The sequence below is a fragment of the Microbacterium sp. T2.11-28 genome (assembly GCF_950097975.1).
In the GTDB taxonomy this organism is placed as follows: domain Bacteria; phylum Actinomycetota; class Actinomycetes; order Actinomycetales; family Microbacteriaceae; genus Microbacterium.
In genome coordinates this window covers 55,778-264,475 of record NZ_CATNHF010000029.1, presented here as the reverse complement: position 1 = coordinate 264,475, position 208,698 = coordinate 55,778, and the positions used below count along the sequence as shown (strand labels likewise).

Below are 208,698 nucleotides of genomic sequence, written 5' to 3'. Positions count from 1 at the left end.
CCCCCGCCAGCGTCCACTTCGGCACCGCCGGGCAGGTCCGCGCCCAGCGCCAGGCCACCCTGGACGCGGCCTACGCCGCCCGTCCCGAGCGCTTCGGCCACCGCCGACCCCAGGCGCCCAAGCTGCCCGAGGCCGCCTGGATCAACCAGCCCTCACAGGAGGCCCTCATACAGACCGCCTGACGGAATCTGTCTCACCCGCCTTGACACTTTCCGCGCCACCGCCAAACTGGGATTCTCTTCTCGCGGACGTGCTCGCCGTTCCATCCGGGCGCGAGCACGCTGACGACTATCACCGTGCAGTCCAGCACCTACTGAACGCGCTGTTTCTCCCGTGGCTGGATATGCCGAAGCGAGAGTTGACGATTCACGGGGGTCGCAAGCGGATCGACATCGTCTACATCAACCTCGCGCAACACGGCTTCTTCCAGTGGCTGCACACCGCGGGTGCCGTCCCAGCGGGTCAGGTCGTCGTCGAGTGCAAGAACTACAGCAAAGCCCTCAAGAACGAAGAGTTTGACCAACTAACCGGTCGCTTCTCTCCGTTCAGGGGCCAGTTCGGCTTCCTCTGCTATAGGGGTGGCGCCGATGACAGAGCGGCAGTCGTTGCTCGGTGCCGCGACGCGGCGCTGGACCACAGAGGATTCGTTATCGCTCTAGACGACAGCGATCTCTCAGCGTTGGTGAACGCACGGAAGGGCGACGAATCGGAGATGTTTGAGTTCCTTCTCTCACGATTTCGGGAGTTGATTTGAGCAACGTGAACGACTGGCAGCGGCTTTCGGTGAGGGATGGACGGCGCACGCCCGCCACCCTGTCTGAGAACTTCAGCCCGGCGGCTACCAGAAGCTTGGTCTACTGGCTCGAAGGCGAGATGGGGTACAGGACCGCGGGAAGCACGTTCGATTTCGACCGCCTCATCATGTCTATTGCTCTCGTGTGCGATATCGAACTGAACCCGAGCCGTGCGTACGAAGTAAGCCTCATGCGGCAGTTGCTAAACGCCGCATCCCGAGATGACGATCTGATGCTCGATGTGCTTGATGCCACCCTCTCGAAGAGCGTTGCACGCACCCAGAAGCAACTACGCGTATTGCTTCGAGATGCGGCATCCGTGTGGACAGTTCGCGAGGATGGTCGAGGTCTGATTCGGCGTGTCGACGGGACAGCGGAGGCGGCTTACCGCGACGCCACCAGTGTTCAGGACCAGGCGAGCGTCGAGCTTTCAGAAGCCTGGCTGGCACTGTATGGGCCGACACCCAACTATTCCGACGCCTGGGACCACGCCATCAAGGCGATGGAAGCGCTGTTGGGTCCCTATCGTTGCTCCGAGTAACATACGGGCAACCCTCGGCACGGTGACGACCGAGCTGGAGAAAGGGATCCCGGGAGTGAAGTTCAAGCTCGGTCCAACGCAGACGGTTGCGGCGTTGCTCCGGCTTGCGTGGCCAAATCCTGACCGTCACGGCGGCGGCAAAGGCCGCAAACCGGAGGAGGACGAGGCAACTGGCGTGGTTGGAGCGTCCATGTGCCGTAGACGCATACCGGGGCACCGAGAGCGCGCGCCGTTCGCCGAGTACGGGATACGCGCCGGACACGCCCTTTGTCGATCCCGCTCAGTAGACCGTCAGCGCCCTCGTCATCTTTCTTTCGGTGGAAGTCGAAATCGCTGAGCGCTTATGACGAAACCATCGGGCAATGGCTTGAACCTAGGCTTGGCTACCCGGAATACACTTTGATGCTCCCGGAGCGCATGGAAGTTGATCTCACCGATCACTGTGTAGTCGTGCAATCCACCGCGATGCCTGATCAGGTCCCGCTCCCACTCGTTCACCGCAGGAACTCTAATCCGACTATCGCCATATGCACGATTGTTCGCCTGCACGATGAAGGCGTGAATATCCAGCGCGGCGGACTCCACTAGGGCCTCGAATGTGTGGATGTCGCGATTCCATTCGGGCACAAAAAGCGCGTCAACCCGCCCGCGCAAGGATGAACGATAGCCGATGTTGGTTAGCTCGCTGCAAATCACGATGGAAAAGAAGAAGCCCCCATGCGAAATGACGGGTGGGAAAGCCCATCTCTGAACTGGATCGAGAGTTAGTCCGGCGAGTCCTGCCAGAGTCACGCTCTCTCCCGGCGCTGGTCGCTGCTTGTCCTGTCGGTACACAAGGAGCGACGGGAAGCCGAAGTGGTTATGGCGCAAAGACGCCCAGACCTGATTGCGAACCGTGGATCCACGTCGAGCGTATTCGAGGCCCGCCACGAGACTCACCCCCTGAGCTCCGAGCTTCTGAGCGACGCGGACGAACCATCGAGACGGAAGACTCAGCTCAGGGAGAACGAGATAATCCGCCGCGCCTCGCCGCGAGATTAGCTCGTTGACAAGATCCGAGACACGTCGGTATCTCGCGAGGCCAAGGTCGGGTCTACCCATAGCGGCCCGAGTCGACTGCGACTCGAACGTTTCGAGTGAACCAATTGCGATCCGCCTTCTGCCGCCCTGGCGCGACCGGGAGTTTCTTACTGAGATGAATGAACCGCTCGTTCCGTCCCCAACTTGCCCTGGCATATCATCGTGGATTCGGAAACCTCGCAACGCGAGGACGGCGTTGGCGATGAGTTGCGTAGCGGCTTGAACATCGGACTGAGATGTTGAAGCGAAGGGGTCGCCGACGATGAACAGTTCGACCAGATTCGGCGGGCGGGTGGGGAACAGCAACGCGTGCGCGACGCCGTTGAACGCCTCGTGGCGGACGAGGGACGCGAGGGACTCGAATCCAAGCTGGATCGCATATGGGAGCGCGTGGAGAAGCTGCGGCTCGTCGTCGACGGACGCCAAGAGGGGGCCGCCGCGTGGCGCAATCTCCTCGGGCAAGATTGCGAACCTCGCGGGTGTGTGGCCAAGGTCGTGCGCGAAAAGTCTCTGGCCAAGATCCGCGATATCTGCGCCACGAATCCAGTCCCCAAGCTCTGGGTCAAACACGCGTAGGGCGCTCTCGAGACCAGTTGTGGCGCTCGGGGAGAGTGGTGCGTGAATTGTGGAAACGATCGCTCGCCTAACGACACTCGTCAGTTGGCGGTGCCACGAAGTCATAAGATTCGAAGGCGCGTTGTCGAGTCCGGCCACCTTGTGAACGGTCGAAGCATTGATCGATTCGACGAGCGTCGCTAGGCGCCCGATCATGCGACCAAACATCGCTAGGTCGTCGCACACGAGGGCGAGACGAAGAAGTCGAGGTAGGTAAGTCCAGAGTTCGAAGAATCCCTGCGGGGTAAGGACGTGATCGCAAACCGACTCGAAGAACGCCTCTCTATAACCAGCCCAGTCGGCCGGTTCGAGATCTCGCTGGAACGCCTCGAAATCCCGCAACTGAAGCGCGAACTTGGCACGCTTGGCTGATATCGTGTCTGCCTTGCGCAGGTTATCGGCGGGGTCGCCATCGGCCTGCATTGCGATCACCATACGCGTGCCAATCTCGACATTCGTGCTGGGGAGGTTGGGTAGAGCCCTCCACTCGCTGCCCTGCTCGGCGATCGTTCGGCGGAGCGAAGAGATTAGTGCCTTACCTGTGCGACCGCGAAGGTTGAACGTCCGATTCTTGCGGTTCTCAAACCGCACGTCGGAGCCAGCGAGGTACCGTGGCGCGAAAGTGAGGCCATCGACGGTTGCAGATATGCCCAGACTTGGGTCGGCTCGCGCGGTGATCCAGCCCCAGATATCAGCGGCCGACGTGAGATTGGCTCCGTCCTCGAGAACGAGGAAGAAGTCATCAACATAGCGGCCGTAGTAGAGCGGGGTCAGTTCTCGCTCGATGAAACGGTCGAACTCCACTAGCGCCAAGTTCGCGACGACGGCGCTGGCCGGAAGCCCCACGGGCAAACCAGCGGGACGCGATTGCAGTGAATCGGCAGTTTGGTCACTCCACGCATTGAGCGCACTCACAAACAGTTGGTTGATTCGCCCTTCGCCCTCAGGTAGCTCGACGCCAAGCACTTCGGAAACGAAGTGGTCGTCCAGAAGGAAGTTGGGAGTCAGCTGGTGGTAGTACGACGTGGCGTCGCCGGTCACGGCCGCAACGTGCTTCTCTTGGTCGAGGGCCCGCTCGATCGCTACCAGTCCGTCTTCTCGCCACCTCCTGAACGGCTCAAGATAGGGCTTGAAGCTTCCCACCGCGAGCTCATTGAAGGTGTTGTCCACTCGTCGGCGAAGGCGATTCCCCATCGAAGTTCGCGATAGTTTGGCATCGAACTTCGCACCGGCGGTCATTATCCAAAGCGAGGACAACACGTGCATGTCGACGCTGCATTGGGAAACGACCCGGAAAGTCGCGGTAATCCTGGTCGCCGCCGCCCGGGCCTCGAACTGACTATCTGGATCTGACCACATCGTGTGGCCCGCGTTGAACCCCGGGTCACCGGTTGTGAGCGACTTCGGAACGATCGAGTAGCTCCCGACAAAGCTAGGCTTCGTCACCCAATCAACCGAATCACCATTGATTAGGGCCAATAGCTGTCCGAGTCGACTTTCGAGGTTCTCTTCATAGTCGAGCAAGTCGAGTTCCCTCGAGTCGACCGAGAAGTAGAGATCAACCTTCGCCTTGCGGTATGCCAACACAAGCTGCTCGAGGGTGGTGGCCATCGGTTCCTCACGAGTCGATATGTGCGCCGCTGTTTCGTCGTCCTCTCACGCAACTGGTCCAGAACAGGTGCCGGGATGGTTGACTCCACGCAAGCGTAGTAGGTCGCCCGAATCACTGGTAAGCGTCTCTCAGGACCTTTGATGACAGACGAGCTGGCGCGGGTGCCGAGGAATTGGATCTGCACTGCAGATCGTCGATTGTCCGCAAAGCCGACGAGCCCTCGCCGACCGCGCGGCCATTCAAGCCATCAACCTCGACTCGATCGAGCCGATGCTGTACTGAGATCTCGAGCGAATGCCGTGGGATGAGCGCAGCTAGCGCGCCGCGTTCGTCTTGCGCTCGTCGTGGCCCGCCTACCGTGCATCGCCGCGCATAGGGATCTACCTGTGCTCGGTGAACTCGCGTGGGCGCCGCAGCCGCTACGTGATGAGATCCCTCTCTAGGCCGTCCACTCCGCAGGCGGCGCGTCGCCGACGTGCGAGGCGCTCGGCAGCTCCAGCAGTGAACCGCCGTCTGGACCCTCTTCCAGCGCAAACGCGTCCGCCCAGTCAAGTACCGCGAACACCGCAGGGAGGCGCTCCCGCAGGGTGTAGTTCCTTGCCGGCGCGCTTTGGTGGAAGTCGGGTAGCCTCTCGACCTCGTCAGCGGTGGCTTCGATGAGTTGCTGACCGTCGTGGCCCCACAGCTGGATCCGCTCGGCGAAGCCCGGCACGCCGTCTTCGTCGTGATTCCACCAGATCGAGATCTTCGCGACATCCGGGAGCAACCCCATCAGATCCTGGTAGGTCTTGGCTTCTTTATCATTCGGGCGCACGGTGCCCATCTTGTCAGCCGCCGCGGGTCGAGGCGTCCTGAATCGCGGCGTGAGGACTTCGGACAGCTGGATCGCCGGACCCGTTCACACAAACCCGTGACTTGCGCACCGCTCGCAGAAGGATGGCTCAGCGAACAATGCTGCCCGGCGAACGGTCCTAAACTGACGGCCAGGTTGCCTTGGTCGACCGCGGGCTTTCACACGTCGACGCCGAAGGCGCGCAACAGCGGCACGCGCGGGATCATGCGGCGCGGGCCGAGCTGAACCGTGGGGATGGTCCCGTTCTCGATGCCGAGCTTGATCGTGCGGTAGTCCACGCCGACGAGCTTGGCGGCATCCTTCATCGTCAGGGCAAGCGAATTCGGCGATGAGTTCATGACCTTCTCCTTTACTGAATGGTAGATGTCATCACTTGCTCACGCACTGTACACCGGTGAGTGTTTGATGTCATCACTTGCTCGCGCTTCCCGGAGCTGCGACACTCACGGCATGCCTGAACTCTCGATCGAATCGATCGACGATGAGATCCTCGACGCCGGCGACGGCATTCACATCCCGCGCTCTTGGGTCGCCGTCGTGACTGACATTCCCGACATTCCGGGTGCCGTGCGTGCGCACCTCGTGTACGACCCGACACTGCGCCGGGCGGCGGCTGAGTCAATCCGTGTGGATCGGAGCGGCGAGGGCGATGAGGTGACCACCACACTGCTGCGCGACCTCCGAGTACAGGCCATCGTCAAACGGGCTGCGGCTCGCGTTGTCCGCATCGACAGCGGTCTCTCCGAGCCTGAGACCTACGGACAATACCTGACGCGACTGCGGGCGGACGAGTCGCGCTCCGACGAACAGAACCTGCGCGAGGCGGCACGGTTGTACCGGCTCGCCACGGTCATCAACGACGGTCCACTCAAGCTCGTCTCAGAACAGCTCGGAGTCAGCGTCAGCACCGCGACGCGCATGATGAATCGGGCGCGTATCGCCGGCCTCGTCGACGAGGCCACCGGACGCGACGTGCTTCGGCAGACTCGCCAGCAGCAGCTCCGCGAGCAGCTCACCGGGCCCGTGGCCCAACCAGGTTCATCGGGACCTTCGATCGGGAGATGAGCGGCCCGCCGGTGCTGCCGCCCGACGGGCACCAGGGGCAACGGAAATCGGTGAGCGGCGGCCGCGTAGGGCGCCCACGGTGCTCGATTTGCCCACATTTTGCCCACACTTGGTGAGATTTCATGTGTTCTCGGGCGAAGCCAAACGCACTCCGGAACCTCGAAAACCCGCGGAATTCCGCGGATTTTGCCGGCATCTGCAGATTTCGGAAATCGCTCTCCGACATTTCCGGTACCAAAGGTCGCCCACTCCCTCCCGCCGGCCCTCCCTCCTACACTCGCCACCATGACCGTGATCCTCGTCGAGGGCGACAGCGACGCCGCCGCGCTCGAGGTCATCGCCCGGCGTCTCGGCCTCCCCACCCCGCGCATCCTCGCGGTTGGCGGCTCGAAGGGCGCCCGCCGCGCCGTCACCTCACTCGCGGGCGAACGCGTGCTCGGTCTGGTCGACGCGAAGGAGCGCGACGACTTCGCGCGCGTCATCGACGACGTCTTCGTCTGCGACCCCGACCTCGAGGGGGAGCTCGTCCGCGCGCTCGGGACGGACGCCGTCGAGGCCGTCATCGCTCAGCAGGGCGAACTCGAGTCGTTCCGCCGCCTGCAGCGCCAGCCGGCGCAGCGCCTTCGCTCGACCGAGGCGCAGCTCGCACGCTTCTTCGGCGGACGCAGCGGCAACAAGGCACGGTACGCCCGACTCCTCGCCGAAGCGCTGCCGCTCGACCGCATCCCCGCTCCCCTGGCCGGCATCCTCGCGGCCGTCTGACCGCTCCGCCGCCGAACCACTCGCGGTGACGACGCGGATGCGGGAACGGGGGCCGGTGGGGGCCGGTCCCCGTTCCCGAGCTGCCCGGGGGGACAGCTCAGCTCACCCGGCGTATAGGGGGACGCGCGAGGCGAGCATCCGGGGGGCGCTCTTCGGTTGTGAACTTCACTCCTGTTTCGTTCGTCCTCGAACGAATGAGATCACCGTACCCCGTTGAGCGAGCCTGCGCAAGATGTTCGTTCGCGGACGTATGGTTAACCCAGAGCCGAGCAGGAGAGCAAGCGAATGGCGACGAAGCGTGGTCCGGGGTTCCTCCCCCAGTCCGAGTACGAGCAGGCGACGCAGGAGCTTCTCGCGCGCCACGAGGGCGCCGTCGATCGGGATTCGTTCCGCGCCGTGTGGCTGCTGCACCAAGCCGCCGACGCTGCGCGCGCCTTCCAGACCGCGGAGATCCTCGACACCTACCGCCTCACCTGGGCGCAGTTCGAGGTCGTGTGGAACCTCTGGCTGTTCGGAGAGCGGGATGCCGGCTGGGTGGCGAGCGCCGCCATGGTCTCCAAGTCGGGGCTGACGACGATCCTGTCTCAGCTGTCGACGCGCGGACTCGTCTCCCGCCGGCCCGACCCGGACGACGCACGGCGCAGCCTCGTCCGGCTCAGCGATGAGGGCGATCAGACGATGCTCCGCCTGTTCCAGGAGATGAACACGGCGGAAGCCCGCTTCGCGGCGCCCCTGTCAGCGAGCGAGAAGCAGGAGCTCGCACGCCTGCTGAACGCGATGCTGGCCGGATGGGACGAGACCCTGCGGCCGTAGCCGCGGACGTACCCTCCCCCTCTCCCCCGGTGGCGGCTGCCGGACAACTGTCGCGCCGTCATTTCCAGGCTTCGTCGACGTCTCTCTAGAGACGGGAGGCGAGGCCATGGACGCAGCAGGACCGCAGGCGCCGTCGCCCGGGACGGGAGCGGAGCTGGCGCGCACGCTCCGGCTCGGCGACGTCATCCGGCTGTCCGTGTCGTCGGTGACGCCGGCGTCGTCGGTCGTGGTGATCCTCCCCGCCATCCTGTTCTCGCTGCACTGGGGCGCCCCGGTCGCGCTCCTGCTGGCCGGACTGCTGTGCGTTCCGCTCGCCTCCTGCTACTCCTCGCTCGCACGACAGTTCCCGAGCGCCGGGGGCGAATGGGCCTTCGCGCGCCGCGTCATCGGCTCCGGCGTCGCACGCGCGACCTTCACGACGACGCTCGTCGGCGCGATCCTCGCGATCGCAGCGATGCTCCAGGGTGCTGCACAGCTTCTCGCCGGCATCCTCGGCACGGGCGGCGAGCTGTGGACGGCGCTGGTCCTCGCCGCCGTCGTGGCCGTCGTCGCGCCGCAGCGGGTGCTCCACGGCGCGCGGATCACCTCGGTGCTCCTGTACATCGAGATCGTGGCGGTGCTCGGGATCACCGCGATCGGGATCGTCGCCTTCGCGGACTCCGGGATCTCCCTCGAGACCTGTGCGGGCGTCGCGCTGACGTCGCTCGCGAGCCTCGAGGCGGGCCCGCTCCTCGCGTCGATCGCCGTGGCCTACTTCGCGCTGGCGGGCTTCGGGTCGGCGGTGATGCTGGGCGAAGAGGACCTGGGATCCGGGCGACTCGCGGCGCGCGCCGTCGGGTGGACGCTGGCGCTGACGTTCGCGCTCGAGTTCACGGCCCTCGGCGGTCTTCTGGTCGGCAGCTGGTGCGGCCTGTCCTTCCCCGACGGCACAGGCGGACTGCTCCACGCGGTGTCGGCGTTCGACTCCTCACCGCCCCTGCAGATCGCCGTCCTCACCAGCGCCGCGATCGCCTGCCTCAACGCCGCGATCGTCATCGCGATGCAGGGGGCTCGCATCGTGTTCGCGGCGGCGCGGGACGGCCTGCTGCCCGACCGTCCCTCCCGGAGCCTCCGCCGGCTCCGCGAGACCTCGCGGGCCCCGCTGGCGGCGACGATGCTCGTGGTCGCGTCGGCCGGAGTCACGGCGGCGCTCCTTCCCGCGGACCGCGTCATCGCATGCGCGAGCGCCGCTCTGCTGGTCCCGCCCGCCGTCGTCGCCGCAAGCCGTGTCGCGTGGCGGTCGGGACCGTCGCGGGTACTCGGGCGCTGGGTCGCGCCGTGCATCGCCCTGCTTGCCCTGGCGCTGGTCACCGCGTTCGGCGTTCAGGCCGACCCGTGGGCGTTCGCGGTCCCGGCTGTCACGTGGCTCGCGGGACTCGGCTACGACCGCTGGTCGCGCCGGCGCGGCGAGTGACGGTGCGGACCCGCAGCGCGCGGTCGTGGAACTGATCGGCGCGGCTCGGCGAGTGCGGGAATCGGAGGATCGTGCCGGATTCGGATGCTCCGGTGACAGGGGTCCGAATCCGCTGCCATGCTCCGAATCTGCGCCCATCGAGGGGCATCTCGGGCACACGCGAAGATCGCCCCGGAGCCGAAGCTCCGGGGCGATCATCATGCGTTGTCGGTTCCTGTGTCGGTTCCTCTTTCAAGGTTCTTTCGTTTCCGTTTTCCTTCGCGAGACCTAAGATACTCAGCCCGGAAACGGCGTCAATACTTCGCCGAAAAGTCACCTCTCGTTCACGTTGAAGGTGAAAGTCACGTCGGCCTGGAGGGCGAAATCATCCTTCCGACGGATGCCGATGAGACCACCGGCCGACGCGCCACGGGACCCTCGATTCGTACCGTCGAATCATGGCCACCGCGACCCTGACCCTCCCCCGCCACACCGCCCGCACGCCCCGCACCGCAGCGGCGCGCGTCAGCTCGGCGACGGGCGCGGCAGTGCTGTCGATCCTCGGAAGCATGGCCGCGATCGGCATCGTGGCGATCGGGCTGCTCGTCGTTCCGGTCGCCGCTCTCATCGTGTTCGGGCCGGCGCTCTTGGATCTGCTGGCCTGAGCGCGGGGGCGTTTCGTCTCGCTGCGCTCGCTCAACGACCGGGGCGACACCACCGAAGCCGCGTTTCGACTCGCTGCGCTCGCTCAACGACCGGGGTGGGGAAGCGGTCCGAGGGCGTCTCGTCTCGCTGCGCTCGCTCAACGACCGGGAGCGAGGGCCCTCAGTGGTCGCCGCCGACGAGCTTGAGGCCGACGACACAGCCCACGAGACCGAGGATGAGGAGCATCTTCACGATCGAGAAGTCCTCGTCGCCGCTGATCATCGCCCATGCGACGGTCAGCGACGCCCCGATGCCGACCCACACGGCGTAGGCGGTGCCGGTCGAGATCTCGCGCATCGCCCAGGCGAGACCGCCCATGCTCGCGACGAGGGTGACGCCGAAGACGACGGTCGGCCAGAGCTTCGTGAAGCCCTCGGACTTGCCGAGCGCGGTGGCCCAGACGGCCTCGAGCACACCGGAGAGGATGAGGATGACCCACGACATGACTGCCTCCATGGCCAGTCTTGTCGCTCACCGGGTACTGATCCGTCGTCCGGGGACCCTGTCGAGGTCCGTGATCGAGGCTAGCGGAGCGGGCTGATCAGTGCCTGTGCAGGGCGTTTCGTCTCGCTGCGCTCGCTCAACGACCGGGAGGCGGCGCGGGCGTTTCGTCTCGCTGCGCTCGCTCAACGACCGGGAGGCGGCGCGGGCGTTTCGTCTCGCTGCGCTCGCTCAACGACCGGGGAGCGAGGGCGCTACGGGGCGATGAAGAAGATCGCGTCGAGCAGTCCGGGATTGTGCGCGTGGACGAGCACGGCGAACACGACCGCGTCGAAGAGCAGGTGCACCGTCACGACGTAGCCGAGCGACTTCGTGCGCAGGAAGATGATCGCCTGCAGCAGCGCGAACGGGATGGTCAGCACCGGACCCCAGGCCCGGTAGCCGAGCTCCCACAGGAACGACACGAAGACGATCGCCTGCAGGACGTTCGCCGTGGCATCGGCGAAGTGCCGGCGCAGGAGCACGAAGCAGGTGCAGATGAAGAACAGCTCGTCCCAGATGCCGACGGCGCCGACGCCGACGAAGAGGCGAGCGATGAGGTCGGGGGTGTCGACGACGGGCCAGTTGAGATAGACGCCCGAGGTGATGAAGTAGAACGGCAGGATCAGCCAGCCGAGCAGGAGCACGGCCGCGAGCCACGCCCACTGCCACGGCCGCCACCGGCCGCCGCCTCGCCACGGGAACCGGATCGCGTGGTCGCGATACACCCAGCGCGACAGCACGTAGGGCACGACGACCGCGCCGCCCAGGGCGAGGGTGAAGCGGATCATCGCGGCGTTGTCGAGCTCGGCCTTGAGCGGCACCGAGCTCACGATCAGGAGCCCGACGGCGATGAGCGACAGGTCGCGGGTGAGCGAAGGCCCGGATGCCGTGACGCGCCCCCGCTCGAGGGCTACCGCCACCCCGAGCCCGGCCGCGAGCAGCAGCCATCCGAGCCACGGCGTCAGCAGCACGAAGAAGGCAGGGGCCGCCAGGCACACGAGGAGCGCCGGCACGACCTCGACCGAGACGAGCGGCCGTCCGGCGGCATCGGGGCGAGGGTGCGGGGCGGAGCGTGCGTTCACGTCAGTCGTCCTTCAGGGGGTGGGCGATCTCATCCTGCGGCATCCGAGCGAGAGCCAGCACGGCGAAGGAGATGAGGAAGGGGACGATGCCGGCGACGACGAAGATGACCGACAGCGGCACGACCTGGGCCACGGGACCGGCGATCGCCATCGAGAGCGGCATGAGGGCGAGCGAGACGAAGAAGTCGAGGCTCGAGATGCGGCCGAGCATGTGGCGTGGCACGCGCCGCTGCAGGAGCGTGCCCCAGATGACGTTGCCGTAGCTGAAGCCGAAGCCGGCGAGCGCGCAGCTGATCGCCATCACGGCGTAGGACTGCGTGAGGCCGATCGCGATGTAGGGCAGCGTGCTGAACCCCCAGACGAGGGTCATGGCGGAGAGGTAGCGCCGCGGCAGGGGCAGCGACGACACGAAGAGCGAGCCGACGACGCCGCCGGCGCCGAAGAAGGCGAGGAGGAAGCCGAACAGGCGCGGGTCGTCGCCGAAGCGCTCCGCGGTGACGAAGGGCAGCAGCACCGTCTCGGGACCGACGGTGAAGAGCACCCACAGCGTCGCGAAGAGCAGCGTCCACAGGAGCCACGGCGTCCGCAGGGTGAAGACGACCGCTTCGCGGAGATCGCGGAGGATGCCGCGGACCCCCGCCGCCGCCGAGCCCTCCGCCTTCTCCCCCGCGGGCTCCCCGTGACCGTCTCCCTGCGCGGCGACCGGCTCCGGCCGCAGGAACAGGAGCACGACGAGCGCACCCGCGTGGGCGAGGAGGATCACGACCGCCGCCTGGGCGGGAAGGAGCGCGGCGAGCAGGATGCCGGCGGCCGCCGGACCCGCCGCCTGCTGGAGCGCGGGACGGATCGCGCTCTCGAGCCCGTTGGCCGCCAGCAGCTGCGCCTGCGGCAGGATGCGGGGAAGGACGGCGCTGTAGGCGGGGAAGAAGAACCCGGCGCCGCCGCCGAGGAGGAACGAGACGATCGTCAGGTGCGGGACGGTGAGGGCGCCGAGCCAGCCCGCCACGACGACGGAGGCGATCGCGAGCACGTTGACCGTCTCGATCGCGCGCAGCACGAGGCGGCGCGAGACGCGGTCGGCGACGATGCCGCCGGGGATCGCACAGGCGAGGAGCCCCACCGCGTTGGCGGCCGCGACCAGCGACAGGGCCAGCGGTCCGCCGCCGGTGTCGATCACGGCGTAGACCATGACGACCGCCCACATCCCGGCCGCGAAAACCGAGAGCACGACGGCGGTGAACAGCATCCGGAAGTCGCGATGGCCGAGCGGACGCACCGCCCGCCAGCGGTCGCGCGTGCCGGCGCCGGAGGTCACGATCTCGGCCGGCGCCGATATGCGAGGTCGCGGATCTCGCGTCCCTTGGCGATGCCCTTGCGCTCGAACGCGGTCATGACGCGCCCGTCGAATCGCGGCGCCCACTCCCCCTCGAAGTCCGGCGCGAACTCCGCGGCGTCGGCGAGGACAGCGCGCATCTGGAGGGCGTAGTCCTCCCAGTCGGTGGCGAGGCGGAGCACCCCGCCGTCGCGGAGGGCGCGCGCCGCGATCGGCACGAACGCGGGCGCGATCAGCCGGCGCTTGTTGTGCTTGGCCTTGTGCCAGGGATCGGGGAAGAACACCCAGAGCTCGTCGACCGACCCTTCCGGAAGCAGGTGCTCGAGCACCTCGGGGGCGTTCGCCTCGACCAGGCGCAGGTTGTCGGCGGCGGCGCGGTCGGCGTCGAGCATGGTGCGGGCGAGTCCGGCGCGGAAGACCTCGACGGCGACGAAGTCGGTCCCGGGGCGCGAGGACGCCGCGTGGACGATCGCGTGCCCCTGGCCCGAGCCGATCTCGACGATGAGCGGCGCTGAGCGGCCGAACACCGCGGCGGGGTCGATGACCGAGCCGGGGAGCACGCTCGTCGATGCCGCGTCACGCTGCACGGGCAGCAGGTAGCGCGGCGACAGCTCTTCCCACGCCCGGTCCTGCGCCTCGCTCATCCGGCCGCTGCGGCGCACGAACGAGACGGGCTTGTCGCGGTAGCGCGGGGCGTCGGTGGCGGTTTCGGGCTCGGGCACCTGTCCAGGCTACCGACCGGCGCCGACGCCGACCGCCGCCTCAATCAACGGTGACGAAGTCGATGAGCTCCTCGACGCGGCCGAGGAGCGCGGGATCGAGGTCGCGGTAGCTGTGGACGGCGCCGAGGATCCGCTGCCAGTTGCGGGCGAGGTCGATCGGCGTCTCGGCGGGCCAGCCGAGCGCGCGGCTGACGCCGACCTTCCACTCGATGCCGCGGGGCACGTCCGGCCAGCCCGCGATACCGAGGGCGCGCGGCGTGACGCACTGCCAGACGTCGACATGGGGGTGGCCGACGATCCGCACGAACCGGCCGTGCGGACCGCGCGCGACCGCTTCGGCGATCCGGGTCTCCTTCGATCCTGGGACGAGGTGGTCGACGAGCACGCCGTAGCGGCGGTCGGCCGACGGCGGATCGTCGCGGAGCACTGCATCGAGCAGGTCCACGCCCTGCAGGAACTCGACGACGACGCCCTCGGCGCGGAGGTCGTCGCCCCACACCTTCTCGACGAGCTCGGCATCGTGCTTGCCCTCGACGAGGATGCGCGAGGCGCGGGCCACGCGCGCCCGAGACGTGGGCGCGGCGAACGACCCCGATGCCGTGCGCGCCGGCCCCTTCGGCGCGGCGGCGGCCGGTGCCACCAGCTGGATCGCACGGCCGTCGACGAGGAATCCGCCGCCCAGGGGGAAGAGCCGACGGCGACCGTGGCGGTCCTCGAGGGCAACGTGGCCGGCCTCGATCCCGACGACGGCGCCGCAGTAGCCGTCGCCTGCCACCTCCACGACGAGGTCGCGGTCGGCGGGCACCTGCGGGAGGGCCTTCCGCCCGGCCTCACGCCATCCCGCGGCCAGCACATCGCTCCCGTACCTGTCGTCCATCCGTCCTCCGTGCGTGTCGCCCCGAGTGCGTGAGCCTAGCCCGGGCGGGCGTCGCGACCTGCGAGCGACGCGCATCGCACCGCCGACGAGGGCCCCGAACGACTCCGGAAGCCCAGCCGCGGAAGGTCTGGGCAGATCCACAGGCGACCCCGGCCGGATCGCCTATCGCCGCATACGGCGCCGGGCATAGACTCGCAAAAGGGGCGGGGAACGTGTCCCCGACGAGGAGGATCCACCGATGCGATCGCGCCGGGTGACGCGCGGGGTGCTGGCGCTCGCAGCCACCCTCTCGATCGTGCTCGGCAGTGCTCTGCCGGCCTCGGCCACCGATCCTCTCCCCCTCGGCAGCACCCGTGTGCTCGACGACGCCGGGGTGCTGTCGGCGTCGCAGGAGCAGGCGGTGCAGGCCCGCTCGGAGGCACTGTCGGACTCGTCGGGCCTGGACCTGTGGGTGGTCTACGTCGACCAGTTCACCAACCCCTCCGACGCGTCGGACTGGGGCAACACGACCGCCGATCTGAACAACCTCGGCCCCAACCAGTACCTGCTGGCGATCTCCACCGAGGGGCGCTCGTTCTTCCTCTCCGGCCACCCCGACAGCCCCGTCAGCGACGATCAGCTGGCCGCCATCGAGCAGGAGCGCATCGGTCCGGCCCTGCAGGGCGGCGACTGGGTCGCGGGCGCCACGGCGGCCGCCGACGGCCTGGCCGACGCCCGCGGGGGCGGCGCAGGCAGCGGCGGATTCGGCGGCATCCTGTTCGTCCTGCTGCTGGTGGTCGTCGTCGGCGCGCTGATCTTCTTCGTGGTCCGCTCGCGTCGGAAGGCGCGGCAGCCCCAGGTGACCGGCGGCGGAGCCCCCGCGATCCCGCAGGAGCCGATCGAGGAGCTCGCCCGGCGGGCCGCCTCGGCCCTCGTGCAGACCGACGACGCGCTCAAGACCAGCGAGCAGGAGCTCGGCTTCGCCCGCGCGCAGTTCGGCGATGCCGCCGCGGTCGAGTTCGAGACGGTGCTCGCCCAGGCCAAGGCCGACCTCGACGCCGCCTTCGCCCTGAAGCAGCAGCTCGACGACGCGACGCCCGACAGCGAGCAGGACGTCCGCGGCTGGAACACGCGGATCCTCGAGCTGTGCGAGCGCGCCAACGCCGCCCTCGACGCCAAGGCGGCCGCGTTCGACGAGCTCCGCAAGCTGGAGCAGAATGCGCCCGAGGCGCTCGCCCGCGTGCAGGAGCTTCGCTCGACGGTCGGGCAGGGAACCGACGCCGCGGCATCCCGCCTCACGACCCTCCAGGGCTCGTACGCACCCGATGCGCTCACCGCCATCGCCGACAACCCCGAACAGGCGCGCCAGCGCCTCGCGTTCGCCGATGAGCAGCTGGCAGCCGCGCAGACCGCCATCGGCGCAGGCGACGGGGGCGAGGCGGCCGTCAGCATCCGGGCGGCCGAGGAGGCCGTCGCCCAGGCGAAGCTGCTCCAGGACGCGGTCGACAAGCTCGCCGCCGATCTGTCCACGGGTGAGCGCGAAGCCGCTTCACTGATCGCGGAGCTCGAGAAGGACGCCGCCACGGCGGCGGCACTCCCCGACCCCGACGGCCGCCTCGCAGGGGTGGTCGCGGGCACGCGTCAGCAGATCGAGACGTCCCGTCCGCTCCTCAGCGGAACGGCCAAGAACCCGCTGTTCGCCCTCGACGGCCTCGAGAAGGCGGACGCCGAGATCGATGCACTGCTGGCCGGCATCCGCGACGCACAGGAGAAGCAGCGCCGCGCCGCGCAGCAGCTGGAGCAGCTGCTCACCCACGCGCAGGCGCAGGTCTCCGCCGCCGAGGACTACATCACCTCGCGACGCGGCGCCGTGGGCGCCACCGCCCGCACCCGACTCGCCGAGGCGGGCGCATCGCTCGTCCAGGCGCGCCAGCTCGCGACCTCCGACCCCGCTCAGGCGGTCGCGGCCGCCCAGCGCGCCAACGAGCTGGCCGCTCAGGCGATGCAGCACGCGCAGAGCGACGTCGGCGGCTTCGGCGGCGGCTTCGGCAACCAGGGCGGCGGAGGCGGCGGCGACGTCATGGGCGCCGTCCTCGGCGGCATCCTGATCAACTCCCTGCTAGGCGGCGGCAACCGCGGCGGAGGCGGCATGCCCTCCTTCGGCGGCGGCGGTCGCCGGAGCGGAGGCGGCGGATTCAGCTCCGGCAGCTTCGGCGGCGGCGGCACCCGCTCCCGCCGCGGCGGAGGACGCTTCTGACCGGGCACCGCCGGCACCCATTCACTCGACCACCCATACCTCCCGCTAGGAAAGGAAAACCGATGGCAAAGCAGTCCATCTTCGGCCGCATCTCGACCCTCGTGAAGGCGAACATCAACGCGCTGATCGACCAGGCCGAAGACCCCCAGAAGATGCTCGACCAGCTGGTGCGCGACTTCACCAACAACATCGCCGACGCGGAGTCGGCCATCGCCGAGACGATCGGCAACCTGCGCCTGCTGGAGCGCGACCACGCCGAGGACGTCAAGGCGGCCACGGAGTGGGGCAACAAGGCGCTCGCGGCCAGCCGCAAGGCCGACGAGCTGCGCACGGCCGGCAACACGACCGACGCCGACAAGTTCGACAACCTCGCCAAGATCGCCCTCCAGCGTCAGATCAGCGAGGAGAACGAGGCCGCCGCGATCGCCCCGTCGATCGCCGCGCAGACCGAGGTCGTCGACAAGCTGAAGGACGGCCTCAACGGCATGAAGCAGAAGCTGGAGCAGCTGAAGTCGAAGCGCTCCGAGCTGCTGGCCCGCGCCAAGACCGCCGAGGCGCAGAACAAGGTGCACGACGCGGTCAAGTCGATCGACGTCATGGACCCCACGAGCGACCTCGGCCGCTTCGAGGACAAGGTCCGCCGCCAGGAGGCCCTCGCCGCCGGAAAGGCCGAGATCGCCGCCTCGTCGCTGGACGCCCAGTTCAACGAGCTCGAGGACGTCGGCGAGCTGACCGAGGTCGAAGCACGCCTGGCCGCGCTGAAGTCCGGCGGCACCGCCGCGCCTGCTATCGATCAGTAAGCGGTTCCGCGTCAGCGCCGGGTGTCGTCCGAGACCCCCGGCGCTGACGCGTTTCGCCGACAGCGTGCGCCCGCGCGCCCGCCGCGGCACCCGGAGGCGGCCCGAGCAGAGGAAGATGACATCATGACGCGTTTCCTGGTGGCCCCGCAGTGGCAGGGCTCCCCCGCCTCGCGGGCGATGCTCCTGATCGACGGCGCCGAGGCGATCGCGGGCGATCTTCCCCGGAGCGCGTGCACGCGGGTCGAGGTCCCGGTGGAGGCGGGCGAGTCGCTCGAGACGGGCATCCGGCGCTTCAGCGCCCTCCGCCGCGTGCGGGAGAGTCTCGCCGAGGCCCTGGCCGCCTCCGACGAGACGGCGCTCGTGGTGGGCGGCGACTGCGGCGTCGCGGTTCCCGCGATCGCCCACGCCGCTGCGGCGCATCCCGGCCTCGCCGTCGTCTGGTTCGATGCGCACGGCGACCTGCACACCCCCGAGACGTCTCCCTCGGGCGCGTTCGGCGGCATGGCGCTGCGCGCCGCCTTCACCCCGGGTCCGCTCAGCGACGGTGCCGTCGGCGCCGAGCGGGTGGTCCTCGCCGGAGCGCGCGAGTTCGAGGATGCCGAGTGGGATGCCGTGGGCTCCTCGGGCCTGCGCCACGTTCCCGCCGGCGACCTCGCCGATCCCGCCGCGCTCGTCGACGCCGTCGCGGCTACCGGGGCCGATGCCGTCTACGTCCACGTGGATCTCGACGTGCTCGACCCCGCTGTGCTCGGGGGCGTCGCGCTTCCTGTGCCGTTCGGCGTGCCGCTGGATCACCTCACCGCGGCCGTCCGCGCACTCCGGGCGCGCTTCCCGCTGGTGGGCTCCTCGATCGCCGGCTTCGCGCCGTCGTCACCGCACGCCGCCGTCGACGACCTCGGCACCATCCTGCGAGTCGTGGGGTCTCTCGCGTGATCGCACGTCCCCCGGCCGGCTGGCGTGAGCGCGCCGATCGCGCGGTCGCGCGCGGCGAGCGGATCGACCGGGTGCTGCCGGCGGTCCTGGTCGACTCGCCGATCAGCCTGCTCGGCTACTGGTGGGGCAGCTCGGTCGGCTGGGTCTGGGGCACGCTGTGGTCGACGGGCCGGATCGAGCGGCGCGAGGGCCTGTGGGTGTTCACCGGCATGCCGAACTGGACCTTCGGCCGCGGCGGGGTGTGCGTGGGCGGCTGCTTCCTGACAGGATCCGCGCCGGTCACCGACGCGCTGCTGCGTCACGAGGCGGTGCACGCGCGTCAGTGGCGCCGCTACGGCTTCCTCATGCCGCTGCTCTACCTGCTGGCGGGCCGGAACCCGCTCACGAACCGGTTCGAGGTGCTCGCCGGGCTCGAGGACGGCAACTACGTACCGCGCGGCACTCGCTGATCAGGCCTGAGCCGCAGATCGCGGTCAGCGCGCGGTGGTGAGACCGAAGCGCTCGGGCGTGTGGATGCCGTCGGCGGCGAACCCGAGCCGCTCGGTGAGGTGGTCGACGATGTCGGCCGTGCCGAGGAACCCGCCGAGCAGGTGGACCTGGGTGGCGTGATCGTGGTCGCACAGCATCTCGTCGGCCCACGCGGTGACCGCGCGCGAGAGTGCCTGGCCCGCGGTGCAGGATCGTCCGGTGCCGGGTGCTCCGGAGCGCTGCGAGCGGTCGAGCCACGTCACGACCATGCGGGGCGGCACGGCGAGCTCGCCGATCCAGGTGGCGTCGGGGACCTCGACGAACACCCGCCCGGTCGAGCAGATCGGCAGCGTCGTCAGCAGCAGCTCGAGCTCGGTCAGCGAGTGCTCATCGGCCGTGATCAGCTGCTGCACGCGCGCGTGCTTGGCCGCGCGGCAGGCGCTGGCGCTGTGCGCGGTGCTGTGGGCTGCGGAGACCGTGGACATGATGCCTCCACTATACCGCGCGGTAAGGCATGCCTCACCTCAATTGGAGGGGAGGCTCAGCCGGCGATCAGCACCCTCCGCAGCTCGCGGAGCTCGTCGTCGGCGAGGCCGTGCGCCCGCAGGAACTCGACGGGAGCGCCGTAGCGGGCGTGCAGGTCGTCGAGGAGCGCCCGCATCACCGGCGCCGGAGAGCGGGTGGCGAGGTCGGCGAGATTGCGCGCCTCGGGGTGCAGCCGCTGCAGGTACGCCAGCACCCGCGCATTGCGGTCGGGCGGCAGCAGCGCCTCGGTGCGGGCGTAGTCGGCGACGATCGCGTCCTCGTCGACACCGGCGGCGGCGAGGGTGAGCGCGACGGTCACTCCCGTGCGGTCCTTGCCGACCGTGCAGTGCACGAGCACCGGCGCCTCGTCGATGACGCTCCGCACGACCTCCACGATCGCCGGCGCCGACTCGTCGACCAGCGTGCGATAGAGCGCATCGAGGGTCACGTCCTGCGCGAAGAACGAGGTCGCAGAGCCCGCGAACAGCGGCACGCGCCGCGTCGTCACCGGCAGATCGCCCAGGTCGGTCGGCTCGAACGCGATCTCCTCGTCCTCGCGCAGATCGACGATGCGGCGCAGGCCGAGCGTGCGGATCGCCTCGCGCCCGGCGGCGCCGACGCGGGCGAGGTTGCCCGAGCGGAACAGCACGCCGCGGCGGGTCTCCCCCGCCCCGGCGGGGAGGCCTCCCACGTCCCGGAAGTTGAGTGCGCCGGCGACGTCAGGCATGGGGGTGTGCGGCGTCGGCCGCGGCAGCCGCATCCGGCGCGGCCGCGCGGCGCGGCGGCACCGGATACTTCCCCGCGATCGTGATGCGGTTGAAGGCGTTGATCGAGACCAGCAGCCAGCTGAGGGCGACGTACTCGGCCTCGGTGAGGATGCCGCCGACGCGGTCGTAGACGTCGTCGGGGATGCCGTCCTCATGGATGAAGACGTAGCTCTCGGCGAGCTCCAGGGCCGCACGCTCACGGGCCGTGAAGACACCCGAGTCACGCCACGCGGCCAGCTGGGCGATCTCGTCGGCGGTGACCCCCGCGGCGACGGCGCGGTCGACGTGGATGCGCACGCAGTACGCGCAGCCGTTGAGCTGCGAGCTGTGGATGAGCGCGAGCTCCTTGAGCCGCGCGTCGATCCCGGCGTCCGCCGCGATCCGGCCGACGGTCTGCGAGAACGACTCGAGCGCGTCGTACGCCGGCCGCGCGGAACGGGAGAGGTGGACGCGACGTTCCTGGGTCATGCGCCCAGCCTACGACCCGTCACCGCCCGCGTTTCGTCCCGCGTCGCGCGGAGGGCCGCGCTGCGGCGAGGCTCCCCCGGCGTCGGGCATGATGGCGGCATGACGGACGAGTTCCAGTTCCTGGCGGCGCAGGCCGCCGACCTCGGCGTCGCTGCGCCGCCGGTGCGCAGGCTGACGCATCCCCTGCCCGACGGACGGACGGTGAGCGCCCTCGCCTACAGCGACGCACCGCCCGTGGCGACCTTCCTGCACGGCGCCGGGCTGAACGCCCACACGTGGGACACGACGATCCTGGCCCTCGGCCTTCCGGCGCTCGCGATCGACCTCCCCGGTCACGGGGACTCGTCGTGGCGGACGGACGCGGCCTACACCGGCCCGGTCCTCGCGGACGACATCGCCGCGGCCGTCGCGGAGTGGACGAGCGGCCCGCAGGTGCTCGTCGGGCAGTCGCTGGGCGGGCTCACCGCCGCAGCGCTCGCGGCCCGTCATCCGGAACTCGTCCGCGAGCTCGTGGTCGTCGACATCACCCCCGGCATCGATCCCTCCGGCGATGCGTCACAGATCCGCGCCTTCTTCGCCGGTCCGACCGACTGGGCGTCGCGGGAAGAGCTCGTCGAGCGCGCCCTGTCGTTCGGACTCGGAGGCTCTCCCGAGGCCGCCGCCCGCGGTGTCTTCCTCAACTCGCGCGTGCGCGAGGACGGTCGCGTGGAGTGGAAGCACCACTTCGCGCACCTCGCCAACGCCGCCGCGGGCGGCCCCGCGATCGCCGCCGCCGCGAGCGCCCAGCAGGACGCCGTGCGGGATGTGCTGTCGGCGGCCGGATGGGACGACCTCGCCGCCGTGACCGCGCCGATCACGCTGATCCGGGGCGATCGCGGCTTCGTCACCCCGGCCGATGCCGAGGAGTTCTCGCGCCGCCTGCCCGCCGCGTCGGTCGTCGAGGTCGCCTCGGGACACAACGTCCAGGAGGAGCAGCCGGTCGACCTCGGACGGCGGATCGCGGCCCTCGCCGCATGACGATTCTCGAACGTTCGTGACCCCGGATGTCCGCAGTACCCGCGGCGGACTCTAGGCTGTTACGCGCACCAGAGTCGGCAGACCGCCGCGACGCAGCGCAATCCCACCGAGAAGCCCGGTGCGCTGCCCGAGCCGCCTGCCTCTTGCGAAAGGATTCCCACCCACATGCTCCGTCGCCCCACCCTCGTCGCCGCCGCCCTGCTGGCCGCCGGCGCGCTGCTGCTCTCGGGCTGCACCGGCACCGCCGAGCCCGCGCCCACGACGACCGAGATCACGCCCGATCCCGACGCGTCGGTCAACATCCGTCTCGTGCTCGAGCCCGGCAACCTCGACATCCGAGAGACCGCAGGCGCCGCGCTCGACCAGATCCTGATCGACAACGTCTACCAGGGGCTCGTGGCGCGCACGCCCGAGCAGGACATCGTGCCGTCGCTCGCCAGCGACTACGAGGTCTCGCCCGACGGCCTCACCTACACCTTCACCCTGCGCGAGGGCGTCCTGTTCCACGACGGCGAGGAGCTCACCCCCGACGACGTCGTGTGGTCGCTCGAGCAGGTCAGGGACACCGAGACCTTCCGCGACTCCGCCCGTCTCGCCAAGGTCGACAGCATCACCGCCGAGGGCCAGACCATCACGCTGACCCTCAGCGAGCCCGACTCCACCCTGCTGTGGAACCTCACCGGCCGCGCCGGGCTCATCCTCGAAGAGGGCGACAAGACCGACCGCAAGACGGCGGCCAACGGCACCGGCCCCTTCACCCTGGAGAGCTGGAAGCAGGGCGACAGCATCACCTTCGCCCGCAACGACGCGTACTGGGGCGACAAGCCGCAGGTGGCCGAGGTCGTCTTCAGCTACCTCCCCGACAACCAGGCCGCCCTCACCGGTGCGCTGGCGGGCGAGTTCGACGCGCTCACGGGCTTCGACGCCAACCTCACCGAGCAGATCGAGGCGAACGGCGACTTCGCGGTCAGCCTCGGCGCGTCCACCGACAAGGGCACGCTCGCGTTCAACAGCAAGAAGGCGCCCCTGGACGACCCCCGGGTGCGCCAGGCCATCCGGCAGGCGATCGACAAGGAGTCGATCGTCACGGCGCTCGGCGCCGGACAGACGCAGTACGGTCCGATCCCCGAGCTCGACCCGGGCTACGAGGACCTCTCCGACGTCGCGCCCTACGATCCCGAGGCGGCCCGTGCGCTCCTGGCCGAGGCCGGCGCCGAGAACCTCTCGCTGACGCTGACGCTCTACAGCGGGTACGGCACGACGGTCTCGCAGATCCTCGTGTCGAACCTCAACGACGTGGGCATCACGCTCAAGGTCGACGCGGTGGAGTTCCCGACCTGGCTCAACGACGTCTACATCAATCAGGACTACGACCTGAGCTTCGTGCTCCACACCGAGGCGCGCGACTTCGAGAACTGGGCGAACCCGGACTACTACTTCACCTACGACAACCCCGAGGTGCAGCGCCTGTACGCCGAGTCGATCGCCGCCACCGATGAGGCGACGGCCGCCGACCTGCTGAAGCAGGCCGCCCGGATCGTGTCGGAGGACCACGCAGCCGACTGGCTCTACAACGGCGCCTCGGTCGTCGCGGTCAGCACCGGCATCGCGGGACTCCCGACCGTGAACGTCAACGAACGCCTCAACGTCGCCGAAGTGGTCAAGAGCGCGGAGTGATCCGCTACGCGCTGACGCGACTGGCCCTGCTGCTGCTCGGCCTGTTCGTCGCCAGTGCGCTCATCTTCCTCACCCTGCGCGTCCTCCCCGGCGATGTGGCTCAGCTCATCGCCGGGGTGAACGCCACCCCCGAACAGATCGCCGCGATCCGGGAACGCCTCGGGCTCGACGCCCCGCTGCTCGCCCAGTACGGCGCGTGGGTGGGGGGCATCGTCACCGGCGACCTCGGCCGTTCCCAGCTGACCGGCACTCCCGTGATGGACGAGCTGCTCCAGAAGGCGGAGGTGACGATTCCGCTCGGTCTGCTGGCGCTCACGATCGCCCTCCTGGTCGCCCTGCCCTTCGGGGTGCTGTCGGCGGTGCGACGCGGACGCCCCGACGGCACGGCACTGAGCGTCGGCGCGCAGGCTGTGGCGGCGGTGCCCGTGGTCTGGGCGGGGATGATGCTCGTCATCGTCTTCGCGGTGTGGCTCGGCTGGCTGCCGGCGCAGGGCTTCCCCCGTGCCGGCTGGGACGAGCCGGGTCTTGCTCTTCGCTCCCTGCTCCTGCCGGCGATCACGATCGGCGTCATCGAGGGCGCGATGCTGATGCGCTTCGTGCGGTCGGCCACGTTGCAGGCGGTCGGCCAGGACTACGTGCGGACGGCGGCCGCCAAGGGGCTCACGCGCACACAGGCGCTCCTGCGGCACGGCCTCCCCAACGTGGGCCTGTCGATCATCACGGTGCTCGGCCTCCAGGTCGCGGGCATCATCGTCGGCGCCGTGGTCATCGAGCAGCTGTTCGGGCTGCCCGGGATCGGCCGGATGCTCGTCGCCGACGTCGGGAACCGCGATCTGCCGAAGGTGCAGGGCGAGCTCCTCGCGCTCACGGGCTTCGTGCTGATCGTCGGCTTCGTCGTCGACCTCGCCCACCGGGTGATGGATCCCCGCCAGCGGGAGGCGGAATGACGCGCCTCGCCTGGCTGTCGCGCCTCTGGGCACTGTCGACCGGAAGGTTCGGCATCCTCGTGGTGGCCGCGATCGGCCTCGTCGCCCTCGTGTCGGTGTTCTGGCTGCCGTTCGACCCGCAGCGGGTCGACATCGCCGCTCGCTGGGCGCCGCCGGGCTGGCCGCACGTCCTCGGCACCGACAACTCGGGACGCGACATCCTGAGCCTCCTCATGGCGGGCGCCCGCACGACGGTGTGGGTGGCGCTCGGCGCCGGCCTGGTCGCGACCCTCCTCGGCCTCGTGCTGGCCGCCCTCGGGGCCCTCACGGCGCGGTGGGTGCGCGAATCGGTGGCGGTGGCCGTCGACATCCTCATCGCCTTCCCGGTGCTCCTGATCGCCATGATGATCTCCTCGGTGTGGGGCGGCTCGCTGTGGGTGGTCATCCTCTCGGTGGGGATCGGCTTCGGCGTCAACATCGCCCGCGTCACCCGTCCGGAGCTGCGCCGAGTGCTCCACAGCGACTTCGTGCTGGCGGGGAGGGCGAGTGGTCTCACCCCCCTCCAGAACCTCTGGCGACACCTCCTCCCCAACGTCGCGCCGGTGTTCATCGTGCAGCTCTCGTGGGGCATGGCCGTCGCCGTGCTCGCCGAGGCCGGCCTCAGCTACCTGGGTTTCGGCGCCCCATCAACCGAGCCGTCGTGGGGCCTGCTGCTCAAGGAGCTCCAGGCCTACATCACCGTCCACCCGCTGAGCGTGGTGTGGCCCGGCCTGGCGATCACCCTGACCGTGCTGGGTCTGAACCTGCTGGGCGACGCCCTCCGCGAGGCGACCGATCCCACGCTCTCCCGCCGCGCCGGCGCCCCGCAGACCCCTCAGCCGGCGGTGATCGCATGAGCCTCGTGGTCCGTGATCTCGTGATCGAGATCGGCGGCCGCCGCGTCGTCGACGGCATCTCCTTCGACGTGCCCGACGGCGCCCGCCTCGGCCTCATCGGGGAGTCCGGCTCGGGCAAGTCGCTGACGGCGCTGGCGCTGCTCGGGCTCCTCCCCGACGGGGCGACGGCGACCGGCAGCATCCGCTGGGACGATCGCGAGCTGATCGGACTCCCCGACCGCGAGCTGGCGGCCCTGCGCGGCGACGAGATCGGCATCGTGTTCCAGGAGCCGCGGACCGCGCTCAATCCCATCCGGACGGTGGGGCGGCAGATCGCGGAGTCGATCCGCATCCACGAAGGCCTCCCCCGTCGGGCCGCCCGCGACCGCGCGATCGCCGAGGCCGAGCGGGTGCGCCTTCCCGAACCCGCGCAGATCGTGCGCCGCTATCCCCACCAGCTCTCCGGCGGACAGCGGCAGCGGGTCGCGATCGCGATGGCGCTGGCGTGCCGCCCGCGGCTGCTCATCGCCGACGAGCCGACCACGGCACTCGACGTCACGATCCAGGCCGAGATGCTCGACCTGCTGGGGTCGCTGGTCGACGACGACGGCATGTCGCTGGTGTTCATCACCCACGACCTCGCGGTGCTGTCGCAGGTCGCGACCGAGGCGGTCGTCCTCGAGGACGGGCGGATCGTCGAGCAGGGGCCGCTGTCGCAGCTGCTCACCGCGCCGGCATCGCCGGTGACGCAGGGCCTCCTGCGCGACGCCACCGCGACGCTGTGGCGACCAGACGGTCGCCCCGATGTGCGACCGTCCCCGCGGCGGGAGGGCGCGTCATGACGACCTTGCTCAGCGGCCGCGCGCTCACGCGCCGCTTCCCGTCGCCCGCGGCCCGCCCGTTCGGTCCGAAGCGCTGGACGACGGCGCTCGACGACGCCGACATCGACGTGCGCGAGGGAACCGCGCTCGGCATCATCGGCGAGTCGGGATCGGGGAAGTCGACGCTCATCCGGCTTCTCCTCGGACTCGACGCGCCGACCTCCGGCACCGTCTCGTTCGACGGTGCGCCGGTCGACGCGCGCGCCCGTGCGCGGGAGCTCCACTGGCTGCGACGGCAGACAGGCATCGTGTTCCAGGACCCCTACGCGTCGCTGGATCCCCGGATGAGCGTCGGGCGCATCATCGCCGAGCCGCTGTGGGCGCTCGGCATCGAGGGCGACCGCCGCGCGCGCGTGCGCGAGGTCCTCGGCGACGTCGGACTCGACGCGGACATGGCCGACCGCTTCCCCCACGAGTTCTCGGGCGGACAGCGCCAGCGGATCGCCCTGGCCCGCGCGCTCGTGCACCGGCCGCGGCTGCTCGTCGGCGACGAGCCGCTGTCCGCGCTCGACGTCACTGTGCGGGCGCAGATCCTGGACCTCCTCCGCGAGCTGCGCGCCACCCGGCAGCTGACGCTCGTGCTCGTCTCGCACGACATCGGCGTCGTGCAGAACCTGTGCGACGACGTCGTCGTGATGAAGGACGGGCGCATCGTCGAAGAGGGCCCGACCGAGAAGGTGCTCCTCGAGCCGCAGGTCGCCTACACCCGGCGCCTGCTGGCCTCCATCCCCACCATCACGCCCCGCTCACCGAGCTGACGGCGACGGGCGGCGCACGAACTCCACGTCCATCTCGCAGACGTACTCCTGGGCAGCCTCGGTGATGTCCTTGACGAACAGGCGGGCGTGCGCGCCCAGGCGGACGCAGGTGCGCCGCGCGGCGACGTCCTCCGCGTCGTCCGTCGGCTGGAAGGCCGGGTACCAGAGCGTGTGTCCCGGGCGGTGCAGCACCCGCACGGGCCGCGACCACTGCTGGGAGTTGTCGCCCGTGCCCAGGTCGCGATGCGGGTTCACCGAGACGAAGACGCTGTCGCCGACCCAGAACGCGCCGTCCACACGTCCCATGAGCATGATCCAGGCGCCGACGTGCTCGTTCCAGCTGACCGACGGCCCCCAGTAGTACTGCTGGTCGCCTTGAGAGACGGCGCCACCGCCGTGCTCCCGGGGGATCTGGAGCGACCGGATGGGAACGCCGGCACCGTCCCACGGCGCCGCGAAGGCGGTGCCGTCCCACCGGCGGGCGGCGCCGGCAGGACTGTCGAGGTCGCTCAGCGCGATCCGCGCGACGCTGATGCACTGACCGGACGCCTCGACCTCGGCATCCCACGTGTCCGCGTGCCACGGACCGGGATAGGCGTACTCGCCGTAGAAGAGGTACAGGTGATCGCCGCACGCCACCGCCGAGGGATCGCCGACACCGCCGGGGAAGCAGTAGTTGCGATTCACCGGCAGTCGGATCATGCGGTCGTCCCGGTCCTCCAGGACGATGCCGAGGTCGCTCCAGCTGTCACCGCCGTCGCGCGAGCGCATGATGCCCATGCGGGGCACGGCCTGGACGGAGTCGTCGCCCTGCAGGCCCGGCGGCCAGTCCCGGTCGCTGAGCCCCCTGCCGGTGGCCTCGTCGAACGGGAGGGTCTCGGGGTAGTTCTCGTTGTGGTACATCGCGTACAGCGTCCGGCCGGTCGGGTCGGCGGGATCCTGATGGATCGACTCGAACCAGACGGCGCCGTGGAGCCCGTCGCTCCCGGGCGCGGCGTTCGGCGGCAGCGACGGACGCCGGAAGCCCTCGGGGGGCAGCGCGAAGGCCTCTCCCGCGGTCGCGCCCTCGCCGATCATGAGGTCGTCCGCCGGGCCCCAGACGGGATCCTCGCCGTACTTGCCGGGGAAGATCCGGAACCGGTCCCCCACCCACGCCGTGGCCATGTTGCAGTCCACGAACGAGCCGAAGACCAGCCGCTCCCGCGGCGTCAGCCGCAGCACGATCCCCGCCGCACCCGTGTCGATCTCGATGCTGTCGTTCATCCGACGCTCCCCTCCCGCTGCGAGCCCGATGCCGGGACGTCCGGCCAGAAGATCAGTTCGCCGGATACCCGGCGGGCAGGCAGGCGGTAGGCGGGAAGCACGCCGGGCCCGCAGCGCGCCGTGCCGACGCCGCTGCGGACGAGGTCGCACACGACGTGCGTGCGGCCGTCGGCGACGAGCTCGTCGTCGTGCGCCGCGCGCCGCAGCGCCGCCTCCGACCACGGCCGCACGGTGACCGCAGGCTCGGAGACAGCGTCATCGCCCGATCGCAGTCCGATCTCCAGGCCGGGATCGCCCTCCAGCCGCACCCATCGCGCAGCGCGCGCCCCCGATTCCTGCGGCCGTACGGTGCGCTCCTGCAGCCCCTCGAGCGAGCGCGTGAACCATCCCGCCGTCGCGGCCTGACCGGTGTCGGGATACGCCGGACCCGGCCCTCGTCCCGCCCACGACACCGACGGCGCCGCACCGGCGAGGGAGAAGCCCACGCCGACCCGCGCCCAGTGCGAGGTCCAGTCCGGCCAGGTGCCGCCCGGGGCGACGTCGAGCGCGAGCGCGAGTCCGCCCGCGCGCTCCGTCCACGACCACACAACGTCGACGTGCGCGTCGGTCGACGGCCCGGTGTGACGGGTGCGCACCACCACGGCGCCGGCCGAGCGCTCGAGGGCGACCAGGCGCGTGTGCAGGTCGTGGAGCTGCAGCTGGCGCCACCGCTCCGCCGCCGGCGGGTCGGTCAGCTCGTCCCAGCCGGCGTGGCGGTCGTTGTCGGTGGGCACCCGGTCGAGCACCAGGCGCCAGTCGGCCACCGCCACGCCGCCCAGCGCAGTGACGGCGCCGGTGCGCGCGTCGAGCACAAGGTCGCCCAGCGACGCCGCCGGGGCGGCCGGCCGCCGCTGTGCGCGGGTGAGCGCCCCCAGGTCGTGCACCGGCGTGCGCGCGGCACGGGCCACGACGTGACCCCGTTCTGCCCACGGCGCGTCGGCGGCGGTGACCGCCTCGATCGTGAGCACCGCTTCGCGCGACGACGCCGTGCGCATCCCCTCGGGCAGCGCGACCGAGACCCGACCGCGGGGGCCCACCGCGGGCACGGCGAGCGCGCCCTCGTCGATGTGCCCGCCGGGTCCGTCCAGGCGCCAGCGCCAGGCGAGGTCCGACGTGTCGGTGTGATCACGGCGTGAATGGATCCACACGGCGTCGTCGCCGACGTCGATGCGCACCGGCGCGAACACCGCGGCGAGGTCCGCGAGCTGGGCGCGCGGCGTGCGGTCGGCGGCGATGAGCCCGTCGATGATGTCGTTCCCGTCGTGCAGCGGCTCCCCGAAGTCGCCGCCGTAGCGCGTGACGACGCCGTCCGCCGTGGCCACGTGGATGCCGTGCTCCAGCCATTCCCAGACGAAGCCGCCCATGATGCGCGGGTGGGCGTCGAACAGCTCCTGATACTCCGTGAGCCCGCCGGGCCCGGTCCCCATGGCGTGCGCGTACTCGCAGAGCGCGAGGGGCATCGCGCGTCGGCGTGCGTCGAGTGCCGCGTCGGTGAGCGGCGGCTCGGCGCGGCGCCCGATCAACTCGACCTCGTCGGGGTGGGCGTACATCCGTGACCACACGTCGACGTCGGCGCTGGCCTGGTCGCCCTCGTAGTGCAAGGGCACCCCGGGGCGCCGCACCCGGATCTCCTCGGCCATCGCAGCGAGGTTCCGCCCTTCGCCGGCCTCGTTGCCGAGCGAGAACATGACGATGCACGGGTGGTTCTTGTCCCGCTCGACCATGCGCGCCGCACGATCGCGCAGCGCCGCCTCCCACATCGGGTCATCCGTCGGGTTGCCCCGCCACCCCACCTCGCCGAAGCCGTGGGTCTCGAAATCGCACTCGTCCATGACCCAGAAGCCCAGTTCGTCGGCGAGGTCGAGCATGAGCGGATCGGGCGGATAGTGCGAGGTGCGGATGGCGTTCACGTTGTGCCGCTTCATGAGGAGGAGCTCCTCGCGCACCGTCGCGGCGGGCACGTGGCGCCCCCAGCGCGGGTGGTGCTCGTGCCGGTTCACGCCTCGCAACTGAATCGGCGCCCCGTTGACCCGGAACACCCCGTCGACGATGTCGATCGTGCGGAAGCCGATCCGCATCGTCACCGATTCGGTGTCCGTCCAGACGCGGAGGGTGTAGAGCACCGGATGCTCCGCGCTCCAGGCGGCGGCGCGGGGCACCGGCGTCGGGGTCCCGACGGGGATGTCCGCGGCGAGCTCGACGATCTCCGCGCGAGCCGCGGCACCGTCCCGCGTCTGCGCGTCGACGCGGAAGACGGCGCCGGACGCCGACCAGTCCGCCGCGACCCGCACGTCGTGCACGCCCCCGGCGGGGCGCTCGCGGACGATGACCGAGCGGACGATCCCGGGCGCCCACCAGGCGTCCTGGTCCTCGAGGTACGTCGCGGCGCTGAAGTGGTGCACGCGGACGACGACGACGTTCTCCGCCGCGAGCAGGCCGCTCACGTCGAAGGCCATCGGCAGGCGGCTGCCCCGTGTGCTGCCCAGGAGCACTCCGTTCAGCCACACGTCGGCGGCTCCCTCGATGCCCCCGAACCGCAGCTCCGCCCCGGCCGGCACGTCGTCGACGCCGAAGCGGCGCCGGTACTCGCCGACAGGGTTGCGATCGGGGGCGTGCGGCGGGTCGACGGGGAACGGGTACCACTTGTTCGTGTAGACCGGTCGCCCGTGCGGCTTGTCGTGGACAGCGTCGAGGTGCGGCATGACGAAGCTCGCGGGAACGGGCATGACGCCCCAGGTGGGATCGACGTCGGTGGGATGCGGGTCGGCGTCATCCGCGCCGGGGAACCAGCGGAACGACCAGTCGCCGTCAAGCGTCCACTCGCGCGCGTCGGTGCGCCAGCTGGCGACGGTCGGGACGGTGCCGCGCGGCGGACCCGGGTCGGACAGGTCCATCGGGGCGAGCGGACGGGCAGCGGACGACGCGCTCACGCGGCCACGACCTTTCGGAAGCGCAGAGTGCGCAGCTGGAACGGACGGAGGTCGAGATCGACGGCGGCGCCGGTGCGGGAAGCGGCGTGGACGGGCTCGTCCGGGAGGGGCTGCTCGAGCAGGTCGGTCAGCCACACCTCGGCGGCGTCCGCGCCGGACAGGCGCACGGTGGTGCGGGCACGCCGGCCGAGTGCTTCGTAGACCCGCACGACGACGTCGCCGCTGCCGTCCTCGGCGCATTTGACCGTCTCGACGACCACACCGGGATCCTCGGAGACGACCAGCGGCGCCACCGCGACCGGTGCCGGACGCAGTGGGTTCGCCAGCGCGTAGCCGAGCTCGACGGCGTCGGCGATCGTCGCGGCGGGGCGGATGCGGAACGCCATCCGATGCTCGCCCTGATCGGCCTCCGGGTCGGGGAACAGCGGCGAGCGCAGCAGCGAGAACCGCACCGTCGTGCGCACCCCGCCGCCGGCGGCGGGCTGCCGGTCGACGTCGTACCCGTAGGTCGAGTCGTTGGCGACGGCGACGCCCCAGCCCGGCTCGGCGAGGTGGACGAAGCGGTGCTGGCAGGCCTCGAACCGGGCCGCGTCCCACCCGGTGTTCGTGTGGGTCGCCCGCCACAGGTGGCCGAACTGAGTCTCGGCGGCGATCCGGTCGGCGTGCACGTCGAACGGCATCGCGAGCTTGAGGATCTTCTCGCGCTCGTGCCAGTCGATGTGCAGTTCGAGGCCGACATCGAGAGCATCGGGCGCGACGACCACCCACTGCGTGATGGCGGAGGCGCCCACCCGACGGAGCGACCGCACCGCCACGCTGCCGTCCGGGCGGCGCTCGACCTCGCGCTCGGCGGCTTCCGTGAGCACGGTGACCGAGCGGCGGTAGTGCGCGTCGAGGTCCCAGGCGTCCCACAGGTTGGGCAGATCCTGATGCAGGCGCAGCGTCCCGACGGCCTCGCCGTCCGCGACCGCCTCGCGCCCGCTTGCCGCGTCCCGCAGCGACACGATCCGACCGCCGGCATCGACCACCACGCGCAGGTGCGAACTCTCGACGACCACCTCGTCGCCCTCGGCACGCACGGTCACCTCGCCCGCCGCGAGCACGGGAACGCCGATGCCGAGCGGCGCGATTCCCGCCTGGGCGAACGGCGACGAGTTGATCAGCGGCGCGGCACCGGCCGGCGCGGCACCGGCCGGCTCGGCGCCCCGCCCCTCGGCCTCGGCCCGCGATCCAGCCAGCGCGCTCACCGCGTCGGCGATCACGCCCTCCAGCCGCGCGGTCACGTCGGCGTGGCGCTGCTCCGCCTCCCGATGCACCCAGGCGATCGAGGACCCGGGCAGGATGTCGTGGAACTGCAGCAGCAGCACCGCCTCCCAGGCCTCGCGGAGCACCTCGGCAGGGTAGGGCGCGCCCGCGCGCACGGCAGCCGTGGTCGCCCACAGCTCCGCCGCACGCAGCAGCGTCTCGTTGCGGCGGTTGCCCTGCTTGGTCCGCAGCTGCGACGTGAACACACCCCGGTGCAGCTCGAGGTACATTTCCCCCGTCCACACCGGCGCATCGGGGTACTCCGCCTCGGCGGCGGCGAAGAAGTCGCGCGACGATCCCACCGTGACCCGGGGCGAACCCTCGAGATCGGCCGTCCGCCGGGCGGCGGCCATCATCTCGCGCGTGGGTCCGCCGCCGCCGTCGCCCCAGCCGAAGGGCACGAGCGACATCGTCGCGCGCCCCTTCTCGCGGAAGTTCCGCTCCGCGTGGGCGAGCTCGGCCGCCGACAGCTCGCTGATGTAGGTGTCGGCCGGCGGGAAGTGGGTGAACACGCGGGTGCCGTCGATGCCCTCCCACCAGAAGGTGTGGTGCGGGAAGGCGTTGGTCTGGTTCCAGGAGATCTTCTGCGTGAGGAACCAGCGCTCGCCCGCCGCCGCGACGATCTGGGGCAGTGCCGCGGAGTAGCCGAAGGAATCGGGCAGCCAGGCCTCCTCGCAGTCGACGCCGAACTCCTCCCGGAAGAAGCGCTTGCCGAGGATGAACTGGCGCGCCAGGGCCTCGCCCGTCGGCATGTTGGTGTCGGATTCCACCCACATACCGCCCACCGGCACGAAGGTCCCGGCCGCGACCTTCTCGCGGATGCGGTCGAAGACCCGCGGATGATGGTCCCGCAGCCAGGCGTACTGCTGCGCCGACGAGCACGAGAACACGAAGTCGGGGTACTCGTCCATCAGCGCGGTCGCGTTCGTGAAGGTGCGGGCGCACTTGCGCACGGTCTCGCGCAGCGGCCACAGCCACGCCGAGTCGATGTGCGCGTGGCCCGTGGCGACCACGCGGTGCGCCGACGCGGACGCCGGCGCGTTCAACACCGCGGCCAGCGCCTCCCTGCCCGCGCTCGCGGTCCCTGCGACGTCCGACGGGTCGACCCGGTCCATCATGTCCTCGAGGGCGCGGAGGATGCCGTGCCGCCGCGGCGAGGACTCGGGCAGCTGCTCCATCAGCCCGCGCAGCGTCCACACGTCCTGGGTGAGCTCCCACACCTCCACGTCGCGCAGGGCCACCTCGAGCTGCCGGAGCTCGTACAGCGGCTCCTCGCCCGCGGTGTCCCATGCTCCGAGCCCGGTCGGCGCGAACGTGTACTCGCCGGCGACATCGGGGTTGGCGGCCGCCTCGATGTAGACGTCGAGCGGTCCCTTCGAGACGTCCCACGGCAGGTAGGAGTTGAGCGGGGAGATCGCCTTCACGGGGGTGCCGTCGGGAAGGTACGCGAGACCCTCGGCCTGGAAACCCGAGCGCGAGCGGTTGTACCCGAAGTCGACCAGGAGCTCCGCCTCGCACCCGTCGGGCAGCTGCTCGCGCCAGGCCGCGGGGACCTCCGCCTGCACGTGCAGCCAGACCGTCGACCAGGCGCGGCCCCATCTCCAGCCGACGGCGACGGGGCTGTAGGGCCGGCCCATCGCGTCGGCGACGTCGACAGGCTCGCCGGGCGCCTGCCATGCCGAGACGGTGACCGGATGCGGGTCGCGGTAGATCGCCGGTGTCAGCCGATCGGCGACGAAGCGGCCGAGCCGGCCCTCGACGAGGGCGTGGTCATCGTGCATCGGGGGCGTCCTCCGGAGCGCTCGCGGGTCGGATGCGGATCAGCCAGGACGTCGCGTCCGGGGTGTCGGGCAGGGTGAGACCGTCGCGCATCAGCTCGGCCCCGGTGCGCGTCGCGCCCTCGGTCTCGCCGGCCAGGTCGGTCACGACGTACTCCTGAACGGGATCGAGGCCGCGCGGGATGCACGCCGCGGGCCGCTCGCCCCCGGCGAGGACGAACGCGGCGAGCACGTGCGCGTCGGTGCGCACGGACGACAGCTGGAACGCGGGGGCGCGCTCCCCCCGGCCGTCGCGCAGCGGCGCGCCGGTGAGCGGCACGAGGACGGCGTCGGCGAGCATCGGCGCGATGTCGTCGCGGTAGATGCGCACGTGCTCGGCCAGCCGGATCCGCAGATCCTCGCGCAGCTCGGTGAGACGCAGGCTCACCCCGAAGCGGTGCAGCATGGCCGCGCGCAGCATCGTGTCGAACGCCGGGGCGTCGAGCCCCGACCAGTCGAGCTGCTGCGGCGGATAGTCGCCCCGCCACTGCGACTGCGACCAGTGCAGGATCCCGAGGGGCGGGAGCAGATGGGCGGCCCCGTGGAGCACCTGCAGGTGGTGCTCGGTGTAGTCGGGGTCGCTCAGGAAGAAGCCGTGGACCTCCCGCGCGAGGCCGAGGTCCAGCCGCAGGCCGCCCGAGGCGCACGCCTCGAGGATGACCTCGGGGTGGGTCTCGCGGAACTCGCGCAGCACCGCGTAGAGCCCCTGGTAGTGGCGCAGCAGTCCGTCGCCGCGCCCGTGCCCGTGGTCGGTGCGCGTGCAGCCGCCGTCGGGATCGATGTTGAAGTCGAGCTTCACCCATCGCGCGCCGACGGCCGCGACCACGTCGCGCAGGGCGCTGCGGACATGGTCGCGGCCCGCCTCGGACCCGAGGCAGACGTAGCCGAGGAAGCCCGGGTCGTCCTCGTCGAGCGAGACCGTCGTCACCCGGTACGACGGGTCCCGCCGCCTGCCGTCGGCGCGTGCAAGCGCCTCGGGGCGCTGCTGACGCAGGCGCGCGGCCCGGCCCACCGCCTCGGCCTCGATCCAGATGCCGGGCTCGGCGCCCGCTGCGCGGACACTCCGACCGAGCGCCGCCAGGCCGGACGGGAATCGCGCCGTGTTCACGCGATCCCAGTCGCCGCGCTGCTCCTGCCAGTCGCTGCCGGCGTCGGGCACGCCGAACCATCCCGCATCGACGGTCACCACGCGGATGCCCAGCTCGGCGGCGACGCGGGCGTTGGCAGCGATGACCTCCTCGGTCACCTCGACGTCTTCGTAGGGCCACCAGTGATTCCACTCCGGCGGGGCGGCGTCGGCGGCCTCGGAGCGCGCCAGCCATCCTTCCGCGACGGCGCGCTGCAGCTCCCCGGCGGCCTCGTCGAGGCTCGTGGCGACCGCGACGACGACCGACGGGGCGGAGACGCTCTCGCCGGGTGCCAGCTCGACCTCGAGCCGCCACGGCGAGATCCCCGCCGAGACGTGCCCGCCGGACAGGGCGCGGATGTGCCAGTTGCCGCTCCAGGCGGGGCTGACGGTCACGGCGCCGCGGCCGTCCTCGGCCTCCAGACCCAGCCACGGGGACATGCCGTGGCTGGAGCGGCCCGAGCGCACGTCCAGGACGGTGTCGTGACGGGTGGTCCCGGACTCGGGGCGGAACTCATCGCCCCACGCCGACCGGTACCAGCGCGTGACCCAGTGCGAGTCCGCACAGTCGAGCGAGAGGCCGCAGGCGTCCATGCGCGTCACGGCGACGGGGCGATCGGACGTGTTCACGAGGTCGAGGGAGAGCTCCCACGCATCGCGCCCGGCGATCCGTCGTGCCGACCACCGCGCCTCGAGCCCCGCCGACTCCGGCCGCACGGGGCGGGCGTCGACCTCGATCGCCCCCGGTGCGACGCGACCGAGCACGCGCCCGTCGAGCCGCAGCTCGCCGGAGGAGATCTCCGCCCGGACCGGCGGCCCCGGAACGCGGACCCCCTCGGGACCGTGCGCTGACGACATCGCGGCTTCCTCTCCTTCGAGGCTTTACATCTTACCTAATACCGCATCCATGGCGGAGGATTGGTCCTAGCCTAGCGGGTCTGCCGTCTTTAGTATTATCAATACTCGACCCAGAGCAGAGAGGCCCTCGTGTCCCCGTCGACATCCTCCCCCACTCCCCTGGACGGGGACCACCGCGACGCGGACACCCTGCGTGTCGGCGTCATCGGCCTCGGCTACGCCGGCACCACACACCTCGAGTCCTTCCGCTCCCTCCCCGGGATCGAGGTCGTCGCCCTCGCCGGCAAGGAGCGGGAGCGACTGGAGCTGCTGTCCGCCCAGCACGGGATCGCCCACACCTACGCCGACGGCGACGAACTCATCGCCCGCGACGACCTCGACATCGTCAGCATCGCCACCCCCAACGTCCTCCACGACCGGCTGGCCGTCACCGCGCTGGAGGGCGGCAAGCACGTCTTCTGCGAGAAGCCGCTCGCCGTGACCGCCGAGGGCGCCCAGGCGATGATCGACGCCGCGACGCGGGCGGGCCGCGTGCTCGATGCAGCCTTCAACCACCGGCGCCGTGCCGACGTGCAATGGGTGGCCGACTACCTGCGCACCGAGGGCATCGGACGGATCTACCACGCCCGGGCCTCGTGGAAGCGCAGGTCGGGCATCCCGGGGCTGCGCTCGTGGTTCACGTCGCTGGAGCTCGCCGGCGGGGGCGCGCTCATCGACCTCGGTCCCCACGTCATCGACACGCTCCTCCACCTGCTCGGCGAACCGCGGGTGCGGACGGTGAGCGCGGTGACCCACGGCGAGCTCGGGCGCGCCGGCTATGGCGCGATGGACCGCGTCGACCAGATGACCAGCGGCGCCGACTTCGGCGTCGAGGACCTCGCCGCGGCCCTGCTGCGGCTGGAGGACGGCGCGAGCGTCGCGCTCGAGATCAGCTGGGCGGGCCACACCGTCGACGACGAGGACATCTCGATCGAGCTCCTCGGCGTCGACGGCGGCGTGAGGCTGTTCATCCCCCGCTACAAGGGCGAGGACACCATCCGGGTCTTCCGCGACCGCGCCGGCACGGCCCTCACCCTCGCCCCCGACGTGAGGGTCGCCGGCGGCGAGCATCCCGTCGTCATCGCGGAGTTCGTCGAGACCGTCCGCGCCCAGCGGGAGGGACGCCCCGTGCGCGACGAGGCCGAGCACCACCGCCGGCTCCTCGAGCGCGTGAGGATCATCGACGCCTGCTACCGGTCGGCGGCACAGGGACAGGAGGTGGTGGTGTGAGCGCACCGCTGCGGGTCACGGTCTGGAACGAGAACATCCACGAGCGCCGGGAAGGCTCGCGCGCCGCGGAGCTGTACCCCGAGGGGATCCACGGCGCCATCGCCGCGGGGCTGCGCGCGCACCTGGGCGACGGAGTGCGGGTGCGCACGGCCACGATGGAGGAGCCCGATCACGGTCTGCCCCCGGAGGTGATCGACGACACCGACGTGCTGCTGTGGTGGGGACACGAGGACCACCCCGGCGTGCGCGACGAGGTGGTCGATCGCGTGCACCGGGCGGTCCTCGGCGGGATGGGGATCATCGTGCTGCACTCCGGCCACTACTCGAAGATCTTCCGGCGGCTCATGGGCACGACGTGCTCGCTGCGGTGGCGCAACGACGGGGACCGCGAGCTGGTGTGGACGGTCGCACCGACCCACCCGATCGCCGCGGGCGTGCCCGATCCGCTCGTCATCGACGAGCAGGAGATGTACGGCGAGTACTTCGACATCCCGGCGCCGGAGCAGCTCGTCTTCCTCTCGACGTTCTCCGGCGGCGAGGTCTTCCGCTCCGGCGCGACCTGGACCCGCGGCTTCGGGCGGGTGTTCTACTTCTCGCCCGGCGACCAGGAGTACCCCGTCTATCACCACCCCGACGTGCAGACCGTGCTGGCCAACGGCGTCCGCTGGGCGGCGCCGGTGCGCCGCGGGGACGCCCTCGACGCCACCTTCCACCCGCGCAGCTGGTTCACCTCCTGAGATCAGGTGGGCGTCAGCGGCTGACGCCCACCTGCAGCCCCTGCATGATGTAGCGCGAGGCGAACGCCAGCAGCACGAGCGGTACCGATGCCGTGACGAACAGGCCCGCCGAGACGAGCGGCTGATCGTTGAGGTAGCGGTCGCCGATCGTCGCCAGCGTCGGGGTGAGCAGCCACAGCGACTGGTCCCGGATGAGGATGACCGCGAAGATCAGCTCGTTCCAGACGCCGAGGAACTGCAGCACCGCCAGGGTCGCGATGCCGCTGGCGCCCATGGGGCGCACGATCGACCACAGCGTGCGGAACAGGCCCGCGCCGTCGATCCGCGCGGCCTCGATCACCTCGTCGGGGATCGAGCGGAACGTGAGGGTCAGGAAGAACGTCGCGAAGGGCAGGCCGGTGGCGACGTAGACGAGGATCAGTCCCGGATAGCCCTGCAGGCCGAGCCGGGCCAGCAGCAGATAGATCGGGATGATCAGCACGGGCCCCGGGATCAGCATCACCGACACGAAGGTGGCGGTGACCCACTTGGTCCCCGGCACGGGCAGCTTGGCGAGCGCGTAGCCGGCGATCGTCGCGAGGATCAGGACGATCACGACGGCGATCGAGGTGACCATGAGGCTGTTCACGAACGCGCGCCCGAGGCCGTAGGCCGACGAGAGGGTGGCGTAGTTGTCGAGGGTCCACTCGCCGGGAAGGCCGAAGGGGTTCTGCAGGTAGTCCGCGTTCGGGCGCAGGCTGGTGATGATCACGAACCACAGGGGGTAGATGATCGACGCCGCCAGCAGGCACAGCGCGATGAAGATCGGCCATCGGACGCCGCGGCTGCTGAGGCGGCCGCTCACGCTCTCGGACATCAGTCCTCCTCCCCCAGCTTGAACACCCTGTTCTGGATGACCGTCAGGATGCCGATGAACAGGAACAGGACCACGGCGAGCGCGGCCCCCGAGCCGAGGTTGCTGCTCGAGAAGGCCCGCAGGTACACGAGGTAGTCGATCGTCGTCGTCTCGAATCCGGGGCCGCCCGCGGTCATCACGAAGACGAAGCCGAAGAGCGAGGTGAACGTGTAGAGCACGTTGATGATGAAGACGAAGCCGAGCACGCGGCGGATGTTGGGCAGGGTGATGTACCAGAGCCGCTTCCACCAGCCGGCGCCGTCGATGGCCGCCGCCTCGAACACGGCGGGGTTGATCGAAGTGAGACCGGCCAGGAGGAGCAGGGCCTGATAGCCGAAGCCCGACCACACCAGCGCCATGATGATGACGAAGATGGCGAGGGTGCCGTCGGTGAAGAACTGGATCGGCTCGATGCCGAAGAGCGCGAGCGCCTGGTTGACGCCGCCGTAGTAGCCGAACGCGTTCCGGAACATGATGCCGATGACCGCGACGGAGAGCACGTTGGGCAGGAAGAAGATGACCCGGAAGAAGCGCCAGCCGCGCACGCGCTCGAACAGCAGCACCGAGACGATGAGGGCCGCGAAGATCACCAGCGGCACCGAGATGAGGAACTTCAGATTGTTGAGGAAGACCTGGTGCACAACGGGGTCGGTCAGCAGCGCCGTGTAGTTCTGGAAGTTGTTCCACTCGAACCGCAGGCCGTTCGTCTTCGTGAAGGAGATGAAGACGGCGAAGGCCACGGGGAACGCCATGAAGCCGACGACGATGAGGAAGGCCGGCGCCACCGACAGCAGGCCGATGAAGCGGTCACGGCGGCGGAAGCCGCCGGGACGGCGGGCGGGGAGACGGTCCGCTCCGACCACCACCGCCTGGGTGGTGGTCGGAGCGGACGAGGACGAGGAACTCACTGGTTCGCGATCTCCGCCTGGTACGAGTCCGCCAGCTGCCGCACGGCGTCCTCCGGCGTGATGCTGCCGAGGAAGACCCCCGCGTTCACCCGGTAGAACAGGTCGATCGTGGCCTGCGGCATCACCGAGTCGAAGGCGAAGACGATGCCGTCGGTGGCCTCCTGCAGGAGCGTGAACTCCTGCTGGAGCAGCGGGTTCTCGATGAGCGAGGCGTCGGCGTCGCGGTGGTTGGACGCCTGCGTCTGGTAGAGCTTCACGAACTGATCCTGGTTGGCCGGTTCGGCGAGGAACTGCAGGAACTCGCCGGCGAGCTCCTTGTTCTGCGAGTAGTTCGTCATCGACAGCGCGATCTCGGGGCCGCCCGCCGCCATCTTCGGGTACGCGGCGCCCTCGAGCATCGGGATGAGCGAGACGCTCACATCGTCGCCGAACGCGTCGACCATGTTGTTGTTCTCCCAGCTGCCCACGATGTAGTACGCGCTGGAGCCGTTGACGAACCCGGCCGTGGACTCGCCGTTGGAGACCTGGCCGGCGTCGGGGTTGGCCAGGCCGCTCTGACCGAGCTCCGCGTACGCCTCGTACGCCTTCACCATGGCGGGGTCGTCGACGGGGATCTCCCCCGCGTACATCTGCGTGAACGCGGACTCGCCCAGCTCGCCGCCCACGAGGGCGCTGATGATCCACGCCCCGACGTAGCCTTCGAGGTTGGCCATCCAGAAGCCGTTCTTGTCGGTGCGGTCGACGACCTGCTGGCCGTTCTCGACCAGCTGCTCCCACGAAGTGATCGGCTCGGCGGGGTCGATCCCGGCCTCTTCGAGGATCGCGTTGTTGCCGAACACCGTGAACATGTTGCCGGCGCCGTACGGCATGCCGAGGATCGCCCCGTCCGCCGAGAATCCCTCGCGGTTCACGTTGAAGCCGCTCATCGACTCGATGATCTCGGGGGTGAGGTAGGGCTCGAGCGGCTCGAAGAACTCCGCGAACGAGATGGTGGGTCCGCCGGCGTACTGCACGCGGATGTCGGGTCCGTCGCCCGCGATCGAGGCCGCCTGGAACTGGGCGCTGTTCGCGGAGATGTCGCCGCCCTGCTGGACCACCGTGACGGTGACCCCCTCGTTCTCCTCCTCGAACTTCGCGGCCATCTGGTCGATGAACGAGTTCTCGAGGTCGGCCTCGCCGCTTTCGAGGGTGCGCCCCAGGATGCCGGTGTCCCAGATCACGAGCTCTCGGTCACCGGACTGCGTCTCCTCGGCCGGTGCGCACGCGACGAGCGAACCGATCAATCCTGCGGCGAGCACGAGCCCACCGACGGTGCGAGTCTTCATTGCTGTGTCCTTTCGTTGGGAGCACTCCGCCGGCGTCGGCCGGCCGGAACGGACGTCGACGGACGGCCGGAAAGGATGTCGGTGCGTGCGGGGCCGCCTTCGGCTCGACACGGATACGGGTTGTGCGACATCTTCGTCCCATCCACGGCGACAGTGACCATGACGGTCACTCGCGATTATTACATCATACCTAGCATGGTATTCCGCAAGAGTTCGGCGCGGAATCGGCGTTGCCAAATCGTCAGGATCGCGGTTACATATGATGTATCTCGAACAAAGGTGTGCCCTGTGATGAAAATCGACGCGGTCGACTTCTTCTACGCCTCCATGCCGGAGGTGACCCTGGAGGCCGATGGAAGCCAGGATGCGCTCCTGGTGCGCGTCACCGCGGGCGACCACGTCGGATGGGGCGAGTGCGAGGCCTCGCCGCTCACCTCCATCGCCGCCTTCGTCGCTCCCCGCTCCCACGGCGTCTGCCAGCCGGTGGGCGCGAGCGTGCTCGGCGAGTCTCTCGACGGCCCCGAGGACATCGCGCGCATCGCGCGCCTGGTCGCCCGCAACAGTATGGACCTCCTGCAGGCCGCGCACACGTGGTCGGGCATCGAGATCGCGCTCTGGGACCTGCTCGGACGCGCCCGCGAGGAGCCGGTCTGGAGGATGCTCGGCTACGCCGAGAGCCACGCCAAGCTCCCTTACGCGTCCATGCTCTTCGGCGCGACCCCGCAGGACACCCTCGAGCGCGCCCGCTCGGTGCAGGCCCGCGGATTCCACGCCGTCAAGTTCGGGTGGGGTCGCTACGGCACCGGCAGCGCGGCCGAGGACGCCGACCACGTCGCCGCGGCGCGCGAGGGCCTCGGCTCCGATGCGCTCCTGCTCGTCGACGCCGGCCAGATCTGGGGCGACGACCTCCAGCCGGCCCTCGAGCGACTGCCCGCACTCGAGGCGGCCGGGGCCACATGGCTCGAGGAGCCCTTCCTCCCCCACGCCTTCGTCCCCCACGCCGAACTCGCCCGCGCCGCCCGCGGGGTCGGCATCGCCGGCGGCGAGGGCGCGCACACCGTCCACATGGCGACGAATCTCATCGACTACGGCAACGTGCGGTTCGTCCAGATCGACGCGGCACGCATCGGCGGCATCGGACCCGCCAAGGAGGTCGCCGACCATGCCGTGGCGAGCGGAGTGACCTTCGTCAACCACACCTTCACCTCCCACCTCGCCCTCTCGGCCTCGCTCCAGCCGTTCGCGGGCCTCGCCGACCACCGCATCTGCGAGTACCCCGTCGAGCCCAAGCGCGTCGCGGAGGTGCTGTCGGTGCAGCACATCACCCCCGACCACAACGGCGAGATCCGCGCCCCCGATGCGCCCGGCCTCGGCATCGACGTCGACCTCGACGCGCTCCGGCCGTACCTGCGCACCGTAGACATCGCCATCGACGGCGTGCCGGTGTTCTCCAGCCCTCTGCCCGTCGACGGCCCGCCTAAAGTGAATGCCATCAGCTAACCCCCAAGGAGGTCGCTCGTGGCCGACGCTACGGAAGTCGATCGCGGCTCGGGCTACGCCATGCGCGGCTTGCAGGCGAAGGTCATCGAGGGCATCGGACGGGCGATCGTCCGCGGCACCTACGCGCCCGGAGACCTCGTTCCGAAGGAGGCCGAGCTCACCGAGCAGTACGCCGTCAGTCGCACCTCCGTCCGCGAGGCCATGCGCGTGCTCGCCGCGAAGGGCCTCGTCGACATCCGGCAGAAGATCGGCACCCGCGTGCGGCGCACCGATCAGTGGAACGCCTTCGACGTCGACATCCTCCGGTGGCACAGCGACGAGGGACGCGGGGAGTCGATCTTCAAAGACCTCGTCGAGGTCCGCCAGATCATGGAGCCGCAGGCGGCCCGGCTGGCGGCGGGACGCGCGAGCATGGACGACCTCCGCCGCCTCGAGACCGCGCTGCGCACGATGGACGCCTCCGTCGGCGATCGCGACGCCTACGCCCACGCCGACGTCGACTTCCACGTGGCCGTCTACGGCGCGAGCCACAACGCCCTGCTGCGCCAGTTCGGCGCCGTCGTCGCCGACTCGATGTACCTCAGCTTCAGCGTGCAGCAGGTCACCGCGACGAACGAGGCGCGGCTGGCCGCCGACGTCGCCCAGCACGCGAACGTGCTGGCGGCGATCAACCGCGGCGACGGCGAACGAGCGGCGAACGCGATGCTGGAGGTGGTGCTCGATGGAAAGTCCGCCCTCATCGAGGCGCTCGGACACCCCGAGGCCGCCGGCGACGACTGAGGACCCGGCGCTGATCCTGCGGGCGGGCGGGGCGCGCGCCCGGCTCCTGCCCGGCGAGGGCGCCGTCGTCGACGAGCTGTCCGTGGACGGCATGTCGGTGCTCGCGCGCACTCCCTGGGCCGATCGGGTGGCCTGGGCCGACCGGGTGACGCGCGGCGCCCCCGCCGCGACCGAGGACGAGTGGGTCCGCCGGTGGCGCGGCGGGTGGCAGCTGTGCGCGCCGACGGCGGGCGCCCCCGAGCCCGGGGCCCACCCGCGCCAGTACTTCCACGGCGCCGCGTCGCAGGCGCCGTGGCGGGTGCTCGCGCAGGAGACGGCGCGTGCCGTCGTGGAGTGGAGCGACGACGATGTGCGGATCACGCGCGAGTGGACGCTCGCGCCTCGCTCGCTGACGGCGTCGACGACCCTCGTGCAGACGGGCGGACGGCCGCGTCCGCTGAGCGTCGCGGAGCATCTGATCCTCGGCGGCGACCTCTTCGCGCCGCTGTCCCGGGGCGAGGGACTGCGGCTGGAGACCGACGCGGAGGTGTCGCCGCTCGGCTACGACGGGTCCCCCACGGGGGCCGGGACCGAGGCGTTCGGCGGCCGGTGGAGCGACTTCGACGCCGCCACCCCCGCGCGCCTGGGCGCCCTCACCCCGCGCGGCGAGCGCCGGGTCATCGTGCGCGCCGGCGAGTCCTCGGTCGAGGTGACCTGGACCGGTCTTCCCCATGCGCTCCTGTGGGAGGAGGCGGGCGCCTCGGCGGGCGAGCCGTGGAACGGTCAGGTGTTCGCGCTCGGGGTGGAGCCCACCACGACGCCTCACGGCATCGGCAGCGCCGCTCCCGAGGGCGTCGTCGAGCTGCGCCCCGGCCAGAGCCTCACCTGGACGACGACGCTCCGCGTGCGTCCCGCTTCGCGATCGGCAGAAAGGCCCGCGCCATGACCTCGTCCCTCCGCTGCATCGTCACCGGCACCTCGAGCGGGATCGGGGCGGCCATCGCGGCCGACCTCCGCGCGCACGGGCACGAGGTGGTGGGCCTGGACATCGACCCCGGAGCCGATGCCGGCACGACCGTGCGCGTCGACCTCGCCGACCGCGACGCGCGCACCGGGGCCTGGGACGAGGCGCGCGGGCGACTGGGCGAGGTGGACGTGCTCGTGAACGCCGCCGGCGTCTTCCGCGAGGGCTCGGTGCTCGACTCGGGGCCATCGGACTGGGACACGGTGTGGCGGGTCAACCTCGAAGCGCCGATGGACCTCATGCGGTGCGCGGCGCGGGAGATGGCGCCCCGGGGATGGGGCCGCATCGTCAACATCACGAGCATCCACGCCCGCCTCGGCCACCCCGCGTGCCTGGCGTACGACACCGCGAAGGCCGCACTCGAGGCGGCCACCCGGTCGGCGGCGCTCGACCTGGCCGGATCCGGTGTGCTCGTCAACGCCGTCGCGCCCGGCTTCGTCCGCACCCGGATGAGCCTGCTCCCGGACGGCACCGACGAGTCCGACACCGAGGACTTCCGCGCGCGGTACGTCGAGGGCGGGCGGCTCCCCCTCGGACGCAGCGCCGCGGCCGACGAGATCGCCCCGGTCGTGCGGTTCCTGACGTCGCGGGACAACACGTACACGACCGGCGCGGTGTGGGGCGTCGACGGCGGCCTCGGGGCGCGGTTCTGATGCGCGCGCACGCCGCGGTCACCGGCCTCGGCTTCCCCGAGTCGCTGCGCTGGCGCGCGGGCGAGCTCTGGTTCAGCGACATGTTCCGCGGCCGCGTGCACCGCTGGACGCCCGGCGAGCCGGTGCGGGTGGTGATCGACGACGCGCACGGCGGCCCCCGGATGCCGGGCGGCCTCGGCTGGCTCCCCACCGGCGAGCTGCTCGTCGTCGACGCCGACGGTCGGCGGGTGCTCGGTGTGGCGGGCGCCACCGTGCGCGAGCACGCCGACCTGACGGGGGTGTTCTCCCACCCCGCGAACGACATGCACGTGGACTCCGCCGGGCGGGCCCTCGTCGGCGGCTACGGCTTCGATCCCGACCGCGACGCGCCCGTGGCGTCCCGCCTCGCCCGCGTCGAGGCGACGGGCGAGGCGCGCGCGTGGGGCGAGCCCCTCGTCTTCCCGAACGGATGCGACGCGCTCTCCGGCGGTGCCGTCGTGGTCGCGGAGACCTTCGCCGACCGGCTGAGCATCCTCGACGGCGAGGGGCGCCGGATCCGCGAGATCGCGATGCCGTCGGGATCGGGACCCGACGGCCTGAGCGTCGCGCCCGACGGGTCGGTCTACGTCGCGCTGGCCTTCGCCGGCGAGGTGGTCCGCGTGCGGGACGGCGAGGTCCGCACCGTCTGGCGACCGCCCGCAGGCGACGACGGACCGCTGTCCTGCTACGACTGCGCCGTGAGCGACGACGGACGGCGGCTCGCCGTCGGCGTCGCCAGCCGCGACGAGGCGCACGCGATGGGCACCGACACGGGAGCTGTCTGGCTGCTGCCGCTGGAGACGATCGACGAAGGAGAGTCATGAGACTGATGCGCCTGGGTGAGCCCGGGATGGAACGACCCGTGGTCCGAGTCGGCGATGGCGCCTACGTCGACGTGTCCGACCTCGTCCCCGATTTCGACGCGGCGTTCTTCGCGGGCGGCGGCGTCGAGCGGATCCGCGCGGCGGTCGCCGGGCGCGCGCGCGACGGGCAGGTCCGGGCCTTCGCCGGAGAGCGGATCGGCGCGCCCTTCGCGCGCCCCCACCAGGTCGTCTGCGTGGGGCTCAACTACCGCGACCACGCGCTCGAGAGCGGCATGCCGATCCCGGGCGAGCCCATCCTCTTCAGCAAGTCGCCCAACACGGTGGTGGGGCCCGACGACGACGTCCGGCTTCCCCGCGGCGGCGACAAGACCGACTGGGAGGTGGAGCTGGGGATCGTCATCGGCACGCGCACGCAGTACCTCGACTCCCCCGACCAGGCGCGGGCGCACGTCGCCGGCTGGGTCCTGGTCAACGACGTGAGCGAACGGTCGTTCCAGCTCGAGCGCGGAGGCCAGTGGCTCAAGGGGAAGTCGGCGGAGACCTTCAATCCCGCCGGGCCGTGGCTGGCGACGCCCGACGAGATCGCCGACGTCGGGGCGCTCGCGATGACGCTCGACGTGAACGGCGAGCGCCGCCAGACCGGCTCGACCGCGACGATGATCTTCGACCCGTTCACGCTGGTGCACTACATCAGCCAGTTCATGGTGCTCGAACCGGGCGACCTCATCAACACCGGCACTCCGCCGGGGGTGGGCATGGGGATGACGCCGCCGCGCTACCTCCGGGAGGGAGACGTCATGACGCTCGAGATCGAGGGCCTCGGCCGGCAGACGCAGCGGGTGGTGGGGCCCCGATGAGGCGCGCACTCGTCACGGGCGGCGCGAGCGGGCTGGGCGCGGCGACGGCCGAGCGGCTCCGCGCCGACGGCCTCCACGTGATCACCCTCGACCGCGCCGGTCACGTCGACGAGCGGGTCGACGTCACCGACGCCGCCGCTGTCGACGCCCTCGCCGCGCGCGTCGGCCCGATCGACGTGCTCGTCAACTCCGCCGGCATCGTCGGCCCCAACCGCGACCTCGTCGCGACCGGGCTCGACGAGTGGCGGGCGACGCTGGAGGTGAACGTCATCGGCACCGTGGCGATGATGCGCGCGTTCCTCCCGGGCATGGTCGAGGCCGGATGGGGACGCGTCGTCAACATCGCCAGCATGGCCGGCAAGGACGGCAATCCGCAGCTCGCCGCCTATTCCGCGTCCAAGGCGGCCGTGATCGCCCTCACGAAGGCCGCGGGCAAGGAGCTGGCCACCACGGGGGTGCTGGTCAACGCGATCGCCCCGGCCGTCATCGCCACGCCGATGAACGCGACGACCGCACCGGAGGTGCTGGAGCGGATCACCTCGCTCATCCCGATGCGGCGCGTCGGCGAGGCGCACGAGGTCGCCGCACTGATCTCCTGGCTCTGCTCGACGGAGGTCTCGTTCTCCACGGGCGCGGTGTACGACATCAGCGGGGGGCGCGCCACCTACTGACCTGCGGCCGAGCCCGCACCGCGGCGCGCGTCGGGGGCGGCGGATAGCCTGACCGTCATGGAAGCCGAGACCACCCGCACGCGCGCGCTCGCGCCCTCACCCGCCCACGCGATCATCCCGGCGTACCTCCTCGCCCGGCTGGCCGCGACATCCCACCCCCGGTTCGCCGTCGCCTCCGAGGCGGCGCGCGCGACCCTGGCCGCCCCGCGCGCCTACCGCCCCGTGCGCGCGAGCCTCGATCTGTCCGTCGACGGCGGCGCGCTCGTCGTCGAGGCCTCCCCCACACCCGACCGCGTGGTCTCCGACGCGCAGAACAGCGAGACGCTCCCGGGCGTGCGCGTGCGCGGGGAGGACGATCCGGCCACCGGCGATGCGGCCGCCGACGCCGCATTCGACGGGCTCGGCGCGACCTTCTCCTTCCTGTGGGACGCGTTCGAGCGCGTGGGTCTCGACGGGGCGGGCGGGTCGCTCCTGGCGACCGTGCACTACGGCGAGCGCTACGACAACGCCTTCTGGAACGGCGAGCGCATGGTCTTCGGCGACGGAGACGGCGAGGTCTTCACCGGCTTCACCCGCTCGCTGACCGTCATCGCCCACGAGCTCGGCCACGGCGTGATCGAGAGCGCGGGCGGCCTCGTGTACGCGGGCCAGTCCGGCGCGCTCAACGAGTCGATCGCCGACGTGCTCGGCGTGCTCACCGAGCAGCACGCGCGCGGCCAGCGCGTCAACGACGCGTCCTGGCTCATCGGCGCGGAGATCTTCACCGACGCCGTGCAGGGCAGCGCGCTGCGCTCCATGAGCGCACCGGGGACCGCGTACGACGACGACGTGCTCGGCCGCGACCCGCAGCCCGCCCACATGCGCGACTACGTCGACACCACCTCCGACAACGGCGGAGTGCACATCAACTCCGGCATCCCCAACAAGGCGTTCCACCTCGCCGCGATGGCGCTGGGCGGGTTCGCCTGGGAGCGCGCGGGCCGCATCTGGTACCGGACGCTCACCGGAGGATCCCTCACGCCCACGGTGGACTTCGCCGCGTTCGCGCGGGCCACGCTCGACACGGCGGTGCGCGAGTACGGTGAGGAGTCGGAGGAGCACGCCGCCGTCCGCGCCGCCTGGTCGGGCGTCGGCGTCATCGACGATGCCGCACCCCGCTGACCCCGATCCCGCCGGCGATCCGCCCCCGGACGCCGGCACGCCGACCACTCCCGGCGCGCCGACCAGCCCCGACGGGACGACCGCGCCCACTCAGCCGACCGCGTCCGGCGCGGACGGGCTGTCCGTCGTCGTCGAGCGCAGCGGGGGCTTCGCGGGCCTCACCCGCCGGTGGAGCGTGACCGCCGGGCCCGACGATGCGACCTGGACCGCGCTGGTGGACGCCTGCGACTGGGACGGCGACGGCACGGGCCGCGCGGCGTCGGAGCCGGCCGGGGCGGACCGCTTCTGCTGGACCGTGACCGCGCGGACCCCGGCCGCCGAGCGCTCCGCCGCGCTGGCGGAGCACGAGGTCGACGGGCCGTGGCGTGCGCTCATCGACGCCGTCCGCTCAGCGTCCGAACAGTGATCGGCGCTTCTTCTTCGGGTGCAGGTGCTTCTGCAGGTAGATGGTGCCCAGCCAGCGGCCGAACTTGAAGCCCACCCGCCCCATCCGGCCCACCTCGACGAACCCGAGCTTCTCGTGGAGCGCCACCGACGCCTCGGCGCCCTTGTCGCTGATGACGGCGACCATCTCGCGGATGCCGAGCTCCTCGCACGCGGCGATGAGGGCCTCGAGCAGGCCGCGCCCGAGCCCCTTGCCGGTGGCCGCCTGCCCCAGGTAGATCGAGTTCTCGACCGTGTACCGGTATCCGGATCCGCCGGTCCAGGGCGAGACGAGCCCGTAGCCGAGGATCTGACCCGTGGGCGACACGGCCACGAGGAAGGGGAGCCCGAGCTTGTGCAGGTGGTCGAACTTGTCCACCCACTTCGCGTGCGACCACTTCTTCTCGTCGAGGGTGACGACGGAGTTCGTCACGTAGTAGTTGTAGATCTCTCGCACGTCGGCCATGTCGGTGCGCTGCGCGGGCCGGATCTCGTACGAGAACGGCCGCTCGGGCTCGGGAGCACGGCGCAGATGGAGCGGCAGCACCCTCCGCGACTTCTCGTACTCCTCTTCCAGCATGAGGCTCAGCCTAGGGCGGGGACCCGCCAGTCCACCGGGTCGGCGCCCAGGTCGGCCAGCAGCGCGTTCGCGCGGGAGAACGGCCGAGAGCCGAAGAACCCCCGGCTCGCCGACAGCGGCGACGGATGGGCCGACTCGATGATCGGGGTGTCGCCCAGGAGCGGCCGGAGGTTCGCGGCATCCCTCCCCCACAGGATCGCGACGAGCGGACCCGGGCGGGCGACGAGCGTGCGGATCGCGTGCTCGGTGACCTTCTCCCAGCCCCACCCGCGGTGCGACGCGGGCTGGCCCGGCATGACGGTGAGCACGCGGTTGAGGAGCATGACGCCCTGGTCGCTCCACGACGAGAGGTCGCCGTGGGCCGCCCGCGGGATGCCGAGGTCGGCCTCGAGCTCCTGGTAGATGTTCGACAGGCTCCGCGGCAGCGGTCGCACGTGGGCGTCGACGGCGAAGGACAGGCCGATGGGATGGCCCGGCGTCGGGTAGGGGTCCTGACCGACGATGAGCACGCGCACCTCGTCGAGCGGGCGCGAGAACGCGCGGAGAACCCGGTCCCCGGCGGGGAGATAGCCACGACCGGCGGCCGTCTCGGCGCGCAGCCGCTCGCCCAGCGCGGCGATGTCGGGGCCGACCGGAGCCAGCGCCTCGGCCCAGGCGGGGTCGATGAGCCCGGCCTCGGCCAGCTGAGGCAGCGCGAGGGCCATCACGCGCTCGCCTGCGTGCCGCCGTCCTCCTCGACGACGGTGCCCTTCGCGGACCACGGGAAGTCGATCCACAGCGGCGTCTCGCGCCAGGCGTAGTCCGGGAGGGCGACCGAGCCGGGCTTGGTGTAGATGCAGACCGAGCGGACGTCGGCGCCCGCCTCCTGCAGCAGCCGGACGGCGAGCGCGAGGGTGCGGCCGCTGTCGGCGACGTCGTCGACCAGGAGCACCCGCTTGCCGGGGAGGTAGCCGAGGTCGAGGTCGGGCGGCAGCAGCTCGGGGGCGTCGAGGACCGTGCCGATGCCGGTGTAGAACTCGACGTTCAGCGCGCCGCAGCTCTTGACCCCCAGGCCGTAGGCGATCGCGCCTGCCGGGAGCAGCCCTCCCCGGGCGATGGCGACCACGACGTCGGGGACGAACCCGTCATCGACGATCCGGCGGGACAGCTCGCGCGTCGCCGCCCCGAACCCGTCCCAGGTCAGCTTCTCGCGCTCCTGCGTCACCCGCTCCTCCTTCAGCCCGACCGGTCCCTGCGGCGCCCGGCCCTCGTCGGAACCAGCCTAGGACGCGCGCCCCGCACGAAAGACCGGGTCGCGCCGGAGCTCAGACCTAGACTGACGCCGTGGCATCCCGAACCGCATCCTCGTCGCCCTCCGCGGCGCGCTCCTCGGCACTGCGCTCCTCGACGTTGGGGATCACCGCCGGCCTCATCGGCTGGTTCGTCCTCGTCGAGATCGTCAGCGGCATCCTGCAGGGCTACTACGTGCCGCTGTTCAGCGACATCGTCATCGCCCTGGACATCCACGACTCCGACGTCAACTGGTTCGAGGCGGCGCAGCTGCTGCTGTCCGCGCTGGTCGTGCCGGTGCTGGCCAAGCTCGGCGACATGTACGGGCACAAGCGGATCCTGCTGATCGCGGCGATCCTGACCGCCGGAGCGACGTGGTGGCTCGCCTTCGCCGGGTCGTTCTGGACCTTCCTCATCGCGTGGGCGCTCCAGGGCTTCTACGTCGTGTGGCTGCCGCTGGAGATCGCCCTCATCTTCGAGCGCGGGCGCGCGCAGAACCGCGGCGTCTCGCTCACTCGGCGCGCGGCAGGCCTCCTGGTGGTCGGCCTGCAGGCGGGGGCCATCATCGGCGCCCTGGCGGCCGGCCGCATCTTCGCGGCGACCGGGGGCGACCTCACCCTCACGCTCATCGTCCCGGCGGTCGCGGTGACCCTCGTCGCGGTGGTCATCTGGCTGTGGGTGCCCGAGTCGACGCCGCAGCCCGGCCGCTCGCTCGACACCTGGGGCTTCGTGATCCTCGCGTGGGGGCTGCTCCTCGTCACGAGCGCGCTGGCATGGATGCGCCTCATCGGCGAGCTCGGCCTCGGCGCCGGCGCGTGGTTCGGAGTCGGTGCGCTCCTCGTGGTCGGCGTGCTCGTGCTGGTCGGGTTCGTGCTGTTCGAGCTGCGCCAGAAGGATCCGGCGATCGACATCCGCGTGCTCGCGCGGCCGGACATGTGGCCGGTCCAGGCCACGGCGTTCCTCATCGGCATCAGCCTGCTCGGCGCGCAAGGCCCGCTGTCCACCTACGCGGGCACCGACCCGTCGCTGGGCTACGGGCTGGGACTGGATGCCACCGAGCGCTCCAACATCATCGGCGTGTACCTCGTCTCGCTCATCGTCGGCGCCGTGCTGTTCGCGATCACCTCCCGCCGCGCGAGCCCCCGCGTCGTGCTCATCGCGGCGGCGCTCCTCGTGGGCGTCGGCTACACCCTGTTCCTGCCGTTCCACCTGGAGCTGTGGCAGGTGCTGCTGAACCTCTCGATCGCGGGCCTCGGATGCGGTGCGCTCGTCGGCGCCATGCCGGCGGCCGCGGCGGCCGCGGCGCCGCTGGGGCAGACCGGCGTGGCGTCCGCTCTCACCAACACCACCAAGACGATCGGCGGCACCTTCTCGTCAGCGGTCTTCGGGGTCGTCCTGGCCGGCGGCGCGGGCGTCGTGGCCAGTCAGACCGCGGCCTCGCTCGGCGGCTATCTGACGGTGTGGGCGATCTGCGCAGGCGGCGGCTTCCTCGCAGCCGTCCTGCTGCTGTTCGTGCCGAAGGTCGCGTTCTCCGACGCCGCGGAGGTCTCGCCCTCCGCGCCTCTCCCCGGTCGTTGAGAGAGGAGCGCAGCGACGAGACGAAACGCAGAGGAGCGCAGCGACGAGACGAAACGCAGAGGAGCGCAGCGACGAGACCAAACGCAGCGCTGCTACAGCCGCGGGCGCAGGGGGCCGCGGGCCAGCAGATGCTGGGCCGACTGGGCGACGGGGCGCATCGTGACGAGGTCGAGGTTCACATGCCCGGGCGCGTTCAGCGCGTACGCGATGACGTCGGCGACGTCGCCGGCGGTCAGCGGATCCGCCACGCCCTCGTAGACCTTCTCCGCGGCCGCCCGGTCGCCGCCGAGGCGGTTGAGCGTGAACTCCTCGGTGAACACCATGCCCGGGGCGATCTCGGTCACGCGGATCGGCTCGCCGTTCAGCTCGAGCCGCAGCGCACGGGCGAGCATGGACTCCCCCGCCTTCGCGGCGTTGTACCCCGACCCGCCGGGGTAGGCGGTCTGGGCCGCGGTCGACGTGACGAACAGGGTGTCGGCGTGACCGCCCTCGGCGATCGAGGAGCGCAGCAGCGGCAGCACCGCGGCCGTCACCCGCTGGGCGGAGAGGACGTTCACCTCGAACATCCAGCGCCAGTCCTCGGCGACGCCGTCCTCGACACGGTCGGTGCCGCGCGCACCGCCGGCCACGTGCACGAGGGCGTGGACGTCTCCGGTCGACGAGAGGTGCTCGGCGAGCGCGTCGACGTCGGCGGGCGACGTGAGGTCCGCGGCGAAGGAGACCGAGCCGACCTCGGCGTCGAGGGCCTCCAGGCGGTCCGCGCGACGGGCGACCCCGACGACGTCCCACCCGCCGGCGCGCAGCGCCCGCACGGCGGCCTCACCGATCCCCGAGCTCGCTCCGGTCACCACTGCGCGTCGCGTCGTCATGACATCCACGCTACGACACATCGCCTCGCCGGCCCCGTCCCGCCCTGGAATCACGCGGGATCGGCACGTTACGTCACATTTCCCGCGCCTTGTCGGCGCCACGGCACCGACCGTACTGTCGAGCAACGGCATCCGCCGCCTCAGACCACGCGACCCGAACCCGCAGGAGCACATCATGTCGGCAGCAGAGAACTGGCGCTTCGAGACCAAGCAGATCCACACGGGCGCCGCTCCCGACCCGGTCACGAAGGCGCGCGCCACCCCGATCTACCAGACCACGTCGTACGTGTTCGACAACGCCGACCACGCGGCGAACCTGTTCGCGCTGGCCGAGTTCGGCAACATCTACACGCGCATCCAGAACCCGACGCAGGACGTCGTCGAGCAGCGCGTCGCCGCGCTGGAGGGGGGCACCGGCGCCCTCCTGGTCGCGTCAGGCCAGGCCGCCGAGACCTTCGCCGTCCTGAACATCGCCGAGGCCGGCGACCACATCGTCTCGTCCAGCTCGATCTACGGCGGAACGTACAACCTCTTCAAGTACACGCTCGCCAAGCTCGGCATCGAGGTCACCTTCGTCGAGAACCAGGACGATGCCGAGGAGTGGCGCCGCGCCGTGCGGCCCAACACCAAGCTCTTCTTCGCCGAGACCATCGGCAACCCGAAGATCAACATCCTCGACATCCGCACCGTCGCCGACGTCGCCCACGAGGCGGGCGTGCCGCTCATCGTCGACAACACCATCGCGACGCCGTACCTCATCCGCCCGTTCGAGCACGGCGCCGACATCGTCGTGCACTCGGCGACGAAGTTCCTCGGCGGCCACGGCACGGTCATCGGCGGCGTGATCGTCGACGGCGGCTCGTTCGAGTGGTCCAAGAACGTCGAGAAGTTCCCGGGTCTCACCGAGCCCGACCCCTCATACCACGGCGCGTCGTACACGACGGCGGTCGGCGACGGCCTGGCGTACATCATCAAGGCGCGGGTGCAGCTGCTGCGCGACCTCGGTGCCGCCATCTCGCCCCAGAGCGCGTGGCTGCTCATCCAGGGCATCGAGACGCTGTCGCTGCGCATCGAGCGTCACGTCCAGAACGCGCAGGAGATCGCGGAGTGGCTCGAGAACCACGACGACATCGCCTCGGTCAACTACTCCGGCCTTCCCACCTCGCCCTGGTACGCCGCGGCCAACCGCTACGCACCCAAGGGCGTCGGCGCCGTGCTGTCGTTCGAGCTCAAGGGCGGTGTGCAGGCGGGGCGCGAGTTCGTCAACGCTCTGACGCTGTTCAGCCACCTCGCCAACATCGGCGACGTGCGCTCGCTCGTCATCCACCCGGCCTCGACGACCCACTCCCAGCTGACGCCCGAGCAGCAGCTCACCACCGGCGTCACCCCGGGCCTCGTGCGTCTGTCGATCGGTCTCGAGAACATCGACGACCTCAAGGCCGACCTCGAGCAGGCACTGGCCGCCGCGCGCCGCGTCTCGGAGGCTGCCCGCGCCTGAGCGTTCCTCCTCGGAACGACACGGATGCCTCGTCCTTCGGGACGGGGCATCCGTCGTTCCGCCGGTGGCGTCGCCCCGCCCCGACGGCAGCGACGTAGGCCCCGACGGTGGCGAAAGCAGGCTGAATCGGCTCCAACCGCCGCTCACCGTCTCTTTCGTGCGTTTCAGCCTGCTCGCGACACGCTCAGACGCTGATCACGACACCTCGCGCTCGTCCCGCACCGACGGGACGTAACACGACGACGGCCGGCGACGAAGCCCGGGACAATGGAGCCATGGACTGGCAGACCTCCGAGGACACGGTGCCGAGCGCACCGATCACGGAGGCTGACGCGCGCCTGCTGCGCGCCCGCCCGCCGGCCACCGGGGCGTGGCGCGACGGCGACGCCCCTGGCGAGCGCCGGTTCGCGGCCCTCGGCGCCTTCCGCACCGAGGCGGGGCGCGAGCTTCCCGCCATCCGCCTCGCGTACGAGACCTGGGGCGAGCTGTCGCCGGCGGCCGACAACGCCGTGCTCGTGCTGCACGCCCTCACCGGCGACAGCCACGTGCGCGGACCGGCCGGCCCCGGCCACGCCACCGCGGGCTGGTGGGACGACATCGTGGGGCCCGGAGCCGCGATCGACACCGACCGCTGGTTCGTCGTCGCGGCGAACATGCTCGGCGGGTGCCAGGGCTCGACCGGCCCATCGAGCATCGCCCCCGACGGCTACGAGTGGGCGGCGCGGTTCCCGGGGCTGACCATCCGCGATCAGGTGGAGGCGCAGGCCCGTCTCGCCGACGCGCTCGGGATCCGCGCGTGGGCCGCGGTCGTCGGCGGCTCGATGGGCGGCATGCACGCACTGGAATGGGCCGTCGGACATCCGGAGCGCGTCGAGCGTCTCGCGGTGCTCTGCTCACCGCCGACCACGACCGCCGACCAGGTCGCGCTCAACTCGGTGCAGCTGGAGGCGATCCGCATGGACCCCCGCTTCGCCGGCGGCGAGTACTACGACGCCGCCGACGGCGAGGGGCCGCACCGGGGCCTCGCGCTCGCGCGCCGCATGGCGCTGCTGAACTACCGCAGCCCCACCGAGCTCAATCAGCGCTTCGGCCGCAGCTGGCAGTCCGACAAGAGCCCGCTCACCGGCGGGGGCCGCTACGCCGTGGAGAGCTACCTCGACTTCCACGGCAACAAGTTCACCCGCCGCTTCGACGCCAACTCGTACCTCACCCTCGTGGAGGCGATGAACTCCCACGACATCGGCCGCGATCGCGGCGGGGTCGAGGACGCACTCGCGAGGATCACCGCCCGCACCCTCGTGCTCGGCATAGACAGCGACCGCCTCTTCCCCGTCGACGGTCAGCGGCGGATCGCCCGCGGCATCCGCTCGACCATCGACGACGACGTGGTGGTGCTCTCCAGCGACTTCGGCCACGACGGCTTCCTCATCGAGAGCGAGGCCGTCGGCGCCCACCTGCGCCGCCTGCTCGACGCCTGATCAGCCGACGAGCGCCTGGGCCCGCTCGGCGCGCAGACTCATCACGGCGATCGCGAGGCCGAGCGCCGCCAGCAGCGCTCCCGTCCAGATCGGCGCCACGAAGCCCAATCCGGCCGAGATGACGACACCGCCGAGGAAGGCGCCGGTGGCGTTGCCGATGTTGAGGGCGGAGTGGTTCAGCGCCGCCGCGATGGACTGGTTGTCGCCGGCCACATCCATCAGACGGGTCTGGATCGTCGGGCCCAGCACCGCGGAGGCGAATCCGATCGCGAAGACGAACAGCCCGAGGCTCACGATCCAGCCCGCCGTCAGGGCGAGCGCGACCTGCACGACGACGAGGCCTGCGAGCCCGCCCACGAGCGTGCGCCGCAGATCGCGGTCGGCCAGCCTGCCCCCGACGAGGTTGCCGGTCGTCATCCCGAGCCCCATGACCACCAGGACGATCGGCACGGCCCACGCGGGCGATCCCGCCACCTCTGTCACTACCGGGGCCACGTAGCTGTAGGCGGCGAAGAACCCGCCGAAGCCGATCGCACCGATGCCGAGGGCGAACCAGACCTGCGGCACGCGGAAGACACGCAGCTCGGCGCGGAGGGTGCGGCCCGCATCGCCGGCGTGCGGCGGCACGAAGACGGCGATCATGACCGTGGCGGCGGCGAAGATCACCGCCACGAGGAGGAACGCGATGCGCCAGCCGAACTGCTGCCCGAGGAAGGTCCCGAGCGGCACACCGACGACGTTCGCCACGGTGAGGCCGGTCAGCACGAAGGCCACGCCCTGGGCACGTTTGCCCGGGCCGAGCACGTCGGAGGCCACGAGGGCGCCGATTCCGAAGAAGGCGCCGTGCGGGAGTCCGGCCAGCAGCCGCGACACCGCCACGGTCTCGAAGGTCGGGGCGAAGAACGTGAGTGCCGTGAAGAACGTCAGTGCGCCCGCGAGCACCAGCATGACGCGGTGACGCGGGTACTTGGCGACGGCGCCGGCGATCGTCGGCGCCCCGACGACGACCCCCAAGGCGTACAGGGAGATGAGCCAGCCGGAGTGCGCGATGGCGACGTCCGAATCGGCGGCCCACACGGTCGGCAGGAGGTCGCGCGCGATGTCGGGCAGCAGTCCCATGACGACGAACTCGGTCATGCCGATGCCGAAGCTGCCAATGGCGAGAGAGAGGAGCGCCCCCGTCGCCGCACCCCTCGAGAGAGTCGAGGAGGTCACCGACTCATGCTAGTCGCCCCGCGAGGTCTCCCCGAGCGCCCGCTCGAGCCGCTCGATCTTCCCGTCGATCTCGCCGGTGTAGCCGGGGCGGATGTCGGCCTTCAGCACGAGCGACACCCTCGACCCGTAGGGCAGTACGGCCTCGGTGGCGGCCTTGACGACGGCCATCACCTCGTCCCACTCCCCCTCCACCTCGGTGAACATCGAGCTCGTGCGGTGCGGGAGGCCCGAGGCGCGCACGACGGCGACCGCCGCGGCGACCGCATCGTGCACCGAGCCGTCGGCGCGGCCGGTGCCGCTGGGGGCGACGGAGAAGGCGATGAGCATGGGAGACCTCCGGAGGATCGATCAGCGGGCGACGCGGCGGGTGCCGACGCCGGTGTGACGCGGTGGCCGCACCCGCGCGAGGCGGCCGACCATCCAGGCGAACAGCACGATGAGGACGACGTTGCGGACGGTGAGCAGGCTCACCGCGAGCGGCTCGGGCACGAGGATGCCCATGTAGAGCACCGGGTACACGAGCTGGGTGAGGAGGGCGGCGGTCAGGGCGAGGGTGGCCGGGCCCGTCCATGCCGGACGGTCGATCATGAGGCCGATCACGAGCGAGGGCACGAGCCAGCACAGGTACTGCGGGGAGCCGACCTTGTTGAAGACGATGAAGCCGGTCACCAGTGCCAGCGACAGCACCGGGAAGAGGGCGTGGAAGGTCGCCCCCTGCCAGGCCTTCAGCGCGCCGATCACCGCGACCGCTCCCATCGCCAGGACCAGGAGCGGCGTCATCGCGGCGATGACGGGATCGATCTCGGTCCCGGTGACCTGGAAGGTCAGCAGGTCGAACGAGTAGTACACGGAGAAGCCGTCGAGGCGCAGGAGCGCCCCCCAGAGGTACGGCGCCGCGACGGGAGCCTCGACCTGGAGTCCGCGGGTGGCCTGATCCCCGATGAAGCCGAAGGCGTGCGCGGCGCCGCCGGCCGCCCAGACGGCGGTGAGGGTGAGCCCCGAGACGACGAGCGCGCCGCCCACGACCGCCGCGCGCCGGCGCATCGCCACGACCGCGGCGGCGAGCAGCGCCGCCGGCCAGACCTTGACCCAGGTCACCGCCGCCAGCAGCACCGAAGCCAGCCACGGGCGGCCGACCAGCCACAGGCAGCCCGCGATCGCGACCGGCACCGTGAAGCCGTCGAGGCGGTACAGGCCCACCGGCCCCAGGGCGGCGATATAGGCCAGCCAGTACCACGCGGCCACCGTGCGGCCGGTAGACCGGGCGCGGCCGAGCAGGAGGGCGAAGGCCGCGGCGTCGACCAGGGTCACCAGCAGCACCCATGCGACGGTGTACGAGCCGACGATCGGCACGAAGGCGTGAGCGAGCACCATCGGGATGAGCGCGAGCTGCGGGTAGACCCACGGCTCATCGATCCCGACGATGCCGCCGCCCGCGAGCGCCTGGGTCGACCACGGCTCGTACACGCGATAGACGTCGCCCATCGGCTCGTTGGGCATCAGGAAGCCGAGCCAGGCGACGCCGAGGTGGACGGCGACGAACACCACCCACATCACCGTCCGTCTCGACACGCTCCCATCCTAGGGAGCGGGAGGCGGGCACCCGCCGGCCCGACGCCGACCTGTGGTCAGCCGCGCCGCAGCAGCGCGCCCACGGCGGCGGGCAGCTGCTCGGCGACGTCGAGGGCCGTCACCGGGCCGCCCTCCGCGGCGGCGACGGCGCGTGCGGCCGCCTGCGCGTGAAGCCACGAGCCGGTCGCGGCGAGGGGTCCGAGCTCGTCGGCGTCCACCGCACCGCGCGCGGCGGCCGCGGCGACGACGGCGCCGACGACGCCCGCGAGCACATCGCCGGTCCCGGCCGTGGCGAGCCAGGCCGACGCGGCGGGCAGGGTGGTCGACCATCCCGACGGCGTCGCCACGACCGTGCGGGAGCCCTTGAGCAGCACGCATCCGCCCAGGGCCGCGGCGGTCTCCCGTGCCGCCCCGATCCGGTCGCGCCGGGGTGCGAGGCCGAGCGCGTCGCGCAGGCGGGTGTGCTCGCGTTCGTGCGGCGTCACCAGCACCGGCGCCGCAGCCCCCGGTGCCAGGTCGAGCGCTCCGGCATCCACGACCACGGGCGCCTCGCCGGCCAGCAGCGCCTGCAGCGCGTCGGTCTCGGCGGCTTCGCGCGCGGCCGCGTCCGTGCCCGACCCGATCACCCAGGCCTGTACCCGACCTTCTCCGGTGACGGTCTCGGGGCGGCGGGCGAGCACCAGATCGGCGGCGCGGTCGGGTCCGACGTAGCGCACCATGCCCACTCCCGTGCGCCACGCGGCCTCCACGCCCAGCACCGCCGCGCCGGGGTAGGCGGTCGAGCCGGTTCGCACCCCGAGCACGCCCCGGGAATACTTGTCATCGGCTGCCGTTGGCTCACGAAGGACGCGAGCCGCATCGGCGGGCGTCCATCCTCCATCCATGGCGTCACCCTACCGGCGCGAACCCTCTGGAGCACCACCGCATGAGTCTGCTGTTCTCCCCGATCGACCTGCACGGCATCACCGTCCGCAACCGCCTCTGGGTGGCGCCGATGTGCCAGTACTCCGCCGAGGAGGGCGTGCCGAACACCTGGCACCTCGTGCACCTGGCGCAGTTCGCGTCGGGAGGAGCCGGCATGGTGATCGCCGAGGCGACCGCCGTCACCGCGGAGGGACGCATCTCCCCCGAGGACACCGGGATCTGGAACGACGCCCAGCGCGACGCCTGGCGTCCGATCGTCGACGCGATCCGCGCCCGCGGTGCCGTCCCGGGGATCCAGCTCGCCCACGCCGGCCGGAAGGCGTCGACGTGGTCGCCCTTCACCGGCGCTCGGGGCACCGTGCCCGCGTCCGAGGGCGGGTGGCAGACCGTCGCGCCGTCCGCCGTCGCCTACGAGGGCTTCGACGCGCCCGAGGCGCTCACCGCCGAGCAGATCGATGAGCTCGTCGACGCGTTCGCCGCCGCCGCCGTGCGCGCGGTCGATGCCGGCTTCGAGGCGCTCGAGGTCCATGCGGCCCACGGCTACCTGCTGCACCAGTTCCTCTCACCGCTGTCCAACCAGCGCGACGACGAGTACGGCGGGTCGCTCGAGAACCGCGCACGACTGCTGCTGCGGATCGTCGAAGCCGTGCGCGCCGCCGCGCCCGACGTCGCGCTGCTCGTCCGCTTCTCGGCCACCGACGCCGCCGACGGCGGCTGGGACGTCGCCCAGACCGCGACGGTCGCCGGATGGGCGGCCGAGCGCGGCGCGGAGTTCTTCGACATCTCCAGCGGCGGTCTCGTTGCCCACCAGCACATCACGACGGGTCCCGGCTACCAGGTGCCCTTCGCCGCGGAGGTCCGCGCCGCGGGCGTCGGCCCCGTCGGCGCCGTCGGCGAGATCACGACCGGCGCGCAGGCTGAGCAGATCCTCGCCGCCGGCGACGCCGACGTGGTGCTCGCGGGGCGCGAGTGGCTGCGCGACCCGCACTTCGGACTCCGCGCCCTCGGCGAACTCGGCGAGAGCGACCGGACTCTCGAGCGCCCGCTCTGGCCTGTCCAGTACGCGCGCGCAGCCCGCTGACCCGGTTCCCGGCTCTACACACAGCAGGGGGCGGACGCGATCGCGTCCGCCCCCTGCTTCTGTATCTCAGCGCTTCGATGTCTCAGCGCCGTCGTCGGGTCGCGTCGTCCACCTCGCCGACCAGCTCCTCGATGATGTCCTCCAGGAACAGCACCGCCGTGGTCTCGCCGCGCGCATCGCGCACCTGCGCGAGGTGACGGCTCGACCGCCGCATCAGCGCCAGAGCGTCCTCGAGGTCGGTCGTCTCCGACACGGGCACCATGTGGTGGATCCGCTTGGCCGGGATCGGGGCGTTGGCGTGGGCATCGGCATCCGGTCCCTCCGCCTCGCGGAGCACGTCCTTGAGGTGCACGTAGCCGATCGGCAGCCCCGCGGCGTCGACGATCACGTAGCGCGAGAAGCCGTGCTTGGCGACAGCGCGCTCGATCTCGTCGGGCGTGGTGGTGTCCGGGAGCGTCACGAGCGCCGAGAGCGGCACGGCGGCGTCCTTGGCCTTCTTCTCGGTGAACTCGACGGCGGCCGTCACCGCGCCGGACGCGTCGTCCAGCACGCCCTCGATGCGCGACTGGTTGACGATCGTCGCGACCTCGTCGAGCGTGAAGGTCGAGGCCGCCTCGTCCTTGGGCTCCACGCGGAAGAGGCGGACGATGTGGTTCGCGATCCAGTTGAGCGCCACGATCACCGGGTGGAAGAGCTTGGACACCCATACCAGCGGTGTCGCGAGCATCAGCACGGCCCGGTCGGGCAGCGAGAACGCGAGGTTCTTCGGCACCATCTCGCCGAAGACGACGTGCAGATACGAGACCAGGAGCAGCGCCAGCGCGAAGGCGACCCCGCCGATGACGGCCTCACTCCACCCCGTCAGCGCGAGCGGCACCTCCAGCAGGTGGTGGATGGCCGGTTCGGACACGTTCAGGATGAGGAGGGAGCAGATCGTGATGCCGAGCTGGCTCGTGGCCAGCATGAGCGTCGCGTGCTCCATCGCGTAGAGCGCGGTCTTGGCGGCGCGCGATCCCTTCTCCGCCAACGGCTCGATCTGAGAGCGCCGCGCGGAGATGACCGCGAACTCGGCGCCGACGAAGAACGCGTTGAACAGCAGCAGCACGAACAGCCATGCGATTCCCGCCCAGTCGTTCATCGCGACTCACCCCCGTCCAGTCCGGCACGGACCGCCTTCTCGGCGTCCTCCGACATCGGGTGCGGCACGAACTTCACGCGGTCGACCCGTCGCCCGTCCATGCGGTGGACGGTCAGCACGCCGTCCTCGATCTCCACGGTGTCACCGGCGACCGGGATGCGCTCCAGGGTCGACATGATGAAGCCGCCGACGGTGTCGTAGACGTCGCCCTCGGGCACGCGGATGCCGGTGCGGTCGCGCAGCTCGTCGGGGCGCAGGTCGCCCGGGAAGGTCACGGCGTCGGCACCGCGGACGATGCCCGCGCGGCTCCGGTCGTGCTCGTCGAGCACTTCGCCGACGATCTCCTCGACCAGGTCCTCGAGCGTGACGACCCCGGCGGTGCCGCCGTACTCGTCGACCACGATCGCCATCTGATAGCCCCGGGCGCGCAGCTCGGACATGAGGCCGTCGAGGTGGACGGCCTCGGGCACGCGCAGGGGCTCCTCGGCGATGGCCGCGGCCGGCACGTCGCCGCGGCGGTCGCGGGGCACGCTCACCGCCTGCTTGAGGTGGACGATCCCGGTGATGTCGTCCATCGACTCGTCGTAGACGGGGAACCGGCTGTGGCCGGTGCGGCGCGCGAGCTGGATGACGTCCTCGACGCTGTCGCCCGCGGCCACGGCGTGGACGCTGGGACGCGGCGTCATGACGTCGGCCGTCGTCAGGCGCGCGAAGGTCAGGGTGCGGTCGAGCAGGGAGGCGGTGTCCTCCTCGAGGAGGCCCGCGCTCGCCGAGCGGCGGACGAGGCTCGACAGCTCCTCGGCGGTGCGCGCCCCCGACAGCTCCTCCTTGGGCTCGACGCCCATCGCCCGCAGCACGCCGTTGGCGCTGCCGTTGAGCACCGTGATCGCGGGCCGGAAGACCGTTGTGAACACCGTCTGGAAGGGGATCACCAGCTTCGCGGTCTGCCGCGGCACGGCGAGCGCGAAGTTCTTGGGGACGAGCTCGCCCAGGATCATCGAGAAGATCGTGGCCACGGAGATCGCGACGATCGTGGCGATCGGCCGCGACACCGACGCCGGGATGCCCCAGGCGGTGAAAACGGGGTTCAGCAGGTTCGACAGCGCCGGCTCCATCGTGTAACCGGTGAGGAGCGTCGTCAGCGTGATGCCGAGCTGCGCACTCGAGAGGTGCGTCGAGGTGATCTTCAGCGCGCTGATCGTCATGGACAGCCGGGACTCGCCCGCGGCCTGCCGCTTCTCGAGCTCCGCCCGATCGAGATTGACCAGGGCGAACTCGCTGGCGACGAAGAGGCCGGTGCCGATCGTCAGGAGGAGCCCCACGCCCAACATGACGTAATCCATCACGCATCACCCCCGCTCATGCGGGAAGAGGGTCGGTGGGGCGAATGTCTACAACTGGGAGGGTCGTCCATCGTGCCGACGATTCTACGGCATGCCCCTCCGTGCCGTCCCGCGGCCTCCCGCCTCCGTCATGTCCCACATTCGGTCGCTTCGACCCTGCCGAGACGACCGGAAGTGGGACAAGGTCCACCGGGATAGGGACAAGGGGACACAGCCCTCACCAGCTGACCGGGAGCGCCTTGCCCTCTTCGTAGCCGGCGGCGGACTGCAGGCCGACGGTCGCGCGCTCGTGGAACTCGGCGACCGTCGAGGCGCCGGCGTACGTGAACGAGGAGCGCACGCCCGAGGTGATCATGTCGACGAGGTCCTCGACCGAGGGCCGGAGCGGGTCGAGATAGATCCTCGACGACGAGATGCCCTCGGCGAACAGCTCCTTGCGCGCCCGCTCGTAGGGGTCGAGGCGGCCGAAGCGCCCGTGCACCGCCTTGGTCGACGCCATGCCCCAGGACTCCTTGTAGACGCGTCCCTCGGCATCGGTCTGCAGCTCGCCGGGAGCCTCGATCGTCCCCGCGAACCAGGAGCCGATCATGACGGAGGCCGCGCCCGCCGCGAGGGCGAGCGCCACGTCGCGGGGGTAGCGCACCCCGCCGTCGGCCCACACGTGGGCGCCGAGCTCCGCGGCGGCCTGCGCCGTCTCGAGCACGGCGGAGAACTGCGGGCGGCCGACGGCCGTCATCATCCGCGTGGTGCACATCGCCCCGGGGCCGACGCCCACCTTGAGGATCGACGCCCCCGCGTCCACGAGGTCGCGCACCCCCTCGGCGGTGACGATGTTGCCCGCGGCGATCGGGATGCCGAGGTCGAGCGCGGCGACCTCGCGCAGGGCGCGGAGCATGCCCTCCTGATGCCCGTGGGCGGTGTCGACCACGAGCACGTCGACCCCGCCGTCGGCGAGCGCGCGCGCCTTGGCCGCCACGTCGCCGTTGATGCCGACGGCCGCGGCGACGATGAGGCGCCCGTCCGCGTCGACGGCCGGGCGGTACAGCGTCGAGCGCAGCGCCGTCCGCTGCGAGAGCGTGCCGACCAGGTATCCGTGGTGGAGGACGCACACCGTCTCGGCCTCGGCGGCGACGATGAGGTCGAACGCGTGCCGCGCGTCGGTGACGTCATCGGCGTCGATCGACGCCGCACGGCCGCGCGCGAGGTCGCCCAGACGTGCATCGGGAAGCGCGGTGCCGAGCCTCGTCGCGGGGATGACGCCGCGGATGTCGTCGATGTGGACGCGGCCGTCCCGCTCCTGCGCGACCACGATGCCGTGCCCCTCGGTGGCCGGCAGCAGTCCTGCCGCGTCCGCGACCGTCGCCTCGGGCGGGAGCACGAGCGGCGTGTCCCACACCACCGGCTGCGCCTTCACCCAGCGGATCGCGGCGTCGATGTCCTGGAGCGGCATGTCCTGCGGCAACACGCCCAGTCCGCCGCGGCGGGCGAGCGTGGCGGCCAGCCGGGCGCCGGTGACGGAGTTCATGTTCGACGCGACGAGGGGGATCGTCGCGGTGGAGCCGTCGCCGGGCGACAGATCGACGTCCAGTCGGCTCGTGACCCCCGAACGGCGCGGCACGAGGAACACATCCGAGTACGTCAGGTCCACCTGGGGTCGCTCTCCGGAGAACTGCATGAGTCCACGGTACCCACTCCAGCGGCCTGTGGATGGGGTGGGGGATGCCGCGGAAGCCGCACGGCGCGGTTATTCCTGGGATACCCTTGACAGTCGTGCGCATGCGCCACGATCCGGGCCTGCGCACCATCTGATCTTCACCGATGAAAGCAGGAGAATCGTGTCCAGCCAGGTGACCGGCGTGGGAACATCGAGCGACGGCGAATTCGGAGCCAACGAGTGGCTCGTCGCGGAGATGTACGAGCAGTACACCCAGGACCGCAATTCGGTCGACCAGGCCTGGTGGCCGATCCTCGACGCCTACAAGCCCGACGCGGGCGAGCCGGCGGACGCCGCCGCACCGGCCGCCCCGGCGAACGACGCTCCAGCGGCCGCCCCGGCAGCACCCGCGGCCGCCCCCGCAGCCGACGCCCGGCCGGTGACCGCCCCGGTGCCCGTGATCGGCGCGCCGCCCGTGGCGCGCACGACCGCACGGCCCGCGTCGCCCCAGCCCGTCCCCGCCCAGGCGCCCAAGTCGGCGCCCTCGGCGCCGCAGACCGCCGGCGAGGACGTCGTGACGACCCTGCGCGGCATGCCCAAGGCCCTCGCCGCCAACATGGACGAGTCCCTCACGGTGCCGACGGCCACGAGCGTGCGGACCGTGCCCGCCAAGCTCCTCATCGACAACCGGATCGTCATCAACAACCACATGTCGCGCACCCGCGGCGGCAAGGTGAGCTTCACCCACCTCATCGGCTGGGCGCTCATCCAGGCGCTGAAGGCGTTCCCCAGCCAGAACGTCTACTACGCCGAAGTCGACGGCAAGCCGTCGGTGGTCGCGCCCGCCCACATCAATCTGGGCATCGCGATCGACCTCCCCAAGCCCGACGGCACGCGCGCCCTCATGGTGCCGAGCATCAAGCAGGCGGAGTCGCTGACGTTCAACGAGTACCTCGACTCCTACGAGGACCTCGTCCAGCGCGCCCGCGCCGGCAAGCTCACCGCGGCGGACTTCCAGGGCACGACCGTCTCGCTCACCAACCCCGGCGGCATCGGCACCGTCCACTCGGTCCCCCGCCTCATGCGCGGGCAGGGCTGCATCGTCGGCGCCGGCGCCCTCGAGTACCCCGCCGAGTTCCAGGGTTCGAGCGAGAAGACGCTCGTCGAGCTCGGCATCGGCAAGACGATCACCCTCACCAGCACCTACGACCACCGCGTCATCCAGGGAGCCGGCTCGGGAGAGTTCCTCAAGATCGTCCACGAGCTCCTCACCGGCGGGCGGGGCTTCTACGAGTCGATCTTCGCGGCGCTGCGCATCCCGTACGCGCCCATCCACTGGGCCGGCGACATCAACGTCGACATCGCCGAGCGGGTAGACAAGACCGCGCGCGTGCAGGAGCTCATCAACTCGTTCCGCGTCCGCGGCCACCTGATGGCCGACATCGATCCCCTCGAGTACGTCCAGCGCACGCACCCCGACCTCGAGATCGAGTCGCACGGCCTCACCTTCTGGGACCTCGACCGCGAGTTCGTCACGGGCGGGTTCGGCGGCCGTCGCACCATGAAGCTGCGCGAGATCCTCGGCGTGCTGCGCGACTCGTACTGCCGCACCATCGGCATCGAGTACATGCACATCCAGGACCCGGGCCAGCGCAAGTGGTTCCAGGACAACGTCGAGGTCAAGTACCAGAAGCCCGGCCACGACGAGCAGCTGCGCATCCTCGACAAGCTGAACCAGGCGGAGGCGTTCGAGACCTTCCTGCAGACCAAGTACGTGGGGCAGAAGCGCTTCAGCCTCGAGGGCGGCGAGTCGCTCATCCCCCTGCTGGACGAGATCCTGCAGGGTGCGGCGGGCGCCGGCCTCGACGGCGCCGCCATCGGCATGGCCCACCGCGGCCGCCTGAACGTGCTGACCAACATCGCCGGCAAGACCTACGGTCAGGTGTTCCGCGAGTTCGAGGGATCCGTCGCGATCGGCTCGAAGAGCGGGTCGGGCGACGTGAAGTACCACCTCGGCACCGAGGGCACCTTCGTCTCCGACGCCGGGGCGGAGCTCCCCGTGTACCTCGCCGCGAACCCGTCGCACCTCGAGACGGTCGACGGCGTGCTGGAGGGCATCGTCCGCGCGAAGCAGGACCGGATGCCCATCGGCTCGTTCTCGTGGCTGCCGATCCTCGTCCACGGCGACGCGGCCTTCGCGGGTCAGGGCGTGGTGGTCGAGACGCTGCAGATGTCGCAGCTGCGCGGCTACCGCACGGGCGGCACCGTCCACGTGGTCGTCAACAACCAGGTCGGGTTCACCACGCTCCCCCAGGACGGCCGCTCGTCGGTGTACCCCACCGATGTGGGCAAGACCATCCAGGCGCCGATCTTCCACGTCAACGGCGACGACCCCGAGGCCGTCGTCCGCGTCGCCGAGCTCGCGTTCCGCTACCGCGAGGAGTTCCACCGCGACGTCATCGTCGACCTCGTCTGCTACCGCCGCCGCGGGCACAACGAGGGCGACGACCCGTCGATGACCCAGCCCCTCATGACGAACCTCATCGAGGCGAAGCGCTCGGTGCGGCGCCTGTACACGGAGTCGCTCGTCGGCCGTGGCGACATCACCGAGGAGGAGTACGAGAAGGCCAAGCAGGACTTCCAGAACCGCCTCGAAATCGCCTTCGCCGAGACCCACGCGGCCGAGACCGGCTCCACCGGCATCGTCACGCCGTCGACCACCGTCGACGTAGCCGTCGGCGAGCCCGAGACGACCGGGGTCTCCGCCGAGGTCGTGGCCCAGATCGGCGACGCGTTCGTCAACCGGCCCGAGGGCTTCACGGTCCACTCGAAGCTCCAGCAGCTGCTCGACAAGCGCAACGACATGAGCCGCAACGGCGGGATCGACTGGGCGTTCGGCGAGCTCCTCGCGTTCGGCTCGGTCCTGATGGAGGGCACCAACGTCCGCCTCGCCGGCCAGGACGCGCGACGCGGCACCTTCGTCCAGCGCCACGCGGTGATGCACGACCGCGTGAACGGCCAGGAGTGGCTGCCGCTGGCGAACCTGGGCGACAACCAGGGCCGCATCTACGTCTACGACTCGCTGCTGAGCGAGTACGCGGCGATGGCGTTCGAGTACGGGTATTCGGTCGAGCGCGCCGACACCCTCACGCTGTGGGAGGCCCAGTTCGGCGACTTCGCCAACGGCGCGCAGTCGGTCATCGACGAGTACATCTCGGCGGCCGACCAGAAGTGGAGCCAGCAGTCGAGCGTCGTGCTCCTCCTCCCCCACGGCTACGAGGGCCAGGGACCCGACCACTCGTCGGCCCGCATCGAGCGCTACCTCCAGCTGTGCGCGCAGGACAACATGACCGTGGCGCGGCCCTCGACGCCGGCCTCGTACTTCCACCTGCTGCGCCGCCAGGCCTACGCGCGTCCGCGACGCCCCCTGATCGTGTTCACGCCCAAGGCGATGCTGCGCCTGCGCGGGGCCACCAGCCCGGTGGACGCCTTCACCACCGGTCGGTTCGAGCCGGTGCTCGACGACGACCGCGGCGTCGACAAGGGCGCCGTGCGCCGCGTGCTGCTGCACTCGGGCAAGATCCACTGGGACCTCAAGGCGGAGCTCGAGAAGAACCCGAACCCCGGCGTCGCGCTCGTGCGGCTGGAGCAGTACTACCCGGCGCCGGTGGACGAGCTGAACGCCGTCCTCGACACGTATCCCGACGCGGAGCTGGTGTGGGTGCAGGACGAGCCCGAGAACCAGGGCGCCTGGCCGTTCATCGCCCTGGAGGTCGTCAAGCACCTCCGCGGGCGCACGATCCGGCGCATCTCACGCGCGGCGGCCGCATCGACGGCCACCGGCTCGCCGAAGGTGCACGCGATGGAGCAGGCGACGATCCTCGAGTCGGCGCTGAGCCTCTGAACACCGTCGCGGCGGCCGTCAGCGTGTGAGGCGGCCGCCGACGCGGCGGACGGCGGTGACGACGACCGCCGCCGCCGCGAGGCCGAGGGCGGGCAGGAGCGAGGCCCACGCGAGCGCCAGCATCCCGGCGCACAGCACCGCCGCGACGACCGCCATCCACCAGCCGGGCGACGCGCGCGGGAGCAGCCGCACGGCGGCGACCATGCCTACGGCGTAGATCGCCACCATGCTGCTCGTGTGGACGAGGATGAACGGCGTCAGCTCCAGCCCCGTGGCGACCATCAGAGCGAAGTACAGCGCGGTCACGGCGCCCGTGAGCGCCAGGGCCCGACGCGGGATGCCGCCGTGCTCCACTCCGGGTGAGAACCAGCGCGGCAGGTCGCCGTTGTCGGCCAGCGAGGCACCCAGTTTGGCGAAGGCGGCCAGGTAGGCGTTCAGGACCCCGAGAGCCACGATGGCGGCGATGATGCCCACCGCGATCGGGCCGAGGCGCGGAGACCCCAGACGGGCGAGGTCGAGCAGGGGGACCTGACCCTCCCCGGCCCGGGCGCCGAGCGCGCCGACCGTGACGACCTGCAGGATCAGGTAGCAGCCGCCGGTCACAGCCAGGGCGATCGCGGTGGCGATCGGGATGTCGCGGCGGGGCCGGGCGAACTCGCCGGAGATGTGGGTGCCCACCTCCCACCCGGCGAAGGCCCACACGAACATGCTCACCGCCGTCGCGACGCCCGCCCAGCCGTGGGGCAGGAACGGGGTCAGCCGCGCCGGATCGACCGACGGCGCGCCGAGCCCCACGACGAACACCACGACGGCCAGGAGGAGCGCGGTGAGGACGAACTGGACCGATCCGGCCACCCGCACCCCGAGGGCGTTGAGGACGAACGGCGGAACGAAGATGGCTGCGGCCAGCAGCGGGACGACGACGCGGTCGACACCGAGTGCGGCGACGACGTACTCGGCGCCGAGCACGCTGACCACCGGCGCGCCCGCGCAGACTCCGAACAGGAACCAGTACCCGGTCATGCGGGCGGCGGTCGCTCCGAGAGCGCGACGCACGTAGCTGGCGACCCCGCCGGGGTCGGGATAGCGGGCGGCGAGCACGGCGAACACCCCGGCCAGCGGCACCGACAAGCCGAGAACGGCGACGACGGCGAGAATGCTCCCCGGCCCTGCCACGCCGGCCGTGAGACCGGGCAGCACGAGCAGGCCCGTGCCGAGGACGGACGCGACGTACAGCGCCGTACCCTGGACCAGCCCGATGCCGCCGCGGGAGGCTGCGGGCGTGTCGGCGGCGAGGCGGTCGGAGCTCATGCCACCATCCTGTCCAGCACCCCCGACTCCCGGCTCGCGGAAAACGGTCGTCTCGGTGCGCATTCCTGCCAGCACCGCCCCACCACCCAGACAGGACCGACATGGACGTCGCGCTGCTCGTGAACCCGGCCGCCCGCTCGGGCGCCCACTCGGATGCGGCCGAGCGCGCCGCCGCGCGGCTGCGCGGTGCGGGGATGCGCGTCGGGGTGATCTCGGGCGGCAGCGCCGCCGACTCGTCGGCGCTCCTTCGCGCCGCATTGGAGGTGGGGACCGATGCGGTGCTCGTCGCCGGCGGTGACGGCACGGTCAACCTCGCCATCCAGGAGCTCGCCGGCACGGGCGTGCCGCTGGGGGTGATCCCGGTGGGCACCGGCAACGACCTCGCCGCGGCGGTCGGCCTGCGGGAGCTGCACGCCGACGCGGCGGCCGATGCGGTGATCGCGGGCCGGACCCGGCGCATCGATCTGGCCCGCGCGACACGCGCAGACGGCAGCAGCCGGCTGTACGCGACCGTGCTGGCGAGCGGATTCGACGCCAAGGTCAACGACCGCGCGAACGCGATGCGCTGGCCGCGCGGACACGTCCGGTACGACATCGCCGTCCTGGTGGAGTTCCTCCGCCTGCGGGATCTCCCCTTCCACGTCGAGCTCGAGCAGGCGGATGGGAGCACCGAGATCATCGACGGCCCGCTGCTGCTGGCCTCCGTCGGCAACGGCCCCACCTACGGCGGCGGCATCCCGATCTGCCCGGGCGCCGTCCTGGACGACGGCCTGCTTGACGTGACGCTCGTGCGTCGGGCCGGGCGCGTGACCCTCCTGCGCCTGCTCCGCCGCGTGTACTCCGGCACCCACGCGGACTCGCCGCACGTGACGATCCGGCGCGCGCGTGCCGTGCAGGTCTCCTCACCCGGGATGACCGCCTACGCCGACGGCGACCCGATCGGCTCGCTGCCGATGCGCGTCGAGGCCGTTCCGGCCGCCCTCTCGGTCTTCACCGCCTGAACCGGGGAGTTCTCCCCATCGTGGTCCTCGTGCGGCGTTCCTAGGATGGACACGAGCCAGGAGGAGGACCGATGGCCGGTGAAGGCGTAGACATTCCGCTCGAGTCGATGGCGGAGCTGAGCGAGGCGCTCGGCGCGATCATCGCGGAGTACGAGAACGCGTCGTCGCGCACCCACGCATTGACCGAGGCGATCGGCCGGCCGCAGGGCCGCGGCTCGCTCCAGTCCGCCGCGGAGGACTTCGAGGCCAAGTGGGACGACAAGCGCGAGACGCAGCGCCGCCACCTCGAGGAGATGAAGAAGCGCCTGGACGAGGCGCGGGAGAACTGGGAAGAGGCCGACGCAGAACTGGCCCGCAGCATGGAGGCATCGGAGTAATGGCTCACGACGGCTACTGGTACCAGCGGGAGAACATGCCCGCGACGGCGGACGGGCGCGACATCGAGCGGATCGACGGCGAGCCCTCGCCCATCCGCCGGCGCGGCGAGGACATCGTCGAGCAGGGCGAGATGATGCGGTCGGCGGCGCGGACGCTCGAGCTCTTCGCCGACGGCACCATCGGCAGCGGCGAGTCGTTCGAAGCGGTGCGCGAGCAGGCCAAGGAGGTCTACGCCGACCTCCGCACGGCCGGCGAGCGGTATCTGCCGAGCGGTCGTGCGCTGGTGCGCTACGCGACGGCGCTGGAGACCGTGCAGTCGGCCACCGACAGCCTGGTCACCCAGGCCGCCTCGGCGTGGGACCGCGTCAACGAGGCCTCCCGGCGGCTCTCGGCCGCCGAAGGCGACCAGCAGGAGTGGGACTGGAACGAGAACCACGACGTCGAGCAGACCGGCACCCGCCCCTCCAGCGGCGCGGAGCAGAGCAGCTTCGACGCCGCCCTCCAGACCTTCGAGACCTACCGCGGGCAGTACGACGCGCCCGTGGCCCGGTGGGAGGCGTCGTACGACTCCACGCTCTCGAGCCTGCAGGGCGCCAACGAGGACGGCGTCTCCGACGGGTTCTGGGACGACGCCATGCCGTTCGTCGAGGGGCTGCTGACCGTGCTGATGTGGGTGGGCGTCGCACTCATCATCGTCGCCTTCGTGGTCACCGGCCCCCTGGCGGCGATCGCCGCCGCGCTGGCGGTCATCGTGGGCGTGATCTCGCTGCTCGGCGAGCTCGCGCGACTGTCGACGGGCCGCGGCAGCTGGCAGGAGGTCGCGCTGTCGGCCGTCGCCATCCTCCCGTTCGGCAAGCTCGCCGGTCTCGGCCGGCTCGGCTCGTTCGCCTCGGCCGGCGCGCGGTTCCCGCGACTGTCGGGCACGGTGCGGCTGTTCGCCTCCGAGTTCGTCGACGCCCGCAACGCCTTCCGCGCCCTCGACGGCGTCCTCGCCAACCGGATGCCGCAGCTGTTCGTGCGCGGCACGCCCCACGGACTCAACACGCGCAACATGTTCCGGCTCTTCTACTCGCCGGTCATGGTCAAGGAGACCTTCGCCCTCACCGGCAGCTGGGGCAACGGGTGGCGCGCACTGGCGGGCTTCGCGCCCGGCCGCATGCCCCAGAGCCTCACCGAGGCACTGGGCGGAGCCGCCCAGGCGTACGCGACCGTCATGCCGACCCTGGTCAGCGTGGCCAAGTCGTTCGACTGACGGTCCCCGTAGACTCGATCACCGTGCCTCTCGCGTCCGCCGTGCCCCCCGTCTCAGGATCGGAGCCCCGTGTCTCTGCGTGCTGAACTGGTCGAGCCCACCGCGGGGCTGCCCGGATTCGCCCTGGTGCTGCCCGACGGCTGGGGGGCCTTCGATCCCGACCCCGAGGTGCTCCGCGCGCGCGCCGAGCAGTCGCTCGGGCGCCTGTCGGCGGCTCAGCGGACCGCCCTCCGCCCCGTGATCGACGAGGTGTTCGCCTCCGCCCGACGCGGTGGTGCGGACCTCGTGCGCCTGTTCGCCCAGGCCGACGTGGCGGAGACGGACTATCTGCCGGTCTCACTCGTGGCGGCACGCATGGACGCGCCGGGAGGACGCAGCCTGGCCGAGGCGGGCCGCCACCTCATCGCCACCCGGGGTGCCGCTCCACTCGACGACGGTGCCACGATCCTGCGCTGGACGCAGACGTCCACCGCCGGATTCTCCGACGGCGCGGCCGAAATCCTGACGATCAACTACCTGCTCCCCGCCCCCGGCACCGAGCACCGCGGTCTGCTGTTCCAGGCCAGCATCCTCGCCTCGGCCGGCGGTGTCACCGTCGACCCGACCGGTGTCGCGACGATGAGCGCGCTGTGCGACGCGATCGTCGCGACCGTCCGCTGGAAGCGCGATGCCTGAGCTGTCCGTCGAGGCCGACCCGCGCCTGTGGTCGGTCGTGCCGGCCGAGGCCGATGCCGAGGAGTGGCTTCGGGCGCTCCTGGAGGGCAGGACCGATGAGCAGTCGGCGCGCATCCTGCTGGCGGCCGATCTGGCCATGACCGCTCGCGAAGCCGCCGGCGACGCGCTGGTGCTCCTGCTGTGCGAGCCGGTGTCCGGCCTCTACGCGACGCTGGGGTTCATCGTCACCGACGCGCCGGCGTTCTCCGACCGCGGTCGCGCCGAGGAGCTCGCCCTCACGGTGACGCCGTCGCCGTGGCCGCCGACCACGACGGCGCTGCCGGAGGGGCCGGTGTCGGGATGGCGGGTCACCGTGCTCTTCTCCGACGACGACCAGCCCCCGACGGCGGACCCCTCTCCGGCGACGACGCTCGGCTGGGTGCGGACGACCTATGTGCTCGATCTGCACGGACGGCTGGCGGTCGGCCAGCTGTCGCCGCTGAGCCCCGAAGCGGGCGCGGTCGCGATGGCGCTCACCGAGCAGCTCCTGCCCACCCTCGAACTGGAGAGCCGATGACCGAGCCGCACCCCCTGGCCGCCCGCGCCGCCGAGGTGCGCGACGAGCTCGTCTCGCCCGGCACCGCACACCGCGAGCTGATCGAGTACGCGGTGCTCACCGTCGCCGGGCTCGACGGCCTGCGCGACCGGCTCGTGACGGAGTCCAATGCGGTCGCGGCCCGCGCCCGCGGACGGGTGACCGCACTGCTGCGCGAGCGCTTCGGCGGACGACGGCCGCAGCTGAGCGGCTGGCACTCGCTGCTGGTCTTCCTGCTCACCTTCGCCCCGGTGGCGCCGATCGCGCTCCTCGCGTCGCTGCGGCTCGGGACCGACGGCACGGAGCCCGCGGCGGCGGTCGCCACCGCGGTGATCGGGCTGCTCCAGCTCGCGGTGGCGCTCAGCGTCGCCGGCAAGCCCGTGGTGCGCAGCACCCTGTTCCAGGCGCAGGTCTCGGCGGTGCTGGTGGTCGGCGTGGCCGTCGTCGGCGCCGTGATCACCGCAGCGCCCCTGCCCGCGCTGTTCCTCACCGGCGCGGCCGGCTCGGTCGCGGCCGTCCTCGTCTATCTCCGGGGTCGGCGCGATCGCGAGCGGACGCAGCTCATCGACGACGGCCTCGAGACCGCGTACCTGGACGTCAGCGCCGAGGTCGCCGCCGAGCGCGCGCGCCTCCTCGACGGCGCGGCGCGAGAGCTGCGCGAGGCCGGCGTGGACGTCGACGGGGTCAAGGCTCTGCGGACCTCGGCGCTCGCGCTGCTGCGCTCCACGGGCAACCCGGCCGTCGACGACGATCCGGACGCCATCCCCGGCGCCTACCTCATCCTCGGGCACACGAGCGCGTGGCTGCCGCCGACCCACCGGGACCGCGGCGAGGCCTGAGGATCAGTGGTGCGCGGCCTGCTCGGCGCGCAGTCGGCTCAGCACCTGGTCGCGCAGCTGCTCGGGAGCCGTCTCCTTGCACGCACGGGCGAGCACGGCGGTCAGCGTCGTGGCCACCAGGGCCTCCTCGCGGCAGGCCGGGCAGTTGTCCAGGTGCTCCTTGATGTCGGCGTGCTCGGTCTTGCACACCTCGTTGCGCAGGTACTCCTCGAGGTCTTTCCTCGCCTTGTCGCAGCCGCAGTCGCTCATTTCGTGCTCCTCGTCGCGGGCACGTCGATGCCACGCTCTCTCGCATAATCGGCGAGCAGGTCACGAAGCAGTCGCCTGCCACGGTGCAGGCGACTCATGACCGTGCCGATCGGGGTCTTCATGATGTCCGCGATCTCCTGATACGCGAAGCCTTCGACATCCGCGAGGTAGACCGCCAGGCGGAAGTCCTCGGGGATCTGCTGCAGCGCGTCCTTCACCGCCGACGCCGGCATGTGGTCGATCGCCTCCGCCTCGGCGGAGCGGGAGCTGGTGGCGGTCGTCGACTCCGCGCCGCCCAGCTGCCAGTCCTCGAGGTCGTCGATCGTGCCCTGGTAGGGCTCGCGCTGCTTCTTCCGATACGTGTTGATGTACGTGTTGGTGAGGATGCGGTACAGCCACGCCTTCAGGTTCGTGCCCTGCGTGAACGACGCCCACGACGCGAACGCCTTGACGAAGGTCTCCTGCACCAGATCGGCGGCGTCGGCGGGGTTGCGCGTCATCCGCATCGCGGCGGCGTAGAGCTGATCCATGAACGGGAGCGCCTGCTCCTCGAACTGGTCTCTGGGCTCCGGGGCCGTCTGCGGGTCCTCGGTGGTCTGCGGGTCTGTCGCCGCCTCGTGTTCCATCAGGCGCCAGTCTACGTCGCCGACCACGTCGTACACCGATGGCAGCGTGGCGATCATGACGCTCCTCACAGCGGGATGTCCGAGGGTCTCACTCGGGCGGGACGACGGGGTTCGTTAGGGTAGAACCCGATGACTGCGTCCGGGTATTCCCAGCCTCCCTCCGCCGCCGACGCCGCGGCCGTCGAGGGTGCCTGGCCGGCGCCCACCCGAGACGTCCCGGTGCACGCCACCGTGACCGTTCCGGGCTCGAAGTCGCTCACCAACCGCAAGCTCGTGCTGGCCGCCCTCGCCGATGCCCCGAGCACTCTGATGTCCCCGCTGCACTCCGACGACTCGGCGCGCATGATCGATGCGCTGCGCACCCTCGGCGTCGAGATCGAGGAGCTCCCCGCGTCCGGACCCTTCGGCCCGGACCTGCGCGTCACCCCGCCGAGCTCCTTCCGCGGCGATGTCGTCATCGACTGCGGACAGGCCGGCACGGTGATGCGCTTCATCGCCCCGCTGGCCGGTCTCGCCGAGGGAGACGTCACGATCACCGCGCACGAGAGCGCGCTGCACCGCCCGATGGGCGTGATGATCAAGGCTCTCCGCGAGATCGGCGTCGACATCGACGACGGCGGCAACTGGGCGCTCCCCTTCACGGTGAAGGGGCGCGGCCACATCCGCGGCGGCGAGGTCACCATCGACGCGAGCACGTCGAGCCAGTTCGTCTCGGGGCTCCTTCTGGCCGCTCCGCGGTACGACGTCGGCCTGCACCTGCTGCACTCCGGAGCCCGGCTCCCGAGCCTCCCGCACATCGACATGACCGTCGAGGCCCTGGCACGCCGGGGCGTGCACGTGGAGCACGCGCAGCCCCACGAGTGGCTGGTGCCCGCCGGCACCCCGCGCGGGCGCGACGCCAGCGTCGAACCCGACCTGTCCAACGCGGCGCCGTTCCTCGCGGCCGCGATCCTCACCGGCGGCGCCGTCACGATCCCGGCGTGGCCGGCGACCTCGACGCAGCCGGGCGCACTCCTCACCGACATCCTCACCCTCATCGGCGCCCGCACCTCGCGCCGCGGCGGCGCGCTGACGGTCACCGCCGGCGACCGCATCGCCGGTGTCGACCTCGACCTCACGGCGGCCAGCGAGCTGACGCCCACGCTGTTCGCCCTGGCGGCCTTCGCCGACGCCCCGTCGACTCTGCATGGGATCGGCCACATCCGCGGCCACGAGACCGACCGCATCGCCGCGCTGGTGTCGAACCTTCGGGCGCTCGGCGGCGACGCGGAGGAGCTCCCCGACGGCATCCGCATCACCCCCGCCCCGCTCCACGGCGGGCTCTGGCGCGCGCACCACGATCACCGCATCGCGACGGCGGGGGCCATCATCGGCCTGCGCGTGCCGGGAGTCGAGGTCGACGACATCGGCACGACCGCGAAGACCATGCCCGAATTCCCCGAACTGTGGCGGGCGATGCTGGCAGGCGACGCGTGAGCGGTCGACGGCGGCGATGAGCTGGCTCGACGACTACGACGACGACGACGAGTCGGACTTCGACGAGTCCTCCGTCCGCGTCCGCCCCAACCCGAAGGCGAACCGGCCGCGCACCAAGCGCCGCCCCGCCCACGCCGATGCGCGCATCGCCCGCGTGCTGGGGGTGGACCGCGGCCGGTACACCGTCCTCGTGGACGAGGACGGCCCCGACGAGCGTCAGGTGTCGGCCACCCGCGCACGCGAGCTGCGCAAGCAGCCGATCGTCACCGGAGACCGGGCGCGCATCGTCGGCGACTCCTCCGGAGACGACGGCACGCTGGCGCGCATCGTCGGGATCGAGGAGCGCACCTCGCTCCTGCGCCGCAGCGCCGACGACACCGATCAGGTCGAGCGAGTGGTCGTCGCCAATGCCGACCAGATGCTCGTCGTGGTGGCCGCAGCCGACCCGGAGCCCCGGCCCCGCCTCGTCGACCGCTACCTCATCGCAGCCCTCGACGCCGGCATCCGGCCGCTGCTGGTCGTGACGAAGACCGACCTCGCCGACCCGAGCGGGTTCCTCCGCCACTTCGAGGGGCTCGACGACCTCGAGGTGTTCACGAGCGGGCACGGCGACATGCCGGTCGATCGGATCGGCGAGCGCCTCGTCGGCCACTCGACCGTCTTCGTCGGACACTCCGGAGTGGGTAAGTCGACGCTGGTCAACGCCCTCGTGCCCGACGCGGCGCGCGCGACTGGGCACGTCAACGAGGTCACCGGTCGAGGACGCCACACCTCGAGCTCCACCGTGTCTCTGCGCTACCAGAGCCCAGCGGGCAAGGGGTGGGTGATCGACACGCCGGGTGTGCGGTCGTTCGGCCTGGGTCACGTCGATCCCGCGAACATCCTCCGCGCCTTCACCGATCTGGCCGCCGTGGCCGAGGAGTGCCCGCGCGGCTGCACGCACCTGCCCGATGCTCCCGACTGTGCGATCGTGGAGGCCGTCGCCGAGGGGCGCCTCGGCGACCGCGGCGCCGCGCGGCTGGACTCCCTGCAGCGCCTGCTGGCGACCTTCGCCCGGCCCTGACCCGCGTGCCCGCGGCGAACCCGGCGGCAAGCCTGCGGCGAACCCTGCAGCGCCGTGCGCTCACTATCCTGGGAGCATGACCCGCCTCGAACCCGGCTCCCCCGCTCCCGCCTTCACCCTGGTCGACCAGGACGAGCGGGAGGTGTCGCTCGACGCGCTGCGCGGGCAGGGCGTCGTCCTGTTCTTCTACCCCGCTGCCATGACCCCGGGCTGCACCACCGAGGCGTGCGACTTCCGCGACAGCCTCGCCCCGCTGCAGGCCGCCGGCTACACGGTGCTCGGCGTGTCCCGCGACGACCCCGCCACGCTGCGCGAGTTCCGCTCGCGTGACAGCCTCCCCTACGACCTGCTGAGCGACCCCGACCACCGGGTGCACGACGCCTACGGCGCGTGGGGCGAGAAGATGAACTACGGCAAGGTCGTCGAGGGCGTCATCCGCTCCACGTTCGTGATCGGCCCGGACGGGACCATCGAGCACGCGCTGTACAACGTGAAGGCCACCGGGCACGTCGCCCGGATCCGGTCACTGCTCGGCGTCTGACCCCTCCGCCTCCGCGGCGCGCATGCGGCGTCCGGCGGCCCGGGCGCTCGCGACCAGGGCCGCGAGCACGACGACGGCCGGCACCGCCAGCGCGGCCGCGAAGCCGGGCTGCGGGTCGGGGCCGGTGAGTGCGCCGAGCGCGACGGCGAGCGCCAGCAGCTGGGTGACGATTCCGCCGCTGCGCCCCCAGGAGCTCCCGCGCCAGACCGCGACTCCGAAGGCGACGACCGCGATCGCCCCGACGACCGTGAGGACGATCAGCGCGATCGAGCTGGCCACCGACTCGGTGTCGCCGGAGACGAGGGCGACGATCTCCCATCCCGCCAGGACGAACAGACCCGCCCCTTCGGCGCCCAAGGCGACGGCGGCGAAACGCTCGACGGGACGGGTGCGCATGGGCCGGAGGACTCCTCGGATCGGTGCGCGGAGCGTCGCGCGACCGTGCCGGCCTTTAAGGCCACGCACAGCAAACTGGTCTGGAAATGCCATGTTCACCCTTGATTCACCTGCCGCCGCATGGGACGATTGATGAAGCGTGTGCTCCCACAGCGCAGTGGGGCGAGCAGTTGCTCGCACACTTCCAGGGTAATCGACGTCCACCCGGCGTCCGTCCCACCCGAACTTCATCCCGCATCAAGGAGCACCACACCATGGATTGGCGCGACAAAGCCGCCTGCCTGACCGTCGACCCGGAACTCTTCTTCCCCGTCGGCAACACCGGACCCGCCGTCGACCAGATCGAGAAGGCGAAGGCCGTCTGCGCGCGGTGCACGGTCACCGAGATCTGCCTGCAGTACGCCCTCGAGTCCGGTCAGGATTCGGGCGTGTGGGGCGGTCTGTCGGAGGACGAGCGCCGCGCTCTCAAGCGCCGCGCCGCCCGCGCGCGCCGCGCCTCCTGACGCCTCTCCGAACGGTGTGCCGTCCGGCGTCGTCCGTCCCAGCGGGCTCTCAGAGCCGCATGATCATCGACATCGGCAGGCGCCACATGCGCGCCACCGGCGCGATGTTGCCGATCGCCGCGGCGAGCGCCCCGACGCCGAGTCCGAGCACGGCGGCATCGACCGGATAGCTCGACGCCGCCGTGTCGGGAAGTGTCGCCATGGCCGACACCATGGCCGGATGGGCGACGACCGAGACTGAGATGGCCGCCGCTGCCGCAGCGCCGGCGACGACCTGCGACTCGATCACCATCGCCAGCGCGAGCGCCGGACGCGGCATTCCGAGAGCTCGGCGCAACGCGAGCTCCCACGCGCGTTCGCGTGAGCGCGACAGGCCGATGTTGAGGATGCCGACGGTCAGGGACAGCACGCTGAACGTCCCCACGACGACGAAGGCGATCGTCGCCGCGCTCAGTTCGGCGAGGAGCTCGTCGAGCCGATCGGTGCGTTCGACGCGCTCGACGAGAGCGGAACCGGCGATGCTCTCGATGCCCGTGAGGACCTCGCGCACGACGGCGGCGTCGAGTCCGGGGGCGGAGACCGTCAGGGCCGAGGTCCGGTCATCGCTGAGCACCACCGCGCCGGCATGCTCTTCCAGGCGTACGTAGACGCAAGGGTCGCGCAGCCCGTCCTCGACGATGCCCCGGATCACGACACCGGTCCCGTCGTCGGTCCGCAGGACGTCGCCGATGCCGGCGCCGAGACCCGCCGCCGCGCGGTTCACGACGCCCGTCGGCACGAGCGACGCAGTGTCGTCGAGCCAGGCGCCGGCGAGGACCGGCCAGCGTCGCACCGCGATCAGCGCGGGCGTGGTCAGCACGACCTGCGTCTCGACGAGGTGCTGCGGAGCGGTGACGGCCAGGGTCGGCAGTCGCACGACCGGCGCCACCGCGGCCTGTTCCGGCGTTCGGCGCTGCAACTGCGCCGTCAGTCGCTGCAGATCCACCGGGGACGCCGTCGCGTACAGGTACGCGGTGACGGTGACACGATGGCCGCTCTCCAGTGCGGACTGGTGCTCGATCGTGCGCGCCATCGTCGTGGAGGCGCCGGCGACCGTGACGATCCCGACGAGACCGAGCAGCAGGGTGACCATCGTGAGGAGATGGCCCCGCGCGTGCCCGCGGAGGAGCTGACCGGCGAGGCGGAGCGTCTTCACGGGACCACCTCGACCGACGGTCCCGCCCGCTCAGCCCGTTCAGTCCTCTCAGCCCGCGTGCCCGAGACCTCGTGCAGACGGCCGTCGGCGAGTTCGCGGACGGTGCCCATCTGCGCGGCGACCCCCGGGTCGTGCGTGACCACGAGCAGGGCGCAGCCGCGCTCGTGCGTGGCCTGCCGGAGGAGCCGGAGCACATCGGCGGCCGTCGCTTCGTCGAGCGAGCCCGTGGGCTCGTCGGCGAGGAGCAGGTCGGGCTCGCACGCGAGCGCCCGGGCGATGGCGACCCGCTGCTGCTCGCCACCGGAGAGCTCGCGTGGGCGGCGCCGTCGCAGATGCGCGAGGCCGAGCTCGCCGAGGAGATCGTCCGCCCGCCGGCGGCGCTGCACCGGTTTCAGGTGCCCGGCGGCATCCATCGGCACGGCGACGTTGCTCGCGGCGGTGAGGTAGTCGATCAGCCGGAAGTTCTGGAAGACGAACCCGAGGCGCCGGGCCCGAAGTACGGCACGATCTCGTTCACCGAGAGCCTCGATTCGCTCTCCCCACAGCCATCGCTCCCCGTCGGTGAGGTCGTCGAGGAGTCCGAGCACCGACAGCAGCGTGCTCTTCCCGCTTCCGGACCGGCCGATCACGGCGAGCGATTCGCCTGCGGCGATCGTCAGGTTCGTCGCGTCGAGCACGGGCCGCCCGCCGACCACCTTCGTGCCCTGCACCAGGCGGAGGACATCGCGGGTCATTCGAGGAGACTCGGGCTCGGGACCAGCACCTCGTCGCCTTCGCGGAGGCCGTCGACGATCTCGACGACGTACCCGTTCGACCCGCCGAGAGTGACCTCGCGCTCGACGATCTCGTCGCCTTCTCTCACGGAGACACGGGCACGGTCGATGGTGCCGGCGACCGCCTCCAGCGGCAGCGAGAGGACGTCTTCGTGGGTGGCGAGCGTGACGACGAGCTGTCCGGTCATCCCCGTGAGGACGCGCACGGACGCCGGGATGGCACAGGCGAGGAAGGAGTCACCTTCCTGGACAAGGGCGGGGTCGGCGGAGCTCGGCACGGGGTCCACGAGGTCGCAGGCGAACGGTCCGGAGGAGCCGAGCACCTCGCCCTCTGCCCTCCCGGGCACGTCGAGGTCGGCCAGTCCCTCCGTCGACGCCGCCAGCCGCAGCAGGTCTTCCCCCGTCACCGGGGCGCGCAGGGCGAACCCCTCGTGCACCGCTTCGGCGAGAGGAAGCCCGGCGACCACCTCGGCCCCCGGTTCGACGAGGAGTCGTTCGATCCGGGCGCGTGCTCCGACGGGGAGCTCGCGCCCCGAGCCGAGCCGCACCGCCAGCGTGTCGTCGTGCTCGACGAAACCCCCGGACGCCGGGGCCGTGACCTGGAACGTCATCCCCGACACGACCGTGCCCGGAAGTGAGAGCACCGTGTCGAAGGTGCGCCGTTCGACCGTCTCGGTCGTGAGCGTCGCCTTGGACGCCTCTGCGTCGTCGGCATATGGCGGCGCCGAAGGAGCGATGCAGGCTGAGAGGAGACAGCCCAGGAGCATCGCGGCGACCGCGGAGCCGAGCGCGCGTGCGCTGTCGACAGAACGGGCGGCCATCAGGATTCCACGTCGCAACCCACGGCGAAGTCCTTCAACGAGCTCAGGTCGCCCGTCCGCGCCCCGCCGAGGACCTCGAGCTCCCACACCCGGCCGGGATCCTCGTAGTAGAGGCGATGGAATCTGGAGTCCAGGGCCGACTCGAGCATGTCGAGCGCCTCGTCGAGCCTCGCCCGGTCGTCGCCCGCTTCGAGCGCCTGCACCATCCACGTGCACTCCCAGTAGATGTATGCCTGACTCTCCCCCGATCCGGTTTGGAAGAGATCGGTCGTCTCAGGGTCGGTCACGGTCTGGCTCTCCAGCGGCGGATGAGTGTTGACCCCCTCGGGAAACGGCAGGTCGTCTGGGAAGTTCTCGAGCGTGCGGTCGTATTCCGCGCGCATCTCGTCGTAGGACATGAAGCCCTCCTGCGTGACGGCATCGGCATCGCAGCCCGCGAGGCTCGTCATCAGAAGGCAGAGGACGACGCCGAAGCCGCCGACGCGGCCGAAAAGACCGGCAGGCTTCACGAATCCCCCTCGCAACCGACCGCGAAGTCCTTCAGCAGCCTCAGGTCGCCCTGCCGAGCACTCCGAAGCACTTGGTTCTCCCAGACCCCGCTGGAGTCGTCGAAGTGTCTCGCACGCATGTCGGAGTCAAGCGCGGACTCCAACATGTCCAACCCCTGATCGGCCTTCTCCCCCACACCGTCCGCAGCCAGCACTTGCATCATCCACGTGCACTCCCAGTACACGTATGCCTGTCCCGAGCCGGAACCCACCTCGAAGAGATCAGTGGTCTCTGGGTCTGCGACGATCTGGCTCTCGAGCGACGGGTGGGTGGGCACACCCTCGGGGAACGGAAGGTCGGCCGGAAAGTCCTCAAGCGTCCGGTCGTACTCATCGCGCATCTCGTCGTAGGACATGAAGCCCTCCTGCGTGACGACGCCGGAAGTGCATCCTGGGAGCGCAGAAACAGCGAGCACGAGACCGACGAACGTCCTGGTCGCTCCCGAGTGCCTACGTTGAGCCGTCACCACGTGATGTCTCCCTGCCAGCGGATCTTGATCGGGTCGAAGCTGCCCTGAAGCTCGCCCATCATCTGACCCGACAGCTTGTAGCGCCCACTGGGGATGACGGTCGATCCGGTCGACGAGTACCAATACGTGGTCTGCCCGGTGGTATGGAAGAGCGCGCGGTCAGACACGCGAACTCCGTCGTTGTCCCTCATCCACAGGCGGAAGTTGAACGCGGTCACCCTGTCCAGATACATACGCGGTCGGGTGGTCGAGACGTGGTCCCGGAATGTTTGATAGTTCACGACGAACCCGCGGCCGTTCAGTTCACCCCAGACGTTGCTGTAGTAGTACGCGTGCGCGGGGACGGCGACCCCGAGGACGATCGCCGCGGTGATGACGACTGCGGCCAACGGCTTCTTGATTGCTCTCATGTATGCATGAAAGCACGACTCATGAAAGCACGCTTATGTTCTCCACAGTCTGCCGGGCGAATCGCCGTACGGCGGCCCTCAGCCCCCGGGGCGATCGATATAGCGCAGGGGGATCTCGATCGTGACCTCGGTGCCCGAGCCGAGGATGGTGTGCCAGTCGATGGTCCCGCCCAGTTCGCCCTGGATGAGCGTTCGGACGATCTGGGTGCCGAGTCCCCGGCCCACCTGCCCCTCAGGCAGACCGACTCCGGTGTCCCGGACGCGCACGCCGAGCTCCTCGTCGGTGCGCTCCGCGATGATCTCCACTTCGCCCTCCTGATCGGCCAGGCCGTGCTCGACGGCGTTGGTGACCAGTTCGGTGAGCGCGAGCGCGAGCGGCGTGGCGTACTCGCTCGGCAGAGTGCCGAAGGTGCCGGTCTTCACAGTCCGCGCCCGGGTATTGGGCGAGGCCGCGACTTCTGCGACGAGCTTGAGCACCCGGTCGAAGACGTCGTCGAAGTCGACGTTCTGCGCGAGGCCTTCCGAGAGCGTGTCATGCACGACGGCGATCGCCGAGACGCGGCGCATGGCCTGCGTCAGGGCGTCGCGCGCGTCGTCGGAGTGGGTGCGGCGGGACTGGATCCGCAGGAGTGAGGCGACGGTCTGCAGGTTGTTCTTGACGCGGTGGTGGATCTCGCGGATCGTCGCGTCCTTCGTGATGAGCTCCTGCTCCTGGTGGCGGATCTCGGTGACGTCGCGGCAGAGCACGATCGCCCCGATGCGGGTGCCGTGGTCCTTCAACGGAATCGTCCGCAGCGACACCGTGACGCCGCGCGCCTCGATGTCGGCCCGCCAGGGCGCGCGGCCGGCCATGACGATCGGCAGGGACTCGTCGAACTGTCGCGAGGCGGGCAGGAGCGCGGTGGCGACCTCGATGAGCGGTTCGCCCTCGAGCTCGTCGTCGAATCCGAGGCGGTTGAACGCCGACAGTGCGTTCGGGCTCGCGAACGTCGTGACGCCGTCCACGTCGAGACGGATGAGCCCGTCCGACGCGCGCGGCGCGCCGCGCCGGGGCGAGGTCGGTGCGGCGAGATCCGGGAAGTCGGCGGCCGCCATCATGCCGAACAGGTCGTCGGCGCAATCGTTGAAGGTGATCTGCTGCCGCGACGGCGTCCGAGCCTCACCGAGGTTCGTGTGCCGGGTGAGGACGCCCACCACCGTTGCCGGGCTGTCGGCGGTGGCGCGTGCGCGGACGATCGGCACGGCGCGCACCCGCGTCGGCGTCTCCTCGAACCAGTCGGGCGAGGCGGAATCCACGATCCTCAGCTGTGTGAAGGCGTCCCTCACCTGCGTGCGCCACTGCGGACGGACCCGGTCACCGACGATGTCGCGATAGAAGAGCGTCGCCGCCCCCGACGGGCGGGTGTGGGCCACCGCGATGAAGGAATCGTCGTCGGTCGGCACCCAGATCACGATGTCGGCGAAGGCGAGGTCGGCGAGCAGCTGGCCGTCACCGGCCAGGCGGTGGAGCCACTCCACGTCCGCCTCGCTGGATCGGCCCTGGGCGTAGACGAGATCGCTGAGTGTCGACACGACTCCAGGCTACCGACCTCGTCACACGCGCGGTGCGACCGGCCGCCGCGATGGTCGTCGTCGCCTCCGGCGCGGCGACGGGGGCGGGGGCGGCGGCTCGAGGGCCTCACCTACGAAGCGGCGGATCGCCGCCGTGAGCGCCGAGCGCCCAGCGGCCCGGAGTACGGGCTGCGCACTCAGCAGCGCGGCATCGACGGCCCGCGCGTCGGCAGGTGCGAACCACATCTCCCCCGCGCCGGCGTAGCGCTCGATCGCCCGACGCACCTGGGTGCGCGGATCGAGCCCGAGCACACCGGGCCGCGTCTTGTTGACGAGGATCCGCACCGGAGTCGCCCCGATCACGGCCCGCAGCTCGGAATGCGCGCGGACGAAGCGGGAGATCCCCACCGGATCGGCCGCGACGACCGCGACGACGAGATCGGCGACCCGCAGGGCGCCCAGGGTGGCGGCGTTGCGACGCGGCCCGTCGAGATCGCTGACGATCTCCTCGTCGAGTTCGAGTGACGCCGCGACGTCGACGACGACATCATCGGCCCAGTCCCGGCAGACGGTGAGCGCGGCCTGCACCCGCTCCACCGACAGTTCCGGCCACCGCCCCGGACGGTTGATCCCGGTGAGGACGCTGAGGCCGCCGTGCGGCAGGGATATCCGTTCGAGCTCGTCGACGGACAGGGCGCCTCGCGCGGCCTGGCGGCATGCCGCCGCGAACCCCGGGCCCTCATCCGCCAGCCCCGTCGCCAGCGCGACCGACGGCGCGTGCGAGTCCGCATCGACGAGGGCGACCCGGCGGCCGTCGCGGGCGAGCTCAGCCGCGAGCCCGATGGCGAGCGTCGTCCGCCCCGGCGACCCGGCGGCCCCCCACACCACGATCACGCGGCCACGGCCGCGGCCGACCGGCCGGGTCGAGTCCCCGGCCGCCGGGTCGATCACTTCGCGCGCCGGCGCATCGGCATCGACGGCGCGGACCCCGAATCGCTCCGCCAGCCGCCGGTCTGACGCGCGCGTGCACCGCGCGACGATGCGCACCCCGAAACGGTCGCACGCCGCCACCAGCGCCGCCGTCAGCGCGGCGCGGTCCGCGTCGACGACCAGTACGTCGGCCGACGAGAGGGCCGCCACCAGTCCGGCTGCTGCCGCGTCGGCGGTCGCGTCGGCCACCACCGCGGCAGGCGCGGTGGCCGCGACGACCGCGATCACCTCGACGCCCTCCATCCGCAGATCCTCGGCCAGCGCGCGCCCGCGCGCTCCGCCGGCGATGACCACCCTCACGGCAGCAGCCCCGACAGCGGCACCACGGAGAGCCGCGAGCCGTCGGCGAGGGCGGCGAGGGCGGCCGAGACGTCGACGCGGGCGATCACGAGCTCGAGCGACGTCTCCCCACCCCCCATCACGGTGTCTCCGCGCGTGACCGACAGGACGGTCGCCGACGGGACGAGCACGCGGGGCGTGCCGTACGTGCCGCGCTCGAGCTGCGGCGCCGCCCACACCTCGACCACGGTCCCGGCGCTGACCGCGACCGGCACATCGCCGGCCACGGGAAGCACCACCGTCGTCACCCGCGCCGCATCGGCGCTCCCCACTGCGGCGCGCGCGATCAGCTCGCCGCGCTCGATGGTGCGGGTGACGACCGCCCCGGGCTCCAGAGCGTCGGGAGACAGATAGCCTCCGCGAGCGGCGCCGAGCGCGACGTCGACGACGTGGAGGTCATCCGGCGAGATGGCCTCGCCGGGCACCAGCGTGCGCGCCGCCGCGAGAGCGGGAGCGGTCTGGCGCGCGGTGATCACGACAGCCCAGACACCGGCGACGGATCCGATGATGAGCACGATCCCGAGAAGGAAGCGGACATCCGCCCAGAAGGCGCGCGGGCGTGGACGGGCGTCGGTGGAGCTCATCGCCCCATGGTGGCGGGATCGCGCCGGCGCCGTCGGGACTGTCCACAACCGGCGGGAGACTCCGGGCGGGCGGTGCCGCGGGACGTTTTCTCCACAGTCGCCGCACCCCATGGCGCAGCATGAGCCGCGAGCGGATAATGGCGTCATGCCCGAAGCGCCTCGCCCCGACGTGCGCATGCTCGGCGCCGCGCAGGTCGCGGAGATGCTGAGCATCGACACGGACGAGGTCGTGGCTCTGATCCTCGACGGCCGGCTGCGCGGCGCGAAGCTCGGCTCTCCCCCGCGCTGGCGGATCGCCGAGGACAGCGTCGACGAGTACGTCGAGGAGCAGACCGAGGAGGCGCGGCGCATGGCGCTGTGGCGCGAGTCCAACGCCGCGAGCTTCCCGGAGCTGTGGGGACGCGGCGGCGCGCACGGCGACTGACCCGCTGATCGCGGACGACGGTCGATCGGATCAGGGAAGCGCGGCCGGGGCTTCCGGGCGCACACTGGCGACCGCGGCGAAGGTCACCAGGCGGTAGCCGGCGACCTCGCCGCGCCGCCGCGGGGCGCCCGCGTCGTGGAGAGCGAGATCGAAGTGGTCCGCTCCCGCCCGGTCGATCGTGCCGGTGAGCGATCTGCCGGTGGCGATCTGCACCCTCACCGGGACGCGCTTCCGGGCGAGGTCGCGCAACACGAATCCGAAGGTCATGCGACGTCGCAGCGCCGGACCCGCCGAGGCGCCGCGAGCGCTGCCGACGAGGTCGATCTGGGTGAGCCCGAGGGCGACCACCGCACTCAGGGGCACGAGCACGGCGTCGCCTCGCGGCTCCGGGGCGACGGCGACCCAGTCGGCGCCGACGGCGCTCACCCGCCCGACGAGCACCGTCTCGTCGCACAGCTCGAACGACACCGCTCCCTCGCCCTCCCCCGCCACGGCGACGAGGCGCTCGCGAAGGGTGATGCGCGACAGCCGCAGGCGCTCCGCCTCGGAGTCCAGCGCGGCCCGCTCGGCCTCCCATTCGGAGTCGAGCTGATCTTCCAGATCTTCGAAGAAGCGGTCCCAGCGCACGCCCAGAGCGTAGGCGATGCGGCCGGATGCCCTCGTCGCTGTTCCACAGGCGTGGACCGGCCTCGCGGGGGTCCACAGGTTGGAGCTTTCTCATACCGCCGTCGACGTGCGTGTGCTCTACTCATCCGGACTCCCCCCGTCGTGAGGAGGCCCGCCGTGTCCACAGCTTCTGGCGGAGCCCGATCCCGACCTCGCGTCGGCCGGGCTCTCGACGTCGCGGAGTACTTCGCGCCGCAACGCACCCCCAGTGTCGCGTTGCCGCCGCCGGAGCCGCTCGTGCGCAACCTGACCATCGGTGTCCTGGAGGTCCTGGCCGGCGTGCGCGAGGTCGAGCAGCTCGCGCGCTGGCTCGGGGAGGACGCCTTTCGAGCCCTGGTCACACGGGCGAATCTGTCGGCGCGCGCCCGCAGCGCCCGCGGCGTGCCGGCGGCGCGCCCCGTCCATCACATCCTGCGCATCCACCACTCGGCCCCCGCCGACGGCATCGTCGAGGCGGTCGCCATCGTGGCGGGACCGGTGCGCACGCGCGCCGTGGCCCTGCGCCTCGAGGGGTGGGACGGGCGATGGCGGGCGACATCGCTCGCGCTCCTCTAGGGCCGCCCGCCAGCGGCGCCGGCGACGACTACTGCCGGTAGGAAGACAGGAAGTTTCCGAGTCTCTCGACGGCTTCGGAGAGCACGCGCGCCTCGGGCAGTGTGACGATCCGCAGGTGATCGGGCGTCGGCCAGTTGAACCCCGTCCCCTGCACGAGCAGCACGTGCTCGGCGACCAGGAAGTCGTAGACGAACTTCGCGTCGTCGCGGATCTCGTGCACCTCGGGGTCCAGGCGCGGGAAGGCGTAGAGCGCCCCCTGGGGCTTCAGGCACGTGACGCCCGGGATCTTCGTCAGGCCCTCCCACGCGGCGTCGCGCTGCTCGTGCAGCCTCCCCGACGGCGCGATGAGGGCGTCGATCGACTGCACCCCCGACAGGGCCGCCTGGACGGCGTGCTGAGCCGGCACGTTCGGGCACAGCCTCGTCGAGGCGAGCAGCTGGATCCCCTCCAGGAAGCCCGCGGCGTGCTTCTTCGGACCCGTGATCACCATCCAGCCCGAGCGGTACCCGGCGACGCGGTACGTCTTGGAGAGCCCGTTGAACGTGAGGCAGAGCAGGTCGGGGGCGAGCGTGGCCAGCGGAATGTGCTCCGCGTCGTCGAAGAGGATGCGGTCGTAGATCTCGTCGCTGAGCAGCAGCAGGTCGTGCTCCCGCGCGATCTCGACGATCCCGGTCAGCACTTCGCGGGTGTAGACGGCGCCGGTGGGGTTGTTGGGGTTGATGACGACGATCGCCTTGGTGCGAGGCGTGATCCGCTCCCGGATGTCGTCGAGGTCGGGCTGCCAGCCGTTCTCGTTGTCGCAGCGGTAGTGCACAGGCGTGCCACCCGCAAGGCTGGTCATCGCCGTCCACAGCGGATAGTCCGGTGCGGGGATGAGGACCTCGTCGCCTTCGTCGAGCAGGGCCTGCATCGTCATCGTGATGAGCTCGGAGACGCCGTTGCCGAGATACACGTGGTCGGGGTCGAACGGGGGGAAGCCCTGGACCTGCTCGTAGCGCGAGACGATGGCCCGCCGCGCGGACATGATCCCCCGGCTGTCGCTGTAGCCGTGGGCGTGCGGGATCGCCTCGATCATGTCCCGGACGATCTGGTACGGCGCCTCGAACCCGAAGACGGCGGGGTTGCCGGTGTTCAGCTTGAGGATCGTGTGGCCGTCCGCCTCGAGGCGGTCGGCCTCGACCAGGGCGGCGCCGCGGATCTCGTAGAGGACGTCTTTGAGCTTCGACGACTGATCCAGGATGCGGGGACTCATCGGATCAGGATATCGCCGGGCTCGTGGTGCCAATCGACGGCGCGTGGCCCCCGCCGCGGCTCGGCGACGAGGGCGTGAACCGGTGGGCTACTTCTTCTTGCCCGCTGCGCGACGGTCGGCCCGGTTGAGCGGAGCGCTCTGCGACGGCTCCGGCGCCTCGGTGCGCTGACCGAAGGCGCCGCGCGGAGCCTCGGCGGGCGGGGCCTGCGTGGCCGCCGCCGCCTGGCGGAGCTTGCTCGTGGCCGCCTGCTGCACCTGACCGCGGTCGTTGCGGACCTCGACCTCGCCGGCGTCGTTGGCCGCCGTGTACTGCAGCTTCTGGGCCTCGACCGCGGGCGCCGTGAGCCCCTTGGCCTCGACCGACTCGCCGGCCTGACGCACCTCGACGTCCAGGTTGTAGAGGAAGCCGACCGACTCCTCCTTGATCTGGGCCATCATCGACTGGAACATCTGGTAGCCCTCGCGCTGGTACTCGATCAGCGGGTCGCGCTGGGCCATCGCACGAAGGCCGATGCCGTCCTTGAGGTAGTCCATCTCGTAGAGGTGGTCGCGCCAGCGGCGGTCGAGCACCTGCAGCACCACGCGGCGCTCGAGCTCGCGCATCGCCGCGCTGCCGAGGGTCTCCTCGCGCTTCTGATAGGCGATCTTGGCGTCGGAGAGGATCTCGCGCTTGAGCACCTCGGGGGTGACGCGGCCCTTGCTCCCACTCTCGGCGACGACCTCCTCGATGGTCACCCCGACCGGGTAGAGCGTCTTCAGCTCGGTCCACAGCGCGTCGAAGTCCCAGCTCTCGTTGTGACCGCTGCCGGTGTGGTCGTCGATGACGGCCCCGATCGCGTCCTCGATGAAGTGGTGCACACGGTCGGAGAGGTCATCGCCCTCGAGCATGTGACGACGATCGGCGTAGATCGCCTCGCGCTGACGGTTCAGCACGTCGTCGTACTTGAGCACGTTCTTGCGGATCTCCGCGTTGCGCGCCTCGACCTGCGACTGCGCGCTCTTGATGGCACGCGAGACCATCGAGGACTCGATCGCGACGTCGTCCGGGAAGTTGGTGCGCGCGAGGATCGCCTCGGCGGCGCCCGACTGGAACAGCCGCATGAGGTCGTCGGTCAGCGACAGGTAGAACCGGCTCTCGCCGGGGTCGCCCTGTCGTCCCGAGCGGCCGCGGAGCTGGTTGTCGATGCGACGGGACTCGTGGCGCTCGGTGCCGAGGACGTAGAGGCCGCCGGCGGCGACGACCTTCGCGGCCTCCTCGGCCACGGTGTCGCGCATGGCGGTGTAGACCTCGTCCCACGCCGCCTCGTACTCCTCCGGGTTCTCCTCGGGGTCGAGGCCGCGCGACTTGACCTCCTGCACGGCGAGGAACTCGGCGTTGCCGCCGAGCATGATGTCGGTACCGCGGCCGGCCATGTTGGTCGCGACGGTCACGGCGCCCAGGCGCCCGGCACGCGCCACGATCTCGGCCTCGCGGGCGTGGTTCTTCGCGTTCAGCACCTCGTGCTTGACGCCCTTCTTGGCGAGCAGGCGCGAGAGGTACTCGCTCTTCTCGACGCTCACCGTTCCCACGAGCACCGGCTGCCCGGTCGCGTGACGCTGGGCGATGTCCTCGACCACCTGCGCGAACTTCGCCTGCTCGTTCTTGTAGACGAGGTCGGACTGGTCCTTGCGGATCATGGGCTTGTTCGTCGGGATCGGCACGACGCCGAGCTTGTAGGTCGACATGAACTCGGCCGCCTCGGTCTCGGCGGTTCCCGTCATGCCGGCGAGCTTCTCGTAGAGACGGAAGTAGTTCTGCAGGGTCACCGTCGCCAGGGTCTGGTTCTCGGCCTTGACCGGGACCGCCTCCTTGGCCTCGATGGCCTGGTGGATGCCCTCGTTGTAGCGGCGTCCCACGAGGATGCGGCCGGTGTGCTCGTCGACGATCATGACCTCGTCGTTCATGACGACGTAGTCGGTGTCGCGCTTGAACAGCGCGAGCGCCTTGATCGAGTTGTTGAGGAACGAGATGAGCGGCGTGTTGGCCGACTCGTAGAGGTTGTCGATGCCGAGGTAGTCCTCGACCTTCTCGATGCCGGGCTCGAGGACGCCGATGGTCCGCTTCTTCTCGTCGACCTCGTAGTCCACGCCCGCCTCAAGGGTCTTGGCGATCTTGGCGAACTCGACGAACCAGCGGTTGGCCTCGCCCGACGAGGGACCAGAGATGATGAGCGGGGTGCGCGCCTCGTCGATGAGGATCGAGTCCACCTCGTCGACGATCGCGAAGAAGTGCCCCCGCTGGACGAGGTCCTCCTTGCGCCAGGCCATGTTGTCGCGCAGGTAGTCGAAGCCGAACTCGTTGTTCGTGCCGTAGGTGATGTCGGCGGCGTACTGCTCCCGGCGCACCTCGGGCGTCTGGCCCGCGATGATCGTGCCGGTGGTCATGCCCAGGGCGCGGTACACGCGGCCCATGAGCTCGGACTGGTAGGACGCGAGGAAGTCGTTGACCGTGATGACGTGGACGCCCTTGCCCGCGATGGCGTTCAGGTACACGGCGAACGTCGCGGTGAGCGTCTTGCCCTCACCGGTCTTCATCTCGGCGATGTTGCCGAGGTGGAGTGCCGCACCGCCCATGATCTGCACGTCGTACGGGCGCTGACCCAGTGTGCGCTTGGCCGCCTCGCGGACCGCGGCGAACGCCTCGGGCATGAGCTTGTCCAGCGACTCGCCGGCCTCGTGACGCGCGCGCAGCTCGGCCGTCTCGCCGCGCAGCTCCTCGTCGGTCAGCTGCGCGTAATCCTCTTCGAGGGCGCCGACGGCCTTCACGACCTGCTGGAGCCGCCGGAGGATGCGTCCTTCACCGGCACGGAGCAGTTTCTCGAGAGGGTTGGCCACGGAGGATCTCCATCTTTCGGGTGCGGGTGGCGCGGGGTGCCACCGGTGACGCGCGCCCATGCGCACAGCACAACTCCCCATGTTATGCGGTTGTGACCTTGAAGCGTGCTGTATACGGAGCACGGCAAGCGCTCAGTCTCGCCCGTCGCAGGAGTTCTAGGATCGAGCCATGGCCGGATTCTGGGGCAACCGCAAGAAGGAACGCGAAGCGCAGGCTGCGGAGGACGCCGAGCTCACCCGCCGTGCGAGTTCCGCCCTGGTCGCCGCCGACGAGCGCATCCGCACCACCAGCGACGAGCTCGTCTACGCGGAGGCCGAGCTGGGCGCCGATGCGACGCGTCCGCTGCGCGAAGCCCTGGACGCGGTGCGTCAGCATCTGGCCGAGGCCTTCCACCTCCACCAGCTGAACCACGACGAGATCCCCGACACCTCCGAGGAGCTGCAGTCGCGCGGCGCGCGGATCCTCCAGCTGTGCGAGTGGGCCCAGGAGCTGCTCGACGACCGCACCGAGGCGCTCGCCGGACCGATCGAGCGCGCGCGACGCGCACCGGAGATCATCGACGGGATCCGCCGCGACGTCGAGCGGCTGAGCGCGCGGCTGCCCCAGGTGAAGGTCACCATCGACCGTCTCACCTCCCGCTACTCCGCAGAAGCGCTTCGCAAGGTCTCCGGCAACCACGCCGAGGCCTCGCAGCTGCTCGACTTCGCGAGCCACGGCGCCGACATCTCGGAGCGCCGTCGCGAGTCGGGCCAGCGCGAGCAGGCGAACCTGGCCCTGGAGACGGCGATCGAGGCGGTCCGCCGCGCGACCACCCTGATCGACGCAGTGGACAGCTACGAGGTGGAGGCGCTGCGCGCCGAGTCCACGCTGGATGCGATCGTGCTCGACTCGCGCGAGGATCTCGCGGCGGCGCGCGACATCGCCGGCGTCCCCGCGGTCGCGGGTGCCATGACCGTCCTCGAGAAGGAGCTCGGCTCGCTGGCTCCGGCGGGGACGCCGACCGACCCGTTCGCCGAGCTCACGCGTCTGCGCGAGGCGAACGCGGCGCTGGACGTCGTGGTCGCCAAGGCGCGCGAGCGCGCGGCGCGCCCGGTCGTGCCGCAGGCGCACGTCTGGCACGCGATCGACGACGCCGACCGGCAGCTGGGCGTCGCCCGCAGCGTCATCTCCGGCCACCGGGGATGGATCGGCGCCGACGCGCGCACCCGGCTGGCCGAGGCGGAGCGCATCCGCCTCGACCTCGCCTGGAGCAGCGGCACCCCGGTGCCCGAGGACGACCGCGACCAGGCGATGGCCGATGCCCGCCGGTGCGGCCAGCTCGCCTCGGAGGCGCTCCAGCTCGCGCAGCGCGACATCGACTCCTCCCGCCCCCAGGGGCCCGGCGGCGGCAACTGGGGCGGCGGCGGATGGGGCGGCGGCAACCGCGGCGGCGGCGGCGACGTCATGGGCGGGATCCTCGGCGGCCTGGTGATCGGCAGCATCCTGGACGGCATCTTCGACTGACGCCCGGCGAGCCGGGGACGGACAAGGAAAGAGGGGGACGCCGCGCGGCGTCCCCCTCTTCCATCCCGGTGTCAGGAGGCGAGCTCCTGAACCGGCGGTGCCGATGCGGTCAGCGAGATGACGCCGTAGTCCCAGCCCTTGCGGCGGTAGACGACGCTCGGGTGATCGGTGCGTGCGTCGATGAAGAGGAAGAAGTCGTGGCCCACGAGCTCCATGCGGTCCACCGCCTCCTCGACGGTCATCCACTCCGCGTCGAAGTTCTTGGTGCGGATGACGACCGGCGTGTAGTCGGCCTCGTCGTCCTCGGCGGCGACGATGGGCACCTCGCCGGTGGCGACGGCATGCAGGACCTCGACCGAGGCCGGCTGCACGTCGATCCCCTCCAGCGCGCCGCTGCCCTTCTCGAACTTCGCACCGCGCGGGTGGTTGCGGGCATCGACGCGCTTGTCCTTGGCCCGTCGCAGCTGCTCTGCGAGCTTGTCCACCGCCAGGTCGAGAGCGACGAACTTGTCGCCGTCGGTCGCCTCGGCGCGGACCACGGGCCCCTTGCCGGTGACGGTGAGCTCCACCGTCTCCTCTTCGCGACCGCCGTTGTGATACGCGCGGTGCGTGACCTTGACGTCCATGCGCTGAGCGCGTGGAGCGAGGTTCTCGATGCGGGTGGACTTCTCTTCGGTGACGGTACGGAAGCGATCGCTGATACCCACCCCGACGCCGACGATGCTGGTTTCCATCCCTGACCTCCTTGTTCCGGGTCCTCCCGGTCAAGGGCGGACCCTGAGTTCGCCTTGTCCCCTCCACGCTATCCGCGCTTCACCCGGATGTCACGCACGGATTGCCCCAGTTTCGTCACCGCCGCAGTCGCCGCGGGGTCGCGGCCAGCGCGACCGCGCCCACCACCTCCACGCCCGCCGCGCGCAGCACCGCCACCGCTTCGCCGAGCGTCGCCCCCGTCGTCACGACGTCGTCGACGACCACCACCGGCAGCGCCGTCGACGCGCGCACGCGCATGGTCCCGACGACGTTGCGGGCCCGCTCGCCGCGGCCGAGACGTCGCTGATCTCCGGCGGCCCGGCCCGGGGCGAGCAGCCGGACCGGGCGCACCCCCGCCCCGCGCAGCAGCACCTCGACGACGGAGTAACCGCGCCTGCGGATCGCGGCGCGCGAGGCAGGGACCGGCGCCACCGCGACCCCGCCCGCACCAGCTCCGCCCGGGACCCTGCCGAGGCCGTGCTCGAGCGCGTCGCCGAGCGCCGTGCCGAGCGGACGGGCGAGCCCGGTGCGACCGTCCTCCTTGAGCGCGCGGATGACGCTCGCGGGCACGCCGTCGAACTGCAGCGCGGTCGTGAGAGGGGTGCCGTCGGAGAGGAGGCTCGAGCGCGGGCGAGGCATCAAGAGCGCCCGGCACGCGCCGCACAGCTCGACTCCGGGCAGGTCGCAGCCCGCGCACCAGGTGGGGATCAGCAGCGACAGCGCACCGGCGAACGCCGCGCGGAGGCCGCGACCATGCGGCGAGTACGCGCGCGGATCGGGGCGGGCGGCATCGAGCTCGGTCGGAGGCGGCATCCGGCCAGCCTGTCGTGACCGCGAGGCACGCGGGCGCCGCAGGGACGATCCGGGAGGACGCGCGGCACGACCGCGGCTGGGGAGGACGGGACGGCGGCTGCGGCGCGGCGGGTCAGCCCGGCGAGCCCTGCTGGACGACGAGCACGGAGATCTCCGACGCGAGCGGCGACCAGGTCGCCCCGCGCTGCCCGTACAGCTCGCCGTCGCGGTCGAGCAGACGCACGGCTCCCGGCTCGTTGCCGCCGGCGATCGCGACCCCTCCGGCCGGCGCCCGGGTGGAGGCGGACGGGCCTCCGACCTCCTGCTCGACGACCACGCGTCCCCCTTCGGCCTCGGCGAGCGCCGCGAGGGTGGATCCGTCGAGCCACGCGAGGTCGATCCCCTCGCCCGGCAGCGCGCCCAGCGAGTACTGCTCGCTGAGCCTCACCGGCGCCCCGGCGTCGTCGCGCACGATCCCGGCGACCATGATCGTCGGCTGCGTGCCGTCGCGCATCAGCGCGGCGATGCGCGTGCCGTCGCGCGAGACGCGCACCGCGTAGGCCTCGGTCGCGCCCGGCCACGCATCGGCGACCTCGAAGGTGTCGCCGTCGGGCCCGAACGCGAGAAGCGCGGACGGGTCGCCGGCGGGCACGGAGTATATGTAGCCCGCGGCGTCGACGGTCGGGGCCAGGAGGCCGGCGCGCGCGTCCAGCGATTCCCATCGCGAGTCCGCCAGGACGCGCCGCACCTCGCCGGCCGAGGTCCGCACGGCGGCCACGGCACGATCGGCGTCGATCTCGACGGCGTCCGGAGCGACGTCGCCGAAGGCCTGGGCGAAGCTCGCCAGCGGTTCGACCTCGGCACCCGAGAGGAAGCCGAGCGAGGACCCGCTCAGGACGAGGGCGCGCGCGTCGACGCGGGTGCTGCGCACCGGCACGATGCTCGCGTCCAGTGCCTGTCCGTCGACGAGCAGGTCGACGTCGCGGACCCCTGCGCTGGCGAGGCTCTGCTCCAGCTGGGTCTGCATCCGATCCAGTGTGAGCTGGTCGAGATCGCGCGCCGGCGGCCGCAGCGACACCTCGGCGGTCTGCGAACGCACGGGGACGAAGGGCCCGCTCAGCCCCACGTTCTCGGAGAACGCGGTCGCCACCGAATCGAGGAGCCACGGACTGGGCCCGGCCACCAGGGCCTCGGCGATCCTCACCGGCGCGTACTCGACCGTGAACCACCTCTGGTCGGGCACCAGATAGGTCCACGACGGGTCGAAGAACATCAGCGAGTAGGCGCGGTAGACCGACGAGAACCGGTTGCGATCGAGGACGATCCCGTCGGGCGCTTCGCTGATGCGCCACTCGCCCGCCACCTGCTCGAGCCGGTAGGTGAGCGCGATGGGCTGCCCGGACGCGGTCGCGTAGGCGCCGATGTCGTCGACGGACGCCTCCTGGGTGACCGAGACGGTGACCTCGCCCTCGGCGGTCTCCACGACGGCACGCTGGCCCGGCGTGTACACGGTGACGCCGGCGCTCGGGTTCCAGTCGCTGTCGTCGGTCAGGAACAGTCGCGCGGTGCCCCAGTCGTTGCGCGGTCCCGTCCCCGCGTCGATGAACCCCTCGACCACCTGCTGGGGCGTCATCCCGGGGATCGGCTCGTCGGGGTTGAAGGACACCGCCGGCTCCTCCCCCGCCTCCGCCACGGTGCGGCCGAGCTTGACCGGCCCGCTCACGGGAAGACCGGCGCACGCGGCGAGCACCACCGTCAGACCCGCGGCGGTCAGCGCGGCCGCGATACGTCGCCAGCGCCTCGCGCTCATGACGGACCTCCTCTGCCGGCGGTCGGGATGTCGATCGGCTGGGTGAGGCCGAGGTCGTCGAGCGGAGCACCGTCGTCGCCCGGGTCGACAGCGATGGGAGAGGACGATCCGATGCGCGCCCCGCCCCGAGGGAGGGTGAGCACGAAGTTGGTGCCGCGTCCGAGCTCCGACCACACCGCGAGCCTGCCGCCGTGCAGACGCGCGTCGCCGAGCGCGATCGAGAGCCCGAGCCCGGTGCCGCCGATGGTCCGCTTGCGCGACGGGTCGGCGCGCCAGAACCGGTCGAAGACCCGCTCCACCTCCTCGGCACGCATGCCGAGGCCGAAGTCGCGCACGCCGACGGCGACCGAGCGCTGGTCGCTGTCGACCGTGACCACGATGGGGCGGCCCTCGCCGTGCTCGATCGCGTTGCCGAGCAGGTTCCGGACGATGCGCCGCACGCGGCGCGGATCCATGTCGACCGGACTGTAGCCGCCCGGCGCCACCAGACGGACATCCGTGCCGTGCTGGTCGGCGAGCTGCTCCATCGAGGCGATGACGTCCTCTGCGAGGTGGGCCAGGCTCGTCGGCTCGGTCTCCAGCTGCACGGAGCCCGCGTCGTACCGGCTGATCTCCAGCAGGTCCGTGAGCAGCATCTCGAAGCGCTGCACCTGTGCGTGGAGCAGCTCCGCGGCGCGGGCGGTGGTCGGATCGAACTCGGTGCGCTGGTCGTTGAGCATGTCGGAGGCCAGGCGGATCGTCGTCAGCGGTGTCCTCAGCTCATGGGAGACGTCCGAGACGAATCGCTGCTGCACGAGGGACAGCTCGGCGAGCTCCTGGATCTGACTCTCGATGCTGTCCGCCATCGCGTTGAACGAGCGGCCCAGCGTCGCGAACTCGTCCTCGCCCTGCACGGGCAGCCGCACCTTCAGGTCTCCGGCGGCGAGCTTGGCGCTCGTCTCGGCCGCCTGCCCGATCGGGACGGTCACCGACCGGAGGACGAACCACGAGATGGCGCCGATGAGCACCACCAGGGCGAGGCCCACGCCCCACAGCGTCGCCTGCACGAAGCTCAGGGTCGACGCCTCGGAGGCGAGGTCGTAGGCGAAGTAGAGCTCGTACGCGCCCGCTTCCGGCAGCACGAGCTGCTGGCCGACCACGACGCCCGGAACGGTCCCGCCGTCGTCGGTGGGGAGGCTGATCGACTGCCAGTACTGGTGATCGGGATCGGCGGCGACGGCCGCCCGGAGATCGGGCGAGAGGAGCGCGCCCAAGCCGCCGACCTCGACGTCCTGCGGCGCCACCACCGAGGGCGCGGACGAGATCCGCAAGAGCGCATAGATGTCGGTCGCCGCTTGGCGGAACTGCGTGTTCTGCACGTCGCTCATGACGTTCTGCAGCGCCACGGCGTTGCCCTCGATGGAGGCGGAGTCCAGCGTCGTCTGCGCCGCCAGGGTCGCCTGCTGCGCCGAGGCCTCCACCTGGGTGATGCGCGACTCGAACAGATCGTTCTGGATCGCGAGGGCCATCCATACTAGCGCGACGAGGATCGTCAGCGCGGTCAGACCGAGCGTGACGGCGAGCGTGCGGAAGCGCAGCGACCGCCGCCACGCGTACCGGACGTTGTCGGGCCACGCCCGCCACTCGCGCCACGTCGGTAGCGCCGCCGTGCGCACGGGGCCGGTCGCCGAGGTCACGCCGCTACACCGCGGCCCCGGCGCGGTAGCCGACACCGCGCACCGTCATGACGATCCGGGGGTTGTCCGGGTCGATCTCGACCTTGGCCCGCAGACGCTGGACGTGGACGTTCACGAGCCGGGTGTCGGCCTTGTAGTGATAGCCCCACACCTGCTCCAGCAGCGCCTCGCGGGAGAAGACCTGCTGCGGCTTGGAGGCCAGCGCGACGAGCAATTCGAACTCCAGCGGGGTCAGCGCGATCACCTCGTCGCCCCGGCGCACCTCGTGGGCGGCGACGTCGACCGACAGGTCGCCGATGCGCAGCACCTCCGCGGGCGGCGCGGCCGCCGGGCGCAGCCGGGTGCGGATGCGCGCCACCAGCTCCTTGGGATTGAACGGCTTGACGATGTAGTCGTCTGCTCCCGATTCGAGCCCTCGGACCACGTCGGCGGTGTCGGTGCGCGCCGTCAGCATGATGATGGGCACGCCGGACTCCGCCCGGATGCGCGTGCAGACCTCGATCCCGTCCATGCCGGGGAGCATGAGGTCCAGCAGCACGAGCTCGGGCCGCTCCTGCCGCCACACGTCGACGGCAGCGGCTCCGTCCGCGCAGAAGACGGGCTCGAACCCCTCGGTGCGCAGGACGATGCCGATCATCTCTGCCAGTGCGGTGTCGTCGTCGACGACCAGGATGCGGGAAGCCATCTGACCCATTCGTCCTTCGGGTTCGGCGGATGCCGTCGCGCGCCGGGTGGAGTGCGCTGACTCACACAGTATCGGACGAGTCTGGAACGACGGTCGGAGCGCGGGCGGCGCCGCCGTGCGGTCGCGCGCCGGAGGACCAGCCGGAGGTCGCGCCGACGCGTGAGGACGCGGACGGACACGAAACGTCATCACCAGGCCGCGCGCGAGTCCCTTCCTGTGCAAACGCCGAGAACGACGGCAGAATCACTCCCAGCAGGATTGCTCACCGAACAAAGGACTGCTCATGAGCCCCGATCCCATTCCGGACACCCCCGTCACCCCCACGCCGCTGGACCACACCCCTGCCGCGTCCGGACCGACGACGAGCATCAAGCTGCTCGCCGAGGCGGCGGGCACCTTCCTCCTCGTCTTCGGCTCGATCAGCGCGGCGCTGTTCGCCGCGGACTTCGGCGTCGGCGGCAACGGCAGCTCCCTCGGCATCGGCTTCGTCGGGGTCGCCTTCGCGTTCGGCCTCACCGTCGTGGCCGGCGCCTACGCGTGGGGCCCCATCTCCGGCGGCCACTTCAACCCGGCAGTGACGCTGGGCCTGGCCGCGGCGGGACGGTTCCCGTGGAAGGACAGCGTGGGCTACATCATCGCCCAGATCGTCGGCGGCGCGATCGGCACGAGCCTCATCGTCCTGATCGGCCTGTTCGGCCCCGACGGGTGGCTGTCCGAGCGGCAGGCCGGCGGGTTCGCCAGCAACGGCTTCGGGGAGCACTCCCCTGGCGGGTTCGGCCTGGGCGCCGCGATCACGGCCGAGATCCTCTTCACGGGCATCTTCGTCCTGGTGATCCTCGGCGTCACCCACGCGACGCGCGGCACCAAGCTGGCCGGCCTCGTGATCGGGCTCACCCTCACGCTCATCCACCTCGCCTCGATCCCGATCGACAACACGTCGGTCAACCCGGCGCGCTCGATCGCGACGGCCATCTACGGCGGCGGCGACGCGCTGCTGCAGTTGTGGGTGTTCCTCGTGTTCCCGATCGTCGGCGCCCTGATCGCCGGCTTCGCGCACCGCGCGCTCTTCGACGGCAAGACCGCCGGCTGACACCGCCCGTTCCGACTCGTCGCGGCGCTCCACGCTCAACGGCCGGGGGAAGACATCACCCCCGGCCGTTGAGCGGGCACAGCGAGGCGAGACGCCTCGCACGACCCGTCAGGCGTGCAGGTCGAACCGGTCCAGCTCGGTCACCCGGCCCCAGGCCGCCACGAAGTCGCGGACGAACTTCTCGGCCGCGTCGTCGGAGGCGTACACCTCGGCGAGCGCGCGCAGCTCGGAGTTGGAGCCGAACAGCAGGTCCACGCGGGTGCCCACGCCGACCTTCTCCCCCGAGCCGTCCTTGGTGCCGGCGAACGCGTGCGCCCCCGGGTCCAGCGGCTTCCACGTCGTGCCGAGGTCGAGGAGGTTCACGAAGAAGTCGTTCGTGAGCACGCCCGGCCGGTCGGTGAACACGCCGTAGGGCGATCCGTCCCAGTTCGCCCCGAGCACCCGCAGACCGCCCACGAGCACCGTCGTCTCGGGCGCGCTCAGGGTGAGCAGGTTCGCCTTGTCGAGGAGGAGGTGCTCGGCCGGGAGTCCCGAGGCCGTGGCCAGCGGTCCCTGGTAGTTGCGGAATCCGTCGGCGGCGGGCTCGAGGTACGCGAACGACTCGACGTCGGTCTGCTCGGCCGAGGCGTCGGTGCGACCGGGGTGGAAGACCACCTCGGCGTCGACGCCGGCATCCTTCGCGGCCTTCTCGACGGCCGCGTTGCCCGCCAGCACGATGAGATCGGCGAGCGACACCTTCTTGCCGGCAGGCTCGGCGGCGTCGAAGTCCGCCTTGATGCCGCCGAGGATCCCCAGCACCTTGTGGAGCTGCGCCGGGTTGTTGACCTCCCAGTCCTTCTGGGGCGCCAGGCGGATGCGGGCTCCGTTGACGCCGCCGCGCTTGTCGCTGCCGCGGAAGGTCGACGCCGCCGCCCACGCGGTCGAGACGAGCTCGGACACGGTGAGGCCGGACTCGAGGACGCGCGCCTTCAGCGCCGCCGCGTCCGCGTCGTCGATCAGCTCGTGGTCCACCGGCGGGACGCGGTCCTGCCAGATGAGCTCCTCGTCGGGCACCTCGGGGCCGAGGTAGCGCTCGATCGGGCCCATGTCGCGGTGGGTGAGCTTGAACCACGCCCGCGCGAACGCGTCGCCGAACGCCTCGGGGTCGTCCTTGAACCGCCGCGAGATCTTGTCGTACTCCGGGTCCATGCGCAGCGCCAGGTCGCTCGTGAGCATGCGCGGCTCGCGTCGCCCGTTCGAGTGGGCGAGCGGCACCATGTCGGCGCCGCCGCCGTTGATGGGGCGCCACTGGTGGGCCCCGGCCGGGCTCTGGAAGAGCTCCCACTCGTATGCGTAGAGGATGTGGAAGAACTCGTTGTCCCACCGGGTCGGGTGGTACGTCCAGGTCACCTCGAGGCCGGAGGTGATGGTGTCATCCCCCTTGCCGGAGGCGTGATTGTTCTTCCAGCCGAGGCCCTGCTGCTCGATGCCCGCCGCCTCGGGGTTGTCCTCGAGGTTCGCGTCGGGCGCGGCGCCGTGGGTCTTGCCGAAGGTGTGGCCGCCGGCGATGAGGGCGACGGTCTCCTCGTCGTTCATCGCCATCCGCGCGAAGGTCTCGCGGATGTCGCGAGCCGACGCCAGCGGGTCGGGCTGACCGTTCGGGCCCTCGGGGTTCACGTAGATGAGACCCATCTGCACCGCGGCGAGCGGCTTCTCGAGGTCGCGCTCGCCCGTGTAGCGCTGGTCGCCGAGCCAGGTGGTCTCGGGTCCCCAGTACACGTCGTCGTCGGGCTCCCAGACGTCGGGGCGCCCGCCGGCGAAGCCGAAGGTGCGGAAGCCCATGCTCTCCAGCGCGACGTTGCCGGCGAGGATCATGAGATCGGCCCACGAGATGTTCTGGCCGTACTTCTTCTTGACCGGCCACAGCAGGCGGCGGGCCTTGTCGAGGTTGACGTTGTCGGGCCAGCTGTTCAGCGGGGCGAAGCGCTGCTGTCCGGCGCCGCCGCCGCCGCGGCCGTCCATCACGCGGTAGGTGCCGGCGGAGTGCCAGGCCATGCGGATCATGAGGGGGCCGTAGTTGCCGAAGTCGGCGGGCCACCAGTCCTGCGAGGTCGTCAGCGTCTCGGCGATGTCGGCCTTGACGGCGGCGAGATCGAGGGTCGCGAACGCCGCGCGGTAGTCGAACTGCTCGCCGAGCGGGTTGGCGATCGCGGGGTTCTTCTTGAGGATGCGCAGGTTCAGCTGGTTCGGCCACCACACGTTGTTGGCAGAGCCGCTGGTGGGGTGCGGCTGCGCGTGGACGACCGGGCACGTCGCCGCCTCCTTCGCATAGGCCTCGTCGGTGTCGGTGACGGTGACGGACTGGTCGATGTCGGTCGGGTTCTCCCCGATCGGCGAGACGCTCTCGTCGTGGACGCTCATGGTGTTCCTTCCTCGGCGGGTGGTCGATGTGTCGGTGGGCGGTCGGGCGGTCGCCGTCAGGCGGCCGCGCAGGCGGGGCACGTGCCCCAGAAGGTGACCTCGGCGGCCTGCAGGGCGTAGCCGTGGCTGTCGGAGGGTGCGAGGCAGGGGGCGTGGCCGACGACGCAGTCGACGTCCTCCACGGCGCCGCACGAGACGCACACGAGGTGGTGGTGGTTGTCGGCGACGCGCAGCTCGAACAGCATCGGCCGGCCTGCCGGCTCGATGCGGCGGACGATGCCCGCCTCCGCGAAGTCGCCCAGGGCGTTGTAGACCGACTGGCGGCTGGTGCGCGGCATCCGCTCGGCGATCGCGGCGAACACCTCGTCGGCGCTGGCGTGCGGGGTGAGCGCGAGCGCCTCGTACACGGCGGTGCGGGACTCCGTGACCCGCAGTCCTGCGGCGCGGAGGGCGTCGGCCGTCGGCGGTGCGGTCTGCGGTGGGAGGGTCACGAACTCAGCCTACCGCTCTTTTGATCCAGTCAAAAGAAGACCGAGAGGATGTCCCACTTTCGGCGGGTACGGGGTGCGTGAACCAGCCGGAAGTGGGACATGCCTCGCCGCAAGTGGGACATCCCGCGGGCGCGGGCGCGGTCGTGTCAGTAGCGGTAGTGGTCCAGCTTGTAGGGGCCCTCCACCGGGACGCCGATGTAGGCGGCCTGATGGGGCGTGAGCTCGGTGAGCTCGACGCCCAGGGCGTCCAGATGCAGCCGCGCGACCTTCTCGTCGAGGATCTTCGGCAGCGTGTAGACGCCGACCGGGTAGGCCTCGAGGTTCGTGAAGAGCTCCAGCTGAGCGAGGACCTGGTTGGTGAAGGACGCGCTCATCACGAAGGACGGGTGCCCGGTGGCGTTGCCGAGGTTCATCAGGCGCCCCTCGGACAGCACGAGGATGCTGCGGCCGCCGCGCCCGTCCGGGGTCGCGGGAAGGCGCCACTCGTGCACCTGCGGCTTGATCTCGATCCGCTCAGCGCCGGGCAGCGACTCGAGCCCGGCCATGTCGATCTCGTCGTCGAAGTGACCGACGTTGCCGACGATCGCGAGGTGCTTGAGGCCCAGCAGGTGGTCCACGGTGACGACCTGCGTGTTGCCGGTGCCGGTGATCAGCAGGTCGATGTCGCCGAGCACCGACTCCAGACGCGCGACCTGGAAGCCGTCCATCGCCGCCTGCAGCGCGCAGATGGGGTCGACCTCCCCGACGATCACGCGCGCGCCCTGCCCGCGCAGCGCCTCGGCCGCGCCCTTGCCCACGTCGCCGTAGCCGACGACGAAGGCGACCTTGCCGCCCATCAGCACGTCGGTGGCGCGGTTGATGCCGTCGGGCAGCGAGTGGCGGATGCCGTACTTGTTGTCGAACTTGGACTTGGTGACCGAGTCGTTGACGTTGATGCCGGGGAACAGGAGCTTCCCGGCGGCGTGCAGCTCGTACAGGCGGTGGACGCCGGTGGTCGTCTCCTCGGTGACCCCGAGGATCCCCGCCGCCATGCGGGTGAAGCGCTCGGGATCGCGGGCCAGGCTCGCCCGCAGCGTGTCGAGGACGATGCGGTACTCGGCCGAGTCGCCCTCGGCGGTCTCGGGTACGCCGCCGGCGCGCTCGAACTCCACGCCCTTGTGCACGAGGAGGGTCGCGTCGCCGCCGTCGTCGAGGATGAGGTTCGGTCCGTCGAAGCCCTCGGCCGACCAGTCGAAGATGCGGTCGGCGAGCTGCCAGTACTCCTCGAGAGTCTCGCCCTTGAAGGCGAAGACGGGGACGCCGGCGGGGGCGTCGACCGTGCCCGTCGGACCCACCGCGACGGCGGCGGCGGCCTCGTCCTGGGTGGAGAAGATGTTGCAGCTGGCCCAGCGCACCTGCGCGCCGAGCGCGACGAGCGTCTCGATCAGCACCGCGGTCTGCACGGTCATGTGGAGCGAGCCGGCGATGCGCGCGCCGGCGAGGGGCTGCGAGGGACCGAACTCCTCGCGCAGGGCCATGAGGCCGGGCATCTCGTTCTCGGCGAGGCGGATCTGGTGGCGGCCGGCCGCAGCGAGGGCCAGGTCGGCGACGACGAAGTCGAGCGTGTTCACGGGAGTCGGCATCCGCCCATTCTCCCACCTCGCGCCCGGCGCGGGCGACCCGTCAGACGCGCAACGTCTCGTGACGCACGACGACCCAGCCCTTGGGAACCGAGAGCCGGTCGGTGTGGATCGCGCACAGATCGTGGGCGTGCGGGTCGTTCCCGCCGCCCAGCGGACCGAGGGCGGCCATCTGGTCGCCGTAGTCGTAGGTCAGGGTCGTCACGGCCTCACGGGCGCAGCCCACCTTGGAGCAGAGTCTGTCACGCATCGCAGCCACGCTACCCACCCCCGGCGACAGTGGACGGTCGCCGCGCCGCCGCGGGCGCGGCCCGACCTAGGATGGGGGCATGATGAGGCGTCGCCGCACCGCCGCACCGGCCGCGCGGCCGTCGCGCCACGGGCGTCATGGCCGCGAGGACCGCAGCCCGGTCGTGCGGCCGCCGCTGCCGCCCCTGGAGACGCGCGCCGACAAGTTCGACCTCGCCGTCGGGACGGCGGCGGAGTTCCTCCGCAGCGCCTGGCCCGAACTGCGCGACGTGCGCTTCGAGGTGGGTTCCATGCCGGCGGCCTCGGACGAGGACGGCATCCCGCGCTGGAGCGTGTCGACCGAGCACAAGCGGATCACGCTGTACCGCCTGCCGATCGAGCGGCTGAGTCACCTCCACCGCAACGACGAGCTGCACCGGCGGATGATGATCGAGAGCTGCGTGTTCCGGGCCGCCGCGGAGTACCTCGACCGCGACCCCTGGGACCTCGGCCCCGAGCGGTTCCGCTACTTCTGAGCGGTCGCCTCGGACCGCTGCGGCCCGAACCCGGCGGCTACTGCGGGAACACGACGACGGGCTCGGCCGCGGCATCGGCGGGGATCACGTCGTAACCGGCCAGGGCACCGGGCCCGCGGTAGGTGACGTTCGCACGGATGGCACCGCCCTGCGGCGTGAGCTGATAGACCGCCGCGTCCTGCACCCGTGTGCGCACCGCGCCGCCTGCCGGCACGACGATGTCGGACTCGCCGGCGGGCCCGGACAGCGTCACCCGCGACTCCTCCTCCCCCTCGTTCGAGAGGGCGAGGAAGGGCGAGGGGCCGACGGCCACGGCCACCAGGCTCGGCACCGAGATCACCGACGGGGCGGTGTGCCAGGCGAAGTCCGTGCCCTCGCCGAACCCGCTCGTCGTCCACAGGGCGGTCACGACGGGATGCTCCGCGGTCACCTCCACCCGGTAGGTGCCCGCCGCCAGCCCGCCGAGCTCCAGTTCGGCGGGGACCCCCGCCGACAGCTCGAGCGTCTCGGAGGCGGCCGCGCCGCTGCCGAGCGGGGTGAGGTCGACCACGACGTCGGTGTCGTCGGAGGGCGCCAGCAGCCGCAGCCGCGCTCCGGGCTCGGACGCGCCCTCCTCGCCGGGCGCCACGACGACGGTGGCCGACGGGATCACCTGGACGGTGTCGGGGGCGGCCGTGGTGCCCACCTGGTCGACGCCGCCGGGAAGCAGGGTGCGGGTGAGGCTCGTCTGCAGCGATGCCTGGATCGGCGCCCCCGCCGCATTGACGCGCACCACGGGGCTCTCCTGGCCGAGCGCGAGGGCCGCCAGCGGGAGGACGCGCTGCGTCCGCGCCGGGACGATGATCCCCGCCGCCGCTGCCGGCTGCACGGCGCCCTCGGCGCCGTAGACGGTGATGTCGACCTCGGAGGCCACGCCGGAGGGATTGGAGAGGAGCAGGAGATCGGCGGCGCCGGTGGCCCCGCTGCCGCCGACGAGCCAGGACTCCATGAGCCCGGGGGCGCACGCCGACGCCGCGAAGCCGGCGAGGTCCTCGTCGGCGACGGTGGCCGATCCGGCGGCGGCGAGGTCGGTCCGGGTGGCCTCCCTCGGCTCGGCGCTCAGGGCGTCGGGGCCCGCCCCGCCGGACACGTCCGGTGAGGCGAGGCGTGCGGCCGCCGCATCGGGCTGGCCCGGGGCCGTGGCCGCGGCGACGTCCTGACCCGCGGCGTCGGTGAGGAGTGCGGCGTCGGTCGCGTCGCGGCCGACGGCGAGGATGGGCCCGGCGCAGGAGACGAGCGAGGCCGTCGGCTCGGGAAGGGCGGTCACGGCGACCGGCTCGCGGACCGCCGCCGGCCAGGGGGCGAGCGCCGCGGCGGGGATCGCGGCGGCGAACAGCGCCGCGACGGCGATGCCGGCGCCCACGCGCACCGTGCGGCGAGTCGGCCCGGTCATGTCGTCCCCCCACCCACGATGCGCGGCTCCCGGCGCGCCTGACGGATCGTCGCGGCGGTGGGCAGCGCAAGGAGGAGGGCGACGACCACGACGCCGAGCTGCGCCGCCCCGCCGCGCCACGCCTGCGCCTCCTGCGCGGCGCTGGCCTCGCGCGGCACGACGTCGCCGACCACGAACCACAGCTCGCCCTTGCCCGTGTCACCGACCGACTCCAGCTCGTCCCGGCGGTCGAGCGCGGCCCGCGCCGCCAGCCGGGTCGCCCGGGCGGCGTCGGTCTCGTCCTCCGCGGCCGCGCCGAGGAGAACGTAGCCGATGCCCTGGGCGGCCAGCCGCTGCACCACGTCGCCCGCCGAGCCCGAGACGAGGTCCGCCGTGGCGGCCGCGGTCTCCTCGTCGGCCGGGGTCGGGCCGGACCGCACCGACTGGAGCGTCGTCTGACCGCCCAGCGTGGAGCTGGCCCCCCACACGACCTCGGTCGCGAGGCCGCCGCGCGGCTGCGCGCGCAGGACGAACGTCGCGATGCCCGGGTCGCCGCGCCCCTCCGCGTCCACGTACGCCGGCAGCGTGCTGTCGGGTCCGTTGGTGATCGCCAGGGCGTCGCGCGGCAGCGCCGTGAGGGCCGGCACGGCGACGACGGCGAGACTCAGCAGTGCGACGGCGATCCCGATCCCGCGGACCGCACCCGCGCGCGGCAGCCGATCGGCGGCCGCCGCGGCGGCGCCGAGCAGACCCGCCCAGGCGAGGCTCAGTCCGGCGCCGGGCCACAGGGTGACGGGCGTGGACCCCGCGGCGGCGAGCACGGTCCCCGACGCCGCGACGGCGGTCACGAGGCCGAGCACGGCCGCCAGCAGGAGGATCGCCGACGGCAGCAGCCGCGCGACGACGGGCGCCGCGGCGGCCAGGACGACGACGGGGACGACCAGCAGCGGCAGCCAGGCGGGCGCGGCATCGAGGCCGAGGAGGCCGGACCACCCGGCCCCGTCCGACGTGGGGAAGCCCGCCAGCAGGAGCAGGCGCCCGGCGAGGTCGGACGCGGGGACGGCTGCGGCGGCAGGCACCCCCGGATCGGCCAGCAGGGCCCAGGGATCCCCCGCGCCCACGCGATGCCACACGAGCGGGAGGGCGAAGACGACGCTCGGCACCACGAGCCAGATGATCCGCGCGATGCCCCGGCCGGAGCGTCGGGCGATCGTGAGGGCGATCGCGACGAGCCACAGCACGATCAGCGCGGGTGCCAGCGACGGTGCGGCGGCGACCACGGCCACCAGGGCCAGCGACGCCACACCGGCCTGCGTCCACGAACGGTGGGCTGCGGCGCCGGTGAACAGCAGCCACGGCAGGAGGAGATGGACCAGCACCCCGGTGGGGCGCCCCTCGACGAGGGCGGTCAGCAGCGACGGCGCGAGCGCCCAGCCGATGGCCACCAGCGCGCGCGGCCCCGCGCGTTCGCTCACGCGCGTCGCGGCGAACCAGCCGCCCAGCGCCGCCAGCGGCAGCGCCAGGAGCCACAGCACCACGAGCGCACGCGACGGCTCCGCCGGCGACAGGCTCCCGATCACGGCGATGAGCGCGCTGAAGGGATCCGCGGGCCCGGCGGTGCTCCAGCCCAGGGGGCGCGGACCGGCCAGGGCGTCCGCCCACAGCTGCGCGAGGGTCGTCCGCAGGGGCGCCAACGCGCCGCCGCCCAGCACCGGCCACGCCAGCAGCGCCGGGAAGGCCGCGAGGGAGACCACCAAGGCGGCCAGGACGATCCAGGCGCCGCCCGTGGAGCTGAAGAAGCGGAGGTCCGGCCGTGCGAGGGCGTCGCCGCCCTCGTCGTCGAGCCGATGGCGCAGCTGACGGGAGCCGATGCGCAACGGAGCCAGCTGCGACCACGACGCGCGGCGGCGACGCCGGATGCCGGAGCGGGCGCGGGCGACCGACGGGATGCGCACGAGGGCGACGAGGGCCGCGGCGAGCTCGGGGAGGATGAGGCCCGGCCGCTTGCCGAGCAGATGGGCGAGCGAGCGTCCGACCGCGACCGGCAGCAGCGCGATCCACTGCAGCGCGACGAGGGCGGGCGGCGCGTAGACGAGGCGCCGATGCAGCTGGGCGCTCCGCGACGCGTAGGCGGCGCGTGCCCGCGCGGCGACGCCCTCGCCCGCGTCGTCGCCCGCGACCCCGTCTCCGGCGACCGCGATGATCGACGAGGGCGCCAGCGCCACCCGGCCGCCGGCCAGGCGCGCCCGGATGCCGAGGTCGAGGCCTTCGTCGGCCCCGTCGAGCGCCGGGTCGATCCCGTCGAGCTCGCGCCAGACGTCGGCGCGGACGAGCAGCCCGCGCACATCGGCGCCGAGCACGTCTTCGCGCGCGTCGTGCTGTCCTTGATCGTGCTCGCCGTCTGCGAGTCCCACCGTCCTGCCGGTGCGCGTCATCGTCACGCCGAGCGAGACGATGTGCGTGCGGTCCTGCCAGCGCACGAGCTTGGGGGCGGCGAAGGCGACCGACGGCGCCGTCTCGAGGGCGGCGACCAGGCGGGCGAGCGCCTCGGGCTCGGGTGCCGTGTCCTGGGCGAGGAGCCAGACCGCATCGCCGTCGAGGCGCCGGGAGGCCAGTCGCAGGGCGTCGGCGAACCGCGTGGTCCGCCCCGTCGTGATGATCCCCTCGGCGGGGGCGCTCGCCACGACCTCGCGCACCCGCGGATCGTCCCCGCACAGCACGATCGTCAGCGCGTCGACGGGACGCGACTGCGCGGCGAGCGCGGCGAGGGTGCGGCGCAGATGGATGTCGGGGGCGACGTGGCCATCGGAGCGCACGACCAGCAGCGCGTGGACTCGGGAGGGCATGACCTCGTCAGCCTAAGCCGGTGGGCGGGCCCGTCCGGGACTGCGCGCCGCGATTCCGGCGAATCGGCGGATCAGCCCGCGCGGCGCTTCAGCTTGCGGCGCTCGCGCTCGCTGAGCCCGCCCCAGATGCCGAAGCGCTCGTCGTTCTGCAGGGCGTACTCGAGGCACTCGCCGCGGACGTCGCACGAGGTGCAGATGCGCTTGGCGTCGCGCGTCGATCCGCCCTTCTCCGGGAAGAAGGCCTCGGGGTCGGTCTGCGCACAGAGCGCGTCGGACTGCCAGGCAAGAGCTCCGTCACCCTCGACCTCGGTCTGACGGCGGACGCCGGGGACACCGAGGTTGACCGGGTCGACGAACCAATTCTCGGGAACGCCGGAACGGTAAGCCGCCATATCGCTCTCCCACCTGTTTCGCCTCGCGCTGTTGCGCGTGTTGGGATAATTACACCCTTGTCATTCGGTGAGGTCAAGTCGCAGATCGTAAACCCTCAATGCGTGATTGAACCTTCACGGCGCGCGATGGGCGTGTCGCGACGGCCGCCCGGAGTCAGCGCGTGCCCGGTCGGGCGAGGAAAACCTCGCCGTCGCCGTCGAGGCGCACCTCTCCCTCGTCCGCGCTGACGAATGCCGCAGATCCCGCCGCCAGCACGGTGGACCCCCCGGGCGTGTCGACGGTCACCTCTCCGCGCACCGCCAGGACGATCGTCGGACCCGCCACCGGGAGCCGCTGCGGCCGGCCGGGCGCGACGACGGTGCGCACCAGCGAGAAGTCCGGCACTCCGGCGTCGTAGACCTCCGCGCCGTCCACGCCGTCGAGAGGGACCGGCGCGATCACCGGCGCCGGCCCCGGCGAGGTGTCCACGATGCGCAGCAGCTCGTCGACGTCGACGTGCTTGGGGGTGAGACCGCCCCGGAGCACGTTGTCGCTCGCGGCCATCAGCTCGACGCCGAGGCCCTCCTGATACGCGTGAAGGACGCCCGCCGGCGCGAACAGCGCCTCGCCCCGCCGCAGCTCCACCAGGTTCATGAGGAGCGCGACCACGACTCCCGGATCGCCGGGGAAGTCGGCGGCGATGCGGCGGAGCACCTCCAGCTCGGGCGCGAAGCCGTCGACGTCGGCCGCGCCGATCGCGGCGACGATGTCGTCGATCTCGTCCTGCGCGGCATCCGAGAGCGCCCACGCGAGCGCGCCCCTGAGGAGGGCGGGCTCGTCGTCGCCCTCCAGCCGGCGGCGCAGCTCCTGGACGCCGTGACCGTCGCCCAGTCCGGCCAGCAGCCGGCGGGTGCGATCCAGCGGGCGGAGCCCGACGAGCGCGCGGAAGCGGTCGCTCAGGGCGACGATGATCTCGGGCTTGTGATTGTCGTCGCGGTAGGTGCGCACGTCCGCATCGCGCGGGATGCCGGCCTCCTCCTCGCGCGCGAAGCCCTCCTGGGCCTCCGCCCGCGAGGGATGCGCCTGGATCGACAGCGACATCCCCGCGGCGAGCACCTTCAGCAGATACGGCAGCGGCGCCGCGCCCGCGTCGGCGAGCGCCCGGTCGAGGGTCAGCCCGTCGGCGGTGCGCGACGGGCTGCCGGGGTGGTCGCCGTACCAGATCTCGGCCTCGGGACGTCCCGAGGGGACACGGCCCTCCAGCCCGGGGATGAGCGTGGGCGACCCCCACGAGTATTCACGCGGTGCGTTGGAGATCGGGATCAGCACACCCTTCAGCCTAGGGCCGCCCGCGATACCCTGATGTGCACATGACCACCCACACCCAGCACCCCATCGCGGCCCCGCCCGCAGCGCCGATCCGCGAGAAGACGGGTCATCTGCTGCTGCGCGGCTGGTGCATCCTGGTGCTGGCCGGGGCGCTGTCGGGCACGAGCCTGCTGATGGTGCTCGGCGTCGTCGGGGCCGCAGTGGCGGTCTTCGGCTCGGCCGTGGTCTCGCTCGCGCTGTGGATCCTGCTCCGTCCCGTGGTGCAGTGGCGCCGGCTCCCGTGGTTCGCCGTCGCCTACGTCGTGCTGGCGGTCGCATCGCTCGCCTGGACGGCCTGGCCCGCCGCCACCGCGCTCACCCTCGGACTGCTCCTGAGCACCACCATCCATGCGTTCTTCATCGCCTCGGTGCTCACGTGGCGCGAACTCGTCCGCGCCGTCGCCTCGGCGCTCAAGTGGATCCTCGGGCTCTCCCTCGCCTTCGAGCTGTGGGTCTCGCTCGTCTGGGGCGGTCCGATCCTCCCCGAGTTCGGCAGACCGCAGGGCGGCGAGGACCCGATCACCATGTGGAGCCGCGACAACCTGTTCGACGGCGGGCGCATCCAGGGGCTGTTCGGCAACTCGAACGCGCTCGCCTACGTGGCGCTGCTCGGGATGGTGGTCTTCGGCCTGCGCTTCGCCGCCCGCGCCCCGCGCCGCACCCTCCTGGTCGGCTGGTTCCTGCTGGCGGCGTTCCTGTTCGTCCGGGCGGGCTCGGCGACGGCCTACCTCGCCGCGGCGCTGACGGCGGTCGTGCTCGTGACGGCCCTGCTCATGCGCACGACGCGCCGGGCCGGCGAGCGCACGCGGTACTACCTCGCGTACGCGATCGTCGCCGTCGGAGGCCTGGCGGCGCTGTGGTTCGGCCGCGACGCGGTGTTCTCGCTCCTCGGCCGCTCCGCGGACCTCACGGGCCGTGAGTCGATCTGGACGGCGGTCCTGGCCCGCGCGGGCGAGCGCCCGGTGCTCGGGTGGGGGTTCTCCACTCCCTGGGTACCCACCGACCCGTTCTTCGACCGCTGGATCGTCGATCACGGCGAGACGGTCATGCAGGCCCACAACATGTGGATCGACGTGTACCTGCAGCTGGGCGTGGTCGGCGTGGTGCTCATGGCGCTCACCTACCTCGCCTTCATCTGGAGGTCGTGGTTCTTCGCCGTCGACCGGCCGCGCTGGGATCTGGTGGCGGACCGGCCCTACGAGGCCCTCACGCTCCTGCCCACCCTGACGGCGGCGCAGCTGCTCGTGCAGGGCCTGGCCGAATCCTCGCCGCTGCTGGGCTGGGGCTGGATGTTCCTCGTGATGTTCGCCTTCAAGATCAAGCAGGCGCCCCTCGTGGGCCGCGGGCCGTCCGAGCAGCGGCTCGCGGGCGAGCAGGGCGAGCGGCTCGCCCAGCGATGACGAGCGCACCGCGGTCGATCCTCGACTTCCTCCGGTCCTCGGCCCTCGCGGCCGCCTTCGCCACCGCGGCGATCGGCGCGCTGTTCTCCACCCACCTCATCCGCCAGCTCATGGGCGACGCCGGGTACGGCGCCGTGATCACGGGCCTCTGCGTGATCGGTGCGGGGATGCTGGTGGCGCGTCGCCGCGAGCTGCGCGCGTTCGAGATCATGCCGACGACGCTGCTCCTCCTGCTCATCTGGCTGCTGCTCACGGTGTTCTGGTCGCGCTCGGTGGGCGCGACCCTCGGCGGGTGGCTGCAGCTGGCCGCGCCCACGTTCCTGGCGATCGTCGTCGCGCAGTTCCGCGACACCCTGCAGACGGTGCGCGCGACCGGCGACGTCCTGCGCTTCCTCCTCACCGGCTCGCTGGCGATCGAGATCCTGAGCGGCATCCTGCTCGACGGGCCCGTCCCGTTCCTCGGCATCGCCGGCAACCTGGCCGAGGGCGGACCGATCCAGGGCCTGTTCGGCACCCGCACCATGCTCGGGCTCGTGACGATCCTCGCGCTCATCACGTTCCTCGTGGAGTGGCGCACCCGCTCGGTCGCCCCCGGCCTGTCCGTGTACTCGGTGTCGCTGGCGGTGCTGCTGGCGGTGTTCACCGCCTCGCCGATCGTCCTCGGGATGGCGGTGATCGCGGGTCTGGCCACCGGCGTCCTGGCGATCGTGCGACGTACACCGCCTCACCGGCGCACCGCGCTCCAGTGGGCGATCGCCGGCGCGTTCGCGATCGCGACGATCCTCGTCTTCACGTTCCGCCGCCCCCTCGTGTACTGGCTGAACGCCGAGCCCGACTTCCTCACCCGGTCGCGCCTGTGGAACGAGGTCCTCGACATGGCGGCGCTGCGGCCGGTGCAGGGCTGGGGATGGGTCGGGACATGGCCCGAGAACCTCATGCCCTACTACTTCATCCGCGTGACGACCGGCCGCGACCACGCCTCTGCCCTCAACGCCTGGATGGACGTGCTGCTGCAGGCGGGGGCGGTCGGCGTCGCGCTGTTCGTCGGGTTCGCCGGGCTCGCCCTGGCGCGCGCCTGGGTCACCGCGTCCGAGCGCCGGTCGACCGTGTACACCTGGCCGCCCCTGGTGATCATCACCCTGCTGGCCGACTCGGTGGTCACCAGCTCGCTGCTCGGCGGCTTCGGGTGGTTCCTCCTGGTCGTCTGCGCCACGCGCGCCTCGCTGGTGCGCGGTTGGCGGAGCGGCCTGGACACCGGCCCGGAGTCCCCCGGCTGGCGGGCTCCGCGCGCGCCGCGCGACTGACGGGCCGCAGCCGGCAGCCGCGGCCCCGGGGAACGGCGACAGGGCAGGGCGACAGGGGAGGCACAGGCAGCCCGAACTAGGATTGACCGATCGCTTCGTCCCGCCTGGAGGTCTTCGTGCACGCACTCCGCAGCCTGCTGCGAGGCAACGCGTTCCTCCAGAAGTGGCGGTTCGCGCCGTACATCCTCGCCTACGCTCTCGCGCGCCGCACGACCTCCGTGCGCGACGGACGGGTGCTGTTCCTCTCCGACTCGCGGTCGGGGTTCTCGGGCAACTTCGCGTTCCTCGACGCCGAGATCCGGCGCCAGGACCCGACCGCCGACATCCGCGGGGTCTTCAAGAAGAGCCTGCGCGCCCGCCGTCCGCTGCGCGATCTCCTCGCCCTGCCCTGGCTCATCGCCTCGGCTCAGACGGTGATCGTCGACGACTTCTACCCCCTGATCTACCCGCTGAACCTCCGGCCGCAGACCCGCCTGCTGCAGGTGTGGCACGCCGCGGGGGCCTTCAAGCGCGTGGGGTGGAGCCGCGAGGGGCTTCCGGGCGGACCGCTCCCCGGATCGCTCGCGCACCGCAACTACACCGACGTGACAGTGAGCGCCGAGGCGATCCGCGGCGACTACGCCGAGGCGTTCGCCGTCGATCTCGAGCGCGTCCACGCGCTCGGGGTCCCCCGCACGGACGTGTTCTTCGACGAGGGCCTCGTGCAGTCCACGGCGGCGAGCCTGCGCAAGCGCTACGGCATCCGCGCGCACCAGCGCATCGCCCTGTTCGCCCCGACGTTCCGGGGCAACGGCCAGCTGACGGCGACGTACGACGTCGACGCGGTGCCGTGGGAGCGACTGGCCGCCGACCTCGGCGACGACTGGGTCGTCATGGTGAAGATGCACCCGTTCGTGACGCCGCTGGAGGTGCAGCGGCCCAACGTCACCGGCGTGCTGGACGTCTCGGCCGAGCGCGAGCTCAACGAGCTGCTGATGGCGGCGGACGTCCTGGTGACCGACTACTCCTCCGCCATCTTCGAGTACGCGCTGCTGCGCCGTCCGATCGTCTTCTTCTGCCCCGATCTGGCGGAGTACACGTCCGACCGCGACTTCTACTACCCGTTCGACACCTACGTCACCGGGCCGCTGGTCACCGACGGCGACGACCTCGCCGCGGCGATCTCCTCGGCGACGGTGGGCCCGCACGCAGACGCATTCCGCGAGCGCTTCCTCGCCGCCTGCGACGGGCGCTCCAGCGAGCGGATCGTGCGCGACATCGTCCTGGCCCGTCGCGCCGAGGTCGACGCCGCCGCCGTCGCTCCCGGCGGGAGCCCCGCCCCGACCACCGTCGGAGGGCGGATCACCGGGCAGCTCGCCGTCGCCTGGCTCGCCCGCACCGGGCTGTCCGCGCTGTACGCGCCGCTGAAGCTCCTCCGCACGCGACGCAAGGTGGTGATGATCAGCCGCGAGCATCCCGAGGAGCCGGCGGACTTCACCGATCTGCGGGCAGCGATCCAGGCCCAGGACCCCACGGTCGACGTCGTCTCGATGGTCCGGATGGTCCCCCCGGGCATCCCCGGGAAGATCCGGTACAGCCTGCACATGCTGGCGCAGCTCTACCAGGTGGCGACCGCCCGGGTGCTCGTCGTGGACACCTACTCGATCGTCGCGAGCGTGCTCCGGCACAAGGAATCCCTCACGGTCGTGCAGATCTGGCACGCCCTGGGTGCCTTCAAGAAGTTCGGTCTGAGCATCCTCGGGCAGGAGGAGGGACGCGATGCGCGTCTGGCCGCCGCCATGCGCATGCACGAGGGGTACGACGTCGTGCTCACCAGCGCCGAGGAGTGCCGCCCCGCGTACGCCGAGGCGTTCGGGACCGATCCGTCGAAGGTCGTCGTCGCCCCGCTCCCCCGCGTCGACCGGCTGCGCGACCCGGCGCGCGCGGCGGAGACCCGCGAGCGCATCTACGCGCGCCACCCGCACCTGCGCGGCGCGCGGGTCGCGGTCTTCGCCCCCACCTTCCGTCTCGACGGCACCGTCACCGTCGACGCGGCGACCCTGAGCGCGGCGCTCGCGGAGGCGGGGGTCCACACCGTCGTGAAGCTGCATCCGCTCATGCACGGCCGCTTCGGGGCCGACGTCGACACCGCCGACGGCTTCTCCACGCAGGAGATGCTGCTCGTGGCCGATCTCTTCATCACCGACTACTCGTCGGCGCTGTACGAGGCGGCCGTGGTCGGGGTGCCGAGCTACTTCCTCGTCCCGGACCTGGACGAGTACCTCTCCTCCCGCGACTTCTACCTCGACTACCGCCGCGACCTGCCGGGGCCCATCGTCCGCACGGTGGAGGAGCTCGCGGCGGCCGTCGCCGCCGACGGGGCGACGCGTGCCGACGCCGCGGCGTTCGCGCGCCGCTGGGTGCAGGTGCCGGGCGATCCGGCTCCCGCCGCCGGCGCCACCCCCTGTGCGGACGACATCGCCCGCCGCCTGATCGCCGCCGTCGACGCCCGCTGACCGCACGCGCGCACCCCGCCGGCGCCGCCCCGCCCCCGGCCACCGCGGGGACACCGCCGTGTCTCCGGCACGCCATGTGCGTCCGCTAGGATCCCTCGATCCTGCGCCGCCACGAACCCCCGGCGGCGCCCGACCGAGACGGGCCCCATGAAGAAACTCGCACGGAAGATCCCTCTCCTGCGCGCACTCGCGCGACGCACCCGCGGCCTCCGATCGCGCTGGCGCGGACGGTTCACACGGCTGCGCTCCCGCCTCTCGGCGACGACCGCGGCGATGGGTGCGGGGCGCCGGTCGCCGCTGGGCGCCGGCGGCGAGGAGCGGCGCGCGACCGACGACTTCGCGCTCTCCCGCGTGGAGTGGCGCGATCAGGGCGCGACCCCGTATCTCGTGGACCGCGCCCGCGCGATGGCCCAGAACACCGTCGCCTGGCGGGTGCTCTCCCCCGCCATGTGGGCGGTCTACGCCGGCGTGCTGATCGAGGCCGGCGATCGCGCCGCCGCCGAGCAGCTCCTGCGCACCTACCTCTCGCGCGGCCTGCCCGTCGAGGTGCTGACCCGCTGCCTCCCCGTCGCGCAGTTCGCCGGCGAGCTGCGCCTCGGCGGCGACGAGGTCGCCCGGGCCGCGCAGGTGGCCGAGGTCCTCCAGCGCAACAGCGAGCGCCGGCTGTTCGCCCAGCTTGTGGCCGGGCGGACCGTGGCCGTCGTCGGGAACGGCCCCGGGAACCTGGGATCGGGCAAGGGCGCTGAGATCGACGCGCACGACGTCGTGATCCGCTTCAACAACCACCCCACCGGCTACGAAGCCGACTACGGGATCCGCACGGACATCTGGGTGCGCGGAGCCCATCGCGACGTCCGCGACCGGGTCGCCGTGGACACCGGAGCCCTGGTGGTGTGGGAGATGGACTTCTTCCGGAACCTCCTCGAGGTCCCCGCACACGCCGACATCCTCTACCGCGACGTCCTGTTCTCCCCTGACCGGGTGACCCACATCGACACCGAGACCAAGGCCGCGCTGCGTCGACGCTCCGGACTGCTGCTGCCGACCTCCGGGGCGCAGATCCTGTGGATGCTGTTCCAGAGCCGGGGGTCGCTCGCGGGCGTGGACGTCTACGGTTTCTCCTCGATCACCGGCGGCGACACGGGGCACTACTTCGACGCGCTGGGCGACATGGGGTCGCGTCACGACGTCGAGCACGAGGGCGCGTTCCTGCGCTCCCTGCTGGTCGACCACATCGTCGAGAGGCGCGAGCACTATCCCTCCCCCGCGATGCCGCGGTCGGAGGCGCTGACGATCTTCGGATGCGCGTACCGGGAGTACGACCCGGCGACGGGCAAGACCGGCGGCCCCGGCGGGGTGCTGGCGACACAGCGACTCGCGCTGGGAGACCACGACGCCGGCGCGGATCTCGCCTACCTCTTCCAGGGGCCCGAGGCGTCGCAGATCCGCGAGCGCCTCGCCCCCACCACCCGCGGCCTCAGCACCAAGATCGCGCAGATCGTGGAGGCGAGCGAGTACATCCGCACGCATCCGGATGTCCTGGCGGCCCGCGAGCGCGGCGACGTGCTCATGGTGTGCCACGAGCTCGGCACCGCCTACGGCGCGTACCGGCTCGGCATCCCCTACGTGCTCGTCTACCACCAGCAGGGCAGCACCCTGCAGGAGATGCGCTCTATCGGACGGACGCCGAGCGCGCACGAGATCAGCGTGGCGGGCGCGCTCGAGAAGCTCATCTGCGATAACGCGCAGACCGTGTTCTTCCCCAGCCTGGGCGCGCGGGACACCTACCTCGCGACATCGGAGAGCGGGGTGGACGGCGGCAACTTCGCCGACTGGGCCCTCTACAACACGGTGTCCGCGGTCGACCACGACGACGACGCCGGCGCCCGGGCGGCGCTGCGGGAGGAGCTCATCCGCGAGCTGGACCTCCCGCCGCGCGACGAGCACACCGACGTCTTCCTCAGCGTCGGCGACTTCAACGAGGACAAGGGCCTCGATCGCATCCCGGCGCTGCTGAGCCGTCACGCCCGCCTGTCGGGACGCACGGTGGTGTGGATCGCCATCGGCGCCTCGTCGGACCGGTCGCGCTTCGAGGACCTCGAGCGGCAGCGGGAGTCGTGGCCGTTCACGGCGCGCCTCATCGGCACGCGCACCACCCACGACCGCCTGCTCGCCCTCATGGACCTCGCCGACTACTACGTCATGATGCACCGCAACGCGATCTTCGACCTCGCCACCCTCGAGGCGATGCGGGCGGGGAAGGCGCTGATCCTCTCACCGGTCGGGGGGAACCTCGAGGTCGACCTCGCCAGCAATGTGCTCTTCGTCGACGAGGGCACGATCCTCGACGCCTGCCGGGTGCTCGAGACCCGCGACCGCGTGATGTGGGGTGAGCGCAATCGGGCGGTGTACGAGGAGCACTTCTCCCTCGCCCGCTTCACCGAGCGCTACCGGCGGATGATCGACGAGCAGCGCAGAGCGCTGGACCTCGCGGCGCCGCGCCGAGAAGCGCGGGCGACGGCGAAGGAGGACGTCTCGTGAAGAAGGCGCTCTGGATCACGTGCGGGGTCCGCGGCAATGCGGGAGACGCGCTCCTGCATCAGGTCACCGAGAGGCTCTTCGACGGGCGGATCGACCTCGACTTCCGCCACGTGAGCGCGCCGGCCTACCTCTCGTCCTCGGACGCGGCGCCGGAGAACGTCGTGATCGGGCCCGGCGGGCTCTTCGTGCAGACCAACTCGTCGCGGCACCTCCACGCCAAGCTCGCCAAGCAGTGGGACCGGTTCGAGGAGTCGAAGTACTACCTGTGGTCGACCGGCATCCTCCAGGAGCCGACGCCCGACGAGCTCGCCGCCGTCCGGCGCGTGACCTCGCGGGCGCCGCGCATCGTGGTCCGCGCCACGCGGGAGGCGGACTTCGTCCGCGCGGCGGGACCGGTGACGAGCCCGGAGTGGGCGCCCTGCACGTCGCTGTTCACCGATCGGCTGCTGCCGGCCGATCGCACCACGCGCGACGTCGTCGTCGTGAACTTCGACAGCTTCCTGTTCACCGCCGAGAACATCGCCGATCATCCGCTCCGCCGGTTCCGGGACTTCGCCGCCTCTCACGGCCTCGAGGTGCGGTCGATGGTGAACGCCTCGGGTGACGCCAACCGCCTGATGCTCGACCTCTTCCCGCTGATCGACCTCGACGAGCCACTGTTCGGAGATCTGCTGCGCGCGGAGCTCGACGGCCGGGACTTCCACGAGGCGTTCAACGCGGCGCTCCTGCGTCACCCGTCCTTCGCCCAGCGCTACGCCGACAGCCGCTTCGCCTTCGGCAAGCGCCTGCACGGGTGGCTGCCGTTCCTCGCCTACGACAAGCCGTCCGCGTTCATCGGCATGGGGGCGCGCCGCGGCATGCCGCGGGACTACTTCGGGGATGACGAGTTCCTCTGCGCCGTGCCGCGCACGACGACGATGACGCGGGCCCAGCTCGACCAGATGGCCGACCGCATGATCGCCACGCTCACCCGCTTCATCGCACGGGAGGACGAACTGGCGTCGGGGATCGCCGCACGCCGCGAGGAGCTGTGGGATCAGCTGCAGTCCCAGGCCGACGCGTTCACCGCCGCGCTGCGCTGACGTGGGAAGCACCGAGCGCGCCTTCCGCGCCGACATCCAGGGCCTGCGCGCCCTGGCCGTCGGACTGGTGGTGGTGTTCCATCTGTGGCCGGGCGCCCTTCCGGGCGGCTACGTGGGCGTCGACGTCTTCTTCGTCATCTCGGGGTTCCTCATCACGGGGCACCTCGTGGGCGAGCTCGAGCGGACCGGCACCGTGTCGCTCACGCGCTTCTGGGCGCGGCGGATCCGCCGGCTCCTCCCTGCGGCCTTCCTCGTCCTGGCCGCCAGTGCGGTGCTCGCGGTCGCGGTGCTCCCCCGCACCCTCCTCCCCCAGAACCTCGGGGAGATCGGCGCCGCGGCGGCGTACGTGCTCAACTGGAGGCTGGCCGCCGACGCAGTCGACTACCTCGCGGCCGAGAACTCGGCCTCGCTGGTGCAGCACTACTGGTCGCTGTCGGTGGAGGAGCAGTTCTATCTCGTGTGGCCGCTGCTCGTCCTCGCCGCAGCGTGGCTGGCCGCGCGCTCGGCGCGCACGTCCCGCACCCGGGCGGTGACGCTGCTGATGACCGCGGTGGCGGTCGCCTCCCTCGCGACCTCCGTGGCGATGACGGCTGCAAGCCCGGCGCTCGCCTACTTCGTCACTCCGACGCGCGCGTGGGAGTTCGCCGTCGGCGGCCTCGTGGCGCTGCTCCCGCCCGCGGCCGCCCGGGCGGGGACCCCGACGGTGCGCCGGCTCGCCGCGTGGGCCGCCGTCGGCGCGATCGCCGGATCGGCCGTCCTCTTCGATGCCGCCACGCCCTTCCCCGGGTGGGCGGCGGCCGTCCCGGTGGCCGGCGCGGCCCTGCTCCTCGCGCTCGGGGACGACGACCATCCGTGGGCGCCGCAGGCCGCCGCCCGCCTCGGTCCGGTCCAGTACGTCGGCGACACGAGCTACGCGATCTACCTGTGGCACTGGCCGCTCATCGTGGCCGCGCCGTTCGTGCTCGGCCACGGCGTCGGTCCGCTGAGCGGCGCGGCGCTGCTGGGGCTCACGATCGCGCTGGCTGCCGCGACCAAGGCGCTCGTGGAGGATCCGGTGCGCCGGGCCTCGGGCCTCCTGCGCCGCCGCACCCCGGCATACGCGTTCATGGCGGCGGGGATCGCGGTCTTCGTCGCCGTCGCCCCGGCCCAGGCGGCGGTGCAGCAGACGCAGACGGCCGCGCTGTCGGCGCGGATCGACGCGCTGGTGGATGACGCCGACAGCTGCTTCGGCGCCGCCGCGGTCATCCGGGACTGCGCCGATCCGTATGCGGTCACCGACACCGTCGACCCGGTCGTCGCCGCGGGCGATCAGTGGGACTACGCCGCCGCGCCGGCCGGGTACGACTGCACCGAGGAGCAGTACCTCGCGACGCCGCCGCGGGTCGGGATCCGCTGCCGCATCGAGGCGCCCGGTCCCCGCATCGCGCTGGTGGGCGACTCGCACGCCTTCCACCTCTGGGACGCGTTCGTCGAGAGCGCGAGGCGCGAGGGGTGGGACGTCACCATGTACGTGCAGTCCAGCTGCTCGGGGTTCGAGAACGCCGCGACCTCCGCGCGCACGAGATCCGTCGACGCGAAGCGCGTCATGAGCACGTGCCCGGACTGGGCCGCGGGCGTCTGGGCCGAGCTCGAGCGCACCCGGCCCGACCTCGTCCTGTTCAGCAGCCGCGCGGCCGGGCGCAACATCCGTGTGGCGGACGTCCTCGGCGTGCTCGGCCCGCTGCAGGACCGGCTGCCCCGCCTCGCCGTCGTCGACGACACCCCGGGCATGCCGCCGGGGACACGCGGTCCGGCCTGCGTGGAGGCGTCCGGCGCCCGCGTCGACCCGTGCGCGAGCGACAAGCCCGACCGCTCCGACCCCGTCAACGCCGCGGCGCGGGCCCTGCGGCTTCCGATCATCACCTTCGACGAGATCCTCTGCCGCGGCGGCGAGCGCTGCCACGCGGTCATCGGAGGCACCGTCGTCTACGCGGACCGCCTGCACCTCACGCGCACCTTCGCTCGGACGCTCGCCCCGTATCTGGCGGCGCGCGTCGACGGGATCCTCGCTGACCCCGGCCGTGACGCTCAGCCCTGAGCGAGCTCCGCGTCGGTCGCCAGGACGTTGCGCCACATCGACAGTGCGGCGCCGATCGCCATGTGCATGTCGAGGTACTGGTAGGTCCCCAGGCGCCCGCCGAAGTGGACGCCCGCCTCGCCCTTCGCGAGCTCACGGTACGCCAGCAGCCGCTCGCGGTCGGCGGGGGTGTTCACGGGGTAGTAGGGCTCGTCGTCGCCGTCCGCGAAGCGCGAGAACTCCCGCATGATCACGGTGCGGTCGGGGGCGTGGCGGTCCGCCCGCTCCGGGTGGAAGTGGCGGAACTCATGGATGCGGGTGTACGGCACCTCGGCATCGGCGTAGTTCATGACGCTCGTGCCCTGGAAGTCGCCGACCGGGAGCACCTCCTGCGCGAAGTCGAGCGTCCGCCACGAGAGGGTGCCCTCGGCGTGATCGAAGTAGCGATCTACGGGGCCGGTGTAGACGACGGGAAGCTGCCCGACGACGGCGCGCTTGTGCAGCGGCTGCGCCTCGTCGAAGAAGTCGGTGTCCAGTCGCACCTCGATGTTCGGGTGGTCGGCCATGCGCTCCAGCCACGCGGTGTAGCCGTCGACCGGGAGTCCTTCCCAGGTGTCGCTGAAGTAGCGGTTGTCGTACGTGTAGCGCACGGGGAGGCGGCTGATGATCTCGGCGGGGAGCTCGGTGGGATCGGTCTGCCACTGCTTCGCGGTGTAGTCGCGGATGAAGGCCTCGTAGAGCGGCCGGCCGATGAGACCGATCGCGCGCTCCTCGAGGTTGCGGGCGGCCTGGGGGTCGAACTCGCCGGCGAGCTCCTGGATGAGCGCGCGGGCCTCGGAGGGCGAGTGCGCCGCGTGGAAGAACTGATTGATCGTGCCGAGGTTGATCGGCAGCGGGTACACGACGCCGCGGTGGGTCGTGTAGACGCGGTGCACGTAGTCGGTGAACGCCGTGAAGCGGTTCACGTACTCCCACACGGTCGGGTTCGAGGTGTGGAACAGGTGCGCGCCGTAGCGGTGGACCTCGATCCCGGTCTGCGGCTCGACCTCGCTATAGGCGTTCCCGCCGAGGTGCGAGCGACGGTCGATGACCGTCACGCGGCGCCCGGCTGCGGCCGCCCGCTCCGCGATCGTGAGGCCGAAGAAGCCGGAGCCGACGACGAGGAGATCCATACCGAGGTGCCCTTTTTCCGCGCGCGACCGACCGCCGGACGCTGATGACGCTACGTAGGGATCCTACGGAAGCGGTGCGGGCCCGACCCGCCGTCGGCGGCCGCGTTCACCGCGCGTTGTCGAGGTGTTCACCCGGCACGGCTCCGGGGAGGGACTCAGGCCCGCCTGCCAGGATGGCGGGATGACCGACGACCCCCGGATCCCGAAGAACGGCATGCCCACCGCCGTCCTCCCCGTCGCCGACAGCGGCCCCGCAGCCGCCCCGACGCAGCCGCGCCGCACGCGCGACCGGGTCAAGATCGCCTTCTTCACGGTCCTCACGGTCTTCGTCGTCGCCCTCCTCGTGGTGGGCGTCTTCGCCTGGAACCTGTGGTCGTCCTTCGACCAGGCCGACAGGCTGGAGGACGCCTTCCCCGACGGCGATCGGCCCGCCGCCGTCGAGGGCGCGCAGACGGTGCTGCTGCTGGGATCGGACTCGCGCGGCACCGACGAGGGCGACGACCTCACGGGGCGGTCCGACACGATCATGGTCGTCCACATCCCCGCCGATCAGGCGACCGTCACGGTCATGTCGATCATGCGCGACAACTGGGTGGACATCCCCGGCCACGGCGAGGGGAAGATCAACGCGGCGATGGCTCTCGGCGGCGTGCCCCTGGTCGTGCAGACGGTGGAGCAGTTCATCGACACGCGGATCGATCATGTCGCCATCGTCGACTTCGAGAGCTTCTCGGCGATCTCGGACGCCCTGGGCGGCGTCACGGTGCAGAACCCGTCCGCCTTCACCGCCGTCTCGGGCGAGCACTTCGACGAAGGGGAGATCACGCTCGCCGGCGGCGACGCCCTCGCCTTCGTGCGCGAGCGCAAGGCGTTCGCGACCGGCGACTACCGCCGGGCAGCCAACCAGCAGCGCTTCCTGAAGGGGATGCTGTCGGGCATCCTGAGCCCGGACACGCTCGTGAACCCCTTCCGGGTGAGCGAGCTCGTGTCGGCGGTCTCGCCGCACCTGACCGTCGATGCCGGTGTCGATCCCTGGTACCTGCTGTCCACCATCTGGGGCGCGCGGGACATCCGCTCGGGCGATGTCCACTTCTTCACCTCGCCGACGCTGGGCACCGGCTGGCGCGGCGGGCAGTCCGTGGTGCTGCCCGACCCGGACGAGATGGAGGTCGTCCGGCAGGCGATCGAGGACGGCACGCTGTCCGCGTACGAACCTCCGGAGCTCTAGCCCGAGCGGGGCGCACCGTAGGATTGGGTCGTGAGCACTCCCCGCACCGTCGCCGTCGTGCTGGCCGGAGGCATCGGCGTCCGCGTCGGCCTGGGCATCCCGAAGCAGCTCATCAAGATCGCCGGCAAGGCGATCGTGGAGCACACGCTCGAGGCCCTCGACGCGAGCCCTCACATCGACGAGATCATCATCATGATGAACGCCGCGGCGATCGGAGAGCTCGACCACCTGCTCGACAACGACCGCTTCGCCAAGCTCACCCGCATCCTCCCCGGCGGCGAGACCCGCAACGACACCACGCAGCTGGCCATCGCGGCGATCGACGGAGACGAGACGAAGGTCCTCTTCCACGATGCGGTGCGTCCGTTCATCGACGACCGGATCATCGAGGACTGCGTGCGCGCGCTCGACGAGTACGACGCGGTGGACACGGCGATCCCCTCGGCCGACACGATCATCCAGGTCGACGGGAACCGGCTCATCACGGGGATCCCCGACCGCTCGATGCTGCGCCGCGGTCAGACGCCGCAGGCCTTCCGGCTGGCGACCATCCGCCGCGCCTACGAGATCGCGGCGGACGATCCGGGCTTCAAGGCCACCGACGACTGCGGCGTCGTCTTCACCTACCTCCCCGAGGTCCCGATCTACGTCGTCGACGGCACGGCCGAGAACATGAAGGTGACCGAGCCGATCGACGTGCACATCGCCGACAAGCTGTTCCAGCTGCAGTCGGCGAGCCTGTCGCTGGAGAGCACCACAGCCGTCCCCGACCTGTCCGGCAAGAGCGTCGTCGTCTTCGGCGGCAGCTACGGCATCGGCGAGAGCATCGTCGACCAGGCGCGCCAGGCCGGGGCGATCGTCTCGGAGTTCAGCCGGTCCACGACCGGCACGGACATCAAATCCGCCAAGGCGGTCCGCCGCGCGCTGGCGGACGTGCACGAGAACGTCGGGCGGATCGACGTCGTCATCGTCACCGCCGGGGTGCTGCGGATCGCCCCGTTGGTCGAGAGCCCCAAGCGGGACCTGAAGGACACGATCGAGGTGAACCTCATCGCGCCGGCGCTCGTCGCGCGCGAGGCCCACCCCTACCTCGCCGAGACGGCCGGGCAGGTTCTGCTGTTCACCTCGAGCTCCTACACGCGCGGGCGCGCCGGCTACAGCGCCTACTCGGCGACGAAGGCCGGCATCGTGAACCTCACGCAGGCCCTCGCCGAGGAGTGGGAGCCGTCGCGGGTGCGGATCAACTGCATCAACCCGCAGCGCACGAACACCCCCATGCGCACCCAGGCCTTCGGCGAGGAGCCGCTGGACTCGCTCCTCGACCCCGCCGACGTCGCGCGCGTCACCCTCAATGTCGCGGCGTCGGAGCTGACCGGCCAGATCGTGACCGTGCAGGTCGCCGCGATGCGCGGTGCCGGGAACCGGGCCTGAGCCCGCTCAGCCGCCGATCTGGTTGCGCTCGAGCACGTCGAAGAACGCGCGGCAGATGTAGTAGTCCTCCGCCGTGGTGATCTTGATGTTCGAACGGGGACCGTCGACGCGGTAGAGCGTGTGCCCGTAGCGGCGCAGCAGGCTGCAGGTGTCGATCGAGTCGTTCTCGCCGTCGGCGACCGCCCGGTCGTACACGTCGAGCGCGACGTCGAGGCGCGCGCTCTGGGGCGCCTGCGCGACGAACAGCAGATCGCGCGGGATGACCTCGTCGACCACGCCGTCAGCGGAGGAGATGATCGTCTCGTTGAACTTGGTGCTGGTGATCGCCGGACCCTTCGCGCGCACCGTGGCGATGTTCTCGGAGATGACGTCGGCATTGATCAGGGGGCGCACGCCGTCGTGGAGCAGGACGACCGCGTCGCCGGGAGCGTCGTTCGCGACGGCGCGCAGCGCCTTGTGCCGCGACTCCTGGCCGGTCGCTCCCCCATCGACGATCAGGTTGACCTTCGTGAGCTCGTACCGGGCCACGAGCCGGGCGAACCTCTCGCGCCACTCGGGCAGGATCGACACGGCGATGCGGTCGATCTCCGGGTGGTCCTGGAAGTGCTGGATCGTGTGCACGATCAGCGGCGTCCCGTGGATCTCCAGGAACTGCTTCGGCAGCGTGGCCGAGGTCATCCGCGACCCGATCCCGCCCGCGAAGATAACGGCGATGTTCATGCAATCTCCTCCTCAGAGATCTCGGCCTCGGCGGAGTCCTCCGCCTCGTCCCTGACCTCGCCGTGCGCTTCGGCGGCGACGCGACGGCCGCTGTCCTCGGCGGGAGTGGCCAGGATCAGCCAGTCGATGACGCGGTCCGCCGCGCCGGTGTCGATCCGGTCGAAGTTCTCGGCCCGGAACCGCGCGACCTTCTCCTGCTCGAACTCCCCCGTCGTGATCGCGTCGATGACCTCGTCGAACGTCGTCGCCACGCGCCCGGGAGCGGTCTCGTCGTAGTCGCGGTGGAATCCGCGCGTCGCCGCGTAGTTGACCCGATCCGGGGCGAAGAAGAGCATCGGCCGGTCGAGCAGGGAGAACTCGTAGATGATCGACGAGTAGTCGGTGATGAGCACGTCGGTGACGTGCAGCAGGTTCAGTCCGTCCGCGAACGTCGTGAAGTCGAAGAACCGGTCGCGATACTGCTCGGGGATGTCGATCGGCGTATGGACGAAGTGGTGCATGCGGAACAGGACCACCGTGTCCTCACCGCACGCCTCGTAGAGCCGCGCGAAGTCGATCTGGTCGTAGTCGTAGAACGCGGTGTAGATCGAGCGACCGCGGAAGGTCGGTGCGAAGAGGATGATGCGCTTGCCGGCGAGCTCGGGGTGCTCGGCGTAGAAGCGCGCCGTGAACTCGGCGGTGCGCTTCTCGTCGAGGAACCAGTCCACCCGCGGCAGACCCGTGGGGATGACGGCGCTCTCCTCGATCCCGAACGCCTCGGCGTACACGTGGCGCAGGTGCTCCGACCCGGTGATCGCGTACGTGTACTGGCGGTGCGGGTGCCAGAGCTTCGGCGAGCCGGGGTTGCCGAAGCGGCTGTAGCCGACCGACTTGAACCCGCTGCCGGCATGCCAGAGCTGGATGACCTTCGTGCGCGGGTCCATCTTCACGCTCTTCAGGATGCCGAAGTAGTCGTCGAGGAGGACGACCTCGCTCGTGGCGAGCAGATAGATGATCCGGATCGTCGTGCGCCAGCCGCCGGTGCGGGGAAGGCGGAAGGAGAACTTCATCTCGAGCCGGTCGCCGTAGCCCCGCTCCAGGAGGCGCTCGTGGACGCGGAGCAGGTTGCCGTCGAGCTTCAGCCGCTGATCGGACGCGAACAGGATCCGCCCCGGCTTCACACCGACCCAGCGGTTCACGAGCTGGTAGATGATCCCGGCGTACGCCTGCTTGCGGGTATCGCTGAACAGGGCCTTGCGCAGACGCTTGATCGGGCGGAACCGCAGCTTCCGCCGTTTCGGCGCCGGCTTCTCGCGCGCCAGCTGGTAGGTGCGCATGAGGAAGTCGAGTCGGTCCAGGTCGTCGACGTTCTCGGCGATCCCGAACGACACCGTCAGCACCTGCCGGTTGCTGTCGTAGAGGAACACCCGCGAGGCGTCGTCGAGGTCGCCCAGTCGCTCGCCGTCGAACTCCGCCGGGGCCGACAGCTGCTCGCCCGACCGCGCGCGGACCCGCCACGTGCCGTTGGGGATGCCGCGGCGGTCCTCGAAGGTCGTGATGTTGACGCGGATGTCGAAGCCGCCGTCGGAGCGGCGCGTGGCCGGCACCTCGAACTCTCGTCTGCCGTCGACGAACGAGAAGGACAGGTCGGCGGGAAGGAGGGAGCCCGGTCCGGGCGAGGCCTGGAGGTGGAGGGTCACGAAGACGCGCTCCCAGGTGACGCTCAGGACGGTCAGGTCGACCGGGAGGGGAGGCAGGACCTCGGCCTCTCCGAGATCGCCGTCGTGCAGGAGCTGCGGGTCGGTCGGCGTGCTCACGCGCGGCGCTCCTCGTGCCACGCGATCGTGCGATCGATGCCGGAGCGGAGCCCCACGTGAGGAGCCCAGCCGAGGGCGCGCAGCCGCGCGTCGTCGAGCCCCTGGCCCTTGACCGGGTTGTACTGCGAGACGTCGACGTCGTCGCGGAAGCGCACCCGGAGCCCGCTCTGCGGTCGCGCCGCCGTGAAGGCCTCGGCGAGGTCGCGGATGCTGATGAAGCCGTCGCGGTCCGAGATGTTGTAGGCGGTGTTCTCCCCGACCAGGAGCGCCGTGAACATGCCGGCGATCGCATCGCCGAGGTAGGTGTACGTGCGCCGTGCACTGCCGTCGCTGTTCAGCGTGATGTCGCGACCGGCGATGACATCCGCCGTGAAGTCGGCCTGCACGCGGCCGTCGTCGAGCGCCATGCCGGGTCCGTAGATGTGCCCGAAGCGGGCGATCGTGATCGGCACGCCGTACTGGGCGTGATAGCTGACGGCGATCGTCTCCGCGGCGCGCTTTCCTTCGGTGTAGCACGCGCGGGGGTTGAGGATGTCGACCGCGCCGTAGTCGCTCTCGGACACCAGCGACCCGTCGTCCGCGCGCTGTCCGTACACCTCGGCGGACGACATGAGGACGAACCGCGCTCCCGTGCGCACGCAGAGGTCGAGCAGTCCGAAAGCGCCCTGGACGTTGGCGCGGATCGTGTCGACGGGGCTCCCCGCGTGCAGCGCCGGCCGCGCCGGAGACGCTCCGTGGATCACGAGGTCGACGGGCTCGGAGACCGGGATCTCCTCCTGGACGTCGCCTTCCACGAGACGGAAGTCGTCCCGGTCCCGCAGCGCCGCGAAGACCGTCTCGGCCTTGGCGAGGTTGCGCACGAGTCCGAGGACGGTGATCCCCGCGCCGTGCGCCTCGTTGAGTGCGAGCAGCGTGTAGACCGCGTAGGCGGGGATCATGCCCGCGGCGCCCGAGACGAGCACCGTCTTGCCGGCGAGCTGGTCCCAGGGCAGCGCGGCCCCGAGGATCTCGCCCAGGTCCCGGTCGACGACCGCGCTACCGGTGACCGCGACGGTCGGAGCGGCTTCTTCGGGCTGGTGTCCGGCATCGCCGTGGGTCTGTGCGGGCATTCCAGCGATTCTACGCGACCCGTCCGGGGCGTTCATGGGCGGGCTCCCAGCATCCGGCGCAGTCGCCGCGCGATCCGCCGGAGGAGGGTCGGTCCGGGCGGTGCCGCGCCGGCGATGGCCGCCGGGTGCCGGTAGTACTTCCGGTAGCTCTCGTACGTGCGACGGAACTTGCTGCGCAGTTTGTCCCGGTACTGTCCCGGCGTCGTGCCCGCGAAGCGCGGAAGCTCGTCGCGCAGCGCCGCCGACGAGACGGGCACCCGTTCGCTGTCCGGAGCGACGACCGACTTCATGGCCGAGAAGAGGCTGTCGTAGACGCTCCGGACATAGTCCTCGTCCTTCGTGACGCCCTCCGACATCGCCTTCTCGAGCGCGGCCACGGCGCGGGCGGCCGACCAGTGCGCGGGCTCCAGCGAGCGGTCGGGGAGGCCGATCGACGAGTAGAACGCCCGCACCTTGGGGTTCCAGGAGAGGCCGACGGAGGGGATGCCGAACGCGTACGCGGCGATGCTGGCGTGGAGGCGGAAGGCGATCACGCCGTCGCAGGCGCGGATCTCGGCGAGGAGCTCTTCCGGCGAGTTCACCGCGAACGCCACCTTCCCGGTGGGGATCCCCTCGGCGCGGACGAGCCCGTCGAGGAACGCCTCGTCGGAGAAGTGCCCCGTCGTGAACAGCCGGTAGTCGTCGCCGCGCGCCTCGACCTCGGCGATGACGTCCATCCAGAATCGGCGCTGCTCCGCCTCGGAGAAGCGCACCCCGTTGTCGGCGAACAGACCGGTCCGGGTGACCACGAGACCGATCCTCCGCGGTGCGCCCTCGGCGCGGCGCGGCGCGGGAAGCCCGGCGAACACCGCGTCGGCGAGGACGACGGGGTCCGCGACCCGCGCGATGGGGATGTGCGTCCCCGCGACCAGCCGGCGGAGGGAGTCGAGGTCGTCCCGTGTGGTGATCTGACGCACGTCGGCCGCGGCGACCGCCTCCTGCAGCGCGCGCGCCCGCGGGTGGGCGGGGTCGAAGCCCTCGATGCCGATGCTCGAGAAGATCACCGGCACGTCGAGCTCGCGGGCGACCGCCAGCGCTCCCGCGGTCCGCGCGGAGAACTCCTGGTAGGCGTAGTTGAACAGCGGCGCTCCCCCGAAGACGACGACGTCCGCCGCCCCGATCGCCCTTCGCGCCTCGGCGAGCAGCGCGGGGTCGCCCGTCTCCGCATACCGCTTGGGGATCATGCCGGCCGCGCGACTCGTGATCGTGTAGTCGCCGGCCGCGACCCCGAGGTCCGCCAGCACCTTGCGCAGCAGCGAGAGCGCGGACTCCTCGATGAGCTGGTCGCCGACGTTGTCGGAGTCGCGATTGGTGATGAGGAGGACTCGGGTGCGCGGGCGTTCACCGTCGCCGCCGAGCGGCGTCACCGACGCGGCCCCGTCGGCGGCGGTCTCCACGGCCCACCCGGACGGCCGACCCGGCGCACGATCGCCGATGCGCACGATCATGCGCGGCTCCGGCCAGGCGAACCGCACGCTCGCGCGCCCGTCCTCGACCCGCAGCGTCGCGGGGACATCGGCGTACGCCGGCCCACGGGTCGTCATCGCGCTCACGCCGAGCGTCGTCGCCACCTGCCCGGAGCCGTCGTGCTCGCCCGCGAGCGCGATCTCGTAGCGCCCCGGTGCCACCCGGCGCGCGGACTCCGGCCGGAGCCGCCGCAGCGCCTCCACCTGGCCGTCGGGGATGAGCGTGGCGGCGCCCCCGTCGTTGGGGTACACGAGATGCAGCCGCCCGCGACGGATGGTGACCGTGGCGGGAAGGGTGCTGCGCAGGGCGCGATGGTTGAGGGAGCCGCCCAGCCGGCAGCGCAGCAGCACGTCCTGGTACACGGGGTCCAGTCCGTTCCCCAGCGCGGCCGTCTCGGGATCGATGCGGCCGGTGAGGGTCGCCGTGACGCGCACGCCGCCGTCGGCGGCCGCCTCTGCCGACACCGTGTGATCGGTGGGCGTCAGCCACACCATCCGCGACGGGCGCGACCGCACCGACAGGTCGAGCTCCGCGGCCGCGATCTCGGCGGTGACGTCGCGGGATCCGCCCGGGAGCCCGTCCAGCGCCCGCGCCACCCCGTCCGGCACGCGCTTGAGGACGCGGTCCCCGACCTGCTCGAGCGCCAGCGGACCGCCGTCCGGCGCGGTCCATTCCATGGTCGCCTCGATGTGCAGCACGCCGTCGCGCCACGCGATGGAGGTCGCCTGGCCCTCGCCGATGATGTCGCGGTCGGTCACGGTGAGCTGCTCGAGCGCCGCCCGGTCCCCCGCGGCGAGGAGCTCGGCGCGCAGCCGCCGTGACACGCTCAGCTGGCCGTCGAGGCGCCGGAGGCCGTAGTCCTCCTGGATCGCGCGCACCTGGTCGAACAGGAAGGCGCGGTCCGCTTCGGGACGGCCGGCGTACAGGTGGTCGAAGACGCCCAGGATGCGGATCGTGTACTGATGGAGCATCAGCTGGTCGAGCTGCTCGCGCAGCGCCGGCTCGGACAGCTGCTCGACGGTCCAGTCGAGGAGGCGGCGGAAGCACGTCCAGTAGTGCTCCGAGGCGCGGACGAAGAGGGTGGAGCCGCTGCCCTCGGTGCGCACCCAGTGGTAGAACGGCACGCTGGCCAGCGTCGCGATCACCCGTGCATGGCGCGCCACCTCGACGTTGAAGAACTGGTCCTCCCACAGCACGACCCGGCCCTCCGGGAATCGGATGCCGTGCGCGAGCAGGAACTCCCGCCGGTACAGCTTGTGGGGGTTCAGGGGCACCAGGGGGTGCAGGTCGGTGTGCCCGAGCACCTGGGGTGAATCGGCGGGATAGGTGTCCAGGGCCCAGTGCGCCGTCTGCGTGTAAGCCTCCTTGCCGTTGAGCACGTCGGCCCCGCTCGCGGCGGCCAGCTCGTATCCGGCCCGCAGCGCGTCCGGCGAGAGCTCGTCGTCGTGATCCATGAACAGGACGTACTCGCCCGAGGCGGTCTCGATGCCGACGTTGCGGGGCCGCGAGGGCCACCCGGAGTTCTCGATCCGCAGGGCGCGCACGTTGGGGCGGGCGCGGGCGATCTCCTGGAGCGTGTCGAAGGTGTCGTCGGTCGAGCCGTCGTCGACGAACACCACCTCGTATCGCGACGGCGGCAGGGTCTGCGCGTCGATCGAGTCGACGAGCCGCGCAAGACCGTCCTTGGACGTGTTGTAGGTGGGGACGATCACGGAGACGCTCGGCACGCCTCAACTCTAGGCGGCGGCGGCGGCGCCGCCGAGGGTCACCGCCGGACGCGCCGCTGCAGAGCCCGCCGCAGGCGTGCGGCCGTCGACCGGCGTCCCGCCGCGCCCTTCGCGTCGGCCGTGTGCACCGGCGGCGCCAAGGCGACCCCGGCCAGCTCGCGATCGAACCGCGGTGCCGGGTCGGCGAGGGTGTGGGCGAGTCCGTGCCGCTCGAGGAAGCGGCGGAACAGCTCCGCGTTGGCGGGATGGCGCGCCGCGAAGGCCCCGAAGTCGACCGCGTCGTACCAGCGCTCCACGTCGACACGGCGGAGGCCGGCCTTGCGCACCACCGGGATCGCGTGGAACTCCGCGAGCTCGCGCGTCCGCGAGTCGTGGGCGATCAGGATGGCGGGAACGCCGGCGAGCACGCCCGCGATCGTCCCGTGGATGCGCGTGCCGACCACGAGGTCGCGGCTGCGGAGGGTGTCGATCCACGTCGTCGCGTCCACGAAGAAGCGCATCCGGTCGGTGCGGTACAGCTCGTGGTCGGCGCTCTCGGGGAGCCTGCGGTCGGCCGCGTGCGCGGTCGGCTCCCGCCACAGCATCAGCGCGAGCGCCTCCACCGTCTGCGGGACGACATAGCTGTCGGGGAACGCCGTGGTGACCGCCTGCACGAAGGTGCCCGCGTCGCGGAGGTAGGGCGAGTAGGTGACGGCGAGCCGGGAACGGGAGGTCAGCGGACCGACCGCACCGAGGGCCGGCGCCGGACCGAAGCCGTACAGCGACGGGCAGCCGATCACCTCGACCGAGTCGTCGGCGAATCCGAGGTCGCGCAGGAACGCGTGGGTCGTCTCGCCGCGCACGCCGATCGACGGCGACCGGTCGAGGACGGCGGCGACGAACGCGCGCACGGAGTCGCGCAGCTCCGACGGCGCCTCCTCGACGGCGGCGTTCAGGCCGAACTGGGCACCGACGCCGAGCACGGTCACGGGGATCTCCAGCCGCCTGACGACCTCGGTCAGGCGGTCGAGGTTCGGAAGGAAGCTGCGGCGGAAGGCGTTGGCGAGGGGGATGACGACGCGGTCGTACTCCGCGTTCAGGCGCGCCGCGACACGGGCGGGGTCCTCGCGCTCCATGGCGTAGGCGTCCGCCTCGAGCACCACGTCCCGCGTGAGCAGCGTCCGCCACGCGGCGGTATAGAAGAGCATGTTGCCCGCGTTGGTGCCGAACACGCCGTTGCGACGGATCGAGAGGGAGCGCTCCGCGGACAGCGGGGTCAGCGGATCCTTGCCGGCGCGCACCAGGATGCGGGACGCCGTCATCGGCGCAGTCCCAGCCGGCGCAGCAGCCCGCCGGCCCTGGCGCGCAGGCGTCGCACCAGGGCGCCCACCGTCGGCGCCGGACGCTTCACGCGCTTCGGCGGCTTGGGCCGAGGGGGCTCGGCTCCCGGAGTCAGGGCGACGCCCTCGCGGGTGCGCACGACGTTCCACCACAGCGGCGCGCCCGGCGTGCGGTCGCCGACCCGCAGCCGCAGGCGCTTCGACCCCTGCGGCACACGGAGGGTGGCGACCCCGGCGCTCACCGCGAGCACCGCCGGCACGGTCGTCACCGCGCGCCGCGGACCGTACACCCCCACGGAGGTCGCGACATCGCCGTCGCCGTCGTGCACTCCGGACAGCCGGATCCGCACCTCGCCGTCGGCGCCCGCCTCGACCGAGACGGGTGTGAGACGACGGACCGCCTCGACCTGCCCGCCGGGGATCAGCGTCGCGCTGCCGCCGTCGTTGGGGTAGATGAGGTGCGCGGCGCCGCCGGTCACGGTCACCGAAGCCGGGATCTCGGTGCGGACCCCGCGCTGCGTCGTGCCGTTGCCGAGCTTGGCCCGCAGGTTGAGGTCCCAGTGCGTGGCGGGGGTCAAGGCGGCGCCCAGCGCGGCGACGGCGGGATCGAGCTCGGCCACGAGTCGTGCGGACAGCCCCACCGCATCGCCCGGTCCGTCGACGATCTCGACGCGGGTCTCGGACGGGACGGGCCACGCGATGCGCGACCGGCGCGAGTGGACGGCCAGGCTCGCCGTCGCCTTCGCGAGGTCGTCGGTGACGTCCAGCGCGGCCTCGGTGACCGCGGCGCGCACCTCGTCGGACACGACCTTGTGGATGCGGCCGTCGCGGCGCTCGAGCGCCGGACGACGCCCCTGCGAGTCCGACCACTCGATGTCGACGGCGACGCGGAGCCGCCCGTCCTCCCACCGCAGCTCGCGTGCGCGTCCCCACCCGGGCACCGACGCGTCGGTGCGGCACACCTCCTCGAGGAGTGTCCGGTCGCCGGCCTGCAGCAGCTCCGACCGCAGGCGGCGGGAGGGTCCCACGCGATCGTCGAACTGCGTCATGCCGTGCGCGGCCTGCAGCCGCCGGCAGTGCTCGAAGATGAACTCGCGGTTGCGCTCGGAGCGCGAGACGTACTTGAGGTCGAACGCCCCGAGCACGCGGTAGGAGTACTGGTGCATCAGCAGCTGCTCCCGCTGGAGCCGGTTCTCGTCGCCGGCGAGCTGCTCCTCGATGTACTCGTAGACCTGCTCGAGCCAGTACCAGTAGTCGTCGCGGGTCTTCACGAACGTCGTCGATCCGCTCCCCTCCGTGGTGACCCAGTGGTAGTACGGCACCGTCGAGAGGGTCGAGATCACCTGGGCGTGCCGCGCCACCTGCACGTTGAAGAAGATGTCCTCCCACATCACCTTGCGGCCCTCGGGGAAGCGGATGTCGTGTGCCAGGAGGAAGTCGCGACGGTACAGCTTGTGGGGGTTCATCGGCAGCAGCGGGTGCCGATCGGGATTGCCGATCGACTGCGGCTCGTCGGCCGTATACACGGCGATCGCCCAGCCGGGCACGCTCGTGCGCGCCTCCTTGCCGTTGACGACGTCGGAGCGGTGGGCCACGGCGAACGCGTGGGCGGCGCGGAGCGCGTCGGGGTAGAGCTCGTCGTCGTGATCCATGAACGCGATGTACTCGCCGCGGGCGAGGTCGACGCCGACGTTGCGGGGCTTGGACGGCCAGCCGGAGTTCTCGATGCGCTCGACGCGCACGTTGGGCCGGGTCTCCTGGATCTCCCGCAGCCGCGCCGGAGTGTCGTCGGGGGAGCCGTCGTCGACGAAGACGACCTCGAACTCCTCGGCCGGCATCGTCTGGCGATTGAGCGAGGCCACGAGCCGCTTCAGTCCCTCGGGGGGCGTCTGGTAGGTCGGGACGACGACGGAGACCTTGAGCACCCATCAACTCTAGGCCGGAGCGTCCATGTGGGAGGATGAACCGATGAAAGGGATCATCCTCGCCGGTGGTTCGGGCACGCGATTGCACCCGATCACCCTGGGCGTCTCCAAGCAGCTCATTCCGGTGTACGACAAGCCGATGGTCTACTACCCGCTCTCGACCCTCATGCTCGCCGGGATCCGCGACATCCTGGTGATCACGACCCCGCACGACGCCGCGTTCTTCGAGAAGCTCCTGGGCGACGGCTCGCAGTTCGGCATCTCGCTGACCTTCGCGCAGCAGCCCTCGCCCGACGGCCTCGCGCAGGCCTTCACGATCGGCGCCGACTTCATCGGCGACGACAAGGTGGCCCTCGTCCTCGGCGACAACCTCCTCTACGGTCCGAGCCTCGGCCGCCAGCTCAAGCGCTACGCGGACCTCGACGGCGGCGCCGTGTTCGCGTACTGGGTGGCGGAGCCCTCTGCCTACGGGGTCGTGGAGTTCGACGCCGAGGGACGGGCCGTCTCGCTCGAGGAGAAGCCCGCCGTCCCCAAGAGCAACTACGCGGTCCCCGGCCTGTACTTCTACGACAACGACGTCGTGGAGATCGCGCGGGGACTGACGCCGTCACCGCGCGGCGAGTACGAGATCACCGATGTGAACAAGGCCTACCTCGACCGCGGCGCGCTGCAGGTCGAGATCCTCCCCCGCGGCACGGCCTGGCTCGACACCGGCACGTTCGATCAGATGACCGACGCGGCCGAGTACGTCCGGACCATGCAGCGCCGCACCGGGATGTCGATCGGCGTCCCCGAGGAGGTCGCCTGGCGGCAGGGCTTCCTCAGCGACGCCGAGCTGCGGGAGCGGGCCACGCCGCTCGTGAAGAGCGGCTACGGCGCATACCTCCTCGAATGTCTGGAAAGGGGTCGCTGATGTCGCGACTGCTCGTCACCGGCGGAGCCGGCTTCATCGGATCGAACTTCGTGCACCACGTCGTGGCGCACACCGACCACCACGTGACGGTGCTCGACAAGCTCACCTACGCGGGCAACCGCGCCTCCCTCGCGGGCCTGCCCGGCGACCGCGTCGAGCTCGTGCAGGGGGACATCGCCGATGCGCCGCTCGTCGACGAGCTGTTCGGGAAGGCGGACGCCGTGGTCCATTACGCCGCCGAGTCGCACAACGACAACTCGCTGCACGATCCGCGTCCCTTCGTCGACACCAACATCATCGGCACCTACACGCTGCTGGAGGCCGCGCGCCGCCACGGCACGCGCTTCCACCACATCTCCACCGACGAGGTCTACGGCGACCTGGAGCTCGACGACCCGGCACGCTTCACCGAGTCGACTCCCTACAACCCGTCCTCTCCGTACTCCTCGACCAAAGCGGGATCGGACCTCCTGGTGCGTGCCTGGGTGCGCTCCTTCGGCGTGCAGGCCACGATCAGCAACTGCTCGAACAACTACGGGCCCTACCAGCACGTCGAGAAGTTCATCCCGCGACAGATCACGAACGTGATCCGCGGCATCCGGCCCAAGCTCTACGGCACGGGCGAGAACGTGCGCGACTGGATCCACGCCGACGACCACTCGTCGGCGGTGCTCACGATCCTCGACACCGGGGTCATCGGCGAGACCTACCTGATCGGCGCCGACGGCGAGAAGGACAACCGCCAGGTCGTCGAGCTCATCCTCACCCTCATGGGGCAGGATGCCGACGCCTACGACCTCGTCGCCGACCGGCCGGGCCACGACCTGCGCTACGCGATCGACTCCTCGAAGCTCCGCACGGAGCTCGGGTGGAAGCCGCAGTACGCCGACTTCGAGTCCGGACTGGCGGCGACGATCGACTGGTACCGGGCCCACGAGGACTGGTGGGCTCCGGCCAAGGACGGCGTCGAGGCGTTCTACGCGGCGAAGGGCCAGTAGCGGTGACGGAGTTCGGCAAGGAGCTCGGCCGACGGGAGACGCCGATCCCCGGCCTGGTCGTGTTCGACCTCCCGGTCCACGGTGACTCCCGGGGCTGGTTCAAGGAGAACTGGCAGCGCGAGAAGATGGTCGCCGCCGGACTCCCCGACTTCGGGCCGGTGCAGAACAACATCTCCTTCAACGACGCGGTCGGCACGACGCGCGGCATCCACGCCGAGCCCTGGGACAAGTGGGTCTCGGTGGCGACCGGCCGGATCTTCGGCGCCTGGGTCGACCTGCGCGAGGGTCCGAGCTTCGGCACCGTGTTCACGGCCGAGCTCGACCCGTCCACGGCGATCTTCGTCCCCCGGGGCGTCGGCAACTCGTATCAGACCCTCGAGCCCGACACGGCGTACGTGTACCTCGTCAACGACCACTGGTCCCCCGACGCCGAGTACTCCTTCCTGAACCTGGCCGACGAGACGGTCGCGATCCCCTGGCCGATCCCGCTCGCCGAGGTGGAGGTGTCCGCCAAGGACCTCGCCCATCCCCGGCTCGCCGACGTCGTGCCCGTCCCGCGGCGGAAGATCCTCGTGCTGGGGGCCGACGGACAGCTGGGACGCGCGCTGCGGGCCGAGTTCGCGGGCGAGTCGCACGTCGAGTTCGCGGGACGCGCCGACCTCGACCTCACCGCCCCCGGCATCGCGACGGCCCGCCGCTGGCGCGACTACGACGCGATCGTCAACGCGGCGGCGTTCACCGCCGTCGACGGGGCGGAGACCACGGAAGGGCGACCGCAGGCCTGGGCCGCCAACGCCCGGGCCGTCGCGACCCTCGCCGCGATCACCGCGTCCCACGGCATCACCCTCGTGCACGTCTCCAGCGACTACGTCTTCGACGGCACCGCCGACCGCCCCTACACCGAGGACGACCCGCTGTCCCCCCTGGGCGTGTACGGGCAGTCCAAGGCCGCCGGTGACCTCGCGGCGGCCACGACCCCCCGCCACTACATTTTGCGCACGTCGTGGGTGATCGGCGAGGGCGGGAACTTCGTCCGCACGATGGCGGGCCTCGCCGAGCGCGGGATCGACCCGCGCGTCGTCGGCGACCAGACCGGCCGCCTGACCTTCACGAGCGACATCGCCCGCGGCGTCCGCCATCTGCTCGACGACGCGCCGGCCTACGGCGTCTACAACCTGACCGGCGACGGGGCGCCGACCTCGTGGGCGCAGATCGCCCGCGACGTGTTCGCGCTCACCGGCCACGACCCGGCGCGGGTCACCGAGGTCACGACCGAGGAGTACTTCGCCTCGGCGACCTCACCGATCGCGCCGCGGCCGCGCAACAGCGTGCTCGACCTGTCGAAGCTCGCGGCGACGGGCTTCCGCCCGGCCGCGACGCTCGAGGACTACCTGCGCTGACCTCAGCGGCCGCGCACGCGCCGCACGACCCGGCCGAGACGCCGGCGGACGCGGCGCGCAAGCCCGACCGGTGCGGCGGGGGCGGAGGGCGTCGCCGGCGCGGCCTCGGCGACGGCACGCGCGGCTTCGGCGCGGGCGATCTCGAGGGTCATGCGGCTCCACTGCGCGTTGCGGATCGCCAGCACCTCCTCGACACGGTCGGCAGGGCCGCCCGTGGCCGCCCACTCCTTCACGTGCTCCACGACCGAGAGGATGTTCTCGTGAGCGCGGCGGCCGAGCTCCTGGCCGCGGTCGTCCGTCGGCATCGCGAGCGCCTGCGCGGCGGCCTCGTTCATCTGCGTGTGATCGATCCGCCAGGGCATGTCGGCATCCCAGGTGCGCACGTAGTCGTCGACCTTGCGCTTGGCGAAGCTCACGCGCGGCACACCGTAGGCGGCGGAGATGATGCGCCCGTGCAGCGAGCTGCCGATCCACAGCTTGGCCCCCGCGATCTCGTCCACGCGCTCCCACGGGTCGATGGTGCGGCTGATCTCCAGACGGCGCGACGGGTCTGCCCGCAGGACCAGGTCGCGGATCTGCTCGTACTGCTCGAACGAGTCGTGCCCGGGAGCGGTGCCGGCGGTGAAGAGCCGCACCGGGTGGTCGCGCAGCACGTCGCTGTCGATGATCGCCTGCGCGAAGGCCTTGATGCCGTATCGCTTGACGTGGGTCGTCGACGCCTGCAGCAGGACGTAGTCTCCGGGGACCGCGTCGGCCGGACGCGGGCGGGTGATCGCGATGGAGTGCACGAGATCGGGCTCGAGGCGATGCTCGATGCCCTCGGCGGCGAGGAAACGGCTGGCGGCGGAGTCGCGCACCGTGATGCGGGTGGCCTCGTGGAGGAGGCCCAGCATTCCGGCGCGGCGGATCGAGCCGAGCCCGCGGATGCCGGCGAGACCGACGGAGTTGAGCACCAGCGCCGCGCGGACGTTCTTGGGGTAAGCCGACGGACGCGGGATGTAGGGCGATTCCATCGGCACCGCGCCGAACTCGGCGGCGATCATCTCGCGCCGCTCCTCGGGAGTCGCCGCGTCGTAGACGCGCGTCGCCTCCTTGTCATGGCGGGTGCGGAACGCGTAGTCGACGCTCGTGCCGCCGACCTCTCCGCCGACGGTCCAGATCGCGTCGAAGGCCTCCGACTCCAGCAGCGGTCCGTAGGTGGGGATCTCGAGCCCGATGAGATCCGTCATATCGGCGGCGAACGGGGCCGCGTAGACGACGTCGGCGTCGCCGAGGTACTGCGCTGTGATGATCTGGAACAGCAGATCGCCGAAGTTGTCGCGCTCGTAGGCGCCCACGCAGAGGATGCGCGGACGGCGCGCGGTGTCGTCGGTCATGTGTCGTCTTTCGGGTCGGGAGGTGGTCGTCACTTGGTCTCGATGTGCGTCAAGGCTTCGTCGATCGGTCCGTCGAAGATGACGTTCCCCTTGCGGATGACGACACCGCGCGTGCACAGCGAACGGACGGTGTTCTTGCTGTGGCTGACCACCATCATGGTCACGCCGCGCTCGGCGAGCTCCTTGAGCTTCTTGTTGCACTTCGCTCGGAAGGGGGCGTCGCCCACCGACAGCACCTCGTCCACGAGCAGCACGTCGAGTTCGACGTGGATCGCCACGCTGAAGGCGAGCCGCATGAACATGCCGGACGAGTAGTGCTTGACCTCCTGGTCGATGAAGTCGCCGATCTCGCTGAAGGCGACGATCTCGTCGAACCGCTCGCGGGTCTCCTTCTCGGTCATCCCCAGGATCGCCGCGTTCAGGAAGACGTTCTCGCGACCGGTGAGGTCGGGGTGGAACCCCGCGCCGACCTCGATGAGGCCCGCGACGCGGCCGCGAGTGAACACGCGGCCCTCATCGGGCTTCAGGACGCCCGAGACGAGCTTGAGGGTGGTCGACTTGCCCGAGCCGTTGAGCCCCATGATGGCCACCGACTCGCCCTCGCCGATGACGAAGGACACGTCGTTGAGCGCCTGGAACTGGGTCGCGCGGACGGGCCGGCGCTTGATCACGTTGATGAAGGCGTCCTTCATCGAACGGGTGCTGCGGCGGTTGAACCATTTCGAGACGTGCTCGACGACGATGCGGGGCTGCTGCTGAGCGGTGGTGGTGGTCATCACAGATCCTGGGCGAAGGTGCGCTCGCACCGGCGGAAGACGTACTGTCCGACGACGAGGGAGAAGACGATGACACCGCCCGCGGCGAGCAGGTGCCACTCGAATCCGGGGGCCCACATGAGGTTCGCCGGGGCGGGCCGGTGTGCCTGCACGCCGGGGAGGGTCGCCCAGAAGGCGTGGTGGAAGAGCTCGACGGCCACCGCGAGGGGGTTGGACATGTAGAGGTGGAAGAGCCAGGGGATGTCCTTGGCGGCCTCGGCGACCATCGCCCAGCTGTAGAGGATCGGCACCGACCACGTCGCGATCGTGCGGATGATCTCGACCACGTTGCCCGCGTCGCGGAAGCGCACGTTGACGGCCGAGAAGAACAGGCCGAGCCCGACGACGAAGGCGATCACGACGGCGATGCCCGTGAGGATCATGGCGATCGACCCGATCGTGGGGACCCAGCCGAACAGCAGGCTCACGAAGACCAGAACGGCGAGCTGCGGCAGGAAGTGCGTGAAGGCGCCGACGATCGCCGCGAGCGGGAACAGCTCGCGCGGCAGGTAGATCTTGCGGACAAGCGCCTTGTTGCTGACGATCGAGGAGGTGGCCGCCGACAGCGTCTCGTTGAACAGGTTGACGAGCACGAGACCGCTGAAGAGGTAGAGCGGGAACGACGGCAGGTTCCGGTGCATGCCGAGGATCTGTCCGACGACGAGGTAGTACACGAGGAACTGCACCGTGGGTCGCACGTACGACCAGAACCAGCCGAGCACGGAGTTGCGGTAGCGCAGCGACGTGCTCTTGCCGATCAGCAGCCGCAGCAGGTAGCGGTAGCGGATGACGTCGAGGATGCCGCGGCCGCGCCCAGGCGTGTCGAAGGCGCTGTAGTCGATCTGTGTCACGGGTTTCCTAGCAGATGAGGGCTCCTGGCGGAGGGTACGGCCAGGCAGGCCAACGGCCATCCTAACGGAACGCCGCTGAGCCGACCCTGGACGCGGGCCTCACTTCAGGTACGAGCCGTGCACCCATCCGGTCCGCGTTCCCACGACGACCTTCCGCCACACGCCGCTCGTCGCGGTCACCCTGACCTTCGTCCCCTTGGCGAGCACGGTGATCACCTTCGCGCTCGTCGACGCGGAGCTGCGGAGATTCACCCCCGTGGTCGTCGTCCTGATCGTCGTCGAGGTCGCGGTGACGGCCTTCAGATACTTCCCGGCGACCCAGCCCGTGCGGCTGCCGACGGTGACCTTGCGCCAGGCGCCGCTGGTGGCGGTCACCGAGACCTTGGTCCCCTTCTTCAGGACGACGAGCACCTTCGCGGACGTGGACGCGCTGGCGCGGAGGTTCAGCGACGTGGTCGTCTGCATCGCGACCGGCTTGGGCACGACGCCCAGCTGACTGCCCGGCATCCATCCGGTCTTCGTGCCGACCTTCACGGCGCGCCAGGTCCCGAACGTGTCCAGGACGGTGACCTTCGTCCCCGGCGCCACCTTCGTGACGACCTTCCCGGACGCCGATGCGGTGACGCGGACGGAGGCGGTGACCTTCGTCTGGCGCGTGCGCGGGGCCTCGGCCTGCGGCGCGGCGGCGACGAGCTTGGACGTCGCGATCCAGCCCCTCTGCGCACCGAGGGTGACCGCGCTCCACTCCCCCTGCGCGGAGGTCACGGTGACCTTCGCGCCGGTGCGGACGGTGGTGACGAGCGTCGACGATCCCGCGGCCGGCCGCAGGTGCGTCGGCGAGCTCGCGAACATCGTCGAGCTCGGGGCGGGGGTCGGCGTCGGAGTCGGGGTCGGCGTCGGAGTCGGAGTCGGGGTGGGCGTCGGAGTCGGCTTCGGCGTCGCCGACGGGGTGGGCGTGGGCTTCGGCGTGGGGATCGGCGCAGGGTCGGAGGCGGGCTGCAGCGAGACGTAGGCGCTGTGGACCCAGTACGACGAGCTGCCGACGGTGATGCGCCACCACACGCCGTAGGTCGCGGTGCGGGTGTACACGGCGCCGAGCTTCACGGTGATGCGGCCGGTGTCGCACGCGGTCGAGGGCGCCTTGCGCGCGTTGAGGCTGGCGGTGGCGACCACGGCCTTGCCGGAGGCCTTCGTGATGCTGGAGCTGGCGGGCACGGCGCAGGCGTCGCCCGCCGGGGTCCCGGTGGTCACCTTGAGCGCCGACTTCGCCACCCAGATGCTCGCAGAGCCGCTCTTCACGCGCAGCCAGGCGCCGTACGTCCCGGTCACGGTGACGGTGGCGCCCTTGGCGAGGGCGACCGTCCCCGACGCGCATTTGGTGGTGGGTGCCTTGCGGCCGGTCGTCGCGGTCGTCACCGACGCGGTCCCCGAGCCGGCGGTGACGTCGGCGGAGGCCGGCACGGTGCACGCGGCGACCTGTCCCGGAGCGCCCGTGGCACTCGAGGCGTCCGGGGCGAACCAGCTCACGTAGTAGTTGTAGAAGTTGCGGTTGCCGTACGTCGAGCAGCTGTCGCCGGTCCCGGATCCGGCGGCGAGAGCGGCGATGTTCGGCCGGTACGGCGTGTAGATGTACAGGTTCGCCGTCGCCTGGTTCTTGATGAACACCTTCGACGAGCCGCAGGAGCTCGTCGGGTGCCACTTGATCGTGTTGACCTGCCCGGCCCGGTAGTTGTACGACGTCGGGTTCTTCGTGTACACCTGCATCTGCCGCGCGCCCTTGAGCACCTGGTTCACGAATCCCGCGGCCGCTTCGTCGCAGGGCGCCGTGTCCGGGCACGCCTGGCCCATGGCCGCGCGGTACGACCACTCGGAGGGGGCGCTCGAAGTCACCAGGCCCTGCTCCTTCTGGAGCATCACGAGGATCACCTTCGGGTTGATCCCGCACGCCGCCGCCGCGGCGGCGATGACCGTGGCGGCCGAGGCCGCCTTGCGGGCCGTCACCGACGTGCAGTACTTGTCGGCGGCCTTGGCGGGCACGTCCGTCCGGAAGTTCTTCAGGCACTCGGGGCCGGAGGTCGCCCGGCACGTGGGGACCTTGCTGTTGAGGAAGGACTGGATCTGCGAGGTCGTCATCGAGTCGCTGTCGAAGAACTCGGCGTCGCTGATGATGAAGCCGCCGTCCTGGATCGTCGACGGGAGCGCGGTCGCAGCCTGAGCGGGGGCGGGCGGGGAGAAGGTCAGCATCCCCGCGACAAGCGACAGGACAGCGACGACGAGCGCCAAGGGGGAAAGGGCGCGACGGGGTTCCAGTCGGGGGGACATGTGACCATTGTTACGGAAGTCAACTTCCGTTACCACCCCGAATTCGGAACCCGTGGTCCGACACGCCGTTTCCAGAACGCTCAGAGGTCGGCGTGCAGCTGCCAGACGCGCTCGGCGGCGCCGTCCCACGAGAACGCACGTCCTCTGTCGCCTGCCAGTACGGCGAGCCGCTCGGCGGTGGTCGTCGAGCCCAGCGCCGACGCCAGCGCCTCCCCCAGCGCAGCGCCGATGTCCCCACCGTCGGCATCCACGAGCAGACCGCCCTCGGCGAGCACCTCGCGATGCACGTCGGATGCGGTGGCGACGACCGGCACACCCAGTCGCAGGGACTCGATGAGCCGCCACGGGAACGCCGACGCGGTGGCCGCGGCGACGTGGGCCACGGCGCCGCCGAAGACCGCGGCACGGTCGTGGACCTCGAGGGCAGGACGCACGTGCACCCGGGACTCCGCGATGCCGGCGGCGGCGGCGAGCTCGGCGATCGCCGGCTCGGCTCCCTCGGGGGCGTCGATCACGACCACCGGGAGGTCGACCGCGGCGTGCATCACCGCCTGGAAGCCGTGCGCGAGCCCGTCGGAGGCCTGCGCGGACCCGCTCAGCAGGACGAATCCCTCGGGCAGCCCGAGGGAGCGTCGCCGCCCGATCTCGTCGGCCGGCACGCGGAACCCCGCGGGCGGAGCGCCGGAGATCACCCGCAGCCGGTCGCCGAGCTTCGCGATGCCGGCGAGGCGCTGGGCGCCGGCGTGCGTGGGGACGACGACGGCGTCCGCGTGGCGCACGGCGCGCTTGAGCAGCGCGCGCTGCATGGCCAGCTGCCCCCGCGACAGCTCCTCCGGCCGCTCCCACGCATCGAGGTCCCAGAGCGTGACGACGGTCTGATCGTGGTCGTGGACACGGTCGTGCCGGACGAGCGGCGCGACGAGCGAGGGTGCGTGGATGAGCCCGCCGCCCACGCCGGTCGGCATCCCGAGCTGCCATGCGGCGATGAGCTCGCGACGCCCTAGGGCCAGCCGGGTGACCCCGGCGATCCCCGGGATCAGGTCGGCCACATCGGGGCCGCCCTCGCCGCTCGCCGACGACGCGGCCCTGGCCGGCGCGATCGCCTCGACCTCGCACCCCTCCGGCGCCGTCGCCACGAGCCCGCGCGCGAGCTCGACGGCGGCGGTCGCGAGGTCGGCGTCGGCCGCCGGAACGGCCGGCTCGGAGGCGGCGAGTCGCCCCGGCGCGATCGGCCGGTCGAGCACGATACGCAGGGTCGCGGTCATGCGTCGAGCCTACTGATCGCCGTCGCCCGGAGACGGCGAGGGGGTCGCCGGGTGAAGCGTCGCGTCCACGAGCTCGTGGACGACGGTGAAGTCGGGATCGTCGGGATCGATCCCGTTCTCCTGCGTGAGCTCGATCGTCGACATCTCCTGCTCCTTGGCCTTCACCGCGAGATCGGCGAGGTAGGACAGCATCGAGGCCGGGATGTCGGTGTGCACGATCTCCGAGCCCGCCTTGGAGATGTCCTGGAAGCGGGTGAGGACGGTCGCCGGGGTGAACTGGTCGAGGATCGCCGCCTGCAGCTGGCGCTGGCGCTTCATCCGGTCGTAGTCGCTCGTCGTGTACCGCGACCGGGCGTACCACTGGGCGGTGTCGCCGTCCATGTGCTGCCGGCCGGCCTCGATCCAGCCCGTGATGCCCGACAGCGACCCGTCCGCGTTCTTGTGCAGGGCGCCCTTGGGCAGTCGCTCCTTCACGGTGATGTCCACGCCGCCGAGCGCGTCGATGAGCGCGGCGAAGCCGTCCATGTCGACGAAGACGAAGTACGGGATCTCGACGCCGAGCACACCCTCCGCCGCGTCGCGGGTCGCCTCGATGCCCGGAGTCGAGCCGAGCGCGGCCGCCTCGGGATACATCGCCTCGCCGTCGAGGCAGAGCCCGACCTCGGTGTTGAGCTGGTTGATCTTGTTGTCCCACCCGCAGCTCGCGTCCGCGTGGCCCTCGTGGCCGTTCGGGTAGCGGTCCTTCATCGGCCCGTCCGAGAACGGCACGTTGCGCATGTCGCGCGGGATGCCGGTGATCGTCACGGCGCCGGAGTCGGCGTTGACCGAGACCACCGAGATGCTGTCGAAGAGCATGTGGGTGCGTCCCGACCCGCTGTCGGCACCCAGGAGGAGGAAGTTGTAGTAGCCGTCGGAGGGCGGCACGCTGGGGCCGCCGCCGAAGACGGACGCGATCGTGTCGCGGGCCGAGCCCGCGACCTGCGAGGCGTAGACGGCACTGCCCGACGAGACCACCAGCAGCCCGACGGCGAGCGCGGCGATACCCACCCGCGCCCGCCCGCGCACCTTCACCAGGCGCACGAGCCGGAGCGTGTCGATCGTCAGCACCACCCAGAGCACCGCATAGGCCAGGAGCACGAACTGCGCCACAAGGAGCACGAACCAGTTCGCGAGGATGCCGACCGTCGCCTGCCACGAGATCAGCGCGGCACCGAGGACGAGGACCAGGAGGGTCCAGAGGACGAGGGTGGAGGCGATGCCGATCCGCCCGAGGCGGCGGTGACCGGCCAGCGACTGCGGGGCGCCGGGAAGGAGGAAGTTCAGCATGACGAGCCACCAGCCGCGGCGGGTCATGACGGCGTCCGACGAGGTGTCCGGGGTGCGCAGGGAGTACGGGTTCCACTGCGCGGACGACCTCGGCGCGGCGGGTGCCGTCCCCGCGCGGCGGGGCGGGCTCGCGACGCTCACCGGGTCGTCCCCGGCGTGGCCGCCCGCGTCACAGCGACTCCTTCAGGCGACGGTTCTTCTCCTCGACCTGGCGCTCCAGGTCGCGGGCGTAGCGCTCGACGTCGTCGGCGACCGCGTCATCGGCGGCGCCCAGGATGCGGGCGGCGAGCAGGCCGGCGTTCTTCGCGCCGTTGATCGACACCGTCGCCACCGGGATGCCGGCGGGCATCTGCACGATGCTCAGCAGGGAGTCCATGCCGTCGAGGGTCGCCAGCTGCACGGGAACGCCGATCACCGGCAGCGCCGTGACCGAGGCGAGCATGCCGGGCAGGTGCGCGGCGCCGCCGGCGCCGGCGATGATGACGCGCAGTCCGCGGGCGCGCGCGCCGCGACCGTAGCTCAGGAGCTTGTCGGGCGTGCGGTGGGCCGAGACCACCTCGACCTCGTGGGCGATGCCGAAGTCGCTCAGCGCCTGCGAGGCGTCGCTCATGACCCGCCAATCCGAGTCGGAGCCCATGACCACGCCGACCAGCGGCGATGCGGAGGAGTGCAAGGGTCGAGTCACCCGACCAGGCTAGGCGTGGAGTCTGGAAAGTCCCCGGAACGGCGCGCGCTCACGGGGCAGAGTCGGGGCGGATCAGTCGGCGAAGTACGCCGCCGCCGCTCGCGCCTCGTAGACGACCGCGTCGAGCTCGTCGCCCACGACGTTGACGTGCCCCACCTTGCGTCCCGGGCGCGGCGCCTTGCCATAGGTGTGCACCTTGGCCGACGGGTGGGCGGCCAGCGCCGCCGGCAGGCGGTCCTCGAGCGCATCGTCGACGGGTCCGCCGAGGATGTTGACCATGACCGCCCACGGCGCCCGCGGCGACGGATCGCCGAGCGGCAGATCGAGGACGGCGCGCAGGTGCTGCTCGAACTGACTCGTGACGGCGCCGTCCTGGCTCCAGTGGCCGCTGTTGTGCGGGCGCATGGCCAGCTCGTTCACGAGCAGCCGCTCGTCGGTGGTCTCGAACAGCTCGACGGCCAGCATGCCCGTCACGCCGAGTCCCTCGGCGATCCGCGAGCCGATCTCGGCCGCGACGGCGGCGACCCGCCCTCCCTCGTGGGGTGCGGGTGCGATGACCTCCGCGCAGACGCCGTCGCGCTGGACGGTCTCCACGACCGGGTAGACGCGGGTCTGACCCGACGGGCGGCGGGCGATCTGCTGGGCGAGCTCGCGGGAGAACGCGACGAGCTCCTCGACGAGCAGCTCCTCCCCCGGCGCGAGCGCGGCGAGCCAGTCCGCCGCCTCGTCCGCATCCCGCACGACCCGCACGCCCTTGCCGTCGTACCCGCCGCGGGGGGTCTTCACGACGCCCCGGCCGTCGTGGCCGTCGAGGAACGTCTGGAGACCCGCGGCGTCCGAGACCGCCGCCCACTCCGGCTGCGGAAGGCCGAGCTCCTCGAGTCGCGCGCGCATGAGCAGCTTGTCCTGCGCGTAGAGGAGTGCGTCGGGCCCGGGGTGGACGGCGACGCCGTCGGCGACGAGGGCGCGGAGCACGTCCTGCGGGACGTGCTCGTGATCGAAGGTGACGGCGTCGACGCCGCGCGCGAACGCCCGCACCGTCTCCAGGTCGCGGTAGTCGCCGACCGCGGTCGCGGCCAGCCCGGCCGCCATGCCCTCCTCCTCGGCGAGCACGCGGATCTCGATCCCGAGCTCGACCGCGGGCGCGATCATCATGCGGGCCAGCTGCCCTCCGCCGACGACTCCGACCTTTACCGACATGATGCCCTTCCGCTGCGCGAGCGCCTGGCCGACGGGATTGCGTCGTCCGGCGGGTTCCATCTTCCCAGGTCGCGCGCCGCGACCGCTCGTCAGCGCGCGTCGGCGATCGTCGGGGTCGCGTGCGAGTCGCGGTGCGCGAGGATCTGGCTGATCTCCACCTGATCGGCGAGCGTCTCGTGCACGAGCCGCACCGCCGGGATGTCGGCGAGGCGCAGCGGGGCGTCCACGCCGTTGGACAGCGAGAGGGTCCCCGCTCCCCACAGGCGCTGCAGCGGGCCGCGCTTCTCGGAGATCGTGTAGCCCCGCGCATGGGTGACCTCGCGGCGGGTGCGGCTGACCAGCCCGGACTGCTCGACGACCCGTCGCGTCGTGATCGTGTAGGTGTGCGCGAGCCACCGGAGGTAGGGCACCACGACGAGCAGGAGCACGACGAGCGCCGCGGCGGACCACAGCATCCAGTCCTCGAACGGCGCGGGGAGGTTGCCCGAGAAGTACCCCACCGCCCCGGCGACGACGACGAGCACGAGGGCGCTCCAGAACAGCCGTCGGGCATGACGGCGCAGACGCACGAGCCGGAGCTCGGGCGCGGCCGCGCCGGGAGCCGGCGTCAGCGGCCGTCCGGAGTACGCGGTCGGCTGGGTCACGCGTCCATTGTCACCGAGGCCTGCGACACGGCGGGGTCGGCGCGCCGCCGGGCCGGTGACGTCCGCTCACCCGCGCCGCGAGCTCCGGTCACCCGCGCCGCGAGCTCCGATCACGAGGGCGCGGGACCCGAGGTGGCGCGCACGTGCACGACGTCTCCGGCCGAGACCACCGCCTCGGTGCCCGCGGTCGCCACCACCAGGCGGCCCTCGGCGTCCAGCCGCTCCGCGCGACCGTCCAGCGTGGTGCCGTCCGGCAGCGACACGGCGACATCGGACCCGAGCGTCGTGCACACCGCGGCGATCTCCTCCGCCACACCGCCGCTCCCCGACACCGACAGCGCGGCGATGCCGTCGCGCAGCGCCGTGAGGTAGTCGGCCACCAGGCGGTCCTCGTCGACCTCCCGTCCGAGCGCGGCGAAGGAGGTCGCCGTCGGCAGCGGCAGATCCGCCTCGGTCATCGTCGTGTTCACTCCGGCCCCCACCACGACGCGGTGCGGGTCCGACGCCAGCACCTCGGTGAGGATGCCGCTGATCTTCAGATCGCTGACCAGCACGTCGTTGGGCCACTTCAGCGCGACCTCCAGCCCCACCAGCTGCGCGGCGATCGCCCGCCGCATCGCGGCCCCGGCGACGAGGGGGATCCAGCCGCGGTCGGCGTGGGCGACGGCGCCGACCTCCAGGAGCACGGAGACCGCGAGGGCGGTTCCGGGCGGGGCCGTCCACGAGCGTCCGAGCCGTCCGCGACCGGCCCGCTGATCGCGGGTCAGCAGCACGGACAGGTGCGGGTGGCCGAGCGGATCGGCTGCGGCGCCGGCGAGGAGCGCGGCGTTGGTCGAATCGACCGTGTCGGCGACCTGGAAGCGAGGCGAGACGGCGGCGGCGAGCGGATATCCGGGATCGGCGTGAGACATGGCCGCCACGATACGCCCGTCCGCGGCGGCAACCCGTCTGGCCGGGACCGACAACGCCTGCCCCCGCGCGTTGTGGCCGCCTGCCAACCGGCGGCGGGATGCGCTCGCTAGGGTGGAACGCGTGACCGACCAGCCCGACCTGTCCACGACCGCCGGCAAGATCGCCGATCTGCGTGCACGCTTCCAGGAGGCCGTCCTCGACGCCGAGACGGTCGCCCAGCAGAAGCAGCACGCGAAGGGGAAGGGGACGGCGCGCGAGCGGATCGAGCAGCTCGTCGACCCCGGCAGCTTCGTCGAGCTCGACGAGTACGTGCGCCACCGCACCAGCGCCTTCGGCATGGATCGCTCCCGTCCCTACGGCGACTCGGTCGTCACCGGCGTCGGGACGATCCACGGCCGCACGGTCGCGGTCTACTCGCAGGACTTCTCCACGTTCGGCGGGTCGCTGGGCGAGGTCGCCGGCGACAAGATCATCAAGGTCATGGAGTTCGCCCTGCGCGGCGGCATGCCGATCGTCGGGATCCTCGACTCGGGCGGCGCCCGCATCCAGGAGGGCGTCGTGGCCCTCGGCAAGTACGGCGAGATCTTCCGCCTGAACACCGCGGCCTCCGGCGTCATCCCCCAGATCTCGATCATCATGGGGCCGGCCGCCGGCGGCGCCGTCTACTCTCCCGCGCTGACCGACTTCGTGGTGATGGTCGACAAGACCAGCCAGATGTTCGTCACCGGGCCCGACGTGATCAAGACCGTGACCGGCGAGGACGTCGGCATGGAGGAGCTGGGCGGCGCGTACACGCACAACACCCGATCGGGGGTCGCGCACTACCTCGCCGAGGACGAGGACGACGCGATCGACTACGTCCGCACGATGCTCGGCTTCCTCCCCGACAACAACATGGCCGAGCTCCCCGACTACGAGCACTCGTTCGAGTTCGAGACCACCGATGCCGACCGGCTGCTGAACACGATCATCCCCGACTCCCCCAACCAGCCCTACGACATCCACGAGGTGATCCGCGGCATCGTCGACGGCGCCGAGTTCCTCGAGGTGCAGCCGCTGTTCGCCCCGAACATCGTGATCGGCTTCGGGCGCATCGAGGGCCGCTCGGTCGGGATCATCGCCAACCAGCCGTCGCAGATGGCGGGGACGCTCAACATCGAGGCCGGCGAGAAGGCGAGCCGCTTCGTCCGGTTCTGCGACGCGTTCTCCATCCCCATCGTGACCCTCGTCGACGTCCCCGGCTACCTCCCGGGCACCGATCAGGAGTGGACGGGCGTCATCCGGCGCGGCGCGAAGCTGCTCTACGCCTACGCCGAGGCCACCGTGCCCCTGGTGACCGTGATCCTCCGCAAGGCGTACGGCGGGGCGTACATCGTCATGGGATCCAAGCAGCTCGGCGCCGACATCAACCTCGCGTGGCCCACGGCCGAGATCGCGGTGATGGGCGGTCAGGGCGCCGTGAACATCCTCTACCGGGGCGAGATCAAGCGGGCCGAGGAGGCGGGCGAGGATGTCGCCGCCGTCCGCACGCGCCTGGCCAACGAGTACACCTACAACGTGGCCTCTCCGTTCCTTGCGGCCGAGCGCGGCGAACTGGACGGCATCATCGAGCCGGCCGCCACCCGCGTCGCGGTGGCCAAGGCCCTGCGGGCGCTGCGCGGCAAGCGCGCGAGCCTCCCCGCCAAGAAGCACGGGAACATCCCGCTGTGACCGGCGTGGGCGGCGACGACGGCGGGGCCGCCCCCGCCGATCCGGGTCTGCGCATCGAGGTGCTGCGCGGCAATCCCGACGCCGAGGAACTGGCGGCGGCGGTCGCCGTCGTGAGCGAGTCATACCGCTCCGAGGCCGCCGCCGCAGTGGCCGAGGAGGCACGCGTCCGCACCGCCTGGCAGCTCAGCGCGCGGGCCATGCGCCAGCCCCTGCGGCGCGAGCTCGGATGGGGCCGTTTCGGCGGCTGAGAGCGCCCTTCCACGGGGTCCGGCAGGCCTCCGCGGAGATGTCCCCCAAAATACCTACAGACATTCCCGGGGCCCCGTCGCACACTTGAACTGCTGGAACGCTTCTGCGTTCGGTCGATCTCCTCTCTGAGTACGGATCGGCCAGCGAGTCGGTTTTCGGGTAACCGCTCGCGCAGGCGAGGGGCGGGCGGCTTCGCCGCCCCTCGCCTCCCTCCCCCTCCTTCGACCACCGTCGTCGGCGCGCATGCGCGAACTCGTGCGCAGCGCAGGACGCCGCGACAGGACGCGCTCCGCAGCCGTCCGCAGGTGGTCTCGGCGTCTCAGTCCTCGACGCCCACGCGATCCTGGGCCTCCGCCGCGCCCTCGACGGCCTCGGGTTCCCGGACGGCCGGCCAGCGGATCTCGTGCCAGAGGTCCACGACGTCCTCGCCGTCCGGATCGTCCTCGCTGCGCGAGCGGCCCACCACGGTCACCGCGATGCTCTCGTGCTGCGACGTGCGGATGAACACGCGCTCGGAGCGCGCATCCGACAGCGCCTTGGCGAGCTCCCCGCGGATGACGGTGAGCTGATCCTCGTCGACCCCGTCGAGACCGCCCTCGTCGAGCATCGTGACCTCGGTGCCGCGGCGGCGCACCGCTTCCAGCTGCACGCGCACGTCATCGTCGAGCAGGCGGCGACCGCGCAGCTCGTCCCGCAGCCGTCCCTCCGCCAGGCGCGCCTGGGCCCGCTCCTCGTCGTCGAGGACTCCCCCGGTCTCGATGACCCGGGTCAGCACGGGACCGGCGAGCGCGATGGCGCGCTGGACGGTGACGCGCCGCTCGCGACGGCGTCCCGACTGCGACGCGAGCCACTCGGACGAGGAGCGCTGGAGCTCGGTCAGCTCCGCGGTGTCGCGGGCCGCGCGCGCCATGAGCCCGGTCACCAGCTGGGCGATCCCCACCCACACCACGGCGCCCACCGCACCCAGGGACAGCGCGTTGACGATGCCGATCCAGAAGCTCCCCGTGACCACGATGATCGCGACGCCGAACCAGGCCGCCCACACGCGCCGGCGGACCACCAGGATCGCCATCAGCGCACTGATGCCGCCGAGGCCCCAGGTGGCGTAGGCCTGCAGTCGTGCGTCGGTGCCCGCGGCGAACCAGGTGACGTTGGGGACAATCACCGCGGTGACCAGGGAGAGGACCACGAGCCACACCGGCAGCGGTGCGGTGACGGGATTCCAGAAGATGCACAGCCACACCGTCACGAGGTAGAGGCCGATCGCCCCGACCATGAGCAGCGGATGATCGGGCGTGACGGTCCAGATCATGCCGCCGACGGCCAGGTAGGCCGTGAAGACCACACCGAGCGACGAGAGCGCCGAGCGCATCGAGACCCTCATGCCTGCCTCTCCCAGTAGAGCGTCACGCGGGTGCCGCCGGGACCGCTCTCGATGCGCGAGCTGCCGGCGACGGCCGCCACGCGCGCGGAGATCGATCCGCGGATGCCCAGGCGGTCGTCGGGCACCGCGTCGGGATCGAAGCCGGGCCCTTCGTCTCCGATGAGGATCTCGACGTCCCGATCCCCGGCCGTGACGACGACGACGAGGCCGGCGGCGTCGGCGTGCTCGACGGAGTTGGCGATCGCCTGCGTGGTCGCGAGCACGAGGGCGCGCGCGACGCGGCCCGGCAGCGACCACGTCTGCGCGGGGAGGCGGCCCGACACGGGCGGACCCCCGCACTCCGCCGAGGCGCGGTCCAGATCGGCGACGAAGGAGGCCAGCGGAACCGGCGCGTCGGACCCCTCGCCCGCGTCCTGGTCGACGTTGGCGAGCCGGGTGAGCGCCTCGCGCGCCATCGAGACGGCGAGCGAGCGCTCCCGCGGGGTGCGGGCGCGCTCGGCGGCGATGAGGGCGGCCAGCACGCTGTCGTGCATGAGGGCGGCCACCGCCACCCGCTCCCGCTCCGAGGCGTCGGCGGCGGCCGCGGCGGCGTAGGAGCCGACCGCGTCGCGCCGGGCGGTGTCCATCTGCACGGCCACACTGCGGAGCATCCATCCGAGGACGAGGAACACGAGCGCCAGGATGATGGCGAACACGACGTCCAGCAGGGTCGCCTGGAGTCCGGCCGGTCCCACCTGGATGGTGCGGACGATGCCGTAGAGCACCGGGATCAGCACCGCCCAGACGATCTGCAGCGGCATGGAGAAGGCCAGGACGGCGGCGACGGTCCCGACGTTCAGCAGGAACCAGATCCACGGCTCGGAGCTGCCGGCGTTGTCGCGGCCCGCCGTGGCGGCCGGCCACGCGATGAGCACGAGCGGGAAGACGATCGCGAACACGCCGGCGCAGGCGCGGGTGGCCAGCCCCGTCGAGCTCGCGACCACCATGACGATGAGCGGCACGAAGACGGCGACGACGAAGGCCATCCGCCAGAGCGGACCCTCCTGCACCGAGGTCAGCGCGTTGAAGAACGCCTGTGCGCCCAGGACCGAGCAGCCGAACCCGACGACGACGCCGAGGATCCGCTCCACCCGAGCCTGGGAGAACCGCTCGCTGCCCGCCGCCGCGGCCTCGCCGGGCGGAAGGATCGGCCGGAGCGACACGGCCCCGGACGGGAGCTCAGACGTCACCCTCGGCCTCGGTCACGAGTCCGTCCTCCATCGCGCGGCGGAGGAGATCGACCTTGGTCGGCGCGGGGCGTCCCACGTCGATGTACTTCACCCGCACCCGCGTGATGTTCTCCTTGGCCGTGGAGTACGCGATGCCCAGGCGGTCCGCCACGGCCTTGAGCGGCAGGCCGGTCGCGTACAGCCGCAGCACGTCGCGCTCGCGCGAGGACAGCTGGGCGTCGGCGAAGGCGCGGTCGCCGTCGACGGCGCTGGCCCACTCGACGTTGTCCAGCGGCTCGCCGGCCGCCACGATGCGGATGGCGCGGATGACGTCGTCGATGCGGGACGACTTGCTGACGACACCGGCGGCACCGGCGGCGAGCGCCTCGCGCACGGCGGCGGGCCGGTCGGCGACGCTGTGGATGATGACCTCGGAGCCGTCGGCGGTGAGCCGCACGACGTTCTCCGTCACCGTCGTGCCGTCGCCGAGGGTGAGGTCGAGGACCACGACGTCAGCCGGTCCGCTCGGATCGAGGACACGCCACTTCATGTAGTCCGTGACCGTGTCGCCCGAGAACACGACGTCCTTCTCGGCCTCACGGGCGCATGCCGCCTCGAGTCCGAGGCGCACGGATTCGTGGTCGTCGATGAACGCCACACGAGTCATGGCCCCAGCCTAACGACGCGAGTGGTCACGAGTGAGGAGGACGAGCGCTTCGATGTGATGAGAGTTCGGGAAGAGGTCGTAGCCGTGCACGGCGCCGGCCCGGTATCCGAGCGCGGCGAAGGTCGCCAGGTCACGGGCCAGGGCGACCGGATCGCACGCGACGTAGGCGACGTGGGCGGGCTGGAGCGACGCGACGCGCTCCACGACCTCGCGGCCGGCGCCGGCGCGCGGCGGGTCGAGGACGACCACGCCGCCGCGCAGCCGCGTCCGCTCGGCGGCCGAGGCCGACGACGCGAGGTGGGCGAGCCACCGGTCGACACGGCCCGTCTCCGCCCGCGCCCCGACCCAGTCGGCGAGGTTCGCCCCCGCGTGCTCGGTGGCGCGCGCATCGGACTCGACCGTGGTGATGCGCGTCGCGGGGCCGCCGACGCCGGCGACGGCGGCGGCGAGCAGGCCCACGCCGCCGTAGAGGTCCAGGTGCCACGCGTCCGGGTCGACGACCCCGTCCGCGCCCGTCCCCGCCTCGCCGAGCAGCGCGGTCAGGGCCGCGCTGAGCGTGTGCGCGGCGAGCCGGTGCACCTGCCAGAATCCTCCGGCGTCCACCCGGAACGGCCTGCCGCCGACTATCTCCACGACGGTCTCCGCCGCGGCGGGATCCGTCGCAGCGCGCGCGGGCCCCCCGCCGCGGCGAGGTCCCCGCCGCGGACGGTCCGCCGCGTCGGGGCGGGCGATCACGCGCACCCCTCCGTCGGCGGGCTGCACGAAGTCCAGCCGGCCCGGTGCCGCCTGCCGCCCCTGCAGCGCGGCGGCCGCGATCCCCGGGGTCGCCAGCGGCAGCTCGTCCACCTCGATCACGCGATGGCTGCGCGCGGCGAAGGGCCCGACGCGCCCGTCGGCGTCGACGTGCATGCTGACCCGCGTGCGCCAGCCGGTCCCGTCCGCGCTCTCGGCCCCGCCCGTCCCGCTCGGCAGCGCCTCCGACACGGACACCGGAAGGTCGAGGCCCCCGATCCGCTGGAGCGCGTCGCGAACGACCCGCGTCTTCAGCTCGCGCTGATGGGCGAGCGCGATATGGCCGAAGTCAGCGCCGCCGGGCCGCCCCTCGGGCGGCACTCCCACGTCCGCCTGGGCCCACACGTGGGGGCGCCGGTGGGGGGACGCGGTCACCACGTCGAGCACCTCGCCGCGCCAGAAGGACGGCTTCGACCGGTCCGTCAACCGCACGCGCACCCGCTCGCCCGGGATGGCGTCGGGGACGAACACCACACGCCCGCCGCGGTCGGCGCTCCCGTCGTCGAGGCGCGCGACGAAGACGCCCCCGTGCGCGACGTCGGTGATGTCCAGCTCGATCTCCGGGCTGTCTTCGCTCGTGGCCATCCTCCGACTCTCCCACACCGCCGCTCGATAGCGTGGGGGCATGCACGTCTGCCTCGCCTCGACCTCTCCGGCCCGTCTCATGCTCATGCGTCAGGCCGGCATCGAGCCGTCGGCGCGCGCCCCGCGTGTGGACGAGGAGGCGGTGATCGCCGAGGTCGAGGCGCGCGAGGGCCGCACCCTGCCTCCCGGCGAGCACGTGCTCCTGCTCGCGCGGCGCAAGGCCGCCGACGTGGTCGCGGCCCTCGCCGAGGACGAGCCCGGCTTCGAGGGCCTCGTGGTGGGCGGCGACTCGATGTTCGAGCTCGACGGCGAGGTGCTCGGCAAGCCGTACACGCCCGAGGCCGCCACCGCCCGCTGGCACGCGATGCGGGGAAGGACGGGCACCCTCCACTCCGGCCACAGCGTCTTCCTGGTGGTGCCGGGGGCTGCTCCTGTCGAGGCCCACGCCGTCGCCGACGCCGAGGTCACCTTCGCCGCCGACGTCACCGACGCCGAGATCGACGCCTACGTCGCCACGGGCGAACCGCTGTTGGTGGCCGGCGCCTTCACCGTGGACAGCCTCGGCGGCGCCTTCATCACGCGCGTGGTCGGCGACCCCTCCACCGTCGTCGGCATGTCGCTCTCGACGGTGCGACGCCTGGCCGCGGAGCTCGGCGTGCCGTGGACACGGCTCTGGAACCGCGGCGGCACCGCCCCGGCCTCGTAGGGTCCCGCACACGATCCCGCGGCGATCTTGTGCGAGTGATCCAAAGGTGGTCGCCGCGTCGTGGGTAGGCTGGCACCCATGCCTCACATCGCCAAGGTCCTCATCGCGAACCGCGGCGAGATCGCCGTCCGCGTCATCCGCGCCGCCCGCGACTCCGGCAAGGCGTCGGTGGCGGTCTACGCCGACCAGGACCGCGACGCCATGCACACCCGCCTCGCCGACGAAGCGTACGCCCTCGAGGGCGCCACCAGCGCGGAGACCTATCTGTCGATCGAGAAGATCCTCTCGGTCGCCCGCCGCTCCGGCGCGGACGCGGTCCACCCCGGCTACGGATTCCTCGCCGAGAACGCCGACTTCGCCCGCGCGGTGATCGGCGCCGGCCTCACCTGGATCGGCCCGTCGCCCGAGGCGATCGAGGCGCTCGGCGACAAGGTCACCGCACGGCACGTCGCCGAGAAGGTCGGCGCGCCGCTGGCTCCGGGGACGCCCGGTCCGGTCGACGGCGCCGACGAGGTCATCGCCTTTGCCCGGGAGCACGGCCTCCCGATCGCGATCAAGGCCGCCTACGGCGGCGGCGGACGAGGCCTGAAGGTCGCCCGCGAGCTCGACGAGGTCGCCGAGCTGTTCGAGTCGGCCACCCGCGAGGCCATCGCCGCCTTCGGGCGCGGCGAGTGCTTCGTCGAGAAGTACCTCGACAAGCCCCGCCACGTCGAGACCCAGTGCCTCGCCGACGCGGAGGGCAACGTGGTGGTGGTCTCCACGCGCGACTGCTCGCTGCAGCGCCGTCACCAGAAGCTCGTCGAGGAGGCGCCCGCCCCGTTCCTCACCGAGGAGCAGAACCGCATCCTCTACGAGTCGTCCAAGGCGATCCTCAAGGAGGTCGGCTACGTTGGCGCCGGCACGTGCGAGTTCCTGATCGGCGCCGACGGCACGATCTCGTTCCTCGAGGTGAACACGCGACTCCAGGTCGAGCACCCCGTGTCGGAGGAGGTCACCGGCATCGATCTCGTGCGCGAGCAGTTCCGTCTCGCCGAGGGCGGCGTGCTGGACTACCCCGACCCCGAGCCGCAGGGTCACTCCTTCGAGTTCCGCATCAACGGCGAGGACCCGGGGCGTGGATTCCTCCCCCAGCCCGGCCGCATCCACCAGTTCAAGACGTTCGGCGGTCCCGGCATCCGGCTCGACTCCGGCGTGACGGCCGGCGACAGCGTCTCGGGCGCCTTCGACTCCCTGCTCGGCAAGATCATCGTCTCCGGCCGCGACCGCGCCGAGGCGCTCGAGCGCTCGCGGCGCGCGCTCGACGAGTTCGAGGTCTCGGGCATGCCGACGGTGCTCCCCTTCCACCGCAAGGTCGTCCGCGATCCCGCCTTCACCGCGGAGGACGGCCGGTTCGGCGTGTTCACCCGCTGGATCGAGACGGAGTTCGACAACGACATCGCGCCGTGGGACGGCGAGCTCGAGTCGCCCGAGTCCGGCGAGGCGCGCCACACGGTGGTCGTCGAGGTCGGCGGCAAGCGCCTCGAGGTGAGCCTGCCCGACCGCATCGCCCAGGCCCCCACCAAGGTCGGCCGCCCCGCAGCGGTGCCGCCGTCCCGGCGCTCCCATGCGCCGACCGTGAACGCGGGCGCCTCCGGCGACGCCGTGAAGTCCCCCATGCAGGCGACGATCGTGAAGGTCGCCGTCGAGGAGGGCCAGCAGGTGGTCAAGGGCGACCTCGTCGTCGTCCTCGAGGCGATGAAGATGGAGCAGCCGCTGCAGGCCCACAAGGACGGCGTCATCGGCGCGATCAACGCCCGGCCGGGCACCACGGTCCCCGCCGGGCACCAGCTGCTCACGATCTCCTGACCCGCGCCGACGCGCCGGGGCCTGCTGACAACACCGCCCTCGCGGGTTAGCGTGGGCAGATGAGACGCCTGACCACACGCCTGACCGCCCTGGCCGTGGCCGCCACGGGGGGACTTCTGCTCGCCTCGTGCGGGGCGGCGACGCCCGCGGTCGACCTCGACGCGGCCCGCGAATGGGTCGAGGGCGTGCAGGCCGACGAGTCCGACGGCCCCGGCGCCGCCGGCACGGCGACCCTCCTCGTGGACCCGACCGTGGTCGACGACGACGGCGAGGACGATCCCGCCGGCAGCGTCCGTCTGGAGTTCCCCGCCGACGCCACCCTCACCCGCGCGGACGCCTCCTGCTACGGCGGCGGCACGGTGGAGGTCGCCGTCACCGTCTTCGCGACGACCGGCGACGCGACAGAGTCCGACTCGTTCGGGGCCGAGATCGCCTGCGACGAGGACGTCCACGAGATCGATCTGGACGGACGGGTCGGCTCCTCCGCGCTCATCGAGGCGCGCAGCGAGACCGCGACCTACGCCTACGTCCGCCTGATGCAGGAGCTCACGATCAGCAACGAGTGACCGCGCAGCGGCGACTCAGCCGAAGAAGTCGTCGTCGCGGTTCACGAGGTGCATCGCGCGGGTGGCGTCGGTGATCGAGCCCGACAGCGACGGGTACACCGCGAACACGCGCGACACCTGGTCGACGGTCATGCGCCGCTCGACGGCGATCGCGATCGGGTAGATGAGCTCCGAAGCCCGGGGTCCGACGATGACACCGCCGATCACCGTGCCCGATCCCTCGCGGGCGATCAGCTTGACGAAGCCGTCCTTGATGCCCATCATCTTGGCGCGCGCGTTGGCGGCCAGCGGCAGCTTGTAGACGTAGCCGTTGATGGCGCCGGACTCGACGTCCTTCTCCTGCCGGCCGACCGTCGCGATCTCCGGCGCCGTGAAGATGTTCGCCGTGATGCGGCGGCGCTCCAGCGGGATCACGGTGTCGCCCAGCGCGTGGAAGATCGCGGTGCGCCCCTGCATCGAGGCGACGGAGGCCAGCGGGACGAAGGTGGTGCAGTCCCCCGCCGCGTAGATGTTCGGCACCGAGGTGCGCGCGACGCGGTTCACCCGGATGTGTCCCGAGTCGGTCAGCTGCACGCCGGCCTCCTCGAGGCCGATGCCGGCGGTGTTGGGGACCGATCCGACGGCCATGAGGCAGTGGCTGCCCTCGACGGTGCGCCCGTCGGAGAGCGTCACGACGACCCCGTCGCCGACCCGTTCGACCCGCTCGGCGCGGGACTTCGAGAGCACCGTCATGCCGCCGCGCGTGAAGACCTTCTCGAGCACCGTCGCGGCGTCGCGGTCCTCGCCCGGGAGGACCTGATCGCGGCTGGAGATCAGGGTGACCTTCGCGCCGAGGTTCATGTACGCCGATGCGAACTCCGCACCGGTCACGCCGGATCCGACCACGATCAGGTGCGCCGGCAGCGCCTTCATGTCGTAGAGCTGCGTCCACGTGAGGATCCGCTCGCCGTCGGGCTTGGCGCTGTCGAGCTCGCGCGGCGAGGCCCCCACCGACACCACGAGGGTGTCCGCCTCGATCCGGTCGAAGTCGGTCCCTCCCGGCCCGGTCGAGACGACCACGGCGTGCGTGCCGTCGATGCGCCCGTGGCCCGAGAGGATGCGCACGCCGGCTTCGACGAGCTGCGCGCGCATGTCGTCCGACTGCTGGCGGGCCAGCGACAGCAGCCGCTTGTTGACCGCGGCGAGGTTGATGGCCACCTCGGGCTTGAGCGGCTTGCCGCTGTCGGTCTTCGCGAACAGCTGCACGCCCAGGTCGGACGCCTCCGAGATCGCGACGGCGGCGTCGGCGGTCGCGATGAGGCTCTTGGAGGGGACGACGTCGGTGATGACGGCCGACCCTCCCACGCCCGCGCGTTCGACGAGGGTGACCTCCGCGCCCAGCTGCGCCGCGGCCAGCGCCGCCTCGTACCCTCCGGGGCCACCGCCGAGGACGGCGACGGACTGGGTGCGCTCGAAGCTCACGGACGGGAGGCTCGGTGAGGACATGACAACCATTGTCTCAGGGCTCCGGGGCACCTTCAGCCACGCTCACGGCGGGCGCTCCTGGCACCCCGGCTTCGGTGTTCCTAGAGTGGGCTCATGTCCGACACGATCCACCACCCGCTCGACGATCCCGCCACCGACCCGTTCGAGGTCGCGGCACGCGCAGCCGACGACATCGCCCGGCTCACCGGCGTCGACCGGCACGACATCGCCCTCACCCTCGGCAGCGGCTGGGGCAAGGCCGCCGACCTCATCGGCGAGACGACCGCCACCCTCGCCGCGACGGACGTCACCGGTTTCAGCAAGCCTGCACTCGCCGGCCACGTCGGCTCGCTGCGCAGCGTGGTGACCCCGTCGGGCAGGCGGGTGCTCGTGATCGGCGCGCGGACCCACTACTACGAGGGCCACGGCGTGCGCCGCGTCGTGCACAGCGTGCGGACCGCCGCCGCCGCGGGCGCCCGCACGATGGTGCTCACCAACGGCGCCGGCGGCATCAAGCCCACCTGGAAGCCGGGCACCCCGGTGCTCATCAGCGACCACATCAACCTCACCGGCGACTCGCCCCTGGAGGGGGCGACCTTCATCGACCTGACCGACCTCTACTCGACGCGGCTGCGCGACCTCGCCCGGCGGATCGACCCGTCCCTGGACGAGGGCGTCTACTGCCAGTTCCGCGGCCCGCAGTACGAGACGCCGGCCGAGGTGCGCATGGCCAAGACGATCGGCGGCCACATCGTCGGCATGTCGACGGCCCTCGAGGCGATCGCCGCTCGCCAGGCGGGCATGGAGGTGCTCGGCTTCTCGCTCATCACCAACATGGCCGCGGGCATCCAGACGACGCCGCTCAGCCACCAGGAGGTGATCGAGGCCGGCCAGCAGGCGGAGCCGGTGATCTCGGCGCTCCTGGCCCGTGTGATCGGCGAGCTGTGATGGGCGCCTCCCCCGCGCCGTCGACGATCGAGGCGGCGCGCGCCTGGCTCGCGCAGGATCCCGACGAGGCCACGCGCGCCGAGCTGTCCGCGCTCATCGCCGCGGCCGACGCCGGCGAGGACGCCGCGCGCGCCGAGCTCGCCGACCGCTTCGGCGCACGGCTCGAGTTCGGCACCGCCGGTCTCCGCGGGCGCCTGGGGGCCGGCTCCAACCGCATGAACCGGGTCCTCGTCGCGCAGGCGGCCGCCGGTCTGGCCCGATATCTGCGGGAGACGTCGGAGGATGCCCGCCCGACGGTGGTCGTCGGCTACGACGGACGCCGCAACTCGGACGTCTTCGCCCGCGACAGCGCGGAGCTGTTCGCCGGGGCGGGTCTGCGGGCCGTGCTCCTGCCGCGCCTGCTGCCCACGCCGGTGCTCGCCTTCGCCGTCCGGCATCTGGACGCCGCGGCCGGCGTCATGGTGACCGCATCCCACAACCCGCCCGACGACAACGGCTACAAGGTGTACCTGGGCGGACGCGACGGCGGGTCGCAGATCGTCTCGCCCGCCGATGCCGCCATCGCAGCCCGCATCCTCGAGGTGGCCGCGGCCGGCGACATCGGCGCGCTCCCCCGCGGCGCGTACGAGATCGCCGACGAGTCGGTCGTCGACGCCTACGTCGCCGCAACCGCGACCGTCGCGCCCGCCCCTGCGGGAGCCGCCGGAATGAACTGGGTCTACACGGCCATGCACGGCGTGGGCCACGAGACCCTCGAGCGGATCCTCCTCGCCGCGGGGTATCCGCTGCCGACGGTCGTCGCCGAGCAGATCGAGCCCGACGGCGCGTTCCCGACGGTGTCGTTCCCCAACCCCGAGGAGCCGGGCGCGATGGACCTGTCGTACGCGACGGCGCGCGCCGCGGATGCGGAGTTCATCATCGCCAACGACCCCGACGCCGACCGCCTCGCCGTCGCCGTGCCCGATCCGGGCGCACCGGAGGGCTGGCGGCGCCTCACCGGCAACGAGGTGGGACTGCTGCTCGGCTGGCGCGCCGCACGGGCCGCCTCGGCCGGCGGCGGCGGGGCGCTGGCCTGCTCGCTCGTCTCCTCGCCGGGCCTCCAGGCGGTCGCCGAGCACTACGGGCTCGGCTTCCACGCGACCCTGACGGGATTCAAGTGGATCTCGCGCGCGCCCGGGATCGTCTTCGGCTTCGAGGAGGCGCTCGGCTACCTCGTCAACCCCGAGACCGTGCGCGACAAGGACGGCATCTCGGCGGCGGTGGCGATGCTCGGGCTCATCGCCGAGGCGCGGGAGCAGGGACGCACCCTCGCCGACCTCATGCGGCAGTTCGACGAGACCTTCGGCGTCTTCGCCTCGGGTCAGGTGTCGGTGCGGGTCGTGGACCTGTCGCTCATCGGGCGCATCATGTCCGCGCTGCGGGCCGCGCCGCCGGCGCACGTCGGAGGCGTCGCGGTCGAGCGGATCGACGACCTGCTGACCGGGGTCGACGGACTCCCGCCGAGCGACGTGCTGCGCCTGTGGCTCGCCGACGGCTCGCGCGTGATCGTGCGCCCGAGCGGGACCGAGCCCAAGCTGAAGGTCTACCTCGACGTGCGGGGCACCTCGACCGCCGACGCCGCCGACCGCCTGGCGGCGATCGAGGCGGGCGCCCGGGCCCTCCTCGCCGCGGCGCAGGCCTGACTCCGCGTCCCACTTCCGGCGCTCCGTGTCCCACTTCCGGTGCTCCGTGTCCCACTTCCGGTCGTCCTCGCTACCCGAATGCGACCGGAAGTGGGACACGCAGCCCCGCCGCTAGGCTCGGGACGTGCTGCTGACCGAACCGATCGCCCTCAAGAACGACCACGTGCGGCTGGAGCCGCTGGAGCCCCGCCACGCGAACGACCTGACCGCCGCGCGCGAAGGGCTCGACTACGCGTGGTACACGTCGGTCCCGGTCTCGGTGCCGGAGGAGATCGACCGGCGGCTCGCCGAGCGTGACGCGGGCCGGATGAACCCCTGGGCGGTCGTGTCGAGCGGTCGCGCGGTGGGGATGACGACGTTCTGCGAGATCGACCAGGCCAACCGCCACGTCGAGATCGGCTACACGTGGATCGCCCGTTCGGTGCAGCGCACCGCGGTCAACACCGCCGCCAAGCTCCTGCTGCTGACGCACGCCTTCGAGACGTGCGACGCGATCGCGGTGGAGTTCCGCACCCACTGGCACAACCGCCCGTCCCGCGCCGCGATCGAGCGGCTGGGGGCACGGCAGGACGGTGTGCTGCGCAACCACCGGCTCGGGCCCGACGGCAGCCTCCGCGACACGGTGGTCTACTCGATCCTGCCCCACGAGTGGCCTGCCGTCCGGCTCGGCCTCCAGCGCCGGCTCGAGCGCTGAGCGGCGCGCTCAGCCGTCGACGACGGCGACGAGCTCGTCGAGGAACGCGCCGAACGTGGTGCCCTTCCGGACGATCCGCTGCACGCTGTCCCGCTCGCTGAACACCTCGACGAGCTGCTCGAACACGGTCTGGAACGCCGCGCGGTCGGACTCGCTGAACGCGACCATCGCGACCACCTGGACCCGTCCGTCCCCCCACGGGATCGACGGGTCGGCGATCCCCACGGCGATCGCGGTGCGGGTGGCGGTCATGCCGAGCGCGTGCGGCACGGCGAGGGCATCCGAGAAGGCCGTCGACGACAGCCGCTCCCGTTCGAGGGTGCGCTGCACGTAGTCGTCGTCGATGACGCCCTGGCGCACCAGCAGTGCGCCCAGACGCGTGATGACGCCCTCCTCGCCCTCGGCGGCCGTCAGCCCGTGCACGAACGCGTCGGCGGCGAAGTAGCGCTCGAGCTCGGCGCGCAGGCGCGCCAGCCGGCGTCCCCGCCGCACGCGGCCCGCGGCGGCCTGGACGCGCTCGACGTCGGCCTCGGTGAGGAAGGGCTGGATCCGCACGAAGCGGTCCCCGGGCACCGGCGGATCGATCGTCGTCAGCACCAGATCGGTGTCGATCGAGGCCCAGTCGGGATCGACGCGCGTCTCGACGCCGACGACCGTCACGGCCTGCCCGAGCGACTGCGCGATGCTCGAGCGCAGCAGCTCGTGCAGCTCGTAGTACCCCGGGCACACGATGGTCGCCGACAGGACGGTGCCCGCGCGGCGGCTGCGCTCGAGCCGGCCGCCCACGTGCATCGCGATGTAGGCGATCTCATCGTCCATGAGGGAGATCCCCAGGAGTCCGCGGAGCCCGTCGGAGATGAACACGGCGACCTCGAAGATCATCGGGTAGGTCGTCTTCAGCGAGCGCGTGAGCGGATTGCGCGACCAGGCCTGCTCCTGCGCGCGGAGGCGGAGGTTCTGCACGTGGAGGGCCAGGCGCAGCACGAAGTCCTCGTGGTCGATGTCGACCTGGAACTCCGCCGCCGCCCTCGCCACGACGTCGCGCACGGCGTCCTCGACCTCCGGATCGAGCCTTTCCCGGATGACCGCGGCCGGCTCGGCGGCGCCGGGGGCCACCACGCGGCTCTGGACGAGCGCGGCGAGGTGACGCAGGTCGCCCGTGCCGAAGGAGACGCCCAGGTGGGCGATGCTGAGCCGGTCGATGAGGGCCTCGATGCGGACGGCGGCCTCGCCTCCCTCCGACATGCCCGCCTCGTCGAGGCCGTGGTCCCGCGCGACCCGGTCGGCGGCGATGGCCACGTGCATCATGACGTCGCCGATGCCGAACTCGTTGACGAAGTAGCCCAGCTCGGTGAGCCCGGCGACGAGGTCCGCCTTGAAGGGGCCGAACGCCGCCGCTCCGATGGAGTCCTCGCCGAGCGCCCGGCGCAGCGCGTCGAGATCGAAGGCGCCGTCCTCGGTCTCGTCGTGGGCGAGGCGGCTGAGCAGACGCCGCTGCGCCATCTCCGTGCCGCGCAGCCGGGCCCGCGCCGCCGTGCGCTCCAGCACGAGCTCGGTGCCGCCCAGCAGCGCGCGCACCCGCGCGAGGTCCGCATCGAGGGTGGCGGGACTGACGTGGAAGAGGTCGGCCGTCTCGAAGACGTCGATGCCGTCGGGAGCGGCCAGCACGGCCCGCACGAGGCGGTGCAGCCGGTCGCGGGGCGTGCCCGCCTCCACTCCGCCCGCCCGCTGCGCGGCCGCGACATCCGCCCCCGCTCGGTAGCCCTGGGGCCCGGACTCGATCGCCACGCCGTCGGGCACGCGCGCGTTGATCGCGGTCACGTAGGAGCGGATGCTGCGGGGCGTCACCCCGACGGCGTCCGCCAATTCGGCGGCGGTGGTCCACTCCGGAGTGCGCGCCAGCAGTCCGAGGACGCGATCCTGGCGGGCTCTGCTCACCGGACCAGTCAACCACGGGCCACCGCCGGGGGTTTCCGCCCCCGCGGAAACAGGCGTGGTTGTCCGCTCTCAGCGCTTTCACAAGAATGGGGCCGAAGGAGGCGGATCGATGAGGATCCTCGTGGTGTGCGGCGCGGGAGCGTCGAGCACGTTCGTGGCACAGCGCGTCCGGCATGCGGCACATGACCGCGGTCGCGACATCAGCGCGGTCGCCGGCACCGAGCAGTCGCTGCCGATCGACCTGGACGCCGCGGACGTGGTGCTCGTCGGTCCTCACCTGCAGCACGCCATCGAGCGCATCCAGCGCGACGCCGCCCCGCGCGGCACCCGAGTCGTGCTCCTGCCGCCGGACATCTTCACCGACTTCGACGGCTCGCGCACGCTCGCGCTCGTCGACGAGGCCATGACCGCCGCGGCGGACCCCCACCGCGCCCACCGAGAGGAACACGCATGACCGTCGCGTCCCGCACCGTCCGCATCGGCTCGTCCCACGGTCTGCACGCCCGCCCCGCGAAGCTGTTCGCCCAGGCCGTGAAGGAGGCCGGGATCCCGGTCACCGTCTCGAAGGGCTCCGGAGCGCCCGTCAACGCCGCGAGCATCCTCGGGATCATCGCCCTGGGCGCCGAGAAGGGCGACTACCTCACCCTCACCGCCGACGGGGAGGGTGCCGAGAACGTCCTCGACGCCCTCGCCGAACTGCTGACGACCGACCACGACGAGTAAAGAACCACAAGGAGATCCACACCATGAGCGAACTGCGCGGAGTCGGCATCGGACTGGGCGTCGCCCAGGGACCCGTCGCACGGATGGCCGAGCCGCTGCCGGCTCCCGTCGACGAGCCCTCCACCCGCACGCCCGACGAAGAGCTCGCCCGGGTGCGCGAGGCGGTCGCCGCCGTCGCCCGCGAGCTCGAGCAGCGCGGCACGCAGGCCGGGGGCCTGGCCCGCGAGGTGCTCGAGGCGCAGGCGATGATGGCCGAGGACCCCACGCTCGACCAGGAGGTCTCCACCCGCGTCGCCGCCGGCAAGACCGGCGAGTTCGCCGTGCACGACGCCTTCGCGACCTTCCGCGACATGCTCTCGGCGATGGGCGGCTACCTCGGCGAGCGCGCCGCCGACCTCGACGACGTCGCCCAGCGCGTGATCGCGCGGCTGCGCGGGCTCCCCGCCCCCGGCATCCCCGACCCGGGCCACCCGTTCGTCCTGGTGGCCAAGGACCTCGCCCCCGCCGACACCGCACTGCTCGACCTCGACCAGGTCCTCGCGCTCGTGACCACCGACGGCGGGCCGACCTCGCACACAGCGATCCTGGCGCGCGAGAAGTCGATCGTCGCGATCGTGGGCGCCGCCGAGGCCAAGGGACTCACCGACGGCGAGACGGTCATCGTCGACGCCGCCAAGGGCATCGTCACCACCCAGCCCACCGCCGACGAGCTCAGCCAGGCGCAGAACCGCGCCGATGCGCGGGCGTCGGCGGCGTCGGCGCCGATCACCCCGGGGGCCCTCGCCGACGGCACCGCGGTGCCGCTCCTGGCGAACCTCGGCAAGCCCGGCGGCGCGGCCGAGGCCGTCGAGCTCGGCGCCGAGGGAGTGGGACTGTTCCGCACGGAGTTCCTGTTCCTGTCGGCCACCCAGGCCCCGACGGTCGAGGAGCAGACGAAGGCGTACACCGAGCTCCTCCAGGCGTTCCCGGGCAAGAAGGTGGTCGTCCGCGCGCTCGACGCCGGCGCCGACAAGCCCCTCGCCTTCCTCAACGACGCCCACGAGGAGAACCCGGCGCTGGGCCTGCGGGGCCTGCGCGCCCTCCGCGCCAGCGAGGACATCCTCCGCGAGCAGCTCACCGCGCTCGCCAACGCGGACGCCGCCACCGAGGCCGACCTGTGGGTCATGGCGCCGATGGTGTCCACCGTCGAGGAGACCGACTACTTCGTCTCGCTGGCCAAGGAGTACGGCATCAGGACCGCCGGCGTCATGGTGGAGGTCCCCTCCTCGGCGCTCCTGGCCGGGAAGGTGCTCGAGATCGCGGACTTCGCGTCGATCGGCACGAACGATCTGACGCAGTACACCCTCGCCGCCGACCGCCTGCTCGGGTCGGTGTCGAGCTTCCAGGACCCGTGGCACCCTGCGGTGCTGCAGCTGATCAAGACGACCGGCGACGGCGGGAAGGCCAACGGCAAGCCCGTCGGCATCTGCGGCGAAGCCGCCGCAGACCCGCTGCTGGCGGTCGTCCTGGTCGGCCTCGGGGCCACCACCCTGTCGATGGCACCCACGGCGCTCGCCGACGTGCGCGCCACGCTCCTGCAGTACAGCCGTGAGGATGCCGAGCGCATCGCCACGGCAGCCCTCGCCGCATCCGATGCGGCAACCGCCCGAACCGCGGCACAGGCCGCGGCCGGATCCCCCGCCTGAGCGCGGTCACCCGAAGAAGGAGAAACCAGCACATGACAACGGCGTCCACCCCCACCACGGGGGTCAACCGCGCACGGGTCGGAGTCCAGCGCTTCGGCACGTTCCTGTCCGGCATGATCATGCCGAACATCGCGGCCTTCATCGCATGGGGATTCATCACCATGCTCTTCATCCCCGACGGGTTCTTCGGTGCCCGCAGCCCCTTCGGCTGGCACTGGTTCCCCGTCGCGGAGATCATCGGCGGCGGCGGCGACTCCGCCGCGATCGGCTGGCAGGGTGCGATGACGTCCCTGGCAGAGGGCGACGCGGGCAACTTCGCCGCGTACGTCGGCCTCGTCGGCCCGATGGTCACCTACCTGCTGCCGCTGCTCATCGCCAACACCGCGGGCCGCATGGTCTACGGCGAGCGCGGTGGCGTGGTCGCGACGATCGCCACGATGGGTGTCATCGTCGGCACCAACATCCCGATGTTCCTCGGCGCGATGATCATGGGCCCGCTGGCCGCACTGATCACGAAGTGGATGGATAAGATCTGGGACGGCAAGATCAAGCCGGGCTTCGAGATGCTGGTGAACAACTTCTCCGCCGGCATCCTCGGCATGATCCTCGCCATCGTCGGCTTCTTCGCCTTCGGCCCGATCATGCTCGGCATCAGCGCGTTCCTCGGCGGCGTCGTCGACTGGCTCGTCTCGCTGAGCCTGCTGCCGCTGCTGTCGATCATCGTCGAGCCTGCAAAGGTCCTGTTCCTCAACAACGCCATCAACCACGGCGTGTTCACCCCGCTGGCCCTCCAGCAGGTCGAGGAGACCGGCAAGTCGATCCTGTTCCTCATCGAGGCCAACCCCGGCCCCGGCGTGGGCCTGCTGCTCGCCTTCACGTTCTTCGGCGTCGGCCAGGCCAAGGCCTCCGCCCCGGGCGCGGCGATCATCCAGTTCCTCGGTGGCATCCACGAGATCTACTTCCCGTACGCCCTGAGCAAGCCGGCCACGATCCTCGCGCTCATCGCGGGTGGTGCCACCGGTGTCACGACGAACATGCTCTTCAACGGCGGCCTGCAGTTCCCCGCCGCCCCGGGCAGCATCATCGCGGTCACCGCCGCGGCGATCGGTGCCGGCGTGCCGAACCTGCTCGTCGTCTACCTCTCGGTGATCCTGTCCGCCACGGTGACCTTCCTCATCACGGCGGTCATCCTGCGGGCCTCGCGCAAGCGCGACCTGGCCGCCGAGGCCGACAGCTTCGGCGCGGCGATCGCGCAGACCGAGGCGAACAAGGGCAAGTCGTCCGCCGCGATGGACGCGCTGCGTTCGTCGGGAGCCGCCGCCGGCGGCGTCGCCACCGACAAGAAGGTCTCCACGATCGTGTTCGCGTGCGACGCGGGAATGGGCTCCTCGGCGATGGGCGCGAGCGTCCTGCGCAACAAGATCAAGAAGGCGGGCGTCGAGGACGTCACGGTCACCAACAAGGCGATCGCGAACCTCGACGGCAGTGAGGACCTCGTCATCACGCAGCAGCAGCTCACGGAGCGCGCCAAGTCGCGCACGCCGGACGCGCTGCACGTGTCGGTCGACAACTTCATGAACTCGCCGAAGTACGACGAGGTCGTGAAGCTGGTCGTCGACCAGCACGACGCGTAGCCTCGGAAGACCGCTGCGGGGCCGGGTTGCGCGATGCGCCCGGCCTCGCAGCCCGAGGCCCGAGCCCCACCGAAGCCTGAGATCCATCGAACAGAGGTTTGTCATGACACGTGAAGTCCTGAATGTCGGGCAGGTCCGCATCCACACCGGATCCGCGACCCGCGAAGAAGCGATGAAGGAGGCGGCGGACATCCTCCAGGCCGCCGGTGCGGTCACCGGCGCCTACTTCGACGCCATGAAGCAGCGCGAGGAGACGGTGTCCACCTACATGGGCAACGAGCTCGCCATCCCCCACGGCACCAACGAGACGAAGGACGCGATCCTCGAGTCGGCGCTCTCGTTCGTCCGCTACGACGGCGGCGTCGACTGGGACGGCAACCCGGTGACCTTCGTCGTCGGCATCGCCGGCAAGGGCGACGAGCATCTGGAGATCCTGTCGCAGATCGCGCTGCTCTTCTCCGACGACGACGAGGTCGCCCGTCTCAAGGCGGCGCAGACGCCCGAAGAGCTCTTCGGCCTGCTGGCGTCGGTCAACTCCTGATGAAGGCCGTCCACTTCGGCGCCGGCAACATCGGCCGGGGCTTCGTCGGACTCCTCCTCCACGAGGGCGGATACGAGCTCGTCTTCTCGGACGTCGCGGCCCCCCTCGTCGACGCGATCAACGCCGTCGACTCCTACACCGTCCACGAGGTCGGCGAGGGCGGAGCCGACAAGGTCGTGACGGGGTTCCGAGCCATCAACAGCGCGACGCAGCCCGATGAGCTCATCGAGGAGATCGCCGGCGCGAACGTGGTCACGACGGCCGTCGGCCCGACGATCCTCCGCTTCGTCGCTCCCCCGATCGTCGCGGGGCTCGCCCTGCGCGACCCGTCCTCTCCCCCGCTGCAGATCATGGCGTGCGAGAACGCGATCAATGCGACGGACCTCCTCCGCGAGGAGATCAAGGCGCAGGCCGGCGAGGCCTGGGACGCCCTCGAGGCTCGCGCCGTGTTCGCCAACACCGCCGTCGACCGCATCGTGCCGGCCCAGCCCGCCGGCGCCGGCGTCGACGTGACCGTCGAGCCGTTCTTCGAGTGGGCGATCGAGCGCCCGCCGTTCGGCGACGAGCCGCCGGTGATCCCCGGCGCCCATTTCGTGGACGACCTGGCGCCCTACATCGAGCGGAAGCTCTTCACGGTCAACACCGGTCACGCCACCACCGCCTACTTCGGCGCCGAGGCCGGGGTCGAGAAGATCTCCGACGCCCTGGCCGATCCGGTCATCGCCGGCAAGGTCGGAGCCGCGCTCGAGGAGACCTCCGCGCTCCTGGCCGCCAAGCACGGCCTCGACCCGGCGGAGCTCGCCGAGTATCGCGCCACCATCCTGCGCCGCTTCGCCAACCCGGCCCTGCCCGACACCGTCGGACGCGTCGGACGGCAGCCGCTGCGCAAGCTGTCCCGCCACGAGCGCTTCGTCGGCCCCGCGGCCGAAGCGGCCGAGCGCGGGCTGCCGGTCGACGCCCTGCTGGCGGCGATGGGCGCCGCTCTGCGCTTCGACGACCCCGACGACGAGCAGTCCGTCGAGCTCCAGCAGCGTCTGCGCACCGAGACCGCGGCGGACTTCACGGCAGCCGTGACCGGGCTCGAGCCCGGCCACCCGCTCGCGGCCCGTGTCGAGGAGCTCGTCGCCGCCCGTCAGGCCGAACTGGCATGACCCCGAACCGCCGTCGCCGCCGCGTCCTCTGGTGGACGCTCGGCGGCGTCGGCGGGCTCCTGCTCGCCGCGGTGATCGGCGTGGTGGTGTGGAGCCAGGTCGGCGTGTACCAGGCCGAGCCTGCTCCCCTGGCGGCCGTGCGCGCCGATCCCGGGATCTCGCTCGTCGACGGCCCCGCGGGGATCGTCCTCTCCCCCGCCGACGCGGAGTCGAGCGGTGCGGCGACGGGAGATGCGGGGCTCGTCTTCATCCCCGGCGCGAAGGTCGACCCCTGGGCCTACGCGGCGACGCTGTCGGGACTCGTGCGCGATGCGGATCTGACCGTCGTCATCACCAAGCCCTGGCTGAACCTCGCGTTCTTCGACGTGCGCCCCCTGACCGCCTTCACGGACCTCGCCCCCGACGTCGGCACCTGGATCGTCGGCGGGCACTCCCTCGGGGGCGTGCGGGCGTGCACCCTCGCCGCCGACGCCGACGCGCTCGCCCTGTTCGCCTCGTACTGCGCGACCGACCTGTCCGGCTCCGGCCTGCCCGTGCTCAGCCTCTCCGGCAGCGAGGACGGCCTCTCGACCCCGGCGAAGATCGACGACGCGCGCCACCTGCTGCCCGCCGACGCCCGATTCGTGGAGATCCCCGGCGCGGCCCACGCGTCCTTCGGCGCCTACGGTCCGCAGGACGGCGACGGCACGCCCTCCGTCTCGCTCGAGGACATGGTCGCGGAGATCACCGACGCCGTCGGCGCGCTCGCGTCCGAGCTGGAGTGACGCGCCCGCGCCGGCGATAGCGTCCCGCCCCCCTGCCGATAGCATCGAGCGGCAGGGACCTGGCCGGGCCGCGACGTCGCGGCGCCGCACCGAACGGTCTGGACGAAGGAGTCTGGGGAATGCGCGAGCGCCGCTACGCGATCATCGGCGCGGGCCCGTCGGGCCTGGCCGCGGCACGTGCGCTGCAGCGCGCCGGCATCGCCTTCGACGGATACGAGGCGGCCTCCGGCGTCGGCGGGCTCTGGGACATCGACAACCCGCGCTCCACCGTCTACGAGTCCGCCCACCTCATCTCGTCGCGCACGACGACCGAGTTCGCCGAGTTCCCGATGGACACGACCGCCGACTACCCCGGCCACCGCGAGCTCGTCCGCTACTTCCGCGCCTACGCAGCGGAGTTCGCGCTCGCCCCGCACTACCGCTTCGAGACGCGCGTGACCGCGCTCGCCCGGCGCGCGGACGGCGACTGGGACCTCACCGCTGCAGGCCCCGACGGCCCGGTGACGACCGCCTACACGGGCGTCATCCTGGCCAACGGCACGCTGGCCGAGCCGCAGATCCCGACGTTCCCGGGAGAGTTCTCCGGCGAGCTGCTGCACACGAGCGCCTACAAGAGCGCCGCCCAGCTCGACGGTCGCCGGGTGCTCATCGTCGGAGCGGGCAACTCCGGCTGCGACATCGCCGTCGACGCCGTGCACCGCGCAGCATCGGTGGACATGAGCGTCCGCCGCGGCTACTACTTCGTGCCGCGCTACCTCTTCGGCCGCCCCGCGGACACCCTCAACCAGGGGCGCCCGCTCCCGGCGCGGCTCAAGCAGTTCGTCGACACGCGCGTGCTCCGCGCGTTCACCGGCGACCCCGTGCGCTTCGGGTTCCCCCGCCCGACCTACCGGATCTACGAGTCGCACCCCATCGTCAACACGCTGATCCTCGGCCACCTCGGTCAGGGCGACCTGCGCATCCGCGCCGACGTCGCGCGCTTCGACGGCGACACCGTCCGCTTCCGCGACGGGACCTCGGGCACCTACGACACGGTCCTGCTGGCCACCGGCTACCGCCTCGACTACCCGTTCGTCGACCGCGCCGCGCTGAACTGGACCGGCATGGCGCCGCGGCTGTTCGTCAACATCTTCCCGCCCTCGTTCAACGGGCTGTTCGTGATGGGCATGGTCGAGGCCTCGGGCCTGGGATGGCAGGGCCGCTACGAGCAGGCCGAGCTCATCGCCGCCTACCTGCGCGCCGACGCCGGCGACCCCGAGCGCGCGGCGCTGTTCCGCCGCCGGGTGGACGACCCCTGGCCCGACCTCACCGGCGGGTACCGCTACCTCGGGCTCGAGCGCATGGCGTACTACGTCAACAAGGACGCCTACCGCGGCACGGTCCGCGCCCTCACCCGCTCCCTCACCGCCACGCGCGGCGCCTCGGGAAGGCGGGCGGCATGAACCCCGACGACGTCCTGCTGAACTTCACCCCCGGCACGCTCACGATCCTCAACGTCGTGCTCGCCCTGATCATGCTGGGCGTCGCCCTCGACGTCACCCTCGACGACTTCCGCGTCGTCGCCCGACGGCCACGGCCCATGATCATCGCGATCGTGGCGCAGCTGCTGGTGCTTCCCGCCGTCACCTTCGGCCTCACCTTCCTGCTGCCGGTGACGCCGTCGATGGCCCTCGGGATGATCCTCGTCGCGTGCTGCCCTCCCGGGAACATCTCGCAGGTGCTCACCCATCGCGCCGGCGGCAACGTCGCCCTCTCCGTGTCGATGACGGCGGTCTCCAACCTGCTCTACATCTTCGCGCTGCCGCTGTCGATCGCCTTCTGGGGATCGCTGCGCGCCGACACCCGGGAGCTCCTCTCGGCGGTCTCGCTCAACGGCTGGCAGATGCTCCTCGAGATCGTCCTCATCATCGGGGTGCCCTTCGCCGTCGGCCTGACGGTGCGCCACCGCCTCCCCGCCCTCGCGGCGCGGGTGCAGCCGTTCGTGAAGTGGTTCTCGCTGCTCGCGCTGCTGGCCTTCATCGCCGCGGCGCTCGCGGGGAACTGGCAGTACTTCATCGCCTTCCTCGGCATCATCGTGCTCGCCGTCACGATCCACGACGCCGTCGCCCTCGCCATCGGCTGGACCACCGCCGCCGTCGGGGGCCTCGGCACCCGCGAGCGCAAGGCGATGACCTTCGAGGTGGGCATCCGCAACGCCGGACTCGGGCTGGGCCTGGTCTTCACCTTCTTCGGAGGGCTCGGCGGCATGGCCATCGTCGCTGGCTGGTGGGGAATCTGGGACATCGTGGCCGGCCTCGTCGTCGCCTCGCTGTGGGCGCGGCACACGCGTCGCCGCACGGGATCGGCGAAGGGCGACGCGACCGCACGCGCGCCCCGCGACGGCGCGGAATCCCCGGCGGCGGAGGAGCGGCCGTGACCCGGGTCGCCGTCACCGGCGGGGCGGGCTTCCTCGGCTCGCACGTCGTGACCGCGCTCACCGCGCGCGGCGACGTCGAGGCGGTCGTCGCAGCCGATGTGCGCCCGGCAGCGACGCGCGGCGACGTGGTGTCGGAGTCGGTCGACGTCACCGATCCCGGTGCGCTCGCGCCGGTGCTGCGCCGTCACGCGATCGACGTCGTCGTGCATCTGGCCGCCGTCGTCACCCCCGGCCGCGACCACGCCCAGGAGTACCGGGTCGACGTCGAGGGCACGCGGAACGTGCTGTCGGCGTGTATGGCCGCCGGGGTCCGCCGGATCGTCGTGTCGTCTTCGGGCGCCGCCTACGGCTACCACCCCGACAACCCCGTGCCGCTGCGCGAGAGCGATCCGCTGCGGGGCAACGACGAGTTCCCCTACGCGCGTCACAAGCGCCTCGTCGAGGAGATGCTCGCCGCCCATCGTGGGACGCACCCGGAGCTCGAGCAGGTGATCTTCCGCATCGGGACGATCCTCGGCCCGACGGTGCGCAACCAGATCACCGCGCTGTGGGACGGGCCGCGGATCCTCGCGGTCCGCGGGTCGGACTCCCCGTTCGTCTTCGTCTGGGTGGACGACGTCGCCGGCGCGATGGCCCGTGCCGCCACCGACGGCCCGCCCGGGATCTACAACGTCGCCGGGGCCGGGACGATGACGGTCCACGAGATCGCCCGGCGGCTCGGCAAGCCGACGGTCACCGTCCCCGCCGGCGTGCTGGCGTCGCTGCTGGGCGTCGGACGCGCGCTGCGGCTGACCGACCACGGTCCCGAGCAGGTGAACTTCCTCCGCCACCGCCCGGTGCTCGCCGCCGAGGCCCTCTCGGAGGTGTTCGGCTTCACGCCGGCACTGTCCACGCGCGAGGCCTTCGAGGCCTATCTCGCCACCCACCCCGGCGTCGCCCGGGTCTAGCCGGAGCGGCAGGGTCCGGCCCGGGCGTGTTCGCAACTCCGGATGTTCTGGCTCGCAAGACCCCTACGACCGCCGCGCGTGCCCTTACACGCCCTGAATTCCGGAGTGGCGAACGGCGGATCGATCCGGCGCCTGGCCGCTGCCTCCGGCCGGCACCATCGACCCTGCGTCCACAACTCCGGAAGATCCGCCGTGCGGCCAGTCCGCGGGGCGGCCCCCCGCGGTGTCGAGGCAGAGATTCCGGAGTTGTGAGCGACCGACCGTCGGCTCCTCCCGAACCGGCCGCCGGCGGCGACGGTTCCCGGGCCGCACCCTGCGTCGTCCGCGGCACCGCTCCATGCGCGAGCGTGCTCCCATGCAGCCGTCGCCGACCGATCGTCCCGCTCCGTCCCGCCTGGTGGCCTCCGTTGCAGGCCGCGCCGACCTGATCACGGCGGGCATGACCGCCCGCGGACTGACGGCCGCCGTCCGCGGGGGACGGCTGCTCCGCCCGCGCCGGGACCACTACCTTCCGCCGGACGCGCATCCGCACCAGGTCGAGGCGGTGCGTTGCGGGGGCAGGCTCGACTGCGTGGCGCTCCTGGCACTGCTCGGGGTGTTCGTGCTCGAGACGCCGCAGCCCCACGTGCAGCTCGAGCGCGACGCCACTCGTCTGCCGGCGCCCGCGCGCGGCGTCATCCGCCATTGGCGCGCCACGGTCGCGCACCCGCATGCCGCGGTCGTTCCCGTACCCGAAGCCCTTGCGCAGGCCGTCCGGTGCCAGGGCGCCCGCGCAGCCGTCGCCACGCTCGACAGTGCATGGCATCTCGGCCTCGTCGATGAGGCCGGGATCCGTGAAGTGTTCGGCCTTCTCCCTCGACGGTACGGGGTGCTGCGCGGCGTCCTGGACCGGCGGAGCGAGTCCGGCACCGAGTCGCTCGTGCGCCTGATCCTGCGCGGCTTCGGATGTCGGATCGAACTGCAGGTGCGGATCGACGGCGTCGGACGCGTGGACCTCCTGGTCGACGGCTGGCTGATCCTCGAGTGCGACAGCGTCCGCCATCACAGTGATTGGAGCGCGCAGGTGGAGGACCGACGTCGCGACCTCGCCGCCGCGGCGCTGGGCTACACGACGGTGAGACTGCTCGCGGACGACGTCTTCCGCCGCCCCGACTGGGTGCGGGAGCAGCTTCGTCGCGTGGTGGCACAGCGCCCGGCAGTTCACGACTCCGGAAGATCCGGGGCCGGAGGTCGCCGCAGCCGACCTAGGGCGTCGCCGCGCACCGTCGTTCCGGAGTCATGAACGCCTCGGCACGGCAAGAGCGCACGAGCTGCGCCTCCGGCGTCGCCTCAGCGGTCGAAGCCCTCGCCGATCAGCTCGATGAGCTCCTCGCGCTCCTCCACCGACAGGAAGGCGCCCGCCGCGGCGTTCAGCTGGAACGCCTCGAGGTCGTCGAGGGAGTAGTCGAAGGTCTCGGCCAGCAGCGCCAGCTCGCGCGTCAGCGACGTGCGGCTCATGGTGCGGTTGTCCACGTTGACGGTGACCGAGAATCCCAGCTGGTAGAGCAGGTCGAACGGGTGGTCCTCGAGCGTCGTCCCCCAGCGCGCGATCGCTCCGGTCTGCAGGTTCGACGACGGGGAGAGCTCCAGCGGGATCTCGCGGTCGCGCACCCAGTGGGCCAGGTCGCCGAAGGTGACGAAGGTCTCCTCGCCCTTCTGCGACACGACGTCGAGGTCCTCCGCGATCCGCACGCCGTGGCCGAGGCGCAGCGCGCGCCCGTCGATCAGGGCGGAACGGATCGAGTCGAGGCCGGCCGCCTCCCCGGCGTGGACGGTGACCGGGAAGAATTCGGACGCCAGGTAGTCGAACGCGGCGCGGTGGTTGGACGGCGGGAAGCCGTCCTCGGGCCCGGCGATGTCGAATCCGACGGCGCCGCGGCCGCGGTAGGCGACGGCCAGCTCGGCGATCTCGCGCGAGCGGTCGGTGTGGCGCATGGCGGTGATGAGCTGCCCGACGCGGATGTCGTCGCCGCGGCTCTCGACCGCGTCCTCGCCCTCCTCGATGCCCGCCTGGACGGCCTCGACGGCTTCTTCGAGCGACAGCCCTCCCGCCAGGTGCTGCTCGGGGGCCCAGCGCACCTCGCCGTAGATCACGCCGTCGGCGGCGAGGTCCTCGACGAACTCCTTCGCGACGCGGCGCAGGCCCTCGCGGGTCTGCATGACGGCGATGGTCAGGTCGAAGGTCTTCAGGTACTCGACGAGCGAGCCCGAGTCGCTCTGCTGCTCGAACCAGTCGGCGAGCTCGTCGGCGGCGGCGGCGGGGACCTCGTGGCCGATCTCATCGGCGAGCTCGAGGATCGTCTGCGGGCGCAGCGCGCCGTCGAGGTGGTCGTGCAGCGACACCTTGGGCAGCGAGCGGATCGAGACGCCCTGCAGCTTCGCGTCGCCGTGCTGGTCGATGGCCATGATTCTCCTGGGTTCGTCGGGGGTGTCGTGCGGGTGTCAGGCGGTGATGCGCTCGAGGACGAGCGGACCGGAGTCGGGGGCCTGGTCGCCGAGCTCCCACGCCCCCTCGAGGGCGTCGAGGGCGCGGGTGAAGCGGCCCGCGTCATCGGCGAGCAGCGTGAAGACCGGCTGCCCCGCAGTGACGCGGTCTCCGGGCTTGACGTGCAGGTCGATCCCGGCGGCGTGGACCACCGGGTCCTGCGCGCGGGCGCGTCCGGCTCCCAGGCGCCAGGCGGCCACGCCGAAGGGCAGCGCCTCCAGCCGCGTGACCACGCCGTCGGCCTCGGCGAGGACGGTGTGGGTCTCTCGCGGCGCCGGAAGCGGCGCGTCGGGGTCGCCGTCCTGGGCGCGGATCATCCGCCGCCACGCGTCCATCGCCCGGCCGTCCTGCAGCGCCGCCTCGACGTCGGCGTCGGGCTGTCCGGCGAGGGTCAGCATCTCCCGCGCCAGCGCCACCGTCAGCTCGACGATGTCGGCGGGGCCTCCGCCGGCCAGCACCTCCACGGACTCCCGCACCTCGTTCGCGTTGCCGATGGCGAGCCCCAGGGGGGTGTTCATGTCGGTGAGGAGGGCGGTGGTCGCCACCCCGGAGTCGGTGCCGAGGGCGACCATCGTGCGCGCCAGCTCCCGCGCCTTGTCGACGTCGCGCATGAAGGCGCCGGAGCCGAACTTCACGTCAAGCACGAGCGAGTCGGTGCCCTCGGCGATCTTCTTGGACATGATGCTCGAGGCGATGAGCGGGATCGCCTCGACCGTGCCGGTGACGTCGCGCAGCGCGTAGAGCCGCTTGTCGGCGGGCGCCAGACCCGAGCCGGCGGCGCAGATGACCGCCCCGACCTCGCGCAGCTGCGCGAACATCTCGTCGTTGGACAGCGCGGCGCGCCAGCCGGGGATCGACTCGAGCTTGTCGAGCGTGCCGCCCGTGTGGCCGAGCCCGCGACCGGACAGCTGCGGCACCGCGACGCCGAAGGCGGCGACCAGCGGCGCGAGCGGAAGGGTGATCTTGTCGCCGACCCCGCCGGTGGAGTGCTTGTCGACGGTGGGCTTGCCGAGCCCGGCGAAGCTCATCCGCTCCCCCGAGGCGATCATCGCGTCGGTCATCACGCGGATCTCGTCGCGCGTCATGCCGTTGAGCAGCACGGCCATCGCGAACGCCGCCATCTGCGAGTCGGCGACGTACTCGCGCGTGTAGGCGTCGACCATCCAGCGCAGCGCGTCGTCCGGGACGGCGCCGCCGTCGCGCTTGGTGCGGATGACGTCGACGGCGTCGAAGGGCTCGACGCCCGCGGCGGTCGTCATCGCGCGGCCTCCAGGTCGCGCGGCCCGAAGGCGTCGGGCAGCACCTCGTCGATCGTGCGGATCCCCGAGACGGTCTCCAGCAGCATGCCCGGCAGCGAGAACTCGTACAGCAGCTGACGGCAGCGCCCGCACGGCATGATCGTCTCGCCGTCGTTGTTGACGCACACGAACGCGACGAGCTGGCCGCCCCCGCTCATGTGGAGGTCGCCCACGAGGGCGCACTCGGCGCACAGTCCCACGCCGTACGAGGCGTTCTCGACGTTGCAGCCCGACACGATCCGCCCGTCGCTCACGAGAGCCGCGGCGCCCACGCGGTAGCGGGAGTAGGGCGCGTAGGCGCGCTGCATGGCGTCGGTGGCGACCGCCCGCAGGTGGTCCCAGTCGATGTCTGTCACGGTGTCATCCCTTGATGTACGGCTTGCCGGATGCCGCAGGGCCCCGGATCTGTCCCGCGAAGCCGGCGACCGCGAGGATCGTCACGACGTACGGGAGCATGAGCATGAACTCGCTGGGGATCGGCGTCTTGAGGATCGTCAGCAGGTTCTGGAGGTTGGTCGCGAAGCCGAACAGGAGCGCCGCGAGCGTCGCGCGGATCGGGTCCCAGCGGCCGAAGATGACGGCGGCCAGCGCGATGAAGCCGAGGCCGGCGGTCATCTCCTTGCCGAACTGCGGCACCGAGACGAGGGTGAAGTACGCGCCGCCGATGCCGGCGATCGCACCGGCCAGCGACACATTCCAGAAGCGGGTCATGTTCACCTTGATGCCGACGGTGTCGGCGGCCTGCGGGTGCTCGCCGACCGCGCGCAGACGCAGGCCCCAGCGCGTGCGGTACAGGCCCCACGCCACGATGGCGACCGTCACGAACATCAGGTAGACGATGAAGGTCTGGTTGAACAGCACCGGTCCGATGATCGGGATGTCGCTCAGCAGCGGGATCTCGATGCGCCCGAAGCGCTCCGGACGGTTCAGCTCGGTCTCGTTGGGCACCAGCAGGGCGCCGTAGAGGAACCCGGTGAGGCCCGTCACGAGGACGTTGAGGACGACACCGACGATCACCTGATCGACGAGGTACTTGATCGCGAACGCCGCGAGCACGAACGACACCAGCACGCCGCCGATCATGGCGCCGATGAGGCCCACGAACGGGTTGCCGGTGATGCTCGACAGCAGCGCCGCCGAGAACGCCCCCAGCAGCAGCTGCCCCTCGATCGCGACGTTGACGACACCGGCACGCTCGCCGATCACGCCGCCCAGGGCGCCGAAGACGAGCGGCACCGACAGCGAGACGGCGCCGAACAGCAGGCTCGAGACGGGCACGAGGCCGCCGGCGGCAGCCCACACGAGGAAGGCGAACACCCCGATCACCGCGAACGCGGCGGTCAGCCACAGCGGCACGCTGCGGTACGACCACGCCTCCCACGCCGCCCACAGCGCGAGCAGCGCCAGCACGACCACGAGGATCCAGCTGGTCGCCCCGGTGGGCAGCTCGACGTCGGGCAGGGCGATCGCCGACGAGGGGTCGCCCAGGCGGAAGGTCGAGATGCCGCCCCGCGGCGCGAGCGCGAACAGCGCGCCGAGCAGGACGACCACGATGCCGAAGACGATCGGCACCTTGAAGCGACGCTCCTTGACGACCGCGAGCTGGATCGTCCCGTCGTCTGCTTCGAGTGCGGGAGTGAGCGCGCTCATGCCGCCACCGCCTTCTTCGCGGCCTTGGCTCGCGCCTTGGCCGCCTTCTCGAGATCGGTCTTGGGAAGGAAGAACACCGCGCGCAGCAGCGGGGGCGCCGCGATGAACAGCACGATGAGCGACTGGACCACGAGCACGATGTCGACGGGGATGCCCTGCGCCTGCATCGAGAACGATCCGGCCTTGAGCGCGCCGAACAGGATGCCGGCGGCGAACGTGCCCCACGCGCGGCTGCGTCCGAGGAGGGCCACGGTGATCGCGTCGAAGCCGATGCCGGCGTCGATCGTCGCGCCGAAGCCGGTGGTCACGTTGCCCTGGATCTGGTTCATCGCCGCCAGGCCCGCCAGGCCGCCCGCGAACAGCATCGCGTAGACGTAGAGGCGCTCGACGTTGATGCCCGCCGCCCGGGCGGCGTGCGGGTTCTCGCCGACGGCGCGCAGGCGCAGGCCGAGGCTGGAGCGCTCGATCAGCCACCAGACGAAGACGGTGGCGAGGAGGACGATCACGAAGCCCCAGTCCAGCGCCGGGAAGAGCGGCCCGATGAGGTCGGGGAACTGCGCCGTGGTCGGCGTGGGCTTGGTCTGCGGCTGGTTGCTCCCCGCCATCTGCAGCAGGCCCGGGCTGCGGAGCATCCACAGCAGCAGGTAGAAGGCGACGTAGTTGAGCATGATCGTGAGGATCACCTCGTGGGCACCCGTCTTGGCCTTCAGGAGGCCGACCAGCCCGCCCCAGAGCGCTCCGCCGACGATGCCGGCGATGAGGGTGAGCGGGAGGTGGATCCACATCGGCAGGCTGAGGTTGAACGCGAACAGCCCGGCGAACAGCGCGCCGATGAGCATCTGGCCGCGCGCGCCGATGTTGAACAGGCCCACCCGGAAGGCGAGCGCCACGCCGAGGCCGGCCGCGATGAGCGGAGCGGCGAAGCCGAGCGAGTTGGTGATCGGCCGGATCTGCGCCTCGAACGACGGGGCGCGCGTGTTGAAGACGGCGCCGCGGAAGAGGGCCTCGTAGCCGTTGTACACGGCGTTCCAGATGGCGGTGAGCGTGTCGGTGGGCCGCGAGAAGAAGTAGCCCGCCGCCGCCTGCACGTCCTCGTTGGTGATCGCGATCAGCACGCCGCCGACGACCATCGCCAGGACGATCGCGAGGAACGTCGTGAACGCGCTGCCGCGCAGCAGCTCCTTGATGAAGACGTTGGACCGGGGCGGCCCGGGCACCTGCTCGCCGGTGAGGGGCCCGCTCGCCGGGGGCAGCTGCGGGTCCACGGGACGCGCCGCGTCCGCGGCGCCGGGCGTCGAGCCGCTCATGCGGCCACCTCCGGGTCGGTTGCGCCGGCCATCATCAGGCCGAGGGTGTCTCGGGGGGTGTCGCCGGGCACGATGCCCACGACGGTGCCGCGGTACATGACGGCGATGCGGTCGGCGAGGGCGGTGACCTCGTCGAGCTCGGTGGAGACGACGACGACGGGGATGCCGGCGTCGCGCGTCTCGATGATGCGCTTGTGGATGAACTCGATCGACCCGACGTCGACGCCGCGGGTCGGCTGGGCCGCCACGAGGAGCTTCAGATCGCGGCTCATCTCGCGCGCGATCACGACCTTCTGCTGGTTGCCGCCCGACAGCGTGCCGGCGGGGGTCGCGGGACCCTGCGTGCGGATGTCGTACTCCGTGATGCGGGCCCGGGCGAACTCCTCGAGCGGGCCGCGGAGGATCGTGCCGAAGCGCGAGAAGTCCGCGTCGGTGGAGCGGTCCAGGATGAGGTTCTCGGCGACGGAGAACCCGCCGACCAGCCCGTCCTCCGTGCGGTCCTCCGGGACGAACCCGACACCGGACTCGAGGATGCCGCGCACGCTCTTGCCGACGAGCTCCTCGCCGTCGAGGCGGATCGACCCCTCCGTGCGGGCGGCGAGGCCGACGATGGCCTCGACGAGCTCGGTCTGGCCGTTGCCCTGGACCCCGGCCACGGCCAGCACCTCGCCCGGGCGGACGTCGAAGCTGACGCCGTCGACGACGATCGCGCCCGACGGCGTGAGCACGCGGAGATCGCGCACCTCCAGCCCGCCCTCGCGGGTCTGCGGCGGGTCCTTGTGGACGGTGAGCTCGACCGCCCGGCCGACCATGAGCGAGGCGAGCTCGGCGTTGGTCGCGGTCGGAGAGGCCTCGCCGACGACCTTGCCGAGGCGGATGACGGTGATGCGGTCGGCGACCTCGCGGACCTCGCGGAGCTTGTGGGTGATGAAGACGATCGAGGTGCCCTCGTCGCGGAGCTGGCGCATGATCGCCATGAGCTCATCGGTCTCCTGCGGGGTGAGCACGGCGGTCGGCTCGTCGAAGACGAGCACCTTCGCATCGCGCGACAGCGCCTTGATGATCTCGACGCGCTGCTGCACGCCGACCGGGAGGTCGCCCACGAGCGCATCCGGGTCGATCTGGAAGCCGAAGCGGTCGGCGACCTCGCGCACGTGCTGACGCGCCCGGGGCAGGTCGAGGCGGCCGAGGCCCTTGGTCTCCTCGTGACCGAGCATCACGTTCTCGGCGACGGTGAAGACGGGGATCAGCATGAAGTGCTGGTGGACCATGCCGATCCCGGCGTTCATGGCGTCGCCCGGGCCGCGGAAGTGCTGGACGACGTCGTCCAGCAGGATCTCGCCCTCGTCGGCGCGGTACAGGCCGTACAGCACGTTCATCAGCGTGGATTTGCCCGCGCCGTTCTCGCCGAGGAGGGCGTGGATCTCCCCCGGCTGGACCACGAGATCGATGTGGTCGTTGGCGACGAGGCTGCCGAATCTCTTCGTGATTCCGCGGAGCTCGAGCTTCATATCAGCACCCTATCCGGCACCCGCTCCCCCGCGGGAGGGCACCATCGACGTTCTGCGAACGGCACTCGGGGCGGGCCGCTGACGCAGGCCCGCCCCGAGTGGTGATCGGTCAGATCACGGGGAGTTCGGCGACTCCACCGTGATGTCGCCGGCGATGATCGACGCCTGCAGGGCGGCGATCTCGTCGAGCAGTCCGTCCGGCAGCTGCGACTCGAAGTCGTGGAAGCTCGACAGCTTCACGCCCTCGTTCTCCAGCGTGCCCACGTAGGGCGCCGGGTCGAAGTCGCCCGCGGCCGCGGCGATGGTCGCGTCGTGGACGGCGACGTCGATCGCCTTCATGATCGAGACCAGCGTGACGTCGGTGACGCTCGTGTCGGCGACGGCGAGGTCGCTGTCCACACCGAGCATCACGGTGTCGGTGCCGCCGTCGGCGATGGCCGCCGCAGCGCTCTGGTAGATCGGGCCGCCGACGGGGAGGATGACGTCCACGCCCTGGTCGAGGACCGACTGGGCGGTCTGCTTGGCGGTGTCGTTGGCGTCGAAGCCGCCGGTGAAGGCGCCCTCCTGCGTGGCGGTGTCCCATCCGAAGACCTGGACGTCGGTGCCCTTGTCCTCGTTGTACTTCTCGACACCGAGCTGGTAGCCGTCCATGAACACGGCGACCGACGGGATCTGCATGCCGCCGAAGGTGCCGACCTTGTTCACGCCCGACTGGGCCGACCATGCGGCCGCGGCGTAGCCGCCGAGGTACGCGGCCTCGGCCGTGTTGAAGACGAGCGGCTTGATGTTCGGCGCGTCGGGGGCTCCGTCGTAGACCGGGTTGCCCTCGTCGTCGACGGTGGTGCCGTCGGCGTAGTCGTCGATGATCGCGAACTGGAGGTCGGGGTTGGCGGTGGCGGCCTCGACGGTCGCGGCGGCCAGCTTGAAGCCCACGGCGATGATGAGCGTGCAGCCCTCGGAGACGGCCGTCTCCATGTTCGGGGCGTAGTCGTTGTCGTTGGTCGACTCGAACTCGAGCGGCTCGACGCCCAGCTCCTCGGCGGCCATGTCCATGCCGTTCTTCGCGGACTCGTTGAACGACTTGTCGTTCCAGCCGCCGGCGTCGGAGATCAGGCAGGGCAGGAAGCCCTCGACGACCTCGGGCGCCTCGGCGCCGGGGGTCGAGGGGCTGGCCTCGGGTGCCGTGCCGCAGCCGGCGAGGGCCGCGACGAGCAGCGCGGCGCCCGCGATACCCGCGAGCTTCTTGGTGGTCGAGATGGTCAAGTGTGCCTCCACGGAAGAGAACCCGCGGACTTCGCGGGTGTGCAGGATGAAATTACCTATTGTGTCGACGGATTTGCACGCTGAGCAGGCGGGTTCAGGCGAATGGTTACAAAGACGCAATGAATCCGTCACGCTCGCGGCATCCTGCTCAATCGGACGCCCTCGACGGGGGCTCAGAGCACGTCGCCGCGACCGGTCAGCTTGAGCGCGTCGACGACGCCCTTGACCCGCTGGGCGTGCTCGCTGGTGGTCACCAGGAGAGCGTCGGGGGTGTCGACGACGACGATGTCCTTCACGCCGATCAGGCTGATCACGCGCGTGGTGTGGCTGACGACGATGCCGCTGGCGGCGTCGGAGAGGATGCGCGCGTTCTCGCCCAGGATGGCCAGGTCGTTCTTGCGCCCGCCGGAGTTGAGCTTGGCGAGGCTCGCGAAGTCCCCCACGTCGTCCCAGTCGAAGTGACCCGGCACCACCGCGAGGCGCCCGCGCTCGGCGGCCGGCTCGGCCACGGCGTAGTCGATCGCGATCTTGGGGAGCTCCGGCCACACGCGGTCCACGACCGGCCCGCGCCGCTCCCGGTCGTCCCACGCCTCGGCGAGCTCCAGCAGCCCGGCGTGCAGCTCGGGCTCGTTGGCCGCCAGCTCGGCCAGCAGCACGTCCGCACGGGAGATGAACATCCCGGCGTTCCACAGGTGATCGCGCGACTGCACGTACTCCTTGGCCGTCTCGAGGTCGGGCTTCTCGACGAACCGCTCGACGAGGGCCGCCTCGGGAGCCCCCGCCACGGCGAGCATGTCGGCCTTCTTGATGTAGCCGAAGCCGACGGAGGGCTCGCTGGGCGTGATGCCGATCGTGCAGATGTAGCCCTCGCGCGCCACCGCGACGGCCTGCTGCACCGCCCAGTGGAAGACCGGGAGCACCCGGATCACGTGGTCGGCCGCGAAGGAGCCGATGATCACGTCGGGATCGCGGCGGTGGAGGATGGCGGCGGCCAGGCCGATGGCCGCCGCGGAGTCGCGCGGCTCGGACTCCAGGAAGACGTTCTCGTCCGGGATGCCGGGCAGCTGTGCCTCGACGGCGGCGCGGTGCGCGCGCCCCGTCACCACGGCGATGCGATCGTGCCCCGTCAGCGGCTCGAGCCGGTCCCAGGTGTCCCGCAGCAGCGAGTGGCCGGATCCGGTGAGGTCGTGCAGGAACTTGGGCGCGTCGGCGCGGGAGAGCGGCCACAGCCTGCTGCCCACCCCGCCGGCGGGGATGACGGCGTAGAAGTCCTCGATCGGTTCGACCATGCGTCGAGCGTAGCGGGCGCCGCCGCCGCGCCCCCGAGTGCGCCGCCACCCCCTCCGAAAGAACGTGATTTCCTGCCGGTGTCTCGATATCGAGAGAACTTAGGCCCGCCTTCCTCGCCCGCCCCGCGGGAGCCGATCTAGGATGAGAGAGCACCCGTGTGCGACGTCGGGGTCGGAAGCCCCAGGGATGTAGTCGTCCCCGCCGAGACGAGGTGCCGTTCACACCAAGGGAGGACGACCGTGTCCGCACCAGCACGCGTCACACCGTCGGTGGCCCAGACCACGTCCCGGACGCCGCGCGGCACCCTGTACCGCGGCAACGAGGGCATGTGGTCCTGGGTCCTGCACCGCATCACCGGCGTCGCCATCTTCTTCTTCCTGCTCGTGCACGTGCTCGACACGGCGCTCATCCGCGTCGCGCCCGACGCGTACGACGCGGTCATGAGCTCCTACAAGAACCCGGTGATGGGCCTCGGCGAGACCGTCCTGGTGGCGGCGATCGTCTACCACGCCTACAACGGCCTGCGCATCATCGCCGTGGACCTCTGGCCGTGGGCGACCCGTCACCAGCGCCAGCTGTGGTGGGCCGTGCTCGTCCTGTGGGTGGTGACCGTGGGCGGCTTCGCCGCGCGCCACCTGCCGATCGTCTTCTCGACCATGGGAGGGGGGCACTGATGTCCGTCCAGGCTCCGAGCGCCGACCTCGCCGCTCCGCGCAGCGCCGCTCCCCGCAAGAAGGGCGCCAACCTCGAGAAGTGGGGCTGGATCTACATGCGCGTCTCCGGCGTGCTGCTGGTCGTCCTTATCTTCGGCCACCTGTTCGTCAACCTGATGCTCGGCGAGGGCATCCACGGCATCGACTTCGCGTTCGTCGCCGGCAAGTTCGCCACGCCGTTCTGGCAGTGGTGGGACGTGCTGATGCTGTGGCTCGCCCTCATCCACGGCGCCAACGGCATGCGCACGATCGTCAACGACTACGTCACCGGCCCCAAGGTGCGCACCACGCTCGTGTGGGCCCTGTGGATCACCGCCGGTTTCCTCATCCTGCTCGGCACGCTCGTCGTGTTCACCTTCGACCCGTGCATCCCCAACCTCAGCCCCGACAGCATGCTGTCCGAGATCTGCAAGGCATCCTGACTGTGACTACCGCGTACCCGGACGCCGTCGTGAAGGACGGCGTCCACTACCACCAGTTCGACATCGTCATCGTGGGCGCCGGCGGCGCCGGCATGCGGGCGGCGATCGAGGCCGGCCCCGGCGCGAAGACCGCCGTCATCACCAAGCTCTACCCCACGCGCTCGCACACCGGCGCGGCGCAGGGCGGCATGGCGGCGGCGCTGGCCAACGTCGAAGAGGACTCGTGGGAGTGGCACACGTTCGACACGGTCAAGGGCGGCGACTACCTCGTCGACCAGGACGCGGCCGAGATCCTCGCCAAGGAGGCGATCGACGCCGTCATCGACCTCGAGAACATGGGGCTGCCCTTCAACCGCACCCCTGAGGGCAAGATCGACCAGCGCCGCTTCGGCGGCCACACCGCCGACCACGGCAAGACCCCGGTGCGCCGCGCGTGCTACGCCGCCGACCGCACCGGCCACATGATCCTGCAGACGCTGTTCCAGAACTGCGTCAAGCTCGGCATCAACTTCTTCAACGAGTTCTACGTCCTCGACCTCATCACCGTCGGCGAGGGTAAGGACACCCAGGTCGCGGGGGTCGTCGCGTACGAGCTCGCCACCGGCGACCTGCACGTCTTCCAGTCCAAGGCCGTCATCTTCGCGACCGGCGGCTTCGGCAAGATCTTCAAGACCACCTCCAACGCCCACACCCTCACGGGCGACGGCGTCGGCGTGATCTGGCGCAAGAAGCTGCCGCTGGAGGACATGGAGTTCTTCCAGTTCCACCCCACCGGCCTCGCCGGCCTCGGCATCCTCCTGACCGAGGGCGCCCGCGGCGAGGGTGCGATCCTGCGCAACGCCTCGGGCGAGCGCTTCATGGAGCGCTACGCCCCCACCATCAAGGACCTCGCCCCGCGCGACATCGTCAGCCGCTGCATGGTGCAGGAGGTCGCCGAGGGCCGCGGAGCCGGCCCGCACCGCGACTACGTCCTGCTGGACTGCACCCACCTCGGCGCCGAAGTCCTCGAGACCAAGCTCCCCGACATCACCGAGTTCGCCCGCACCTACCTGGGCGTCGACCCGGTCGTCGAGCCGGTGCCGGTGATGCCGACCGCCCACTACGCGATGGGCGGCATCCCCACCAACACCGACGCCGAGGTCCTGAGCGACAACACGACCGTCGTGCCGGGGCTCTACGCCGCCGGCGAGTGCGCGTGCGTCTCGGTGCACGGCTCCAACCGCCTGGGCACCAACTCGCTCCTCGACATCAACGTGTTCGGCAAGCGCGCCGGCCGCCGGGCCGTCCAGTACGTCCAGACCGCCGACTTCGTGCCCCTCCCCGAGGACCCCGCCGCCGAGGTGCGCGACCTGCTCGAGGGCCTGCGCAACAACCCCGGCAACGAGCGGATCGCCGTGCTCCGCAAGACCCTGCAGGACGAGATGGACCGGAAGGCCCAGGTGTTCCGCACCGACGAGTCGCTCGGCGAGGTGCTCACCGTCATCGCCGACCTGCGCGAGCGCTACAAGAACGTGCACGTCGACGACAAGGGCAAGCGGTTCAACACGGACCTGCTGGAGGCCGTCGAGCTCGGCTTCCTCCTCGACATCGCGGAGGTCGTCGTGGTCACCGCCCGCAACCGCAAGGAGAGCCGCGGCGGCCACATGCGCGACGACTTCCCGACGCGCGACGACGAGAACTACATGCAGCACACGATGGCCTATCTGTCGGGCGATCCCCACTCGTCGCACGCCGAGGACCACATCCGCCTGGACTGGAAGCCGGTCGTGTTCACCAAGAACGAGGCCGGCGAACTGCGGTACCCGCCGCTGGAGAGGAAGTACTGAGATGACGCTCGTCGCCGATGCTCCGGGGACCGTGAACGAACCGGCTGCGAACGACACCGGCATCCAGTCGTTCCTCGTCACCTTCATCATCCGACGCTTCGACCCCGAGGTCGACAGCGAGCCGCGCTGGGTGGACTACGACGTCGAGCTCTACTCGACGGACCGCGTGCTCGACGCGCTGCACAAGATCAAGTGGGAGGTCGACGGCTCGCTGACCTTCCGCCGCTCGTGCGCGCACGGCATCTGCGGATCGGACGCCATGCGCATCAACGGCCGCAACCGCCTGGCCTGCAAGACGCTGATCAAGGACCTCGACATCTCGCAGCCGATCTACGTCGAGGCCATCAAGGGCCTGCCGCTGGAGAAGGACCTCGTCGTCGACATGGAGCCGTTCTTCGCGTCGTACCGCGAGGTGCAGCCGTTCCTCATCGCGAACTCCACCCCGGAGCCCGGCAAGGAGCGCATCCAGTCGATCGTCGACCGCGAGGTGTTCGACGACACGACCAAGTGCATCCTCTGCGCCGCGTGCACGTCGTCATGCCCGGTGTTCTGGACCGACGGCCAGTACTTCGGACCCGCGGCGATCGTCAACGCCCACCGCTTCATCTTCGACTCGCGCGACGACGCGGGCGATGTGCGCCTCGACATCCTCAACGACAAGGAGGGCGTGTGGCGCTGCCGCACCACCTTCAACTGCACCGAGGCGTGCCCCCGCGGCATCGAGGTGACCAAGGCGATCGCCGAGGTGAAGCAGGCCGTCCTCCGCGGACGCTGAGCACGCGCGTCGCTACGCTGGACGCGTGAGCGAGGACCGCACCGGCGAACCGTCCGAGCCCTGGCGCGAACGCTGGGAGCAGTCGCCCCTGCGTGAGCGTCTCGACGAGCCCATCGAGCGAGCGACGCAGATCACCCGCCGCACGCTCGCCTGGTTCCCGATCCGGGTCTGGCGGCACTTCCTCCGTCACAACGGCTTCCTGCTGGCGGCCGCCATCAGCTACCAGTCGATCTTCGCGATCTTCGCCGTGCTCTATGTGGCCTTCGCGGTGGTGGGGCTGTGGCTCGGCGGGAGCCAGTCGGCCATCGACGGCCTGGTCGCCCTCATCAACTCCTACATCCCGGGACTGATCGGCCCCGAAGGCCAGGGCCTCGTCTCGGACGAGGCGGTGACGGAGATCGCGCGGGGGTCGTCGAGCCTGCTCGCGGTCACCGGCGCCGTCGCGGTGCTCGTGGCGATCTGGACCGCGATCGGGTTCGTCACGTTCACCCGCCGCGCGGTGCGCGACATCTTCGGACTGCCCTTCGACGGCCGCAACTACCTGATCCTCAAGGCCCGCGACTTCGTCGCCGGCGTGCTGTTCGGCGCCGCGCTGGTGCTCGGCGCCGGGCTCGGCTACGCCGCCGGCGGGGCGGTCGACGTGCTCTTCCGGTGGCTCGGCGGCGACATCCTCTCGACGTGGGGAAGCGTGTTCAGCCGCGTCGCCTCGGTCGGCATCGCGTTCGTGATCAACTCCGCGGCCCTGGCCGCCCTCATCCGCCTGCTCACCGGCACCTCGCTGCCGTGGGCGCGCATCTGGCCCGGCGCCGCGCTCGGGGCGGGCGCCCTCGTCGTGCTGCAGCTCGCCGCCGGCCTGCTGCTCTACTACACCCCCGCCAACCCGCTGCTGGCGACGTTCTCGGTGTTCATCGGGTTCCTGCTGTGGTTCCGGCTGGCGGGGATCGTGATCCTCGTCGCCGCGTCGTGGGTGGCCGTCTCCGCGCACGACCGCGACGTCCCGCTCGTCGAGGAGAGCGAGGAGGAGCGCCGGAAGGCGGAGCGGCAGGCCGTCCTCCTCGCCGCGCGCGTCCGGGTGCGCGACGCCCACCTGGCCCGCGGGGCCGCCCCGTGGTGGGGCCGCTGGCGCGCCGGTCATGAGCTGCGCCGGGCGGAGGACGAGCTGGCCCGTCTGCAGGCGGAGGCCGACGGCGCCGCGGGCGAGCGGACGCCGGGGCGGGGGCCCGCCTGAGCGGCGCTGTCGGGGCCGCTCGCTAGGCTCGTCGGGTGACCCGCACGCTCCGCATCGCCTCCGTCAATGTCAACGGCATCCGTGCCGCCGCACGCAAGGGGATGCACCCGTGGCTGGAGCAGGCCGGGGTCGACATCCTCACGCTGCAGGAGGTGCGGGCGCAGGCCTCGGACCTGGCCGCGGCGCTGCCGGGCTGGCACATCGTCGGCGACGAGGCGCTCGCGAAAGGGCGCGCCGGGGTCGCCATCGCCGCGCGCGAGCCGCTGGACATCTGGCGGATCGACCTCGTCGGCAGCGAGGGAGCGGGCGAGCTCGACACCCGGGGGCGCTGGGTCGAGGCCGACATCGCGGTGGGCGGCGAGACGGTCACGGTCGTGAGCGCGTACGTGTTCACCGGCGAGGCCGACACCGAGAAGCAGGTGGCCAAGTACGCGTTCCTCGACGCCATGGAGCGCCGCATGCCGCGGTTGGGCGACCTCGCGGTGATCACCGGCGACCTGAACGTCGGTCATCGCGAGCTCGACATCCGCAACTGGCGCGGGAACGTGAAGAAGGCCGGGTTCCTCCCCCGCGAGAGGGCGTACTTCGACCGCTTCACCGGCGCCGAGGGCGAGGACGTGGTGGGCGCCGACGGCTCGTCGGGTCCGGGGCTCGGCTGGGTCGACGTGGGCCGGCGCTGGGCGGGCGAGGTCGACGGTCCGTACACCTGGTGGTCGAGCCGCGGAAAGGCGTTCGACACCGACACCGGCTGGCGCATCGACTACCACCTCGCGACGCCGCGCCTGGCCGAGCGGGTGACCGACTACCGCGTCGTCCGGGCGCCGTCGTGGGACACCCGGTGGAGCGATCACGCGCCCGTCGTCGCCGACTACGCGTTCGGCGAGGGCTGAGGGCGCGCGACCGCTGCCGCACGGCGCGTCTCGCTCGTGCGCTGCCTCACCCGACCGGCAGCAGCTGCTGATGCCGGCGCGCGAGCGCCAGCCACGTCTCGACGACCGTGTCGGGGTTGAGCGAGATCGATCCGATGCCGCGCTCGACCAGCCACTGGGCGAAGTCCGCATGGTCGGAGGGGCCCTGTCCGCAGATGCCGATGTACTGCCCGCGTCGCACGCACGCGTCGATCGCGAGTCCGAGCACCCGCAGCACCGCCGGATCGCGTTCGTCGAACCCGGCGGCGACCAGAGCCGAATCCCGGTCGAGGCCGAGCATGAGCTGGGTCATGTCGTTGGAGCCGATGGAGAACCCGTCGAACACGTCGAGGAACTCGTCGGCCAGCAGCGCGTTGGACGGGATCTCGCACATCATGACGACCTCGAGGCCGTTCTCACCGCGGCGCAGGCCGTTCTCGGCCAGCAGCGCCACCACGTCGCGGGCCTCGGTGAGGGTGCGGACGAACGGCACCATGACCTTCACATTGGTGAGCCCCATCTCCTCGCGCACGAAGCGCAGCGCGTCGCACTCCATGCGGAAGCACGCCGCGAAGTCGGACGACACGTAGCGTGAGGCGCCGCGCCAGCCGATCATCGGGTTCTCCTCGACGGGCTCGTAGCGCTCACCGCCCAGCAGGCCGGCGTATTCGTTCGACTTGAAGTCGCTCAGCCGCACGATCACCGGCTCGGGCGCGAACGCCGCCGCGATCATCGAGACACCCTCGGCGACGCGCCGGACGAAGTACTCGCGCGGGCTCGCGTAGGCGGCGGTGCGGCGATCGATCTCGGTGCGCAGGGGCTCGGGCAACAGGTCCCGCTCCAGGAGCGCCCGCGGGTGGATGCCGATCTGGCGGTTGATGATGAACTCCAGCCGGGCCAGGCCCACGCCGCGGTGCGGCAGCCGCGAGAACCCGAAGGCCTGGTCGGGCGTGCCGACGTTCATCATGATCCGCACCGGCAGCGGGGGCATGTCGTCCAGCCTCGTCTCCTCCTCGGAGAACGCGAGCCTGCCCGCGTACACGATCCCGTCGTCGCCCTCCGCGCACGAGACGGTGACCTCCGCGCCGTCGTGCAGCGCGCGCGTCGCGTAGCCCGTGCCGACCACCGCGGGGATGCCCAGTTCGCGCGCGATGATCGCGGCGTGGCAGGTGCGTCCGCCCCGGTCGGTGACGATGGCCGACGCCTTCGCCATGATGGGCTCCCAGTCCGGGTCGGTCATGTCGGCGACGAGCACGTCGCCGGGCTGGAACCGGTCCATGTGGGCGATGCTCGCCAGCACGCGCACCGGCCCGGCGCCGATGCGCTGCCCGATCGCGCGCCCGGTGATGAGCGGCTCGCCCCGCTCGGCGAGCACGTAGCGGGTGAGCACGGCACCGCCGCTGCGCGAGACGACCGTCTCGGGCCGCGCCTGGAGGATGTAGAGCAGGCCGTCGACGCCGTCGCGCGCCCACTCGATGTCCATCGCGCGACCGTAGTGGTCCTCGATCACCAGCGCGTGGCGGGCGAGCTCCTCCACCTCGGCGTCGGTGATGCTGAAGCGGGCCCGGTCATCCGCCTCGACGTCGACGAACCGCGTCGACGCGCCCACCTGCACGTCGTCGGCGTAGCGCATGGCGACCGCCTTCTCCCCCAGCTGGCGCTTCAGGATCGCCGGGCGACCGGCGCGCACCGCGGGCTTGTACACGTAGAACTCGTCGGGGTTCACCGCACCCTGCACGACGGCCTCGCCCAGTCCGTAGGCACTGGTGACGAAGACCGCCTGATCGAAGCCGGACTCCGTGTCGACGGTGAACAGGACGCCGGACGCGCCGATGTCGGAGCGGACCATCCGCTGGATGCCCGCCGACAGGGCCACCTCCTCGTGCGGGAATCCGTTGTGCACCCGGTAGGCGATGGCGCGGTCGTTGTAGAGCGACGCGAACACCTCATGCACTGCGGCGAGGACGTTCTCGATGCCGCCGATGTTCAGGAAGGTCTCCTGCTGCCCCGCGAAGGACGCGTCGGGGAGGTCTTCGGCGGTGGCGCTGGAGCGCACGGCCCAGGTGACGCGGGCGGGCTCGGGGTCGCCCGCGAGCATCTCGCCGAACGCGTCGCGGATGTCCCGTTCGAGATCCGCGGGGAACGGCTGCGCCTCGATCCAGCCCCGGACCTCGGCCCCCACGCGAGCCAGTTCCGCCACGTCGGAGATGTCCAGGGCGCCGACGGCGGCCTGGATGCGCTCCGCCAGGCCGTGCTGGGCGAGGAACGCGCGGTAGGCGTCGGCCGTCGTCGCGAATCCGCCGGGCACCCGGACGCCGGCACCGGTCAGGGCCGAGACCATCTCCCCCAGAGACGCGTTCTTGCCGCCCACCTGCGGCAGGTCCGCCATGCCGATGTCGTGGAACCACAGGATGTTGTCCATCTCATTCACCTCGTACTTCTCTTTCACCTCGGATCGGGGCCGTCACGTCCGCAGCTTCATGGTCTGCAGGATGACGGCCGACATCTCCTCGACGCTCTTCGTCGAGGAGTTCACGAAGGGGACGCCCGCACGCCGGTAGAGCTCCTCCGCGCGGCGCAGCTCGAGCGTGCACTGCTCGAGGCTCGCGTAGCGCGACCGGGGGCGGCGCTGGGTGCGCACCTCGGTCAGCCGGACCGGCGTCGTGGTCAGCCCGAAGCAGCGCGCGGCGAAGCGGACGAGCGGACCCGGCAGCGTCTCGGTCGGGAAGTCGTCGTCGGTCAGCGGATAGTTCGCGACGAGCAGGCCGTACTGCAACGCTAGATACATCGTCGTCGGCGTCTTGCCGCATCTGCTCGGCGCGACGATGATCACGTCGGCCAGGTCGAGCGCGCGCAGGCTCTGACCGTCGTCGTGCTCGATCGCATACTCGACCGCCCGCATGCGCCGGTGGTACTTCTCCAGGTCGCCGAGGCCGTGGTAGGCGCCCGGGAGCTCCGAGGAACGCACGCCGAAGGCTTCCTCCAGCCGGGCGAGCGGCCCGCCCAGCAGGTCGATCACCAGCGCGGGGGCGGCAGACAGTCCGATGCGCAGCGACGCCTGCTTGACGGTGGTGAAGACCACCGGCGCCAGCCCGGCCGCGGCGGCTCTCCCCACCTCGGCGAGCACCTCCTCCACCCGGACGTCGCCGTCCACGAACGGGAGGGTGTGGTGCTCCACGTCGATGCCGGGGAAGTTGGCCAGCAGCGCGCTGCCCAGGGTCTCGGCCGTGATGCCGGTGGAGTCGGACACGAAGAAGGCGGCCCTCCGCTGTCGCGGCGCACTCCGTCCGGGGCTCTCGTCGCCGAGTGCCCCCGTCAACGTCGTCTGTCGATCGTCCATGATCGTGCCTGCGGGCCCGGCGGACATCTCTGGTCCACCAGATCCCACGCTAGGACGCCCGTCGCCGGCGCGGCGGGCCCCCGGGCCGTGAATATCCGCGCGGTGCCGGCGCCCGTAGGATTGGGAGGTGAGCAAACCCCGCCTGTACTCCGGAATGCAGCCCTCGGCCGACTCCCTCCAGATCGGCAACTACATCGGGGCGCTCATGCAGTGGCGCGACCTGCAGCAGGCCTACGACGCGTTCTTCTCGGTCGTCGACCTGCACGCGCTCACGCAGCCCAACGATCCGTCCGAGCTGCGGGAGAAGACCCGTCGCACGGCGGCGCAGTACATCGCCGCCGGCATCGAACCCTCGAAGTCCACGCTGTACGTGCAGTCCCACGTGTCCGCCCACGCCGAGCTGCAGTGGATCCTGTCGACGCTGACGGGCTTCGGCGAGGCCGGGCGGATGACGCAGTTCAAGGACAAGTCGCAGCGCTACGGCACGGATGCCACCAACGTCGGCCTGTTCACCTACCCGGTGCTCATGGCCGCCGACATCCTGCTTTACCAGACCGACATCGTGCCCGTCGGCGACGACCAGAAGCAGCACGTCGAGCTGACCCGCGATCTCGCCGAGCGCTTCAACTCGCGCTACGGCACGGCGTTCACCGTGCCGATGCCCGTGATCCAGAAGGACACCGCGCGCATCTACGACCTGCAGACGCCGACCGCGAAGATGTCGAAGTCGGCGGAGTCCGACGCGGGCGTGCTGTGGCTGCTGGATGACCCGGCCGTCTCGGCGAAGAAGATCATGCGCGCGGTCACGGACTCCGAGGGCTCGGTGCGCTACGACCGCGAGGCCAAGCCGGGCGTGTCCAACCTGCTGGTGATCTACGCGGCCCTCACCGGACGCCAGATCGGCTCGATCGAGGACGAGTATGCGGGCCGCGGCTACGGCGACTTCAAGAAGGGGCTCGCCGAGGTCGTCGTGAACGAGTTCGGTCCGGTGCGCGAGCGCGCCCTCGAGCTTCTCGCCGACCCCGCCGAGCTCGACCGCGTGCTGGCCGCCAACGCCGCCCGCGCCGACGAGGTGGCCGGCGCGACGCTCGCCGACGTGTACGACAAGGTGGGGCTCCTCCGCCGCGTGTGATCCTCGCGCCGGGCTCGCCCGTAGGCACGGCCCGGTGATCCGACGCCGTGCGAGCCACGGCGCTAGGGTCGGGGCATGCGACCGGTGACCCTGCATACCGACCGTCTCGAGCTCTCCGTCCCGACGGCCGGAGACGTCGACGCGATCTTCGCGGCCTGCCAGGACCCCGAGGTGCAGCGCTACACCACCGTGCCCACGCCGTATCGGCGCGCGCACGCGGAGGGCTTCGTGGAGAAGGCCGCCGCGTGGTGGGACGCCGGCACCGAGACGACGTGGGCCGTGCGCCGGGACGGGATGCTGTCGGGCATGGTGGGGCTTCACCGCCTCGGGCGCGGCGACGGCGAGCTGGGCTACTGGATGGCGCCCGACGCGCGTGGCCGCGGCTTCCTGACGGAGGCGGCGCGGGCCGTCGTGGACTGGGGCTTCTCCCCCGCCGAGGGCGAGCGGGGTCTGGGCCTGGCGCGCATCGAGTGGCGCGCAGTGGCCGGCAACATCGCTTCGGCACGCGCGGCGCGCGCGCTCGGCTTCCGCTACGAGGGACTGCTGCGGCAGGCGCTGCTGCACAGCTCCGGACGACGCGACGACGCGTGGATCGCCGGGCTCCTCCCTGGCGATGACCGCACGCCCCAGGAGTGGCCGGTGCTCGCCGGCTGACGGCGGGTCGTCCGGCAGTGGCAGGATGGCGTCATGCCCGAGATGCCGGAAGTGCAGGGTCTGGTCGACTTCCTCGACGCGAGACTGAGGGGGCTCGCCGTGACGAAGGTCACGGTGGCCAACATCGCCGCGCTGAAGACGTACGACCCGCCGATCGACCGCCTGAAGGGCGCGACGGTCACGGGTGCCCAGCGGCACGGCAAGTTCGTGGACCTCGCGACGGATGCCTCGGACGAGACGGGCGTGCCCCATCTGGTGTTCCACCTCGCGAAGGCCGGCTGGCTCCGGTGGTACGACGAGCTGCCGGGCACCGTGATCCGGCCGGGCAAGACGCCGATCGCCCTGCGCGTGGGGTTCGACGACGGGTCGGGCTTCGACCTCACCGAGGCCGGGACGAAGAAGTCGCTCGCGGTCTACGCCGCCCGCCGTCCGGAGGACGTCCCGGGGATCGCCCGCCTGGGGCCCGATCCGCTCGATCCCGCGTTCACCCGCGACACCCTCGCGGGACTGCTGGCGGGGCGGCGCACGCAGATCAAGGGTGTGCTGCGCGACCAGTCCGTCGTCGCCGGGATCGGCAACGCGTACTCCGACGAGATCCTGCACGCCGCGAAGATGTCGCCCTACGCGCTGGCGGCGACGCTGGACGACGCCGAGGTCGACCGGCTCTTCGCGGCCACGCGGGACACGCTGACCGAGGCCGTCGCCGCGGCGACCGGCAAGCCGCCGGCGGAGCTCAAGGACGCCAAGCGACGCGGCATGTCCGTGCACGGACGTCGCGGCGAGGTCTGCCCGGTGTGCGGCGACGTCGTGCGGAGCGTCTTCTTCGCGGACAACAGCCTGGAGTACTGCGCGACGTGCCAGACCGGCGGTAAGATCCTCGCCGACCGGCGCCTGTCCCGCCTGCTGAAGTGACGTCCGGCTCATGCGGCGCGCGGACCGAGCGCGTTCGGTGGGCACTCGTCGTCGCGTCGAACCCCGGATGGCGACGACGACTGTCACCTGTTCGTCGCCCGGCGGCACACGGCGCCGAGCGACGGCTCAGCCGGTGGTCCCCATGAGGATGCGCGCGTCGTCGTCGACCCAGTCGATCGACTTCGTGACGGCCTTCTTCCACTGCCGGTAACGGCGGGCGCGCTCGTCGGCATCCATCTGCGGCTCGAAGCGGGCGCCCTCCCGCCAGTGCGTGCGCAGCTCGTCGCGATCGCGCCAGACCCCCACTGCCAGCCCCGCCGCGTAGGCGGCGCCGAGCGCGGTCGTCTCGATCACCTCCGGGCGCACCACCGGGATGCCGAGGATGTCGGCCTGGAACTGCATGAGCACGTCGTTGCGGGTCATGCCGCCGTCCACGCGCAGCTCGTCGAGGGTGTGCCCCGAGTCGGCCTGCACCGCCTCGATCACATCGCGGGTCTGGAAGGCGGTGGCCTCCAGGGCCGCGCGAGCGATGTGGGCCTTGGTGACGTACCGCGTGAGACCGACGAGGGCTCCGCGCGCATCGGGCCGCCAGTACGGGGCGAACAGTCCCGAGAAGGCGGGCACGAAGTAGGCGCCGCCGTTGTCCTCGACGGTCGCGGCGAGCGTCTCGACCTCCTCGGAGCTGCGGATGATGCCGAGGTTGTCGCGCAGCCACTGGACGAGCGAGCCGGTGACCGCGATCGACCCCTCGAGGGCGTAATGGGCCGGCTCGTCTGCGCACCGGTAGGCGACCGTGGTGATGAGCCCGGCGCGCGATCGCACGATCTCGGTGCCGGTCCCCACGAGAAGGAAGTTGCCGGTGCCGTAGGTGTTCTTGGACTCCGCGGCGTCGAAGGCCGTCTGCCCGAACGTGGCCGCCTGCTGGTCGCCGAGGATGCCGGCGATGGGCACACCGGCCAGCTCCGCCGGACGCGCCACCTCGCCCACCACCTCGGACGACGAGCGGATCTCGGGCAGCATCGCGCGCGGCACGCCCCAGACCTCCAGCAGCTCGTCGGACCAGTCCAGGGTGCGGAGGTCCATGAGGAGCGTGCGGCTGGCGTTGGTGACGTCGGTGACGTGGATGCCGCCGTCGACGCCGCCGGTCAGGTTCCACACCACCCAGCTGTCGGGCGTTCCGAACAGCAGGTCGCCGGCCTCGGCGGCCGCGCGGGCGCCGTCGACGTGCTCGAGGATCCACGCGAGCTTGGATGCGGAGAAGTAGGTCGCGAGCGGGAGCCCGGTCTGCTCGGCGAAGGCGTCCACGCCGCGGGCGGCGATCATGCGGTCCACCGCGGGCTGGGTGCGGGTGTCCTGCCACACGAGGGCGTTGTGGACGGGCTCGCCGGTGCCGCGGTCCCAGACGACGACCGTCTCGCGCTGGTTGGTGACGCCGACGGCCGCGATGTCGGAGGCCGTGAGCGACGCGTTCGCGAGAGCCTGCGCGAGCACCCACTCCGTGTTGGTCCAGATCTCCCGGGCGTCGTGCTCGACGCGCCCGGCGCGGGGGAAGATCTGCTCGTGCTCGCGCTGGGCGGTCGCGACGATCGCACCCGCGTGGTCGAACACGATCGCGCGGGTGGAGGTCGTCCCCTGGTCGAGGGCGATCACGTGGCTGGACATCGTCGTCTCCTCATCGGATCGGGCGCGCGAACGCGCCGGCGCACGGATGCTGCCACGCTACCGCGTGACGCGGTCGGCCCGGTCGGAGGGCGACGGCTCGGCGGCGCGCACCGCCGCCAGAGCGCGCGCGACCTCTGCGGCCTGGCGCTCGGGATCCCATCCCAGCACCGGCGCGACCGCCTCCGCGATCTCGGCGGCCACCTCGGCCGAGGCCTGCCCGACGAAGGCGAGACTGGTGCGTCGCTGGAGGATGTCGTCGAGGTGGACCACCTGCTCGGTGCGCGCCAGGTGGCGCAGCTCGCCCGTGCTGTAGTCCGGGGCCGTCCGCAGCGGCCGGTCGTCCTCGCCCAGCGCCGCCACGACATCGGCCGCGACGGTGCCGTAGCGGTCGAGCAGGCGGATGGCATGCTCGGTGCCGACAGTCGCGGCGTAGGGGGCGACCCACTGGCGCCGTGCCCGCTCGGTCAGCGGGTAGCCGGCTCCGCCGCCGATCGGCAGCCCCTTCGTCGTCCGCCGTCGCGGCACCGAGAGGAGCTCCAGCACGCGATCGGCGAGGTGGGCCGCCGATGCCCGGAAGGTCGTCCACTTGCCGCCGACGAGGCTGAGGACGGCCGCGCCGGTCGATCCGCCGAGGCGCTGGACCTCGATGCGGTAATCGCGCGAGACGAACCCGGGCGCGAGGTCGCCGTGGCCGGGAAGCGGGCGCACGCCCGCGAACCGGTGGACGATCTGCGAGCGGTCCACGGCGATGCCGGGGAAGACGTGGCCGATGAGGTCGAAGAAGTAGTCGACCTCGGCCTCGGTGCACACGATCGGGTCGGCCATGTCGTGCTCGAGGTCGGTCGTGCCGACCAGCACCCGTCCCTTGAGCGGGTAGATCAGCACGATGCGCCCGTCGGAGTGCTCGAAGAACAGCTCCCGCCCGCCGGTCGCGGCGAGGAGCTCATCGTGGTCCAGGACGACGTGCGAGCCCTTCGTCCCGCCCATGTAGTGCGTGGGGTCGCCGAGTGCCAGGTTCGTGAGGTCGGTCCAGGGGCCGGAGGCGTTCACCACGACGGACGCGGTGAAGGCGAAGTCCTCGCCGTCCTCCCCGCGCACGACGACCTTGCCGTCGTCGGCCCCGACGGCGGCGGTGTAGTTGGCGGCACGCGCGCGGTCGCCGCCGGCGGCCACGCCGTCGCGCAGCACGTCGAGGGCGAGTCGCTCGGGGTCGTGCAGCGACGCGTCCCAGTACGTGGCCGTGTAGCGCACACCGGGGTTCAGCTGGGGCAGCTGCTCGAGCGACCGGCGACGGCCGTGGAAGGTGTGCCGCGGCACCCGGCTGCGTCCGAAGAGCCCGCCGCCGCCCGAGAAGGAGTCGTAGATCACGAGCCCGATCTTGATGAGCGCTGCGCCGCGCTCGCGGTGGGCGCCCCCGCCGTGGCGGAGGAACCGCAGCGGCGCCGAGAGGATGCCGGAGAACGTCGAGTAGATGGGGATCGTCGTCTGCAGGGGGCGCACGTAGTGCGGTGCGATGCGGAGGAGGTCGTTGCGCTCGGTGACGGCTTCGTGGACGAGCCGGAACTCGCCGTTCTCGAGGTAGCGGATGCCGCCGTGGATCATGTGGCTGGACGCCGCCGACGCCCCGGACACGAAGTCGCCGCGCTCGACGAGGGCGACGTCGACGCCCTGGAGCGCCAGGTCGCGGAACGTCGCGAGGCCGTTGATCCCGCCGCCGATGATCAGCACATCCGCGTACGGGCGCGCCCGCAGCGCGGCGGTTCCGCCCGGTGCCTGTGTGGTGCTCATGATGCGTCCTTCCCCTGCGTCCAGGCTACGTCGCTCTCCCGTGGAAGGGCTGCGTGCCGCACCCGCAGCACGACGGCGCCGCCGGGTGCCAGCAGCGGCATCGCCAGGACGCCCTCCGCGAGGGCGGCGCCCGACAGCCGGGCACCGTGCGCGAACCACGGCGGGGCTGCGTCCTGGATCGCGGTGGTCTCCCCCAGCCCGACGACGTCGACCCGGTAGAACAGCGACGGATCGAGGCCGGGGACAGCCAGTGGGGGCACGATCGCCCCGCCGGGGCGGTCGAGGACGGCGTAGCTGAACACGCCCTCGTGGCCGTCCGCGCTCACGACGCCGTGGACCAGGACCCCGTCGGCGAGATCGGCGCGGACGACCCGGCCGGAGTGCAGCAGGGGGCGCAGCTCGCGATGCACCGCGATGCCCCGTCGCAGCCCGTCGCGCTCGGCGTCGGACAGCCGGGTGAGATCGGACTCGATCCCGGCGTGCAGGAAGAGCGCCGTCGCGAGGCGGAAGGACAGGTCGCTCACCCGACCCGTCGTGTGAGCGCGCGCGTCGCCCACATGCGAGCCGAGGTGCTCGGGCGGGATCAGGATGCCCGTCCAGCGCTGGATGCCCTGGCGCTCGAGCGGGTCGTTCGTGTCGCTCGGCCAGAAGCGCTCGACGCGCCGCAGCATCTCGAGGTCGACGCGGCCGCCGCCCGACGCGCAGGACTCGATCTCGACGGCCGGATGCGCGGCGCGCAGCGCGTCGAGCAGCCGGTACAGCGCGCGCACCTGACGTCCGGTGCCGGGTGCGAGGAGATCGCGGTTGTGGTCCCATTTGAGGGCGGCGATGGGATAGCGCCGCAGGAGGGCGTCCACCCGGTCGTACACGTACGTCCAGGCATCGGGATGGTCCAGGTCGAGCACGTGCTGCCAGCGCCACGTCACGGCCGGCGGTGCGGTGAGCATCCACTCGGGGTGCGCGCGGGCCAGGTCGGAGTCCTCGCTCACCATCTCGGGCTCGATCCACAGCCCGAACTCCATGCCCGCCTCGTGGACGCGGGCGATGAGCGGGTCCAGGCCCTCGGGCCATTTGGTCTCGTCGACCTCCCAGTCCCCGAGCGCGCGCCGGTCGTCGGTGCGACCCCGGAACCAGCCGTCGTCGAGCACGAATCGCTCCACGCCGACCTCCGCCGCGCGGTCGACCAGCGGTGCGACCCGCTCCAGGGAGTGGTCGAAGTACAGCGCCTCCCACGTGTTGAGCGTGACCGGACGGGGCCTCAGCCCGCCCGCCCGCGACGGCCCGCCCGCCCACGACCGGATCCAGGGGTGGAAGCGGTCCGACAGCCCGTCGATGCCGGCGCCGGACCACGCTGCGACGAGGGTCGGCGACGTGTAGTGCTCGCCGGGTCCGAGCGTCAGATCGTCGAGGACCTCGCCCGCCGCGCACACCGTCGCCCCGAGCTCGGAGCGCTCGAGCCACAGTCGCTTGTCGCCGCTCCATGCGAGATGGAGCGCCCAGACCTCGCCGTCGCGGAAGCCGAAGCCGGACACCCCGGCGAGCAGGAGGAACGGATCGTCGTGTCCCCCGCGGCCGTGGCGCGTCTCGCGCAGCCACACGCCGACGCCCGGCTGCTGCCGCTGCGGCCGGCGCTCGGCCGCCCAGCGGCCGTGGAAGTCCAGGAGCTCGCGCGCCCGCCCGGGAAGCGGCAGGGCCAGGTCGGCCGCACCGAGGCGCACCGGGGCGTCGCCGTCGTTGCGCACGGTGTGCGCGACGAGCAGCACCCCCTCGTCGGTGAGCTCCCAGCGGGTGTCCACGTGCAGGTCGCCCCAGGACGTGGTCGTCCGCAGCTCCCGCTCGGCGCGCCGGCTGCCGGTGAGGGTGCCGGGTCCGCGCACGCCGTCGGCGGCGAGCACGGGGCGCCCCGTCCACCCGTCGGCGAGGGCCGGCAGCACGGAGACGCGCAGCGGCGCATCCACGGAGCTCGGCGCGACGGCCGGCACGGCGGCGTCGGCCAGTTCGATCAGATCGGCGTCGGTGAGCGGGCCCAGGTCACGTCCCCAGTGGAGGACGGCGGGCGCCGCCGCGCCGCGGGTGTCGAGGATGAGCCCGACGCCCGCGGCGCGGAGGTGATGGATCACGCTGGTCCTTACTCCGCCACGGGGATCGACTGGGCCTTCAGAGCCGCGATCGTCGAGGTCTGACCGGCGGCCAGGGCATCAGCGAGCGTACCCGAGCCCGAGACGGCGTTCTTGAACCCGTCCGAGACGTCGGCGTAGGTCTGGGTCATGGTGGGACCCCAGACGAAGTCGGGGCTCACCTGTCCCGCGGCCTCCGCGAAGACCTCGTAGATCTTCTGGCCGCCGTAGAACTCCACACCCTCCTGGAGGGCCGGCAGCTCCAGGCCCGCCGTGGTCGCCGGGTAGATCGCGGCCGTCGTGTTGAGCGAGGTCAGCGCCTCCTCGGACGTGTTGAGCCACAGCGCGAACTTCGCCGCCTCGTAGAGGTGGTCGGTACCGGAGAAGACGGCGATCGACGAGCCGCCCCAGTTTCCGGCGGCCGACTCGCCCGCGTTCCACTGCGGGGCCTGCGCGACCGACCAGGATCCCGCCGTGTCGGGTGCGCCGCTGGCGATGGAGTTGGCGCCCCACACTGCGGAGTTCCAGGTCCAGACCTCACCCGAGTTGTACGCGTTGTTCCACTCGTCGGTCCACGCCGGGTAGGTCGACACCAGGTCGTTCTCGATGAGGTCCTGCCAGTAGTCGGCGACCGTCGTCGACTCCGCTCCGGTGAGCTCGACCGTCCAGGCCTCGCCGTCGTTGGCGAACCACTGACCGCCGGCCTGCCAGACGAACCCGGCGAACTGGTTGATGTCGGTCTGCGAGAAGTTCGTGATGTACCCGCCGAGCTCGCGGATCTTCTCCGCCGCGGACTTGTACTCCTCCCACGTGGTCGGCACGGGGATGTCGTTCTCCTCGAACAGATCGCTGCGGTAGAACAGCGCCATGGGTCCGGAGTCCTGCGGGATGCCGTAGACCTCGTCGTCGGTGCCGAGGGTCACCTGCCCCCAGGTCCAGTCGACGAACTGATCCTCCGCGGCGACGACGTCGGCGCACGCGCCCAGATCTTCGAGGCCGTCCTGCACCCGGAAGTTCGGGAGGGCGTCGTACTCGATCTGGCCGAGGTCGGGCGCGTTGCCGGCCTCGAGCTGGTTGAA

General features: G+C 71.5%; 182 protein-coding genes, 1 pseudogene and 1 riboswitch (1 of these 184 running past the window's edge). Of the genes and pseudogenes, 88 read left to right on the top strand and 95 right to left on the bottom strand.

Going from position 1 to position 208,698, the window contains the following annotated elements:
- The 3 genes and pseudogenes from QQZ13_RS13815 to QQZ13_RS13805 form a co-directional block, all read left to right on the top strand.
- A pseudogene (locus QQZ13_RS13815) lies at window positions 1-182 on the top strand (IS3 family transposase); the annotation flags it as partial.
- A 68-nt stretch (window positions 183-250) separates the two neighbouring features.
- A complete protein-coding gene (locus QQZ13_RS13810; protein WP_284529937.1) occupies window positions 251-754 on the top strand; it encodes a hypothetical protein in 504 nt (167 codons plus the stop codon).
- 5 nt (window positions 755-759) lie between these two features.
- Window positions 760-1,335: a hypothetical protein gene (locus tag QQZ13_RS13805; protein WP_284529935.1), complete on the top strand. Its 576-nt coding sequence runs from the start codon at window positions 760-762 to the stop codon at window positions 1,333-1,335.
- Window positions 1,336-1,638: 303 nt separating this feature from the next.
- Here QQZ13_RS13805 and QQZ13_RS13800 read toward each other — a convergent pair whose 3' ends face one another.
- The 3 genes from QQZ13_RS13800 to QQZ13_RS13790 all read right to left on the bottom strand — a co-directional run bounded on the left by QQZ13_RS13800 (window position 1,639) and on the right by QQZ13_RS13790 (window position 5,833).
- Window positions 1,639-4,641 (bottom strand): RNA-directed DNA polymerase, encoded by a 3,003-nt coding sequence (locus QQZ13_RS13800; RefSeq protein ID WP_284529934.1) that lies wholly within the window; start codon window positions 4,639-4,641, stop codon window positions 1,639-1,641.
- Window positions 4,642-5,081: 440 nt separating this feature from the next.
- A complete protein-coding gene (locus QQZ13_RS13795; RefSeq protein ID WP_284529933.1) occupies window positions 5,082-5,465 on the bottom strand; it encodes a hypothetical protein in 384 nt (127 codons plus the stop codon).
- Between the two features lie 188 nt (window positions 5,466-5,653).
- Complete coding sequence (locus QQZ13_RS13790) at window positions 5,654-5,833, bottom strand: DNA-binding protein (protein ID WP_284529932.1); 180 nt, start codon at window positions 5,831-5,833, stop codon at window positions 5,654-5,656.
- Between the two features lie 112 nt (window positions 5,834-5,945).
- Here QQZ13_RS13790 and QQZ13_RS13785 point away from each other — a divergent pair, with 112 nt between their 5' ends.
- The 5 genes from QQZ13_RS13785 to QQZ13_RS13765 all read left to right on the top strand — a co-directional run bounded on the left by QQZ13_RS13785 (window position 5,946) and on the right by QQZ13_RS13765 (window position 10,232).
- A complete protein-coding gene (locus QQZ13_RS13785; protein ID WP_284529931.1) occupies window positions 5,946-6,560 on the top strand; it encodes a hypothetical protein in 615 nt (204 codons plus the stop codon).
- A gap of 285 nt (window positions 6,561-6,845) precedes the next feature.
- Entirely contained in the window at window positions 6,846-7,322 is a 477-nt protein-coding gene (locus QQZ13_RS13780) for an ATP-dependent endonuclease (protein WP_284529930.1), read from the top strand.
- Window positions 7,323-7,607: 285 nt separating this feature from the next.
- Window positions 7,608-8,135, top strand: coding sequence for a MarR family winged helix-turn-helix transcriptional regulator (locus QQZ13_RS13775; RefSeq protein ID WP_284529928.1), 528 nt, complete (start codon window positions 7,608-7,610; stop codon window positions 8,133-8,135).
- Between the two features lie 106 nt (window positions 8,136-8,241).
- A complete protein-coding gene (locus QQZ13_RS13770; protein WP_284529927.1) occupies window positions 8,242-9,588 on the top strand; it encodes an APC family permease in 1,347 nt (448 codons plus the stop codon).
- 437 nt (window positions 9,589-10,025) lie between these two features.
- Window positions 10,026-10,232: a hypothetical protein gene (locus QQZ13_RS13765; RefSeq protein WP_284529926.1), complete on the top strand. Its 207-nt coding sequence runs from the start codon at window positions 10,026-10,028 to the stop codon at window positions 10,230-10,232.
- 160 nt (window positions 10,233-10,392) lie between these two features.
- On the opposite strand, the gene QQZ13_RS13760 is transcribed toward QQZ13_RS13765, so the two are convergent.
- From QQZ13_RS13760 to QQZ13_RS13740, 5 genes are all read right to left on the bottom strand, one after another.
- Window positions 10,393-10,716: a multidrug efflux SMR transporter gene (locus QQZ13_RS13760; protein ID WP_284529924.1), complete on the bottom strand. Its 324-nt coding sequence runs from the start codon at window positions 10,714-10,716 to the stop codon at window positions 10,393-10,395.
- 9 nt (window positions 10,717-10,725) lie between these two features.
- Window positions 10,726-10,790, bottom strand: a riboswitch (guanidine-III (ykkC-III) riboswitch).
- Window positions 10,791-10,967: 177 nt separating this feature from the next.
- Window positions 10,968-11,768 carry a CPBP family glutamic-type intramembrane protease gene (locus tag QQZ13_RS13755; RefSeq protein WP_284529947.1) on the bottom strand — a complete coding sequence of 267 codons (801 nt, stop codon included), beginning with the start codon at window positions 11,766-11,768 and terminating at the stop codon, window positions 10,968-10,970.
- Window positions 11,769-11,838: 70 nt separating this feature from the next.
- Complete coding sequence (locus QQZ13_RS13750; RefSeq protein WP_284529922.1) at window positions 11,839-13,152, bottom strand: MFS transporter; 1,314 nt, start codon at window positions 13,150-13,152, stop codon at window positions 11,839-11,841.
- Entirely contained in the window at window positions 13,149-13,814 is a 666-nt protein-coding gene (trmB, locus tag QQZ13_RS13745; RefSeq protein ID WP_284529945.1) for a tRNA (guanosine(46)-N7)-methyltransferase TrmB, read from the bottom strand. The genes QQZ13_RS13750 and trmB overlap by 4 nt, the downstream gene beginning before the upstream one ends.
- Before the next feature lie 118 nt (window positions 13,815-13,932).
- Entirely contained in the window at window positions 13,933-14,769 is an 837-nt protein-coding gene (locus QQZ13_RS13740; protein ID WP_284529921.1) for a DUF3097 family protein, read from the bottom strand.
- A gap of 238 nt (window positions 14,770-15,007) precedes the next feature.
- Between QQZ13_RS13740 and QQZ13_RS13735 the strand changes: the two genes are divergently transcribed.
- The 4 genes from QQZ13_RS13735 to QQZ13_RS13720 all read left to right on the top strand — a co-directional run bounded on the left by QQZ13_RS13735 (window position 15,008) and on the right by QQZ13_RS13720 (window position 19,187).
- Window positions 15,008-17,005 carry a TPM domain-containing protein gene (locus QQZ13_RS13735; protein ID WP_284529919.1) on the top strand — a complete coding sequence of 666 codons (1,998 nt, stop codon included), beginning with the start codon at window positions 15,008-15,010 and terminating at the stop codon, window positions 17,003-17,005.
- 62 nt (window positions 17,006-17,067) lie between these two features.
- Entirely contained in the window at window positions 17,068-17,805 is a 738-nt protein-coding gene (locus QQZ13_RS13730; RefSeq protein WP_284529918.1) for a PspA/IM30 family protein, read from the top strand.
- A gap of 123 nt (window positions 17,806-17,928) precedes the next feature.
- The gene (locus QQZ13_RS13725) at window positions 17,929-18,738 is read left to right on the top strand and encodes an arginase family protein (RefSeq protein WP_284529916.1); all 810 of its coding nucleotides are present in this window, start codon (window positions 17,929-17,931) and stop codon (window positions 18,736-18,738) included.
- Window positions 18,735-19,187: a Fe-S oxidoreductase gene (locus QQZ13_RS13720; protein ID WP_284529915.1), complete on the top strand. Its 453-nt coding sequence runs from the start codon at window positions 18,735-18,737 to the stop codon at window positions 19,185-19,187. The genes QQZ13_RS13725 and QQZ13_RS13720 overlap by 4 nt, the downstream gene beginning before the upstream one ends.
- 24 nt (window positions 19,188-19,211) lie before the next feature.
- Here the strand turns inward: QQZ13_RS13720 and QQZ13_RS13715 are convergent, their stop codons facing one another.
- Genes QQZ13_RS13715 through QQZ13_RS13705 form a run of 3 tightly spaced genes read right to left on the bottom strand, consistent with a single transcriptional unit; the run spans window position 19,212 to window position 20,966 of the window.
- Entirely contained in the window at window positions 19,212-19,691 is a 480-nt protein-coding gene (locus tag QQZ13_RS13715; protein ID WP_284529913.1) for an SIP domain-containing protein, read from the bottom strand.
- A gap of 56 nt (window positions 19,692-19,747) precedes the next feature.
- Window positions 19,748-20,458, bottom strand: a complete 711-nt coding sequence (locus tag QQZ13_RS13710; protein WP_284529911.1) for a tyrosine-protein phosphatase — start codon at window positions 20,456-20,458, stop codon at window positions 19,748-19,750.
- On the bottom strand, window positions 20,451-20,966 hold the full coding sequence (locus QQZ13_RS13705; protein ID WP_284529910.1) for a carboxymuconolactone decarboxylase family protein: 516 nt from the start codon (window positions 20,964-20,966) through the stop codon (window positions 20,451-20,453). The genes QQZ13_RS13710 and QQZ13_RS13705 overlap by 8 nt, the downstream gene beginning before the upstream one ends.
- Window positions 20,967-21,065: 99 nt before the next feature.
- Here QQZ13_RS13705 and QQZ13_RS13700 point away from each other — a divergent pair, with 99 nt between their 5' ends.
- The 6 genes from QQZ13_RS13700 to QQZ13_RS13675 all read left to right on the top strand — a co-directional run bounded on the left by QQZ13_RS13700 (window position 21,066) and on the right by QQZ13_RS13675 (window position 27,100).
- Window positions 21,066-21,983 (top strand): alpha/beta fold hydrolase, encoded by a 918-nt coding sequence (locus QQZ13_RS13700; RefSeq protein WP_284529909.1) that lies wholly within the window; start codon window positions 21,066-21,068, stop codon window positions 21,981-21,983.
- 165 nt (window positions 21,984-22,148) lie between these two features.
- A complete protein-coding gene (locus tag QQZ13_RS13695; protein WP_284529907.1) occupies window positions 22,149-23,660 on the top strand; it encodes an ABC transporter substrate-binding protein in 1,512 nt (503 codons plus the stop codon).
- A complete protein-coding gene (locus QQZ13_RS13690) occupies window positions 23,657-24,607 on the top strand; it encodes an ABC transporter permease (RefSeq protein WP_284529905.1) in 951 nt (316 codons plus the stop codon). Before QQZ13_RS13695 ends, QQZ13_RS13690 begins: the two co-directional genes overlap by 4 nt.
- The gene (locus QQZ13_RS13685; RefSeq protein WP_284529903.1) at window positions 24,604-25,482 is read left to right on the top strand and encodes an ABC transporter permease; all 879 of its coding nucleotides are present in this window, start codon (window positions 24,604-24,606) and stop codon (window positions 25,480-25,482) included. The genes QQZ13_RS13690 and QQZ13_RS13685 overlap by 4 nt, the downstream gene beginning before the upstream one ends.
- Entirely contained in the window at window positions 25,479-26,303 is an 825-nt protein-coding gene (locus QQZ13_RS13680) for an ABC transporter ATP-binding protein (RefSeq protein ID WP_284529901.1), read from the top strand. The genes QQZ13_RS13685 and QQZ13_RS13680 overlap by 4 nt, the downstream gene beginning before the upstream one ends.
- Complete coding sequence (locus QQZ13_RS13675) at window positions 26,300-27,100, top strand: ABC transporter ATP-binding protein (protein ID WP_284529900.1); 801 nt, start codon at window positions 26,300-26,302, stop codon at window positions 27,098-27,100. Before QQZ13_RS13680 ends, QQZ13_RS13675 begins: the two co-directional genes overlap by 4 nt.
- Here QQZ13_RS13675 and QQZ13_RS13670 read toward each other — a convergent pair.
- From QQZ13_RS13670 to QQZ13_RS13655, 4 genes are read right to left on the bottom strand one after another with little or no spacing between them, the layout of a single operon-like run.
- Window positions 27,089-28,363 (bottom strand): hypothetical protein, encoded by a 1,275-nt coding sequence (locus tag QQZ13_RS13670; RefSeq protein WP_284529899.1) that lies wholly within the window; start codon window positions 28,361-28,363, stop codon window positions 27,089-27,091. The two genes, QQZ13_RS13675 and QQZ13_RS13670, sit on opposite strands and share 12 nt — an antisense overlap.
- Entirely contained in the window at window positions 28,360-31,332 is a 2,973-nt protein-coding gene (locus tag QQZ13_RS13665) for a glycoside hydrolase family 2 TIM barrel-domain containing protein (protein ID WP_284529898.1), read from the bottom strand. Before QQZ13_RS13665 ends, QQZ13_RS13670 begins: the two co-directional genes overlap by 4 nt.
- Window positions 31,329-34,418 (bottom strand): glycoside hydrolase family 38 C-terminal domain-containing protein, encoded by a 3,090-nt coding sequence (locus tag QQZ13_RS13660; protein WP_284529896.1) that lies wholly within the window; start codon window positions 34,416-34,418, stop codon window positions 31,329-31,331. Before QQZ13_RS13660 ends, QQZ13_RS13665 begins: the two co-directional genes overlap by 4 nt.
- Window positions 34,408-36,438 (bottom strand): alpha-galactosidase, encoded by a 2,031-nt coding sequence (locus QQZ13_RS13655; protein WP_284529895.1) that lies wholly within the window; start codon window positions 36,436-36,438, stop codon window positions 34,408-34,410. Before QQZ13_RS13655 ends, QQZ13_RS13660 begins: the two co-directional genes overlap by 11 nt.
- A 129-nt stretch (window positions 36,439-36,567) precedes the next feature.
- Between QQZ13_RS13655 and QQZ13_RS13650 the strand changes: the two genes are divergently transcribed.
- Both QQZ13_RS13650 and QQZ13_RS13645 read left to right on the top strand, forming a co-directional pair.
- On the top strand, window positions 36,568-37,707 hold the full coding sequence (locus QQZ13_RS13650) for a Gfo/Idh/MocA family protein (RefSeq protein ID WP_284529894.1): 1,140 nt from the start codon (window positions 36,568-36,570) through the stop codon (window positions 37,705-37,707).
- The gene (locus QQZ13_RS13645) at window positions 37,704-38,444 is read left to right on the top strand and encodes a ThuA domain-containing protein (protein WP_284529892.1); all 741 of its coding nucleotides are present in this window, start codon (window positions 37,704-37,706) and stop codon (window positions 38,442-38,444) included. Before QQZ13_RS13650 ends, QQZ13_RS13645 begins: the two co-directional genes overlap by 4 nt.
- A gap of 13 nt (window positions 38,445-38,457) precedes the next feature.
- Here QQZ13_RS13645 and QQZ13_RS13640 read toward each other — a convergent pair whose 3' ends face one another.
- From QQZ13_RS13640 to QQZ13_RS13630, 3 genes are read right to left on the bottom strand one after another with little or no spacing between them, the layout of a single operon-like run.
- On the bottom strand, window positions 38,458-39,300 hold the full coding sequence (locus tag QQZ13_RS13640; RefSeq protein WP_284529890.1) for a carbohydrate ABC transporter permease: 843 nt from the start codon (window positions 39,298-39,300) through the stop codon (window positions 38,458-38,460).
- Window positions 39,300-40,247: a carbohydrate ABC transporter permease gene (locus QQZ13_RS13635; protein ID WP_284529889.1), complete on the bottom strand. Its 948-nt coding sequence runs from the start codon at window positions 40,245-40,247 to the stop codon at window positions 39,300-39,302. The genes QQZ13_RS13640 and QQZ13_RS13635 overlap by 1 nt, the downstream gene beginning before the upstream one ends.
- Window positions 40,244-41,572: an ABC transporter substrate-binding protein gene (locus QQZ13_RS13630; protein ID WP_284529888.1), complete on the bottom strand. Its 1,329-nt coding sequence runs from the start codon at window positions 41,570-41,572 to the stop codon at window positions 40,244-40,246. Before QQZ13_RS13630 ends, QQZ13_RS13635 begins: the two co-directional genes overlap by 4 nt.
- A 291-nt stretch (window positions 41,573-41,863) precedes the next feature.
- On the opposite strand from QQZ13_RS13630, the gene QQZ13_RS13625 reads away from it, so the two are divergent.
- Genes QQZ13_RS13625 through QQZ13_RS13585 form a run of 9 tightly spaced genes read left to right on the top strand, consistent with a single transcriptional unit; the run spans window position 41,864 to window position 49,445 of the window.
- Window positions 41,864-43,072 carry a mandelate racemase/muconate lactonizing enzyme family protein gene (locus QQZ13_RS13625; RefSeq protein ID WP_284529943.1) on the top strand — a complete coding sequence of 403 codons (1,209 nt, stop codon included), beginning with the start codon at window positions 41,864-41,866 and terminating at the stop codon, window positions 43,070-43,072.
- An 18-nt stretch (window positions 43,073-43,090) separates the two neighbouring features.
- Window positions 43,091-43,852 carry a FadR/GntR family transcriptional regulator gene (locus QQZ13_RS13620; protein ID WP_284529887.1) on the top strand — a complete coding sequence of 254 codons (762 nt, stop codon included), beginning with the start codon at window positions 43,091-43,093 and terminating at the stop codon, window positions 43,850-43,852.
- Window positions 43,794-44,777, top strand: a complete 984-nt coding sequence (locus QQZ13_RS13615) for a hypothetical protein (protein WP_284529886.1) — start codon at window positions 43,794-43,796, stop codon at window positions 44,775-44,777. Before QQZ13_RS13620 ends, QQZ13_RS13615 begins: the two co-directional genes overlap by 59 nt.
- The gene (locus tag QQZ13_RS13610) at window positions 44,774-45,508 is read left to right on the top strand and encodes an SDR family NAD(P)-dependent oxidoreductase (protein ID WP_284529884.1); all 735 of its coding nucleotides are present in this window, start codon (window positions 44,774-44,776) and stop codon (window positions 45,506-45,508) included. The genes QQZ13_RS13615 and QQZ13_RS13610 overlap by 4 nt, the downstream gene beginning before the upstream one ends.
- Window positions 45,508-46,350, top strand: a complete 843-nt coding sequence (locus QQZ13_RS13605; RefSeq protein ID WP_284529882.1) for an SMP-30/gluconolactonase/LRE family protein — start codon at window positions 45,508-45,510, stop codon at window positions 46,348-46,350. The genes QQZ13_RS13610 and QQZ13_RS13605 overlap by 1 nt, the downstream gene beginning before the upstream one ends.
- A complete protein-coding gene (locus tag QQZ13_RS13600; protein WP_284529881.1) occupies window positions 46,347-47,207 on the top strand; it encodes a fumarylacetoacetate hydrolase family protein in 861 nt (286 codons plus the stop codon). Before QQZ13_RS13605 ends, QQZ13_RS13600 begins: the two co-directional genes overlap by 4 nt.
- Window positions 47,204-47,878 (top strand): SDR family NAD(P)-dependent oxidoreductase, encoded by a 675-nt coding sequence (locus QQZ13_RS13595; RefSeq protein WP_284529879.1) that lies wholly within the window; start codon window positions 47,204-47,206, stop codon window positions 47,876-47,878. The genes QQZ13_RS13600 and QQZ13_RS13595 overlap by 4 nt, the downstream gene beginning before the upstream one ends.
- A gap of 57 nt (window positions 47,879-47,935) precedes the next feature.
- Window positions 47,936-49,039 carry a M4 family metallopeptidase gene (locus tag QQZ13_RS13590; protein ID WP_284529878.1) on the top strand — a complete coding sequence of 368 codons (1,104 nt, stop codon included), beginning with the start codon at window positions 47,936-47,938 and terminating at the stop codon, window positions 49,037-49,039.
- A complete protein-coding gene (locus QQZ13_RS13585) occupies window positions 49,023-49,445 on the top strand; it encodes a protealysin inhibitor emfourin (RefSeq protein WP_284529875.1) in 423 nt (140 codons plus the stop codon). Before QQZ13_RS13590 ends, QQZ13_RS13585 begins: the two co-directional genes overlap by 17 nt.
- Here QQZ13_RS13585 and QQZ13_RS13580 read toward each other — a convergent pair.
- The 3 genes from QQZ13_RS13580 to QQZ13_RS13570 are packed head-to-tail and all read right to left on the bottom strand — an operon-like array spanning window position 49,428 to window position 51,246.
- A complete protein-coding gene (locus tag QQZ13_RS13580; protein WP_284529873.1) occupies window positions 49,428-50,042 on the bottom strand; it encodes a GNAT family N-acetyltransferase in 615 nt (204 codons plus the stop codon). The two genes, QQZ13_RS13585 and QQZ13_RS13580, sit on opposite strands and share 18 nt — an antisense overlap.
- Window positions 50,043-50,047: 5 nt before the next feature.
- On the bottom strand, window positions 50,048-50,746 hold the full coding sequence (locus tag QQZ13_RS13575) for a uracil-DNA glycosylase (protein ID WP_284529871.1): 699 nt from the start codon (window positions 50,744-50,746) through the stop codon (window positions 50,048-50,050).
- Complete coding sequence (locus QQZ13_RS13570; protein ID WP_284529869.1) at window positions 50,746-51,246, bottom strand: phosphoribosyltransferase; 501 nt, start codon at window positions 51,244-51,246, stop codon at window positions 50,746-50,748. Before QQZ13_RS13570 ends, QQZ13_RS13575 begins: the two co-directional genes overlap by 1 nt.
- A 170-nt stretch (window positions 51,247-51,416) precedes the next feature.
- On the opposite strand from QQZ13_RS13570, the gene QQZ13_RS13565 reads away from it, so the two are divergent.
- Window positions 51,417-52,889 (top strand): MFS transporter, encoded by a 1,473-nt coding sequence (locus QQZ13_RS13565; protein ID WP_284529942.1) that lies wholly within the window; start codon window positions 51,417-51,419, stop codon window positions 52,887-52,889.
- Between the two features lie 92 nt (window positions 52,890-52,981).
- On the opposite strand, the gene QQZ13_RS13560 is transcribed toward QQZ13_RS13565, so the two are convergent.
- Window positions 52,982-53,758: an SDR family oxidoreductase gene (locus QQZ13_RS13560; protein ID WP_284529868.1), complete on the bottom strand. Its 777-nt coding sequence runs from the start codon at window positions 53,756-53,758 to the stop codon at window positions 52,982-52,984.
- 175 nt (window positions 53,759-53,933) lie between these two features.
- Between QQZ13_RS13560 and QQZ13_RS13555 the strand changes: the two genes are divergently transcribed.
- On the top strand, window positions 53,934-55,256 hold the full coding sequence (locus QQZ13_RS13555) for a bifunctional o-acetylhomoserine/o-acetylserine sulfhydrylase (protein ID WP_284529867.1): 1,323 nt from the start codon (window positions 53,934-53,936) through the stop codon (window positions 55,254-55,256).
- Window positions 55,257-55,531: 275 nt separating this feature from the next.
- The gene (locus tag QQZ13_RS13550; RefSeq protein ID WP_284529866.1) at window positions 55,532-56,734 is read left to right on the top strand and encodes a homoserine O-acetyltransferase; all 1,203 of its coding nucleotides are present in this window, start codon (window positions 55,532-55,534) and stop codon (window positions 56,732-56,734) included.
- On the opposite strand, the gene QQZ13_RS13545 is transcribed toward QQZ13_RS13550, so the two are convergent.
- From QQZ13_RS13545 to QQZ13_RS13530, 4 genes are read right to left on the bottom strand one after another with little or no spacing between them, the layout of a single operon-like run.
- Window positions 56,735-57,949 (bottom strand): MFS transporter, encoded by a 1,215-nt coding sequence (locus QQZ13_RS13545; protein WP_284529865.1) that lies wholly within the window; start codon window positions 57,947-57,949, stop codon window positions 56,735-56,737.
- A 9-nt stretch (window positions 57,950-57,958) separates the two neighbouring features.
- On the bottom strand, window positions 57,959-58,276 hold the full coding sequence (locus tag QQZ13_RS13540) for a thiamine-binding protein (RefSeq protein ID WP_284529864.1): 318 nt from the start codon (window positions 58,274-58,276) through the stop codon (window positions 57,959-57,961).
- Between the two features lie 21 nt (window positions 58,277-58,297).
- A complete protein-coding gene (locus QQZ13_RS13535; RefSeq protein ID WP_284529863.1) occupies window positions 58,298-59,521 on the bottom strand; it encodes a hypothetical protein in 1,224 nt (407 codons plus the stop codon).
- Window positions 59,522-59,577: 56 nt separating this feature from the next.
- Window positions 59,578-60,324, bottom strand: coding sequence for an ADP/ATP-dependent (S)-NAD(P)H-hydrate dehydratase (locus QQZ13_RS13530; protein ID WP_342395270.1), 747 nt, complete (start codon window positions 60,322-60,324; stop codon window positions 59,578-59,580).
- A 122-nt stretch (window positions 60,325-60,446) separates the two neighbouring features.
- Between QQZ13_RS13530 and QQZ13_RS13525 the strand changes: the two genes are divergently transcribed.
- Complete coding sequence (locus tag QQZ13_RS13525; protein ID WP_284529861.1) at window positions 60,447-61,526, top strand: NADH:flavin oxidoreductase/NADH oxidase; 1,080 nt, start codon at window positions 60,447-60,449, stop codon at window positions 61,524-61,526.
- Between the two features lie 82 nt (window positions 61,527-61,608).
- Here the strand turns inward: QQZ13_RS13525 and QQZ13_RS13520 are convergent, their stop codons facing one another.
- The 3 genes from QQZ13_RS13520 to QQZ13_RS13510 form a co-directional block, all read right to left on the bottom strand.
- Complete coding sequence (locus QQZ13_RS13520; RefSeq protein ID WP_284529859.1) at window positions 61,609-62,664, bottom strand: hemolysin family protein; 1,056 nt, start codon at window positions 62,662-62,664, stop codon at window positions 61,609-61,611.
- On the bottom strand, window positions 62,661-64,007 hold the full coding sequence (locus QQZ13_RS13515) for a hemolysin family protein (protein WP_284529857.1): 1,347 nt from the start codon (window positions 64,005-64,007) through the stop codon (window positions 62,661-62,663). The genes QQZ13_RS13520 and QQZ13_RS13515 overlap by 4 nt, the downstream gene beginning before the upstream one ends.
- Before the next feature lie 217 nt (window positions 64,008-64,224).
- Complete coding sequence (locus QQZ13_RS13510) at window positions 64,225-65,682, bottom strand: GuaB1 family IMP dehydrogenase-related protein (RefSeq protein ID WP_284529856.1); 1,458 nt, start codon at window positions 65,680-65,682, stop codon at window positions 64,225-64,227.
- Window positions 65,683-65,842: 160 nt separating this feature from the next.
- On the opposite strand from QQZ13_RS13510, the gene QQZ13_RS13505 reads away from it, so the two are divergent.
- Window positions 65,843-69,565 (top strand): multifunctional oxoglutarate decarboxylase/oxoglutarate dehydrogenase thiamine pyrophosphate-binding subunit/dihydrolipoyllysine-residue succinyltransferase subunit, encoded by a 3,723-nt coding sequence (locus tag QQZ13_RS13505; protein WP_284529855.1) that lies wholly within the window; start codon window positions 65,843-65,845, stop codon window positions 69,563-69,565.
- Window positions 69,566-69,583: 18 nt separating this feature from the next.
- On the opposite strand, the gene QQZ13_RS13500 is transcribed toward QQZ13_RS13505, so the two are convergent.
- A complete protein-coding gene (locus tag QQZ13_RS13500; RefSeq protein WP_284529854.1) occupies window positions 69,584-70,876 on the bottom strand; it encodes an APC family permease in 1,293 nt (430 codons plus the stop codon).
- Window positions 70,877-70,977: 101 nt separating this feature from the next.
- On the opposite strand from QQZ13_RS13500, the gene QQZ13_RS13495 reads away from it, so the two are divergent.
- The 6 genes from QQZ13_RS13495 (at window position 70,978) to QQZ13_RS13470 (ending at window position 75,595) form a co-directional block, all read left to right on the top strand.
- On the top strand, window positions 70,978-71,877 hold the full coding sequence (locus QQZ13_RS13495) for a diacylglycerol kinase (protein WP_284529853.1): 900 nt from the start codon (window positions 70,978-70,980) through the stop codon (window positions 71,875-71,877).
- 71 nt (window positions 71,878-71,948) lie between these two features.
- On the top strand, window positions 71,949-72,254 hold the full coding sequence (locus QQZ13_RS13490; RefSeq protein ID WP_284529852.1) for a hypothetical protein: 306 nt from the start codon (window positions 71,949-71,951) through the stop codon (window positions 72,252-72,254).
- On the top strand, window positions 72,254-73,507 hold the full coding sequence (locus QQZ13_RS13485) for a hypothetical protein (RefSeq protein ID WP_284529851.1): 1,254 nt from the start codon (window positions 72,254-72,256) through the stop codon (window positions 73,505-73,507). The genes QQZ13_RS13490 and QQZ13_RS13485 overlap by 1 nt, the downstream gene beginning before the upstream one ends.
- A gap of 69 nt (window positions 73,508-73,576) precedes the next feature.
- Window positions 73,577-74,182 (top strand): hypothetical protein, encoded by a 606-nt coding sequence (locus tag QQZ13_RS13480; RefSeq protein WP_284529849.1) that lies wholly within the window; start codon window positions 73,577-73,579, stop codon window positions 74,180-74,182.
- Window positions 74,175-74,738, top strand: a complete 564-nt coding sequence (locus QQZ13_RS13475) for a hypothetical protein (protein WP_284529847.1) — start codon at window positions 74,175-74,177, stop codon at window positions 74,736-74,738. Before QQZ13_RS13480 ends, QQZ13_RS13475 begins: the two co-directional genes overlap by 8 nt.
- Window positions 74,735-75,595, top strand: coding sequence for a hypothetical protein (locus tag QQZ13_RS13470; RefSeq protein ID WP_284529846.1), 861 nt, complete (start codon window positions 74,735-74,737; stop codon window positions 75,593-75,595). The genes QQZ13_RS13475 and QQZ13_RS13470 overlap by 4 nt, the downstream gene beginning before the upstream one ends.
- Before the next feature lie 3 nt (window positions 75,596-75,598).
- On the opposite strand, the gene QQZ13_RS13465 is transcribed toward QQZ13_RS13470, so the two are convergent.
- Both QQZ13_RS13465 and QQZ13_RS13460 read right to left on the bottom strand, forming a co-directional pair.
- A complete protein-coding gene (locus tag QQZ13_RS13465; protein WP_284529845.1) occupies window positions 75,599-75,844 on the bottom strand; it encodes a zf-HC2 domain-containing protein in 246 nt (81 codons plus the stop codon).
- Window positions 75,841-76,527 carry a sigma-70 family RNA polymerase sigma factor gene (locus QQZ13_RS13460; protein ID WP_284529843.1) on the bottom strand — a complete coding sequence of 229 codons (687 nt, stop codon included), beginning with the start codon at window positions 76,525-76,527 and terminating at the stop codon, window positions 75,841-75,843. The genes QQZ13_RS13465 and QQZ13_RS13460 overlap by 4 nt, the downstream gene beginning before the upstream one ends.
- A 72-nt stretch (window positions 76,528-76,599) precedes the next feature.
- Here QQZ13_RS13460 and aroA point away from each other — a divergent pair, with 72 nt between their 5' ends.
- From aroA to bcp, 3 genes are all read left to right on the top strand, one after another.
- Entirely contained in the window at window positions 76,600-77,946 is a 1,347-nt protein-coding gene (aroA, locus tag QQZ13_RS13455; RefSeq protein ID WP_284529842.1) for a 3-phosphoshikimate 1-carboxyvinyltransferase, read from the top strand.
- Between the two features lie 16 nt (window positions 77,947-77,962).
- Window positions 77,963-79,009: a ribosome small subunit-dependent GTPase A gene (gene rsgA, locus QQZ13_RS13450; protein ID WP_284529841.1), complete on the top strand. Its 1,047-nt coding sequence runs from the start codon at window positions 77,963-77,965 to the stop codon at window positions 79,007-79,009.
- 76 nt (window positions 79,010-79,085) lie between these two features.
- A complete protein-coding gene (bcp, locus tag QQZ13_RS13445; protein WP_284529839.1) occupies window positions 79,086-79,550 on the top strand; it encodes a thioredoxin-dependent thiol peroxidase in 465 nt (154 codons plus the stop codon).
- On the opposite strand, the gene QQZ13_RS13440 is transcribed toward bcp, so the two are convergent.
- On the bottom strand, window positions 79,533-79,946 hold the full coding sequence (locus tag QQZ13_RS13440) for a histidine kinase (protein ID WP_284529838.1): 414 nt from the start codon (window positions 79,944-79,946) through the stop codon (window positions 79,533-79,535). The genes bcp and QQZ13_RS13440 overlap by 18 nt on opposite strands.
- Before the next feature lie 254 nt (window positions 79,947-80,200).
- Between QQZ13_RS13440 and QQZ13_RS13435 the strand changes: the two genes are divergently transcribed.
- Window positions 80,201-80,449 carry a WhiB family transcriptional regulator gene (locus QQZ13_RS13435; RefSeq protein ID WP_036295594.1) on the top strand — a complete coding sequence of 83 codons (249 nt, stop codon included), beginning with the start codon at window positions 80,201-80,203 and terminating at the stop codon, window positions 80,447-80,449.
- Between the two features lie 49 nt (window positions 80,450-80,498).
- Here QQZ13_RS13435 and QQZ13_RS13430 read toward each other — a convergent pair whose 3' ends face one another.
- From QQZ13_RS13430 to QQZ13_RS13390, 9 genes are all read right to left on the bottom strand, one after another.
- Window positions 80,499-81,644, bottom strand: a complete 1,146-nt coding sequence (locus QQZ13_RS13430; protein WP_284529834.1) for an ABC transporter permease — start codon at window positions 81,642-81,644, stop codon at window positions 80,499-80,501.
- Window positions 81,641-82,378 carry an ABC transporter ATP-binding protein gene (locus QQZ13_RS13425; RefSeq protein WP_284529832.1) on the bottom strand — a complete coding sequence of 246 codons (738 nt, stop codon included), beginning with the start codon at window positions 82,376-82,378 and terminating at the stop codon, window positions 81,641-81,643. The genes QQZ13_RS13430 and QQZ13_RS13425 overlap by 4 nt, the downstream gene beginning before the upstream one ends.
- Window positions 82,375-83,238, bottom strand: a complete 864-nt coding sequence (locus QQZ13_RS13420) for a hypothetical protein (RefSeq protein WP_284529830.1) — start codon at window positions 83,236-83,238, stop codon at window positions 82,375-82,377. The genes QQZ13_RS13425 and QQZ13_RS13420 overlap by 4 nt, the downstream gene beginning before the upstream one ends.
- On the bottom strand, window positions 83,238-83,747 hold the full coding sequence (locus QQZ13_RS13415) for a hypothetical protein (RefSeq protein ID WP_284529828.1): 510 nt from the start codon (window positions 83,745-83,747) through the stop codon (window positions 83,238-83,240). Before QQZ13_RS13415 ends, QQZ13_RS13420 begins: the two co-directional genes overlap by 1 nt.
- A complete protein-coding gene (locus tag QQZ13_RS13410) occupies window positions 83,744-84,142 on the bottom strand; it encodes a hypothetical protein (protein WP_284529827.1) in 399 nt (132 codons plus the stop codon). The genes QQZ13_RS13415 and QQZ13_RS13410 overlap by 4 nt, the downstream gene beginning before the upstream one ends.
- A 107-nt stretch (window positions 84,143-84,249) precedes the next feature.
- Complete coding sequence (locus QQZ13_RS13405) at window positions 84,250-84,666, bottom strand: hypothetical protein (protein WP_284529825.1); 417 nt, start codon at window positions 84,664-84,666, stop codon at window positions 84,250-84,252.
- Between the two features lie 78 nt (window positions 84,667-84,744).
- On the bottom strand, window positions 84,745-86,238 hold the full coding sequence (locus QQZ13_RS13400; RefSeq protein ID WP_284529824.1) for a sensor histidine kinase: 1,494 nt from the start codon (window positions 86,236-86,238) through the stop codon (window positions 84,745-84,747).
- Window positions 86,239-86,259: 21 nt separating this feature from the next.
- The gene (locus tag QQZ13_RS13395; RefSeq protein WP_284529822.1) at window positions 86,260-87,507 is read right to left on the bottom strand and encodes a hypothetical protein; all 1,248 of its coding nucleotides are present in this window, start codon (window positions 87,505-87,507) and stop codon (window positions 86,260-86,262) included.
- Window positions 87,504-88,130, bottom strand: coding sequence for an SAF domain-containing protein (locus QQZ13_RS13390; protein WP_284529821.1), 627 nt, complete (start codon window positions 88,128-88,130; stop codon window positions 87,504-87,506). Before QQZ13_RS13390 ends, QQZ13_RS13395 begins: the two co-directional genes overlap by 4 nt.
- Window positions 88,131-88,275: 145 nt before the next feature.
- Here QQZ13_RS13390 and QQZ13_RS13385 point away from each other — a divergent pair, with 145 nt between their 5' ends.
- Window positions 88,276-88,554: a helix-turn-helix domain-containing protein gene (locus QQZ13_RS13385; RefSeq protein WP_284529820.1), complete on the top strand. Its 279-nt coding sequence runs from the start codon at window positions 88,276-88,278 to the stop codon at window positions 88,552-88,554.
- 30 nt (window positions 88,555-88,584) lie between these two features.
- Here QQZ13_RS13385 and QQZ13_RS13380 read toward each other — a convergent pair whose 3' ends face one another.
- Window positions 88,585-89,181, bottom strand: coding sequence for a hypothetical protein (locus QQZ13_RS13380; RefSeq protein ID WP_284529819.1), 597 nt, complete (start codon window positions 89,179-89,181; stop codon window positions 88,585-88,587).
- Between the two features lie 156 nt (window positions 89,182-89,337).
- Between QQZ13_RS13380 and QQZ13_RS13375 the strand changes: the two genes are divergently transcribed.
- Entirely contained in the window at window positions 89,338-89,775 is a 438-nt protein-coding gene (locus QQZ13_RS13375) for an Rv3235 family protein (protein WP_284529817.1), read from the top strand.
- 28 nt (window positions 89,776-89,803) lie between these two features.
- Here QQZ13_RS13375 and QQZ13_RS13370 read toward each other — a convergent pair whose 3' ends face one another.
- A complete protein-coding gene (locus QQZ13_RS13370) occupies window positions 89,804-91,027 on the bottom strand; it encodes a pyridoxal phosphate-dependent aminotransferase (protein ID WP_284529815.1) in 1,224 nt (407 codons plus the stop codon).
- A gap of 87 nt (window positions 91,028-91,114) precedes the next feature.
- A complete protein-coding gene (secA, locus tag QQZ13_RS13365) occupies window positions 91,115-93,901 on the bottom strand; it encodes a preprotein translocase subunit SecA (protein WP_284529813.1) in 2,787 nt (928 codons plus the stop codon).
- 169 nt (window positions 93,902-94,070) lie between these two features.
- On the opposite strand from secA, the gene QQZ13_RS13360 reads away from it, so the two are divergent.
- Window positions 94,071-95,405, top strand: a complete 1,335-nt coding sequence (locus QQZ13_RS13360) for a hypothetical protein (RefSeq protein ID WP_284529810.1) — start codon at window positions 94,071-94,073, stop codon at window positions 95,403-95,405.
- Between the two features lie 71 nt (window positions 95,406-95,476).
- Here the strand turns inward: QQZ13_RS13360 and raiA are convergent, their stop codons facing one another.
- The 5 genes from raiA to mtrA all read right to left on the bottom strand — a co-directional run bounded on the left by raiA (window position 95,477) and on the right by mtrA (window position 101,121).
- Window positions 95,477-96,139: a ribosome-associated translation inhibitor RaiA gene (gene raiA, locus QQZ13_RS13355; RefSeq protein WP_284529809.1), complete on the bottom strand. Its 663-nt coding sequence runs from the start codon at window positions 96,137-96,139 to the stop codon at window positions 95,477-95,479.
- A 115-nt stretch (window positions 96,140-96,254) separates the two neighbouring features.
- Window positions 96,255-96,971, bottom strand: coding sequence for a ComF family protein (locus QQZ13_RS13350; RefSeq protein WP_284529808.1), 717 nt, complete (start codon window positions 96,969-96,971; stop codon window positions 96,255-96,257).
- A 112-nt stretch (window positions 96,972-97,083) separates the two neighbouring features.
- Window positions 97,084-98,760, bottom strand: a complete 1,677-nt coding sequence (locus tag QQZ13_RS13345) for an LpqB family beta-propeller domain-containing protein (protein WP_284529807.1) — start codon at window positions 98,758-98,760, stop codon at window positions 97,084-97,086.
- Window positions 98,757-100,436, bottom strand: a complete 1,680-nt coding sequence (gene mtrB / locus QQZ13_RS13340) for an MtrAB system histidine kinase MtrB (protein ID WP_284529806.1) — start codon at window positions 100,434-100,436, stop codon at window positions 98,757-98,759. The genes QQZ13_RS13345 and mtrB overlap by 4 nt, the downstream gene beginning before the upstream one ends.
- Before the next feature lie 4 nt (window positions 100,437-100,440).
- Window positions 100,441-101,121 (bottom strand): MtrAB system response regulator MtrA, encoded by a 681-nt coding sequence (mtrA, locus tag QQZ13_RS13335; RefSeq protein ID WP_284529805.1) that lies wholly within the window; start codon window positions 101,119-101,121, stop codon window positions 100,441-100,443.
- A 283-nt stretch (window positions 101,122-101,404) separates the two neighbouring features.
- Here mtrA and aqpZ point away from each other — a divergent pair, with 283 nt between their 5' ends.
- Window positions 101,405-102,211 carry an aquaporin Z gene (aqpZ, locus tag QQZ13_RS13330; protein WP_284529804.1) on the top strand — a complete coding sequence of 269 codons (807 nt, stop codon included), beginning with the start codon at window positions 101,405-101,407 and terminating at the stop codon, window positions 102,209-102,211.
- 108 nt (window positions 102,212-102,319) lie between these two features.
- Here aqpZ and katG read toward each other — a convergent pair whose 3' ends face one another.
- The 4 genes from katG to QQZ13_RS13310 all read right to left on the bottom strand — a co-directional run bounded on the left by katG (window position 102,320) and on the right by QQZ13_RS13310 (window position 106,971).
- Window positions 102,320-104,611 (bottom strand): catalase/peroxidase HPI, encoded by a 2,292-nt coding sequence (gene katG, locus QQZ13_RS13325; protein WP_284529803.1) that lies wholly within the window; start codon window positions 104,609-104,611, stop codon window positions 102,320-102,322.
- A 56-nt stretch (window positions 104,612-104,667) separates the two neighbouring features.
- Window positions 104,668-105,102: a Fur family transcriptional regulator gene (locus QQZ13_RS13320; protein ID WP_284529802.1), complete on the bottom strand. Its 435-nt coding sequence runs from the start codon at window positions 105,100-105,102 to the stop codon at window positions 104,668-104,670.
- 146 nt (window positions 105,103-105,248) lie between these two features.
- Complete coding sequence (gene ahcY, locus QQZ13_RS13315) at window positions 105,249-106,724, bottom strand: adenosylhomocysteinase (RefSeq protein ID WP_284529801.1); 1,476 nt, start codon at window positions 106,722-106,724, stop codon at window positions 105,249-105,251.
- 40 nt (window positions 106,725-106,764) lie between these two features.
- On the bottom strand, window positions 106,765-106,971 hold the full coding sequence (locus QQZ13_RS13310) for a DUF3499 family protein (RefSeq protein ID WP_144807327.1): 207 nt from the start codon (window positions 106,969-106,971) through the stop codon (window positions 106,765-106,767).
- 79 nt (window positions 106,972-107,050) lie between these two features.
- Here QQZ13_RS13310 and QQZ13_RS13305 point away from each other — a divergent pair, with 79 nt between their 5' ends.
- Entirely contained in the window at window positions 107,051-107,485 is a 435-nt protein-coding gene (locus QQZ13_RS13305) for a metallopeptidase family protein (protein ID WP_284529799.1), read from the top strand.
- 37 nt (window positions 107,486-107,522) lie between these two features.
- Here QQZ13_RS13305 and QQZ13_RS13300 read toward each other — a convergent pair whose 3' ends face one another.
- The 4 genes from QQZ13_RS13300 to manA form a co-directional block, all read right to left on the bottom strand.
- Entirely contained in the window at window positions 107,523-108,917 is a 1,395-nt protein-coding gene (locus QQZ13_RS13300; RefSeq protein WP_284529798.1) for a DUF5719 family protein, read from the bottom strand.
- Complete coding sequence (locus QQZ13_RS13295) at window positions 108,914-111,742, bottom strand: glycosyltransferase (protein WP_284529797.1); 2,829 nt, start codon at window positions 111,740-111,742, stop codon at window positions 108,914-108,916. The genes QQZ13_RS13300 and QQZ13_RS13295 overlap by 4 nt, the downstream gene beginning before the upstream one ends.
- 71 nt (window positions 111,743-111,813) lie before the next feature.
- Window positions 111,814-112,134, bottom strand: a complete 321-nt coding sequence (locus QQZ13_RS13290; RefSeq protein ID WP_284529796.1) for a WhiB family transcriptional regulator — start codon at window positions 112,132-112,134, stop codon at window positions 111,814-111,816.
- A gap of 154 nt (window positions 112,135-112,288) precedes the next feature.
- Window positions 112,289-113,443 (bottom strand): mannose-6-phosphate isomerase, class I, encoded by a 1,155-nt coding sequence (manA, locus tag QQZ13_RS13285; RefSeq protein ID WP_284529795.1) that lies wholly within the window; start codon window positions 113,441-113,443, stop codon window positions 112,289-112,291.
- Between the two features lie 41 nt (window positions 113,444-113,484).
- Between manA and QQZ13_RS13280 the strand changes: the two genes are divergently transcribed.
- From QQZ13_RS13280 to QQZ13_RS13255, 6 genes are all read left to right on the top strand, one after another.
- Window positions 113,485-114,882: an O-antigen ligase gene (locus tag QQZ13_RS13280; RefSeq protein WP_284529793.1), complete on the top strand. Its 1,398-nt coding sequence runs from the start codon at window positions 113,485-113,487 to the stop codon at window positions 114,880-114,882.
- Entirely contained in the window at window positions 114,879-116,186 is a 1,308-nt protein-coding gene (locus tag QQZ13_RS13275; RefSeq protein ID WP_284529791.1) for an O-antigen ligase, read from the top strand. The genes QQZ13_RS13280 and QQZ13_RS13275 overlap by 4 nt, the downstream gene beginning before the upstream one ends.
- A gap of 116 nt (window positions 116,187-116,302) precedes the next feature.
- Window positions 116,303-118,681 (top strand): CDP-glycerol glycerophosphotransferase family protein, encoded by a 2,379-nt coding sequence (locus QQZ13_RS13270; protein WP_284529789.1) that lies wholly within the window; start codon window positions 116,303-116,305, stop codon window positions 118,679-118,681.
- Between the two features lie 147 nt (window positions 118,682-118,828).
- A complete protein-coding gene (locus QQZ13_RS13265) occupies window positions 118,829-121,222 on the top strand; it encodes a glycosyltransferase family 29 protein (RefSeq protein WP_284529788.1) in 2,394 nt (797 codons plus the stop codon).
- Complete coding sequence (locus tag QQZ13_RS13260; protein WP_284529787.1) at window positions 121,219-122,304, top strand: hypothetical protein; 1,086 nt, start codon at window positions 121,219-121,221, stop codon at window positions 122,302-122,304. Before QQZ13_RS13265 ends, QQZ13_RS13260 begins: the two co-directional genes overlap by 4 nt.
- Window position 122,305: 1 nt before the next feature.
- Window positions 122,306-124,381, top strand: coding sequence for an acyltransferase family protein (locus tag QQZ13_RS13255; RefSeq protein WP_284529786.1), 2,076 nt, complete (start codon window positions 122,306-122,308; stop codon window positions 124,379-124,381).
- Here the strand turns inward: QQZ13_RS13255 and glf are convergent.
- Window positions 124,372-125,532 carry a UDP-galactopyranose mutase gene (glf, locus tag QQZ13_RS13250; RefSeq protein ID WP_284529785.1) on the bottom strand — a complete coding sequence of 387 codons (1,161 nt, stop codon included), beginning with the start codon at window positions 125,530-125,532 and terminating at the stop codon, window positions 124,372-124,374. The genes QQZ13_RS13255 and glf overlap by 10 nt on opposite strands.
- A 181-nt stretch (window positions 125,533-125,713) precedes the next feature.
- Between glf and QQZ13_RS13245 the strand changes: the two genes are divergently transcribed.
- Together QQZ13_RS13245 and QQZ13_RS13240 are read left to right on the top strand one after the other, a co-directional pair.
- Window positions 125,714-126,760, top strand: coding sequence for an LCP family protein (locus tag QQZ13_RS13245; protein ID WP_284529784.1), 1,047 nt, complete (start codon window positions 125,714-125,716; stop codon window positions 126,758-126,760).
- Window positions 126,761-126,790: 30 nt separating this feature from the next.
- Window positions 126,791-128,191: a bifunctional cytidylyltransferase/SDR family oxidoreductase gene (locus QQZ13_RS13240; RefSeq protein ID WP_284529783.1), complete on the top strand. Its 1,401-nt coding sequence runs from the start codon at window positions 126,791-126,793 to the stop codon at window positions 128,189-128,191.
- A 6-nt stretch (window positions 128,192-128,197) separates the two neighbouring features.
- Here QQZ13_RS13240 and QQZ13_RS13235 read toward each other — a convergent pair whose 3' ends face one another.
- Genes QQZ13_RS13235 through QQZ13_RS13210 form a run of 6 tightly spaced genes read right to left on the bottom strand, consistent with a single transcriptional unit; the run spans window position 128,198 to window position 138,293 of the window.
- Window positions 128,198-128,911 carry a 2-C-methyl-D-erythritol 4-phosphate cytidylyltransferase gene (locus tag QQZ13_RS13235; RefSeq protein WP_284529782.1) on the bottom strand — a complete coding sequence of 238 codons (714 nt, stop codon included), beginning with the start codon at window positions 128,909-128,911 and terminating at the stop codon, window positions 128,198-128,200.
- Window positions 128,908-130,707, bottom strand: coding sequence for a CDP-glycerol glycerophosphotransferase family protein (locus QQZ13_RS13230; RefSeq protein ID WP_284529780.1), 1,800 nt, complete (start codon window positions 130,705-130,707; stop codon window positions 128,908-128,910). Before QQZ13_RS13230 ends, QQZ13_RS13235 begins: the two co-directional genes overlap by 4 nt.
- Window positions 130,704-131,816, bottom strand: coding sequence for an NAD-dependent epimerase/dehydratase family protein (locus QQZ13_RS13225; protein WP_284529778.1), 1,113 nt, complete (start codon window positions 131,814-131,816; stop codon window positions 130,704-130,706). Before QQZ13_RS13225 ends, QQZ13_RS13230 begins: the two co-directional genes overlap by 4 nt.
- 32 nt (window positions 131,817-131,848) lie before the next feature.
- A complete protein-coding gene (locus QQZ13_RS13220; RefSeq protein WP_284529776.1) occupies window positions 131,849-135,049 on the bottom strand; it encodes a glycosyltransferase in 3,201 nt (1,066 codons plus the stop codon).
- A 38-nt stretch (window positions 135,050-135,087) separates the two neighbouring features.
- A complete protein-coding gene (locus tag QQZ13_RS13215; RefSeq protein WP_284529775.1) occupies window positions 135,088-136,350 on the bottom strand; it encodes a polysaccharide pyruvyl transferase family protein in 1,263 nt (420 codons plus the stop codon).
- Window positions 136,347-138,293 (bottom strand): glycosyltransferase family A protein, encoded by a 1,947-nt coding sequence (locus tag QQZ13_RS13210; protein WP_284529772.1) that lies wholly within the window; start codon window positions 138,291-138,293, stop codon window positions 136,347-136,349. The genes QQZ13_RS13215 and QQZ13_RS13210 overlap by 4 nt, the downstream gene beginning before the upstream one ends.
- A gap of 43 nt (window positions 138,294-138,336) precedes the next feature.
- On the opposite strand from QQZ13_RS13210, the gene rfbA reads away from it, so the two are divergent.
- Genes rfbA through QQZ13_RS13195 form a run of 3 tightly spaced genes read left to right on the top strand, consistent with a single transcriptional unit; the run spans window position 138,337 to window position 141,604 of the window.
- Window positions 138,337-139,206 carry a glucose-1-phosphate thymidylyltransferase RfbA gene (rfbA, locus tag QQZ13_RS13205; RefSeq protein WP_284529770.1) on the top strand — a complete coding sequence of 290 codons (870 nt, stop codon included), beginning with the start codon at window positions 138,337-138,339 and terminating at the stop codon, window positions 139,204-139,206.
- Window positions 139,206-140,204 (top strand): dTDP-glucose 4,6-dehydratase, encoded by a 999-nt coding sequence (gene rfbB, locus QQZ13_RS13200; RefSeq protein WP_284529769.1) that lies wholly within the window; start codon window positions 139,206-139,208, stop codon window positions 140,202-140,204. The genes rfbA and rfbB overlap by 1 nt, the downstream gene beginning before the upstream one ends.
- 2 nt (window positions 140,205-140,206) lie before the next feature.
- Window positions 140,207-141,604 carry a sugar nucleotide-binding protein gene (locus QQZ13_RS13195; protein ID WP_284529768.1) on the top strand — a complete coding sequence of 466 codons (1,398 nt, stop codon included), beginning with the start codon at window positions 140,207-140,209 and terminating at the stop codon, window positions 141,602-141,604.
- A gap of 2 nt (window positions 141,605-141,606) precedes the next feature.
- Here QQZ13_RS13195 and QQZ13_RS13190 read toward each other — a convergent pair whose 3' ends face one another.
- The 10 genes from QQZ13_RS13190 to QQZ13_RS13145 all read right to left on the bottom strand — a co-directional run bounded on the left by QQZ13_RS13190 (window position 141,607) and on the right by QQZ13_RS13145 (window position 152,999).
- Window positions 141,607-142,980: a polysaccharide pyruvyl transferase family protein gene (locus tag QQZ13_RS13190; protein WP_284529766.1), complete on the bottom strand. Its 1,374-nt coding sequence runs from the start codon at window positions 142,978-142,980 to the stop codon at window positions 141,607-141,609.
- 29 nt (window positions 142,981-143,009) lie between these two features.
- Entirely contained in the window at window positions 143,010-143,756 is a 747-nt protein-coding gene (locus tag QQZ13_RS13185) for an ABC transporter ATP-binding protein (protein WP_284529765.1), read from the bottom strand.
- Window positions 143,756-144,646, bottom strand: a complete 891-nt coding sequence (locus QQZ13_RS13180) for an ABC transporter permease (protein WP_284529763.1) — start codon at window positions 144,644-144,646, stop codon at window positions 143,756-143,758. Before QQZ13_RS13180 ends, QQZ13_RS13185 begins: the two co-directional genes overlap by 1 nt.
- A gap of 99 nt (window positions 144,647-144,745) precedes the next feature.
- Window positions 144,746-146,968, bottom strand: coding sequence for an SH3 domain-containing protein (locus QQZ13_RS13175; RefSeq protein WP_284529760.1), 2,223 nt, complete (start codon window positions 146,966-146,968; stop codon window positions 144,746-144,748).
- Window positions 146,969-147,048: 80 nt separating this feature from the next.
- Window positions 147,049-148,233 carry a glycosyl transferase gene (locus QQZ13_RS13170; RefSeq protein WP_284529759.1) on the bottom strand — a complete coding sequence of 395 codons (1,185 nt, stop codon included), beginning with the start codon at window positions 148,231-148,233 and terminating at the stop codon, window positions 147,049-147,051.
- Between the two features lie 9 nt (window positions 148,234-148,242).
- Complete coding sequence (locus tag QQZ13_RS13165) at window positions 148,243-149,700, bottom strand: LCP family protein (protein WP_284529758.1); 1,458 nt, start codon at window positions 149,698-149,700, stop codon at window positions 148,243-148,245.
- A 28-nt stretch (window positions 149,701-149,728) separates the two neighbouring features.
- A complete protein-coding gene (gene purE, locus QQZ13_RS13160) occupies window positions 149,729-150,196 on the bottom strand; it encodes a 5-(carboxyamino)imidazole ribonucleotide mutase (protein WP_284529941.1) in 468 nt (155 codons plus the stop codon).
- A gap of 120 nt (window positions 150,197-150,316) precedes the next feature.
- Window positions 150,317-151,444 (bottom strand): 5-(carboxyamino)imidazole ribonucleotide synthase, encoded by a 1,128-nt coding sequence (locus tag QQZ13_RS13155; RefSeq protein WP_284529757.1) that lies wholly within the window; start codon window positions 151,442-151,444, stop codon window positions 150,317-150,319.
- An 89-nt stretch (window positions 151,445-151,533) separates the two neighbouring features.
- A complete protein-coding gene (locus QQZ13_RS13150) occupies window positions 151,534-152,088 on the bottom strand; it encodes a PH domain-containing protein (protein WP_284529755.1) in 555 nt (184 codons plus the stop codon).
- Between the two features lie 110 nt (window positions 152,089-152,198).
- The gene (locus QQZ13_RS13145; RefSeq protein WP_284529753.1) at window positions 152,199-152,999 is read right to left on the bottom strand and encodes a biotin--[acetyl-CoA-carboxylase] ligase; all 801 of its coding nucleotides are present in this window, start codon (window positions 152,997-152,999) and stop codon (window positions 152,199-152,201) included.
- Window positions 153,000-153,120: 121 nt separating this feature from the next.
- Here QQZ13_RS13145 and QQZ13_RS13140 point away from each other — a divergent pair, with 121 nt between their 5' ends.
- Window positions 153,121-154,710, top strand: a complete 1,590-nt coding sequence (locus QQZ13_RS13140) for an acyl-CoA carboxylase subunit beta (RefSeq protein WP_284529752.1) — start codon at window positions 153,121-153,123, stop codon at window positions 154,708-154,710.
- Window positions 154,707-154,958, top strand: a complete 252-nt coding sequence (locus QQZ13_RS13135; RefSeq protein WP_284529750.1) for an acyl-CoA carboxylase epsilon subunit — start codon at window positions 154,707-154,709, stop codon at window positions 154,956-154,958. The genes QQZ13_RS13140 and QQZ13_RS13135 overlap by 4 nt, the downstream gene beginning before the upstream one ends.
- A 320-nt stretch (window positions 154,959-155,278) precedes the next feature.
- Here QQZ13_RS13135 and QQZ13_RS13130 read toward each other — a convergent pair whose 3' ends face one another.
- The 4 genes from QQZ13_RS13130 to QQZ13_RS13115 are packed head-to-tail and all read right to left on the bottom strand — an operon-like array spanning window position 155,279 to window position 159,595.
- The gene (locus QQZ13_RS13130) at window positions 155,279-156,343 is read right to left on the bottom strand and encodes a hypothetical protein (RefSeq protein WP_284529749.1); all 1,065 of its coding nucleotides are present in this window, start codon (window positions 156,341-156,343) and stop codon (window positions 155,279-155,281) included.
- Window positions 156,340-157,572: a sensor histidine kinase gene (locus QQZ13_RS13125; RefSeq protein WP_284529748.1), complete on the bottom strand. Its 1,233-nt coding sequence runs from the start codon at window positions 157,570-157,572 to the stop codon at window positions 156,340-156,342. The genes QQZ13_RS13130 and QQZ13_RS13125 overlap by 4 nt, the downstream gene beginning before the upstream one ends.
- Window positions 157,562-158,218: a response regulator transcription factor gene (locus tag QQZ13_RS13120; RefSeq protein WP_284529747.1), complete on the bottom strand. Its 657-nt coding sequence runs from the start codon at window positions 158,216-158,218 to the stop codon at window positions 157,562-157,564. Before QQZ13_RS13120 ends, QQZ13_RS13125 begins: the two co-directional genes overlap by 11 nt.
- A gap of 9 nt (window positions 158,219-158,227) precedes the next feature.
- Window positions 158,228-159,595, bottom strand: coding sequence for a class I SAM-dependent RNA methyltransferase (locus QQZ13_RS13115; protein WP_284529746.1), 1,368 nt, complete (start codon window positions 159,593-159,595; stop codon window positions 158,228-158,230).
- 40 nt (window positions 159,596-159,635) lie between these two features.
- Here QQZ13_RS13115 and QQZ13_RS13110 point away from each other — a divergent pair, with 40 nt between their 5' ends.
- From QQZ13_RS13110 to QQZ13_RS13100, 3 genes are all read left to right on the top strand, one after another.
- A complete protein-coding gene (locus tag QQZ13_RS13110; RefSeq protein WP_284529745.1) occupies window positions 159,636-160,301 on the top strand; it encodes a nucleoside triphosphate pyrophosphatase in 666 nt (221 codons plus the stop codon).
- A 78-nt stretch (window positions 160,302-160,379) separates the two neighbouring features.
- Window positions 160,380-162,146 (top strand): biotin carboxylase N-terminal domain-containing protein, encoded by a 1,767-nt coding sequence (locus QQZ13_RS13105; protein WP_284529744.1) that lies wholly within the window; start codon window positions 160,380-160,382, stop codon window positions 162,144-162,146.
- Between the two features lie 59 nt (window positions 162,147-162,205).
- Complete coding sequence (locus QQZ13_RS13100) at window positions 162,206-162,712, top strand: hypothetical protein (protein WP_284529742.1); 507 nt, start codon at window positions 162,206-162,208, stop codon at window positions 162,710-162,712.
- 15 nt (window positions 162,713-162,727) lie between these two features.
- On the opposite strand, the gene QQZ13_RS13095 is transcribed toward QQZ13_RS13100, so the two are convergent.
- Window positions 162,728-164,197 carry an NAD(P)H-quinone dehydrogenase gene (locus QQZ13_RS13095; protein ID WP_284529741.1) on the bottom strand — a complete coding sequence of 490 codons (1,470 nt, stop codon included), beginning with the start codon at window positions 164,195-164,197 and terminating at the stop codon, window positions 162,728-162,730.
- Between the two features lie 93 nt (window positions 164,198-164,290).
- Here QQZ13_RS13095 and QQZ13_RS13090 point away from each other — a divergent pair, with 93 nt between their 5' ends.
- The 3 genes from QQZ13_RS13090 (at window position 164,291) to QQZ13_RS13080 (ending at window position 167,500) form a co-directional block, all read left to right on the top strand.
- The gene (locus QQZ13_RS13090) at window positions 164,291-165,124 is read left to right on the top strand and encodes a purine-nucleoside phosphorylase (protein ID WP_284529740.1); all 834 of its coding nucleotides are present in this window, start codon (window positions 164,291-164,293) and stop codon (window positions 165,122-165,124) included.
- Window positions 165,124-166,806 (top strand): phospho-sugar mutase, encoded by a 1,683-nt coding sequence (locus QQZ13_RS13085; RefSeq protein WP_284529738.1) that lies wholly within the window; start codon window positions 165,124-165,126, stop codon window positions 166,804-166,806. The genes QQZ13_RS13090 and QQZ13_RS13085 overlap by 1 nt, the downstream gene beginning before the upstream one ends.
- Before the next feature lie 124 nt (window positions 166,807-166,930).
- Window positions 166,931-167,500 carry a GNAT family N-acetyltransferase gene (locus QQZ13_RS13080; RefSeq protein ID WP_284529736.1) on the top strand — a complete coding sequence of 190 codons (570 nt, stop codon included), beginning with the start codon at window positions 166,931-166,933 and terminating at the stop codon, window positions 167,498-167,500.
- Window positions 167,501-167,509: 9 nt separating this feature from the next.
- Here the strand turns inward: QQZ13_RS13080 and QQZ13_RS13075 are convergent, their stop codons facing one another.
- On the bottom strand, window positions 167,510-169,438 hold the full coding sequence (locus QQZ13_RS13075; RefSeq protein ID WP_284529733.1) for a transcription antiterminator: 1,929 nt from the start codon (window positions 169,436-169,438) through the stop codon (window positions 167,510-167,512).
- A 109-nt stretch (window positions 169,439-169,547) separates the two neighbouring features.
- Between QQZ13_RS13075 and QQZ13_RS13070 the strand changes: the two genes are divergently transcribed.
- The 11 genes from QQZ13_RS13070 (at window position 169,548) to QQZ13_RS13020 (ending at window position 180,581) form a co-directional block, all read left to right on the top strand.
- A complete protein-coding gene (locus QQZ13_RS13070) occupies window positions 169,548-169,892 on the top strand; it encodes a PTS sugar transporter subunit IIB (RefSeq protein ID WP_284529731.1) in 345 nt (114 codons plus the stop codon).
- Window positions 169,889-170,161, top strand: a complete 273-nt coding sequence (locus QQZ13_RS13065; protein WP_284529729.1) for an HPr family phosphocarrier protein — start codon at window positions 169,889-169,891, stop codon at window positions 170,159-170,161. The genes QQZ13_RS13070 and QQZ13_RS13065 overlap by 4 nt, the downstream gene beginning before the upstream one ends.
- Window positions 170,162-170,184: 23 nt before the next feature.
- A complete protein-coding gene (gene ptsP, locus QQZ13_RS13060; protein ID WP_284529727.1) occupies window positions 170,185-171,846 on the top strand; it encodes a phosphoenolpyruvate--protein phosphotransferase in 1,662 nt (553 codons plus the stop codon).
- A 32-nt stretch (window positions 171,847-171,878) separates the two neighbouring features.
- Window positions 171,879-173,480: a PTS mannitol transporter subunit IICB gene (locus tag QQZ13_RS13055; RefSeq protein ID WP_284529726.1), complete on the top strand. Its 1,602-nt coding sequence runs from the start codon at window positions 171,879-171,881 to the stop codon at window positions 173,478-173,480.
- 103 nt (window positions 173,481-173,583) lie between these two features.
- A complete protein-coding gene (locus tag QQZ13_RS13050; protein ID WP_284529725.1) occupies window positions 173,584-174,021 on the top strand; it encodes a PTS sugar transporter subunit IIA in 438 nt (145 codons plus the stop codon).
- The gene (locus QQZ13_RS13045) at window positions 174,021-175,172 is read left to right on the top strand and encodes a mannitol-1-phosphate 5-dehydrogenase (RefSeq protein ID WP_284529724.1); all 1,152 of its coding nucleotides are present in this window, start codon (window positions 174,021-174,023) and stop codon (window positions 175,170-175,172) included. The genes QQZ13_RS13050 and QQZ13_RS13045 overlap by 1 nt, the downstream gene beginning before the upstream one ends.
- Window positions 175,169-175,936: an alpha/beta hydrolase gene (locus QQZ13_RS13040; RefSeq protein WP_284529723.1), complete on the top strand. Its 768-nt coding sequence runs from the start codon at window positions 175,169-175,171 to the stop codon at window positions 175,934-175,936. Before QQZ13_RS13045 ends, QQZ13_RS13040 begins: the two co-directional genes overlap by 4 nt.
- 119 nt (window positions 175,937-176,055) lie before the next feature.
- The gene (locus tag QQZ13_RS13035) at window positions 176,056-177,378 is read left to right on the top strand and encodes an NAD(P)/FAD-dependent oxidoreductase (protein WP_284529722.1); all 1,323 of its coding nucleotides are present in this window, start codon (window positions 176,056-176,058) and stop codon (window positions 177,376-177,378) included.
- A complete protein-coding gene (locus tag QQZ13_RS13030; protein ID WP_284529721.1) occupies window positions 177,375-178,352 on the top strand; it encodes a bile acid:sodium symporter family protein in 978 nt (325 codons plus the stop codon). The genes QQZ13_RS13035 and QQZ13_RS13030 overlap by 4 nt, the downstream gene beginning before the upstream one ends.
- Window positions 178,349-179,299: an SDR family oxidoreductase gene (locus tag QQZ13_RS13025; protein ID WP_284529720.1), complete on the top strand. Its 951-nt coding sequence runs from the start codon at window positions 178,349-178,351 to the stop codon at window positions 179,297-179,299. The genes QQZ13_RS13030 and QQZ13_RS13025 overlap by 4 nt, the downstream gene beginning before the upstream one ends.
- A 355-nt stretch (window positions 179,300-179,654) precedes the next feature.
- Window positions 179,655-180,581 (top strand): endonuclease domain-containing protein, encoded by a 927-nt coding sequence (locus QQZ13_RS13020; protein ID WP_284529719.1) that lies wholly within the window; start codon window positions 179,655-179,657, stop codon window positions 180,579-180,581.
- 47 nt (window positions 180,582-180,628) lie between these two features.
- On the opposite strand, the gene QQZ13_RS13015 is transcribed toward QQZ13_RS13020, so the two are convergent.
- The 8 genes from QQZ13_RS13015 to QQZ13_RS12980 all read right to left on the bottom strand — a co-directional run bounded on the left by QQZ13_RS13015 (window position 180,629) and on the right by QQZ13_RS12980 (window position 190,141).
- Window positions 180,629-181,744, bottom strand: a complete 1,116-nt coding sequence (locus tag QQZ13_RS13015) for an adenosine deaminase (RefSeq protein WP_284529717.1) — start codon at window positions 181,742-181,744, stop codon at window positions 180,629-180,631.
- A 36-nt stretch (window positions 181,745-181,780) separates the two neighbouring features.
- Window positions 181,781-183,082, bottom strand: a complete 1,302-nt coding sequence (locus QQZ13_RS13010) for a thymidine phosphorylase (RefSeq protein ID WP_284529716.1) — start codon at window positions 183,080-183,082, stop codon at window positions 181,781-181,783.
- On the bottom strand, window positions 183,079-183,477 hold the full coding sequence (locus QQZ13_RS13005) for a cytidine deaminase (RefSeq protein ID WP_284529714.1): 399 nt from the start codon (window positions 183,475-183,477) through the stop codon (window positions 183,079-183,081). The genes QQZ13_RS13010 and QQZ13_RS13005 overlap by 4 nt, the downstream gene beginning before the upstream one ends.
- A gap of 4 nt (window positions 183,478-183,481) precedes the next feature.
- Entirely contained in the window at window positions 183,482-184,771 is a 1,290-nt protein-coding gene (locus QQZ13_RS13000; RefSeq protein ID WP_284529713.1) for an ABC transporter permease, read from the bottom strand.
- Window positions 184,768-186,078 (bottom strand): ABC transporter permease, encoded by a 1,311-nt coding sequence (locus QQZ13_RS12995; RefSeq protein WP_284529712.1) that lies wholly within the window; start codon window positions 186,076-186,078, stop codon window positions 184,768-184,770. The genes QQZ13_RS13000 and QQZ13_RS12995 overlap by 4 nt, the downstream gene beginning before the upstream one ends.
- Complete coding sequence (locus QQZ13_RS12990; RefSeq protein WP_284529711.1) at window positions 186,075-187,589, bottom strand: ABC transporter ATP-binding protein; 1,515 nt, start codon at window positions 187,587-187,589, stop codon at window positions 186,075-186,077. Before QQZ13_RS12990 ends, QQZ13_RS12995 begins: the two co-directional genes overlap by 4 nt.
- Window positions 187,590-187,703: 114 nt before the next feature.
- Window positions 187,704-188,852 carry a BMP family protein gene (locus tag QQZ13_RS12985; protein ID WP_284529709.1) on the bottom strand — a complete coding sequence of 383 codons (1,149 nt, stop codon included), beginning with the start codon at window positions 188,850-188,852 and terminating at the stop codon, window positions 187,704-187,706.
- 173 nt (window positions 188,853-189,025) lie between these two features.
- On the bottom strand, window positions 189,026-190,141 hold the full coding sequence (locus tag QQZ13_RS12980; RefSeq protein ID WP_284529707.1) for a mannose-1-phosphate guanylyltransferase: 1,116 nt from the start codon (window positions 190,139-190,141) through the stop codon (window positions 189,026-189,028).
- Between the two features lie 240 nt (window positions 190,142-190,381).
- On the opposite strand from QQZ13_RS12980, the gene sdhC reads away from it, so the two are divergent.
- Genes sdhC through QQZ13_RS12950 form a run of 6 tightly spaced genes read left to right on the top strand, consistent with a single transcriptional unit; the run spans window position 190,382 to window position 195,996 of the window.
- A complete protein-coding gene (gene sdhC, locus QQZ13_RS12975) occupies window positions 190,382-190,816 on the top strand; it encodes a succinate dehydrogenase, cytochrome b556 subunit (protein ID WP_284529705.1) in 435 nt (144 codons plus the stop codon).
- The gene (locus tag QQZ13_RS12970) at window positions 190,816-191,277 is read left to right on the top strand and encodes a succinate dehydrogenase hydrophobic membrane anchor subunit (RefSeq protein WP_284529703.1); all 462 of its coding nucleotides are present in this window, start codon (window positions 190,816-190,818) and stop codon (window positions 191,275-191,277) included. The genes sdhC and QQZ13_RS12970 overlap by 1 nt, the downstream gene beginning before the upstream one ends.
- Window positions 191,278-191,279: 2 nt before the next feature.
- The gene (gene sdhA, locus QQZ13_RS12965; protein WP_284529702.1) at window positions 191,280-193,103 is read left to right on the top strand and encodes a succinate dehydrogenase flavoprotein subunit; all 1,824 of its coding nucleotides are present in this window, start codon (window positions 191,280-191,282) and stop codon (window positions 193,101-193,103) included.
- Between the two features lies 1 nt (window position 193,104).
- Window positions 193,105-193,878, top strand: coding sequence for a succinate dehydrogenase iron-sulfur subunit (locus tag QQZ13_RS12960; RefSeq protein WP_284529701.1), 774 nt, complete (start codon window positions 193,105-193,107; stop codon window positions 193,876-193,878).
- A gap of 25 nt (window positions 193,879-193,903) precedes the next feature.
- On the top strand, window positions 193,904-195,106 hold the full coding sequence (locus QQZ13_RS12955; RefSeq protein WP_284529700.1) for a YihY/virulence factor BrkB family protein: 1,203 nt from the start codon (window positions 193,904-193,906) through the stop codon (window positions 195,104-195,106).
- Window positions 195,107-195,141: 35 nt separating this feature from the next.
- Window positions 195,142-195,996, top strand: coding sequence for an endonuclease/exonuclease/phosphatase family protein (locus QQZ13_RS12950; protein WP_284529699.1), 855 nt, complete (start codon window positions 195,142-195,144; stop codon window positions 195,994-195,996).
- Window positions 195,997-196,042: 46 nt separating this feature from the next.
- On the opposite strand, the gene ppsA is transcribed toward QQZ13_RS12950, so the two are convergent.
- Window positions 196,043-198,436, bottom strand: a complete 2,394-nt coding sequence (gene ppsA, locus QQZ13_RS12945; protein WP_284529698.1) for a phosphoenolpyruvate synthase — start codon at window positions 198,434-198,436, stop codon at window positions 196,043-196,045.
- 42 nt (window positions 198,437-198,478) lie between these two features.
- Window positions 198,479-199,354: a pyruvate, water dikinase regulatory protein gene (locus QQZ13_RS12940; protein WP_284529695.1), complete on the bottom strand. Its 876-nt coding sequence runs from the start codon at window positions 199,352-199,354 to the stop codon at window positions 198,479-198,481.
- A gap of 127 nt (window positions 199,355-199,481) precedes the next feature.
- Here QQZ13_RS12940 and trpS point away from each other — a divergent pair, with 127 nt between their 5' ends.
- The 3 genes from trpS to QQZ13_RS12925 all read left to right on the top strand — a co-directional run bounded on the left by trpS (window position 199,482) and on the right by QQZ13_RS12925 (window position 202,052).
- Entirely contained in the window at window positions 199,482-200,486 is a 1,005-nt protein-coding gene (gene trpS, locus QQZ13_RS12935; RefSeq protein WP_284529693.1) for a tryptophan--tRNA ligase, read from the top strand.
- A 75-nt stretch (window positions 200,487-200,561) separates the two neighbouring features.
- Complete coding sequence (locus QQZ13_RS12930) at window positions 200,562-201,140, top strand: GNAT family N-acetyltransferase (RefSeq protein ID WP_284529692.1); 579 nt, start codon at window positions 200,562-200,564, stop codon at window positions 201,138-201,140.
- Window positions 201,141-201,173: 33 nt separating this feature from the next.
- Window positions 201,174-202,052 carry an Fpg/Nei family DNA glycosylase gene (locus tag QQZ13_RS12925; RefSeq protein WP_284529691.1) on the top strand — a complete coding sequence of 293 codons (879 nt, stop codon included), beginning with the start codon at window positions 201,174-201,176 and terminating at the stop codon, window positions 202,050-202,052.
- A 126-nt stretch (window positions 202,053-202,178) separates the two neighbouring features.
- On the opposite strand, the gene glpK is transcribed toward QQZ13_RS12925, so the two are convergent.
- The 4 genes in view from glpK to QQZ13_RS12905 are tightly spaced (at most 57 nt apart) and all read right to left on the bottom strand, a layout consistent with a single transcriptional unit that may run on beyond the window.
- Window positions 202,179-203,714, bottom strand: a complete 1,536-nt coding sequence (gene glpK / locus QQZ13_RS12920) for a glycerol kinase GlpK (RefSeq protein ID WP_284529690.1) — start codon at window positions 203,712-203,714, stop codon at window positions 202,179-202,181.
- A gap of 57 nt (window positions 203,715-203,771) precedes the next feature.
- Window positions 203,772-205,502, bottom strand: coding sequence for a glycerol-3-phosphate dehydrogenase/oxidase (locus QQZ13_RS12915; protein WP_284529689.1), 1,731 nt, complete (start codon window positions 205,500-205,502; stop codon window positions 203,772-203,774).
- Entirely contained in the window at window positions 205,499-207,622 is a 2,124-nt protein-coding gene (locus QQZ13_RS12910; RefSeq protein ID WP_342395269.1) for an alpha-galactosidase, read from the bottom strand. The genes QQZ13_RS12915 and QQZ13_RS12910 overlap by 4 nt, the downstream gene beginning before the upstream one ends.
- A gap of 8 nt (window positions 207,623-207,630) precedes the next feature.
- Window positions 207,631-208,698, bottom strand: the 3' portion of a protein-coding gene (locus QQZ13_RS12905) for an ABC transporter substrate-binding protein (protein WP_284529687.1). The gene runs 264 nt beyond the window's last position; only the last 1,068 of its 1,332 coding nucleotides appear in the window; the start codon falls outside the window, past its right edge; its stop codon occupies window positions 207,631-207,633.

Excerpts from the sequence above, each read along its gene's own strand:
- QQZ13_RS13065 (WP_284529729.1), top strand. The coding sequence starts at position 169,889 with ATGACCGTCGCGTCCCGCACCGTCCGCATCGGCTCGTCCCACGGTCTG.
- glf (WP_284529785.1), bottom strand. The coding sequence starts at position 125,532 with ATGGATCTCCTCGTCGTCGGCTCCGGCTTCTTCGGCCTCACGATCGCG.
- QQZ13_RS13580 (WP_284529873.1), bottom strand. The coding sequence starts at position 50,042 with ATGCTGGAAGAGGAGTACGAGAAGTCGCGGAGGGTGCTGCCGCTCCAT.
- ppsA (WP_284529698.1), bottom strand. The coding sequence starts at position 198,436 with ATGGACAACATCCTGTGGTTCCACGACATCGGCATGGCGGACCTGCCG.
- ahcY (WP_284529801.1), bottom strand. The coding sequence starts at position 106,724 with ATGCCGACTCCCGTGAACACGCTCGACTTCGTCGTCGCCGACCTGGCC.
- QQZ13_RS13615 (WP_284529886.1), top strand. The coding sequence starts at position 43,794 with ATGGAAAGTCCGCCCTCATCGAGGCGCTCGGACACCCCGAGGCCGCCG.
- QQZ13_RS13660 (WP_284529896.1), bottom strand. The coding sequence starts at position 34,418 with ATGCACGATGACCACGCCCTCGTCGAGGGCCGGCTCGGCCGCTTCGTC.
- purE (WP_284529941.1), bottom strand. The coding sequence starts at position 150,196 with ATGGGCTCCGACTCGGATTGGCGGGTCATGAGCGACGCCTCGCAGGCG.
- QQZ13_RS13520 (WP_284529859.1), bottom strand. The coding sequence starts at position 62,664 with ATGAACGACTGGGCGGGAATCGCATGGCTGTTCGTGCTGCTGCTGTTC.
- QQZ13_RS13605 (WP_284529882.1), top strand. The coding sequence starts at position 45,508 with ATGCGCGCGCACGCCGCGGTCACCGGCCTCGGCTTCCCCGAGTCGCTG.
- QQZ13_RS13070 (WP_284529731.1), top strand. The coding sequence starts at position 169,548 with ATGAGGATCCTCGTGGTGTGCGGCGCGGGAGCGTCGAGCACGTTCGTG.
- QQZ13_RS13350 (WP_284529808.1), bottom strand. The coding sequence starts at position 96,971 with ATGCCGCCTCCGACCGAGCTCGATGCCGCCCGCCCCGATCCGCGCGCG.
- QQZ13_RS13175 (WP_284529760.1), bottom strand. The coding sequence starts at position 146,968 with ATGTCCCCCCGACTGGAACCCCGTCGCGCCCTTTCCCCCTTGGCGCTC.
- QQZ13_RS12925 (WP_284529691.1), top strand. The coding sequence starts at position 201,174 with ATGCCCGAGATGCCGGAAGTGCAGGGTCTGGTCGACTTCCTCGACGCG.
- QQZ13_RS13155 (WP_284529757.1), bottom strand. The coding sequence starts at position 151,444 with ATGTCGGTAAAGGTCGGAGTCGTCGGCGGAGGGCAGCTGGCCCGCATG.
- QQZ13_RS13215 (WP_284529775.1), bottom strand. The coding sequence starts at position 136,350 with ATGACGGCGTCCCGCATCCTGGTGCGCGCCGGCAAGGATCCGCTGACC.
- QQZ13_RS13035 (WP_284529722.1), top strand. The coding sequence starts at position 176,056 with ATGCGCGAGCGCCGCTACGCGATCATCGGCGCGGGCCCGTCGGGCCTG.
- QQZ13_RS13110 (WP_284529745.1), top strand. The coding sequence starts at position 159,636 with ATGCACGTCTGCCTCGCCTCGACCTCTCCGGCCCGTCTCATGCTCATG.
- QQZ13_RS13550 (WP_284529866.1), top strand. The coding sequence starts at position 55,532 with ATGGACTGGCAGACCTCCGAGGACACGGTGCCGAGCGCACCGATCACG.
- QQZ13_RS13515 (WP_284529857.1), bottom strand. The coding sequence starts at position 64,007 with ATGGATTACGTCATGTTGGGCGTGGGGCTCCTCCTGACGATCGGCACC.
- QQZ13_RS13055 (WP_284529726.1), top strand. The coding sequence starts at position 171,879 with ATGACAACGGCGTCCACCCCCACCACGGGGGTCAACCGCGCACGGGTC.
- QQZ13_RS13360 (WP_284529810.1), top strand. The coding sequence starts at position 94,071 with ATGGCCGGATTCTGGGGCAACCGCAAGAAGGAACGCGAAGCGCAGGCT.
- QQZ13_RS13185 (WP_284529765.1), bottom strand. The coding sequence starts at position 143,756 with ATGACCACCACCACCGCTCAGCAGCAGCCCCGCATCGTCGTCGAGCAC.
- QQZ13_RS13585 (WP_284529875.1), top strand. The coding sequence starts at position 49,023 with ATGCCGCACCCCGCTGACCCCGATCCCGCCGGCGATCCGCCCCCGGAC.
- QQZ13_RS13385 (WP_284529820.1), top strand. The coding sequence starts at position 88,276 with ATGCCCGAAGCGCCTCGCCCCGACGTGCGCATGCTCGGCGCCGCGCAG.
- QQZ13_RS13300 (WP_284529798.1), bottom strand. The coding sequence starts at position 108,917 with ATGACCGGGCCGACTCGCCGCACGGTGCGCGTGGGCGCCGGCATCGCC.
- raiA (WP_284529809.1), bottom strand. The coding sequence starts at position 96,139 with ATGGAAACCAGCATCGTCGGCGTCGGGGTGGGTATCAGCGATCGCTTC.
- QQZ13_RS13685 (WP_284529903.1), top strand. The coding sequence starts at position 24,604 with ATGACGCGCCTCGCCTGGCTGTCGCGCCTCTGGGCACTGTCGACCGGA.
- katG (WP_284529803.1), bottom strand. The coding sequence starts at position 104,611 with ATGAGCGTCCACGACGAGAGCGTCTCGCCGATCGGGGAGAACCCGACC.
- QQZ13_RS13510 (WP_284529856.1), bottom strand. The coding sequence starts at position 65,682 with ATGCAGTTCTCCGGAGAGCGACCCCAGGTGGACCTGACGTACTCGGAT.
- QQZ13_RS13295 (WP_284529797.1), bottom strand. The coding sequence starts at position 111,742 with ATGCCCTCCCGAGTCCACGCGCTGCTGGTCGTGCGCTCCGATGGCCAC.
- QQZ13_RS12960 (WP_284529701.1), top strand. The coding sequence starts at position 193,105 with ATGACGCTCGTCGCCGATGCTCCGGGGACCGTGAACGAACCGGCTGCG.
- QQZ13_RS13115 (WP_284529746.1), bottom strand. The coding sequence starts at position 159,595 with ATGGCCACGAGCGAAGACAGCCCGGAGATCGAGCTGGACATCACCGAC.
- QQZ13_RS13470 (WP_284529846.1), top strand. The coding sequence starts at position 74,735 with ATGACCGAGCCGCACCCCCTGGCCGCCCGCGCCGCCGAGGTGCGCGAC.
- QQZ13_RS13725 (WP_284529916.1), top strand. The coding sequence starts at position 17,929 with ATGACGCGTTTCCTGGTGGCCCCGCAGTGGCAGGGCTCCCCCGCCTCG.
- QQZ13_RS13710 (WP_284529911.1), bottom strand. The coding sequence starts at position 20,458 with ATGCCTGACGTCGCCGGCGCACTCAACTTCCGGGACGTGGGAGGCCTC.
- QQZ13_RS13705 (WP_284529910.1), bottom strand. The coding sequence starts at position 20,966 with ATGACCCAGGAACGTCGCGTCCACCTCTCCCGTTCCGCGCGGCCGGCG.
- bcp (WP_284529839.1), top strand. The coding sequence starts at position 79,086 with ATGACCCGCCTCGAACCCGGCTCCCCCGCTCCCGCCTTCACCCTGGTC.
- QQZ13_RS13540 (WP_284529864.1), bottom strand. The coding sequence starts at position 58,276 with ATGCTCATCGCCTTCTCCGTCGCCCCCAGCGGCACCGGCCGCGCCGAC.
- QQZ13_RS13560 (WP_284529868.1), bottom strand. The coding sequence starts at position 53,758 with ATGACGACGCGACGCGCAGTGGTGACCGGAGCGAGCTCGGGGATCGGT.
- QQZ13_RS12980 (WP_284529707.1), bottom strand. The coding sequence starts at position 190,141 with ATGGTCGAACCGATCGAGGACTTCTACGCCGTCATCCCCGCCGGCGGG.
- QQZ13_RS13780 (WP_284529930.1), top strand. The coding sequence starts at position 6,846 with ATGACCGTGATCCTCGTCGAGGGCGACAGCGACGCCGCCGCGCTCGAG.
- QQZ13_RS13795 (WP_284529933.1), bottom strand. The coding sequence starts at position 5,465 with ATGGGCACCGTGCGCCCGAATGATAAAGAAGCCAAGACCTACCAGGAT.
- QQZ13_RS13555 (WP_284529867.1), top strand. The coding sequence starts at position 53,934 with ATGTCGGCAGCAGAGAACTGGCGCTTCGAGACCAAGCAGATCCACACG.
- QQZ13_RS13145 (WP_284529753.1), bottom strand. The coding sequence starts at position 152,999 with ATGTCTCACGCCGATCCCGGATATCCGCTCGCCGCCGCCGTCTCGCCT.
- QQZ13_RS13225 (WP_284529778.1), bottom strand. The coding sequence starts at position 131,816 with ATGCCCGCACAGACCCACGGCGATGCCGGACACCAGCCCGAAGAAGCC.
- QQZ13_RS13425 (WP_284529832.1), bottom strand. The coding sequence starts at position 82,378 with ATGACCCGCGATGTCCTCCGCCTGGTGCAGGGCACGAAGGTGGTCGGC.
- QQZ13_RS13655 (WP_284529895.1), bottom strand. The coding sequence starts at position 36,438 with ATGTCGTCAGCGCACGGTCCCGAGGGGGTCCGCGTTCCGGGGCCGCCG.
- QQZ13_RS13085 (WP_284529738.1), top strand. The coding sequence starts at position 165,124 with ATGGGCGCCTCCCCCGCGCCGTCGACGATCGAGGCGGCGCGCGCCTGG.
- QQZ13_RS13275 (WP_284529791.1), top strand. The coding sequence starts at position 114,879 with ATGACGAGCGCACCGCGGTCGATCCTCGACTTCCTCCGGTCCTCGGCC.
- QQZ13_RS13235 (WP_284529782.1), bottom strand. The coding sequence starts at position 128,911 with ATGAACATCGCCGTTATCTTCGCGGGCGGGATCGGGTCGCGGATGACC.
- QQZ13_RS13040 (WP_284529723.1), top strand. The coding sequence starts at position 175,169 with ATGACCCCGAACCGCCGTCGCCGCCGCGTCCTCTGGTGGACGCTCGGC.
- QQZ13_RS13000 (WP_284529713.1), bottom strand. The coding sequence starts at position 184,771 with ATGAGCGCGCTCACTCCCGCACTCGAAGCAGACGACGGGACGATCCAG.
- QQZ13_RS13740 (WP_284529921.1), bottom strand. The coding sequence starts at position 14,769 with ATGGACGACAGGTACGGGAGCGATGTGCTGGCCGCGGGATGGCGTGAG.
- QQZ13_RS13345 (WP_284529807.1), bottom strand. The coding sequence starts at position 98,760 with ATGAGCGCGAGGCGCTGGCGACGTATCGCGGCCGCGCTGACCGCCGCG.
- QQZ13_RS12970 (WP_284529703.1), top strand. The coding sequence starts at position 190,816 with ATGTCCGTCCAGGCTCCGAGCGCCGACCTCGCCGCTCCGCGCAGCGCC.
- QQZ13_RS13050 (WP_284529725.1), top strand. The coding sequence starts at position 173,584 with ATGACACGTGAAGTCCTGAATGTCGGGCAGGTCCGCATCCACACCGGA.
- QQZ13_RS13500 (WP_284529854.1), bottom strand. The coding sequence starts at position 70,876 with ATGAGCTCCGACCGCCTCGCCGCCGACACGCCCGCAGCCTCCCGCGGC.
- QQZ13_RS13670 (WP_284529899.1), bottom strand. The coding sequence starts at position 28,363 with ATGAACGACAGCATCGAGATCGACACGGGTGCGGCGGGGATCGTGCTG.
- QQZ13_RS13595 (WP_284529879.1), top strand. The coding sequence starts at position 47,204 with ATGAGGCGCGCACTCGTCACGGGCGGCGCGAGCGGGCTGGGCGCGGCG.
- QQZ13_RS13440 (WP_284529838.1), bottom strand. The coding sequence starts at position 79,946 with ATGCGCACCCGTCCCGTCGAGCGTTTCGCCGCCGTCGCCTTGGGCGCC.
- QQZ13_RS13610 (WP_284529884.1), top strand. The coding sequence starts at position 44,774 with ATGACCTCGTCCCTCCGCTGCATCGTCACCGGCACCTCGAGCGGGATC.
- QQZ13_RS12930 (WP_284529692.1), top strand. The coding sequence starts at position 200,562 with ATGCGACCGGTGACCCTGCATACCGACCGTCTCGAGCTCTCCGTCCCG.
- QQZ13_RS13475 (WP_284529847.1), top strand. The coding sequence starts at position 74,175 with ATGCCTGAGCTGTCCGTCGAGGCCGACCCGCGCCTGTGGTCGGTCGTG.
- QQZ13_RS13460 (WP_284529843.1), bottom strand. The coding sequence starts at position 76,527 with ATGATCGCCACGCTGCCATCGGTGTACGACGTGGTCGGCGACGTAGAC.
- QQZ13_RS13100 (WP_284529742.1), top strand. The coding sequence starts at position 162,206 with ATGAGACGCCTGACCACACGCCTGACCGCCCTGGCCGTGGCCGCCACG.
- aroA (WP_284529842.1), top strand. The coding sequence starts at position 76,600 with ATGACTGCGTCCGGGTATTCCCAGCCTCCCTCCGCCGCCGACGCCGCG.
- QQZ13_RS13590 (WP_284529878.1), top strand. The coding sequence starts at position 47,936 with ATGGAAGCCGAGACCACCCGCACGCGCGCGCTCGCGCCCTCACCCGCC.
- QQZ13_RS13715 (WP_284529913.1), bottom strand. The coding sequence starts at position 19,691 with ATGTCCACGGTCTCCGCAGCCCACAGCACCGCGCACAGCGCCAGCGCC.
- QQZ13_RS13265 (WP_284529788.1), top strand. The coding sequence starts at position 118,829 with ATGAAGAAACTCGCACGGAAGATCCCTCTCCTGCGCGCACTCGCGCGA.
- QQZ13_RS13090 (WP_284529740.1), top strand. The coding sequence starts at position 164,291 with ATGTCCGACACGATCCACCACCCGCTCGACGATCCCGCCACCGACCCG.
- QQZ13_RS13130 (WP_284529749.1), bottom strand. The coding sequence starts at position 156,343 with ATGAGGGTCTCGATGCGCTCGGCGCTCTCGTCGCTCGGTGTGGTCTTC.
- mtrA (WP_284529805.1), bottom strand. The coding sequence starts at position 101,121 with ATGGCTTCCCGCATCCTGGTCGTCGACGACGACACCGCACTGGCAGAG.
- QQZ13_RS13730 (WP_284529918.1), top strand. The coding sequence starts at position 17,068 with ATGGCAAAGCAGTCCATCTTCGGCCGCATCTCGACCCTCGTGAAGGCG.
- QQZ13_RS13120 (WP_284529747.1), bottom strand. The coding sequence starts at position 158,218 with ATGACTCGTGTGGCGTTCATCGACGACCACGAATCCGTGCGCCTCGGA.
- QQZ13_RS12940 (WP_284529695.1), bottom strand. The coding sequence starts at position 199,354 with ATGGACGATCGACAGACGACGTTGACGGGGGCACTCGGCGACGAGAGC.
- QQZ13_RS12915 (WP_284529689.1), bottom strand. The coding sequence starts at position 205,502 with ATGAGCACCACACAGGCACCGGGCGGAACCGCCGCGCTGCGGGCGCGC.
- QQZ13_RS13800 (WP_284529934.1), bottom strand. The coding sequence starts at position 4,641 with ATGGCCACCACCCTCGAGCAGCTTGTGTTGGCATACCGCAAGGCGAAG.
- QQZ13_RS13640 (WP_284529890.1), bottom strand. The coding sequence starts at position 39,300 with ATGTCCGAGAGCGTGAGCGGCCGCCTCAGCAGCCGCGGCGTCCGATGG.
- QQZ13_RS13420 (WP_284529830.1), bottom strand. The coding sequence starts at position 83,238 with ATGGCCGCCCGTTCTGTCGACAGCGCACGCGCGCTCGGCTCCGCGGTC.
- QQZ13_RS13030 (WP_284529721.1), top strand. The coding sequence starts at position 177,375 with ATGAACCCCGACGACGTCCTGCTGAACTTCACCCCCGGCACGCTCACG.
- QQZ13_RS13095 (WP_284529741.1), bottom strand. The coding sequence starts at position 164,197 with ATGTCCTCACCGAGCCTCCCGTCCGTGAGCTTCGAGCGCACCCAGTCC.
- QQZ13_RS12995 (WP_284529712.1), bottom strand. The coding sequence starts at position 186,078 with ATGAGCGGCTCGACGCCCGGCGCCGCGGACGCGGCGCGTCCCGTGGAC.
- QQZ13_RS13695 (WP_284529907.1), top strand. The coding sequence starts at position 22,149 with ATGCTCCGTCGCCCCACCCTCGTCGCCGCCGCCCTGCTGGCCGCCGGC.
- QQZ13_RS13170 (WP_284529759.1), bottom strand. The coding sequence starts at position 148,233 with ATGACCGCGACCCTGCGTATCGTGCTCGACCGGCCGATCGCGCCGGGG.
- trmB (WP_284529945.1), bottom strand. The coding sequence starts at position 13,814 with ATGAGCGAGGCGCAGGACCGGGCGTGGGAAGAGCTGTCGCCGCGCTAC.
- rfbB (WP_284529769.1), top strand. The coding sequence starts at position 139,206 with ATGTCGCGACTGCTCGTCACCGGCGGAGCCGGCTTCATCGGATCGAAC.
- rfbA (WP_284529770.1), top strand. The coding sequence starts at position 138,337 with ATGAAAGGGATCATCCTCGCCGGTGGTTCGGGCACGCGATTGCACCCG.
- QQZ13_RS13770 (WP_284529927.1), top strand. The coding sequence starts at position 8,242 with ATGGACGCAGCAGGACCGCAGGCGCCGTCGCCCGGGACGGGAGCGGAG.
- QQZ13_RS13410 (WP_284529827.1), bottom strand. The coding sequence starts at position 84,142 with ATGTCCTACGACGAGATGCGCGATGAGTACGACCGGACGCTTGAGGAC.
- QQZ13_RS13015 (WP_284529717.1), bottom strand. The coding sequence starts at position 181,744 with ATGGCCATCGACCAGCACGGCGACGCGAAGCTGCAGGGCGTCTCGATC.
- QQZ13_RS13405 (WP_284529825.1), bottom strand. The coding sequence starts at position 84,666 with ATGAGAGCAATCAAGAAGCCGTTGGCCGCAGTCGTCATCACCGCGGCG.
- QQZ13_RS13625 (WP_284529943.1), top strand. The coding sequence starts at position 41,864 with ATGAAAATCGACGCGGTCGACTTCTTCTACGCCTCCATGCCGGAGGTG.
- QQZ13_RS13105 (WP_284529744.1), top strand. The coding sequence starts at position 160,380 with ATGCCTCACATCGCCAAGGTCCTCATCGCGAACCGCGGCGAGATCGCC.
- QQZ13_RS13390 (WP_284529821.1), bottom strand. The coding sequence starts at position 88,130 with ATGAGCTCCACCGACGCCCGTCCACGCCCGCGCGCCTTCTGGGCGGAT.
- QQZ13_RS13765 (WP_284529926.1), top strand. The coding sequence starts at position 10,026 with ATGGCCACCGCGACCCTGACCCTCCCCCGCCACACCGCCCGCACGCCC.
- QQZ13_RS13435 (WP_036295594.1), top strand. The coding sequence starts at position 80,201 with ATGGATTGGCGCGACAAAGCCGCCTGCCTGACCGTCGACCCGGAACTC.
- QQZ13_RS13790 (WP_284529932.1), bottom strand. The coding sequence starts at position 5,833 with ATGAACTCATCGCCGAATTCGCTTGCCCTGACGATGAAGGATGCCGCC.
- QQZ13_RS13600 (WP_284529881.1), top strand. The coding sequence starts at position 46,347 with ATGAGACTGATGCGCCTGGGTGAGCCCGGGATGGAACGACCCGTGGTC.
- QQZ13_RS13305 (WP_284529799.1), top strand. The coding sequence starts at position 107,051 with ATGATGAGGCGTCGCCGCACCGCCGCACCGGCCGCGCGGCCGTCGCGC.
- QQZ13_RS13760 (WP_284529924.1), bottom strand. The coding sequence starts at position 10,716 with ATGTCGTGGGTCATCCTCATCCTCTCCGGTGTGCTCGAGGCCGTCTGG.
- glpK (WP_284529690.1), bottom strand. The coding sequence starts at position 203,714 with ATGTCCAGCCACGTGATCGCCCTCGACCAGGGGACGACCTCCACCCGC.
- QQZ13_RS13775 (WP_284529928.1), top strand. The coding sequence starts at position 7,608 with ATGGCGACGAAGCGTGGTCCGGGGTTCCTCCCCCAGTCCGAGTACGAG.
- QQZ13_RS13190 (WP_284529766.1), bottom strand. The coding sequence starts at position 142,980 with ATGACCGACGACACCGCGCGCCGTCCGCGCATCCTCTGCGTGGGCGCC.
- QQZ13_RS13525 (WP_284529861.1), top strand. The coding sequence starts at position 60,447 with ATGAGTCTGCTGTTCTCCCCGATCGACCTGCACGGCATCACCGTCCGC.
- QQZ13_RS13700 (WP_284529909.1), top strand. The coding sequence starts at position 21,066 with ATGACGGACGAGTTCCAGTTCCTGGCGGCGCAGGCCGCCGACCTCGGC.
- aqpZ (WP_284529804.1), top strand. The coding sequence starts at position 101,405 with ATGAGCCCCGATCCCATTCCGGACACCCCCGTCACCCCCACGCCGCTG.
- QQZ13_RS13010 (WP_284529716.1), bottom strand. The coding sequence starts at position 183,082 with ATGACGACCGCCGCGGGCGTCGAGCCCTTCGACGCCGTCGACGTCATC.
- QQZ13_RS13045 (WP_284529724.1), top strand. The coding sequence starts at position 174,021 with ATGAAGGCCGTCCACTTCGGCGCCGGCAACATCGGCCGGGGCTTCGTC.
- QQZ13_RS13490 (WP_284529852.1), top strand. The coding sequence starts at position 71,949 with ATGGCCGGTGAAGGCGTAGACATTCCGCTCGAGTCGATGGCGGAGCTG.
- rsgA (WP_284529841.1), top strand. The coding sequence starts at position 77,963 with ATGAGCTGGCTCGACGACTACGACGACGACGACGAGTCGGACTTCGAC.
- QQZ13_RS13575 (WP_284529871.1), bottom strand. The coding sequence starts at position 50,746 with ATGGCCCTCGCGCTGCCTCAGCTGGCCGAGGCCGGGCTCATCGACCCC.
- QQZ13_RS13370 (WP_284529815.1), bottom strand. The coding sequence starts at position 91,027 with ATGAGTCCCCGCATCCTGGATCAGTCGTCGAAGCTCAAAGACGTCCTC.
- ptsP (WP_284529727.1), top strand. The coding sequence starts at position 170,185 with ATGAGCGAACTGCGCGGAGTCGGCATCGGACTGGGCGTCGCCCAGGGA.
- QQZ13_RS13290 (WP_284529796.1), bottom strand. The coding sequence starts at position 112,134 with ATGGCGGCTTACCGTTCCGGCGTTCCCGAGAATTGGTTCGTCGACCCG.
- QQZ13_RS13630 (WP_284529888.1), bottom strand. The coding sequence starts at position 41,572 with ATGAAGACTCGCACCGTCGGTGGGCTCGTGCTCGCCGCAGGATTGATC.
- QQZ13_RS13485 (WP_284529851.1), top strand. The coding sequence starts at position 72,254 with ATGGCTCACGACGGCTACTGGTACCAGCGGGAGAACATGCCCGCGACG.
- QQZ13_RS13495 (WP_284529853.1), top strand. The coding sequence starts at position 70,978 with ATGGACGTCGCGCTGCTCGTGAACCCGGCCGCCCGCTCGGGCGCCCAC.
- QQZ13_RS13280 (WP_284529793.1), top strand. The coding sequence starts at position 113,485 with ATGACCACCCACACCCAGCACCCCATCGCGGCCCCGCCCGCAGCGCCG.
- QQZ13_RS13785 (WP_284529931.1), top strand. The coding sequence starts at position 5,946 with ATGCCTGAACTCTCGATCGAATCGATCGACGATGAGATCCTCGACGCC.
- QQZ13_RS13310 (WP_144807327.1), bottom strand. The coding sequence starts at position 106,971 with ATGCGTGACAGACTCTGCTCCAAGGTGGGCTGCGCCCGTGAGGCCGTG.
- QQZ13_RS13020 (WP_284529719.1), top strand. The coding sequence starts at position 179,655 with ATGCAGCCGTCGCCGACCGATCGTCCCGCTCCGTCCCGCCTGGTGGCC.
- QQZ13_RS13465 (WP_284529845.1), bottom strand. The coding sequence starts at position 75,844 with ATGAGCGACTGCGGCTGCGACAAGGCGAGGAAAGACCTCGAGGAGTAC.
- QQZ13_RS13675 (WP_284529900.1), top strand. The coding sequence starts at position 26,300 with ATGACGACCTTGCTCAGCGGCCGCGCGCTCACGCGCCGCTTCCCGTCG.
- QQZ13_RS13680 (WP_284529901.1), top strand. The coding sequence starts at position 25,479 with ATGAGCCTCGTGGTCCGTGATCTCGTGATCGAGATCGGCGGCCGCCGC.
- QQZ13_RS13735 (WP_284529919.1), top strand. The coding sequence starts at position 15,008 with ATGCGATCGCGCCGGGTGACGCGCGGGGTGCTGGCGCTCGCAGCCACC.
- QQZ13_RS13245 (WP_284529784.1), top strand. The coding sequence starts at position 125,714 with ATGACCGACGACCCCCGGATCCCGAAGAACGGCATGCCCACCGCCGTC.
- QQZ13_RS12990 (WP_284529711.1), bottom strand. The coding sequence starts at position 187,589 with ATGAAGCTCGAGCTCCGCGGAATCACGAAGAGATTCGGCAGCCTCGTC.